Source organism: Haloflavibacter putidus, from assembly GCF_006546625.1.
Classification (GTDB): Bacteria; Bacteroidota; Bacteroidia; order Flavobacteriales; family Flavobacteriaceae; genus Mesonia; species Mesonia putida.
Genome location: NZ_VIAR01000006.1, coordinates 1 through 201,467, shown reverse-complemented (window position 1 = coordinate 201,467; position 201,467 = coordinate 1). Strand labels below are relative to the sequence as shown.

The following is a 201,467-nucleotide window of genomic DNA, read 5'->3' as shown; positions in this document are numbered from 1 at the left end:
GATAAAATGGTCAATGAATATTTGGAACATCACCGTCGAAATTCGAGTGATAATTCCAATTTTATATTGGAATAGTAAAGGGGGACTTTCAGTCCCCAGTATTAATAAACCTCTGCACTTTCAGTGCAGAGTTGTTTAGTTTTTAAGTTTTGGAAATCTAAAGCATTTTTTATTTTTCCGGATACCAATCTAATAAAATTACCTCTATTTTAGGATTATTGGTGTTAACAATATTTTTAAATTTTTCTATATCGCTAAATCCTTCTTTTCCTCTATAGTGATACGGATAGACTTTGTGTGGTTTGAAATCTAAAACTGCATCTGCGGCGTCTTCTACCGTCATTGTATACGGCAAATTCATAGGAATAAACGCTATGTTTATATCTTTTAAATTGCGCATTTCGGGGATATCTTCTGTATCACCGGCAATATAGATGCGTTTTCCTTGTTCTTGCAATAAATAGCCGTTTCCTCGTCCTTTTGGATGCATGCTCTCTGCAGACTCGGGTAAATTATACATTGGTAAGGCTTTTATTACGCTGCCGCTTAAAGTAATTTCTTCAAAATTATTTAAAACCTTTGTTTGCTTTTTTAAAGCAGCCGGTAATTTATTGGCAACTGCACTAGGCGCAATTATTTTTGTATTGGAAGTAATTAGAGTTTGTAAAACTTCTACTTGTAAATGATCAGGATGAATATCTGTGAGTAACAGAATATCCGGCTTCTGAAAATCTGTATAAGAATTTGCATTGCCAACCGGATCTATGTAAATTGTTTTTTCGAAAAAATCTAAAACAAAAGAAGCGTGTTCTACGGGTTGCACCTTTACATAATTTTTTCTGGCATCTAATAATTCCGATTCTTGTCCGGCCGGTGCACTAATTGGGTTTCGGTTATCTTTTGGCGCTTCTTTACAAGCAGATAAAGCCATTAATGCACAGCCCAATCCAACTAAATTTTTCTTTAAACTAAAATTAATCATCATCTCTTATAAAATCAGATACAAAATAACTTAATGCTTTTCCTACATTATTATTCTCTTTAGGTATTGCTTCGCACAAATGCATATATAAAACCTCCTGTTTTCTGCAAATTTTTATAAAGCTGCGCATTTCATTAATACTAAAACCAGTAGGACTTTTGGCGCTACTTTCAAAATTTTCTATAGCATCGCAATCAATTTCTAACCCAAATTGATTTTGAACAAAATCTGCCGAAGCTTTAAATTTTATCAATTTATCTATGGTGGTAAGATGAATATATTCTTCAAAAAGCGAATATTTTATCTTTTTGGAAGCTTCCATATCATCAAAAATATAGTAGGGCGTGTAATTTTTATGCAAACCAATAATATTGTAGCGGTTAAGGTAACCTTCTTTTATGGCATAGCTAAAACCATTTCCGCTATGACGGTAATCGCAAAGGCGCAAATCTGTGTGCGCATCAATATTCATTACATTTATAGGGCGCTCTAAAGCTTTGGAAACTCCTTTAATATTGCCAAAAGCGTTGTTATGACCGCCGCCAATAATAACCGGTATTTTTCCTGTTCTAACAGCCTTGTAAACAACTTCTGCAACTACAGCGTCTATTTTGCTTACAATCTCTCCCAGTTTTTCTTCAGGATTCTCTTCTTTTTCTAAAATATAGCCGGCATCATTTAAAAAACCATCGCAATCTATCTGACCTAGAATTATACAGTTATCCGGTTGGTTATGCGGATTTATTTGAATATTTAAAAATGCTTTAAGGAATTCTTCCCAGGCATTTTTAGTGCCTTTTTTACCAAAATTAGCCTGAACGCCAATATCTTCCGGAATACCTATAATTGCATATTTGGCTTTGTTTTGTTCTAAGGCTTCAAAAGAATTTACCTGCGTAAGCGCTTCCCCAAATTTAGTTTCGCCTTTGCGGGGTTTGCAATAAATACTCAGTTCTTCGTGGGTAAAAAAATTAAATTTTTCCATAATTATAAAATAGTTTTTCCACCGAGTAAAATTTTATCGATGTGGTTAGAACCGAAGGCATAAGGTAAAAATCCGTACGAAGGTACTTTTTTTGTCAAGATAAGATTTGCTTTCTTACCACGGGTTATGCTGCCGTGTGTTTTTTCGAGACCCATTGCGTGGGCGGCATTTACGGTAGCTGCGTTTATAGCTTCTTCCGGTGTCATATTCATTTTTATACAAGCCAAAGAAAGTACTAAATTCATATTTCCGCTTGGCGTGCTTCCGGGATTATAATCTGTTGCTAAAGCCAATGGTAAATCGGCATCTATAATTTTTCTAGCCGGCGTGTACGGAATACTCAAAAATAACGAACAAGATGGCAAGGATACTGGAATGGTAGTTCCTGTTTTTAAAGCTTTTAAATCTTCATCTGTCAGAACCTCTAAATGGTCTACGCTTAAGCAATTGTAATCTACCCCGGTTTTAATGCCGCCAATAGCGTTAAATTGGTTTACGTGTATTTTTCCTTGCAAGCCGTAATTGTTACCAGCATCTAAAATACGCTCGGTATCTTTTATGGTAAAATAGCCGTCTTCACAAAAAATATCTATATAATCTGCCAGTTTTTCTTCGGCTATTTTAGGCAACATATCTTCTATAATATGAGAAATATAACCTTCTCGGTCGTTTTTGAATTTTGGTGGCAAAGCGTGCGCGCCCAAAAAGGTAGCTTTTATAGAAATAGGGTAGGCTTGTTTTAAACGTTTAATAACCCGCAGCATTTTTAATTCGGCCTCGGTGGTAAGTCCGTAACCAGATTTTATTTCTATAGCGCCGGTTCCTAATCGTATTACTTCTTCCAAACGTACTAAAGATTCTTTATATAATTGCTCTTCTGAAGTTTCTTGTAATTTTTTGGCACTATTTACTATGCCGCCACCTTTTTTTGCAATCTCTTCGTAGGTTATGCCTTTAATGCGGTCTACAAATTCTTGTTCTCTGTTGCCCGCATAAACCAAATGTGTATGAGAGTCTACCCAAGAAGGTAACATCATTTTTCCCGAAGCATCAATAGTTAAATCGCGCTCTAGTTTTTGTGGTATAGATTGCATTTCGCCAAAATCTGCAATAATGTCGTCTTCTACCAATAACCAAGCATTATTTATAATCGGCAAATCTTGCATGGCTTTTCCTTTTATTAAGGTTTCCGATTCTTGCCGTACTTGTAGTAGTCCTTTTATATTTTTAAATAGTGTTTTCATAAGTTTAAAGATATAAAAAATATTGCCATAGGCTATAAGAAATCCTTGGGATTCCCCATAAAACCTATAATTATAATCTTATGCTATGATTCATTTTAATATCAATAGTTTTTCTTTATTGCTAGATAAATATTTGTGAGCAATATTCTTGCTTTTTACTCTAAAATAATTATATTTTTGTTGGTGAATAAAACGAATAATTAATAATCTAAAAATAAAAAAACTATGTCAATTGTAGGAAAAAAATTTCCGGATTTAACGGTAAATGCGATGAACGAGATGGGTGATACTTTCACCATTAATCTTTTGGAAGAAGCTAAAAAAAACAATAAGAAAATTGTTTTATTCTGGTACCCAAAAGACTTTACTTACGTATGCCCAACAGAGTTGCACGCATTTCAAGAAAAATTAGCAGAGTTTGAAAAAAGAAATACTATGGTAATTGGTGCTTCTTGTGATACGCCAGAAGTGCATTTTGCGTGGTTAAACACACCAAAAGATGATGGCGGGATAGAAGGTGTAACCTATCCTATCTTGGCAGATTCTAACCGTAACTTAAGTTCTAGATTAGGTATTTTAGATATCGAAAACGAACGTTACGATGATGAAACCGGCGCGATTACAGTAGATGGAGATAATGTAACTTTCCGTGCAACTTATCTTATAGATGAAGAAGGAACCGTTTTTCACGAAGGTGTAAACCACATGCCATTAGGAAGAAACGTAAGTGAATTCTTAAGAATGATTGATGCTTATACGCACGTACAAAAACACGGTGAAGTTTGTCCTGCAAACTGGGAAGAAGGAAAAGATGCTATGAAAGCAGACAGTAAAGGTGTTGCTTCTTATTTGTCTTCTCACTAATAAAATAGAGTATATTACTTTTCCGGATAATTTATCCGGAAAAGAATTTAACTAAAAAAATTGCTATGATGAAAGAATTAGAAAAAGATAATTTGGCAGAAGTAATTAATGAAAACGACACTGTAGTTGTACAATATATGGCTACTTGGTGTGGTAATTGCCGCGTGATGAAGCCAAAATTTAAAAAATTGGCAAAAGAGAACGAGAATGCAGAGTTTTTATTGGTAAATGCCGAAAAATTTCCCGAATCGAGAAAATTGGCTACCGTAGATAATCTGCCAACATTTGCTGCTTTTAAAAACGGCAAATTTGTGAACCAAGTGCAAACCAATAAATTTGAATCTTTAAAAGAGTTAGTAAATGAAGTTACCAGTAATTAGACATTTGCAAAAAAACAACGATAAAGAAAGTCTACAGAAATCTGTTGGGGTTTTAGAGTCGTTTACAGAACATCGTGCTTGCAAAGATAAAGAGATGGATGTTGTTGGCGAGTTGCTTACCAACGTTTGCGGCGCCATAGAAGTGCACGAAATGATAGAAAACGGAATGGAAGAAAAAGACGCAGCAAACGCGTTTGCCCAAAAAGTTATGGGTTCTATAGACCGTTAGTTCGGCTAAATTTTTAATTAGCCAAGTACTTTAAAAAAACCTGCTATTTTTAGCAGGTTTTTTTAGCTTATTATCCGCGCATAATTTTCAACTAGTTTTTAAAGCTTGCTTATTTTTATGAATTTTGTATAAAAAAGCTTCTACGGTTTATAAAGATATTTGTTTACCTTTATTGCGCGCCAATTACAAAAAAAAAGTATTATGAAAAATTCGTTTCTGGGTAAACGCATAAAAAGCGTTAAATATGCCACTTACGGAGCATATTTGTTGCTTAAGAAAGAACCCAGTATACAAGTTCAAGCTAGTATCGGCGTATTGGTTACCCTAGCGGGATTTTATTTTGAAATTACCCGAGAAGAATGGATGGCGCAAACCCTAGCCATAGCAATGGTTCTTGGTTTAGAAGGTGCTAATACGGCTATTGAAGCAATAGCAGATTTTATTCACCCCGATTTTCATTTTAAAATAGGCCGAATAAAAGATTTGGCGGCCGGCGCAGTTTTTTTGGCCGCGATATTGGCAGTAATTATTGGAATTATTATCTACCTTCCTTATATTCAACACAGTTTTTAAAATCTAAAAATGCCTAAACAAAAGTCTATTTGTTTTAAAAAAGAGAATGCTAATATAGGTTTCCAATTAAAGGGAATTTGTACTTTTGCGCTTTATGTATAAACGAAATTAATGGCCAAGAAAAAAGCTAAACCCAAAAAGAAACCTGCCAAGAAGACCAAAAAATTTAAAGGTCTTTCTTTTAAACCCAACCGCAAACAAAAAGTGGTTGCCGGTGGCTTTTTATTGCTTTTAGGACTAGCACTTATATTGGCATTTGTATCTTTTCTGTTCAATTGGCAAGCAGATCAAAGCACTTTAGGGCAGTTGTCTGAAAGAAGTTTAGAAACCAAAAACTGGCTGAGTAAATTTGGCGCAGAAATAAGTCACTTTTTTATTTACGACGGTTTTGGCGTGGCAGCATTTAGCATTGCTATACTTATTGGCGTTACCGGCGCTTATTTGTTTTTCGGGTTAAAAACCAAGCCGCTTTTGCGCTTTTGGTTTTGGGGTTTGTTGGTTATGATATGGCTGGCAGCATTTTTTGGTTTTTTTGCAGATGCAAATCCGTTATTGGGTGGCGTTATTGGTTACGAAACCAACGATTATTTGCAAGATTATCTAGGTTTTGCCGGTACAGTTTTGCTGTTATTATTTGTTTTTATTAGCTATTTGGTAGTTCGGTTTGGGGTTACCCCCGAATTAATTCAAGCTTATTTCAAAAAGACAAAACAAGAAGTAGTAGACGATTTTGAAAAAGCTAAAACCAAGCAAGCTTCCGCGGAAGCTTCTCCCGCAACAAATCCTAAGCCTACAGAACCTACCGAAATTTCGGAACAACCGGTAGCAGAAGAACACACCACGCAAGAAATAGATTTAAATACTTCGCAAACCAAACAAGAAAACAAGCCGGAAGAAAAACCGAAAGAAAAGAAAGCAGAAGAAAAAATCGTTATTAAAAACGAAGAAGACGAATCTGATTTGGCAATGGAGGTAGAAACCGCCAACGAAGAGGAAGAAGTAGAAGAAAACCTAAGTGCCAAATTGGTAAAAGATTTCGGGGAATTTGACCCGACTTTAGAACTTAAAAAATACCAGTTTCCGTCTATAGAATTACTAAAAGATTATACGGCCGGCGCCGGTATTACTATAGACCAGCAGGAATTAGAAGAAAACAAAGACAATATTGTAAACACGCTGCAAAACTATAAAATAGAAATTTCGCAGATAAAAGCTACGGTTGGCCCAACAGTAACTTTATACGAAATCGTGCCGGCGGCAGGAATTAGAATTTCCAAAATTAAAAACTTAGAAGATGATATAGCGCTTTCGCTTTCTGCCTTGGGAATTAGAATTATTGCTCCAATCCCCGGAAGGGGAACTATTGGTATAGAAGTGCCTAATAAAAAAGCAAGTATTGTATCTATGCGCTCTGTAGTGGCTTCTTCCAAATTTCAAAAAGCAGAAATGCAATTGCCGGTAGCTTTAGGGAAAACTATTTCTAACGAAACTTTTGTAGTAGATTTAGCAAAAATGCCACACTTGCTAATGGCCGGAGCAACCGGACAAGGTAAATCTGTAGGATTAAATGCTATTTTGACTTCTTTGCTTTACCAAAAACATCCTGCAGAGGTAAAATTTGTTTTGGTAGACCCTAAAAAGGTAGAACTCACTTTATTCAATAAAATAGAACGACATTACCTGGCAAAATTACCAGACAGCGAAGAAGCAATTATTACCGATAATACCAAAGTTATCAATACGCTAAACTCGCTTTGTATAGAGATGGATGCGCGTTACGACTTGCTAAAAGACGCCATGGTGCGCAATATTAAAGAATATAACACCAAGTTTAAAGCTCGAAAACTAAATCCGGAAGACGGCCATAAATTTTTGCCCTACATAGTTTTGGTGGTAGATGAGTTTGCAGATTTAATTATGACGGCCGGTAAAGAAGTAGAAACGCCAATTGCACGTTTGGCACAGTTGGCAAGAGCTATTGGTATTCATTTAATTATTGCTACGCAACGCCCGTCTGTAAATGTAATTACCGGGATGATAAAAGCCAACTTCCCGGCGAGAATTGCCTTTAGGGTAACCTCTAAAATAGATTCTAGAACTATATTAGATACCGGCGGCGCAGAGCAACTAATTGGGCGCGGAGATATGTTGTATACAGAAGGTAACGAGCCGGTGCGTTTGCAATGTGCTTTTGTAGATACGCCCGAGGTAGAAAAAATAACCGATTTTATCGGGTCGCAAAAAGCCTATCCGGAAGCGCATATTTTACCCGAATATATTGGTGAAGAAAGTGGCACAGGACTTGATATAGATGTGAGCGAAAGAGATAAACTGTTTCGGGAAGCTGCAGAGGTTATTGTTACTGCCCAACAAGGTTCTGCTTCGCTTTTACAGCGGAAATTAAAAGTTGGTTATAATAGGGCAGGACGTATTGTAGACCAATTAGAAGCCGCCGAAATTGTTGGACCTTTTGAAGGAAGCAAAGCCAGACAAGTACTCGTACCAGATTTGGCTGCTTTAGACGAACATTTAAACAACGAATAAAAACAAATAGAATGAAAAAATTAAGTTTTTTACTTATTGCTTTTCTAAGTTTTGCGGTGTTGCACGCCCAACAAGATAAAAAAGCTAAACAACTTTTAAACGAGGTTTCACAAAAGGTACAATCGTATGATAATATGCTAATTGAGTTTAGTTATATATTAGAAAATCCCACCGAAAATATCAAACAGGAAACCCGGGGAGATGTAACCTTACAGGATGAAAAATACCGACTTAATTTAATGGGTACCACCCGTCTTTTTGATGGCGAGAAACTTTACAGCATAATTCCCGAAGATGAAGAAGTTAATATTTCAGATTACGATGCAAAGGAAAATAACGATATAACACCATCTAAAATGCTTACATTTTATAACGAAGGTTATAATTATAAGTGGGGAAAAGTAAATGATGTAAACGGAAGAAAAATACAGTACATACAATTAACGCCTATAGATTCTGACGCAGACATCAAAGAAATTTTATTAGGTATAGATAAGCAAACCAAACATATATACGATTTAATTCAGAAGCAAGATAACGGGACTCAAGTTACCATTCGTGTAAACAGCTTTAAGACCAACCAACCTTTATCTTCAAAAATGTTTACTTTTGATGAAGACAAGTATCAAGGATACTACATTAACCGCTTAGATTAAATTGAAAATTCTCGATAGGTACATATTTACCAGTTTTCTCAAGACTTTTCTTTCTGTATTTGTCATCTTGATGTTCATTTTTGTGCTTCAAGGTATTTGGTTGCACATATCAGAATTGGCAGGAAAAGACTTAGATTACCTCATTATCGGGAAATTTTTATTTTACATTATGCCAAGCTTAATCCCCTTGGTATTGCCTTTAACCATTTTGGTAGCTTCCATTATGGTTTTTGGTAGTTTTGCAGAAAATTATGAGTTTGCCGCCATGAAATCTTCCGGTATTTCTCTACAAAGGGCTATGCGTAGCCTTGTTTTTTTTGTGGGATTTTTGAGTATTGTAGCTTTCTTTTTCTCTAACAATGTTATTCCTTGGGCAGAATTTAAATCTATAAATTTACGTAGAAATATCTCTAAGCTAAAGCCGGCTATGGCTATTGTAGAAGGCGCTTTTAACCAAATTGGCGATGTTAACATAAAAGTTGACAAAAAAACCGGCGATAACGATCAACATTTACACACGGTTACCATTCATAAAAATAAACCGAAAAGAAGCGGTAATTATACGGTTATAAAAGCCAAGAAAGGAGAATTGGTAAGCAGCCAGCAATCTGATATTTTATCTTTGGTTTTGTTTGAAGGAAATTATTATGATGAGGTTTTGCCAAAAGAAGTAGAAAAAAGAAAGCGCAAACCACACGTAAAAAGCTATTTTGATACCTATACTATAAACATTGATCTTTCGGGCTTTAATAACGTAGATTTTGAAGAAGAAGATTTTAACTATTCTTATAAAATGCTCGATATTTCAGAGCTTAAAGTAGCTTTAGATTCCCTTTCGGAAGATTACCAACAGGACAAAAAAAGCTTTGCCAATAATATTTTAAAAAGAAGTGGAGCAGAAAGATTGTCTTCTTCCGTTAAGGAAAACAATCCGCGTGGTTTACAAAATGCAAGCGATGGAATTATTGCAAAAACAGATACCACAACGTATTCTATAGAAACTATAAAAGATTTTTATGCTTCTTACGATTTAGATCAAGAGCAACAAATTTATAATATTGCTTTGGGTACTGTGCGCGGGACGCTTTCTAATATAGAAGGTAAAAAAGGAATTTTTAGAGATAAAACCAAACGTCTCAATAAAACCGAAATACAATTGCACGAAAAATATGCTTTGGCAGTAGCATGCTTTATACTATTTTTTGTGGGCGCGCCGCTTGGTGCCATTATTAGAAAAGGAGGTTTAGGCTTGCCAATGGTAGTGGCAATAATGCTGTTTCTTACATATCACTTTATTGGTATTTTTGCTAAAAACAGTGCAGAAGACGGCACTATTAGTCCGTTTATAGCCACGTGGCTTTCTACTTTTATAATGTTGCCGTTAAGTATTTATTTAACGTATAGAGCAACTACAGACCAAGGTTTTATTAATACCGATGCATTTACCGAGCCGGTAAAAAAATTCTTTAGAAAAGTAGCTCTTACCAAAAAAGAGAAAGAGAATTAGTATCTTTGCAAGCAGAATTGTAAAATAATATGGAGGAGAAAAACCCGATGCAACGCGCCATCAAATTAAACACTATTCCCGAAGCTATTGAAGACATACGCGAAGGAAAAGTGGTAATTGTAGTAGACGATGAAGATCGCGAAAACGAAGGAGATTTTATAGCTGCTGCCGAAAAGGTTACGCCAGAAATGATAAACTTTATGGCACGACACGGCCGTGGTTTAATTTGTGCCCCGTTAACAGAAGACCGTTGCGAAGAATTAGATTTAAATCTCATGGTTAACGATAATACGGTTTTGCACCACACACAATTTACGGTATCTGTAGATTTGATTGGCCACGGTTGTACAACCGGAATTTCTGTACACGACCGCGCCAAAACAATAAAAGCTTTGGTAGAAGACGAGACCAAACCTCAAGATTTAGGAAGACCGGGGCATATTTTTCCGCTTCGAGCGAAGAATGGTGGAGTTTTAAGAAGAACCGGACATACAGAAGCTTCTGTAGATTTGGCTAGACTGGCAGGTCTAGAATCTGCCGGCATCTTAGTAGAAATTTTAAACGAAGATGGTACAATGGCCAGATTGCCGGAGTTGGTAGAAGTAGCCAAAAAATTTGATTTAAAACTGATTTCTATAGAAGATTTGGTAGCCTATAGAATGCGTCACGATTCGTTGATTCAGAAAAAAGAAGATTTTGATATAGATACGCGCTTTGGAAAATTTAGATTGCGCGCTTACCAACAAACTACCAATAACCAAGTACATTTGGCACTAACCAAAGGCTCTTGGACAGAAAATGAACCGGTTTTGGTACGCGTAAATTCTACTCTGGTAAACAACGATATTTTAGGAACCTTAACCAATAATGCAGATAAGAAGCTGGACGATATGTTTAAGGTTTTAAACAAGGAAGAAAAAGGTGCTATTGTTTTTATTAACCAAGAAAATTCTACTTTAAACCTGTTAAACCGTTTAGAAGATATAAAACAATTGCAAAGCGAAGGCAAAATGAAAGCGCCGCGCTTAACGATGGACAATAAAGACTTTGGTATTGGCGCGCAAATCTTACACGATTTGGGTATTCATAAAATAAAATTAATGTCCAATTCAGAACAGCAAAAAAGAGTTGGGATAATTGGTTACGGTTTAGAAATTACCGAGTATATGAAGTATTAAAATTTTTCCTTTACGGAAATTAAAAAAGCGGTCTACATTATTTAAAATGAAGACCGCTTTTTTGTAGAATTATTTACTGTTTTATTCTGCTAAAGCACTTTTTACCGCTTTGGCAATTTTTTTGCTTCTTTCGCGCATTTCTTCTTCGCTCCAACCTACTTTAATCAAGCAGGAAATATTACGGCTCAAAAAAGAATCGCTTTGCGAAAAATCTACTTTTTCAAAATCTTGTAAACCATTTTTCACCTCTTCAGGCAGTTTTCCTAAACTGATTTGATTTTTTAAATGATCCCATTTTTTATAATAATGCCAGTTGTTGGCGTACCAATAAAAACAGCCGTCTACCTTCGCTTCTTTTAAGTTTTTTATGGTTTTTTGAGCGGTTTCTTCCGTAGGTAAAAAGAAATTTAAAAAAGCATAACTTTCTTCGGCGTTTTCGGGAACGCGTCTAAATTCTATTTCTGCAAGCTTAGATAATTCCCTGTAAAGGATATTAAAATTTTCTTTTTGCTTGTTTAAAATAATATCAAATTTCTTTAGCTGTCCTAAACCAACAGCCGCGTGCAATTCAGAAATTCTGTAATTATAACCCAAAAACGGATGCGTTTCTGCGCCGCGGTCGTTCCCAACGTGGTCGTGACCATGGTCTTGGTATTTATCGGCATTTTCGACAAATTTCTTATTGTTGGTTATTAACGCGCCACCTTCTCCGCAGGTTATGGTTTTTACAAAATCAAACGAAAAACAGCCTAAATCGCCAATGCTACCCAATTTTTTGCCGTGATAAGAACCGCCAATAGCCTGGCACGCGTCTTCTAATAAAATTAAATTATGGTTTTTACAAAGTTCTTGTAAAGGAGCCATTTCTGTAACAGAGCCGCACATGTGTACGGGCATAATTGCTTTGGTTTTTGGATTAATGCATTTTTCTACCGCTTTGGCGTCTAAACATAATGTATCGTCTATATCGCATAAAACAGGAACCGCGCCCAAAGCAATAACCGACTCAAAACTGGCTACAAATGTAAAGGTGGGTAAAATTACTTCGTCTCCCGCGCCAATGCCTGCGCTTGCCATTGCTACGGTTAAAGCAGAAGTTCCGCTAGAAGTCATTTGCGCATAATTGCTGCCCATAAGTTTGGCAAATTTTTCTTCAAATTCTTTAGCTTTAAAATGGCCGTTGCGCATACCGTCAAAACCATAGCGCATTAAAACGCCGCTTTCTAGTACGTCTGCTACTTCTTTCTTTTCTTCTTCTCCAAATAATTCAAATCCAGGCATATTTTCTTTAATCTAAAAATTCAACAATTACATCCTCTTGCGGACGTCTAACTTTTTTAAAACCGGCAAATATGTCGTCTTTGGCGCGGTAGCCAATAGGTAAAATCAAAACAGATTTTAAACCTATTTCTTTTAAGTTTAATGTTTCATCATACATTTTACTGTCAAAACCCTCCATTGGGCAGGCGTCAATTTTTTCTTGCGCGCACGTATTTAAAATGTTTCCCATAGCCAAAAAAACCTGTTGGCTTGCCCATTCTTCTTTTTGCTCTTGCGTTTTTTGGGCAAAATGATTTAATAAAAACTCTTTATAAGGTTGTAAAATCTCGTTTGGCGTATTGCGAATTTCTTTTTGAAGAGCAAAATTTTCTTCAATTAACTTGTGGTCTATGGTAGTTTGTATGCAAAACACCAAGAGGTGAGAGGCGGTAACAATAGGTTGTTTGTTGCCGGTATGCTGCATTAACTTTTCTTGTAGGTCTTTATTGCTAACAATTACTAATTTTGATGGTTGTAAACCATACGAGGTAGGAGTTAGGTTAAAAGCTTTTTTAATTACCTCTATTTTTTGAGGAGGCAACTTTTTAGTTGCATCAAATTTTTTGGTTGCATAACGCCATTCTAAAGACTGTATGGTATTCATAAATCAATTTTACTTTTTAAAAATACAAATATACTAAGGATAAATACATTTGCGTCTGTCTTAACTATAATTAAGCTTTGTACAATAAGTCCTTTTTAGCGCTTGTGTGAAATAATTTTTGCTATTTAAACTTGTAAATATTCGTATTTCTTTACGGAAAAAACGTTTCGGTTTAACCGTAAAACTTCGTGCACAATTAATTAAAAAGTAGAAAAAGGGTTAAAACATTCTTTTATCTGTAACTTTGTGAAAAATAATTATTATGAAGAAAATTTTACCCCTTTTATCAATACTCTTTATTTTCTCTTTTGCAAATGCGCAATTGGTAATAAACGAGTTAGATTCTGATACAGAAAGTATAGACGATAAAGAATTTATCGAGATAAAATCTGATGTTGCCAATTTCCCGTTAGACGGTTATGTGGTGGTATTGTTTAATGGCTCTACCTCTGGCGGAGACACTAGTTACTATACTATAGACCTTAGTGGTTATACTACAGATGTTAATGGTTTGTTGCTAATTGGCAGCAATACGGTTACGCCAACTCCGCAATATTTAATAAGTGCAAATGTTATTCAAAATGGCGCAGATGCCGTTGCCATTTATGATGCAGATTACAACGATTTTCCCGAGGGAACTTTGGCAACTACAAACAATTTGGTAGACGCTTTAGTTTACGGTGCCAGCGATCCGGACGCTACAAGCTTGATGAACTTATTGGGCGTAACCGAGCAAATAGACGAAGATGCCAATAACAATAAAAGTTTTGAGTCTATACAACTTGCCAACGACGGCAGTTATTTTGTTGCAACGCCAACCCCGCGACAATTGAATGATGGGAGTGGAGTAGTTCTAAACGGTTTGAGTTTTAACACCACCCAAGACCAATATAATGAAGGAGATACTTTTGTAATTACTTTTACTACAGAAGAACCGGTTGACCAAGATTTGATCATCAATTTTAGTTTAGATAATAATGGTTTTAATCAGGATGATTTTACCGGAAATACCACCCCTATAATTCCCGAAGGAGATAATACTATTTCTACTACAATCACATTGGTAGACGATAATTTAGATGAAGGAGACGAAGAAATGGTTATAAGTGTGGCAGAACTACCGGAAGGTTTTTTTAAATTAAATGATAATCTACTAATTAGAGTAGTAGATAACGATTTTACGGTAGCGCCGTGGGGTACGCCAACCAACCCAACTTATGATGTGGTTGCCAGTACCCAACCAGATGGTTATTACAACACTTTAGACGGTTTGGCAACAACTGCTTTGCGCCAAGCTTTACAAGATATTATAGCAGATCCAGATGTAGTTCGAACACAAACCTATGCAGACGTGTACGATATTTTAAAAGAAGCTGACCAAAATCCGGAAAACAGTAACGAAGTTTGGTTGGTTTATACCGAACAAGGCAGACCAAAGTTAGATATACAAACTACTTCAGACAATACGGGAACTTGGAATCGCGAACATACTTATCCTAGATCGCGTGGTGGTTTTTATAGTATAGAAGATGACGATTTTGCAGACGGTCCTGATGTTTTTTGGACAACCAATGCAGATTCGCTTCGTCACGGAAATTCGGATGCGCACGCTTTACGAGCAGTAGACGGTCCTGAAAACAGCTCTCGTGGCAATCAAAATTATGGTCCGGCCGGTTATGATGGTCCGGTAGGAACTTTAGGAAGTTTTAAAGGAGATGTGGCCAGAAGTGTTTTATATATGGCCGTACGCTATAACGATTTATCTGTGGTAGACGGTTATCCTAGTGCAAGTATTACCGGAGAATTAGGAGATTTAGAAACTTTATTGGACTGGCATAGAAACGATCCGCCAGACGATTATGAAATGAACCGCAATAATATAGTTTATACTTGGCAGTATAACCGAAACCCGTTTATAGATCAGCCGGATTTGGTAGAATATATTTGGGGAAATCAAGTTGGAGAAGAATGGGATCAGGATTTAGCTGTAGCTGAAAATGAAATAGCGAACATAAAACTCTATCCAAACCCTACTCGTGGTGCATTTACAATAAGCGGCGTGAAAGAAAAGAGTAAAATGCAACTATTTACCTTATTAGGAGAGAAAATATACCAGCAGGAAGTTAGCGAAACGCAGCAAATAAACCTTAATTTATCTAGTGGGGTTTATCTGGTAAAATTATTCAGTAAAAATAACAGTACTACCAAAAAATTGATAGTTAAGTAAACAGGTATTTTGTTTATTACCTAACTGCTTTAAGTTGAGATTTTTCTAAAAAAGACCAATTTAAAGCAGTTTTTTTGGCGTTAAAGTAGAGACTTGTTTAATTTTTTGGTGATTTCTTTTACTTCGCCGGCTTGCATGTTTTCTGCGCTAATTTCTCCTATTCGTATTCGTACTAAACGCAAAGTTGGAAAACCAACAGCGGCGGTCATTTTTCTAACTTGTCTGTATTTTCCTTCCGTTAAGGTAATAGAAACCCAACTGGTTGGTCCGTGGCGTTCATCGCGAATTTTTTTTGCTCGTGCTGGTAAATCTGGGGTTTTATGTAAAATTCTTGCTTTACAAGGCAAGGTAGTGTAATTACCGTCCTGCAAACTGATATTTACACCATTTTGTAAAGCTTTTACAGCTTCTTGTGTAAGAATGCCGTCTACTTGGGCATAATATTCTTTTTCGGTTTTTCTGCCGGTTATTGCAGCGCTTGTCTTACCGTCTGTGGTTAGAATTAGCAAACCTTCTGAAGCTTCGTCCAAGCGGCCGGCGGCCATTGTATTTTCTGGGAAAGCATATAAATCTCCCAGCATTTTTTTCTTTTTGGCTTTAGCTTGGTTGGTAATAAACTGGCTTAAATAACCATAAGGTTTAAATAATTTAAAATGCTTGTGGGTTGTTTGCATACTTACCGAAAGATAGTGAGTTTACAAAGCTATTGATTTCCATAAAAAAAGGAGCCAAAAAATGGCTCCTTCTCAACAATTAACTAGTTAATAAATCTCTATTCTCTAAGTTTCTTTACTCCGAAATAAGAGCCAACAGCGATTCCTAACCAAATTAAACCGTTTATGGGGGCTGCGGGTGTTTCATCATCAACTCCCGTGTCAAAACCCGGTAAATCTCCCAAACCTTGCGCATAACTTGTATTGACCATAAAAAGGCAAACAATTAGCGTTACACTCAGTATATATATATGTTTCTTTTTCATAATTGCTAGATTTTATTTTTTAATAATTCGCTTGGTTATTACTTTATCACCAGTGTTAATACTTAAGATATACACTCCGCTTTGTAATTCTCCGTTTAAAGTAACTTCTAAGCCTTGGTTGTCTGTTCTTTTAGAGCTAGTTGTGATTTCCTGCCCTAATAGATTATGAATACTTAAATCTATCTTATTGGTGTTAGATTTAGGCAATTCAATAAAGAAAGTGTTGGTAACAACCGGGTTTGGATAAACGCTAAAATCTGATAGTGTTTCTTCTTCTACGCCCAAACCATCTTCTTGGAAAACAAGACTAAACCTATCTGGACTAAAACTTGCAGATTGGTCTTGGTCTATGCTAAACTCATAAGTAGTAAGACCAGCTTCCAGAGCAGTTAACTCTTCCGTAAAGTTATCTTTTAGATAAGGTGTCAAGTCGCCAAAATTTTCTGCGCTAAATAATAGCGTATAATTTTGGTCGCGATAGTTATTGGTAAACAAAGCAATTTCTTCTTCGTCTTGTGGCAGGTTTCTTTTTTCTACCATAAAATACTCTCCTTGTTTCTCTATACCCATATTCTCGTTGATGTTAAACAGCTTTTTAGCATCTTTTCTATCAACATTAGGGTTGAAGGTATCATCAAACAACAGAGCGAAAGCATCTGAATACAATTTATTATTGTTATAATCTGCTGTGGTATACAAATGTGCTCGTAAAGCTACGTCTGTATTATTTGCTGCAACTGCAGAAGATTCTGCATTTCTAAAAACTTCTGTAAAAACATTCGCTTCTTTATGCGACTCTTCAAAATTTAAAGTGGCTGTGCCCGCTGCGTTGGTTCTAACAATAGCAGCTTGTTGTGTTTGTAAATACTCGTTAGCTTCAGAATTACTAGATCCGTTAATATCATAAGGATTGCCATTTGATAAATCTACGGCAATATAAGCACCTTGCGTTCCCATATTAGGGTCCCAAACATAATAGTAGTTCTCGTCTATATTGGTAGATGCTGCTATTACCTGGGCCATATTTACAGTAGCGTGGTACGGATTACCAAAAAATATAAAATCTTCGTTTGCTAAATTAGGGTAGCTAAAACTTTGCGGACCTTGTGCCAACAAACCGGTTACACGTAACCTTGTTGGGATAGGCGTGGTTTGATTATCTGTTACATTCACGCCGCGGCTTCCACGTACAAATAATCTAAATGGCTCTCCCGCGTCTATAGTATTGGTTAAAGTATTATCAACCGCATACCAACTTTGCGTAGTATTATTCAATTTAAATAAAGACGGGTTACCGCTTGGTGTAGCGTCTAAACCGTTGTTACCAGTTGTAGAACCTGTAATATGCGTACCATAACCCGGATTTGGATTTTGGTTGTCTGCAGGAAAATTAGTACCGGTATTATGTACGCCTTCTTGCCAGTTTTCATTGATGCTGGTAGTAGTCGTAACCGAACTAGAGATAAATCTAAAAGCACGATTGGCCGGAATAAATCTTTCTGCGGTTACTTCGCCAGTAATGGTTCCGGTTCCAATTTCAGCTACTTGAGCAGATTTATAAGTTGTTTGACCTGATAACGTGTATTCATAACTTAACAACGTTAAATTTCCGTTGGTTTGTAAATCGCCATTATCTAATCTTAAGGTTTTGTTTATAGAAACAGCAGTGTTTAATGCGGTGCCCGGTTGACTATTTACAGTTAGGTCTTTCACTTCAAAACCATTACCATTTATAAATTGTTGACCAGTTCCGGCCATATTTAAAGTAGCCTTGTCTGCAATAAAAGTTCCGTTGTTATTTAAATCTCCAGTCATATTTAATTGATACGAATTCAAATCTAAAGTGGCACCACTGTTAATTTGAACATCTTTAATATTTACAAAACCAGATAAAGTTGCAGTACCATTTTTTACTAAAATAGCATCGGTATTGTTAGAATTACCTGACGGATTGGTAGGAGTCCAACTTCCGTTATCGTAAACATAAGTGGGAAACGCAGTTTTACCGGTTAATTGAATGTTGTCAAACCCCGAATAGCCGTCACCTCCATTGTTTCTTACACTTATAGTAAATTTAACCTGTTGTACCTCGGTAGAAATTGGAATGGTAATAGTGCCTTCTGCATCCTGAGGATCGTTACCACCATCTACTATAAATACTTCCGGTTGGTCTACACCATCCAAAGTCAGCACATATTTTGCGTCGTCAGTACTTGCATTATAACCAACAATTTGGTAATCAAAACTTAATTCTACATCAGTATATTCAGAAATATTTAAAGTTGCGAATTCAATATCTACAAATACGTTATCCGGCTCTGTCCCATCTGGACTAAATAAATCACGTTCACCAAAAATGTTTCCGCTAAAGTTAGTAGAAGACATAGCAGGAATGGTATCTGCTTGAACTACACTAAAATAATCGGTACCATCATTAGATATAAATTGAGCAATACTTGTGCTGAAATTCCAATTAGGCGTGGTGCCATCAAAATCTTGTACAGCTATTAAAAGATTTGCGGCTTCATTAGAAAGAACAGTATAGGTGTAGTTGCTACTGGTAACATCGTCTAAATTATTATCTACCGCATAAATAGAATAATTTACTTCTGCCAGTTCAGCTTGAGCTGGAATATCTGCTGTGTAAATGTTAGGATTACCACCAGATTGATTCATGTTTACATCTATAATAGAACCTGTATCAACTGTGTAACTTAATTGTGCTGAAATTGGCGCATTTGGAGAGGTGATTTCGGCAGTAACGGTAACCGTTTCTCCCGGATTTACATCTCCGGCTGCCGGAGTTTGTTGTATGTTGCTTATGGTTGGTCCAGTAGCGGAAGTCAGAGTAGGGGCAATGCCAAAACCGTCTAAACCGTTAGTTCCGGTAGGAGTGGTACTTATAGTTGTAAAACGTGTGCTGGGATCTGTAAATCCGGTTGTATTACCAGTGTTAAATTGGTTTTCTATTAAAGCTATATTTTGATCATGTGTAGAAACGCCGTTTCCTTCCCACGCAGATCCCGGATCATTTCCCGGATTACCAAAAACATCTGTTGTAGTACCATTATATACAATTGCAAGAGCATCATTTCCATTAAAAGTAAATGGTTTTTCTACGTATAATACATTATTTAGTCCTTGATTTGTTAAATAACTTCCTATGTCAGAACTACCAACAACCATAACCTCTCCCGGTGCTAAAGTACCTGACGATACAGTTGCATCATTATTTAAAGAGTTTCCATTACTACCCTTTTGGATAATTAAATTATTGGTAGAAAAATCTAAGGTGTTAGTCGTATTGTTTACAATTTCCACTCCCTTAGGTGTAGTACCAGAATCGGTTTCTACATACTGGCTAAAAATCTGTGCTTGTGTGGTTGTCCCCAAAGCCAAAAGCGCAATAAGGAACATAAATTTCCGTAAAAAATTGAGTAATAAATGTTTCATGATTAAATAGTTAAATGTTGAAAGATAAAAGTAGGAGTAAGTTCTTTCAACCTGTCTTAAATAAAATTATGTTTGCGTTAAAAGTTGCTTATATGTAAAGACGTATATTCGTTTTATCGAATAAAAAACACAGTTAATCGGTAGAAAATTATTTGCTATAACAAAAAATTAAGTTTTAAGATAGTTTTAAGATTTTTTTTAAGAATATTTAAGTGTATTGAGAGCTATTTTGAGGATTGTTTCAATAAACTATTAAAAATTAAATGCGCCACGGTTTTTGGTGTGCCAAGAAGCGTTTTTTATAAATCTATACTGAAAATTAAAACCGCTATTTTTATATACCGGTTGCGAAATAGAGAAGATTATTCCGGAAAGATTTGTAATGCGTGGGTGAGATAAAATAATCTTATGTTGCGCTTATTTTAAAAAGGCAATGAATAGCAAAAAGGTTAGGGAGACCTAACCTTTTTGCATAAAAATTGGTGAATAAACTATGTAAAACAGTCGCTAATTATTATTGTTTTACGATTTTAAAACTGTGTTGTCCTTTTTCCGTAAATACTTTTACAACATAAACGCCATTACTTAAACCAGATAAGTTTATTGCGGTTTGTGACGTAAGTTTACTTTTAGTATAAACTTCTTGCCCCAAAAGATTATATACTTTTACAGTTTGCAAATCTGTCTTGTAGTTTATATTTAAAATATCTTGTGTAGGCACCGGGTATACGCTTAACGCGGAAGTTTCAAAGACGTTTGTACTTAGTTCACCAACATTTAAAGTAAAATCCAGTCCTTGTCCGTAACCCGGAAAAACCCCGTAGCCGGAAATATTCATTGCAATAGCGCAAGGATCAATTTCTGCTATAGATTCATTATCGGTATAGGTTTTTGTTATGCGAATGCGCGTGTTGCCGGGCAAGGCATCTGCCGGAACAGTAATATCCATACTTACGGTATTGCTGTCGTTACCGGTAGAATTGGTGATTGTTCCTACTTCGTAAATTTCGTTGGCATCGTCTAAAATAGCATTTTGGTTCCAATCTATAAAAGCCACAATATTGTTGTTGAAATCTCCTGCGGTATTTCCGCCAACGGTTAGCGTGTAAGTTTCGCCAATGCTAAGGGTTGCGGTAACCGAAGTTTCATCTACTAAAATAGCAGAAGTATTGGTGTTGGCAATGTCGCTTTCCGCAAAGCTCACTGTTGTGATTTCTTCCACAGTAGTGCCATCTGCATCAATGTCGCAATAAGGACTTGGGAAAGGGGTGTTATCTTCTATATTTAAAGTAAAATCCAGTCCTTGTCCGTAACCCGGAAAAACCCCGTAGCCAGAAATATTCATTGCAATAGCGCAGGGATCAATTTCTGCTACAGATTCATTATCGGTATAAGTTTTTGTAATGCGAATTCGCGTGTTGCCGGGCAAAGCATCTGCCGGAACCGTAATATCCATACTTACGGTATTGCCGTCGTTACCGGTAGAATTGGTGATTGTTCCTACTTCGTAAATTTCGTTGGCATCGTCTAAAACAGCATTTTGGTTCCAATCTATAAAAGCCACAATATTGTTGTCAAAATCTCCTGCGGTATTTCCGCCAACGGTTAGCGTGTAAGTTTCGCCAATGCTAAGGGTTGCGGTAACCGCAGTTTCATCTACTAAAATAGCAGAAGTATTGGTGTTGGTAATGTCGTTTTCCGCAAAGCTCACTGTTGTGATTTCTTCCACAGTAGTGCCATCTGCATCAATGTCGCAATAAGGATTTGGGAAAGTTTGCGCGTGCAAACCAAAGCTAAATAAGGCAAGTAATAAAGTAATTTTTTTCATAACTTTTTAAAAATTGATTAACAGACAAGGTACGCAAAAACTACCGAAGCTTCGAAGGAAACCAATTTTTATTGCTTTTGGTAATGGTTTTTAGTTTAGAAATATGGAAGCTATTCTTTTAGAAAGTAAGACCAAGTTATGCTGAGTTTTTTGTATTGATTAAAATGCTGCGATTTGTCACAAGACTAATATCTTAATCATTTAGCCAACTATAATATTTTTTATTATTCCACCCGTAGATTGCAATGGTGACACCGGAGTTTTCTTCAATATTTTGATTGGAATACTCGTGTAGCGTGTTTTCTAAATTTTCGAATTCACTTTCGTTGGAATATAAAAAGAATCTTGACGGATGGTTTACCCAATGACCTTGGGTACTTTCGGGATAAGGTATTCTTCCTTCTCCTTCAAAAGTAAATTCCGTAAAGCTTTCGTCTTCTTCCAAAATTGTTAGAAAATCCTCATAAATATAGGTGTTGTTGGTGTTTGTTCCGCATACATAGGCAAAGGAATTTTCTGGAATTCTAAAGGTTTTATCATGTAAAGAGCTTGTAAAATTACTTTCAAGAAGCGAAACAGAAACTTTTTCTTCGTTAATTTCTAGTGCATATTTATCAATAACATTAGCGTTTATAAAAGTAAGTTTACTGATGTTTTTCGGCAGGTTAATATAAGAAATTGCGGGTCCCAATGCTGTTAGGCAAATTTCGGGTTCAGTAACTTCGTCAAACCGGATAATTAACTCATTTCCTATTATAAATTCAGAGGTAACTAAACCGTAATTAACACACGGATATATTTCTGTGGTGGCTAATCTTAGTTGTAACGAAGGCGGTTGCGGACTATCTAAATCACTATATTTTTCTGCCGGCATAAAATTTATGTCCGTTTCAATACCGTTTTCTGTTACATAATCAGAGTAATCGACGCTATTATCTAAATTACTGTCATCAGAACTACAACTAGAAAAGATAAACCCGATTAAAAAGAAGATCAGTACTTTTTTCATAACAAAAATTTTAAAGACCAGTTGGAGTTTACCGGTTTGCTTACTTACAAATTTAGCTAAAAAAAAATTAAGTATCTGATTTTCAGACGGTTTTAGTGGTTTTATTTTGCAGTCAATTTTTCATTCGCTTTTAAAAAGCTATTGCTTTTCAACACTCTTTAAAAAAAACAAAACCACGTTTAAAAATAAACGTGGTTCTTGCTTGATGTGACCTCGGCAGGATTATCTTTGATTTTCCTTTTGCGCTCGCTTTTGCAAATAAGAACTACGTCTCGCCTTATTGGCGATCCTGGTTTTGTATTTTTACTTCGCTTTTAAAAAGCTATTGCTTTTCAACGCTCTTTAAAAAAACAAAACCACGTTTAAAAATAAACGTGGTTTCTTGCTTGATGTGACCTCGGCAGGATTATCTCCGATTTTCCTTTTGCGCTCGCTTTTGCAAATAAGAAACTACGTCTCGCCTTATGGGCGATCCTGGTTTTATGTTTTTACTTCGCTTTTAAAAAGCTATTGCTTTTCAACGCTTTTTAAAAAAACAAAACCACGTTTAAAAATAAACGTGGTTTCTTGCTTGATGTGACCTCGGCAGGATTATCTCCGATTTTCCTTTTGCGCTCGCTTTTGCAAATAAGAAACTACATCTCGCCTTATGGGCGATCCTGGTTTTATGTTTTTACTTCGCTTTTAAAAAGCTATTGCTTTTCTGCGCTCTTTAAAAAAACAAAACCACGTTTAAATATAAACGTGGTTTCTTGCTTGATGTGACCTCGGCAGGATTCAAACCTGCAACCGCCTGAGCCGTAATCAGGTATTCTATTCAGTTGAACTACGAGGCCTTTTTGCGGGTGCAAAGTTATGCTTATTTTACATTTTCACAAATTTTTTTATAATTATTATTGAGCCTATTATTTTTTAATTTCTTACAGAGCTGGCTACTTGCTTTCTATTTTTCCGTAAAGGAAAATTTTTTAGCTGAAAGAAGAAAAAGCCTTTCAAAAGAATAAATTGGAAATTGCAAATGCATACCTATATACATGTATTGTTGTTTTGTGTTAAATATACCGCGTATGATTTGGGGTAATTAAATATACGCTCAGATTATTTATATTTGTTTTTAAAATAAAAATCCAATGCTAGATTTAGAAAAATATATTCGCGTAGTGCCGGATTTTCCTAAAAAAGGAATTTCCTATAAAGATATTTCGCCACTTTTAATGCATCCGGAAGCGGTAGAATTCTGCGTAGATGAATTTGTGAAAAACTTACCAACAATGCAAATAGACAAAGTAGTTGGTGTAGAGTCCCGCGGTTTCTTTTTTGCTATGCTTTTGGCGCAAAAGCTAAAAGCAGGTTTTGTTCCGGTAAGAAAAAAAGGCAAATTACCTTATAAAGTGTTGCAAGAAGCTTATGATTTGGAATATGGTAACGATTGGTTAGAAATTCACCAAGATGCTATTTTACCAAACGAAAACGTGCTTGTTCACGACGATGTTTTAGCTACCGGCGGCACGGCAAGAGCAGCTTGTAATTTGGTAAAAAGACTGGAAGGAGAGATTGTGCAATGCAATTTTTTGTTGGAGATTAAAGCTTTAAACGGTATCGAGCAGATAAAGCAATATCCAACACAGGTTTTGCTTTCCTATTAGTTTTGTAAAAGTTTTTGATTACCACCCGCGTGTTTGGTTACCCAAGCTTTCCAACCAATAATAATTTTTTGCAGCTTAGTTGCTTCCCACAAATCTAATCCGCGTTTGGTGTAATTAGGTAATACTATTCTATTAACTTTTGCTAAAGTTCTAAAAAAACCTGTTTTAAGTCCCATAGTCTTGTTTTTAACTAAAATACAATAATAGAGGCTAGTGTCTAAATAAAGGACTAGTTTTTAAGAAAATTATAGCAATTTACCGGTAATAAAATTATTTAATGTTCTTACACAATTTATAGCTAACTTAAAATAACAGCAATCTATACTTCCTAAAAGGTATGCCAAATAATTATTTTATCTTAGCCGCAAAAAATAGATGTCTATAATTCTTATAATTGCAGGTTTTGTACTTTTGGTTGTTGGCGGAGAGTTTCTGGTTAGGTCTTCAGTTTCTCTTTCTTTTAAACTAAATATTTCTACTATGGTTATTGGATTAACTGTAGTTTCATTTGCCACTTCTTTACCGGAATTATTAGTGAGTTTGCAAGCTGCTCTTAATGGTGCTTCAGATATTAGTTTGGGAAATGTTATTGGTTCTAATATCGCCAATTTAGGATTGGTGTTGGGGGTAACTGCTATGATTTCCGCGATAAGCATAGACCGTGATTTCTATAAATTCAATTGGCCTGTAATGCTTCTATTTTCGCTTGCCCTCTATTTTTTTCTAAAAAATGATGAGGTTTTAAGTAGGGTAGAAGGGCTTTCTTTACTTGCTATGGTTGTTGTTTATCTAGTAGTTTTATTGCGTAGGGCCAGAAAAAATGACGAAGTAGAAGTAGAAGAAGTCGATACAAATTTGCAGAAAACCTCTTGGTTTAAAATTGTTATTTGGCTTTTAATTGGCGGGGCAGCTTTATATTTTGGCTCAGATTGGTTGGTAGCAGGTTCTATTGATTTGGCTACCAAACTTGGCGTTAGTGAACGGGTAATATCTGTTACTATGGTAGCAGTTGGTACAAGTGTACCAGAATTAGCGGCCTCTGTTATGGCGGCTGTAAAAAAAGAAAAAGCGCTTTCTTTAGGGAATTTAATTGGTTCTAATATCTTTAATATTGCTTCTGTTTTAGGAATTACTTCCTTTATTCTGCCAATTAAAATGCAATCGCAAGAAGTATTAAGCACAGATGTCTGGTGGATGCTTGGTTTTGCTTTGGTACTATTACCACTAGTATTTTTGCCTAAGAAATTTATATTTAGCCGTATCAAAGGATTTTTCTTATTTGCAGCATATTCTATTTTTATAGCGTTAACTGTAATAAATGGGTAAAATTGGAGGGGTGTTAATTTTTTTAAGTGTATTTAAAAACAAATTAACATTAAAATAGAGGGGTGTTCTCAAAAAATTTTACTTTTGTGAACTTAATACAAAAACAATCTGTATGTCAACTTTAAGGTTTTATGCCCTCAAACAATGTTTTAACCGTCAACCGGTAGAAGTCGAAGAATTCGAAAGACGCTCGCAAGTCTTTGCTAAAAATGTTTTTAACGAGCGAGCTATGCGCCAGTACCTTACAAAAGATTCGTATAGTAGCGTTATGGATGCAATTCAATACGGTACAAAAATAAAACGCCGCATTTCAGACCATATTTCAACAGGAATGAAAGAATGGGCAATTTCTAAAGGCGCAACGCATTATACACACTGGTTTCAACCCTTAACCGGAACTTCAGCTGAAAAACATGATGCTTTTTTTGAAACCATTTCAGACGGTCAAGCTATAGAAAAGTTTGGCGGTAGTAGTTTGGTCCAGCAAGAACCAGATGCTTCCAGTTTCCCTAGCGGGGGAATTAGAAACACTTTTGAGGCTCGCGGTTATACAGCTTGGGATCCAACCTCGCCGGCGTTTATATTAGGAACAACCCTTTGTATACCTACAGTTTTTGTTTCCTATACAGGAGAATCTCTAGATTTTAAAGCGCCTTTACTGCGTTCTTTACATGTTTTGGATAAAGCAGCAACAGATGTAGTAAAGTATTTTAATAAAAAAGTAGAAAAAGTGAATGCTACCTTAGGCTGGGAGCAAGAATACTTTTTAATAGATAAAGCATTAGCAGCTTCTAGACCAGACATTACACTTACAGGAAGAGCGCTTTTGGGGCATCCGCCGGCAAAAGGTCAGCAATTAGACGATCATTACTTTGGTGCAATCCCGTCTAGAATTTTAAATTATATGCGCGATCTCGAAAACGAATGTATGCTTTTGGGTATTCCGGTAAAGACAAGACATAACGAGGTAGCACCTAACCAATTTGAGTTGGCTCCAATTTTTGAGGAAGCTAACTTGGCGGTAGATCATAATTTGTTATTGATGGATCTGATGGATAAGGTTGCAGACCGGCACGATTTACGGGTTTTATTTCACGAAAAACCTTTTGCAAGTGTAAACGGAAGCGGCAAACATAATAACTGGTCCTTATCTACAGATGCCGGTACCAATTTACTAAGTCCCGGTTCTACCCCAATGAAGAACTTGCAGTTTTTAACCTTTTTTGTAAATACTATAAAAGCCGTTTGTGATAATGAAGAATTGTTGCGCGCTTCTATAGCAACTGCCTCTAACGATCATCGATTAGGTGCAAACGAAGCTCCACCGGCCATTATATCTGTATTTATAGGCTCGCAGCTTACCAAAGTTTTAGATGAATTGGAAAAAGTAACAGACGGGGAGTTGTCTGCACAAGAAAAAACGGATTTAAAATTAAACGTAGTTGGTAAAATTCCAGAAATCCTACGCGATAACACAGATAGAAACAGAACTTCTCCTTTTGCCTTTACAGGAAATAAATTTGAGTTTCGTGCAGTAGGATCTACAGCCAATTGCGCTAACCCAATGACTGTGTTAAACACAATTATGGCAAAGCAATTACAGGATTTTAAAGCTGCGGTAGATAAGCTTATCAAAAAGAAAAAGATGAAAAAAGATGACGCCATCTTTAACGTCTTGCGCGATTACATTAAAAAATCTAAAAAAATTAGATTTGAAGGCGATGGTTATGGAGAAGCTTGGGAAAAAGAAGCTGAAAAACGCGGCTTAAGTAACAACAGAAATACTCCCGAGGCATTAAAAATTAAAATTGGCGAAAAAGCAGTTAAACTCTACGAAGAAATGGGAGTAATGAACCGCACAGAAATAGAGGCGCGGCACGAGATAGAAGTAGAAGCTTATGCCATGCACATACAAATTGAAGGAAGAGTACTCGGCGATATTGCACGCAACCACGTAATTCCTACAGCAATAAGATATCAAAATATCCTTATTAAAAACGTAAAAGGTCTTAAAGAAATTTACGGCGAAGATTTTAAAACCCACGCTAGTGAACAATTGACTATCATAGCAGATATTTCTAGACATATTGAAAAAATAAACAAAGGCATTACAGATATGATTGAAGAACGTAAAAAGGCTAATAAAATAGAAAATTCAGAAGAAAAAGCCTTTGCTTATTGCAACCAGGTAAAACCTTATTTTGAAGGTATACGCTACCACTGCGATAAGTTAGAGTTACTTATAGATGATGAACTATGGCCGCTAACTAAATTTAGAGAGTTGTTGTTTACTAATTAATTACCTATATAATAAGGTGTATAAAAAAGCCCTGCCAATTTTGGTAGGGCTTTTTATTATGAGATAATCTCAATTAGCGGTAAAATATTTTATACCTAAAAAAATAAACACTACTAGATAAAGAAAAACACTCCTATCTCGACATTATTTTTCTTTACGGAATAGATAAACGGAATTTATTTTAGGATTTGTTGCGTGAAATTTCCTTTTTTCAGATTAAAACCCATTTACTACGTCCTATATCTAATGCGTATATTACGTATCCAATCCGTTGATCGACACGTATTTGCGACTAAGTGAGTAAATATATTAATCTATTGCAGTATAACGAAAATAGATAGGTTTATATCGATAAATTATGAATTTTATTGTTATAGGGTTGATATGTATGTAATTTAGTACCAGTAGAAAAGAATAAAATTTTGAGATAATGACCGCGGAAAATTTCAATTTTATATTCTATGAAATGTGAAAGTTTATAGCCAAGGGTGATTATAGATTATAATCTTCTTTGAAAGTAAAAATAAACAATTAGCAATTAAATGATGTGTGAATAATGCCGTAAGGTTGTCTGTAACCTAGGTAGACTAAAAACAGATTTAGCCAAAGACGGCTTAACCAAAATAATGGATTTTACAATCAATACCAAATACTAATTATTAATAACTAAATTTTTAAATCATGAAAAAAGTAATGTTAAGCGCAGCAGCGCTAATGATTGGAGCGATTGGATTCGCTCAGGTAAGTGGAGCGCCCACAGCTCAGCAAGTTCCCGCACAAGCTGGATCTGCACCAGGAGCTAACACGGGTGAGTCCGTTCAAAACGGAAATGATAACAGAGTTTGGGTTCGTCAGGCAGGTACTAGTCAATCTGTATATACTAACCAAAACGATGGTTCTGGTATGGGAGGTAACTTGGCACGTGTAAAGCAAACTGGTGCTGTAAACCCTAACCCGTCAATTAGTGGTTATTTAAACCTGGCAGATGTTTACCAGTCTGGTTCAGAAAACCAATCTACTACTTGGCAACAGGGAGATGAGAATAATGCAATTACGCGTCAAGGGCAAAATAATGATGCTAGCGCTGGAAACAAAGCGTTAATTCAGCAAGGTAATAACCAGAATGCTGAGAACAACTTTGCTGCTATAGATCAAGATGGCGATGATAACAATGCGTTAACTTTCCAAACTTGGGATAATAATGATGCTTGGACGCGTCAGATGGGTAACGAAAACACTTCTTATATTCGTCAAAAAGCTGGGCCAAACGGTACAGACGGTCATGAGGCCGAAGTAGAGCAAGTTGGTGACGGTAACGAGTCTATTGTTAGACAAGAACTTGGAGCTGGAGCAGGTAATGTAGCAAGAACTTTCCAATCCGGAGACGACAACTACGCACAACAAGACCAAGTTACTGATGCATCTTCAGGAAGTGCTGGTAACTCTGCTATAATTGCACAAGGTAATGTAACTACTGGATATTCTTTTGATCCAATTTGGAGTGACTTACAGTTAGTAGACAACGTAACAAATGGGTCTCAAACTTTAGGTTCTTACGGAGGTATGGCTTTCCAAAACCAAAGCGGTCACGAAAACGAAGCTGATATTCGTCAGTTTGGTGATGATCCTAACAATGCTAACTATGCAGAGCAAAATCAATCTAACTCTGGTAACTCAGGCTTTATAGTACAAAACCTTTACGGTTCTCCAATGGGCGCAGGTAACTATGCTCGTCAAGATCAAAGTGGTACAAATAGTGAAGCTGGTATAGCTCAAAACGGATTTGACCATAAAGCTTACCAAAGACAAATGGGTGATGATAACATCGCGCTTTCTACACAAAGAGGTCATGATAATATCGTGAACACTTACCAAGATGGTGATAGTAACCGTGCCACAACAGCTCAAAGAGGAGAGTGTAACCAAATATTGTTAGTACAACGTGGTGGTCATAGCTACAATGTAGAGCAAAACCTTCCAGGTGGTATGCCAGTAGGAATGCCTAATGGTGGTAACGTAGCTGATATCCTTCAGTTAGGTCCAGGTGGAGACTTTGATTTAGATGCTATAGACTGTGAACTTCCTGATATGAATGTACCAGAAAACCCACAAACACCAGGAGATTTCACTATCGATCAACCTTGTGTAGGATGTTAAGATGCCCTTAACTAAATACATAAGATTAAAGAATTGAAAAATTCTAAATAATTTCACAAAAGAGGAGGGCTCATATTATTGATGCCCTCCTTATTTTAAAAAATATATGCTTGTTTTAATAAAAAATTAATATATTTACTATTATGAAAAATTTAACATACATAGTTTTGTCTATTTTTCTTTTTGTGGGTTCGCACAGTTTTTCGCAAACCTATAAAGAAGAGAAAACAGAAGGGCAAAAAACCGGAGAGGCTCAAGCAGCCACGCCCGAGTTGTTCCAGGCTATAGGTATTGATAATAGTGTTAATCCTAAGAACGCTACTTTAACCAATAATGCTGTATTTGTTAGACAGATAGGTGAAGGTAATCAAGCGGCTATTAGTGCAGAAACCAACGCTAGTGAGATTAACCTTATTCAAAACGGGAATCAAAACGGCGCTAATTTAGATTATACAGCTAATACCATATATACCAATATACTTCAGAATGGAGATTATAATATTGTAAAAGATTTTGTTTACGACCGTAATGTAGACGCCTCACTCGAATTAAGACAAGAAGGAGGTAATTATTTTGAGCGTTTTGGAACAAATGAAATAACGAAATCTTTAAAATTTAAACAAACACAAAATTCGCCGGATATTATTATACGAAGTTATAAATAATAGATTTTTATTTTGAAACTAAACAACTACTTTAAATTAACTTGTCTACTCTTTGCTTTAATGTCAATGCATACACTTCATGCTCAATATTTTAATAAAGAAGTTAAAGCCGAGATACTGGTAGAGAAGAATAGCGAGTTTACAACTTTTAAAGCTTCAGCAGAAAATTTGACTCCTTCTGATTATCCATTGCAATATGATTTTATGGTATTTAAGGAAGATGTAAAAGGCAACGTTTCAAAAAGTAGTCAAGCCAATGATTTTTTTATAAAAGGCAATCAGAAAATACTCTTGGCTCAGGTAAATATAAATTTTAATGAAGATGCAAAAATAATTTTAGCACTGCTTCTTTATGATAAAGATGGGAAACCTATTGGTAAAGATAGATTGGTTTTAGAAGAAGGTGGTAAAACAGAAATTGATCCGCAGCGCGAACAACCGGCTGCCAACTCTCCAGATCAAGCTAAGCCGCAGGACGGTTTTGTAATTAACGGCTTGATAATTGAAAACACATTAACAAAAGCTGGTAGAGATTTCCACCGATATTTTTACTCAGAATACTATAATAGAGGAATTATATCTGCTAAAAATATTACGATAGATGAAGCGCCAGGACGCGGCAGAACAACAAGAATTAGTGTAAAAGTTGGCGATGATTTGGTATGGCAATTTTTCTCCCAACCTAGAAAAGAATTTTTAAAGCAAATGGCACAAACGGCTTTAAGCAGAGCTATAGCTCATTTGCAACGTTTGCAACAACAAAATCAACAAATTACAAGATATTGAATATAAATCCTATGAAATATTTAATCTTTTTAACTTTTATTTTTTTTAGTTGCGCTTTAAGTGCACAACAACTAACGTATAAGCCAATAAACCCGGCATTTGGAGGAGAAACATTTAACTACCAATGGATGCTAAGTTCTGCCAATGCGCAAAATGGGTTTACTGCTCCTGGAGCGAGCCGTCAAGAACAGTCTGAATTAGAGCGATTTGGAGAGTCTTTAAATAGTCAGATTCTAAGTCAAATATCTCGACGTTTGTTGCAGCAGCAAATAGAAGGAATAGGAGATTTAACACAACCAGGCACCTTTAGTTTCGGAAGTTTAGCAATAGAAGTTTTTGAATCTAATGAAGGCTTGATAATTAATATTCTTGATACTTCAAACGGAGAGCAGACGCAGGTAATAGTTCCTAATTAACCATACTTAACTACTTATGATAAAAAGAATTCAATTGGTTTTAATAACCAGCCTTCTAATTTTGCTAAATTCTTGTGGCGCTTATTTTAACCAACCATTACAACAAACCCCTTCTCGGGTTGGAGAATTTTCAAAATCTACACAAAATTTATTAGACTTGCCAGAGGCTGCAGATCGTGTAGAAGTAGCAGTGTATAATTTTAGTGATCAAACAGGGCAATATAAGCCAGTTGAAAACGGAAGCACGTTTAGCACCGCGGTAACGCAAGGTGCCACTACAATTTTAATAAAAGCTTTGGAAGATTCGGGTTATTTCTTACCTATCGAAAGAGAAAATCTTAGTAACCTATCTACCGAGCGCAGTATTATACGTAATACAAAACAAGAATATATAAAGAACTTAAACCCTAATGAGCCTCCTTTGCCTCCTTTGCTTTATGCAGGTCTTTTGTTAGAAGGAGGAATAATTTCTTACGATACCAATATAGTTACCGGTGGTATTGGCGCACGATATTTTGGTATTGGTGGGTCTTCAAAATATAGACAAGATCGTATTACAATTTATTTGCGAGCAGTCTCTACCAGTAACGGAGAGATTTTAAAAACTGTATATGTTTCAAAAACAATACTTTCTCAATCGCTAGATGCAAGTTATTTTAGATTTGTTAAGTTTCAGCGTTTATTAGAAGCAGAAACAGGTATTACCAGAAATGAACCTTTGCAAATAGCGGTTAAAGATGCTATTGAAAAAGCTGTTCACGATCTGATTATAGAAGGAATAAAAGAGAGATTTTGGTCAACAAAAGAAGGAGCAGAAACCAATAACGAGTTGGTTGAAACCTACGATAAAGAAAAAGCGCAGGAAGAATCTATAGAGTTATATAACAGAATTTTAAAGAAGCGAACTGCAAAAGATAACTTTACAATATCTGGCGGTACCACTTTATTTGATGGTGATTATACAGAAAAAGAACCTGGTTTTTTAGCTAGGCTAGAGTACCAAAAAAAGATAACTAAAAACTTAGGGTTTGGTCTTTCCAGTTCTATATTTAAGTTAGATAGCGGTAAACAATTTTCGGATATTTTTAGTGATGCTAATTTAAATGCTTATTTTAATATATTGCCAGAAGATGATCTCTCTCCTTATATTTACGCAGGCGGCGGAATGGCTTTTAATGTAGAGCAATCTACAGAACCGGAGACAGATAGTTTTTTCAAAATGCAATATGGCGCAGGTTTAAAATATTACCTTTCGCGACGGTTAGGCTTAAAGCTTTTTGCCGAACATAATATCTCGTTTAGTGATAAATTAGATGGAACTATAAACGGAACAAGAAACGATTTTTACTATAATTTTGGCTTAGGCTTAGATTATTATTTTAATTTTTAGAAGAATACAAACGCAATTCCAAGTACAAGATGAAAACTAAATACTATTATATTTTTTGCATATTTCTGGTTTTTGTAATCTATGGTTGTAATGAAGATACTTTAGATTTAGAACTTACAGGTTCTGTAACAGGAAAAGTGTTGGATGAAGAAACTGGTGAGCCTATTGAGAATGTTAAAATCTCTACAAATCCTGCTTCTACAACAACCATTACAGATGAGAATGGCGAGTTTTCCTTACTCGGTGTTCTTATAGATAATTATTCGGTGCAAGCAGAGCTTGATGGATATAGGACAGGTTTTGAACCGGTAAATGTAGTAGAAGACGGTGTAGCTCAAGTAGTAATCAATTTAGAAAGAAAGGATACAGAAAACAATGCGCCAACACAGCCCCAACTTGTGTTTCCTGAAGATGGTGCAGAAAATATACCACTCGATGTACAATTTATCTGGGAAGCATCCGATCCTGAAGATGATGATATTAATTATACCTTAAAGTTGCGTAATGGAACAACTAGCGAAATGCAAGAATTTGAAATTGTAAACGATACTTTTTTTACGGTAGAAAATTTAAGCTTATCTACTAAATATTTTTGGCAAGTTTCAGCAAAAGATGATAATAGCGAAGTTGTAGAATCAGCTATAAGCGAGTTTAAAACAATTACCGCTCTTGAAAATCCCTTCTTTTTTGTAAAGAAAGAAGACGGTAACAATATAATTTACTCTGGAGATGCTGTAGATTCTACAGAGGAATCAGTAGATGAAAACCTATTTCAAGTAACTAGTGAAAACGCTAATAGTTTTAGACCCAGAAAAAATAATATTGTAGAAAAACTAGCTTTTTTGCGCACAGTAGGTGGAGATGCACAGCTATTTACAATGAACTTAGATGGTACTAATATCACACAAGTTACTACAACAGTACCGGTAGCGGGGTTTAGATTAGAAGAAATAACCTATACTTGGTCTGATGATGGTGCATATTTATACTATCCCTACTTTGATAAATTATACCGTATAAATAACGATGGTAGTAACCGCACTTTAATGTACCAAACAACAAATGGCTCTCTAATCTCTGAAGTAGAAATTCCTGAATTTGACACAGATTTATTACTGCTTAAAACCAATAACTATCAGGGTTACGATGTGCGTATTTTTACTTACAGACTATCAACTAGCTCAGAAGAAACGGTAATTCTTGAGAATATTCAAGGTGCTGCCGGTTCTATAGATATTACAGCAGATGCGAATAGAGTACTCTACTCACGAGATATTTCCCAATCAGAAAATCAAATTTACAGACAATTTAAATCCAGAATGTTTTTATATAATATGGCAACCAATGCAGCCACACAGATAGCAACAGATGTAGTTGAAGGTCAAAATGAATACCATAGTAGGTTTTCTCCTACAGAAGGAGGTGTTGTATTTACTAGGGTAAATAATAATTACGGTGCTACACCCAAAATATTTTCCTTATTATTTAGTGGCGATGTAGAGGATAATGAGCTCTTTACCAATGCTTTTATGCCGAATTGGGAATAATTAGCACATCAATATATTTAAAAAAAGCGTCCTGTTTTTTCAGGACGTTTTTTATTGTCTATTTTTGCAACTTAATAGGTGTCAATTATGAGTAAAGTAAGCAAACGATACGCGCAAAGAGGAGTTTCTGCCGAAAAGACAGATGTGCATAACGCTATAAAAAATGTTGATAAAGGCTTGTATCCCAGAGCCTTTTGTAAAATCGTACCGGATTATCTTACCCAAGACGAAGATTATTGTTTGATAATGCATGCAGATGGCGCGGGTACAAAATCTTCCTTAGCTTATATGTATTGGAAAGAAACCGGAGATGCAAGCGTTTGGAAAGGTATAGCACAAGATGCTTTAGTTATGAATCTTGACGATTTACTTTGCGTTGGCGCAACAGATAATATTATGCTTTCTTCTACCATAGGAAGAAATAAAAATCGTATTCCGGGAGAGGTTATTTCTGCAATCATTAACGGCACAGAAGAATTAATAGCAGATTTAAAAAGTTACGGAATAAATATTTATTCCACAGGAGGAGAAACCGCCGATGTTGGCGATTTAGTGCAGACAATAATTGTAGATTCTACTGTAACAGCTAGAATGAAACGAGAAGATGTAATTGATAACGCCAACATTCAATCTGGAGACGTTATTGTAGGTCTGGCGTCTTTTGGAGAAGCAGTTTACGAAAAAGAATATAATGGCGGGATGGGAAGTAATGGTCTTACTTCTGCCAGGCATGATGTTTTTGACAAGTATTTAAAAGATAAATATCCCGAGAGTTTTGATGCGCAAATACCGGAAAACTTGGTGTATTCGGGTTCGAAAAAATTAACAGATTCTGTAGACGGAGTGGCTTTAGATGCAGGAAAATTAGTTTTATCACCAACCCGAACTTATGCACCCATCATCAAAAAAATATTACAAGAATACACAGCAGATGATATACACGGTATGGTGCATTGTAGTGGAGGTGCTCAAACCAAAATATTGCATTTTATAGACAATTTACACGTAGTTAAGGACAATCTTTTTGAAGTTTCGCCGCTGTTTAAAATGATTCAAAAAGAGAGTAAAACAGAGTGGAAAGAAATGTATCAGGTCTTTAATATGGGACATCGTATGGAGTTGTACGTGCCAGAAGAAGTGGCTTCTAATCTTATAAAAATCTCAAAATCTTTTGGTGTAGACGCACAAATTATTGGTAGGGTAGAAAAAGCCCCCAAGAAAAAGCTTACAATAAAAAGTAATTTGGGAAGTTTTCAATATGAATAATTCACAAATAAATATATAGAGTAGATGCGCTTTATCTTTTTGTTTGCAGCCGTCTTTTTTTTAAAAATTGCTATGGCTCAAGATAGTGACCGCAGAAGCGTTCCGGTTAATGTTATTTCTCCCAAAGACGTAAAAATTTTAGTTCCTACAGGTTCTTTACTTTACTTAGAGCAGGTGGTTAATGAGCCGCCTAAACGTTCTTTATGGAAAAAAACAAATATATTAGGTTTAGATGTTAGCGAAGTTGCCTTTGTAAACTGGAATGCCGGCGGTAGTAATTCTATATCTGCTTTAATGAGCGCAGATATTAAACGCCTTTATCAACGAAAAAATATTAGGTGGAACAATGAATTATTGGCTCGTTATGGCGTAAATAAACAAGAGGGTCAAAACTTTAGAAAAACAGACGATAATATAGAGATTAACTCAACTTTTGGGTATCGCTCAGATTCTGTTTCTAATTGGTACTATTCTGCCAAACTCAATTTTAGCACCCAATTTTCTAACGGTTACAAATACCCAGATACTTCACAAGAAATATCTACTATAATGGCACCTGGTTATTTATTTTTAGGTATTGGGTCTGAGGTAAATTTAGAAGAAGAAAATTTCAATGCCTATCTTTCTCCTTTAACGCTTCGCTCTACCTTTGTGCTTGATCAATATTTAGCAAATCAAGGCGCGTTTGGAGTAGCTCCAGCTGTTTACGACGAAGATGGTAACTTACTTAAAGAAGGAGAAAATATACGTACAGAGGTTGGTATTTTACTCACTAACGAATATGCCATACGTCTTTTCGAAAATATTCGATTAACCAATAAATTGAGTTTGTATACAGATTATCTCAATCATTTTGGAAATATTGATGTAAACTGGGAGCTGCAATTCAATTTTAAAGTAAACGATTATGTTGTGGCTAAGTTAGGTTCGCACCTAAAATATGACGATGATATTAAAGTGCAAGAAGAAAATGCAGAGGGAGAATTGGTAGACATTGGTCCCAAAGTACAATGGAAACAACAATTAGGAATTGGCGTAATAGTAGAACTTTAAAGCTACACAATTTTTTTCAATATATTAATCATAAATTCAATAAACTTGTCAACTTTTTATTGTTGATAAATTTTAATACATTGATAATCAATAATTTAAAATTTAAATCTGCCAACTTTTAAAAATTAAATGTAAAAGTGTTTGTAAATTTAGTATGTTTATCCTTTCTTAAAAAGAGAATAAACTCACCACAAAAATACAAACACTTATGAAAGTTGAAGCCAAATCTGTAGCAAAAACCTACACACAAGAAGAAGCCTTTCAAGCTTCTTTAGATTACTTTAAAGGAGATGATTTAGCAGCACGCGTTTGGGTAAATAAATATGCCTTAAAAGATTCTGAAGGCACTATCTACGAATTAACGCCTAACGATATGCACAAACGTATCGCTAAAGAAATTGCACGGGTAGAACAAAAATACCCAAACTCAATGTCAGAAGAAAAAGTTTTTGACCTCATCAAAGATTTTAAATACATCGTGCCGCAGGGAAGTCCAATGGCCGGGATTGGAAACCCTTACCAAATTGCCTCACTTTCCAACTGTTTTGTAATTGGTAACGGCAGTAAGTCAGATTCTTATGGCGGTATTATGAAAATAGACCAAGAACAAGTGCAATTAATGAAACGTCGCGGCGGTGTGGGCCACGATTTATCGCATATACGTCCAAAAGGCAGCGATGTAAAAAATTCGGCTTTAACCTCTACCGGTATCGTTCCTTTTATGGAGCGTTATTCCAACTCAACAAGAGAAGTGGCGCAAGATGGGCGTCGTGGTGCATTAATGCTTTCAGTTTCTATAAACCATCCTGATGCAGAAGATTTTATAGATGCCAAAATGGAGCAAGGCAAAGTTACCGGTGCCAATGTTTCTGTACGTATAGACGATGCTTTTATGAAAGCGGTAAAAAACGATTCAACTTATACACAGAAATATCCTGTTTTTAGTGAATCGCCAAAAGTTTCGCAAGAGATTAATGCCAACGGCGTGTGGAAAAAAATTGTACACAATGCCTGGAAATCTGCAGAGCCGGGAATTTTATTTTGGGACACGATTATTAAAGAATCTATCCCGGATTGTTATGCAGATTTAGGCTACGAAACCGTTTCTACCAATCCGTGTGGCGAAATTCCGCTTTGCCCTTACGATTCATGTCGTTTATTGGCAATCAATTTATTTTCTTACGTAGAAAATCCCTTTACGGAAGATGCCACCTTCAATTTCGAGCTTTTTAAAGAGCATGCTGCTTACGCACAACGCATAATGGACGATATTATCGATTTGGAATTAGAAAAAATCGATGCCATTTTAGAAAAAATAGAATCCGATCCGGAATCGGTAGAAATTAAAGGCACCGAAATTAACCTATGGAGAAATATTCAGAAAAAAGCTAAAGAAGGTAGAAGAACCGGCATAGGCATTACCGGAGAAGGAGATATGCTGGCAGCACTTGGCATTCAGTACGGTTCTAAAGACGGTAATGATTTTTCTGTAGAAGTACATAAAACTTTGGCTCTTGCAGCTTACCGCGGTTCTGTTTACACTGCCAAAGAACGTGGAGCTTTTGCTATATACGACGCTAAGCGCGAGGAAAACAACCCGTTTATACAACGATTAAAAGAGGCAGACGAAAAATTATACTATGAGATGATGGAGTATGGCCGCAGAAATATTGCTTTGCTTACCATTGCCCCAACCGGTACCACTAGTTTAATGACGCAAACTACTTCTGGTATAGAACCCGTTTTTTTACCAGTTTACAAGCGTAGAAGAAAAGTAAACCCTAACGATAAAGAAGCTCGTGTAGATTTTGTAGACGAGGTAGGTGATTCTTGGGAAGAATATGTGGTTTTTCACCATCGTTTTAAAGAATGGATGAAAGCCAAAGGCCACGACACAGAGAAAAATTATAATCAAGAAGAGCTTGACCAATTAGTAAAAACATCTCCGTATTACAAAGCCACTTCTAACGATGTAGATTGGTTAAGTAAAGTACATATGCAAGGCGCCGTACAAAAATGGGTAGATCATTCTATTAGTGTTACCATCAATTTACCTAACGATGTATCGGAAGATTTAGTTGGCCGTTTATATTTAGAAGCATGGCAATCTGGCTGTAAGGGTGTTACCGTTTATCGTGATGGTTCGCGTTCCGGTGTTTTAATTTCTAATGAAGAGAAAGAGGAAGAGCAAGAAACCCTTACTTCTTTTCCTACCAAACGACCGGATGTATTAACTGCAGACGTTGTGCGTTTTCAAAACAACAAAGAAAAATGGATTGCCTTCCTAGGTACCATAAACAATCAGCCTTACGAAGTTTTTACCGGTCTTGCAGACGATGAAGATGGTATTTTAATACCACGTTGGGTAAGCAAAGGCTTAATTATTAAAAACAGAAATAGCGATGGCAGCTCGCGTTATGATTTTCAGTACGAAAACAAAAGAGGCTATAAAACCACTATAGAAGGACTTTCACATAAATTTGATCCGGAATATTGGAATTACGCCAAATTAATTTCCAGTACCTTGCGTTATGGTATGCCAATAGATAAAATTGTAGATCTAATAAATAGTTTACAATTAGATAGTCAATCTATAAACACCTGGAAAAATGGGGTGGTAAGAGCCTTAAAACGCTATGTAGAAGATGGCACGCAAGCCAAAGGCAGATGCCAGAACTGCAACTCAGACAATTTGGTATATCAAGAAGGTTGCCTAACTTGTACCGATTGCGGCTCCTCAAAATGCGGATAAACTTTTTATTAAAGCAGCTAAAACCAAACCAACCAAAAGAGTCGTCTAGAATATAGGCGGCTTTTTTTCTTTACGGAAAACATCTGGTTTGCTGAAAAGAGTTTTGCAACCAAGAAAACAAAGCCGGTCTAGGTAACTAAACCAATAAATGAAAACACATTAAAAACAATCCAGAAATAATCGTAAATTTGTGGTATATTTTAGAAGTGTATGATAGATAAATTAAACATAGTAAAGCAGCGTTTTGATGAGGTAAACGATTTGATTATCCAACCGGATATTATTGCAGATCAAAAACGCTATGTAGAACTTACCAAAGAATATAAAGACCTGAAAGATTTAATGGCAGAGCGGGAAACCTATATGGAGCTTACCCAAAACATTAAAGAAGCAGAAGAGATTATTGCAGATGGCAGCGATGAAGAAATGGTAGAAATGGCAAAAATGCAGTTGGAAGACGCCAAAGAAGAATTGCCAAAACTGGAAGAGAAAATTAGAATGATGCTTATTCCAAAAGATCCGGAAGATGCAAAAAATGCCGTTGTAGAAGTACGAGCAGGAACCGGCGGAGACGAAGCCAGTATTTTTGCCGGAGATATTTATAAAATGCTTACCAAATATTGCGAAAGCAAAGGTTGGAAAGTAAGCACGGTCGACTTCTCGGAAGGTACTAATGGTGGTTTTAAAGAAATTCAATTTGAAGTAAGTGGCGAAGAAGTTTACGGAACTTTAAAATACGAAGCCGGCGTACATCGCGTACAACGCGTACCTCAAACAGAAACGCAAGGACGTGTACACACCAGCGCCGCTACGGTAATGGTTTTTCCAGAAGCAGAAGAATTTGATGTAGAAATAAACCCGAAAGATGTTCGTGTAGATTATTTCTGTTCTTCGGGACCAGGCGGACAGTCGGTAAACACTACCTATTCTGCGGTGCGTTTAACACACGAGCCAACTGGTTTGGTGGCGCAATGTCAGGATCAAAAATCGCAACATAAAAACAAAGAAAAAGCTTTTAAGGTTTTACGTTCGCGTTTGTATGACATGGAGTTGGCCAAAAAACAAGAAGAAGATGCCGCAAAACGCGGTTCAATGGTAACCAGTGGAGATAGAAGTGCAAAAATTAGAACCTACAATTATGCTCAAGGCCGTGTAACAGATCATCGCATTAATTTAAGCCTATACGATTTGCCTAATATTATGAATGGCGATATTCAAAAAATAATAGATGAGCTAAAATTGGTGGCCAATACAGAAAAATTAAAAGAAGCATCCGATTCATTTTAATCAATTTCCGTATAAACGAAGTATGTGTATGGACAACCTTAGTTTAGGACATGCCGGTTGCGTATAAGTTTAAAAGATTAAAATGAAAAACTTTTAAATTTACTTAAAAGAATATAGCAAGCTAATCTCTACTAAACCAAAGACTATGACCACGAAAGAATTAGTTGAACAAATTCGTAAAAAACAATCGTTTTTATGCATTGGTTTAGATACCAATTTAGATAAAATACCTAGTCATTTGCTAGACGGGCCAGATCCTATTTTTGCTTTTAACAAAGCCATAATAGAGGCCACGCAACATCTGGCTGTAGCTTATAAACCCAATGTTGCTTTTTATGAAGCATACGGCTTAGAAGGCTGGCAGGCTTTACAAAAAACTATAGAATATCTCAATAAAAATTATCCGGAAATTTATACCATTGCAGATGCCAAGCGCGGCGACATTGGCAATACTTCTGCACGTTATGCCAAAACTTTTTTTAGTGATTTAAGTTTCGATTCCGTAACGGTAGCCCCATATATGGGAGAAGATTCGGTGGTGCCGTTTTTAGAATTCGAAAACAAGCACACAATTTTATTGGCCTTAACCTCCAATCGTGGCGCATTCGATTTTCAAACGCAAATAGTAAATGGCAGCGCTTTGTATAAAAAAGTAATTCAAACCTCCCAGACGTGGAAAAACCATCGCAATTTAATGTATGTTGTGGGCGCAACAAAAGCAGAATATTTTAAGGAAATTAGAGAGATTGCCCCAAACAACTTTTTGTTAGTTCCCGGTATTGGCGCTCAAGGCGGAAATTTACAAGAAGTATGTAAATATGGATTAAACGAAAATGTTGGGTTGCTTATTAATTCTTCTCGCTCTATTATTTACGCTTCCGCGGAAGCGAACTTTGCCGATGCCGCCGCCAAAAAAGCCGGTGAGTTGCAACAGCAAATGGCAAGCATTTTAGAAAAACACGAATTTTAAAAAATCTAAAAAAAATCCACATTCTCCTGCAGGGTTTTTAAAACCCTGTAGGTCTGTTTTTAAAACCAATTTTCAATTTTCCTTCTGCATCAATTCTCTCAAAACCCTACAAACTCGTATCTTTGGGTTAAGCCTGTAGGTTTATAACAATTCAGTAAAAGAAATCGGTATGCAACTGCAAGATCAACTTCAACGAAAAATAGATTTAAACAAAACGCCGCAACGCATTATTTCTTTAGTACCAAGCCAAACCGAATTGTTGGTAGATTTAGGCTTGAAAGAACAATTAGTAGGAATTACAAAATTTTGTGTGCATCCCAAAGGTTTAACCAACGAAAAAGAAATAGTTGGCGGAACGAAAGAGGTGAAAATAGAAACAGTAAAAGCTTTAAATCCAGATATAATCTTATGTAATAAAGAGGAAAATACCCGGCTAATGGTAAAAGAGTTGGAAAAAATTACGCCGGTACACGTTTCAGACATCAATAATCTGGAAGAAGCTTATGCACTAATGCAAGATTACGGCAAAATATTCCGTAAAGAAAAAGAAGCAAAAACTCTAATTAAAGCCATAAGAACCGAGCAAGAGAACTTTCTGCAAAATATTGCGCATAAACCCATAAAGCGTGTAGCTTATTTTATTTGGCGAAAACCCTGGATGGTAGTTGGCGGCAATACCTTTATCAATTATTTGTTAGAACTAAACAAATTAGAAAATGTATACCAAGATATAGATCGTTATCCTGCTATAAAATTAGAGGAATTGCGTGAAGTAGATTATGTTTTGCTTTCTTCGGAGCCATTTCCGTTTAACGAAAAGTACATACCAGAATTTGAGCCGTATTTAAATACAGAAAAAATAAAATTTGTAGATGGCGAATATTTTAGTTGGTATGGCTCGCGCTTAAAAAAAGCATTTTCATACTTTTTAAAACTGCACCAAAACTTATAAGCTAATAGTTTAAGATTTTAATTTATCTGCGGCATCCAACAAATCTCGCGGATCTTTTCGCACTCGTAACGGAATGTCTTCTTCGTTACTATATAATTTAAGTTCTGTAATATCTGCCGGCAAGTTGAAGCCTGCTTTTTCTAAGGCTTCTTTTACTTTCTTAATGACCAAGCCTCGTAAAATTAGAGAAGAGACGCGATAATCTATCGTTTTTACCCAAAAGAAAACCTTTAAATTTACGGTACTTGCAGCCAATTCACTTTCTACTACAAAATTCTCATGTTCGGGATCGTTTTGTACAACATCGTTTTGTTCATTTAAAATCTCTACAATAAGTTTTTTTGCGGCTTCTATATTATCTTCATAACCAATGCCTACCACAAATTCGTTTCTAAAAAAACCATCTGCGGTATAATTTTCTACCGGTTTGGTAAGCACATCACTATTAGGAATAAAAATATCGCGCCCATTAAAGGTCTTTAAATGCGTATACCGAAAGCTCAGCGCTCTCACTTTGCCAAAAATATCGCCAATCATTATCGTGTCGTTAATATTAAAAGGCCTATTAAAAGCCAGAATAATTCCGGCCAAAAAGTTTTTTCCAATATCTTGAAATGCAAAGCCAAGAACAATTGCAGCTCCGCCGGCTGCAGTTAATACGCCTGCGGCTATTGCACTCCATCCCGCTACTTGCAAAGCAATCATTATAGCAATAATCACCAAAATTATTTTAATGGCTTGTGCCAAAAAAGCAGCCATTAAAGGATCTGTTGCTTTCCTCCTTATGCGTTTCTTATAAATATTGCTAATAAATTGAGCAAAAAGGGTACCTAAGGTAATTACCAAAATTGCTAAGACAACTTTGGGTAAAAAATCTAAAAACTTGTAGTAATATGTAGTTATTGCAGTTGCAAAACTTTCAGTTAAATTTTGGTCTTTCATTAAATTTGCAGTATTAAATGCGTTTTAGGAAACCAAAATATAACCACAATTTATCTAAAACGAATCGATTATTGAAAGTTATTTTGTAAATCTAAATTCCGCAATTCTTTTAAAAGTTGTTTGGCTTTATCGTTTAACCTATCGCTTTTTGCTTTATTACGTGGTGCAATTTGATAAGCTCTTCGCATCAAATTACAATATTTTGTTTTGAGTCGCTCTTTTCTGTCTTTATTTTTTATCCAATCCAGCATCATCTTCATTTTTTACTAACATCTCTGCTACAAAAATAAAGTGTTTAGTATTTCAATATCCTTAAACTACGTTAAGTATTTAATAAAAAGAAGATCTGATGTTATAATTTTCGTTAATAAATTAACAGTTGTTTGCTTATATACTTTATGATTTTCAAAAACAAGAAAGAATAGCTAAGCTTATTTATTGTCTTGCAGAGCAAAAACACGTCTAAGTAAATTGGTAGTTCGCGCCCCAATATTTTCTCTAATTTCAATTTCTTCTTTTGCAATCATTTTATAGACACCTTCCAACGCTTCTTGCGTTACATAATCTGTTAAATCCGGATTTACATTTTGCGTAAACGGAATTTGATTATAGCGCGAAATTAAATTATTCCAAATCTCGTCTGCACCTACTTTTCCAAAAGAATTTTTAATTACCGGATTAAATTTATCGTACAAAGCCGTATTGGTTTTATTCTGCAAATAGGCCGTGGCCGCACGATTGTCTCCCAATAAAATGTTTTTAGCATCGGTAAACGTCATCTCGCGCACCGCATTTACAAAAATTGGTGTTGCCTCGCTCACGGCATCTTCGGCAGCGCGATTTAAAGCTTTTATTCCTTCATCGGCCAAGTTATCTAAGCCAAGGTCGCGTAAACCTTTTTCTACTTTTTTTAATTCTGCCGGAAGCAAAATTTTTACCGCCTCATTTTTATAAAATCCGTTTTCTTTGGTCAATTTTGTTACCTCTTTGTCAATTCCTTTTTGCAAAGCCTGTTTAAGGCCATTGGCGATATCTTCGTTAGACAAACCGTAGCCGTCTTGTGGTAAATTATCTGCAATAGTTTGCAATTCTGCACAAGAATTTAACGTAAAAATGCTAAGTAAAACAAGTAATATCTTTTTCATAATAAAAATTTAAAGTCGGTTAACTACAAAGGTAGCAGAATTCCGTAAAGCAATTTTGAATAATTTGGGCAAATTGTTTTTTCGCTATCGCTACAAAAACAACCGGGCTTTCGGCTATATCCTCAACTTTGTTTTTGCTATCGCGCAAACAAAGTTAAGGGATGCCGCCTCTATCCCTTTCGCAGAAGTAAGCTGGGTAATAATAGACAAAGTAAGAAGAATTTCTTAAATTTACAGCTTCAAAAAAAGATTCCTTTCATGAAAGAAGCAGAAATATATAAACCAAAGCATAAAGTTAGAATTGTAACCGCCGCATCTTTGTTTGACGGCCACGACGCCGCAATAAACGTTATGCGCCGTATTATACAATCTACCGGTGTAGAAGTAATACATTTAGGCCACGATCGTAGCGTAGATGAGGTAGTAAATACTGCCATACAAGAAGATGTAAACGCCATTGCAATGACGTCTTACCAAGGCGGACATACAGAGTACTTTAAATATATGTACGATTTGTTGCAAGAGCGCGGTGCCGGCCATATTAAAATCTTTGCTGGCGGCGGCGGCGTAATCTTACCAAAAGAAATTAAAGAATTAGAAGATTACGGCATTACGCGCATCTATTCGCCAGACGATGGCCGCAAGCTTGGTTTACAAGGCATGATAAACGATTTGGTACAACAGGCAGATTATCCCATTGGCGATAAACTAAACGTTGCCCAAAAAGATTTAAAAGAAAAAAATTACGGTGCTATTGCGCGGGTTATTTCTGCCGCAGAAAATTTCCCTGAAAAGGCAGAAAGCTTACTAGATAAAATTCATAAAGAAAACCAATCGAGCACAACTCCGGTTTTAGGAATTACCGGTACCGGCGGCTCCGGAAAATCGTCTTTGGTAGATGAGTTGGTACGTAGGTTTTTGGTAGATTTTAAAGAAAAAACAATCGGGATAATTTCTGTAGATCCTTCCAAACGAAAAACCGGTGGCGCTTTATTGGGAGACCGTATTCGTATGAACGCCATCAACTCGCCACGCGTTTATATGCGTTCTTTGGCAACGCGCCAATCTAATTTGGCTTTGTCTAAACACGTACGCGAAGCAGTGCAAGTTTTAAAAGCCGCCAAATACGATTTGATTATTTTAGAAACTTCAGGAATTGGGCAAAGCGATACAGAAATCCTAGACCATTCAGACGTTTCTTTATATGTAATGACGCCAGAATTTGGGGCAGCTACGCAGCTGGAAAAGATAGATATGCTAGATTTTGCAGATTTGGTAGCCATCAATAAATTTGACAAACGCGGCGCTTTAGATGCTTTGCGCGATGTAAAAAAACAGTACAAACGCAACCACCTTTTATTTGAGGAAGAAGATTCTAAATTGCCGGTTTTTGGTACTATTGCCTCGCAGTTTAACGACCCGGGAATGAACACGCTCTATAAAAAAATTATGGATGCGTTAGAAGATAAAACAGATACAGGATTAAAAAGTGATTACCACATATCGGACGAGATGTCCGAAAAGATTTATGTAATTCCGCCTAAGCGTGTTCGGTATTTATCGGAAATTTCAGAAAATAATCGCGGCTACGACGAGAAAGCAGAAAATCAAGTAGAGGTAGCCCAAAAACTGTATGGCGTTTATAAAAGTATTTTGTCTTTATTGCCAAAACAGGCAGATAAAACCCCTTCTAGAAAAAGAGCGCAAGACGAAAGCGCTTATCTTACCAAAAATGGCTTAGATGAAGAGAAAATTTTAGAACTGGCAGAAGAAGACGCCAAGCAATTAACAGAAATGCTAATTGCGCAGTTCAATAAAATTAAAATGGACTTTGACGCCTATAATTGGGAAGAAATCCTAAAATGGAACGACACGGTAAAAAAATACCAAGACCCAATTTATAGCTTTAAAGTTCGGGATAAAGAAATAAAAATAGAAACCCATACCGAGTCGCTTTCGCATACGCAAATACCTAAAGTTGCGCTTCCAAAATACAAAGCTTGGGGAGATTTACTACAATGGATTTTACAAGAAAACGTACCCGGGGAATTTCCGTACACGGCAGGTTTATATCCGTTTAAACGTCAAGGAGAAGATCCTACCAGAATGTTTGCCGGAGAAGGCGGACCGGAGCGTACCAACAGGCGTTTTCACTATGTAAGTTTGGGCTTGCCGGCAAAACGTTTATCTACCGCATTTGATTCGGTTACGCTTTACGGAAACGATCCTGATCACCGTCCGGATATCTACGGAAAAATTGGTAATGCCGGCGTTTCCATTTGCTGTTTAGACGATGCCAAAAAACTATATTCCGGCTTTGATTTGGCGCATAAACTTACCTCTGTAAGTATGACGATAAACGGTCCGGCGCCAATGTTGTTGGGCTTTTTTATGAATGCAGCCATAGATCAGCAATGTGAAAAATACATCAAAGAAAACGGACTGGAAGATGAAGTAGAACAAAAAATAGCCAAAATCTATAAAGAAAGCGGCTTAGAGCGACCACAATATCGCGGCGAACTTCCAGAAGGAAATAACGGTTTAGGCTTGATGTTACTTGGTGTAACCGGCGACCGCGTTTTACCCAAAGACGTTTACCAAAAGATTAAAGAAGAAACCATTGCCGTTGTGCGTGGTACCGTACAAGCAGACATCTTAAAAGAAGACCAGGCGCAAAATACCTGTATTTTTTCTACCGAGTTTGCCCTCCGTTTAATGGGCGATGTACAAGAATATTTTATAGAAAATAAAGTGCGTAACTTTTATTCGGTTTCAATTTCCGGGTATCATATTGCAGAAGCGGGTGCCAACCCTATTACGCAATTGGCTTTAACGCTGGCAAATGGTTTCACTTACGTGGAATATTATCTGAGTCGCGGAATGGATATCAATAAATTTGGACCTAACCTTTCTTTCTTTTTCTCTAACGGAATAGATCCTGAATACGCAGTAATTGGTCGGGTGGCACGAAGAATTTGGTCAAAGGCTTTAAAACATAAATACGGTGCCAATGCGCGTGCGCAGATGTTAAAATATCACATTCAAACTTCGGGACGTTCGTTACACGCACAAGAAATAGACTTTAACGATATTAGAACTACTTTGCAGGCTTTATATGCTATTTACGATAACTGTAATTCGTTGCATACCAATGCGTATGATGAAGCGATTACCACGCCAACCGAAGATTCTGTACGACGTGCAATGGCTATCCAGCTAATTATAAATAAAGAATTAGGTTTAGCAAAAAATGAAAATCCTATTCAAGGTTCGTTTATTATAGAAGAATTAACCGAGTTGGTAGAAGAAGCTGTTTTGAAAGAATTTGACAGAATTACAGAACGTGGTGGGGTTTTAGGAGCAATGGAAACAATGTACCAACGTTCAAAAATTCAAGAAGAAAGCTTGTATTACGAAACCTTAAAACACAATGGCAATTTTCCAATTATCGGTGTAAATACGTTTTTGAGCAGTAAGGGTTCTCCAACGGTAACGCCGGGAGAGGTTATTAGAGCTACAGAAGAAGAAAAGCAATTCCAGATTAAAACCTTGGAGAAACTGCATAAAACCTATGAAGATAGCGCAGACGAAGCTTTAGAAAAAGTAAAAGATGCTGCTATACATAACCAAAATATGTTTGAAGAGTTGATGGAAGCGACAAAAGTATGCTCGTTAGGTCAAATAACCGAAGCCTTGTTTGAAGTAGGCGGCCAGTATAGAAGAAATATGTAAGCAGAGAGCCGCTTTAAGCAAGCCATTTGGCTTGCTTAAAGCGTGCGAATCGCTTATCCCGAAGAGGAACGCTTTCGGGATCTTTTTGACAGCTGTTTGTTTTTTCTGGAGGATGCCGGGTTTTTGAACGTAGAAAAATTAAAAATCCCGAGGCAATACTTTCGGGGTTTTTTATGATGTTTTGATTTAAGTGTTTTTAAAAAGAAGCAACTAGATATTCAATAACAAAAGAGTATATTAAAATTAAATACACATTTAAAATAAAGCTTATGAGGGTATTCCTGATTTTTTTTATCGCAGTAAACTATCTTGGTTTTTCACAAGATTTAGAAGAAAAATATTTTAATATAAATAAAGAAGAAATCTCTAAAAGAAAATTTCGTAAATCAAAAGATTACGCTGTTAATGTACCGGTTTTCTATCAAAATGATTCTATGAGAGTTGGAATGTTGGTGAAAAGAAAAAATTATGGGATTTTAGAAAGAGAAGAGTTTGAACAATTAAAGCAATACCTTTCCAAACTCACAAAAAGAAAATTTGAAGAACAAAAAACTATTTTGATTAACTATCTATCTTCTACTCCAAAAACGCCCTATTTTGGTAAGAAGTCGCATTGGACTATCTTAAGAAAAGAAAACATAGAAAAAATTACCAGACTTGATAATGTAGAACACATTTGGATTAATAACCCTAAAAATCAAAATTTAGAATATTTCCATAAAGATAGAATAAACTGGGTTGAAGATAGTAGTAGGGTAGTAGAACGCTTGTTTTTTCCATATGAGTTTGAATTTGGAAATTTTGTGGTCATCAATCCGCAAGGTAAATACATTTCTTATTTTGCAGAATATGGGCCTGAAAAAGTCATTGCCTTTATAAAAGAAAGTGAAAACTTATAATGAGCCATCTCAATTTGTAGTTGGTTATAAGTAAACCTAAATAAACCGCAAAATGATTAGATTTGACTAACTTAAATTTGTATGAAACAACTTATACCACTCTTGCTAATCACTATTTGGTTTTCCGCGAAAGCGCAAGTGCAGTCTAAGATTGAAGTGTCTAAACCAATCATTTATTTAGAGCCTTTGTTTAACCATACAAAAAAAACCAAACCTGCCATAGTTTACGAGCGTTTTGAAGAAATTGCGACTATTGCTATAGATTCGGTTTTTAAAAAAGATCCTAAAAAATACGCTATTAAAGGAAAACTAGATGCAAATTTAAGTGTTGAAGAAAAATCTGCAGTAAAGAGTATTCTTAACCAACTAAAACGAAATAATAAAAAACAGCTAAGAAACATACCTTTTCCTATACATTTTTCTAAAAGAGATTCTCTAGAAAACAGGTACGGACTAATAGCAATGATTACTACCGAAAGTGCTGAAACTGTATATGAAATTGCTATCAAGAAAATACAATTACAAATACTTTTAATTAACTTACGTAATAATGAAATAGTGTTTTATAAAAAATCTAGGAATTTAAGTAATGGTTCCTATGCTTACCATGTAGTGAAAAACTTAAATCAGATTTATCGAAAAATTACAATAGTAGAATAATTTATTTTGATTTTTAGAATAAGAAAAAAAGCTACAACAACGTTTAAGTTACTTTTTATCCGAAAATGAGCAATTTTAAAATTTAAACTATAACTGTTTTTTTTAAATAGGCAAACAAATTTTACGTAACTTTCTAGCTTACAGTATTATGAGGCTATCAAAATTTTTAGAAACATACGTGAAAGCCTTTTACGAGAAGGCAAAACGTCAAGATACCTTAAATATGCCATTGGCGAAATAATTCTTGTAGTTATCGGAATTTTAATTGCGGTCTCTGTAAACAACTGGAATAAAAAAAATATAGAAAAAGAGACAGAGCAAAAGATTCTTTTAAGTCTGCAAAAAGATTTTAAATTTAACCACTTACATTTATCTAATAATATTCTAATTAATGAGCAAAACATAGCAGATTGTTTTGTGATACTGCAGCATACCGGCACGAAATATTCTGGTAATTTTCTTTTAGACAGCTTGCTTTCTTCTACCGTAACCGCCCCAACTTATTTTCCGCATACTAGTGCCTTGCTCGAATTACTGAATGCAGGAAATTTAGAGTTAATTCAAAATGATGTATTAAAAAAACATTTGGCAACTTGGGTGTCTACCGTTGAAACTCTAAAAGATAGAGAAGAACTTATAACGGGAATGGATTTAGAGCTTAACCGTTTTATTATGAAACACGGAAGTTGGTTAGATACAGATGAGCTAATTCCTGTAGAGAATAAAAAAGGCTTAGATTTTCCAAAATTTGGTTTTCAAGTAAATAATAATGATTTGCTGGGAATGTTAGAGTTTGAAAATAGGGTAGAAAACCAGATAATGTTCTATAAACGTTTATTAGAAATTCAAGAACCATGCTTAGAGCTTATTTCTGAAATTTTGTGTGAAATAGAAGTATCTAAAAATATAAAAAAAGCTTAAGATTTCCATACTTGGAATATGGCTTGTTTTTTATAAGAGAGTATTAAAAACAGAAATTTTTTAAGAGAAGATTAAATTATTGCTTGATCATACGTTAAAGTAATTGCAATTGATAAAATATTGGCAAGCTTTAAAAAGTATTTCGCTGTTATTTGTAAAAAAAAGTAATGGAAAGAAATATTTTAATTTGTATAGCAACTATTTTATTAACCGGCCTAATAGGCTTTTATCCCGGTATGCAGTTTGACGGTATTGGCATAGTTAGGGTACTATTTGTAATTGCTGTAGACCTTTTGATAGTTTCTTATTTATACAAACTTTTCTTCTCTTCTGAAGAAAAACCTCAAGCAGTAAAAGTTAGAAAAAATAATAGAGATAACTTCAAAAAATAATGCTTAAGCATAGTATCTTTGCAGCTAAATCCTCTTAAAATGAATAGTTTAGCACTAAAATCTGTTATATTTCTAGTATTGTTGTTTCCTGTTTTAGTAACCGGGCAGGGTAATCAGAATTTTTTTGAAAGTACAAAGACCTATCGCGATAGTGTAAACCAATCTTTTCAAGATTCCGAGACATCGCCGCTTACCAAGAAAGACAGAAGAGACTTTACGGAATTAAGCTTCTTTAAACCCGATCCTGCTTATCAAGTAAAAGCAAAATTTGTGCGCACTCCGGCAGAAAATCCGTTTGCAATGCCAACCACTACACAAAGAGAAGCCATGTATGTAAAATATGGCGAAGTGCATTTTTCCTTACAAGGTAAAGATTTGAAATTAAATGTGTACCAAAACGAGCGTTTGGTAAACGAGCCAGAATATGCCAATTATTTATTTATACCGTTTACAGATATCAGCAATGGCGAAATCACTTATGGCGGCGGCAGGTATTTAGATTTTAAAATTCCTAAAAGTGACAATGTTATTTTAGATTTTAATAAAGCCTATAATCCTTATTGCGCTTATAACGGGAGATATTCTTGTCCTATTCCACCAGCAGAAAACCATTTGGAAATCCCGATAAAAGCCGGCGTAAAAAAATTTAAATCAAAACCTTCTAACGAGCAGTAATTTGCATTAACCAAACCGCAAAAAGTACGGCAGCAATACTTAAAACAACGCTGCTAATTGTATAAATTGCAAATTCTAGAATTGCCCCAGCTTTTAAAAGTTCTAAATTCTCAAAAGCAAAACTCGAAAAAGTGGTAAAACCGCCACAAAAACCAATTGCCAATAAAAAGCCGATATTGTCATAATAATTGCCGGTTTTGTTGGCAAGAAAGGTTAAAACCAAACCAATTATAAAACTTCCCAGAACGTTTACGCTTAAAGTACCGTAAGGAATTGAAGCTCCTAAAGATTGTATCGATTTACTTACTAAAAAGCGCGCAACGCTTCCAAAACCTCCTCCTACGAAAATCAAGAAAAGAATTTTCATAAACTAAGAAGTTCTGTGCTAGAGGCTGTTTCTGTCGCTATTTCTTTAACGGGTATATAAATTTCGGTAACCCAATTTGCCGGGTTTACTTCTGTACGGCTATCGCTTACAAATACTACAAAAGATTGGGCGTTGTTAAGTTTCTGTAAGCTGTTGTTTTTTATATAATTCTCGGCGGTTTGCCAAGCTTCTTCCATATTTTTATAATTTCCTTTTAGCGTGGTTTTTAAAACTTTTTTACTTTCCATAAAGCCATTTAAAACATCGCTGTCTACCGGAGTTACAACTTTATTAGAAGTAGGGATACAAGCCGAAATAATTACCGTGCCGCTATTTTTGTTTATTTCATTATACAATAAAAAAGGAGAGCCGTTTTTCTGAATATTATTTTCTTCCATAAAGCTAGAAACTTGCGGATACATTTCTAGCATTTTTTTACGCAAAACTTCTGGTTTGTTTCGCGCTGCCGTGGTTAAATACATATAAAAACCGCCGCTATGCTGGGTAACGCCGTCTACATTTATACTGTAAACTGCCATTTTTTCTTGTACTTGTTTCTCTAATTTATCTAAACTTTGCGTGAAGGCTACTTCTAGTTTTTGGCTAAAAGTACTATCTTGTAGTAATTGCATAGCTTTTTCCGTAAAGCCACGCTCGCCACTAATAGTATACTGTAAATTTGTACCGGTAGCAGATGCTTCTACTTTCCAATTTATAATATTATTGTTAGGAGCCGAAGAATTGTTTACTGCCAGTTTTTGCGTTAACGAATCTGTTGGGTAAACAGCAGTATTTTGTAAGCTACCATCTAAATGGCTAGTGCCAGTCCAACTCATTTTTGCATCTTGGCCTTTGGTAATTTCTTCGTACGTAATACCAACTTCAGATTTGTTTTCTAACCAAACCGCCCAATCTTCCCAATTTTGTAATTGGTTTATTTGATTAAAAACCATCTCTGGTGGGGCAGCAATGGTTTTTTGTTTTTCTATGCGATAATTACCTTCTAGAGTAGCAATATATATAGAGCCACCAATAATAAGAATTAACAATAAAAAGAAAACGTACTTAAAAATTTTCATAGACTGCTGCTTTACTTTATTTAGCTAAGATACGTAAATTACAAAATGTTAATTGTTACATTTGTAAAAATCCTTTAATAATTCTTGAAAAAATGAAATTAAACTATTTATCGCTCGCTTTAATTGGCGTGTTGAGTCTTTATTCGTGTAAAGACCAAGCTAGTATCACAAAAGAGCCAAAAGCAGAGCAAACCGAAGTTACAAAAGAAGCAGATTCCAGTTTCCATTATAACGTAGACCAGTTTGCCGATATTAAAATTTTGCGCTACCAAATCCCGGGTTGGGACCAGCTTTCGCTGAAAAAACAAAAATTAGCTTATTATTTGGTACAAGCCGGTTTAGAAGGTCGTGATATTATTTGGGATCAAAATTATAAACACAATCTAAAGATTAGAAAAGCTTTAGAGAATATTTATACCAATTACGAAGGCGATAAAAACGCCGAAGATTGGAAAAACTTTGAAACTTACTTAAAGCGAATTTGGTTTTCTAATGGCATTCACCATCACTATTCTAATGCCAAGATAAAACCAGATTTTGATAAAGCTTATTTAGAAGAATTGCTAAAAGCTACCAATACTACTTTAGAAGGCGAGGTTTTAGAAGTTATTTTTAACGATAAAGATGCAAAAAAAGTAAACTTAGACGCTTCTAAAGGCTTGGTAAAAGGTTCTGCTACCAATTTTTATGGAGAAAATGTTACTGCAGAAGATGTAGATGCCTTTTACGCGAAAAAAGAATCGCCTAATCCTAACAAACCTTTATCCTTTGGTTTAAATTCTAAATTGGTAAAAGAAAATGGCGAGTTAAAAGAAAAAGTTTGGAAAAGCGGCGGCATGTACGGCAGCGCAATAGATGAGATTATTAAATGGCTGGAAAAAGCAAAAGGCGTTGCAGAAAACGAGCAGCAGGCAAAAGCTTTGGGCTTACTAATAAAATATTATCAAACCGGCGATTTGCAAACCTGGGACGATTATAACGTTGCTTGGGTAGAAGCTACAAAAGGAGATGTAGATTATATAAATGGTTTTATTGAAGTGTATAACGACCCAAAAGGTTATCGCGGTTCGTACGAAAACATCGTACAATTAAAAGATTTTGATATGTCTCAAAAAATGAAGGTTTTTGAAGACAATGTACAATGGTTTGAAGACAACTCGCCAATTATGGATTCGCATAAAAAGAAAAACGTGGTTGGCGTTACCTATAAAACCGTAAATGTTGCCGGAGAAGCCGGAGATGCATCGCCTAGTACGCCAATTGGGGTAAATTTACCCAATGCCGATTGGATTAGACAAGCACACGGTAGTAAATCTGTTTCTTTAGGAAATATTATCAACGCTTATAGCCAGGCCGGAGGTTCTGAAAAGTTACACGAGTTTGCACACGACGAAGAAGAAATAAGACTTTCTGAAAAATATGGCGAAAAAGCAGATAAATTGCATACCGCCTTGCACGAAGTTGTTGGGCACGCCTCCGGAAAAGTAAATAAAGGCGTTGGGCAAACCAAAGAAACCTTAAAAAGCTATGCTTCTACTTTAGAAGAAGGTAGAGCAGATTTGGTTGGTTTATATTATTTGATGGATCCTAAATTAGAAGAACTTGGCTTGACAGATAACGCTGAAAATTTAGGAAAAGCCGCCTATAACGATTATATAAGAAACGGTTTAATTACGCAATTAATACGTATAGAACCCGGTCAAGATATTGAAGAAGCACATATGCGTAACCGGCAATGGGTGAGTGCTTGGGTTTTTGAAAAAGGTAAAGAAGAGAACGTAATTGTAAAAGAAGAAAAAGACGGTAAAATTTATTACGACATTAAAGATTACAAACGCTTACGCGAACTTTTTGGCGAATTACTACGCGAAACCCAACGTATAAAATCGGAAGGCGATTATGAAGCTGCCAAAAACTTGGTAGAAAATTATGGGGTAAAAGTTGACCAAGATTTGCATAAGCAGATTTTAAAACGAAACGAAGCTTTTAAATCGGCTCCTTACAGCGGATTTGTAAATCCTGTTTTGGTTGCCGAAAAAGATGATAGCGGAGAAATTACCGGTATAAAAGTAACCCAACCGGAAAGCTTTAAAACGCAAATGTTGGAGTATGCTAAAGAATACAGCAACCTACCGGAAGAGAATTAAATAAATGCTTAACATTATACCAGAGCTGTTTTAAATTAACTTTTAAAACAGCTCTTTTTTTATGCTAATTTTTAAAAGCTGTAAAATACTCTTTAGGTTTTATACGCGTACACTTTGCGTGGAAAGTAGCGGCCTTTAATAACGTGAATGCGATATAAAAGTTTTTAAGTACTTTTTCTTCAGTATAGCAAAGTCTTTCCGTGAAAATTTTTGTCCCCAAATAGATTTGGGGATTGGTTCGTTTTCTTTGGAGGAGCAAAGAAAATGAACAAAGGTTATTAAAGTGCGAGATTCCTATCGATTTGTAAATTTTTCATTGAAAAAGCTTAGATCGAACTTATGTTAATAACACTATAGCGTTAAAACATTACAAGGAAAATTCACGTATAAACTACCTATTCTACCATCAATTTTTTAAAAGCGCTAGCGTTTTCCGTTTCTATCTTTACCATGTACAAGCCTTTTGCCAGCCCGGCAATGCTATAAGTTTCTTGGTTTTTATACTCTTTCTGTAATTTGCCTTGCAAGTTATAAAGCTTTACCGTTTTTACAGAATTCTGCAAATTGCCTATAGAAAAATAATTGTTGCTTGGGTTAGGATAGAGGCTTATTTTTTCTAGGCTATAATTTTGGGTGCTTAAATTACAATTGGCAGAGAAAGAACAATTTTCCGAGACACTCCAAGTGGCATAAATACCTTGACCGTTTGCGGCTTGAGTAGGATTGCTAACTTGTACGCAAACTTCCGGAAAATCTGGATAACCGCTATCTATGACCATCATAAGATTGTTTAAAGAAATATCACTTCCCTGCAAATCAATAAATTGTATAGCCCAATTATAGTTAATAGTTATTTCTTCTAAATTCGGGTTATTATTTAATATAAGTTTATTGATGTCAACGGTTATATTATCTTCCTTACCGTTCATTCTTAAATTTTTTAAACTTGGTACGATGCTTAAGTCTAAAAAAGAAGGATAATCTTGATCGCCAACCAATGGATTGCCTGAAATATTTAAATTTTCTAAAGCGGTAAAATCCTCAATACCCGTAAGGTCAGAAATGTTGGCATCCGGTATTTCTAAAATGCTTACTTGGGCAATATCGCTGGTAAGTACTTGTCCGTTAATTATACCATCGCTATCTATATTCAAATCGATTAACTTTTGTTCAAAATTGGCATCCGGAATTTGAGTTACTTGGGCTTGGCTTAAAGAAAAAGCCAGCAGACTGGTTAAAAAGAGTAGATTTTTCATTATAAAAAAATTGGTTTTTTATAAATATAAATATAACGAAAAATAATTTTTAAAATATGGTGTATTATGTTTTGAAATTTACGGAATAAAATAAATTTCATATAGATTTTGTTAAAAGCCAATAAAAATTATCGTGGGTATTTTCCGTAAAGGAAAAACTAAATTCCCGTTCTAATTGCTTCTACCGGATCTAAACGCGAAGCAGAAATTGCCGGAATTATGCCGGAAATAAGTCCGATAGCAATAGAAACACTCATTCCTAAAACAATATTGGTAAACGAAAGTACAAACTCAAAGTCCCCGGTAAAACTGGAAGCCAGTAAACTTATAAGCCAAACCATAAACAAGCCGATTACCCCGCCAAAAAAAGCCAAAATTATAGCTTCAAATAAAAATTGAAAAAGGATAAACTTGTTTTTGGCACCCAAAGATTTTTGTATACCTATTAAATTTGTTCGTTCTTTTACTGAAACAAACATAATATTAGCAATCCCAAAACCACCTACCAAAAGTGAAAAACCGCTAATTATGAGCCCCATAATATTGAGTTGCCCGGTGATATTATCGATAAAATCAGTAAAACCTTTTAATTGATTGATAAAAAAATTATTTACCGTATTTGGTTTTAAACCACGATATAGGCGCAAACTCTGTTCTATAGAAGCGATATAGGCGGCATTATCTATATCTTTTTCGGGTTTAATAACTATTTGCGGAAAGGTGTTTTGATTGTTATCGCCAAAAATACGTCTTACCAAATTTACCGGAACATAAACCGAACCATCTTTAGATGGGCCAAAAATGCTGGTGCCTTGTTTTTCTAAAACACCAATCACGCTAAATCTTCTTCCGTATAAACGTATTTTTTTGCCAATTGGATTAAGGTTTTCAAAAAGGTTTTCTGCCACTTCGTGTCCCAAAACAATTACAGGCGAACCACTGTAAGATTCTGCTTCGTTAAAAAACCTACCTTCTTCCAATTGTAACGCTTCAATAGAGTAATAGTCGCTGGTTACGGCGTTTATAGAAACATCTGCAACTTGTTTGCCAGCATAATTTATGGGCTCTGCAGCTACGTTTAAAGCGTAACTTACCGCCTCTGTATTGGGAAGGTTTTTCTTTAAATGCTGAAATTCTTCGTAATTTACATCGGGAAATTGTTTGCGTTTCCATTGCGGAATTTCGGTGGGACCAAAAGAAAAGCGCGTAACAATTATCGTGCTGTTGTCTAAGCTGCTTAAGTTTCCGGTAACTTCTTTTTCAAGCGAATCTACTGCTGCCAAAACACCAATTATCGAGAAAATACCTATGGTAACGCCAAGTAAAGATAAAAAAGTTCTTAATTTGTTATTTCTCAACGCATTGATTGCGAAGAATAAACTTTCTTTTAGGATGCGAAAATAAATCAGCATAAAAAACGAATAGGTTGCAGAATTTAAGTGGTTAAAGATAAGACGTTCGTCAGCAAAACTTGTTACAAAAATAGTTTTTTTCTTAGCTTAGAAAGAAAAGAGACTTTAATTTTAAAGTTTCTTTTCTATGTTTTTATATCCTTCAAATCTTTCAAATAATTTAAAGAACTTAACGTATAAATAATACTTAAAATAGTAATTTTGCAAGCGCAAACAACACAACCTCATGAACACAGCAAAAAATATAAAATCGGCGTTAATATCTGTCTTTCATAAAGATGGTTTAGAGCCAATTGTAAAAAAATTAGATCAACTTGGTGTACAAATTTACTCTACCGGTGGTACAGAAAGTTTTATAAAAAAATTAGGAATACCAGTTACCGCAGTAGAAGACGTAACTTCTTATCCTTCTATTCTTGGCGGAAGGGTAAAAACCTTGCATCCAAAAGTTTTTGGTGGTATTTTAAACAGACAAGAGCACGAAGGCGATGTAAAAGAAATGCAAGACTACGAAATACCACAAATAGATTTGGTGGTGGTAGATTTATATCCGTTTGAGAAAACAGTAGCTTCGGGTGCTAGCGAACAAGATATTGTAGAAAAAATAGACATAGGCGGCATTTCGTTAATTAGGGCAGCTGCCAAAAATTTTAAAGATGTACTTTGTGTATCTTCGGTAAACGATTATGACGAAGTTTTAACGTTACTGAATAAAAACGAAGGCGCAATTTCTTTAGAAGATAGAAAACGTTTCGCCGCAAAGGCTTTTCAAATTTCTTCGAATTACGACACGGCTATTTTTAATTATTTTAACGAAGAAGAAAATAGTTTCAAACAAAGTTTTGAAACCGGCAAAGAATTACGCTATGGCGAAAATCCGCATCAAAAAGGCTTTTTCTATGGCGATTTTGACCAGGTTTTTGACAAATTACACGGCAAAGAATTATCGTACAATAATTTGTTAGATGTAGATGCGGCGGTAAATTTAATGGCAGAGTTTAAAGATGAAGCACCAACTTTTGCTATCTTAAAACATAACAATGCTTGCGGTTTGGCGCAACGCGAAACGGTTTTAGAAGCTTACCAAGATGCGCTTGCCGGCGATCCGGTTTCAGCATTTGGGGGTATTTTAATTTGCAACACCAAAATAGACAAAGCCACCGCAGAAGAAATACATAAACTCTTTTGCGAAGTGGTTATCGCGCCAAGCTTTGAAGACGAAGCTTTAGAAATATTACAGGGCAAGAAAAACCGTATTGTTTTAGTGCAAAAAGAATTTTCTTTTTCCGGCCAACAAGTAAGAACTTGTTTAAACGGCGTGTTGGTGCAAGATAAAGATGCCAAAACAGACGCAAAAGCAGATTTAAAAGAGGTTACGGAAACCAAACCAACTTCCGTGCAAAACGAAGATTTACTATTTGCTTCCAAAATTTGTAAGCATACCAAATCTAACACGATTGTGTTGGCAAAAAACAAACAACTTTGCGCTAGTGGAACCGGACAAACTTCACGCGTAGACGCACTAAGACAAGCTATTAATAAAGCAAAATCGTTTAAATTTGATTTGGAAGGAGCAGTAATGGCAAGCGATGCCTTTTTTCCGTTTCCAGACTGCGTGGAAATAGCAGACAAGGCCGGTATAAAAGCAGTAATACAACCGGGTGGGTCAATAAAAGATAAATTAAGTATAGATTATTGCAATAAAAATAATATTTCTATGGTTATGACAGGAGTGCGTCATTTTAAACATTAATTTTATACATTTACAAAACTCCGTAAACCGGGAAACAACTTATTAGTATTTTATGGGATTTTTTGATTTTCTAACCGAAGATATCGCGATAGATTTAGGTACTGCAAATACCTTGGTTATACATAATGATAAAGTGGTGGTAGACAGTCCGTCTATTGTTGCTAGAGATCGCACTACCGGCAAAATAATTGCTGCAGGAAAACAAGCAGCGATGATGCAAGGTAAAACCCATGAAAATATAAAGACTGTAAGACCTTTAAAAGATGGCGTAATTGCAGATTTTGATGCGAGTGAGCAGATGCTTACGCGTTTTATTAAAGAAATACCGGCGTTAAAAAAGCGTCTTTTTACTCCGGCTTTACGAATGGTAATTTGTATACCTTCCGGTATAACCGAAGTAGAAATGCGTGCGGTAAAAGAAAGCGCAGAAAGGGTTAACGGGAAAGAAGTTTATCTTATTCACGAACCAATGGCCGCAGCAATTGGTATTGGCGTAGATATTATGCAGCCAAAAGGTAATATGATTGTAGATATTGGTGGTGGTACCACAGAAATCGCGGTTATTGCCCTTGGCGGAATTGTTTGCGATAAATCGGTTAAAATTGCGGGAGACGTTTTTACCAACGATATTGTTTATTATATGCGTACCCAACACAACTTGTATGTGGGAGAACGCACAGCAGAAAAAATTAAAATTCAGATTGGTGCCGCTACAGAAGATATAGAAGTGCCGCCAGAAGAAATGAATGTACAAGGTAGAGATTTGCTTACCGGAAAACCAAAACAGGTAAATATTACTTATCGTGAGATTGCAAAGGCATTAGATAAATCTATTTTACGTATTGAAGATGCCGTGATGGAAACATTATCGCAAACCCCGCCAGAATTGGCAGCAGATATTTATAATACCGGTGTGTACTTAGCCGGTGGCGGTTCTATGCTGCGGGGTTTAGATAAACGTTTGTCGCAAAAAACAGATTTACCGGTTTACATTGCCGAAGATCCGTTAAGAGCGGTGGTGCGCGGTACAGGAATAACCCTAAAAACAATAAACAAGTTTAAAGCGGTACTTATTAAATAGAAGATAGATTGATTTATGCAGCAAATTCTTGACTTTCTTATTCGTTATAAGAATACGATTCTGTTTTTTTTGCTATTTAGTTTATCGTTCTTTTTTACCGTACAATCGCATTCTTACCATAAAAGTAAAATTATAGGTTCTACCAATTTTTTAATGGGTGGTATTTACACTTGGACCAATAATGTAGACGAGTACTTTAATTTAAAAGAATATAACTCCCGCTTAGTAGAGGAGAATAAAGTCTTGCGAGAACAGCTTGCGGAGATGTCTGCACACGAAATAGATACTATTTTTAAAGATACTTCCAGTTTTGCAGATCCTTATACCTTTAGAGCGGCTAAGGTTTTGCGCAACCAATATTCTAAATTAGATAATTATTTGCTAATCAATAAAGGTAAAAACGATTCTATTGCCGAAGATTATGGCGTAATCACATCTAAAGGTATCGTAGGCATTGTAGAAGAAACAAGTGCTAATTTTTCCAGAATAATCTCTATTCTTAATACCAACGCTGCCATAAATGTTCAATTAAAGAAAAGTAATCACTTTGGTACTTTAATATGGAACGGAAAAAACCCAAACCTTGTACAGCTTATTGATGTGCCGCGTTTGGCACCCGTAAAAAAAGGGGATACAATAATTACTAACGGGAGGTCGTTAATTTTCCCTAAAGGAATTCCTGTAGGAGTAATTCAAGATTTTGAGCTAGACCAAAACGAGAGCTATTATACAATAGATATTCAATTGTTTAACGATATGACCAATATTGGCTATGTATATATAATAGAAAACAATAATAAAAAAGAACTGCAAGAACTATTAGATAATAATGAATAAACTATTGCTCTCTAACATAGCGCGTTTTATAATTTTGGTATTGGTGCAAGTTATTTTGTTGAGCAATATTAATTTCTTGGGCTACATCAATCCGTATCTTTATATGTTATTTGTGCTTTTATTGCCGTTTAATTTAAACCAAATGGCGGTTTTGTTTCTTAGTTTTCTTATTGGTATAACTATTGATGCTTTTCAAGATACGGGGGGTATTCATGCAGCAGCCTGTTTGGTAATTGCGTACATACGTCCTTTAATTTTAAAATTTTCGTTTGGAGTAAGTTATGAACACGAAACCATCAAATTCTATAGAACCCCAATTTCTCAAAGAATAGGATATATCTTTATTTTGGTTTTTTGTCATCATTTAGTGCTATTTAGTTTAGAGGTCTTTAATTTTTCTTACTTTATGTTGGTACTGCAAAAGACTTTGTATTCGGGTATCTTTACTGTTTTATTAATTTTATTGGTAACTGCTTTCTTTCAGAAAAAAAAATAAATGCGAAAAATCTTACCTTTCTTACTGGTGGTCCTTACCGGTCTTCTGCTTTTAGGTCGGTTGCTTTATTTGCAGGTTATAGACGACTCGTTTATGGTGCTTTCGCAGAATAATGCCATCAAAATTGAATACGATTATCCACAGCGCGGTTATATTTTTGATCGCAACGATAAATTATTGGTTTCCAACCAACCTTCTTATGATGTAATGGCAATACCACGCGAGGTAGAGCCTTTTGATACCTTAGAACTTTCTATACTATTAAGTGTTTCGCAAGAAGATTTGGCAAAGCAATTAGACAAAGCAAAAATTTACTCTCCACGTTTACCATCGGTTATTGTGCCGCAGCTTAGCAAAGAAGAATACGCCTATTTACAAGAGAAAATGCGTAAGTACAAAGGTTTTTATATTCAAAAACGCTCTTTACGGGATTATCAAGTAGATTTTGGCGCCAATGTTTTAGGATATATATCTGAAGCAAACACAGCAGAAATTGCCGAAAAACCCTATTACATTGCCGGAGATTTAATTGGAAGACAAGGCGTAGAAAAAGAATACGAAAAAATATTGCGCGGCAGAAAAGGCGTAAAGTACATTCAAAAAGACATTCATAACTTAGAATTAGGACCATATAAAGAAGGCCAATACGATACTTTACCGGTAAAAGGAAAAGATATAAACCTCACCATAGACGCAGAATTACAAGCCTATGGCGAAAAATTAATGAAAGGAAAATGGGGCGGCATTGTAGCCTTAGAACCTCAAACCGGCGAAATACTCAGTTTAATTACTGCTCCCGGTTACGACCCGGGTCTTTTGGTTGGCCGAAAACGCTCACGTAATTTCAATAAACTTTGGTACGATACCATTGCCAAACCTTTATACGACCGCAGTTTACAAGCTATGTATCCGCCCGGCTCGCCTTTTAAAGCGTTAACGGGCTTAATTGCCCTTCAAGAAAATGTAATAGATACCAAAGAGAGAATAGATTGTCATTTAGGTTTTTCTTACGGTCGCGGCGGCAGAATGGCTTGCCATCCGCATAAAGCACCATTAAGCTTAACGCCCGCCATAGCCCATTCGTGTAATGCCTATTTTGGGAAAACCTATCGTAAAATTATAGAAAAATACGACTCTGCTCAAAAAGGGGTTAACGTGTGGCACGATCATTTAGCCAGTTTTGGTTTAGGAGATTATTTGGGTTATGATTTACCTTCGGGGCAACCGGGACGCATACCCGATGCAGAATATTATAACAGATGGTATCCTGCAAATCGCTGGCGCGCAACCTATATTATTTCTAACGGAATTGGTCAAGGAGAAGTAGCTACAACTCCTATACAATTGGCTAATATGACTGCTGCTATTGCCAATCGTGGTTGGTTTTATACGCCGCATATTTTAAAAGAAATAGACGGCAACCCGATAAAAGAAAAAAAATACACGCAAAAAAACTATACAACTATAGATGCAGAAAATTTCGATCCTATTATAGAAGGAATGTTTGGCGTTTACGAATACGGTACGGCACGTTTTCTTCAAGTGCCCGGGGTTGAGGTTTGCGGAAAAACCGGTACGGCAGAAAACTTTACCAAAATAGATGGGGAGCGGGTGCAACTTACAGACCATTCTATATTTGTAGCTTTTGCACCAAAAGACGACCCAAAAATTGCCATTGCCGTATTTGTAGAAAATGGTTATTGGGGTTCTAGATATGGTGGCAGAATTGCAAGTTTAATGATAGAAAAATACCTTAAAGGGGAAATTACTCGTACAGATTTAGAAAAATGGGTTTTAGAACACGATTTGATAGAAGAATATAAAAAACCATATTCTGGCGAACCTTTTAAAATCAACCAGTAAAAGATGAAGAGCAACGTTAAATTTGATTGGATTACAATTTTGCTTTTTTTAATCTTGGTGGTTTTTGGGTGGTTAAATATCTACTCCACTTCCTATACAGAAGCTGCTACCGGTATTTTTGATTTGTCGCATACATTTGGCAGACAGGCTTTATGGATTGTTTTAAGCCTGGTTTTAGTGATTTTTATACTTTCGGTAGAAGCTAAATTTTACCAACGTTTTTCTAGCGTAATTTATCTGCTTTCCCTTTTGTCGCTTGCCGGCTTGTTTATTTTCGGTAAAACCATATCGGGTGCTACGGCTTGGTATGTTTTTGGACCGTTTAGTATACAACCGGGAGAGTTTGCTAAAGCTGCAACCGCTTTGGCATTAGCAAAATACTTGAGTGATATTCAAACCAACATTACTTCTTTTAAACACCAGTTAGGTGCTTTTGCCGTTATTCTTTTACCTACGCTTTTAATATTGCCACAACCCGATCCTGGTAGTGCTGTGGTTTATGCAGCCTTTTTCTTTCCGTTATACCGCGAAGGTTTGTCGGGCGGCTATCTTTTGGTTGGTTTTAGTCTTGTAGCTTTATTTGTCTTAACCTTGGCTTTTGGAACGCTTTGGGTAAGTGTTGGAGTAGTTATTTTGGCGCTTTTAATTTTATTCTTCAACAGAAAAAAGAAAAAAAAGCACTTTTCGCGCTATTTTATAATGAGTGTCTTGGCGGTTTTATTTTCCTTTTCGGTAAATTATATTTTTCATAGTGTATTTCAACAACACCACCGCGATAGGTTTAATTTGGTCTTGGGAAAAGAAGTAGACACCAAAGGTATAGGTTTTAATACCAACCAAAGCGAAATTGCCATTGGTAGTGGCGGGTGGACTGGAAAAGGCTTTATGCAAGGCACGCAAACCAAAGGTAATTTTGTACCGGAGCAACATACAGATTATATTTTTAGCACAGTAGGAGAAGAATGGGGTTTTCTAGGTGCCGGCGGACTCGTAGTACTATTTGTTTGTTTGCTTTTGCGCTTGGCCTTTTTGGCAGAACGCCAAAAATCGCAGTTTAGCCGGGTTTATGGTTATAGTGTTTTGGGAATTCTATTTATTCACTTTGCCGTCAATATCGGGATGGTAATTGGGGTTTTGCCCACCGTTGGTATTCCGTTGCCGTTTTTGAGTTATGGCGGTTCTAGTTTGTGGGGTTTTACGCTTTTGCTCTTTATTTTTATTCGGTTAGATGCTAGTCGTAAGAGTTATTCGGCTATTTAAACTATTTACGCTTTCGCGGAATTAGCTTTTTCTAAGAATTTTTTATTCCCCAGCAGGAATAACCTATTTTTGCTTTCCGTAAAGTTTTAAAATATGCCGGCGCACATAAAAGTAATTATTCCTGCTTACAACGAAGAAGATGCTATTGCGCACGTCATAAAAGATATTCCCGCTATTGCGGAAGAAATTATTGTGGTGAGTAACAACTCTACAGATGCTACCATACAAAATGCCAAAAAAGCCGGTGCTACGGTTTTGACAGAAGCACAAAAAGGTTACGGTTACGCTTGTCTAAAAGGCTTAGCTTATATTGCCCAACAAGAAAAAAAACCGGATATAGTGGTTTTTTTAGATGGCGATTATAGCGATTATCCCGATAACCTAACACAAATAGTACAACCAATAGTAGATAAAAATATAGATTTTGTGGTTGGTGCAAGGGCTAAAAGCTTACGCGAAAAAGGAGCAATGACCCAACCGCAAATTTTTGGAAATGCATTGGCTACTTTTTTAATGCGTATTATTTTTAATGCTAATTTTACAGATTTAGGTCCGTTTAGAGCAATAAAATACCCTAAACTTTTACAATTGGAGATGCAAGATAAAACCTACGGATGGACGGTAGAAATGCAATTAAAAGTGTTAAAACAAAATATGAGCTATATAGAAGTGCCCGTGCCCTATAGAAATCGGATTGGGGTTTCTAAAGTTTCTGGTACCGTAAAAGGCGCATTTATGGCCGGCGTTAAAATTTTAGGATGGATTTTTAAATACAGCTTTAAATAATGCAGCTTTTTGTTCTAATCCTATACCTGCTAGCCTTGCTTTTTGTTTTTCTTTACAGCTTGTCGCAGTTGCAATTGCTTTTTTATTTTTTAAAAGCCGGTAAAAATTCGTATTACAAAAAAAAGAAAAACTTTACGGAAAGTGATAAAGATAATTTGCCTTTAGTCACCGTGCAATTGCCTATCTACAACGAAAGATTGGTGGTAGAGCGACTTCTAAAAAAAATTGCGCAGTTAGAATATCCACAAGAAAAATTAGAAATTCAAGTTTTAGACGATTCTACAGATTCTTCTCTGCAAACCACAAAACAATTAGTCGAAAACCTGCAAAAAACAGGATTAAACATTAAGCATATTCACCGTAAAGACCGTAAAGATTATAAAGCCGGAGCTTTGCGAGAGGCGTTAAAAACAGCCAAAGGCGAGTTTATAGCTATTTTTGATGCAGATTTTTTACCAAAAAAAGATTGGTTGCTGCAAACCTTACCGTATTTTGAAAAACCCGAAATTGGCGTGGTGCAAACCAGATGGGGACATTTGAATAAGAATTATTCGCTGCTTACAAAAATTCAGGCTTTTGCTTTAGATTATCATTTTATCCTGGAACAAGTAGGACGTAGTTTTGGTAAGCATTTTATCAACTTTAACGGTACGGCGGGTATTTGGCGTAAAACCTGCATTCTAGATGCCGGCAATTGGCAAGGAGATACCCTAACCGAAGATTTAGATCTCAGCTACCGCGCCCAGTTAAAAAACTGGAAATTTATATACCTAAAAGATGTGGTTAGTCCGGCAGAATTACCGGTAACAATAGCCGCCGCAAAGTCGCAACAATTTAGATGGAATAAAGGTGCTGCAGAAAATTTCAAAAAGAATTTTTTAAAAATTATTCGCAATCCCGGTATCTCGTGGCAAACTAAAACGCAAAGTTTTTTTCATCTTTTGAACAGCTCGATGTTTTTGGCAGTTTTGACCATAGCTGTACTTAGTTTGCCGGTTTTATTTATAAAAAACCAACATCCGGAATGGCAATATCTATATCTCTTTATGGCCGGTTTGGGAGTTAGTACATTGATTTTTTTTAGTACGTACTGGGTAGCATTTTCTACTATTTATGCTAAGAGTTTTAAAAGCTTTTTTAAATTTTTGGGTTTGTTTTTTTCTTTTTTTACGGTTGCTGTAGGGCTTTCCCTGCACAATAGTATTGCGGTTTTAGAGGGTTATCGCGGTAAACGTTCTGCCTTTGTTCGTACACCAAAATTTAATATTCAAAAAACTTCAAAAAAATCAAAAACCCTTACGGATACTCGTTTAAAGTTTACGTTTAGTCTTTTTTTGGAAATCTTGCTCACTTTTTATTTTGCTTATGCTATTTATGTTGCCTTTGCATTAACGGATTTTAGTTTGTTGTTTTTTCACCTAATGTTGTTTTTAGGCTTTGGTTTTGTAAGTCTGCAATCTTTAAAAGCTAGAGGATGAATTTTTTTGCAAAAATAAAGACGCAGCAAACTACTATCTTATATAGTCTGGTTTCTGTAGTTATGTATTATATTTTTGCCTATCATTTACAGCGAGCAGATTTTGGTAAGTTATTCGCGCTTTATGCGGCTTTGTTTATAATGGCGTATAAACTTATCGAAACTAATAGACATAACCTCAATTTATTACTGGGATTGGCTATTCTGTTTCGTGTAATCTTTTTGTTTGCAACTCCCAGTTTATCACAAGATTTCTACAGGTTTATTTGGGATGGCACACTAACTTTAAATGCTTATAACCCATACGAAACATCTCCGCAAGATTGGTTAACGCGGCTAGATGTTTTAAAAGAAATAATTCCAAATTATAAGACATTAATTACAGGAATGGGAAGTTTGAGTGCCGGTAATCCTACTAATTATCCGCCGTTTAGCCAAGCTATTTATGCTATTACAGTTTGGTTGGGAGACAATAGTATTGTAAAAACCTTAGTGGCAATGCGCGTATTGACGCTTTTAGCGGAAATAGGTATTTTTTATGTAGGAAGAAAAATTCTTTTGCAACTTAATCTGCCACAAGAACGCATTTTTTGGTTTTTGCTTAACCCTTTTATAATTATTGAACTAACCGGCAATCTGCATTTTGAAAGTTTACTGGTGTCTTTCTTATTGTTTAGCCTGTATTTGTTATTTAAAAATAAATGGAAACTTGCAGCTTTTTTCTTTGCCTTGTCTGTGTTAACAAAGCTTTTTAGTCTTCTGTTACTACCACTATTTTTTTATTATTTTATCAAAAAGAAAGGTTTAAGTTTCTATAAATTACTAGGTTTTTATACCCTTGTTATACTATTTACTGCATTGGGATTCTTGCCTTTTTATAGCAAGGAATTCTTTTTTAACTTTACGGAAAGTATAGGATTATGGTTTAACAGCTTTGAGTTTAACGCAAGTTTCTATTACGTTTTACGCGAAATTGGTTACTATTTTACCGGTTATAATACAATTGAAATTTTAGGAAAAATTTTACCAGTTCTATCTGTTATAAGCATTTTATGTTTAAGTTTTTTACGGAAAAATTATCCCGAAAAAAACTTGCTTACCGCAATGTTATTTGCTTTTTGTGCTTACCTATTTTTCTCTACCACCGTGCATCCGTGGTATTTGAGTTTACCGTTATTGTTAAGTATTTTTACCCGCTACAGGTTTATGTTGGTATGGAGTTTTACCATTATTCTAAGTTATACCGCTTACACCAGTCTAGAAACTTCCGAAAATTTAGGCTTGGTTTCTTTAGAATATTTACTGGTTATTGGTGTTTTACTTTTCGAAATTTATAAAAAACCGCTTGAGAAGAAATTCTTGAAATTTTAAAATCCAACTTTTTAGATTAAGTTTTCCAAAAAAATCACTTTTCCGCTTGACGGCCAATATAAATATTACGTAAATAAATTACAGAGCCTCCAGCATGTGAAGCAAATAAAACCGGATCTTTACGAATAATAGCATAAAAAATTAAAATAGCCGAACCAACCAGACTTATAACCCAAAAATTTATAGGAAGATCAGATTGCTGCTTATTTTCTGCAATAACCCATTGGTAGATAAACCTGCCGGTATAAACAATTTGACCAATAACGCCAACACTCATTAACCAAGTGGCAATTCCCGCATCTTCAGACTGGGTAAATAATAAAACAAAATTTACCGGAGACCAAATTAGGGCATAGGCAGTAAAGAGAATAGGAAAACCAATTACCAAAGCTTTAAGAAAAATAGAACTTGCTCGCCATTTTTTTTGCAGTTGTAAATTCCTAATGTAAATTACATAAATAATGGCTTGCCCAAGCATTATAGAAAAATCGCGACGCAGATAGCCATAAACAAAAAATACAATAGCCCCAATAAGACTTAATTTCCAAAAAATTACCGGGGTTTTGAGTTTTTCTGCCTTTTCAGACTTAAACCATTGGATTATTATTCGGCTGGCAAAAAACAATTGAGCGGTAAACCCAATAGAATAAATCATCCAATCTTTCATAAACTAGTCTTTAAAAGTCTTAAAACAGTTTACAGCATTCCCAAGTTAATTACCTCTTGTTTGCTAAGGTGTCTAAAACGTCCGCGTGGTAAATCTTTTTTTGTTAAGCCGCCAAAAACTACACGGTCTAACTTGACTACTTCATAGCCTAATTTTTTAAACATTTTTTGTACAATATGCGGTTTGGTACTTTTTAATTCTATACCAACCTGCCGTTTTGGTTGCTTTTCTACGTAGCTAATATCGTCTACAATTACTTTTTGACCTTCTAAAATAACTTGGTTATCTCTAATGCTTTCCAGATCTTCTTGGTCTAAGTTACGGTTTAATTCTACGTGATAAATCTGGCGAATAAGCTTTTTAGGACTTCCCAAATTTTTTGACATTGTCCCATCGTTGGTAAACAACAGCAAACCAGTTGTGCTGGTGTCTAATCTACCAATCGGGTCTAATTTAGATTTGCTGGCATTGGCTATCAAATCCATTACGGTACGGTTGTTTTTTTCTAAACTGCCGGTTACGTAAAAGCCGCTTGGTTTGTTTAATAACACATATTCCTTTTTCTCCGGATTAATTCTGCGACCATCAAATTTTACTTCATCGGTGAGTTTTACTTTATAACCCATTTCTGTAACAACCTCGCCATTAACGCGCACGCTACCGGCTTTTATGTAAATATCTGCATCACGTCTGCTGCAAATACCGGAGTTGGCTATATATTTATTGAGACGCATCCCGGCTTCGGGATTCTTAACTTGCTTGTCTACTTGTATTTTTTTGGAAGGCATATTCTGCTTTTGGTTAGGCTTTCGCGACATCTTCTTTTTTCCTGGTTTGTTTGTTTTGCCCATAATTAAAATTTTTGCAAAGGTACAATATATTTAACGATAAGTACCTATTGCTTTTTTAATGCATTTTTTTGGTTTTTCCGTTGTAACGGAAGAAATTAGACAATGCAATTATTTAGTTTATTTCTTTAAAAAATCCGATTCAGCACCACGGCCGGGTCTATTAACAAGATACTAAAAACGCCAATCACGATAATTAACTTCAATAAATTGTGTAACAGTGTGTATTGTAATTTGGAAGTAGATTTCCATAAAAAAATAAGAAAGGTAATAAGCAACGCAAAACTGAGTAAAAAATAATAATGCATATACCCAATAGGAAAATTATCGCTTACCAAAACAAGAGTCGGGATTAAGGCCAAAATAACCAAACTGCTAATTAATTTTTTGGTAAAGCCAATTCCGTAAACTACGGGAATGGTTTCGTAGTTATGGGTAAAATCTCCTTTTAAATTTTCAAGATCTTTTACCACTTCTCTAATAGCAATAATTAAAAATAGAAAGGTTGCGTGAATAAAAATTACAAAGTCAAAATTTTGATAATAAACAAAAACCACAAAAAACGGCGTAATTGCCAGAATAGAGGCAGAAATAGTGCCTATAAAAGCATATTTTTTTAGCTTATGCGAATACAGCCAAAGAAAAAAAATAAAAACCGAAAAGAAAATTACCGCCTTAAACGAAACATAACTCGCCAAAATAACCGATAAAAGATTGAGCGTAAAATATAGAGCCAGTTTGGTTTTTTGGCTCACATAATTGTCTAATAAAGTTTTATGCGGTCTATTTATCAGGTCTTTTTCTACATCGTAAAAATTATTTATTAAATATCCTGAAGCAATCGCCAAGGCAGAAGCTATAACAATTAAAAATAGATTAGGATCAAATAAAACTTCGCCAACCGGTTTTTGAGGAGCTAAAATATAGATAGATGCCAGATATTGCGCGAGGCAAATAACCAAAATATTATAACCGCGTATTACAGAAAACAAGCTGGCAAACTTGAGCAGTATAAGCTTGTTTTTGCGTGAAAGCATAAAAAAAGTTTAGAAATTGTAAACTACTTCCAGCTTATAGTCTTTTAATGCTTTTTTAGCTTGGTCTAAATCTTCCGTAAAGCCTAAAATATAACCGCCGCCACCAGAGCCACAAAGTTTTAAATAGAAGTTGCCGGAGTCTATACCTTCTTTCCAAAGTTGGTGAAACTGTTTTGGAATCATAGGTTTAAAATTGGCCAAAACCACATTGCTCAACTTTTTTATATTTCCGAAAAGCGATTTTACATCACCCTTTAAAAAGTCGTCTACACAAGCATCTGTATGTTTTACAAACTTGTCTTTAAGCATATTTCTAAACCCATCTTGCTTCATGTTTTCCATAAAAAGGTTTACCATTGGCGCGGTTTCGCCAACGCTACCGCTGTCTAGTAAAAATACCGCACCTTTGCCGCTATTGGTTTGCGACGGGATGCCGGCTGCTTCAATATTATCTTTAGAGTTAATAAGAATTGGTAAACTCAAATAAGAATTTAGCGGATCTAAACCACTTGATTTTCCGTGAAAGAAAGACTCCATTTCACTAAAAATCACTTTTAATTGCAAAAGTTTTTCTCTGCTTAAATTCTCTAAAACCGTTATTTTTTGCAGAGCATATTTATCGTAAATAGCCGCTACCAAAGCGCCACTGCTACCAACACCATATCCTTGCGGAATGCTGCTGTCAAAATACATACCTTTCTCTATATCTGCTTGCAAGCTTTCTATATCAAATTGTACCAGACCTGGATTGCTTTTTTGCAAATTCTGCAAATAATCTGCAAAACGTTTTAAGTTGTTGTTGGACTTTTGATTGGCTTCCGATAGATTTTGATCTACTTTTAACGCACCATTATAAAAGTTGTACGGAATAGAAAGACCTTTGGAGTCTTTAATAATGCCGTACTCGCCAAATAATAAAATCTTAGAGTAAAATAATGGTCCTTTCATAGTTTTGGTTTCTAACGGAAAACGTTGATGTTATGCAAAATGCAATTGCTTGGCACCTTTTCCTACTTGGTCACAAATATACTGTTCCTTTTGACAATGTGCAACTAACTGGTTCTTAATGAAATCTAAAACTTTTGCTTCTTCTACAGCCGGATACAGTAAATGCACGTTGGCGCCGGCGTCTAAAGTAAAGCAAATTTTACTATTGTTTTCTTTACGGAATTGCCAAATTTTATGAATAATAGCCAAGGTATTTGGCTGCATTAAAATAAAATACGGACTGCTGGTCATCATCATAGCGTGTAGAGCCAAAGCTTCAGATTCTACCAAATGAATGAATTTGTCTAAATCGCCACTTTTTAAAATTTCCAGTAATTTTTTGGTATTAGAAAACGCTTGTTCAAAACGCTGCTCCGCATACGGATGCTCTATCATTAAATTATGTCCCAACGTACTGCTTACGGTTTTTTGACCTTTATCTACCAATAAAACCGTGTCTTTATAGTTTTTAAAATTTTCGTGTATAGGACTTTCTACTTTAATTCCGTAAAGATTAGAACTATTTTCTATTGTTTTGTGCTCGCCCCAAATTACGACTTCGCCTTGCAAACTTCTGGTTGCACTACCAGAACCTAAACGCGCTAAAAAAGCTGCTTTTTTGGTAAAATAATCTTCGGTAAGTTTAGGATTGGCAGCTTTTTCTATACTCAACAGACACAAAGCCAAAGCACTCATTCCGCTTGCCGAAGAGGCAATTCCGCTACTATGCGGAAAAGAATTATGCGTTTCTATAGTAAATTGATATTCTTTTAAAAATGGCAGATAGGGAAGAACGCGCTCAAAGAACAGAGCAATTTTAGGGTCAAAATCTTTTGCGCGCTTTTGGTCTAAAAATACTTGAAAATCAAACTTTTCCTTGCTTTCCTCCTTTTTCTGAAATTTTAAAGTGGTAGTGGTTTTGCAATTACTTAAGGTAAAACTAACCGATGGGTTTTTGGGTAATTGCTCGCCATACTTCCCCCAATATTTTACCAAGGCAATATTGCTGGGAGCCTCCCAAGTAAACGCTCCTTTCTCTGGGTATGATAAAGTAGTTGTGGGAATAAATTCTGTTTCGGTCATAGCGCTTTAAAATTTTTGCAAATATAAACTATCTGAAGAAGTTCTTCTTTTTTAATAGCTGAAAAGCAAGTCAAAAAAATGTTATAGAAAATAAAATTCTTACCATTCTGTAAAATACTTTATTAACTTACAAAAATTAACCAAACTCCTATTATTATGTTGTCCAATTGGTTTGAAACTTATACCACAACTATTTTTGCTACCATAATCCACGCTGTTTTAGTGTATGTTGGTGTAATTCTTTTTACCAGATTGATGGGGAAACGCAGTTTTTCTAAAATGTCCGGTTTCGATTTTGCCGCCACTATCGCTATTGGTTCTTTAATTGCTACTACCATTACTTCCAAAAGCGTTGGGATTTTGCAGGGGTTAATTGCTTTACTTTCTTTATATACTTTACAATTTATAGTGGCAAGATTAAGAAGATTTCCAGCCTTCTCAAAAGGAGTAGATAACGAGCCTTTATATTTAATGAAGGGAACAGAAATACTGCATGAAAACTTGAAAAAAGCCCGCGTTACTGAAAATGACCTACGCGGAAAATTACGCGAAGCCAACGTGATTAGACTTAGTCAAGTAAAGGCGGTAATCTTTGAAACCACCGGCGATGTATCGGTTCTACACAGCGATGATCTTTCTAAAGAAGTCGAAGATTTTGTTACTAAAGATGTAATGGACAATTAATATAGCATTGTTAAAATTTTCGGAATTTGCTTTTAAAATTACGCTAAAACAAAATTATTTCAGCATTTAATTGGGTATCTTACATTTACAAAATTTTTAACGCGTTTAATCTAATTCGATAAAGTTTTAGAGGTCACGTCGAGCGCAGTCGAGACGTATTTAATTCCTTATTCTGCTCTTTAGAATTATGGAAAAACAAAACTAAAATTTGCAAATGTAAATGCATATACAAAATCTTAATAATTAAAGTTTTATGTAATGGCAAAAGATTTTTTACAAGAATATAGAAAAAAGCGAGACTTTGACCTTTCGGCGGAACCGTTTGGGGAAGAGAAAGACAAAAAGAAAAACGATAAACAAATCTTTGTTATTCAGAAGCACGATGCTTCCAACTTGCATTACGATTTTCGACTTTCTGTAAACGGGGTTTTAAAAAGTTGGGCCGTTCCCAAAGGTCCATCGGTAGATCCGCACGAAAAGCGTTTGGCAATTGCTACAGAAGACCATCCGTTTAATTATGCCGATTTTGAAGGCATAATTCCCAAAGATCAATACGGCGGCGGAACGGTTATGGTTTGGGATGCCGGCACTTACAAATCCGATAAAAAAGATGATGACGGAAAAATTATTCCTATAGAAAAACAACTTAAAAACGGGCAAGCTACTTTTATATTAAACGGAAAAAAGCTGGAAGGCGGGTTTACTTTAATTCAGATAAATAAAGAGAAAAACCAATGGCTGCTTAAAAAGGTAGAAGATGATAAAGCAGATGCACGCCGAAAACCGACTTCTACCGAAAACAAATCGGTTTTAACCCAACGCACAATGAATCAAATTAAAAAGGACAGCGAGAATGCATGAGTTGCTGAAAAATTTACCGGAAGCACAACAAAAAAAGTTGCAAAAAGAAAAGCAACCGGAATTTATCACGCCAATGAAAGCAAAATTAACTCACAAACGCTTCTCAGATAAAGACTGGGTTTTTGAACGTAAATTAGACGGTGAGCGCGTGCTAATTGTAAAAAATAAAAAAGAAGTAAACCTGTTTTCCCGAAACGAGAAAAAACTCAATTTTAAATATCCCCAGTTGGTAGCGGCTTTTAAAAAGCAAAGAAACAGCTTTATTGCAGATGGCGAGATTGTGGCTTTTAAAGGAAATGTTACCAGTTTTGCCAGATTGCAAAAGCGCATGCACGTAAGCAGTGAAGAAGAAGCCAAAAAGAGCAGTGTAAAAGTTTACTGTTATGTGTTTGATTTGCTTTTTTTGGAAGGCTATAACTTATGTAACTTGAGCTTTAACTTCCGTAAAAATCTTTTAAGGAAGGCTTTTAACTTTCAAAATCCAATTCGGTTTACGCCACATAAAAACGAAAACGGTAAAAAATTTATTCAAGAAGCTTGCAAAAAAAACTGGGAAGGCTTAATCGCTAAAAAGCGTGATAGCACCTACGTACACTCGCGGTCGTCTAATTGGCTAAAGTTTAAATGTGTGCACGAGCAAGAATTTGTAATTGGCGGTTACACCAAACCCCAAGGAGAACGCATTGGTTTTGGCGCCTTGCTCATTGGTTTTTATAAAGGCGAAGATTTGTATTATGCCAGCAAAGTAGGTACGGGATACGACGACGAAACCTTAGAGTTTTTGCACGATAAAATGAAAAATTTGGAAGTAGAAAATCCGCCTTTTGTGCAAGAAGACGCCTTACCGCAGAAAGATGTTTTCTGGCTAAAACCAAAATTAGTGGCAGAAGTTGGCTTTACGGAATGGACTAACAACAATAAATTGCGTCATCCCAGATATATAGGTTTACGAGACGATAAAAAAGCGAAAGAAGTAGTAAAAGAAGCTTAAATGTTATGGAAAAAGAAGTAAGCTATAATAAGCACAGTTTTGAAATTGGAAATTTAGACAAAACTTTTTACCCAAGTGCAGGTCTGACAAAAGGAGATATTATCGAATATTACGAAAAAATAGCCGATACTATCTTGCCTTATTTAAAAAACCGACCGCTTACCTTACAACGTTTTCCTAACGGGATTGACGATAAAAATTTTTATCAAAAAGACAAACCGGATTATTTTCCAGACTGGATAAAAAGTATTAAAACCAAAAAACAGGAAGGCGGAAAAATAGAGTATGTAATGTGTAACGATAAAGCCAGTTTGATTTATTTGGTAAATCAAGCCGGCATTATTTTTCATACCGGTTTAAGCACAAAAAACAATTTGAATAAGCCCGACAAAATTATAATTGACTTAGACCCGAGTACTACCAATTTTGAAACGATAAAAACCGCTGCAGAACGTATTCGGAAAATAATTGAAGAAAAATTAAACGCTACCGCTTTTGTAATGACAACGGGTTCGCGCGGATTGCATGTTATGTTGCCCATAAAACCGGAGGAAGGTTTTGATACGGTAAGAGAATTTAGTCAAAATCTTGCCACTTATATCGCCAAACAATATCCGGAAGATTTAACCACGGCTGTGCGAAAAAATAAGCGTGAAAACAAACTTTTTTTAGATGTTGCCCGCAATGCTTTGGGGCAAACCGCTGTTTGTCCTTATTCTTTACGCGCGATTAAAAATGCTCCAATTGCAACCCCATTAGAATGGGATGAACTCGCAAAACTAGAATCTGCGCAAGCTTATACGCTGGGTAATATTTTTAGGCGCTTGGCGCAGAAAGACGATCCGTGGAAAAAGTTTTCAGAAAAAGCCGTAAGCTTTAAAAGTCTAAAAGAAAAACTGGAAAAATTATAAAATTCTATTTAATTTTATAACGCAAAACAAAATCTGTGTTTTATGAAAACTACTGCAAATAGCAATAATTTAAAGGTTAATACCGGCTTATTGAAAGTCGTTGCTGTTTTACAATTTCTTTTACTCGGGTTGTTTTATTATACGCAATGGCAGCAAATTTCGTTACCCGGTATACTTAATTATACCGTATTTTTTGTTTTTTTATTTGCATGGCTTTTGGTGCTGGCAGACCTTTTACAACAACGTATTTACCAAAAATGGTTCTGGTATTTAGGAATGTTTACCTTGCCTTTTTTAGCTATTTTGTTGTACGCTTTTCAGCGGAATTCTTTAATCCATTTAAAAGAAAACAGTTTTTCCAAATAAACTACTTTAGAAAAACATTTTAATCGGAAAATTAAGTGGATTGTTTCCCTAGTTTTTCCGCAAAGTAAGCTACTACCACCAACTGAAAAATGTGGTATAGCATTATTGGTAAAAGATATATTCCTAATGCTGCGCCGTTTCCAAAAATAATTTTTGCCATTACAGAACCGTGTACTAAAGATTTTTTAGAACCGCTAATCTTAGCTGTAATTGTATCTTCCCGATTAAAATTAAGCAAGCGCGCCAAGTATTTAGAAACAAAATAAACCGTAAAAAATAAAGTGGCCACCACCAAAAGTAAGAGTGCAAAATGCCACCATTTTAAACCGGAAAAAATATTAGCCTCAAACGACTTGCTAAAACTTTGATAAACAATTAGAGCGATTACACTTTTATCAAAATAGCCTAAATAACTTCCGTAAAGGTTTATAAACTTCCTGAAAAAACGATGCAACAAAAAACCCAATCCCAGCGGAATTAAAATGGTGTATACCAAACTTAAGACTACATCAAGAAAATTTAAACCCTGAGAGGCGTCTAAAAACATACTTAGCCATAAAGGCGTAACAATTACACCAATTAATCCCGAAATACTGGCATTAAAAATAGCTGCCGGCACATTGCCGCGCGCAATAGAAACCATTACCACAGACGAGGAAACGGTAGAAGGTAAAGCCGCTAAAAAGAAAAATGCCAACCAATAATCAAAACCCGTTGTGTTAATAAAAATGGGATAGACGCTTAAAATTAACAACGGAAAAAATATAAACGTGCAAGATTGCACCAAAATATGCAGTCTATAGTTTTTCATTCCATTGGCCAAATCTGAAGGCGATAGTTTTAGGCCGTAAAAGAAAAATATAAGTGCAATACCAATTGTAATAATGCTATCTAATGGTATTATTTGGGACAAGCCCGGAAAGAAAAAAGCCAGGATAATACTTAGAAATAGAGCTAAAATAAACGGATTACGCATTTTTAGATTTCTTTTTCGGCAAGGGTTTCGGCAACTATATAAGCGCCTGTCCACGCATTTTGAAAATTAAATCCGCCGGTTATGGCATCTACATTTAATACTTCGCCGGCAAAAAATAAATTGGGAAACAACTTACTTTCAAACTTTTTAAAATCTACTTCTTTTAAATCTACGCCGCCGGCGCTTACAAATTCTTCCTTAAAGGTACTTTTCCCGTTTACTTCTAATCTGGTTTGGGTAAGACTTTTATTAAGTGCAAGCATTTCTTTTTTGTTAACATCTGCCCAGTTTTTAGATTTTTCAATTCCGCTGGCAGCTACTATATAATGCCATAGACGTTTGGCCAAGCCAAATTGCGCATTAGAATACAGGGTTTGTTTGGCAAATGTTTGTTTTAGGTTTTGCAATACTTCTAAAACTTCTTCTTCATTTTGGTATTCCAACCAATTGATGCGTACATAGAATTCGTAATTTTTCTCTTGCAAAATTCGCGCTCCCCAAGCCGAAAGTTTTAAAACCGCGGGACCGCTTAATCCCCAATGCGTAAGAAGCAAGGCGCCATCGTTTTGCAAATTGGTGTTTTCTATACTAACTTGCGCGTTGGTGGTAATTCCTGCTAAAGCCTTTAGATTTTCGTCGGTAATATTAAACGTAAATAAAGAAGCCACCGGGTTTATTATTTTATGGCCAAGCTTATTTAGTAAATTCCATATTTTAGAATTGCTGCCGGTTGCCAATACTAATGCATTTGTGGTAAAAGCACTATTTTTGGTAGTAACTTGCCAAAGTTCTCCTTCTTGCATAAAGCCATCAACGGCCTCTTGGCGTAAAATAACTATATTCAATTCTTGGGCGCGTTCTATAAAGCAATCAATAATGGTTTCGGAAGAATCGGTTGTTGGGAACATTCTGCCGTCTTCTTCGGTTTTGAGTTTTACGCCTCTTTCTTCAAACCAAGCAACGGTATCTCCGGTCATAAATTTATGAAACGGCCCTAGTAATTCGCGTTCTCCGCGCGGATAATTACGCACTAATTCCTGCGGAATATATTCGGCGTGGGTAACATTGCATCTTCCGCCACCGGAAACCTTTACTTTATTGAGTAAATTTTTTCCTCGCTCTAAAATAGCTATTTTAAGATCGGGTCTTTTTTCTGCCAGGTTTATGGCGGCAAAAAAACCGGCCGCGCCACCGCCAACTAGTAAAACATCGTATTCTTCCATTCTGCAAAGATACGGCTTAAACAATGATTTTAAAGTCTCTGGCTAAAAAAGCTATTTTAAGATTAATAATGGTAAATTGGTTTTGTAGCGATGTCCTGCGTTTTTACTTCCGTAAATAAAACGTTCTATAAACGATTCTTTTTTGAGGAAAAGAGCGTGCAATTGTACATCAAAAAGCTGGGTAAAAGCTTGAATGGCTTGTGGGGTAGGAATTCCGTTAAGGTAATGCATTTTATAGGATAAAAACTGTAGACTAGTATTTTCTAAAATGTTTTCTGTTTCTGCATTTTTATCTTCGTCGGCTTCATTAATTTGCAAAACGTGTAATGCAGGTTCAAATTTTTTAAGAATAAAACGTAAGCTGTCCAATGGCTTGGAAGGCAAATCGTCTTCTTTATGTTCGCTAAACAAAACGGCTTTTATGGGCTGGTAGGTGTAATTTTTTGGCACTACCAAAGTGCTAATTGGTACATTATTAATTACCCGTAACGTACTGCTGCCAAATAAACTCTCTTCTAAATTGCTGGTGCCGGTAGCCCCCATAAACAGTAGCTCTATTTTTTCTTGTTCGATAATTTCTTTGATTGAATTTTCAAAATCACTAAACTTAACGTGGGTTTCAAAGGAATGTTGGTTTTTAGGAAAAGATTTTTGTAAATTATCTATCAGCTCCAATTGTTTTTCTTTATTTTCCTTGAAAACGGTATCATAAATACTGGATCCGGGGGTGGCAGAAAGCAACCTGCCGGTAAGGTAATTAGAAGGCTCTTCTACCGTTAAAATATGAAATTTACACTTGGTGTCGCTTAGCATTGCAACGGCATATTGCATGGCGTTAAAAGCATTTTCAGAAAAATCGGTAAGAAATAAAATAGGTTTCATAAGGCTGTAGTTTAGCTTAAAAATAAGCTTAATTTTTAGGTTTTCAAAGAAAAAAATTGCTGTATAAAAAAGGAAAAATTAGTATAGAGACATTTGGGGAAAATTGTTAAAAAAGATTTTGAATTGATAGAAGCTTAAAGCGGAACATTAATTTACTGTAATAAAAAAAGCGGAATTTTTACATTCCGCTTTTAACTTTTTGAAAATAACAATAAAATTATTCTACAATTAGTTTTTTGGTTATTTGCTGGTTTTGATTACCGAATTTCACCAAATAAACGCCAGCCCCCAATTGAATTGGAAAACTGTTTTCATTATTATTTAAAAGCTTTTCTTGAACCAATTTTCCTTGTAAGGAATAAATTTCTACGCGTTCAAAATTGGCGGTACTTTCAAAATGAAGGCTTTTGCTGGTTGGATTAGGATAAATACGCAGCGCTACTTGGGTTGCTTGGTCTATTCCTAAATCTTGACAACCTACCGGATCGTAAATAACTTCGCCTAAAGTAGCATCGTCTGCTTGATGAAAAATAACCGACTCGGCATCTGCAGAGGTGTTTTCTATTCCTTCTATCCAGCAATTGTTTTTTGCCATAATAGTGTGAGGCGTGTTGTTGTAAAGCGCAAAAGTTTCGCCACCGTTTTCGTTATTGGCAAATACATTTTCGCCTGGATTATCGGCGTCGTCTCCTAAGTTTATAGAAGCTTCGCCAATTACGGTAATTCCCCATAAATTTCCTCTTATTTCGTTACCGGTGGCAATAATATTCTGCGTATTGCTGCTAGAATTTAATGAAATTCCGCTACCGCCTAAATTGGGATTTCCTTGGGTGTTGTTGTCTTCAATAATATTATTTCGGATGTACGCAAAAGCATTTCCACCGGCAACGGTCATTCCGTAACGGTTATCTACAACGGTATTGTCGTCTATAATAGCTACAATTTGACCGCCAATAAAATTAGAAACGCCAATTCCGCCAACTTTATCCATAGCCGGATCGCCAATAATGGTGTTTTGCACAATACGCAAAGTGTCTGCGCCGGTTGGTCCCATATTTAATTGCGGCCGGTTTTGGTTACTCTGTCCGTTAAATTCTAAATAGTTATTGATAATTTGAGCAGAAACTTGCTGATTTGCACCCGAGCCAACTGCCGGTAAATCGTTAAATAAAAACTCGTTGTTTTCTATAAGCGGTGAACCTGCCGAGAGAGAGATTACCGCCCCGGTAGAAACACCAGATACGTTATTGATTAGCGTACTGTTGGTAATGCTAAAATTGGGGGTAACGGTTTTTAAGCCGCCACCGTAAGAAATATTGGCATTCTGAATAGTAACAGTAGAGGTGTCTTCAAATCGAAAACCATCATACGGAGCGTTTTGATCTATGGCGGTTATAATAATTTCGTCGCTTCCGGCATCGGCCGTAAAAATGCCATCTACTGTAATACGTACGTCTGCAGCAATTTTTAAAGTTTCGGCGGTTGTAATACTAAAACTATCGTTGGCAGAAATGGTTAAATCTGCTACCAAAGTATATTCACTGCCATCAAAAGAAATAGTCGACGGACTTTCTGTTACCAAATCGTTCAGGTCATAATTTACACCGGTATTGGGCGTGGTATATTGCGCCAGCGCCAAAAGAGGTGTTAAAAACAATAAGAATAGAGGAGTAATTTTTTTCATTGGGTTGTGTTTTTTATTTGCTGAAACGAAATTACAAAAAATTATTTGGTAAGTGCGTTGCAATAAATAGATGTTCGCTTCCGCGGAAGCGTAAAAAGTTTGCGTGCTAAACGTGTATTAAGTTTTCTTTACAAATTTGGTCAAAATCACGATTTGTTGTCCGTTTACTTTACCTTCAATTTGTTCTTCGTTATCGTGTACCAACGAAATTCTTCTAACCGCCGTACCGCGTTTGGCCACCATGCTAGAACCTTTTACCGGCAAATCTTTTATTAAAACTACATTGTCTCCGGCTTCTAATTTTACGCCATTACTATCGCGATGCTCTAAGGCATTGGCGTTTTCTTCTGTGGTTTCTAAACCTGCTTTTGCCCACTCTTTGGTGTCTTCTTCCATATAAAGCATATCCAACAAGTCTTGTGGCCAGCCTTCTGCTTTTAATTTATGCAACATTCTGTAAGCAACTACTTGCACCGCAGGAACGCTGCTCCACATGCTGTCGTTAAGACAACGCCAGTGGTTGGGTTGTATTTCGGTTTCTTCGGTTAATTGGTTGTAGCAAGTGGCGCAGGTTAAAACAGTATTTTCTGCGGCTTGACCGTTATTTGGGGTAACCTCGTATTCTTGTAAATTATCTTTACTGCCACAAAGTTCGCACTGCGAATTGGCGCGTTGCATTATTTCTTGAAGTAAGCTCATAAATTGCTGATTTAAAAACCGCAAAAATAAGCTTTTTAATTGGCTTGGCCTTTTTATTCTTTAATTACCGCCTATACGTTGCCATAAATCTTTTAAAAGAGCTTTTCCGTCACGCGGATTTTTCTCTTTTTCGGTAACTTTAATAGTACCGTTTTCTAAGGCTTCAATTTTATAACTGAACACAAAGTTCTCTGCTTTCGGATCTAAACGCATCAAACCAAAACGCAAATCGTTAAAATAAAGTTCGCCGTTTTCTTCGGTAATCGTGTACCAGCCTTTAGAGATTTTTATTAGTTGTTTAATTTTATCGGTGGTTTTTAAAGTGCCCAACTTTTCATGATTTTTAGAATAGGCTGTAAATTGAATTGGTTGTGAATCAAAAAAAGAATAATGCCCAATTAAATATTCTGTGGGCGTATCTACATTGGCCGTCCATAAAATGGTATTAAAAGGAGTTGGCTTAGTCTCGATTGCAAAATAATTGATTTTTTGAGTTTCTAAGTTTTTTTCAAATTGTTGAAAAGCGAGTCCTTTTAAAACCAATCCCAAAACCAAATAAAGCGAACTAATGAGCAAACCCAATTGGTTGTAGCGTTTTCTTTTAAGACTAGTACGCTTTTGTCGCATTGTCAAAATAAGAAAAGTTAGAAACGGAAGCGTGTACAGTGGGTCAATTACAAAAATGCTTTTAAACGCTAACCTAATATCTAATGGCCAAAATAATTGCGTACCCCAAGTGGTAAACCCATCTAAAAGCGGATGCGTAAACAAGCCCCAAAAAAATAACCACGACCAAGATTTCCAAGAAGCCGCACGTTCCCAGCGTGAAACCAACCAGCCAAATAAAGGAGCGAAAATTACCGCGAAAAAAATGGAATGCGTAAATCCGCGATGAATTTCCAAGGCGTTAACCGTGTCCGTAAAGTTAGAAGCCAATATATCTAAATCTGGAATAGTGCCGGCAATAGCGCCGTAAAGCATTGCTTTGTTGCCAATTTTTCTTCCTAAAACCGCTTCGCCAACTGCAGCGCCTAAAACAATTTGGGTTAATGAATCCATTTTTTTAATTTCCTTTACGGAATTTTTAAGGCCGTTTTTAAGTATTCACGGCTAAATTTAATCTACAATTTCCATCTTTTTCAGTAAAAAAGAAGCATTCATATTTTTGCAAATGCCCTTTTTTAAAGTATAATCAAAATGCAATTCGTCTTGAATTATTTCGGCATCAAAATAATAGTTTTTTACCTGTGGCAATTCTTCCGCAACTTCGCATAAACTTAAATCGTGGGTAGCAATTATTCCCGTAGATTGGGAGCCGACGAGTTTTTCTATAAATTTCCTGGAACCAATGGCTTTGTCTGTGCTGTTGGTTCCTTTTAAAATTTCGTCTAAAATAATAAAATAAGTTTCGTTTTTTAAACGCTCTACAATAAATTTTAGCCTGCTCAATTCGGCATAAAAATAAGAAGCTTCATCTGCCAAACTATCTACCGTTCGCATACTGGTAATTAATTGAATAGGCGAGTAGGAGCAGGTTTTTGCGTAAACCGGCAAGCCTACATTTGCCATAACAATTTGCAAAGAAACTGTACGTAAAAAGGTACTTTTCCCGGCCATATTGGCGCCGGTTACGATGAAAAATTCATGTTGATCTATTTTAAAATCGTTGGTAACCGCTTCTTGCGAATTTAATAACGGATGCGCAGCTTCGGTAGCTTTTAAAACTGTGTTAGATTGTTCAATTTCCGGAAAAACATAGTTGGGATGGTTGTAAGCAAAATTTCCCAAACTGTTGTAAGCATCGAAGAAATCTATTGTTTCAAACCAATTTTCTACGCGCTGTTGGTGTTGTATTAACCATTGCTCTAAATGGTAAGCCTGCTTTAAATCCCACAACATTAAGCCCGTCATTAACTGTCCAAAAATTAAAACGTTTCTACGTTCTAAAGCGTCAATTCTTTTAGAAAATTCTTTCAGTAAAACCGAAGCTTTTTTGGTTTCGGTCTGGATGCTTGCTTTTTTTTCTTGTAATATTTCTGCTTCAAAACTTGTATTTTCAAGCAATTCCAACAATAAATAATATTGCTGAAAGGTGTTTTGCACTTCGCTTACATAGCTAGAAAGTTGGCCCACTTTTTTAAGGTAGCGACTCACGATAAGCCAACCCAAAAGAAGCCAACCACCAAGAAACCAACCGGAAATAAAATTAAAGCTAAAAGCGACAATTAAAAGCGCCGAGGCAATGGTAAAAACTGTGGGTAACCATTTAAATATCTTTGGTACAAAAGCCTGATAGTTACGCAGCCAATCTATTATAACGCTGTTGCGAATTTTAGTTTTTACCATTCCAGCGACAGCGGTAAAATTTTGCCTAAAATCTATCAATTTTGCCAGGTTTTTAACCGCGTCTTGCTTGTGCGGAATATTTTTTATGGCATTGCCGGTTAAGTAATCTGCTAATTGTTGTTTTCCAGAAGATAAAGCTGTGCGGTTGAGGTATTGAAAAAAAGAGCGTTTACCAAATAAATCTATGTCTTGACTAAAAGCGTGTTGCGGATTTTTAAATTCTTCGCCATCGGGAAGAGAAGAGAAATTACGGTTTAAAACCTGTAATTCGGTTTGGTTAATGGCGATTAATTGCTGTAATTTTTCTTTTTTGTATTGTAAATTGGCGTGTCTGGAGATCAAACTTAAAAACAAACCTATGCCAAGAACCAGTACGCCCATTACATAAGGCGTATTGCCAAAAGCTATGTAAACTCCAAAAACAGTGAGTAAAAAGATAAGCAGCCGCAGCATACTTGAGGCAAACAACTTTTTTTTAAGTTGTTTTAAATCTTGTTCAAAATCTTGCAAACGCTTGGTGTAAACCGATTGTGTTGTGGGCATTGAAAGCTAATTTTTTCGCTTCCAAAAATAAGGAATGTAAGCTAATTTGTGGCTTTATTTAAGAATTAAAGTTGTTAGGAAAAAACGGCTACGTTATTTTCTGTACGGAATTTATTCTGGCGGATACAATTAAAAGCCTAGATGATTTTGCGTACTAGGGAAAACTTAAACTTATTTTAGAAAAAAAAGCATTTTACACTTCATATTCTATACAAACATTTTTTGCTTCCGTAAAGAAATCTAAGGCATCAAAACCACCTTCACGACCAACCCCGCTATCTTTTACGCCACCAAAAGGTGTACGTAAATCACGGTTTAACCAGGTGTTAACCCAAACAATTCCGGTCTCTAAGTTGTTGCTTAAACGCATTGCGCGATCTATGTTAGAGGTCCAAACGGTGGCAGATAAACCATAGCGTACATCGTTTGCCATTTCTAAAACGTTGGTTTCATTGCTAAACGGCATAATTGTTACCACCGGTCCAAAAATTTCTTCTTGGTTAAGTGTGCATTGATTTGAGTTTACTTCAATAATGGTAGGTTCAAAATAATAACCGTTTTCGTGACCGGCAACTTTTGCTCGGTTTCCGCCGCAAAGTATTTTAGCGTTTTGTTTTGGGGCATCTTTTACAAAACCCTCAATTTTTTCAAGATGTTCTTTAGATACTATGGCACCAAGATCCATATTGGCATCTTTAGGATCGCCTACTTTTAGGTTTTTTACTTTTTCTACAAAATCTTTTTTAAACTTTGCGTAGATACTTTTTTCTACAAAAATTCTACTTCCGCAAAGACAAATTTGTCCTTGGTTAGCAAATGAAGATTTTACGGTAGTTTGCAGCATTTTTCCGTAATCGCAATCTGCAAAAATGAGATTTGGATTTTTACCGCCCATTTCCAACGAAAGTTTTTTAAATAACGGAGCGGCAGTTTGAGCAATTTGCTGTCCGGTTTTGGTGCCGCCGGTAAAGGAGATTGCTTTCACTTGTGTATGTTCGGTAATTGCTTGACCTACGTCTTTTCCCAAACCGTGAATAATATTTAAAACACCATCTGGCAAACCAGCTTCCTTACAAACTTTAGAAAGTAAATAAGCCGTCATTGGTGTGATTTCGCTAGGTTTTGCTACAACGCAATTACCCGCTGCCAAAGCCGGTGCAATTTTCCAGGTAAATAAATACAAGGGTAAATTCCATGGCGAAATACAACCTACCACGCCAAGCGGTTTGCGAAGTGTAAAATTTAACGTTTGCTTGCCAACGCTTTCGTGCGCTTTACTCGAATATTGCGTGATAGCATTGGCATAAAATTTAAAATTGCTTATTGCTCTTGGTATATCTACGCTAAGCGCCAAGGATAAAAGTTTGCCATTGTCTTTAGATTCTGCTTGGGCAAATTCTACCAATTGATTGGTAATGCCATTGGCAATTTTTAAAAGCATCTCGCTACGCTGTTCAAAAGTAGTGGTAGACCATTTTGGAAAAGCGGCTTTCGCGGCCAAAACAGCATCTTCTACATCTGTAACATTGCTGCTAGGTATTTTTCCGTAAACTTCTCCTACAGACGGGTTGTAATTATCTAACCATTTATCTGCTTTAGGGTTTACAAATTTGCCGTTGATGTAATTTTGAATCGTAGTCATAATGGGGTAATTTTGTGTTTAATGTCCGGCGTAAGCTTGTTTTTTATACGCCATAACTTTTATCTCTACCAAAAGATGCGGGTGTGGTAATTGGTGTACGGCAACCGTGGTTCGGGTCGGGCCGGTTTCTGGATTGAAATATTCGCCATAGGTTTCATTATAACCTTTAAAATCGTTCATGTTTACCAAAAAACTGGTAACATCTACCACATCTTTCAAACTCGCACCTTCTTCTTGCAATATGCTATCTATATTTTCTAAAACTGCAGCAGTTTGTTTTTTTATATCTAAACTGGTAGTGCCAAATTCGTCTACCTCAACCCCTGCAAAGCTATTATCTGCTTTACGCGAACTGGTTCCGGAAACGAATATAAAATCTCCTACTCGTTTAATATGTGGATATTTACCACGGGGTTTTGCTTTGCCTTTAATTACTTTTCCTTCCATAGCCGATTTTTATTGTGCTTTTGTTTTAAAACCTACTTTTCCTAGTTTTTCTACGTCTGCTTCAACTCTTTGCTCATAATCTAAATAAACAGCAGCGGTTGCCGCGCCGGCCATTACTATTTGTCCGGCTTCTATTTTTGTGCCGGCTTTAGAGGCCAAGCGTGTAAGTTCTACCACAGATTGTAAAGGGTTAGATAAAATAGCAGCTGTTTTACCTTCTTCTACTACCTCGTCGTTTATTTTTAAAGCTATATCTAAATCAGCTATATTTTCATTTACATCTTGCCAATTACCAACAACATAGCCGGTAGAAGAACAATTATCTGCTACCACGTCTTCTAAAGAGAATTTAAAGTTTTCGTAGCGAGAATCGATTATCTCTACAGCCGGCGCCATTTTATCTACATAATTTGTAATTTCTTTTAACCCGATAGATTCGGTGATATCTTTTGAAATTCTAAACGCAATTTCAGGTTCTGCTCGCGGATGAATCCACCGTTTTAGATCTACTTCTTCATTAGCTTGCAGAACCATGGCGTCGGTTAAAACGCCCCAGATTAAATCGTGAACATTCATTTGTTCCATTTTGGCGCGACTGGTAAAACCTAATTTAAAGCCTGTTATTTTCTCGCCTCTATCTAAACGTCTGTTGATAGAAAGTTGCTGAATTTCGTAGGCAGCATCTAATGAGATTTTATGTTCTGCTGCCATCTGCCTAATGGGCTTGGCATCTTTGGCTGCTTGGTCTAGAAGTTGTGCTATTTCTTGCTTGGTCATTGGTTCTTTTTTTAAGAGAAATTCTACCTAGAGTTGCTTTACAACTCCGGTATCTTGCAATAAGTTTTTGGTTTTGGTTTTTACTAAGTTAAGTTTTTCTTGTAAACTAAGTTTGTTGTCTAAATTTTTTGCAGATAATAACTTTAAAATGGCTTTGTCTTGGGTGCGACCTATTTTTAAAGCTTCGGCATATCCAATGTCTTCCCTAAAGGTTACCAGACGGTATTTTGAAGCGTATTGCTCCGGATAGTTTTGCTCAAAAGCTGTTTCTAATTTGCGTTTTTCTTGAAAAATTGGCGCCGCAGTATGGGCTTTCATTTCATCAAAGTTATCAATAGCTAAATCTGCAATAGCATCGGTATCTTTTTTTCTTGCTTTTTCGTAGGCTTTAAAAATTTGTTCCCAAGTACTGTAGTTTTTATCTAAAATTTGGTCTAAAACCGCTACATCTTCAAAAGAAGCGTTCATCCCTTGTCCGTAAAAAGGCACAATGGCGTGCGCGGCATCGCCCATTAAAAGGGTTTTACCGTTTTTTGTCCAAGGCGAACACTTTACCGTGCCTAATGGTCCAACCGGGTTTTCTGCAAATTCTTCGGCAAGATGTGGCATCAATTTATAAGCATCCGGAAATTGTTCTTTAAAATAAGCTTCTATTTCCTCTTTAGAGGAAAGGTTTTTAAAATTATGTAAACCTTTTTCGTACGATAAAAATAAGGTCACCGTAAAACTGCCGTCCAGATTAGGTAAGGCAATAAGCATATTTTCGCCACGAGGCCAGATATGTAAAGCATTTTTTTCCACCTGATAGCCACCATTTTTTGCCGGCTTAAAACTCAATTCTTTATAACCGTGTTGCAAATAATCTTGCGAAAAACTAAATAAAAAGTCTTTGTCCTGCATCATACTTTGACGCACGACAGAGCCAGCGCCATCTGTTCCAATAATTACATCTGCGGTAAGTTTTTGTTCTTCTTTGGTAGTAAAATCCCTAAAAAATGCTTCTGGTTTATCTAAATCTAAAGCGATGCATTCTTGGTTAAACCGAATGTTTACATTAGACAAGGCCTCGGCTTCATCTAATAAAAGTGCATTTAAATCTCCACGGGAAATCGAGTTGATATATTCTTCTTCCAAACCGCTGTAAGGCGATAAAAACGTATTTTCATTTTTATCGTGAATCATTCGCCCGTGCATAGGAATGCAAAGCTTTTGAATTTTTTCTTCCAAACCAGCTAATCGTAGTCCTCTAATACCGCGGTCTGATAAAGCTAAATTGATGGAGCGCCCCGCAGAAATATCTGTTTTACGTAAATCCGGACGTTTTTCTACCAAACTAATTTTGTAGCCTCGTTGCGCCAAGCGCAAAGCTAAAAGTGAACCGCATAAACCGGCACCAACTATAAGTATATGTTCTTTTTGTGCCATTATGCCAATAATTTTTTTAAGCGTTCTACCATTTCATAAACATCTTCAAACGAGTTATAGAGTGGGGCAGGAGCTACTCTTATTACATTGGGTTCGCGCCAATCTGCTATTACGCCGGCTTCGCTAAGTTGGTTAAATAATTTTTTATCGGCTCCTTTTACTTTTAGCGAAAGTTGGCAACCGCGATCTGCGGGGTTTTTGGGAGTGATAATTTCTATCTTATTATTGCCCAAGTTCTCTATCAGACTTTCTAAATAACCGGTAAGCTTTTCTGATTTTTTACGGATATTTTCAAAACCGGCTTTTTCGAAAATTTCCAGAGAAGCGCGTATAGCTGCCATTGATAATATTGGCGGATTGCTGAGTTGCCAACCTTCTGCTCCGGGAATGGGGTCAAATTCTTTTCGCATATTAAAACGCGTGTCTTTATTATGGCCCCACCAACCTGCAAAACGTTTTAAATTTTTATTGTTGGCGTGTTTTTCATGTACAAAACAACCACCAACGCTTCCGGGACCGCTATTTAAATATTTGTACGAACACCAAACCGCAAAATCTACCTGATTTTCGTGCAGATTGGGCTGGATGTTTCCGGCGCCGTGTGCCAAATCAAAACCAACTATGGCGTTGTGTGCGTGACCAAGCTCTGTAATTTCTTTTATCGGGTATTTTTGACCTGTGTAATAATTTGTGTTGCCCAGCATTAACAAAGCAACTTCTCCCTTGTTGTCTTTTAGAAGTTTTTCTAAATCTTCATAACGACACAATTCTTCGCCCTCGCGCGGTGTCCATTCTAACAATGCTTCTTCGGCATTAAAACCGTGAAATTCTAATTGCGATTTTACCGCATATTTATCAGATGGGAAGGCGTCACTTTCAATAATAATTTTATACCTGGTGGAAGTAGGCTGGTAAAAAGAAACCATCATTAGATGTAAATTTACCGTAAGGGTATTCATCATAACTACTTCAGAAGCTTTTGCGCCAACTATTTTGGCCATGCTTTCTGATAAGAATTCGTGATAGGGTTTCCAAGGGTTTTGGGCATCTGTATGACCGTCTACACCAAGTTTTGCCCAGTCGTCTAACTCTTGTTGTACGTAAGTTTGGGCTAACTTAGGTTGTAAGCCCAGAGAATTTCCGCAAAGGTAAATTTTAGGTTTGCCGTTAGCATCTGTAGGAAGGTTAAATTCTGCCCTGAATCTTTGTAATGGGTCTTTTTTATCTTGGTCTTTAGCATATTCTAAAGTGGCTATCTTGGAAGAGTTTTGCATTGTATTATTCAAAAATATATCAGATTTCCCCAAATTTAGGAATAATAAATGACTTGTTTTAACGCTTACTCAATTTTTACATCGGTAAAATACAATTGAAAGTTTTTATTTTGATTGAAGTGATTTTTGGCAATTAAAATACCGTTTTGTTGCGTATAATCTTGCCACGTAGTTTGTAATCTTGGCTCTTTGCTGCCTTTTGGGAAATATTCCCATTCTTGAATTTTAAAATCTTTATCTATATAAATTTTATAGTGATCTCCCGGTGTGTATCCGGTCTCGTCTCTGTATTTAATCCAGATTTGTGTTAATTTTTTACCGGAGATTGGCGCAACTTGGTTTTCTATTACTTCGTATTCAAAACCGGTGTCCCAAACCAATTGAAACGGAAACAACAACCAATATTTATCGTTAATAAAATTTGCATCTATTTTAGGAAGTTCTGCAACTTTTTTTCGGTTATATTTTATAGTTGTATCGGCGGTAGTGTATACAATTTCTCCTGTTTTAGGAGACCATTCCCAAGAGCGCTCAAAATGCGAGCTGTCTCTATCTACATTAAAAGTATAGCGTAATTTATCTACATTTTGCCATTGGTTTAAACCATAAGCGTTGGCAATTTTTTGTAAAATAGTATTGTTTTCTTTGTTGGAAGAATCTTTTTGTTCTTGCTTGCAAGCGAAAAAAGAAAGGAACGCAAAACAAACAAGTAGAAAGGAGAAAGTTTTTCTCATGGTACTAAAAATAAAAAAGCTGTTTGGAAGCCGAAACTTCCAAACAGCCAAGGTGGAAAAATTTTAATCTACAGCATCTTCCACATCGTCTGCTGCGTCATCTATAGCGTCGCCGGTATCTTCGGCTGCTTCTTCAATATTATCTCCAGCTTCTTCTGCTGCGGTTTGATCACGACAACTTACAAAACTGGTTGCTAATAATCCTACAGTAAATAGGGATAAAAATAGTTTCTTCATGGTTATTTAATTTTAAAATTATACGTTTCTTCCGGTTATCAATTTGTAAATTACTAAGATAACAACAATAACTAATAAAATGTGGATAATACTTCCTAAATCCGGAAATGCGAAGTAACCCACTAGCCATCCAATTATTAAAAGGACAACAATTAGCCAAATAAGATCTCTCATAATAGGTTTTTTTTGGATTAGTGTGTGATAAATGTATGCTTTTAATAAACACACACATAAAAATTTAACGCCTGTTTAACGCCATTTAATAATTATTTGGGTTTTTAAGGATATTTTGTGCGCGGTCTTGATGTTTTTTTAAGGTCTCCGGCTGCATTTTATTGAGCAGGCTTAGCATCATACTCATACGTTGATTGTCTTTGAAAAACGCTTGTTTTTCTGCTAAGAAATTCCAGTATAAGGAATTAAACGGACAAGCATTTTCTCCGGTTTTTGAATTTACATCGTATTTGCAATCCTGGCAATAATTACTCATTTTATTTATATAGTTACCACTGGAAACATAAGGTTTGATAGCTACAATGCCACCATCTGCAAACTGGCTCATTCCTCTTGTATTGGGCATTTCTACCCACTCTATCGCGTCTATATAAATACCCAAATACCAAGCTTCTACCGCATCTGGATGCGTTTGGTTTAATAAAGCAAAATTGCCCGTAATCATTAATCGTTGTATATGATGTGCGTAAGCATTTTCCAGACTTTGCGATATGGTGTGATGCAAACAATTCATTTTCGTTGTACCCGTCCAATAAAAATCAGGTAATTTATTTTGGTTGTCCAATTTATTACATCTGCGGTAACCGGGCATTTCTTTCCAGTAAATACCGCGCATATATTCTCGCCAGCCTAAAATTTGTCTAACAAAGCCTTCTATTTGAGAAATATCTATCGTTTCCGCATTAGCGTAATAAGCATCTACCGCTTTCTCAATTACTTCTTGCGGCGATAGCATTTTGGTGTTTAAAGCAAAAGACAGGCGGGAGTGAAAAAGGTATTTCTCTTGGGTATGTAAAGCGTCTTGATAATCGCCAAAATGCACTAATAGATTCTCGCAAAAATGCCGCAAAACTTTTAAGGCATCGTTACGGGTTGTGGGCCAATTATAGTTTTTAGCCTCTATTTTACCTATGCTTCGTATGTTTTGTTTTTCTATTTGTTTTAAAATGCTGGATACATCTTTACGGAAACCTTTTTCGTGTGGAATTTCTGGTTGGCCCGTCCACTTCTTGCGGTTGCTTTTGTCAAAATTCCATTTGCCGCCTTCTGGGTTTTTAGCATTTTGCATTAAAATACCGTGTTTTTTGCGCATATCCCGATAAAAATATTCCATTACCATTTCTTTTTTGCCTTCGTAAAATTTTTGCAAATCTTTTCGAGACGTATAAAAATGTTTGGTATCTACCGCTTTTGTTTTTATTTTAGTTTGTTTACAAAAGTTTTTTAACTGCTGGTCTAAGCGGTATTCATCTGGTAATTGGTATTCAAAACATTCTATTTCATATTTATTTATAAGCTGCTGAATATTCTCTACTAAATCTTGTTTGTTTTCTTTAGCGTCAATTTCATAATAAACTACTTGATGTCCTTTATCTTTTAGATGCGAATAAAATTCGCGCATAGCGGCAAAAAAACCAACAATCTTCTGAATATGGTGTGTTGTATAGTCTGTTTCTTGGCGCATTTCTGCCATAAAATACAAGGTGTCATTATCGGTTTTTTTAAACCAAGAATGTTTATAATTGAGTTGATCGCCTAATAGTAATCGTAATTTTTTCATGAAAATAAAGAATCTTGTAGCCAAGTTTGTCGGTATTTGCCAGAAGCGTCGTAACGTTCTGCCTGACTTTTGTTGTTAAACTTTCTGTCTCGAGGGTCGTTGCCAACACCGCTGTTGTACATCCAATTTCCCCAATTGCTGTGTACATCATAATCTATAAGCATACTTTCTAAATAGGCAGCGCCAACTCGCCAATCTTGCAGCAATTCTTTAGCCCAAAAGCTGTTTACATTTTGCCTACCACGATTGCTCATAAAACCGGTTGCTGCAATTTCTTTCATATTGGCATTTACAAAATCTTGATTGGTTTGTCCGTTTTTCCAAATTTCAAAGACTTCCTTGTTGTTTTTCCACTTTAAGTTGTGGTTTTTTATGCCTTGTAATTTAAAAATGGCATTGCCATGTTTTAAGGAAATATATTTGAAGTAGTCGCGCCAAATCAACTCGAAAATTAGCCAATAGGTACTTTGATTTTTCTCTATTTTTTCTTCGTACTTTTTTACTTCCCAATAAATTTGCCGCGCAGAAATGCTGCCGTTTGCCAACCAAGCCGAAAGTTTTGAGCTATAATCTGTGCCTAACAAACCGTTGCGGGTCTTTTTGTACTGACTAAGTTTTTTGCTTTCACAGAAATAGTGGTCTATACGTTGCCGAGCTGCATCTTCGCCGCCTTGAAACGGAAAAGCACTACGCGGGTCTTTTTTAAAATCTTCTAAACCTAAATCCTGTAAGCTTGGTATTTTGGAAGTTGTAGATAATAGATTGGCGTTTTCTTTTTTCCGCGGAAGCGTGAAACATTTTCTTACCACACTGGTTTTCTCTAATTTTTTTCTGAATTGCGTGTAAACTGCCGGAATTTCTTTAAAAGTATAAGGTATGTCATTTGGGTGATATAAAAATTGATCAAAATAAGACTGAAAATTTACGGTTGGCAAAGCAGATTTTAGCTTTTTATAAACCGCAAATTCTTCTGCCGTCCATTCTTTTTGTGAGTAAATAGCTTTTACATCATAATCTTGAACCAATTTTGGAATTTGAAGTTCCGGCTTTTCATGAAAAATCAATAAACTAATATTTAAACGCGCTTTTAAGTTTTTTTGTAAAATTTGTACGCTTTCTATAAGAAATTGCGCCCGGAAACGTTCGGTTTTTTTAAACCCATAGCTTGTTTGTGCATAATGTCTTGGATCAAAACAATACAGAGCAATTACCCTATCATGGTTTTCGCTTGCGCGGAATAGACTCTGCTGGTCGTAAAGGCGGAGGTCGTTTCTAAACCAGACTAATCCTGTTTTTTTCGATTGTTTGTGCATTTTTTGCTACAGTATTTTACGTTTTCCCAATCTTTTTCCCATTTTTTACGCCAGGTAAACCGCCGTTTACAAACCGGACAAGTCTTAGTGGGTAAATTATTTTTATTCATCTAAAAGAGAACGAGTTTCTTCGTTTGGTTTAGCATAGGCTAGTCTGTCTAAAAGTGTTGGAAGTGTATAAGCATCCAGCCCATTTATGCTTAATGTATCGTGTTTGCTTAGGTCTAACCAGCCGTCTTTTGCGGGTTTTTCCGATAAATATAATTGCTTAATTTCGGCAACTATAAGTCGGCATTCATTTTCTTCTATGTAATAATTGTTAAGCATTTTGCAGCCAATTTGTATGGGCGATTCTTTTACAAATGGGGCAAAAAAATTGTTTTTGTACTCTGGGGTAAGCTGTGTTTTTTTAAATTCTGAGGTAGTACCATCGTAGCGAGCAGAAGTATGATGCGCTTGCTTATAAATTTTTTGGTTTACGTGATTAACGCTAAAAAATGAGGAAGTATTTATATTATCCCAAGTATTTCTGGTAGCGCTGGTTGGGCGTAAAATAAAACCTAATAATGGCGGCTTACTACCCAAATGTATCACAGAGCTAAAAATAGCCACATTCTCAATTGCATCTTGCGATTTTGTTGCAATTAGATTAGCCGATTTATAGCCACTAAGACTATTAATTAGATTGGCACGGTACCTTTTTTCTAATTGCTGAATTTGGGAAGAAGATAAATACATATTTGTTTAAATTACTTCTTATAAAGTTAAACAAAATAAATTCACACACAAAAAAAGACGGTAAATTTACCGCCTTTTTGTTGTAAATTTACTTTACAACTTACTCTTTATTCTCTTGTTTTTTGATGGTTTCTTCATCAATATCTACCTCATTGGTTTCGCGCTTGGTTTTACCAAACTCACCTAAAGGTTTTTTTTCATCTTTTCTTTTTCGGTGTTTATCTTCAATTCGTCCCATAATTTTTCTTTTTTAATTACACTAAAGGTGCAATTTTATAAGAACAAAGCTTCTCAAAGCTTTGGTAAAAAACTGTTAAGAATTGTGAAATTTGTCATTTGTGGGACCGGAAGAAATACTGCTTCCTACTTGCTGCATCACCCATTGTATAGCTTGATCTAAGGATTTGAATTTTTGCAGCTGGCCTTCAAAAAACATTTTCTCAAACATCGTGTTTATTTTGGCAGAGGCCGTTTTTTCTATAATTAGGTAATGCAAATTAGATAAACGGGGAGCGAGTTTTGCCCAAAGACTAGGGTCTACCGAGTAGCTAAATATTTTATTAGAAATATAATAGTTAGGCACATTTTTATTGTAGTACTCTTCAATTGTATTCAGTAGGTATTCTGCTTTGGTAAAGTCTAATATAGTTTCTTCGCGAATTTCTCCCACCACAAATTTTTCGAAAAAGTAAAACTCTCCAAAATCTAAAGATTGATTTTTTAAACAATCCTTATAGTATTTTGTATCTCTCAAAAACAAGGTTATATAATTAAGAGGCAAAAATACTTATTAAAAAAATATAATTATATAATTATTTAACCAAAGTGTTTAAATAGCTTTTTTGGCGTCTAACGGTCTTAATCTTGAGGTAAATATCTGAATTTCTTAACTTTATGAGTGTAAAATAAGCTTATCTACTTACATGAAAAGGTAAATAATTTGATGTTTTCTTTACGGAAGTTATAAATTTAACTACATAAAAGCGTTAATTTTAAGTAGCTAACCAATTTTGCAGAATGCTTTTTCCTTGTGGAGTTAAAACAGATTCGGGGTGAAATTGTACCCCGTAAAGCGAAAAATCACGATGTTTAATGGCCATAATTTGTTGCTTTTCATCATAAGCTAAAGCTATTAAATGAGCAGGTAAATTGGTAATAACCCAAGAATGATAGCGACCCACTTCTAACTTTGATGGTAAATTTTTAAATAAATCGTCGTTAGGATTTTGAAGGCTAATAGTACTGGCAACGCCATGGTAAACTTCTGCAAGGTTTTGCAATTTGGCACCAAAGACTTCGCCAATTGCTTGTTGACCCAAACAAACGCCCAAAATACTTTTTTTGCCGGCATAGGTCTGTATTAATTGGTTTAATTTACCGGCCTCTGACGGAAGTCCCGGACCGGGAGAGAGTAAGATTTTATCGTAGTTCTTTACTTCTTCTAAAGTAAATTCTCGATTGCGTTTTACGGTTACCAAACAATTTAAATCTTCTAAATAATGCACTAAATTATAAACAAAACTATCGTAGTTATCTATTACTAAAATTTTGTGATTAGCATTGGTATTTTTAGTTTCCAAATGTAAATTATTAATTTTTGCAACTGCGGTTAATACAGAAGCAAGGTAAAAAATATCTACAAATACGGGGCAGCCTTAAGTTTATTAATTAAAAATTACTGGTTTTTAATTACTATTATCTGCAAAACTTTCCCCCGAAAGGGTAAATGCAACCCGGGATGATTTTTAAAATAATGTTAAAATTTTAATGAATATTCTTTAAGGAAATAAAACAAGCTTACACTGAGTGCCCTAAACTAATAAACTCTTGTTAAAGACTTACTATGACTAAAGCTTATTCTTTAATTTTGAGCCGATTACGTAGGTTTTAAAATATGATACGATTTAAAAAACTTTTAGTTTACTTTTTTTGTCCTTTTCTCTTCATAGCTTGTAAAAATGGTGCGGGCGCTAATGCGGCATCTGTAGAATCTTCTTATAAAAATTTGCGTACTGTAGATTTTAAAAATTTACAACCTTTATTGTCAAAAGAAGATGGGCAAATATACGTAGTAAACTTTTGGGCCACTTGGTGTAGACCTTGCGTAGAAGAATTACCATATTTTGAAAAACTGCACGAAGAAGAGCGTGCACAGGTTACGTTGGTAAGTTTAGATTTACCAAAGTTAAAAGAAACACATCTGGTGCCGTTTTTAGATAAGCGACAAATATTGGCTCCGGTACTACTTTTGGATGACCCTAATACCAATGCGTGGATTCCGCAAGTAGATAAATCCTGGTCGGGAGCAATTCCTGCCACTTTAATCTATAAAGATAATGAACGCGTATTTTATGAAAAACCATTTAAAACCTACGAAGATTTGTTGAATGCTGTACAAAAATTGAAAGATTGATGATGCGAACTTTAGTGATTTTAAGCGTTTCTGCGGTAATAATTGTTGTTTCGGTACTTACCTATAAAGGTATGAACCAATTTTCTGATTTGAGTAATTCTTCTCCAGAAGGCTATGCAATTGGCGATGCTGCAGAAGATTTTTCCTTAAAAGCAACTGATGGCAAAATTTATAGCTTAGCCAATTATGAAAAGGCAAAAGGTTTTATTGTTGTTTTTACTACCAATCATTGTCCGTATTCTAATGCATACGAAGATCGTATAAAAGATTTGCACGATAAATTTTTAGCTAAAGGCTATCCGGTTATTGCCATTAATCCTAACAATCCTAAGATTTATCCGGAAGATAGTTTTGAGGAAATGCAAATTAGGGCGAATCGAAGAGGCTACAATTTTCCTTATTTAATAGATGAAAAACAAGAAGTATATAAAAAATACGGTGCAACCAAAACGCCGCACGTCTATGTTTTAGAAAAGGAAAACGGAGAAAATATAGTACGTTATATTGGAGCTATAGACGATAATTATAAAAATTCTGCTGCGGTAAAAGAAAAATATGTAGAAAATGCAGTAAAACAGTTATTAGCAGGAGAGGAAGTAGAACGTAAACTTACCAAAGCAATTGGTTGCAGAATTAAATAACAGTAACTTTGAAAAAAAATAAAAGAATATATGGAGAGTTTAAAACAAGCTGAATGGGCGCAACGCCTTTCTGAAGACGAGCAAGCAAAAATTATAGATGTGCGCACGGACGAGGAGTACGAAGAAAAACATATACCTAATGCCTTGCAAATAGATATTTATCAAGCTCCAAAATTCATGGAAGAGATAAACCAATTGGACAAAGGCAAAAATTATTACGTTTACTGTAAATCTGGAGGTCGTAGCAGCCAAGCTTGTCAAATAATGGAGCAAGTAGGTATTAAAAATTGCTACAACCTTGAAGGCGGAATTGAAGCTTGGGAGGGCGCAACCGTAGAAGAGTAAGCATTTTTTTAAAGATCATAACAAAAAATCATTTGGAGCAATCTGAATGATTTTTTGTTTGCCCCAATCCCTATTCTTTATTATCCAACCTTTCAAAACTGTATAGTGTAGATGTATATTGTAATTTCTTGATGCATTAAACTCTACTCATTAAGCTATTACCGGAATTTTTAATTTCGAAATAAATTTACACCAAGCTGCTAAGCGCTACTCATTAATTTGAAATTTCAAATCCCTACGATGTTCCCTAATTAGAGTTGACCGTTTTTAATTAATTTTCATTATCAAAAATAGTAATTGTTTTTCTTTCTTTTGGCTTTAAAAAAGAATATTGGTTTATAAACTTTTCAGGGCTCATTCTTTCATTGTTATTATGTATTCTTTTATGATTATAATTCTTAACCGCTTTTGCTGTCATTCGTTTTAATTGACCGAAGTTTTTGGGTTTCCAATAATCCAAATACTCTTCTTTTATAGTTTTATTAATTCGTTCTGCATAGGCATTATCTTGTGCAGAGAGCGCCATACTTACCTTGCTACCATTGCGTTTTAAAAGTTCAACATACCCTTTGTAAGTATATTGACTACCTCTATCGCTATGATGTATTTGAGGTGCTTTATTTTCGCGTAAGGCCATTTTTAAAGCATTTACATTTGCCTGGGCACGCATATTATCTGATACCTTATACCCTACGATTTTTTTGGTGTAAACATCTATTATAAAGACGGCATAATAATGTTTATTGCCAATGGGTATATAGGTAATATCAGATTGCCAAACCATCGAAGGACGGTTTATTTTCATTCCTTTTATAAGGTTGGTATAGTAAATCTTTGAGGCGATTGTCGTTCTTTTATAATTCTTTTTACGCTTCAGTCTGTAGCCCAACTCCATCATTAATTCTATAAACCGGTCTCTTCCGATAAAACCCGGTTTAAGTGTATAATACATTTTCTCCACCCCACAACCAGGATGTTCTTCTCGTAACTCGTCTGCCTCAAGAACCAACTGTGTTGTTTTGTTATCAAAGATCTTTTGCCGCATATTGTATTGGGCAACGGCCTGTTTGCTCAAACCGACTTCTTTATACAGACTGTTAAGGGAAAAACTCATTTTTTCTTTGTTTTTCCTGAACCAGTTGATTGTGGGGTGCCGAAGTTTTTTTTAATGTCGATGTCAAGTTCATCTTTAGCAATCTCCATCATTTTCTCTAGATAATCAATCATTATCTGCTTACGGCCCACAGCGCTTTCAAGCTCTTTTACACGAGCTTCCAGCTCTTTCATTTTTTTACTACTGCTGTCTTTCATTTCTATAACTCTGAATCCTTTCTCGTTAAAGGTAGAGAATTTATAAATCCAACTGTAAATTAGTGAATTTGCAACTCCGTGCATTCGTTGTAATTGAGGAACGCTGTATTTACCTTTCTCAAAATCTGATACAAGTTGTAGTTTGAATTCTTTCGAGTATCGACGCTGCTTACGGATACTTCGTACATTTGCTTTCATAGTTTTCCACGTTTTAAATGGTCAACCTATATCAGGGACGTACACTAATCCCTAATCCCTATTCCCTAATCTCTATTCTCCACTCTCTATTTACTAGGAACCTGCGTTTTTACTACAATTGCGCCTAAAGCAGCTAAAACAGCACCAACAATAAAAGGAATAGCAAAACCAAACCGAATCGCGTAGCCGGTTAAAAAAGCACCAAAGGAAATTCCTAAACCAAAAGCTACGCTCAAAATAGATAATTGTGCGCCCACCTGACCTTTTTTTGCTAAGTCGCCTGCCAAGGCCAAGGCCGGCGCAAATACCATTGCGGCGCAAATGCCGTGTAAAGCACGAGCGCTAATCATATGCCAGGGTTGGGTTGCAAAACCTTCCATTAAAATAATAGGTATCAAACCTAAAAAGCCAATAACAATAAAAATTTTCCTACCATATTTATCGCTGGCTTTGCCAATAAGCGGTTGAGTAATAGCCATAAACCCAATAAGCGCGCTAAACTCTAATGAAAATAAAAATGGCCCTTGCGATAAACGCTCGTTTACTTCTAACTCTATGGGAGCTAAAAGTGCAAATCCCATACTCATAAACAACGTAGCAATGCCTAAGCTAAAGATAGGGTCTAAAAGCTTGCCCGGGGTTTTAGCTTTAAAGTTTATAATAATCCCTTCAGAATTAGGTTCGGTTTCTTCCGGATCTTTTACGAAGAAAGCCACTAAAATTATACTTATTAAAGCTGCAAAAGCTGCTAAAGAAAAAGCAGCCATAAAACCGCTTAACTCTCCTATTAGCGGTAAATGGTACGGACCGTTTTCTACCAAAGCGCCGCTTCCTAAAGGTCCTATTCCAAACCCAATTAATCTAAATGCGTTGTACACGCCCATATTTCCGCCACGATTTTTGGGCGTACTCAATTCGCTTACCAATGCTAATGTTGCAGTAATGGTTAAAGCCGCTGCAATGCCTTGTGCCGCGCGTATTATAAGAAGTAAAATGTAAGAATGTGCTAAAGAATACAGAAAATTGGCAAACATAAAAAGCACCAAGCCAATCAAGACAAAGAGTTTTCTTTTTCCCGCTTTATCGCTAAGTCTGCCGGTAAAAGGTTGGCAAATGCTACTTACCAAACCAAATAAACCTAATACCAAACCGGTTATAAGCGATTCGGTTAGACCGAAAAAATCACCATCTACTTGGCCACTGGCAATATATAGTGGCAAGACCACAATAAGAAAAGAGTTGCCCACGGCATCTGCCATTCGGGCAATACCTAAAACAATGATGCGGCTATCTGTGCCAAAAATTTTTGTGGAAGTAGAATTTTTCACGCGCCAAAACTATATAATTTAAAGAACAACAAGTCTTAGCAATTCCTTAAAATTAATCGCTGTAATTTTTAAAATGCTTATGCATAAAACAGAAAATGAGTTTTAAAATTTTCTAAGAGTGCGCGTTTTGTTAGTTTAATTTCAGCATAAAAGTTAATTTATTGACATATTACTAAAAAATTACTATATAATTAACAATAGTTTAGGTTGTTCTTAATGAAAAGGTAAGATTAACTAATGTACTTTTGTTAAATAGTAATTCGCTAAAAATCAATATTATGGCAGAAATTAAAATTGAAAAGAAGAAACCAATTTGGCCTTGGATTCTGCTTGTTGTATTAATAATACTTGCTTTGTTATACTTTTTTGTTTTCGCAAACAACGATTATGACGACGATACCATAGATACAGACGATATGGAACAAGTGCAACCAATAGATTCTATCGAGCAAGATAGCGCTAGAAATACTTGGACAGACGAAGTGAATAATGACTCGCTGAGCGGAGATTTTACCACCTTGTCTGCTAGTTATTTTTCTGCGATGGAGGAAACTTCAAAATTAGGAAGGGATACACTTTATACAAAAAATACTTTACTGAAGTTGGTGGACGCGGTAAAATCTAAAGCTATGGAAAACCAAGTGGAATTGGAAACCGATTTTAGTCAAATGAGGGAAAATGTTATGGGAATCACTGAAGATTCAACCAGTTTTTCTTCCCAAAAATTGAAAAATATTGCCAAGAAAACGGTAGAAGCAACAAAAACTATTCAGCAAAAGGAATATCCGCAATTAGAAAATAAAATCAAAGAAGCGGAAACAAGTGTAGGGGAGATTAATGCCAATGCAAAAATGAACAATCAGCAAGAGAAAATAAAAACTTTTTTTGAAAAGATGGCGGCTGTATTGAAGAATATGAATTAAACCAAAAAAGCTAGAAGAATGAAAAATAAGAAAAAACATTTATATTATTTAGAAGAATTATCTGACTATAAGGTAGCCGGTAATTATTCTGATGTTAGAGGCTGGAGCGTAAAAGATTCAGATAATCGTGTTATTGGGAAAGTAGAAAATCTTTTGGTAAATAAAGATATGGAGCGCGTGGTTTATCTTGATGTAGAAGTAGATGAAACAATTATAGAAGCAGACCACGACCCTTACGGAAAGCCTGCAAATGCAGATGTACACGAATTTGTAAATAAAGAAGGCGAAAACCATATTATTATTCCAATTGGATTAATAGATATAAACGAGTCGCAAAAATTTGTTTATACCAATTCTATAGATCATCAAACCTTTGCGGAAACCAAACGTATAAAAACCGGAGCTACCATAGATCGGGAATACGAAGAAGCGGTGATGCGATCCTATAAACGCGATAGAGATGCTGACACGGGAAGTCATACAGAAAAAGAACGTAGGCACGGTGATGAAATGTTAGATAATAATGATGTTTTTTCTGACAGTCAAGGGCATTTAACAGAAGAAAAAAAAGAACTGAACAAAGAAAGAGAGCGTCTTGCAGAAGAACGTAGAAAGTTAGAAAAACAAAGAAAAGAGCTGGAAGAAGAACGCAGAAAACTGGAAGAAGAAAGAAAATTGCGCAATCCCGATTATCGCAGTACTCCAAATCCCGATAGATCTAGAGAATACGATGCTTCCGATAAAAATGCCTTTTACAAAGGAAAAGAATTTGACGATTCTAATTACAGGAGCGACCAACCTTAAAACTCTCCTGAAAAATTGAATTAATACCGAAGGGCGAATTGTAAAACTCGCCCTTTTTTATGCTTTAAATCATCCAAACCAATTTTCTGTAGCGTATTCTTCGGGTTCTTCTTGCGGAGTTTCTACCGCTATTTTGGTAAGGTTCTTTTTGGTAGTTAGATATCGGTTTATAATGCGTTCTGCATAACTCGAACTTTTTTGCGGAATCAAATAATCTCTAAATTGTTCGGCTTGGGCAAAATCATCTGTTTGACCAATAAAACCATAACCTGCATATTTTCCTTTATGTAAATAAATAAAAGACTTTTCGTCGCGGGTTCTTCCTTTTTCTACCAAAAGTGTAGAGTTTTCGTATTCTCCAATAAAGTCTAAAGCCGCAGCAACACGCTGGTTATAGTCGCTTACGCTTATTTCGTTTTGGCAAAGACCGCTACAAGTTTTTATTTTGTAATGTGAACATTGCGATACGCCGCGTTGTAAACCGGCATATTTTGGACACAAATCAAACTGGACGCAAAGCTCTTCCATAAATTTAATTGCTTCTTCGCGCGTGTAAAATTTCATCCAACTTACAGGAGAAACTTTGTTTTTATGAATAACAAATTGTTCAATTCCTTTTTGATTATGGTAGGAAGTAAGCGTGTAAGGTCGGCTTACTTTTTTTTGGGCTTTGTTAAATTTTGGGAAGTATTTTAAAATCAGTTCTGCTTCCCGAAGCAACGCCAACAACTCGCTGCCGGTAAGTTCATAATCAATGCTATGTGTAGCTTGCATCAATTGAAACTTACGATTGCTTTTTTCTTGAAAATGGCTTTTAATCCTGCTTTTTATATTTTTTGCTTTTCCAATATAAAGCGGTTTGCCTTCTTTGTCTTTAAAAAAATAGACGCCGGTAGTTTTAGGTAATTCATCAAAATCTGTATTCTTAAAATTAGGCGGAAGGTAAGAAGCGGCGGTACGCTGATTTAAAAAATGCGAAAACACTTTAAAATCGGTATCCAAACTATAGCAACGCTGAAAAAGAATTACAGTTGCCTCACAATCGCCACGCGCGCGGTGTTTGTCTAAATGCGGAATGTTTATAGAGCTGCAAATATTGCCAAGACTGTACGAAAACAAACCCGGAATAAGTTTTTTTGCCAAGCGAATAGTGCAAAGACGTTTCCTGTCAAAAGCTAACCCCAAAGCCTTAAATTCTGAACGGATAATACTGTAATCAAAGTTTACATTGTGCGCCACAAAAATGCAATCTTTGGTAATTCTGTCAACTTCTTCGGCAATTTCAGAAAATTCGGGGGCATTGGCTACCATCGCATCGTTAATTCCGGTAAGGGTTTCTATGTATAACGGAATGCTGCTATTTGGGTTTACCAAGCTGTCGAATTCTTCTATTACTTCTCCATTTTGCACGACAAGCACGCAGATTTCGGTAATTTTATTTCCTTTTATTCCGCCGCCGGTGGTTTCAATATCGGTAATGGCAAATTTAACGTCTTTCATCGTTGCAAAAATACACAATCTAAACAAGAAAGAAGGAATAAATACAAATTAAAGGAAAAAATCCAAGTTTGTTTTTGTGCTAATCGTAATTGAACAATGGAAGTAAAGAAACAAGAATTTAGAAATCATTTTCATGCAAGGAGCACAAAGCGAAAGACAAAGAACGTTAAGGTTTAGGAAAGTGAAATAGAATGAATAAATTATACTAATAAGTTGGTCTTTTAAAACCCTACCACGCCAATAAAGCTTTCTCGCTTAGATATTTCCAGTAGCGTTTAGGGATGTGTTGTTCGTGTAATTTTTTATTGGCGCGCGCTGCTATATTGGTGCTTTCAAAATAGTTTTTCCATAATTTTTGGTAGTTTAATTCTTCTTCCGTAAAAATGCTTTCCGGCGAATTTAAAATTTGTGCAGGTAAATCTAAATGTACAATTACTGCTTTTTGCAAATCGTAATAAATACCGTAATTTCTGCTTACATCATAAATACACCAAAGTTGATCTGCATAACGTTTGCTAAAATGCTTTTCTATAAGTGGTAAAACATTAAAGTCTGGCGAAATTGTAGAAAAATAAATCTCATCTTTGGTTTTTCTAAACCGTACAAAAGCTTCCATCCGGTGTTTTTCGCGACCTACTTTTTTATTGATTTGTGATAAGCGCAAAATTTCCGGCTCGGCAAAATTCTTGGCAATGCTTTTTTTAGCTTTAAAAAGTAATTGAATATAAGCTAACAATACTTTTTCCATATCGGGCAACTCGCTTAAAAAACCACGATAAATAAGACTTGCATCTTGGCTTTCGCCGAATTTTAAAATGCCTTTCCAAACACGTTTTGCTTTTGCATTACTAGAAATTACCTCGTTTTTTTTAGTAAAAAAAGAAGCTGCGTAGTTTTGGTCTGCAACTATTTTTGGACTGGTGGCGCGATAGTCATATACATCAAAAACGGCACTTAGAAAACCAATAAAACTTCCGTCGTAAACAAAGATTGTTTGCATTTGCATTAGCCAAACAAGTTTAATTGGTTAGATAGAGTAGTTTGGTACTTGCTGCTGCTTTCTGACAAAATGCGTTGTTTTATTTGTTGGGGCGTATAATCTTTAGACTCGAAAGTGCGCGAGGCGCAAGTCATAAAATATTTGGCGCGATTGAGTGCCATTCCCATTTTTTGTAAATGCTCCCAGCCTAATTTTCTATACTTTCTTGCATGCAGTATTTTATAAACAGATTTCATTCCCAAACCGGGCACGCGCGCCAACAGTTGTTTGTCTGCACGGTTTATATCTACGGGAAACACATGTAAATTCCGTAAAGCCCAACTTAATTTTGGATCGATATCACTGTCTAAATTCGGGTGATTTTTATGCAGTAATTCTTCTACTTTAAAGCCATAAAACCGCAATAACCAATCTGCTTGATACAGTCTGTTTTCGCGCAACATTGGAACTTCGGTACCTATTGGCGGCAAACGATGGTCGTATGAAATTGGAATATATCCTGAATAATAAACGCGCTTCATATTGTATTTTTTGTATAGATAAGTCGCGGTGTACATTACTTCGGCATCGGTTTCGTTGGTGGCACCCACAATCATTTGCGTACTTTGACCTGCCGGGGCAAAAACCGGACTGTTTTTAAGGTGTTTTTTTTCAGATTGGTATTTTACAATATCGTTACGGACTTTTTTCATAGGTTGTAAAAAGTCTTTTCTGTCTTTATCTGGTGCCAAGAGTTTTAAACCTTCTTTGGTAGGAATTTCTATGTTTATGGAAAGCCGGTCTGCATACAAACCAGCTTCATGCATTAATTCGTCGCTTGCGCCGGGAATGGATTTTAAATGAATATAACCGTTAAAATTTTCTTCTAAGCGTAGTTTTTTGGCTACGCGAATAAGCCGCTCCATCGTATAATCTGGACTTTTAAAAATCCCTGAACTCAAAAAAAGACCTTCTATATAATTGCGGCGATAAAAATTTATGGTAAGATCTACCACTTCTTGCACTTTAAAAGCAGCGCGTTTTATATCGTTGCTTTTTCTGGTAACGCAATAAGCGCAATCGAAAATACAATGGTTGGTAAGCAAAATTTTCAGTAAAGAAACACAACGACCGTCGGGTGTGTAGCTGTGGCAAATTCCCATGCCGTCAGAATTTCCCAAACCTTTCTTTTTATTTTTGCGATTACTGCCACTGCTAGAACAGGAAACATCGTATTTGGCGGCGTCTGCCAAGATGTTTAGTTTTTCTTTAATACGGTCAAAATTCATTAAGTAGGATTTATTACAAAAATAAGGAAAAAATCCTAATAAGAAGTTAGGTGATTAGTTAAATGGTAAATTAGTTTATTGGGTTTTATTTCCGCTTAAAGCTTCTATTAAACTGTATATTTTCTAGTGTTTGAAATTTTGGGATTTTACGAAACCAGAAACTCACCACCTAAGACCTATCAAAATTTTAATTAATTTTTTAAATTATTTCATTCTGATTTTATTAGTTTAAGGAAAAAATCATGAAGAATTTTGGCTTTTATATATTTACATTTTTTATAGTTTTTGGGTGCGTTGATACGAAGAAAAAGAAAACGACTACTACAGAAGGCGCACGCGACCTCAAAAACGAAACTGTTGAAACCAAACAATATCAAAGTAAAGAGTTTCAATTGCAAGCCAGCATTCCGCCAGAATATGCTATTTTAGAAAGCAAGCTACCCGGAGATGTTCCGGTGATTAATTTTTATGCGAAGAATTCTGGCGAGAAGCCACCATTTGCGTATCACGAAAAGCCCGGTCTAAGTTATATTGTGGTCATGCCAAAAGGTTTTGGTACCGAAACGCCAAATGGAAAAAGAGAGAAATTAGCAGAATGGAACGGGAGTTTTAAAACAGGATTTGCGCTTGATAAGGAAAAATCTACCATTTTTCTTCTGGAAAATGGTCAGGCTTGGGCCTACCTTTTAACGCCTGCTTCTCTCCCAAAGAATTGGGACGCGTACGGAAAAATTTTTGTTCATTTTGATGTAAACAATTTTGAAAGTAAATGTTTTACCCGAGACAACACCGAAAAACCGATGGCGCAATGTGAGGTAATGGGCGGCACAGACAGGCTAGCGCTTTATGGTGAGGTAGATTCTTTTTCCAAAAACAAAATAAACAGCATTTTAAAAGACTTGCAGTTCATTTCTGAAAGAGAAGTGAAAACACCTATTGCAGATTTGATAAAGGTTGAAAAACCATTGCCCAATATAGAAGTTACTTCCCCACTTAAAGTGGAAGGAAAAGCACGCGGAATTTGGTTTTTTGAAGCCAATGCCGGATTGCGCTTGGAAAATAAAGACGGAAAAACGCTCGCCGAAGGTAACATAACAACAAAGAATGGTTGGATGACAGAGGAGTTCGTTCCATTTACCGGCACCTTAAAATTTGACGCGCCCAACGATGAACGCGGCTATTTGATTTTTAAACGAGCAAACCCTTCCGGGAAACCTGAGAATAAAAGAGAATACCGATTACCGGTAATTTTTCCACCAAGGTAATTATAGTAAATAGAAAATTGGTTAATCTGGCTATAAGGGATATGCTTTAAGCTCTACGTTATAAGCTCAAAAAAAATCAAATCTCAGAATTTTATTTCAAAATTGAAGTTGAAAAGGAGTTGCAAATAGTTTTTTTATGATCAAGTTTTAATACACTCTCAATACACTAACCATACTTGAGCTATACTTAAGCTATACTTGAGCATTACCTAAGCGATGCTTTAAAAATTATTAAACTAAAGCAGCTACAATATAATATAAGCTGTAAGCAATAGGCTTTACGCCTTATGCGCAAAATATTTCAAATTTCAGATTTCAAAATTTTCATTTCAAAATTGACATAGCAATTGAAAATGAGTTACGATTAAAACTTTTTTTTTAGAAGCGTGTTTTAATACACTTCCAATACACTAACCATACTTGAGCTATACTGAAGCATCACCAAAACGAAGCTTTAAAGGTAATAATTAATAAACTTCAAACAGTCACAATATACATTATACAATTTACAGTATACTTCGTAAGCTATAAGCTATAAGCGATATGCTTTACGCTGTAAGCTAAATTAATTATCGAGTCTATTCAAACAAGCACACTATACAGTATACAATCTACATTATACAATTTTTAAAAACTGAACACCAAACACTGAACACTGAACACCGAACACCGAACACCGAGCACCGAACACCGAGCACCGAACACTGAATATCGAACACTCAATACTGAACCCAGAACCCTGTCAACTAACACGACAGCAAATTTGAAATTTGAATTAAAAAATTTGAATTTTGAAATTATCCAGAACCTACAACCCACCACCTAATATCTAAAAAATGATGTATCTTCGCAGCAAGAAATGGGGTGCTTGTTTTAACAGGCTGAGAGAATACCCAGGGCTTTGCCCGAAACCTGATCCGGATAATACCGGCGTAGGGATTTCTAAGAAAATCGGTAGGTAAATACCGGTTGTCTCTCCTTTTTCCCATTTCAGTAAAATAAAAAACAATGATCTGGGAATTTTTAACCAATCTTACCGTTCTTCAAATTGTAGGCACCAGCTTTGGCGTGGTGCAGGTTTTGCTGGCAAGAAAAAACAATATTCACAACTATTTATTTGGTATTGTATCAATTTTACTCAGTATTTGGGTGCATTACCAAACGCAATTGTACGCAGATATTTTACTGAGTATGTACTATCTGGTAATGAGTATTTACGGATGGCTCTATTGGCAATTCGGTAAAAAAAATAAACCCAGTCCTATTACCTATTCTACAAAAACAGATTTTTTAAAAGCAGCCGGTATTGTGCTTGGTTGTTTTGTATTGATGAGTTATTGGCTTAGTTTTTACACCAATTCAGATGTGCCCATTTGGGATGCAATCGTGAGTGCTTTTGCTTGGGCGGGAATGTGGTTAATGGCCAAACGTAAAATGGAAAACTGGATATTTCTTAACATTAGCAATGCCGTTGCCATTCCGTTACTAATCTATAAAGAGCTTTATATCTACGCCGCTTTAACGCTGTTTTTATTTGGCGTGGGCGTTTCCGGTTATCTAAAATGGAAAAAAATCATTAAAAATGAAGACAATTTACAACCAACAAATGCTTAGAGAAGCCTGTTTTAAAAAACAAGTTTTTCCCAAAAATGTATTGCAACATATTGCAGAAGAAAATCTGTGGAATATCTGGGTGCCCAAAAAATATGGCGGACTCGAACTAGGCTTAACCGCCGGTTTAGCCAAATTACAAGAACTCGCAAGAATAGATGGCAGTTTGGGATGGACGGTCACTTTGTGCAGCGGAGCCAACTATTTTGTAGGAAATTTAAAACACGAGGCTGCAGCCGAAGTCTTTAAAAACAAACAAAACACCATCTTAGGCGGAAGCGGAGGCGCTTTTGGTACTGCAAAAAAGATGGGAGATTATTACGAAATTGACGGCACGTGGCATTATGCCACGGGAGCGCCGTATTTAACACATTTTACCCTAAATGCCAAAATCTACGAAAACGGCGAACCCCTAACCAACCAAGACGGTTCGCCACAAATACGTTCTTTTATTTTACCCAAAGAGAAAGTGAGTATTATCAAGAATTGGAATACCATTGGTTTAAAAGCCTCTGCTACAGACTCCTTTCAGGTAGAAAACGTCAAAATACACCAAGACTTTAGTTTTTTGTATAACCAATTTTACCATCCGCAAGCTATTTTTAAGATTCCATTTTCCTTGTTTGCAGATCTAACCCTTTGGGTAAATTACATTGGAATGGCACAACATTTTTTGGAAGAAGCCGAAGACTCTGAAACATTAAAGGCCTTTAAAAATTTAGCCACTACAAATAAAAATTCCGAAGAAAGTGTACAAGCTTATGCCAAAACGATAGAAGAAAAGCTTTCCGAAAATCAATCCATAACCAAAAATTTTATAACCAATGTACACCAAGCAGCCGTAAAATTAGTGCAAGAGCTTTCGCGGAATATTATTGCTTTACATCCGCATTTGGGCATTAAAGCCATAAAACAAGACCAGCAATTACACCAGATTTTCTGCGATTATTTTACCGCTACGCAACATTATATTTTTAGTGAGCGGAGCAACTAGTTCACTAATATTTAAAAATAAAATTTTGTAAAAATGAATGTATATAAATCTCCAAAGGTCTATATTTGTGCATATCCTATAAAACTATGAACTTCGAGAATAAACCTAAAATAGGTATTGGGAGCTATACTGCTGCTGAAATAGCACACATTTTAGGTGTGTCTTATAGCAAGGTTTTTAATTGGATGAATATTTATTGGGATAAGCAATTGGGCGATACGTACGGAGATAAATATTCTTGGGTGACTGAAGGTAAAAGAGCCGTTAGTTTCCACACGTTCGTTGAGTTTTATGTAATGATGCGGTTTTCTGAAGCTGGTGTAAAACCTAAAGAGGTTTTAAAAGCGCATAAAGAGCTTTCAGAAAAATTTAAAACACCTTTTCCCTTTGCATTAAAACCTGTCTTAGAAAGTATAAAAACAGATAAAAAACATATTTATTTTGAGATTGAAGGAGCTACAATGACTTTAGATGGGTCTAAGCAGTTAAATCTTGAACTTATTAAACTTTTCTTTGTTAAACTTGACTTTAATAGTGATGACTTGGCTTCTCGATATTATCCTTTAGGTAAAGATAAATCTATTCTTATAGATCCGGAACGTAAGTTTGGTCAACCTGTTTTTGCAGACAAAAACATACAACCTCAAATACTTCTTGAACATTACAAAGCCGGCGACCCGATTCCTTATTTGGCTAGTATTTATGATATCGAGGAGAGCTATGTGAAAGATGCTATTGAATTTTGTACTAAAAATGCAGCGTGACAGTCTATTTTGATGAAAACATACCACCGCATTTAGCAAAAGGATTTCATCTTATTCAAGAAAAAGAAAACCTAAAGAATGGACGGGTTCCTTTTTCTGTTAAAGTTTTAAAAGATGAATTTGGGCAAGGCACTAAAGATATAGATTGGATTCCACAAGTTGGTTTAGATCGAAATTTTGTTGTTACTCGCGACATAAATATAAACAAGAAGAAAGACGAACGCAACGCTTATCGTGAAGCTGGAATAGGAATGTTTTTTATTTACGGTACTTCCAAAAATGCCGGTTTAAGTGTATGGGAAATTTTATTTATTCTCGCCAAACATTGGGAAGCAATGATCAAAATTATGTTAGAAGATGATAAAGCATTTGCCTATAAACTCACGGCAAAAGGAAGGCCGAAAAAATTACCTTAAATAGGTAAATTAGTTATCAAAAACTTAAACACTTCCGTAATTCCGGTACTGCATCTCAAAAAAATTATACAATACTTCTGTTTTTACGGCAATGTCGCCGTCTTCATAAGTTGGGTAAGGGAGTTTACTGTAAAGAAAATCGTTGATGGCTTTTCTAACAGCGGCTTTGGTCTGACTCTTTTCTGTCCAGTTATCTACTTTAAACTCGTTTTCTTGTAGCTTTTTTAATAGATTTTTAGCTGCTTCTTTAACCTTTGCTTTTTCCTTATCGGTTATTTTTTTGCCTTTATTCAACATATCAAAAACGGCTAGCTCTGACTCGCTTAGGTTTTCTTTGCCCGAGCGTTTTTCTTCTTCAGATAAATCACCAAATAAGTTCAGCAGTTCATCGAATACTTCTTTTATGGATTTGTATTCTTTCCCTAAATTATAATCTTCGATAATTTCTTCATAGCGTTCGTAGAAGTCAATACGCAAAGGATTGTTTTTTGTGAGTGCATCTAGCTTTTTCTTGACGCGCTCTTGTAAAGATTTTACAGCAATGTTTTTATTGGATTTTAATTGGGCAAACTCCTCTTTAATCTTGTCAAAATCTAACTGACTTATATCGACTTGCTTGCCGTAATCTTCTACTTTGTCTAATTCTGTATTATAGGTTTCAATAGATTCGTTAACCACATCTTGCACTTGTTTGACCAGATAAGTAACATCTGCATCTTCTACTTTATCTTGAATTAAATTATATAAAGCATTAATCGCATCGCGTTGATCTTTGTAATCATAAATAGCTTTGTTGGGCATTAAGGCTTTGTACTTCTTAAAAACCTCTCTCGCCAACACGTTAAACTTATTTCGTGTATCTTGATTTTGACAAACCGCATTGTAGCCTCCTTGTAAATATTTAATACGATAAAGGCTATCTTCTGCTTTTGCTATTAAGTTTAAATCAAAATCGCAATCGTGTTTTAAAAATGAAACCGTGGCTGCAATGGTTTCCTCCAACTCTTCCACCAATTCTTCTAATGGTTTTACTGGAGGTTCGTCTATTGGTGGTGTGTCAGGATCGGGTTTATTTGCTGTGCCACCGCCGTAAATAGCTAAAGCATTTAATAAGGCTTTGTAGGTTTCAATATAATCGACGATTAAACCGTTGTTTTTACCAGCGTGTACGCGGTTAGCTCTGGCAATGGCTTGCATTAGGGTATGCGATTTTAAAGGTTTGTCGATATAAAGTGTCGATAGACTTTTGACATCAAAACCTGTAATCCACATCGCGCAAACAATGGCTAAACGGAAGGGGTTGTTTTCGTCTTTAAACTCTTTTTCTAAATCGCGCGTGTTCATTTTTTCACGATGCGGTTCTATATCTAAACCCCAATCTCTAAACTTCTTGATCTCGTTTTGCTCTGAACTGACAATGACTGAAATTTCGGTTTCTTTAACCCACTTTAAATCGCGATAAGCAATAATTTGTTCTTGCTCATCTTTGATATGAGAAATCTCTCTTTCTAATTTCTCAACATATTTTTTCCATTCGAGCGTTATGAAATCATACATTTTTACGGCGGTCACCTTGTCTAAAGCAATAAACAAAGCTTTTCCTTTATAACCTCTGGTATTAAAATGCTCCACCACATCTTTAGCAATGGCTTTTAAACGTTTGTTTGCCGTCAGAATAGGATATTCTCTTGAAAATAGTTTCTTTAATTTCTCTTCTTCATTATCATCTAAATCAAATTCCGAGATTTTACTTTTAATCTGCGTATCAATCTCAGGATTATCCAGCTTTAATTTTTCACCTCTATTTTCGTAGTATAAAGGAACCGTTGCACCATCTTCAATGGAGCGTTTGAAGTCGTATTTAGAAACATAGTCACCAAAAATACGTTTGGTGAGTTCATCATCTTTAAACAAAGGTGTTCCCGTAAAACCGATAAAGGAAGCATTAGGTAAAGCTTTACGCATATTCATCGCCAAGTTACCGCCTTGTGTACGATGGGCTTCATCTGAAATCACGATAATATCATCGCGTAAACTCAATTCTTCTTCAAAATTGAATTTATGAATGAGGGAGAAAATATATTTGTTATCGGTTTTTAAAAGTTCTTTTAAATGTTTTGCCGAAGTGGCTTTTGCTTCTTTGTTTTTGGCTGCACCCACGCCTTCATAAGTTCCATAAATCTGATCGTCGAGCTCAGTTCTATCGGTCAATAAAACAAAGGTGTAATTACTACTGATTTGCCTCGCGATCTTTTGGGTAAGAAATACCATTGAATAAGATTTACCCGAACCTTGCGTATGCCAAAACACACCTAAACGCTGAGCTTCTTCTTTATCAATTTCGCCTTTTGCAAATTTTTCTTTTAGGCTTTTTAAATGATTTAAAGCTTTGTTGACACCCAAAAACTGATGGTTTCGAGCGACTAATTTTGCGGTTTTATCTAAGGAATCATCATAAAGCACAAAGTTTTCAAAAATATCCAGCAAATTGTACTTGTCGCAAGTTCCCTTAATGACGGTCTCTAAACTGATCACGCCTTCTTCTTCCTCTTTAATACGTTTCCACTCGTGGTAATGCTCAAATTTAGATGTAAGCGAGCCTACTTTGCTTTCTATGCCATTGCTTAAAATGATAAAGGCGTTGGTGTGCCAAATTTTGGGTATGGTATCTTTATAATCGCTTAAATTGGTTTCGTAAGCCTGACGAATAGGAATATGATGCGCTTTGAGCTCGATAAAAACCAGCGGAATGCCATTGACAAAACCAACCACATCTGTCCTTCTTGTTCTACCCGAAACACCCTTGACCCATAATTGTTGTACGGCCAAAAAGTGATTGCTTTCAGGTGCTTCAAAATTGAAAACTTGTAGCTTTTTCTCTTTGATGAGTTCGCCTTTTTGATTTTTAAAGGTGACAGGAATGCCGTTTTTGAGCAAGGCATACTTTTCTTTGTTAATATCAGCCAAAGTTTTACTAGCTTCTGCTTTAGTAATTTCTTCGTAAGCTAGTGTATAAGCAATATCAGGTAAATTAGGGTTGAGCTTTTTAACCGCTTTTAAAAAATGATGCTTTAAGACAACCTGCTCTTGGTTGTCTCTCCCAATCGTGCCTAATGCACCAAAACTTTCATTATGAAACACATTGGCAGTTTGCCAGCCTAAACCTTGTAAAAGATTCATCGTGGTTTTCTCGATTAGCTTATCTTCGGAGTAGTTGTTGCTCATACTTCTAGGGTTCTGTTCATTAAACGCGGTAACAATAAGTCTCTGGCTTCTTTAAGGGATTGGTTTTGTTGTGCTAAATTTTTAAGTGATTCAAAGATTCCTTGTGTAAATGAATTAAATTCAAAAACAATTTTTTCAGATGGATTAATTATTGGCATTCTCCTAAAATTAGTTTTTGAAAGCTCTTTAAAGGTTGCTCCAGATGCATTAGCTTCTAACTCACTCTTTCTATTCATCAAATTAAATAAAATATAATATCGATAGTTATCGTTGTTAGGAATAATATTTATGAACCCTTGATTCGTGGAGCATTCGTTATCAATTAAACCAAACAATCCAATTGTAGCTCTACTTGACATTAGAATTGTTTTTGGCGGTAATAGCTTTGCTGAACTTTTTTTTAAACCAAGATCATTAATTTTCTTTGAACTATCCAATAACACAAGAGAACTACTTTTTGATAAATCTGTAGGTGAAAACCAATGAATATTTCCAGACTCCCAATATTCTGTTTTTTTAGTTGAAGGTGTTCCTCCTCCAATTGTTTTTGCAACATCTTGAATTGTTTGCATTTCCCACCCTTCAGGCAAACCTGTTTCAGGATTGATCGGTGTATTTTCGTGATTAGGGAATTTAAAATCGACAAACCATTCTTTATAAATGTGTTGGGCGGCTTCTTCTAAAAGTTTGATGCGTTTGAGGTTATTTTCTATCAAATCATCATAGGCGCTTAAAATAGAAGCGATCTTTTTTTGGGTTGGAAGGGGTGGAAGGTCTAATTTTATTTTTTTCACCCCTTGAATCGTTAATGCTTTTTGAGCCGCACCAATGAAAACATTATTAATTTTAGATTGTCCTAAATCTGAATTAAGAAAATACACAAGATATTTTGAAAGAAGTTTGTCATTAAAATTTCTAAACCAAATAAGATTACCATCTTTAAAATAAAAGTCATAATCTTCTTTTATCCAATAACATACACCTGATCTGTTACCAACAGATGATATTAAAGCATCCCCCTTTTGCGGTGCACCAAATTTTTCTTTTATGGAATCAAATTTTTCTTTCCTTATAAATACTTCATCTTTTGTAAATTGATTAAAAGCTTTATGTATGATTTCTTTTGACCTATAAAATGGAATTCCATTTTCAACATAATCCTTGGCAAAAATTCGTTTAGAAGATAAAACTTCACAATTGTCCCCTATTATTCCTTCTTTCCAACTCATATCCCCAACTCGGTTAAATCCATTTGTATTTTGCTCGCAAGGTCAACAGCCTCCTCATCAAGCAGTTGTAACTCTTGTTTAATTGCTGCCATACGTTCGTCAAAATCAAAACCTTCTTCCTCCTCTACAGGTGCAACACCTACATAACGGCCTGCGGTCAGGCTGTAATCGTTGGCTTTAATCTCATCACGGTTTACTACTTTACATAAACCAGGCACATCGGTGTAAACGCCATCTGGAAAGCGTTTTTGCAGCCATTCTATTTCTTTTTCAAAATACAAATGTTGTTCAACTGCTTCCGTAAAGGTTTTTAATACTTTTTCTAAAAGCTCGCTTTCCTTCTTTAATTGTTTACGCTTGCTGGCTTCTGCTTTTGCTTCTTTCTTATTGGCCTCTAATTGTTTTTTTACCGCTTTGGTTAGTTGTGTTTTCCATTCTTTGGCTTGGGTTTTCTTGTCGCCTGTATTGTATTCTGCTTGAGAATCTGCTGCAATATTTAAAGTCGTCTTTGTCTTTTCTTCTAATAAATTGTTTAAATGTTCAACACCTTCTTTGGCTTTGGCAAAAGCTTTTGCAGCCTTTTCTTGATAAGTATTAATGGTTTTTTCAAACAAGCTGCTATCACCACGGTACAAACTTACTATGGCGTGAATGTTTTGTAATTGTTCATCGGTAAAATCGTGAAGATTAGAAGAGACTTTTCTGTAAACATCTCTCAGGTCAAGCATTAAAGTTTGATTGGCACGCTCTGGATCTTGTTCTTTGGCGCGATCAAAAAACCAAAGTGAACAAGGTAAGGAACGCGTGTAAAAGAACTTGGTACCTATAGAAACCATCACATCAACAGCTCCCGTTTCTACCAATTCTTGACGTATTTTCTTTTCGGAGTGTCCTGCATCACTGGCAGAACTTGCCATCACAAAACCTGCTCTACCATTTTCGTTTAGGTAGTTATAGAAATACTGAATCCACAGGTAATTGGCGTTATCGTTTTTGGGTAAACCAAATGTTAAACGTGGGTCGTTTTTAACGCTTTCTTTTTTCTTATCTACCCCATCTACATTAAAGGGCGGATTTGCCATCAAAAAATCGCATTTCCCTACTAAATCGTGATGATCTTGATAAAAAGTGTTGCCTTGCATAATATTGGCGTCCAAGCCGTGAACTGTCATATTCATTTTGGCGAGTTTAGTGTTGGTATCGGCTTTTTCTTGTCCGTAAAAAGTCACTTTTTGAGACGCATCTGTTTTGAGTTCCTCTTCAATAAAATGAGCGGTTTGTACAAACATACCAGCACTACCACAAGCAGGGTCGAAAACTGTACCGTGATTTGGCTCTATGATATTTACAATGGCATTTACCAAACTAGGCGGTGTAAAGAACTCACCACCTTCTTGTGCGCCGCTCATCGCAAACTTGTTTAAGAAATATTCGTAAATGCGCCCAAACACATCGCCTGTAACATTGTCCAACATCGGGTCGTTAAAAATACGTATCAAGCGGAAGAGCAAATCACTTTCAAACAGCATATAATCTTTTGGCAGTACATCTTCCAACACCTCGTACTCGGCCTCAATACTTTTCATTGCTTCGTTGAGATATTCTCCGATATCGGTACTTTCAGGAAGCTCGTTTATAGTTTTCCATTGCGCATTTTCGGGTAAGAATATCGCTTTAGCAGATAAAAAATCTGTTTTATTGACGGGTCTTTTACCTCTTTGTGGATGTGAGGGTAATGTTTTTTCAATCTCTTCTTTGGCCGTTATGAAACGGTTGTAGGCGTGACGTAAAAAGATTAAACCTAATACAGGAAAACTATATTCTGTAGCGGTTAATTTACTATTTGCTCGTAAGTCGTCGGCAGCCTTCCAGAGTCTATCTTCTAGCTGCTTGAGTTGTTCTTTGGTCATTAAATAATTCTCAGAAATTTATTCTAACTGCAAAATACAAAAGTTTTGGAGTTTAGCAGTGCTATGATTAGTCGCTTTTCATAGAAACTCTAAAACAAGCAAACGGCAATACGAACAAAACACCAGATTTTCTGCGATTATTTTACGGCTACCCAGCATCACATTTTTAGTGAGCGGTGAAAGTTTTTTTTGTATACAACTTTCATAATTATTTGGTTGGCTGTACGTAAAGTGGAAGAATAATTATGAGATAGATGGCTTTATGATTTTACAACGTAACCAGATAGATTGTAATATAAACAGTTTTTAGGTGAGGAAAAAGTTGTTTTGACTTTCTTATGGTATGAAGTTTTTAAAATATGAATCGAACGCATGAAGAGTCTGGCATATCTAAATAAGGTGCGAAGACGAGACGATAAAACTATGCACTTAGCTATTGAAGAACTTGAAAAGCAAATAAAAAAAGATGATTTTACTAAACCAAATCCTATATGCTGCTGCATCATTTATGGATTTGGTTTTTATTCTCGTCTGCTAATTGTAAAAATCACACTACCTGCTTTACAAGAAAATACTAGAAAAGTGTAACTTACCTAACAAACTCCGGCTTCACGGTCATAACCGGGATTTTAATATTTCTAAAAACATTCTCGGTAGTGGAGCCTACAAACATACTGGCCAATTTGCTGTGGCCGTGCGTGGCCATAACTACCATCTGTGCATTATTTTCAGCATATTCTACAATAGCCAAATGTGCCGAATCTCCCTTTTTAACAACAATAGAAACTTCTACACTATTGCCTGCTTCGTCTAGCAAGCGAAAATTTTTATCGGCAGAAACCGACTCTTCTTCAAATTGCAGTGTAGAAGTTTGTTCGCTTAAATACTCTTGCAAGCTTCTTAAAATATAAGTTTTAATAGCATCATCTTTATGCGTGTAAGGTATATAATCTCCCGGCATAATATGCGTAAAATTGGCTTTAGACACACTAAGCAAATCAATTTTGGCATTTCTTTTTGCTGCAAGCTTACACGCCAAAGGCAAGGCTTCCAAAGAAATGGCAGACCCATCTGTTGGTACAACAATAGATTTTATACCGGTGTCGTTCCCTTTTAAAACGCTCCATACCGGTACGTGCGAAATTCGCATCAGTTTTTCTGTAACACTACCTTTGTTAAAAATAGAATTACCCTCGCCGCGCGAAGCAATCATAATAAGATCGTAACGCCCTTCTCTGGCGCAAGCATTCACTTCATCGGCAGGATTTCCGCTTTTTAAAATAGTTTTTCCTCTATTTTCTTTCGGAATAGAAGCTTGCATTTCAGAATCTAGTTGGGCTTTCATCTTATCGCTAAACTCTTTTTCTTTCGATTCGTCTAAAGGTAAAGTTACCGCGTGTATATCCACCGGAAGGTAAAGCGGTTTAGGAATTACATAAATTAAATCTACACTTGCCTCAAAATTTTCCGCAATTTCTTCCGTAAAGCTATAAATAGCAGAAGCATTTTCTGAAAAATCGGTGGCTACTAAAATCTTTTTAATTGGTGTCATAATATGGTTTTAATCGGGTTAAACAAAAATATCTATTCTAAGTTATTAAGATTAACTCCTTTAACCAATGATAAATATCATAGACGCTGCTAAGTTTTCATTAAGGCAATTCGATTTTTCAAAATAAAAATTAAATCCGTGTATTTTGGCTAACTATCTTTACTGAATAAATTTTAATGTAGAACCTAAACCACAGTTTGTAAACCAGAAGCATACAAATATTGACATAATAGGATTTTTTTAGAGGATAAATTTTTATATTTATTAATTCTGAACGGCCAGCAACTAACCATAAAAATTCAATTGCGATGACACTCAACCAACTTATACAAACCAACGCTTGGGCAAGTGTAGCCGAAATTCTAGTAGAACTTTATCCTGCGGAAAAAGAAAATTTAGACGGTTATGCACTAGTCTATGAGAAATTAAAATTTCTTAATCCGGAAGAATGCGATATGTATATTGAATTAAAAAATGTAACCGACGATTTTGACGGAGAGCCTTATGTAGATATTTCCGGGAAATATAAAAATCCTAAAACCGAGGAAGAGAAATTTTCTATGGCTATAGAATTTACGCCTTGGAGCCAATGGTTGGGTATGGATATTTGTCCGGAAAGTATAGAAGAGTTTTCAGAACTCGAGATCATCGCGCATTGCCTTTACGAAATGACTTTCGCCGGTTTTGAAGAAAAGGACATACAAGAAGAACTAAATAATATTAAAGAAACAGCCGAAGAAGCTGAGCACCAAAATTCAATCGAAGAAGAAGATATCTCCGCCTATATAGACAATTTACTAAATGTCGAAGACGAAGAAGATACCAACAAAAACAAACCCGAATAAATAGGATAGAAAAAGCAAGTTCTCGCTTACTTTCCGCTTTTAGAAGATTTTTTATAAGAATATATAAAAAATACGAGCTAGAAAACCATTAAGCTCGCTTTTAATTTTCATAAAATCCTTTCAGCGTTATTTTTACAAAATAATACGTTAGGGATGCTCCATAGATACTCCATAGATACCTCATAGATAGTCCATCAAAATTATACGTATAAAACGTAAGAGCTTTTAGCGTTGTTTTTTACGGAATGCAGTATTAAAAATTAATTACTATATTTTGATATAGGGTTATTTTTCTTCAGTATAGCTACGCTTTTCCGTTAAGAATTTTGTCCCCAAATAGGTTTGGGGATTATTTCTCCCTACCCTTCGGGATTGGGTAATGCAAAAAAGAAAGAGTTTCAAATAAAGCGATTATATTTAATGAATTGAAAGATTATTTGGGAAAGGATTGGTTTAAAATAAAGAACTCGTCGACGCTCAAAAAAAGAGATAAGGCGTTAGAAGAGTGAACGTTGTCCGCCGAAGCTCGCCAATGCCAGAAATAAGCTTAAAATAAAAAAGCTCGCCGTCGCTCTAAAAAAAGAGCTATGGCGAGCGAAGATAATTATCACTAATAAATTATATAAACCGATAATTTAAATTAGTCTTTTATTTAAAAATGCTCTTCCCGATCCTGATTTAAGATATTTTTCAAAAGCAAAGGCTTTATATTTATCTCTAAATATAATTTTCGTAATGCAAAAAACAGGAAGTCTATAGCGAGTAGATTTTACTTTGGAAGAATTATGCTCTTTCAACCTGCGTTCCAAATTAGAAGTGCAGCCCACATAAATCGTCTTATTCTCACATTTGAGTAAATAAACAGTCCATTCTTCCATACATAAATATAAAACAATTTATTTATATTTAATTAAAGTTATGTCGAGTGGAGCTCGCTGTCGCTCAAAAAAAAAGAGCTATGGTGTTCGAAGAGTGGACATTGTCCGCCGAAGCTCGCCAATGTCAGAAATAAGCTTAAAATAAAAAAGCTCGCCGTCGCTCTAAAAAACAGAGCTATGGCGAGCGAAGGTGGAGTCGGGGAGACTCGAACTCCCGTCCAAACAAGCAATTCAATAGCTTTCTACACGTTTAGTTTTTACTTAAATTGTCGGGAAAAATCTGGCAAAAAACCTCCTAATTTTTCCGTAACCTTTAGAATTTCGGTATTCCTTAAAGGTGTCAGAATACCTAAATTTACTTTATCGGTGCCTCTGGTGCGAATGCCGTAAATTAAGGCCTTCGCGAGACATCTTGGTTCCCGAGCTTCTCGGGACTAAGGTAATCCTACTATAATTCGGATTACGCAGCCAAGGCGTAATTATTATCGCCGTTTAAAAAAGTGTGAAATATGAGATTTACGAGCTGTATCCCAGCGCTCGACGTGCTTACTACTCAATTAGACTCGCTGTCAAAACCAAGTCGACCCCATATATTCCTGCGAAAGCAGTAATCTTTTTCATTGCCATTGCAAACGCATTACCGGCAAAGAGCAAGTTATTTATTTAAGTCAAAAGTTTTCGGGTTTACGCTCATAAAATAATAACTATAAACGCAAACCTAACATCCAATCTTAGTAAGTTTTTATCAAAGAACAAGTTTAATCTTTTGGGCGTTCCCTCCCCAATTTTAATTGGGTAGGGCGGGCTATCCGTTGCAATTCCTCCCATCAACTCTAAAAAAGAGTTGAAGCTGCGGGATTTCCACTGCTATCCCTAACGCAAAAACAAAACCCAATACACTAAAAGAACTTTTTACTTCCTTCCGCGGAAGCGTGGCAAAGATACAATAAAATCTTATCTTTACCAGCCGCCAATTATAAAGCAAAGCGTATGCCAAGATTTATATAAAACGCAAAAAAATTTAAGACTTTTTATGAAATTAGGAATTATTAAAGAACGCAAAACACCACCCGACAGAAGAGTGGTTTTTTCTCCAGAAAAATTAACCGAATTACAACAAAAATATCCCAAAACAGAAGTACGTGTAGAAACCTCCAACATCCGAATTTTCCCGGATAAACAATACAGAGAGCGCGAAATCCCGGTAGTAGAAGACCTTTCTGATTGTGATGTTTTATTAGGCGTAAAAGAAGTACCAATAAAAGCGCTTATTCCTGAAAAAAAATACTTTTTCTTCTCGCATACTATCAAAAAACAACCCTATAACCGTGATTTGCTGCGGGCTGTTTTAGAAAAAAACATACAACTTTATGACCACGAAGTAATTACAGATTATACCGGACATCGTTTAATTGGTTTTGGGCGTTATGCAGGAATTGTTGGTGCATATAACGGTTTTCGTGCATTAGGCCTGCGAGAAGGTACATTTAACCTCACCAAAGTAGAAAACCTAAGCGATTATAAAGCGGTAGTAACAGAGTTGCAAAAAGTAAAGTTGCCTAAAAATTATAAAATTATACTTACCGGTGGCGGAAAGGTGGCCAATGGTGCCAAAGAAATTTTAGAACACCTAAATTTAAAAGAGGTGAACCTACAAGATTACTTGATAAATACTTTTGACGAGCCGGTTTTCTGCCAAATTGAAGTCTTAGATTATAACAAGCCAAAAAACAAAAATAAACTACCCGATAAATACGATTTTTACAACAATCCCGAAGATTACGAATCTAATTTTATGCGCTTTGCCAAAGTGTCTGATATGTTTATAGCCGGACATTTTTATGGCGATGGCGCTCCAAAATTCTTCTCTCGGGAAGATGCTAAGACACCGGAATTTAAAATTAATTTGATAGCAGACATTAGTTGCGATATAAACGGTCCGGTGGCCAGCACCATAAAACCATCTACCATAGCCGAGCCTTTTTACGGCTACGACCCGCAGACAGAAAAAGAAGTTGAATTTGATGCTCCCGGCGCTATTACGGTTATGGCAGTAGATAATTTACCATGCGAGTTACCAAAAGATGCCAGCGAGGGCTTTGGCGAAATGTTTTTAGAACACGTAATTCCGGCTTTTTATAACGACGATAAAGATGGTATTTTAAACCGGGCATTAATGACTTTTAACGGCAAACTAACACCGCGTTACGAATATTTGCAAGATTTTGTAGACGGAAAAGAATAAAAGATTGTAAGCAAAAACAGCTATCTCCAAATCAGGTTCACTACCTTATTTTTTTTGGAAATAGCTGTTTTTTAGCTTTTTTAAATTCCGTAAAGTCTTAAGATTTACTTTCTTCTTCAATAAGCTCTACCATCATTTCTATCTCTTTTAGCAATTTATCGTTATTTCCGCTATAGCCTACTTTTTTAAACTTAATTTTGTTGTCCGGTCCTAAAATTATTTTGGTAGGAATACCTTCTATACCATAATCTTGAGCCGTTTTAAAGCTGCGTGATTTTTCTTTTACCGGCTTATCCATCACTACCCAAAACGGATAATCTTTCTCTTTAAGAAAGCTGCTAACGCGTTCTTTACGCTGCTCCATTGTTCCGTTTTCCAAAGTATTTACAAATATAAATTCTACGTTGTCGTTGTCTTTATATTCTTCTACGGCGTTTTTCATACCGGGGAAAGACGCCAGGCAAGGTCCGCACCAAGTTGCCCAGAAATCTAAGATCACGGTTTTACCTTTTAAATCTTGTAGAGAAACTTGTTTTCCCTCTAAATCCTGCAAATTAAAATCTGCTGCAGTTTTAGATAGCATTTCTTTTTTTAATTCGCTTTTTAAAGTTTCGTTGGCTTCTTCTTCTAAAGCAGCCAATTCTTTTTCTGCTTCTTCTTTAGAATTATTCAGGTTTTGCTTGGCTTCTAAATACCAGTCTTTAACTTTTTTGGTAGCTTGATTGGTTTTTACAAAATCTGCAGCCGCATTAGCAGCTTTTTCATATTTTTCAGCTTCTACCAGAAATTGTATAAGGCGCTCATTCATTTCGGCATCCTCCATTTTTTTTGTTGCCTTCTCTTGGTAAGAAATAGCTTTGTCAAGCTTACCTTGCTTGTGTAAAATAAACGCGTAGGTGTCTGCATACATTCCCCAGCTGTTGTCTAAATTTTCTTTATATTCTTTAGCGGTAAGTATTTCTCTTCTGTCATTTTGTTCCTCTTGTTCCTTTTTTATAATCTCAAGTGATTCTTTAGAGAGTTTAGCTGCCATTTCCAAGTTTTCTCCTTTTTCTGCCATCTGCCAAGCAGCAGAATTATACACCTGACTTTTTATGCCTTTATGTTGAATTTGTTGGGCATATTCTTGCATTTTTTCATAATTGCCTTGCTCTTGGTAGGAAGAAGCAATGGCGCGTAAAATAAAGTCACGCTCAATTTCGGGATTGTCTACCTTTTTATCGTAGTCTTCTAGAACCTTTACTTTTGCTTCTACATCTGGTGCCGAAAATGCCTGCTGAATTAAAGTTCGTTGTGCCATTTCCCCTTTAGGGAAATTACTGATTAATGCCGTTTGTAAAGAGTCTGCTTTCTTTTGCTGTCCGGTAATAGCATACATGCGCATTAAGTTCTGCGTTTCTTCTTCGTTTAGATCTTTGTCGTTTTCGTAACTTGCCATTCTAGATTGCGCGTAAGCCTCTGCTTTTTCTGGTTTGTTTTGCTGAAGAAATTGTAAATAACGTGCATCCCAATCTTTTTGTAAGTCGGGGTTCTCTTTTAAATCTTTTTCTATTAAAGCCATAGAAGAATCTTTAGAGATTTCAAGCTTTTGGTTAGCGCCCAGACCTTGGTAGTACATACCTAAATTTGCATTACTACCCGGCAAAATTTCACCTTTTTCGTTATATAATGCTGTTGTATAGCCTTTGGCTGCATTGTTGTCTACACTGTCTGCTACCTTAAACCTAAACGCTATAGCTTTGGCAGAATCTGGTACTTTAAAGTTGGCAACCCACGTATTGGCAGAGTCTTTTAAAGAAAGATCTTCTGCATAGGTTTTACCATCTTTCATGTAATAATAAGCCGCTTCTACAGTAGAAGCATCATTATTATAACGTAACGCCAAGTTTTTCCCCGGTTGTGGTTTGGCTTCTTTTAAGTGTAAATTTCCAATTTGCTTGCTTTCAGATTGGCGTTCTTTTTGGTCGTCTTGGCAAGCGAAGACAAAAAATAAGCTGCCTGCCAAAAGTAAAAATGTGGATTTTTGCATGAGTTGGTTTTTATAAATAAGCACGAAATTTACAATAAATTATCTAAATTTTTGAAATAATTTGTATGGTTTTGTTGCCTGTGTAGAAATATGTGTAAAATTTTTAAAATTGTAAGGTTATTTTACAATTAATAAAGGAACGCTTAACTCTTGATTAAAAAGCTCTTCTACCAGACTGCCTATAAGAAGAGAAGAAATATTATTGGTCCCCCGGTCTGAGAGCACCAGCAAATCCGGTTTTTTTCTATTAGCTTCCAACAAAAATTTTTGACTGATGTTCTTTTCTTTAGCGTGAAAGAGCAGCAAATTTTCTGCGGGAAAAGAACTTAGCTTCTTAAAAAAACGCGTTGCTTTTTGCTGCAAATGGTTTTCGATTTTTGGAACTGCAGTGTCTTGGGTTAAATACGGACTAAATTGATGTGGTACTTGATAAACATGAATAGCACGTAGCTGTACAGGGTATGTTTTTTGAAGTGGTTCTAAAAAACGAAACGAGCGCTGTGAATGTGTAGAAAAGTCTGTTCCTATCCATATATTTTTCAACTCATAACCAGAGGTTTTCGGTATTAAAGCAATATGTGATTTGAGCAGCCGCAATAATTTAGCGGTTAAGGTTCCCGAGCCATCTGCTTCCTCTTTGTTTCCCACGAGGGTTAAGTCTATTCGGTATTTATTTACAATATAATCAAGAAGTGATTCTGTATTGCTGTCTTCTGAAATGAGTACTTCCCATGAAATTTTGGAAGTAAACAACTTTTCGATTTTTTCTTTAAGCTCTTCTCCTATTATTTGGTCGAGGTTGATTTGCTTCAGTTCTTCATCAAACAAATCTAAAATTTCATATTTTTTAATGTTGTGAACAAAAAAAACTTTCTTGGCTTCCAATTTTTCGGCAAGGGAAGAACTATATTTGATTAAATGCTCATCTAAAGACGTAAGATCTAAAGCGACAAGAATGTGGTTTAAGGTTTGCATAAGTCTTATTCTTTTTTCTTTCTACGGTCTACAATCTCTTTCATGATTTTTTGGTAATCGTCCAACTGTTTTTCGGATTTCTTACTTTCTAGCTTTTTAAAATCATCTTTCAAACCTTTATAAAGCGAAAAACACATAACGGTTAAAACAATAGCAAACGGCAATCCGGTTACAATAGTTGCGGCTCGTAAAGCGGCTAAGCCACCACCTAAAAGTAGGGCTGCGGCAACAGCGCCTTCTATGATAGCCCAAAATACCCGCTGTTTTACCGGAGAATCTATTTTTCCTCCTGAAGTTAAATTATCAATCACTAAAGAACCGGAATCTGAAGAGGTAATAAAAAAACCGGCAATTAAAATAATGGCAATTATGTTGATTACTGTGGCTAAGGGGTAGTCTTGAAAAAATACAAAAAGTGCGGTAGAAATATCGTTTTGTACTGCCGTAATAATTTGGGTGTCGCCCGCCAAAGCTTGTTGTAGAGAAACACTTCCAAAAGTAGACATCCAGAAAAAGGTAACTACAGATGGCACCAAAAGCACTCCCAGTATAAACTCCCGAACTGTTCTCCCTTTCGAAATACGGGCAATAAACATGCCTACAAAAGGAGACCAACCAATCCACCAGCTCCAATAAAAAACAGTCCAATCATTTTGCCAGGAGGTTCCTTCAAAGGTTTCGCTCCACATAGAAATTTTTAAAAAACTGTATAGATAATTTCCGGTGTTTTCTACAAAGGCTCGAAAGATAAAGATAGTGGGGCCTAAAATTACCACCAATAATAATAATAGCAGAGCGATACGCATATTCCATTCGCTTAATATTTTTACACCTTTGTCTACTCCCAAAATTACTGAAGCGGTTGCAATGGCAGTAATAATTACAATGAGTAAAATCTGCACATAAACAGAATTGGATATATCGAAGACAAAATTTAACCCGCTAGCCATTTGTTGCACACCAAAGCCTAAGGTAGTTGCCAAACCAAACATGGTAGCCAAAACGGCTAATGTGTCTATCATATTACCAATAGGACCGTGTATGCGACTCCCTAAAAATGGATGAAAAATAGATCGTATGGTTAAAGGTAAACCTTTGGAGTATGTAAAATATGCTAATGCCAGACCTACTAATGCATAAACGGCCCAAGCGTGAAAACCATAGTGTAAAAAGGTAAAGTTCATAGCTTCGTGTGCTGCTGCAATTGTATTTGGAGCGGCCGTGGGCGGATCTATTAAATGCTGAATAGGTTCTGCGACGCCAAAGAACAATAATCCTATACCCATACCGGCGCTAAATAACATAGCAAACCACGAAATTTTTTTAAACTCGGGTTTTGCTTTCTGGCCGCCAATACGCAACCGGCCGTATTTACTAATGGCCAGAAATATCAAAAAGACCAAAAATATATTGATGCAGAGTATAAAAAGCCAGTCGGTTTTATTGGCAACGCTTTCCTGAACCTGTGTAAACACAACTTCTGCTTTTTTGTGGAAAATAATAGTAAAAACTACACTAAGAACTATGATTAAGGTTGAACTAAAAAATACAGGCGGATTAATTTCCAATCCCAAAATAGATTTATGATTATCTCTGCGAGTAACTTTTTTGGCCATAGTTTGAAGAATTTTTAAAAAAAGAGCTAAAAGCTTAGTCTTTTGTCTACAAGATATAAAAAAACAATTAAAGCAGCTATTATTCCAAAACGATCAACATTAATTAAGGAGGGTTATATTAGAGAATAGGTGTTTTTTCAAACTAACAATGTGAGGTTGTAATTAAATTCGTTCATTTTCCATTCTATTTCCTTACTCATAACTTCCATAGTTATGGTTATGCCAACCAACCACAGCATCATAAAACGAAAAAGCAACTTCATTTTTTATAGGTCATTGCAAAATTAAATTGGTATTAGGTAATAAGTGATAGGGAGATTAGCTATAAGCTTTAAGTTCTATGTCCCCGTTGTAAATGTCTAATGTCGTATAAATTTGCATTTTAAAATTTTCGCACTGGAGAACTCAAAATACAATACTAATGACTCAATATTAAGTACTAATTTTTAAACTACTCAAGACTAGCCACCAACTTTCTTATCTTTACCAAGCGGGTGAGTAAATTTTCTAGATATTGTAAATCTAACATATTGGCACCATCGCTTTTGGCATTGGCTGGGTCAAAATGGGTTTCTATAAACAAGCCGTCTACTTTATTTACTACGCCCGCGCGAGCAATGGTCTCAATCATTTCCGGTCTTCCGCCGGTAACGCCGCTAGATTGATTAGGCTGTTGTAAAGAATGGGTTACGTCTAAAACCGTTGGTGCATATTGACGCATAGTAGGAATACCTCTAAAATCTACAATCATATCTTGATAGCCAAACATCGTTCCGCGATCGGTTAACATTACTTGCTGGTTATTCGAGTCGGTTACCTTTTTTACCGCGTGTTGCATGCTTTCCGGACTCATAAACTGACCTTTTTTAAGATTTACAACTTTACCTGTCTGTGCTGCTGCCACCACCAAATCTGTTTGCCGCACCAAAAAAGCTGGTATTTGTAAAACATCTACATATTGTGCTGCCAGATTCGCATCGCTTACTTCATGAATATCTGTAACGGTAGGAACTTGGAAGGTTTCAGAAACTTTTCGTAAAATTTTTAGTGCTTTTTCATCGCCAATTCCTGTAAAACTATCTATCCGGCTGCGGTTAGCTTTTTTAAAACTACCCTTAAAAATATACGGAATCCCTAATTTATCGGTAATAGAACAAACTTTTTCTGCAATGCGCAAGGCCATATCTTCGTCTTCAATAGCGCAAGGTCCGGCCAGTAAGAAAAAGTTGTTTTTATCGGTATGTTTTATCTGCGGAATTAAATCAAGTTTCATAGTTTCTTCCTTTTAACCGCAAATATACAGAAATACCAGCTTTTTTTAATAGATGATGAGAAATAGCTTTGTTGATTGGTGAATTTGCCGATTGGTTAATTAGGAGAAATTAAACGCTGTACGCTTTAAGCCGTAAGCTGTAAGCAAATGTATTTTGTAGATTGTATATAGTATAAGACGAGCTAAATTTAAAATTTGCAATGAGAAATTTGAATTTTGAAATTCCTACAACTTAAATGGTTTAGGCTATAAGCTATAAGCGAATATATTATAAATTTATAGTTTATAATGCGAGCTAAATTTAAAATTTGAAATAAAAAAATTGCATTTTGAAATTGCTAAAACCTAAATCCTATCACCTACAACCTAATTATCTAATCTTAAGTTGCATACAATCAATAAAATATGTAGCTTAAGCTAAATGCAGAAAAGTAAAAAATGTGTATTTATTAAAAAAAAATAATTCTACATTTGCAGCCTTAAAAAAATAGCTTATATGACAGCAATTAGAAATATTGCAATTATTGCCCACGTAGACCACGGTAAAACAACTTTGGTAGATAAAATTATGTACCACTGTCGTTTGTTTAGAGACAACGAAAACACCGGAGATCTTATTTTAGACAATAACGATCAAGAACGGGAACGCGGGATAACCATTACTTCCAAAAACGTAGCAGTTACCTATAAAGACACAAAAATTAATATTATTGATACTCCCGGTCACGCCGATTTTGGCGGAGAAGTAGAACGGGTACTCAATATGGCAGATGGCGTACTTTTACTGGTAGATGCTTTTGAAGGTCCAATGCCACAAACGCGTTTTGTACTTCAAAAAGCAATAGATTTAGGTTTAAAACCTTGTGTGGTGGTAAATAAAGTAGATAAAGAAAACTGTACCCCGGACGAAGTGCACGAAAAAGTGTTCGATTTAATGTTTGAACTGGGCGCAGAAGAATGGCAATTAGATTTTCCTACCGTTTATGGTTCGGCAAAAAATAATTGGATGTCAGAAGATTGGAAAAAAGAAACCGATAGTATAGAACCATTATTAGATATGGTTTTAGAACATATACCAGCACCAAAGGTAGATAAAGAAGGTACGCCACAGATGCTAATTACCTCTTTAGACTTTTCTTCGTTTACTGGACGTATTGCCATTGGCCGTTTGCAACGCGGTACTTTAAAAGAAGGCATGCAAGTTTCTTTGGTAAAACGTGATAAAAGTATTAAAAAAACAAAAATTAAAGAATTACACGTTTTTGAAGGTCTGGGAAGACTAAAAGTAGCAGAAGTACAAGCAGGCGATATTTGCGCCGTGGTTGGCTTAGAAGGTTTTGAAATTGGCGATACTATTGCCGATATAGAAAACCCCGAAGGTCTAAAAACCATTAGCATAGACGAGCCTACAATGAGTATGTTGTTTACCATAAACGATTCGCCATTTTTTGGTAAAGATGGTAAATTTGTTACTTCCCGCCACATTAAAGAACGCTTATATAAAGAACTAGAAAAGAATTTGGCCTTACGTGTGCACGAAACAGACAGCGCAGACAAATTTAATGTTTACGGTCGTGGCGTAATGCACTTGGCAGTTTTGGTAGAAACGATGCGCCGCGAAGGTTACGAACTGCAAATTGGTCAGCCGCAAGTAATTATAAGAGAAATTGATGGTGTGAAATGCGAGCCAGTAGAAGAGTTAACCATAGATTTGCCAGAAGAAGTTTCCGGTAAAGCCGTAGAAATGGTAAGCATGCGTAAAGGCGAAATGCTAAGTATGGAAGCCCGTGGCAACCGTATGGTATGCGAATTTTTAATTCCGTCGCGCGGTATTATTGGTTTACGTAATCAATTACTAACTGCAACTGCCGGCGAAGCAATTATGGCGCACCGTTTTAAAGAATACCAGCCGTTAAAAGGCGACATTCCGCAGCGATTGAACGGCTCGTTAGTTTCTATGGAAAAAGGAACCGCTATCCCATATTCTATCGATAAATTGCAAGATCGCGGTAAGTTTTTCGTAGATCCTGGAGAAGATATTTACGAAGGACAAGTAATTGGCGAAAACTCTCGCCAAGACGATATGACGGTAAACATTACCAAAACCAAAAAACTGTCTAACGTACGTTCTTCCGGCGCAGATGATAAGGCCAAAATCGTGCCTGCCATCAAGTTTAGCCTAGAAGAAGCTTTAGAATACATTCAAAAAGACGAGTATGTAGAAGTAACGCCAAACCACCTGCGTTTGCGTAAAATATATTTAAAAGAAGTAGACCGTAAACGTTATAAAATAGTGTAAGGTTTAGTGTCAATTCAAAATAAAAACCCTTTGCCTTTGTAGATAAAGGGTTTTTTGTTTTTTGGGTGTGCCCCTTCGGGTCGCGCTATCCGTTATATCTTTTTTAAAAAGCAAAAAAAGGATGCCACTACTATCGCTCACACAAGAAAAATAGCTTATTTTCGTCTAAAAAGTATTTTTTGTTGGAAGTAATACCGTATAATTCAGAAAGAAAAACCGATTGGGATAATTTTATTCGCCAGTCCAAAAACGGGACTTTTTTATTCTACCGCGATTTTATGGAATACCACCAAGATCGCTTTACAGATTTTTCCCTAATGGTTTACGAAAAGAAAAAACTGCTTGCCGTTCTACCCGCCAACAGGGTGGGAGACAAACTTTTTTCGCACCGGGGTTTAACCTATGGAGGCTTGGTGCTCTCCCAAAAAATAAAATTCGATAAGGTTTTAAGCGCTTTCCAACAAGTGCTGGCATTTTTACATTCAGAAAATATAAAAAACTTACAAATAAAAGCAATACCAAAAATTTATCAGACTTATCCCTCTGATGAGATGGACTATCTTTTATTTTTACTGGAAGCCAAATTGGTTCGTTGCGATCTTTCTTCCAGTCTTGCTTTAGAAAATAAGTTAAAAATACAAGCCAACAGGACGCAAGGCAGTAAAAAAGCTCAAAAACAAGCATTAACAATCAAAAAAGAAACCAATTTTGAGTTGTTTTGGGAAGAAATTTTGGTTCCCAACCTAAAGAAAAACCATAATGCAAAACCAGTACATTCGGTCGAAGAGATAAATAAATTAGCACAATTATTTCCGAAAAGCATTCATCAATACAATGTTTACCAAGCCGAAAGAATAGTAGCCGGGGCAACGCTTTTTGAAACGGAAAATGTGGCGCACGTACAATACATTTCTGCAAATGCAGATAAGCAAAAATTAGGAAGCTTAGACTTTTTATTTCAGTACCTAATCGAAGAGAAATACGCCCATAAAAAATATTTCGATTTTGGAACTTCCAACGAAAATCAAGGTAAAAACCTAAACAAAGGTTTACAGTATTGGAAAGAATGTTTTGGCGCGCGGGCAGTGGCACAAAATTTTTATGAAGTAAGTACCAATGCTTATCACAAGTTAGATGAGGTGTTTATTTAAAACTCTAAAGTATGATTCCTTTCCTCGACCTTAAAAAACTCAACCAGCCTTACGAAAAAGCTTTTCAAAAAAGCTTTCAGGAGTTTTTAGCCTCCGGACATTATGTTTTGGGCAAGGCGGTAAAAGAATTTGAAACCCAATTTGCGACCTATTGCGGTGTTCAACATTGCATTGGCGTAGGTAATGGCTTAGATGCACTTACGCTTATTTTAAAAGCCTATATAGAATTGGGGAAACTGCAAAAAGACGATAAGGTTATGGTTGCTGCCAATACCTATATTGCCACCATTTTGGCCGTAAAACAAGCCGGTTTGCAACCTGTTTTGGTAGAACCGGACGAGAAAACTTTTAATTTAGATCCCGCGGCGGTAGAAAAAGAGCTGGATAAATCTGTAAAAGCTATTTTGGTAACCCACCTTTACGGACAATTGGCAGCTATGCAAACTTTACGGAAAATAACCAAAGAAAATAACTTAATCTTAATTTCTGATGCCGCTCAAGCCCACGGCGCAGAAGATGCAAACGGCAAAAAAGCCGGAAGTCTGGCAGATGCTGCAGGTTTTAGTTTTTATCCTACCAAAAACCTTGGAGCTTTGGGAGATGGAGGCGCGGTTACCACCAATAATAAAGAATTGGCAAACGTAATTTCTAAGCTTAGAAATTATGGAACTTCGTCAAAGTATGTAAATGATTATGTGGGTGTAAACTCGCGTTTAGACGAAGTGCAAGCCGGGTTTTTATTAAAAAAACTACCTGCTCTCGATAAAGACAATTCCCATCGGAGAAACATTGCAAAACGCTATTTATCGGAAATTAAAAATGAAAAAATAAAACTTCCTTTTTGGGATAGAAATAAAAATCACGTTTTTCATTTATTTGTAATTCGAGTAAAAAACCGGAAGGAGTTTTGTGACTATTTAGAAAAAAATGAAATTGGGTATTTAATTCATTACCCAATTCCGCCGCACAGGCAAAAAGCTTTACAAGAGTTTTCTAATTGTAGTTTCCCCTTTACGGAAAAAATTAGTCAAGAAGTGCTCAGTATTCCTATGAGTCCGGTGATAGAAGAAGAAGTGGTTTTAGAAGTAATACGAGTCTTAAATTTGTATTGATTTGCGCCACAGCAATTTTCTAAAATAGATATTCATCATAACAAAATGAATGAAATAGGTGGTAAAATAAGCAATTGCCACTCCAGTAAACCCGCTTCTAGCTACCCAGAAATTAATAGACGCGTAGAAAAGCAATGCCCAACCAACCTGGAAAAAAATAAAAGCTTTTGCGTGAGCCTTGGCAATTAATAAATTCCCTAAAATCCAACCGTTTATTTTCAAAAAATCGCCCATTAGTTGAAACAGAAATAAACCGCTAATAATTAAAAATTTTTCAGAATAGATTAACTGAATAACAAAGTCACGTAAAAAATAGAGCCCTAGGGCTGCGATAATGGACAGAGGAATTGTTATTTTCCAAATTTTAAAAATTTCTTTACGTAGATATTTGACGTTTAATTTTGAAAAAGTGGGGAGTAAATACAAACCGAAAGCAGAAGTTAAAAAAGTCAGGTAAATTGCTGAAATACGCCACATTGCCTCCCAATATCCGGCATAATCCAATCCGAAATGTACGGTGAGGTATTTTCGAACGGCAATCAAAGTAATCGATAAAGAAACCGTACCGCTAATAAACATAGCTGAGAATTTTAAAAGTTTGCGGAACTCAGATTTTTCAAATTTTTGCTTGATCCAATCTATTTGAAACGATGATTTTCTTAGAAAAAAGAGCGCCACGCTAAAATTGATAAACTGATTGATTCCCAAACTATATAAAACACCGGTTATGCCAAAAAAATAAATGAAAGCAATAGTCAATAAGGATCCACAGATGTTGGCTATAATCGAAATGAGAACATAGCGTGTAACTTCATGCAAACCGTTTAAAATTCCCAACAGAGAAGTAAAAAGCACCATAGGAATGATACTAAAGCTCACCAACATAAAAATCTCGCTGTAGGTTGATGAACCAAGTAGAAGCATTAAAATTTGATTTCTAAAAAAGAAAACCAATAAAGCCAGAACCACAGACATTACCAATTGTGCGATAAATGCGGTACTTAAAACCCGCCTGAGTTGTTCCGGTTTCTCTTGATTTTCTGCAACATATTTGATGATTCCCTTGTCTAAACCGAGTTGTCCGATGGACAAGCCCAATTTGAGAAAATCTTTGAACTGCCCAATAAGGGCAAAGCCTTCTGAACCTATATAAACTGCAATCAGTTTATTGGTTGCCAATCGCAGCACCATATTAACAACAGTATTTATACTTGATAATATAGAGGTTTTGAAAAAATTCATTCTTTGTTAAAATCTTTCCAAAGCTTAAACTCCATTTTTGTTACTTTTTTTAGTAACGCCACATCTTCGCTGAATAAATCATAAAGCCACGTGCGGTCTTTTTGACTGAGTTTAGGGAGTGTTTTGTTTGTTTTATTGAGGTTTAAGAAAATTTCTGTTGCTTTTTTCTTGTATTTTCTACGGAAATCTTTTGGAAGAAAATGCTTAAGTACATCGGATGTTTTATTTTTATTAAAAACCATGATCCGAATTTTTTTATAAGTCTTCGGAAAACGCAATTGGACTGTTTTATTTGACTTGATTTCTGGAATCTTGGCTAAGGGTGTTAATCCGAGAAAATTGAAGCATTCATTTAAAGTATCTAAAGGCTTTGTTTTTAGGTTTTCAAATAAGATTATTTTTACATTCTTAGAATCAAAAACTTCATAAAATCGTTCCATCCATTTACCATATAAACTGTATTGGTAATAGTTCTTTATAATCAATTCAGGTAGTACATCATCGGTAGAAGGTTCGTGTTTGTGATTTTCTAGAATTGCCTTTCGTAACGATTCATCCTCACTACCTAAACTTTTTAAATACGTGTAATGTGAATATGTGCGATCGATGGGGTTTCGTAAAATGAAGATGAACTTGGCATTTGGATTACCATATTTCTTTAGATTGATTTTGAAATTTTTAAAATAGAAATAACCTGTACTCGATTCGCCGTAATATTCAATACCTTTCTCTTTTTGAAAATAATCTCGAGAAACGCTCCAATCAGCGTCCATTTCTTCGCGATTTGCCATCGACCAAATATGCGGTTCTTTGTTGGAAGACATATTGATCTTCGGGTGTAAATTCAATAAATTATGCAAAGTACTTGTTCCAGATTTTGCTGCTCCTGGAACAAATAAATTGACGTCTTTTAACGAGAGTTTTAAGGCTGCCTCCACGTGTCTATATATTTTTTAGCAATTTTTACGTAATCGTGTTTGCTTTTGACAAATTTACGAGCATTTTCACCAATCTCTATAATTTTCCCCGGATTTTCAATAAGCCAAGATAGCTTTCTTACTAAATAAGCCACATCCGGCAAAGCATTGATGCAAACTTCATCTTCCTGCAAAGCGTAATGCTCTAAAAATTCCTGTTCTGCCCCGGTAAAAACCACTTTTTCCTGCGCCATTGCTTCCAAAGCATTATAACCTTGATCGTAAGCATAAACCATATCTAAAAATATATGGCAATTTTGATAGCGTTTTATATATTCTTGGTACGGAATATTTTCTACAACTGTTATTTCTACCTCATTTGGATATTTCTTCTCAATAACCTCTAAGGCTTTTTCAAAAAAACTTATGCCTTTTCTAACTTTTGTGCTTCGGTTAATACCCAAAAAGATTTGTGTTTTTTTTGAAGGTTTAATGGGTAAAACATCAGCGGTTATGACCGGATTGGGTAACATTCCTAAGTTTTTCTTGTGGTTTTGCAATACTAGTAGATAATCTATATCAGAGGCAATCAGACCTTGCATATAAGCTTCGGCTTTTAGATAGTAATTTTCGTATTTTTGTTCGGCATAGGGTAAGAGATAACGATAGTCTTTTTTGGTTGCATTATTTAAGAAGTACGGACTGAGCACGCTATATTTTAAAGTTTTTTGTTGAAGAAATTTCACTGTGCGATAGTCGTTACCACAAACAAGCAAAAATAATTTATTGTTATGTTGCTGAAGAAATTCAATTTGTTTTAATTGAAGTTTCAAAGGCATTTTTAAAGCATCCGCATGAATAAATTGAACAACGTCATAGCCTTTTAACTGTTTTTTAATTTTTAAAAACCGAAAATAAGTCTCGTAAAGTTCTAGATTGATAGAGGTAAACCGGAATAAAGCATTTTTAAATTTTTTAAAAATGAAGTAACGGTTTATAAAATTGGCGGCCAAAGAAATATCTATTGGGTAATTTTTAAAGCTATCACCATCTCCAATCAACAAAACTTCGTGCCCCAACTCTTGTAGGCCTTTCTTTAAAGAATTATGCAATCTGCTGAATTCGCCTATTAATAATATCTTCATAAAGTTATATCTTTGTTCTTTGCGCAATTATTTTACCAAGTAAAAAAATAGTAAGACTGTTAATTCAAAAATAGAATAATAGATAGCCTAATTAAAACTTCTCAGTAATAAAATAATTCTTATTTACCAATGAAAAATACGATTAAGGATAGTTTTTTAATCAATTTACCAAAAATATCCGATCCAGACGGAAAAGGAAATCTATCTGTCATAGAAAAAGATATTTTACCTTATCCTATTAAACGAGTGTATTATTTATATGATGTGCCCAGCGATTCTACTCGCGGAGGACATGCCCATATTGAGCTAAACCAGTGTTTAATTGCATTAAGCGGAAGTTTTGAGGTGATTTTAGACGATGGTAAAAACACAAAAAGAATTCAGTTGAACAAACCTAACAAAGGTTTAATTATTCCAAACGGTATATGGCGGGAAATTGAAAATTTTTCCTCCGGTTCCGTGTGTTTGGCATTAGTCTCAGCGGAGTATGATGAAGAAGATTATATCCGTGATTATAAAGACTTTAGGGTTTTTAAAACATCTAGTTGATAAAACTACTTATGGCGAAAAAAATCTGTATTTTAATTGAACAACTTAACGGTGGTGGCGCAGAACGTTCCGCGGGTATCTTATCTAAAATATTATCGGGCTTGGGGCATCAGCTATTTATCATCACCTTGTTAGATGATATTGGTTATGAGTATGAAGGTGAACTCATCAATTTGGGGAAATACAAAAAGGGGTCCCACAGTTTTTTTAGCAAATACAGGAGATATTTTCAACTCAAAAAACAACTGAAAAATCATCAGTTTGATTTGATTTTAGATTTTAGAATGAAGAATTTTGCTTTGCGAGAGGTTTTGCTGAATTGGTTGGTGTTTAAAACCAAAATCGTTAATATGGTTAGAAGTTATTTCTTAACTTATTACTTTCCAACACCTTTTTATATCTCAAAAAAATTATATAAAAACTATTATGGAATCAATTGTGTGGCAAATGCCATTAAGGAAAATATAGAAGATAAATTTGAATTTACCAATGTAACCACTATTCCAAATCCAATTCGCGTTAATTTTATTACTGAAAAAGCAAAAGAAAATCTTCCTAAAAACTATGGCAGATATATTATAGCCGTAGGGCGTCACCATCCAATTAAACAATTTAAAAAATTGATTGATATTTATTTAGACTCCACTCTTTTAAAAAATAGTGTAAAACTTCTCATTTTAGGCGATGACCTGGGAAATGATGCTTTAAAAAACCACATTGAAAAAACCAATGCCTCAGATTTGGTTAAATTATTACCTTTCGCAGAAAATCCTTTTCCTTATTACAAAAATGCCGAATTCTTGGTGCTTTCCAGTAAAAACGAAGGTTTGCCAATGGTATTAATAGAGGCTTTAGCCTGTGGCACACCGGTGGTTTCTTTTGATTGTCCTTCGGGGCCAAGTGAAATTGTACAACACAAAAAAAACGGTTTGCTAATTAAAGATCAAAATTTTGCGGAGTTAAAACGTGGTATGGAAAAAATGCTCCGCGATGAAAATCTATACGCCACCTGTGTTGCTAATGCGCAGAAAAGCGTGGATAAGTTTAGCATGGAAAAAATTACAAAAGATTGGAAAGCGTTTTTAGAAAATACTAGCGAGGGCTAAAAAAACTCCGTTCTCTCCTGCAAGGTTTATCTCCGGTGCGCGAATTCAAATCTTGTAGGCTAGCATCAAAAGTTTTTTGTTTGTTGCAAAGATCTCAGATTTATCCTGCAAGGTTTCCAAAAACCTTGTAGGTATGTTTCAGCCTGCACTTCGGTAAGTCTTATCTCCGTTTGTCTTTTCGAATAATACCTACAAGGTCGAAAATAGACCTCGCAGGAGGGTTTGGAGAAAGTTTCAAAGCCGAATTCTCCTGCAAGGTTTATCTCCGGTGTGCAAATTCAAACCTTGTAGGATAATATCGGAAAGTTTTTTTGTTTATTGCAAAGATCTCAGATTTATCCTGCAAGGTTTCCAAAACCTTGTAGGTATATTTTCCGACCTACACCATAAAATTATTTTCGTTTGTCTTTTCCGAAAAACACCTACAAGGTCAGAAAAAGACCTTGCAGGAGGGTTTGGAGAAAGTTTCAAAGCCGAGTTCTCCTGCAAGGTTTATCTCCGGTGTGCAAATTCAAACCTTGTAGGTGTGTCTCCGCGTGCACTTTAGCAAGATTTATCTCCGTTTGTTTTATTTGAATAATACCTACAAGGTCGAAAAAGACCTTGCAGATGAGTTTGGAGAAAGTTTCAAAGCCGAATTCTCCTGCAAGGTTTATCTCCGGTGTGCAAATTTAAACCTTGTAGGTATGTCTCCGCGTGCACTTTAGCAAGATTTATCTCCGTTTGTTTTATTTGAATAATACCTACAAGGTCGAAAAAGACCTTGCAGATGAGTTTGGAGAAAGTTTCAAAGCCGAATTCTCCTGCAAGTTTTATCTCCGGTGTGCGAATTCAAACCTTTTAGGTATGTTTCAGCCTGCGCTTCGGTAAATCTCATCTCCGTTTGTCTTTTCGAATAAGACCTACAAGGTCGAAAAAAAACCTCGCAGGAGGGTTTGGAGAAAGCTTTAGAATTATTATTTTAACTCACCAACTCACCAACTCACCAACTCACCAACTCACCAACTCACCAACTCACCAACTCACCAACTCACCAACTCACCACTCACCACTAATTTCACTCAATACGGCGTAACTTTAATTCCTTTTTTCAATAAAATCATTTTCGTGCGTTTAAAAAATCGGTATAGCCAAAACGGACTTTTTAAAAGCATTGTTTGCTGTAACGAAAGCTGCGAAAAATCTATTTCGCGCATAAACTTTTCAAATAAAGCTTTATCGCGCTGATTTTTATATTGGGACGCGTAATAATAGCGCTTAGAATTGATGTATTTTTTTAAAGAAAGATTGTTTTCCGCCAAGGCATCAAATTTTTTAAAATCTATTAAACGCTTGTTTTTTATGCCGCTGTTGGTCATTTGCTGCGGTACGCCAATATTGTATATCGCGCAAGATTTGCAATAGTACGCCAAAGAAAACTGCGTGTTTGCCTTGATATTAAAATCTACGTCCTCGCCAAAATCTATTGCTGTATCAAATAAACCAATTTTTTGAAAAACTTCTTTATTAAAAGCCACGCAGCTATAACAATAAATCGGATTAAAAAGGCTGGCTTTAAAGAAATCGGGAATTTCCAGCATTTTATTTTCTTGATAAATGCCTTCTAAATTTTTCTGCGGAAACGTGGTTTTGTCGCCAAGTTGTTCTTCATAATCTGTTCCTAAAATAGCACAATTTGGAAATTTTCTAGACAGGCTGTCAATGGCTGAAAGGAAATTGGTTTTCCAAAGATCGTCTGCATCTAAAAATGTGACTATTTCGCCAACAGCTTGTTTTATTCCCGTATTTCGCGAAGCAGAAAGACCCTGATTTTTTTGATGATGCAGCAATTTAATTCGGTTATCGTCAAATTGTTCGAGTATTTTAACGCTATTATCAGTAGAACAATCGTTTACCACCAAAAGTTCAAAATTGGTAAAATTTTGCGCCAAGACAGACGCTACGGTAGCTCCGATGTAGTTTTCTTTGTTGTACAAAGGAATAATTACAGAAAACTTAGGCATTGGTAGAGTTCTTTTTTTGACAGATAAAATAGTTTAAACGATACAAATCAAATAAAAAAAGCGAAGGATTTTTTGAGCATAAGTTCTTTTTGATTAAAGGATTAAATTTACCAATAATAAACCTAAATAATGCGGTAGCGTGCTTCTTTTCTAAATGTAAATAAGCCTTTTGTAACGAAGAATAATCTTTTGGTAACCAGCCTTTCTCTTCAAAATAAAGTAGAGAATCTATAGCGCGTTTTGATTTGTTTATAAAACTTTTGTTGTCTTCCAAACCGTGATTAACTATCGGGTTTTCGATATGCAAAACAGCAACTTTCATTTTTTTAAGCCGATACGAAAATAGAATATCTAAGCCGTAACGGTTTTCTAAAAAAGTGTTGGCTACTAAAAAAACGTCTTTTTGAATACAAATACATTGTGAAATTAAAGAAAGGTAAGGCTCTTTTTTCCGTAAAGCTAAAGCTTTGCTTTCTCTTTGGTTGGCAAATTTCCAGCGTAAGCGTTTATCTTTTGTAGGAATTTTTGTGTTTTTTGCTATCCCGCCATAGATTATTTCGTATTTATATTTCTTTACGGAAGCAATTAGCTTTTCAATAAAGTTAGTCTTCGCCGGCATCACATCGGCGTCTAAAAATAAGAGGTAATTATGGCGTGCATTTTTTGCCAGAATATTGCGGGTAGCCGTTCTTCCTAAATTTGTTTCGTTTTGGAGGTAAAGACAATTAGAGAGTTGCGAAATTATTTTTTTGTTTTCGGAAGAAATTTCGGTTTGGGTAGAACAATCGTCTGCTGCTATAATTTCAAAAATTATGCTTGCTTTTTTTACTTGCACATGTATTTCGGTAACCAAATGCCTGACATTATCATTGTAAACGGGAATTAAAATAGAAAGCATCTGGTATAAAAATTAAGCGCTTTTTTGAACTACCTCAAAAACTTTTTGTCCGTCGCACTTTAAAGTTTTAGAAGGATATTTAAGCAAGAGTGCATAATCGTGGGTTGCCATTAAAATGGTGCGACCGTTGTTGTTAATCTCGCGTAGAACTTCCATCACTTCTACAGAAGTTTGCGGATCTAAATTTCCAGTAGGCTCGTCTGCCAAAATCAATTCCGGGTCGTTTAACAAAGCGCGCGCAATGGCAATACGCTGCTGCTCGCCGCCAGAAAGCTGGTACGGATATTTAAAACTTTTGGTTTTCATACCCACTTTATTTAAGACTTCGTCTATTTTATTTTCCATAGATTTTTTGTCTTTCCAACCGGTTGCACGCAAAACAAATTCGAGGTTTGCTTTTACCGTACGGTCGTTTAGCAATTTAAAATCCTGAAAAACCACGCCTAATTTCCTACGTAAAAACGGAATTTGCTTTTCTTTTAACTTTCGTAAATCGAAACCTACAATACTGCCTTCGCCTTCTTTTAAAGGAATATCGCCATAGAGAGTTTTCATAAAACTACTTTTTCCGGTACCGGTTTTCCCGATAAGGTAAACAAATTCGCCTTTTTTTATCTCTACATCAACTTCTGATAAAATAAGGTTTTCTCGCTGATAAATAGCGGCGTTGTGTAGTTCTAAAATGCTTTCTGCCATAGCTTGTTTTTTGAGCTCTAAAGGTATGTTTTTATTTTAAAAGAAAAAATGGGATGTGGGAGATTAGGAATTAGGTGTTAGGGATTAGGTTTTATGGAAATTTCAAAATTCAAATTTTTCATTTCAAATTTAAAACTGTTTTTGCTAACTGCACATTTTTTAAAAATGAAAACCGCTAACGCTTATTTGAGACGAGTGCTATTCTTTCTATTGCCATTACTGCCAATGGTTTGTGACGATTATTGTGTATAAGCCTTACATAAAAACAAGATTAACATAATTATTACAGCTTCCATTCGTTATTAAAATAGATATTAAATTATCTTTGAAACCAAATTTTTAAAATTCACTATGCGCATGCCTTTTAGAATAAGTTTAATCGCGTTTTTGCTGCTTGCTTTCAACTTGCAGGTTTTTGGACAGCAATCTGCCATTTATACCAATAATTTAGTAGAGTATAATCGGGCTTTAGAATTGTATAACAAACAACAATACCAAGCCTCTATAACGCTGTTTAAAACGGTGAAAAATTCTGCAGAATCTCAAGAAATTGAGGCTAATGCTGCTTATTATATTGCCAATGCGGCAGTACGATTGGGGCAACGCAATGCAGAAGAATTAATGCAAGATTTTGTGCAAGATTATCCCAGTAGTCCTAAAAGAAATTCGGCTTACGCTAACGTAGCCAACTATTATTTTGAAAGCGGCGAGTATAGCCGTTCTTTAAACTGGTTTCAGCGTGTAAACCAAAGTCAGTTATCCCGCGGAGAATTAGAAGAGTTTTATTTTAAAAACGGGTATGCACTTTTTAAAGTAGGTCGTACGGCGCAAGCCAAAAAATATTTGAACCGTGTGCGCGACTCGCAAGAATACGGCTCGCAGGCCAAATATTATATTGGTTTTATAGCTTATGAAGGTGACGATTATGAAGAGGCAGACGAGTTGTTTGAAGAAGTAAAAGGGGAGTCTACAGAAGACCGAAACCTGTCTTATTTTCAGGCAGATATGAATTTTAAATTAGGAAAATTCCAAAAAGCCATTCAGCTTGCCAAAGAGCAATTAGAGCGTTCTAATCGCATGGAACGGTCCGAGCTAAACAAAATTATTGGTGAAAGTTACTTCAATTTAGAACAATATGCCCAAGCCATTCCGTACCTAAAAGAATATCGTGGCAAACGCGGCAGGTGGAACAATACAGACTATTACCAATTGGGTTATGCCTACTACAAGCAAGGCAAATACCAAAAAGCAGTTTCAGAATTCAATAAAATTATAGACGGTAAAAACGCCGTTGCACAAAACGCTTATTACCATTTGGCAGAATCTTATGTTAAGTTAGATAAAAAGCAACAGGCCTTAAACGCATTTAAAAATGCTTCGGAAATGAATTTTGATAAAAAAATTCAAGAAAACGCAGCGCTTAACTACGCCAAATTGAGTTACGATATCGGGAATAATTATAAAAGTATTCCGGAAGTGCTCACCAACTTTTTAGAGAAATATCCAAATTCAGAGGAGCGCGAAGAGATTCAAGAGCTTTTGGTAGATTCTTATATTACTTCCAAAAACTATAAAAAGGCAATGGAGTTGTTAGAAGGTTCTAACGCTTACGCGGATAAAAAAGTTTACCAGAAAGTAGCCTTTTTACGTGGTTTAGAATTATACCGAGCAACCAATTATAAAAAAGCGCGCGAGAACTTTGATAAATCCTTAAGCGAGCGTAACAACCAAAAAATAACGGCAAAAGCCACTTTTTGGAAAGCCGAAACAGATTATAATCTTGGCAATTTTCACGAAGCATTAATTGGCTATAAAGAATTTAAAGGAATGCAGGCTGCAAAAAGTACGCAAGAATTAAAAGATATAGATTACAATATTGGTTATGCCTATTTTAAAAAGAAAGAATACGCCAACGCTATTCAGCATTTTAAAAATTACGCCAATACACACCAACAACCTATAGAGCAGGTAAACGATGCACTTTTACGACTTGGAGACAGTCATTTTGTTACTAGTGATTACTGGCCCGCCATGGAAGCTTACAATAAAGCCATTGCCATGAAAGGAGTAGACAGTGATTATGCCTATTTTCAAAAAGCAATTAGTTATGGTTTTGTAGATAGAAACAAGCGTAAAATAGAAGACTTACAAGACTTTTTAAATAGATACCCAAAATCTATTTACCGCGACGATGCTTTATACGAATTAGGAAATACCTACGTGGCAGAGAACAAAACCGAAAAAGCCTTAGAAGCTTACGGTAATTTGGTAAAACACCAACCGCGTAGTTCTTTTGTGGCAAAATCGCTTTTAAAACAAGGTCTAATTTATTATAACAGCGATCGTGGTAACCAAGCTTTAGAGAAGTTTAAGCAAGTAGTTGCAAAATACCCTAACACAGACGAAGCTTCGCAGGCTGTAAAAAACGCGCGCGTAGTCTATGTAGATTTAGAACGTACAGACGAATATGCAACTTGGGTAAAAACCTTAGATTTTGTAGAAGTGTCTGATTCTGATATAGAAAATGCCACTTACGAAGCAGCCGAACAACAGTTTATAGAAAATAATACAAAGGCTGCCAAAAGAGGCTTCGAAAAGTATTTAAAAGATTTCCCTAATGGTTCTTATGCTTTATCATCGCACTTTTATTTGGCGCAAATGCAATTTAAAGATAACGAATTGGCAGCTGCCAAACCGCACTATAAATTTGTTGTTGACAAGGGTAGAAACGAATACACCGAGCAAGCCCTGGCGCGTTTATCACAGATTTATTTAGAAGAAAACGCATACACAGAAGCTATTCCGGTTTTACAGCGTTTAGAAACCGAAGCAGATTTTCCGCAAAACATAACTTTTGCCCAATCTAATTTGATGAAAGCTTTCTACCAAAAAGAGAACTACCAGAAAACGCAAGAATATGCAGATAAGGTTTTAGCCAACCAAAAAGTAGATAACGACGTAAAAAGCGATGCGCAGGTGTTTATTGCTCGTTCGGCTATTAAAACCGGAAACGAAGATCGTGCTAAACAAGCTTACGCGGAAGTTAAAAAGATCGCAAACGGCTCTTTGGCTGCAGAAGCACAATATTATGACGCCTATTTTAAACGAAAAGAGGGCAAATTTGAAGCTTCTAATGCTGCGGTGCAAGTTTTAGCAAAAGAATACTCCGGTTATAAAAAATACTCTATTAAAGGTTTGTTGCTAATGGCCAAAAACTATTACGATTTAAAAGACGCCTACCAAGCAACCGTTATTTTAGAAAACTTGATAAATAGCGCAACAAATTATCCGGATGTTGTAGAAGAGGCTAAAGCCGAATTGCAACGTATAAAAACAGAAGAAGCAAAAACAAACGCCTCTGTAGAAGCAGAGCAAAACTAAATTACCCTGAAAAATTTCTTGCTATATATGAACGCACTATCATTTAGTAAACTCGCAGTTTTTTTATTGGCAGTATTTAGCCTTAACACCCTTTCTGCCCAAGAAGACGATGAAGAAAATACAATAGATACAGAACGTCTTATCATTGTAAAACCTTATTCGCCAACAGTAAGCGATGCTTTTAAGGTAAAGCAAATGCCAAAATTAACAGACTCGTTACAACAGCAACCCAAAGAAGTAAATTATAAAATATTTTCTTTTCCGGTAGCTTCTACTTTTACACCGGCAAAGGGCAAAGCCACTGGCGTTCGTGTGCAACCACGTGCGCGTTTATATGACAATTATGCGGCCCTTGGTTTTGGTAATTACTCTAATGCTATGGCAGAATTTTACAGTACGGTAGAATTAAACCGGGACGAAAAAGTAAATCTTGCCTTACAGCATAATTCTTCACAAGGCGGAATTGAAAATGCAGTTTTAGACGATAAATATTACGATACCCAATTAGATGTAGATTACCAAGCGCAAGCCAGAAGCTTTAGCTGGGGCGCTAATTTTGGTGTGCAACACCAAGTGTATAATTGGTATGGAGCACCAGATTTTTTGCCACTCAGCCCGGCAGAATACGAAGATATAGATCCGCAGCACACTTTTTATGCGGTTACCGCCGGAGCAACAATAAATATGGACCAAGGTATTTTTAACAAAGCAGATTTGCAATACAGAAGGTTTGGAGATAATTATAGCAGCGGCGAAAATCACGTAGTTATAACTCCGGAATTTGAGTTTTATGCCGGCAACGAAATCATTAATACAGATGTTTCTGTAGATTACCTTGGCGGAAAATTTGACCGGAATTACTTTACGGAAGAAGAACTAAAATACGGTTATTTAAACATTGGCATTTTACCAAGCATTCAATTAACGCAAGGCGATTTAAACGTAGATTTAGGAGCGCAACTCGTTTACTCTATAGATTCTGAAAACGATGAAAACGATTTTTTTATCTATCCAAAAGTAAAAGCCAGTTACCCAATAGCAGGAGATTATCTTAGTCTTTACGCTGGGGCAGAAGGAGGCTTAAAACAAAACACCTATTATGCTTTCGCGCAAGAAAATCCGTTTGTTTCGCCAACTTTAGGTATAGCGCCTACAGACAAACAATACGATATTTATGCCGGCGTAAAAGGTAAATTTACCAGCGCTTTAAGCTATAATGCCAAAGCCAGTTATACTTCCGAAAAGAACAAAGCTTTATTTGCACACAACACCTATCTACCTTTTGATCCCAAAGAAAATTATCAACACTTTAATTCTTTTAAGGTGTTGTACGACGACGTTTCTACTTTGGGTATTTATGGCGAGTTGCAATACCAAGCTAACGAAAAATTAAATTTAAGGCTTAGCGCCGAAGCAAACACCTACGATACAGATAAGCAAGCCGAAGCCTGGAACTTGCCGGAATTAAAAGCCAGCTTCACCGCAGATTATCAAATTAGCGATAAATGGTTTGCCAATGCAAGTATTTTTTATGTAGGAGAACGTAAAGACATTTACCATTACAACCTCGCGCCGGTAGACGGAACAAATACTCGTTTTACAAGAGAGTTAGGTGCATATTTAGACGCTAATTTAAAACTGGGTTATAACCTAAACAGTCAATTATCGTTTTTTGTAATGGGAAATAATTTAGCAGAAGGCAATTACCAACGTTGGATGGGATATTCTGTGCAAGACGTACAATTTATGGGTGGCGCAAGTTACCAGTTTGATTGGTAGGTTGAAATTATCAATATGAAACTTTATTTTTGAAAAGCGTTGAGACCTACTTCAACGCTTTTTTTATTTTTACATAAACACTATTTATCATGAAACAAGCTTTATTTTTAATTATAGCTGTCTTTCTTCTTTTTTCATGTCAAAAGAAAGAAGAAATAGATTTGCTGGTTAGCGGGGCCAAAATCTATACGGTAAACGATGATTTTGAAGTAGCTAAAGCAATGGCCATTAACAACGGAAAAATTATCGCTTTGGCCGGCGATATAGAAGAATTAAAAATTCGGTATAAAAGCAAACGAATTTATGAGGCCAAAGGTAAATTTATCTTGCCGGGGTTTATAGACGCTCACGCCCATTTTTATGGTTTGGGCTTGCAACAGAAGAAAGTAAATCTTACCGGCACTAATAGCTTTACGGAAGTTGTAAAACGCATTACCAAATTTCAAAAAGAAAATCAAGTAGATTTTATTACCGGCAGAGGCTGGGATCAAAACGATTGGGAAAAACAAAATTTTCCTACCAAAGACACTTTAGACAAACTTTTTCCCAACACGCCAATAGCAATTACCAGAATAGATGGCCACGCTTTACTTGCCAATCAAAAAGCTTTGGATATGGCAAATATCACTAAAAATTCAACAATAGAAGGCGGCGAATTTTACAAGAAAAACGGCCAATTAACCGGGGTTTTAATAGATAACGCGATGAGCGGAATACAAAATATAATTCCAGAACCGAATAAAAAAGACAAAATAGAAGCTTTAAAAGCTGCGGAAGAAATCACGTTATCGTACGGCTTGACAACAATTGTAGATGCCGGTTTAAATAAAAATACCATTCAATTAATAGACAGTTTACAACAAGCAGGTAAGTTAAAAACCCGTTTGTATACAATGGTAAGTAGCAATCCAGAAGATTTAGATTATTTTCTAAACCAAGGTATTTATAAAACCGAGCGTTTGCACGTTGGTTCGGTAAAAGCTTATGCAGATGGCGCGTTGGGTTCTCGCGGCGCAGCTTTAAAAAAACCGTATTCCGACAAGCATAAACATTTTGGCGCTTTACTTATGAGTCCGCAAGACTTTAAAAAATTGGCTACTCGGGTTTATAAATCAGAATATCAGTTAAATACACACGCCATTGGCGACTCTGCCAATGTTTTGGTTTTAAAAACCTACGATAGTTTGTTGTCAAAAAACGAAGACAGAAGATGGCGGGTAGAACACGCGCAAATTATAGATAAACCCGATTTTGATTATTTCGGTAAAAATATTATTCCATCTGTACAACCCACGCACGCTACCAGCGATATGTATTGGGCAGAAAAAAGAATTGGTAAAAAGCGTTTAAAAAATGCTTATGCTTATAAAAAATTGTTGGAGAAAGCCGGACTTATAGCCTTAGGAACAGATTTTCCTATAGAAAAAGTGAGTCCGTTTTTAACTTTTTACGCGGCCGTTGCCAGAAAAGATGCTAAAGCCTGGCCGGAAAACGGTTTCCAGCCAGAAAATGCTTTGACAAGAGAAGAAGCTTTACGCGGAATGACGATTTGGGCGGCTTACGGCAATTTTGAAGAAAAAGAAAAAGGTAGTCTTGAAGTAGGAAAAATGGCAGATTTTATTGTGTTAGATCACGATATTATGAAAACCCCAATCGAGAATATTTTAACTACCAAAGTAGAAGCTACGTTTATAAATGGCGAAAAAGTTTTTGCTAATTAGCGTTTTTAAAAGCAGCTAAATCCGCTAAACAATACGATTTTAGTTGCAAATCATTGCTCAGTAAAAAATCGCTGTCACCCGCAAAATTGGTAGCTGCTTGCAACAAGCAATTTTGGGTAAGACAATGATGTGAGAATTCAAGATCTTCGTGGTTATTTACAGTGGGAACGCCATGGTTTACCAAACCCAAAAGATGCATAAAATGATGTGCAGCCAACCTGCTTTCTGCCTTTTCTTGGTTGGTTTTAGAATTAGCAACACTTAAAATATCTTTTTCAAAAAGCGCGATAGACGTGTTTCTATACGCCAAACCCAATTGTATGCTATCTGCTGTGTTTTGAGCATAACTTCCCGGCAAGAAAAGTATAAAAGTGCTAATTTTTTCCGGCTCGTTTTCGCTTATGCGGAATTGTTCCTCAATGGCTTCAATAGCATTCTGAGTATAAATTTCCTGCGGCTCTAACATGATTTTATTCGGACTTATAATCACCTCTTTTTCGGTATGTTGTTCTACAAAATCGCGTAAGTTTTGAAGACTTTCCGGCAAGGGCTGAAAATTTTCTGTGTAAGCGACTTCAATTTCTATGGTAGGAAATTCTTCTTGTTGCAGCAGAAATTCTTCCGCGGAAGCGCCAACCGGTAAATCGTTACCAAAAACCGAGACATCTTCGTCTTCATTAGAAGAGTTGCAGGCCATTAACAAAAGACCGACAAAAATTAAATAACAACTATTTTTTAGCATACCGAAGTTTTTCTACATTACGAAAGAAAATCATTTTTAAGCTAATAAATAATTTTTTAAGAAGGTTTTAGCATAGCCAAATAATCATAATGCTCGCCTTCTTCCAGTAAATCGCAGCTAAAACCATTACTTTTTGCAGCCAAAGCCAGGCTGTTAAAATCTATGTAAAGCCAATCAAACGGTGGCGACCAATTATTTTTATAACCAATCTGGTAAGTTAATTCGCCATAATATTGGTTCGGGTTTACCCAAATACCGCCATCTTCTTCGGCATCAAAAAGATAGCGCAAATCTGAAGAATCTAACAAAACTTTGCCTTCGGGTTTTAAAATAGTTCTGAGATGTTGAAAAAATTGAGTAAGATTTTTTAGTTTACCAACAATGCCGCTGCCGTTCATCAACATTAAAACCGTATCGAATTTTTGGTTTTTAAGTTGGTAAAAATCTTGTACTTCTGCCTTTTTTACACCCCTGAGTTTGGTGGTTTTTATAGCACCTTCAGATACATCTATGGCAAGAACGTCTTTGTTTTGGTTTTGCAAATGTAGCGCGTGACTACCAGCGCAACAACCTACATCTAAGATTTTTCCTTCGGACAAATCTAAAGCCCGCTGCTCAATTTTCGGCATTTCTTTATAGGCTCTAAACAAGTAATTTACCGGAATCACATCTTCGTCAAAATCTTGACTTTTTACACGAATATCTGTTGCATTTCCTTTAAGGAAAAAGTCTAAAACGGCCTGGCCAAAAATGTCTGTGGAATTCAAATTCAATTTGGTATTAGTATATTTGCGCTATGGAAGATTTTTTAAAACAACTGCCAAAGTTGGCCAAAGATAAGAAGAAGTCTAATAAAAAATTCTTTGGGAAGCTAAAAAAGAAACCGCCAAAGCAATTAGATTTGTTAATGCAGGAATTGCACGAAGAAGAGTTTGAACGTACAGATTGTCTTACTTGTGCCAATTGTTGCAAAACCACCGGTCCGCTTTTTACCAACAAAGATATTGAGCGTATTGCGAAGTTTTTAAAATTAAAACCTCAGACTTTTATAGATAAATATTTGCGCATAGACGAAGAAAAAGATTATGTTTTGCAGCAAGTACCGTGTGCTTTTTTAGGTCCAGACAATAAATGTTTAATTTATGAAGTACGACCAAAAGCTTGCGCAGAATTTCCGCACACTGACCGAAGAAAGTTTCAGCAAATCTCTAACTTAACAATGAAAAACGTGGAAATTTGTCCTGCGGCCTATAATATTGTGGAAGAGATGAAGAAACGTTTAGCCAACAAGTTATAAGCTAACAACGATGAATTCGCTTTAAGCGGAAAAAAAGGTAGTTAATACGTTTCAATTACTTTTCGGCTGGGTTAAAAAGAATTACTCCTGTAAAGTTTTTTCTGGTCTTGCAGAGATAATTCGAAAAAGAAAAAACAAATAATTTGCTGGAAGGTGGGTTTCATACATATCTACAAGATTTTTGGAACTTTGCGGGATTAAAGCTTTAAATGTAATTAGGTTATTTTAATCCAAGAATTATGAGTTATAAAACTATTCACTTTTTACTTATTTAAATTACTAATCTAATCCCTAAAGTAGGTGTTATATAATAAGGGTTTTTAAATTGTGACTCAATTTCTTTAGGAGCTTCAATAGACAAGAAATCTGTACGGAATTCGGTAGAAAAAAAGAGTCCGAAATTTTTTGAAAAATGATAACTTAACTCCGGATTTATCGCTACAGTGGTTCCATAATCTGAAAATGTGAGTCCGCCTTCTGCCAGGTTTTTATAAGAAACCGAACCAACGCCGACTTTGAGTAAAAATCTAAAATCGTTTCTTGGAAAAAATTGATAACCTACCAAGCCGCCAACGCGAATAATGTTTGTATGCTCATAATTGCCAACCAAGGCTTGATTTTCAATAGAATTATAGATGACGCCATACTGAATTCCTAAAAGCCAAGGAGTATCGAATAAATTAAAGAGGAAATTAAAATCAAAACCTACCGAATCTTTAAAAGAATTTTTTACAAAATTATCTCCAATAGGTATTGCTTTAGAAAAGCCTAAAGTAATAATTCCGTAATGATCGTCTTTTTCAAAAACCTGCGTAGAATTTGCTTGGGTGATTTCCTTTTCTTGGGCTTTTGTCTGATTTAAACATAGGGAAAAAAATAAAAATAAGCCGATTAGTGTTTTAATATTCAAAAACATAATTGTTGGTTGCGTTGGTTAATGGTATTGTAATACTTTGGGTTGCGTTATTGTTAATAGTGTAGGTAAACACTGCGGGTTTGGACGCGAGACTGTAAAAGCGTCCTTGGTAGTTAGGTTTTATGCTATCTTGATTGCGAGCAATATAATAAACCTCATAACAAAAATTTTCAATGGGTTCTATCGTATCTCTATATGCATAATCGCAATTGGTGTTATACAATCGCAACGACCAATTTAAATTTTTATCTTCTGAAGAAATTTTTTCGATAGAGAATTCTAGTGTTGCTGCTTTAGGAATTTCGAAGCTACCCAATTCATATTTATTTACGCGTAAAAAATCATCTTCATCATAATTTATGATTCTTGCGCTAGCATAATTTTCGTTTACGGCGGGACTTTGGTTAAAATTAAAGCCTTTTTTTCGGTTAATAAGTGTAACAAAATCGTTACTATAACTTTGTAAAGAGACATAAGAAAAATCTCCGGAAACATTGCTGCTGCCAGTTCCCATAGTGTATTCTTCTACTACAGATTGTACATTGATGTTTTGAAGCGGGTTGCCGTCTTGATCTACTAATTTTCCGGATACGGTTATGCGTTTATTGTTTTCTATCTCTATATCTTGACAACTGTAAAAACAAAAAGCTGTAAAAATATAGAATAGAAACGCTAATTTCATTCTTTTCATAAAAGTTGGTTTTCAACTTATAGATGTAAAAAACCATTTTGGTTGCGTTTTTTTACTGAATGAAAAATTTATACGTTTTGATTTTTTGCTTCTTATTTAAACTTTAATTAATACAATAAATATGCTTTTCGCATAGCATCGTAATCTTCTAAACCTGCTTGCCAACTTGCTTTAATTTCTTCTTTGCTTATGCCATTTTCAATTTGTTGTTGCAGTTTTTTGGTGCCGGCCAATTTGCTGAAAAAATTATTAAAAAATTCCTCTTTTTTGTTGGTGTGTTCGTAGGCTTCTATTAACCAACTCAAGTTTATGGCAGAGAGTTTTTGCGTGTTGCTAAGGTCTTTGCCAAAACAAAGTTTGTTTTTGTGTTTGGGGTTTTTAGCACCTTCGTTAGCAGTTGGCGTGTAGGAAAAAGAATAGAAATCTTTATTTAAAAATGGCGAACCAAAAACTTGAAATTGTTTATTGGTGCCACGACCCGCATTTACATTGGTGCCTTCAAAAAAACATAAACTCGGGTAAAGGTTTATAGCTTTGGCATTGGGCAAATTGGGCGATGGTTTTATCGGTAAATCATAAACGGTTTCTTTTGTGTAATTTTGCATAGGAATTACCATCAAATCGGCTTTTAAGTTATTTGGGAGCCAGTTTCCGCCATTTATCATTTGAGCATATTCGGCAATTGTCATGCCGTGTACAATTGGTACGGGATGCATTCCTACAAAACTTTTATTTTCTTTTTCTAAAATTGGTCCGTCAATATAGTTGCCGTTTGGGTTAGGCCGATCTAATACTAAAACAGGAATATTCGCTTCCGCGGAAGCTTCTAAAATATAATGTAAAGTAGAAATATAGGTGTAAAACCTTACGCCTACATCTTGAATATCGAATACAATAATATCTAAACCTTCCAATTGTTTTGGGGTTGGTTTTTTATTATTTCCGTAAAGGGAAATAATGGGCAAACCGGTTTTTTGGTCGATACCGTCTATAACTTTTTCGCCGGCATCTGCTTTTCCGCGAAAGCCGTGCTCGGGAGAAAAAACGCGTTTTATAGTAATGTTTCGCGCCAATAAAGAATCTACCAAATGCGTAAAACTGTCATCTTCTTTAAAAATAACCGAGGTTTGGTTGCCCACAATACCAACATTCTTATTTTTTAACAATGGCAAATAAGCCTGCATTTGGTTGGCACCAAGAACCGGTTTTTTACTTAAATTTTTTGCCGCTTCATTTTTGTCACCCACATTAGGCGATTTTGTTTGTGCTTGACAAGAAAATACCACGAGCAGAAGAATAAAAAATGTATTTTTGAACAATCGTTTAAATAGAGACAGCATTTGAATTTTGAATTTTTTATAGCAAAGCGCTTAATCAGCACAAAAGATTATAAAAGTAGTATTTCCGCACCAATAATAAAAATTGCGGTAAGTGCAATTGCCATTGGCGTTATTATGATGTTGGTTTCTGTGGCTACCGGCGTTGGTTTGCAGCAAAAAATTCGAGATAAGATTGCCGCTTTTAACGGGCATATTACCATTGGAAATTTAGACAACAATAACTCCCAAGTCTCGATGGTGCCAATTTCTACTACTCAAGAATTTTATCCGGATTTTGATGCGGTAGACGGTATTGAACATATACAAGCCGTGGCTACAAAATATGGCATTATTCGTACCGAAACAGACTTTGAAGGCATTGTGGTAAAAGGCGTTGGTACAGATTATAAATGGAATTTCTTTCAGGAATATTTGGTAGAAGGCCGTTTGCCGGAATATAAAAATGACGGTTACAGCAAAGAAATTCTTATTTCAGAATATTTAGCAAAGCGTTTGGGTTTTTCTTTAGAAGACCAGGTGGTTATTTATTTTATGAACAACGACAAACAAGAACGGCCGCGTTTAACGGCTTTTGAAGTGGTGGGGCTATTTAATTCCGGTTTCGAAGAGTTTGACCAAACCTACGTTATTGCAGACATTAATCAGTTGCAGCGTTTAAATAAATGGAAGAAAGACGAAGTTGGCAATTTTGAAATTTTCATAGACGATTTTACTAAAATAGACGAAAAGGGTGGTGAAGTTTACCGCGCAATCGACTCTTTTTTAGATGCAAAAACCATTCGGCAAATGTATCCTTCTATCTTTGAGTGGTTGTCGCTTTTCGATTTTAATATCGCTTTAATAATTGGGATAATGATTATAGTTTCGGGTATAAATATGATTACCGCGCTATTGGTTTTAATCTTAGAACGCACCCAAATGATTGGGATGCTAAAAGCACTTGGAAGCACCGATTGGAGGGTACGGAAAATATTTTTATACAACGCCGCTTACCTTATTGTAAAAGGTTTACTTTACGGAAATATAATAGGCTTGGGCTTGCTTTTTGCGCAGAAATACTTAAAGTTAATTCCGCTAAACCCAGAAACTTACTACGTAACCGAAGCCCCGGTTTATATAAATTGGGATTATGTTCTTCTTATCAATCTGGGTACGCTTCTGCTTTGTATGTTAATGTTGCTTATTCCTTCAATTATAATTACCAGAATCACGCCTACAAAGGCGATTAAATTTGAGTAAGGATAATTTGTGATTTAAAATTGCTGTTTAAGCTTCCGCGGAAGCTAAAAAACATCTAAAGGCTTGTGTATGTTGATTTAAGCACTGCATTTCGCTACATCTAAATTGTTTCTTACCTTTGCAGCCTTAAAAAAAAGAGATGGACTACAAAGAAAATATATTAGAAACCATTGGCAATACACCTTTGGTAAAGATTAACAAATTGACTAAAGATATTCCTGCATTAGTTCTGGCTAAATACGAAACCTTTAATCCGGGTAACTCGGTAAAAGACCGTATGGCGGTAAAAATGATAGAAGATGCAGAAAAGGAAGGAAAACTAAAACCCGGCGGGACTATTATAGAAGGTACTTCCGGTAACACCGGAATGGGCCTGGCGCTTGCAGCTATTGTAAAAGGCTATAAAATGGTTTGCGTTATTGCCGATAAACAAAGTAAAGAAAAAATAGATATTTTACGCGCTGTAGGTAGTGAGGTTGTGGTTTGCCCTACAGATGTAGAACCGGACGATCCGCGTTCTTATTATTCTACCTCCAAAAGATTGTCAGAAGAAACGCCAAATTCTTGGTATGTAAATCAGTACGATAACCTTTCTAATACCAAAGCACATTACGAAAGTACCGGTCCAGAAATCTGGAACCAAACAGATGGGAAGGTAACCCATTTCGTGGTTGGCGTTGGTACCGGCGGAACAATCTCCGGTGTAGGAAAATATTTAAAGGAACAAAATCCAAATGTAAAAGTTTGGGGAGTAGATACTTATGGGAGCGTTTTTAAAAAATACCACGAAACCGGTGAGTTTGACGAAAAAGAAATCTACCCATATACCACAGAAGGAATAGGTGAAGATATTTTACCAAAAAATGTAGATTTTGATGTAATAGATGGTTTCACTAAAGTAACCGATAAAGATGCAGCCGTTTATACTAGAAAACTAGCCGAAGAAGAAGGTATGTTTTTAGGTAATTCTGCTGGCGCAGCCATTAAAGGTCTTCTACAGTTAAAAGATCATTTCTCTAAAGATGATGTGGTGGTTATTTTATTTCACGATCATGGTAGTCGTTATGTTGGGAAAATATTTAACGACGAGTGGATGAAAGAACAAGGTTTTATAGAATAAAAAATAAAAGTCCTGCCTATGTTGCAGGATTTTTTTTGTCTTTTTTTTAACGCATAGAAATAATTATAAGTTTATGAGAAATATATGGCTAATTACCACAATTTTGTTAATGCTAACAGCCATTACCACTGCACAAGATCAAATTAAGGAAGATACTGCTCTGCGTGTAAATATAGATCTTAATAACCCGTCGCGTGAGATAAACGATGCAGTGGCTAGAGTAGAGGCAACCGGAGGCAAGCCGCCTTATCAATATAAATGGAGTAACCAGAGTACTGCATTAGATGCGCAAAAATCTACCGGCTTAATAGAAGGTATGGAACATCACATACGAGTTACAGACGCAAATGGAAATTCGGTTTCTAAAACTTTCGAAATTCCGGCAAAATCTATAACAGAAATATTTAACAGTAACGTGCAACCGGCTGTAGATGTTTTGGGAAGTATTTTGTTTTGGGATCCCTTTTCTACCTTAGGAATTTACGATCCGGTGGTTTATACAACCAAACGTCAAATTCCTATTCCAAATTGGGATGCTACCAGTAAAGAAACCTATTCCTTAAAAAAATGGTTACTACCCGAGAATTCAAATGTAGAAGAAGGCGATAAAATTGCTATAATTACCAGTGATACCGGAAAAGAAAGCAATGTATTTTCTTCCGTAAAGGGAAAACTTTTCTATTTGGTTAAAGAAGGCCACGTAATTTACGATCCTCAAGATGCGCAAGACGTTATCAAACAAGATGCACACGTTTTGGCAGAAATAGAATACGGTGACCCACAACCGCTTTTACATCCTAACGGCGATATAAAAAAGAATACTATTCCGTTTATTGTAATCTGGCTTATATTAGGAAGTATTTTCTTTACTTTTCGTTTAGGCTTTGTAAATATTCGCGGTTTTAAGCACTCTATAGAATTAGCCAAAGGAAAGTATGACGATCCTGACGCTCCCGGAACCATTACGCACTTTCAGGCAATGGCAACCGCCGTTTCTGCAACCGTTGGTTTAGGGAATATTGCCGGAGTGGCCGTGGCAATTTCCTTGGGTGGTGCCGGCGCTACTTTCTGGATGTTTATGGCAGGTTTCTTTGCAATGTCTTTAAAATTTGTAGAATGTACGCTTGGTGTAAAATACAGGTTTATCAACAAAGAAGGCAGAATATTTGGTGGCCCGATGAACTATTTACGCTACGGATTAGAAAAACGCAATTTAAAAGGTTTGGGTAAATTCTTGGCTGGACTTTTTGCCGTTTTAGGTGTTGGCGCATCTTTTGGTGGCGGAAATATGTTACAATCCAACCAAGCTTTTAAGATTGTATCTGAGCAATTACCGTTTTTGCAAGGTCACGGCTTTTGGTTCGGGATTATGTTTGCTATTCTTGTAGGCGTAGTGATTATTGGTGGTATTAACAGTATTGCTCGCGTTACTGGTCGAGTAGTGCCATTTATGGCGGCTGTTTATATTCTTGGCTGCCTAATAGTAATTGGCGTACATATAGAAAATATAGGTAGCGCGTTTGCCGCTATTTTTAACGGTGCACTTTCTGCAGATGCTTTAAAAGGTGGTTTTATTGGCGTCTTGATTATTGGCTTGCAACGTGCCGCTTTCTCTAGTGAAGCGGGAGTTGGTTCTGCCGCAATTGCGCATAGTGCTTCTAAAACCAACAATCCTATTGCAGACGGTTTTACCTCTTTGGTAGAGCCGTTTATAGATACGATGGTAGTGTGTACAATGACGGCTTTAGTGCTTATTTTCTCGGGAATGCACGAAGTTAGCGGCCTTGGCGGAGTAGAGCTAACTTCAGATGCTTTCGGAAGCGTAATTTCTTGGTTTCCGGCAGTTTTAGCTTTTGCTGTATTCTTGTTTGCATTTTCTACTATGGTTTCTTGGTCGTATTACGGTATGCGTTCGTGGACATACTTATTTGGACGTAGTAAAAAATCTGAAATGATTTTTAAAGTAATGTTCCTGCTTTTTGTAGTCCTTGGCGCATCGGTAAGTCTTGGCGCTGTGCTTAGCTTTGCAGATATGATGATTCTAGCCATGTCTTTCCCAAATATTATTGGTTTATATATAATGTCTTCAGAAGTAAGAAGCGATATGAAAGAGTACTGGCAAAAACTTAAAAATGGAGAGCTAAAGGTTAATCCCAAATTTATAAAAGCTTAATTTTTTTGAAGAACTATAATTTGGGCTGTTTTAAAAAGTAGTAATAGTAAATCTACTTTTTAAAGCAGCTTTTTTATTTTCACTTTACGGAATTATTAAGTGCTGCAAAAATAGATTATGAACTCGGGTGTTGTAGTATACTCTCGTTGTCACGGAATAAGTTCTGTCGGCGTTTATCACTTAATTGTACTAAATAAGCCACCAAAGCGCCGGCGAAATAACAAAATACATCGCCCCAGTCTGCGGTATAACGAGCTTTTATGGGCGGTAATATAACTTCGAAATAAATGGCGTAAAGTAAACTCAAACTAAGTATCATACTTAGACTAAGCCAAAAAGCAGGTTTAACCAACCGAAGCAAAAAGAGAATTATCCCGAAAACTATGGGCATACAAAGCAAGTCCATAAAATAAGCACGCATCCATTGCGGGTAATTTATACCGTTTTGCAAACCAAGTTGGTACGCGCCAACCAATACTGCACAACCAATAAAAAAAACCGTGTAATTTCTCATATCAGTAAAAAAGAAATTAACCAGGCAATAAAACCGCCAATGGCTAAAGCTGCTACCCATAGGTAATAACCCACATTACCAAAAAAACGTAAAAACGCATTGTCACTTTGGCGCCAATTCTTTTTTGGTTTTGGTTTATTGGGAGCTGTTTTATTTGGATTTTCTTCTTTCTCTTCCTGCATTTTCGGTGCCGCTTTGAGGCGCTAAAAATACTAATTTTAAATGGATTTTTTTCCGTAAAGCTAAAATTAAGACTTTTAAAAAAATCGTTTATCTTTAAAGATAAATTAATGGTATGCAGCAGTTTTCTTTCTTGGTTATTTTAAGTATTTATTTTTGTCTTGGTAATTTGCAAGCGCAAGAAAAGCAAAGTTTGCGTTATTTGGCTTTAGGAGATTCGTATACAATTGGCGAAAAAGTAGCACCGCAAAGTCGTTGGCCGGTGCAACTGGCAAAAGCCTTGAATAAGGAAGAAACAGAAGTGGAAGAAACACATATAATAGCCCAAACCGGATGGCGCACAGACAATTTATTAAACGCTATCGATACCACTTCTGTAAAGGGGAAATTTGACTTGGTTTCGTTATTAATTGGCGTAAACAATCAATATCAGGGCAAAGAAATTTCGCAATTTAAATCTGAATTTGAAGGCTTACTTACAAAAGCTATCGTCAAAAGTAAAGAAGGAGCAAAAGGGGTTTTTGTAGTGAGTATTCCAGATTACAGTGTTACGCCTTTTGTTACCGTCAAGCACAATAAAATTCGTAAAGAAATAAAACAGTATAACCGTATTGCGCGTAAAATGAGTAAAAAGTATAAAATTGCTTTTGTAAACATTACGCCAATTTCACAAAAAGCAAAAAAAGATAAAAGCCTACTTGCAGAAGACGGCTTGCACCCAAGCCCAAAAATGTATGCGCAATGGGTTAAGAAAATACAACCGGTGGTAATAGAAATGTGCAAAAAATTATGAAAGAAGATTTTTTACATTACGTCTGGAAGTTTAAAAAATTCGATTTTTTAAATGCTAAAACTACTGCAGGAGAAGCTATTCGTATTATAAATTTTGGATTGCACAACCAACAAGCCGGTGGTCCGGATTTTTTTAATGCCAAGATTGAAGTTGGTTCGCAACTTTGGGCAGGTAATGTAGAAATACATCTTAAAGCAAGCGACTGGTATGCGCATTACCACGAAACAGATGCAAAATATGATAATGTGATTTTACACGTGGTTTGGGAAGAAGACGTAGAGGTTTTTAGAAAAGACGAAACGCCAATTCCTTGTTTAGAGCTAAATGCTTTGGTAGACAAAAATGCTGTGAAGAATTACCAAAAATTACTTGTAGGACAAGCACAATACCTTAATTGCGAAAACGATTTTTCTAAGGTAGATGATTTTTTACTGAATAATTGGATAGAGCGTTTATACGTTGAACGATTAGAAATAAAACACGAATTTATTGCTAAGTTATTGGAGAAAACGCGCAATAATTGGGAAGCGGTTTTATTTTTAAGCCTTGCCAAAAATTTCGGTTTAAATAAAAACGGAAATAGCTTTTTACGAGTAGCAGAAAGTATCCCTATACAAGTGGTACAAAAAATAAAATTGGCAGAAAGTTTAGAAGCTTTATTAATGGGGCAAGCAGGAATGTTAGACCAAGAAATAGAAGATGCTTATTTTCAAAAATTACAAAAAGACTATTTCTATCTTCGGCATAAATACCAATTAAAAGCGCCACTTGGTTCTGGGGTGCAATATTTTAGGTTACGACCGCATAATTTCCCTACTATTCGTTTATCGCAATTGGCACATTTGTATGTTAGTACGCCTAATTTATTCAGTAAAATAAAAGAAACCTCTAACAAAAATGATTTATACCGGCTTTTAAATTGTACAGCCGGAGAATACTGGCAAACGCATTATTCTTTTGCAACGCCCGGTAAGAAAAGTAAAAAAGCTTTAAGCCAAAAATTTAAAGATTTACTAATAATAAATACTATAGTGCCAATTTTATTTTCTTATTACCAAAGCTTAGGAAAAAGCGCTCCCGAACACCTTTTTGGTTGGATGCGAAATTTGCCGGCGGAACAAAATGCGGTCGTAAAAAAATTTAATGCCATAAGATCAAAAACAGCAACCAATGCAATGGCTTCGCAAGCAATTTTACATCTAAAAAATAATTACTGCAATAAAAATCGCTGTTTGCAATGTGCAGTGGGTTTAAATTTGCTGAAAAGAAAATAGAAATGCTTATTTTTGTATTATGGCAAATTTAATGTACAGAATACGTTATTATTTTGAGCGTAATGGTTTTTATGTAAGTTCTAGATTGGCAGATAGAATTGGGATGCGCGTAAAAAGTGTTCGTTTGTTTTTTATATACCTCTCTTTTGCCACCCTGGGAATTGGTTTTGCATTTTACCTTACCTTGGCTTTTTGGTTGAGGTTAAAGGACTTGGTGTATACCAAAAGAACATCTGTTTTTGATTTGTAAGTAAATTATTTGCGTTAAAATTAAGTAGCTGCTTTAATTTTTAGTGTTTTATCTTTTTAAAAAGTCTTTTTTTTAGGATATTGTGCCGTTAAAAATTTCTTAATTAGCCGTAAACTTTAAATTTCAATAACGATTTATGAAAAATATTATGCTTTCGTTCCTACTTGTTTGTGTGGGTATTTTAACTGGAAATGCACAAGGTTTAGTAGAAGCAAATAGTGGAGAGCTAAAAGTTGATGCAAAAATTGAAAATCCGTCCAATCTAATAAACGACGGTTTTATAAGTTTAGAAGTAAGTGGTGGTAAGCCGCCATATACTTATAAATGGAGCAATCCAGAAACTTCTTTAAGATCCAGCACAGCATCAAATTTAACGGAAGGTATTCCATATCAAGTTATAATTACAGATGCAGATCAAAATACGATTACAAAATCTTACCGTATAAAAGTAGAATCTGTTACCGAACATTTTAACGGTTTTTTTGCTCCTATTGTAGAAAGTATGGGAGCAATTTTATTTTGGGACCCTTTTGCTGCCATAGGCATCTACGATCCGGTTGTATATGCCGAAAGCAAAAAAATTCCTATTCCGCGTTGGTCAGCGGAGACCGATAAAAAATCGGTTTTACAAAAATGGTTAAAACCAGAAGGTTCTAAAGTAAATAGAGGAGAAGAAATTGCTGTTGTTCAAAAAGACGGTAGAGAAGAGTTACGAGTAACGTCGCCTGCCAATGGTACTTTAACTTATTTGGTACAGGAAGGAAATGTTATTTTTAATCCAGATAATACACAACACAAAATAGAGCAAGGTGCGCATCACCTAGCAGAAATAAAATATGACAAGCCAATTGCCTTAACGCATCCTAATGGCGATGTTAAACAAAACGCTATACCTTTTATTGTGGTTTGGCTTATTTTAGGAGCCACTTTCTTTACAATAAGAATGGGCTTTATCAACATTAGAGGTTTTAGACACAGTTTAGATTTAGCAAAAGGAAAGTATGACGATCCTAATGCGCCCGGAAAAATAACTCACTTTCAAGCGCTTGCTACTGCCGTTTCTGCAACAGTTGGTTTGGGTAATATTGCTGGGGTTGCCGTAGCGGTTTCTTTGGGAGGTGCCGGTGCTACTTTTTGGATGGTTGTAGCCGGTCTTTTAGGTATGTCTTCTAAATTTGTAGAATGTACATTAGGTGTAAAATACCGCTTTATAGATTCTGAAAACAGAATTTTTGGCGGACCTATGAATTACTTGCGTTACGGTTTGGAGAAAAGAAATATGCGTGGTTTAGGTAAATTTTTAGCCGGTCTTTTTGCCGTATTGGGTGTAGGAGCATCTTTTGGTGGCGGAAATATGTTTCAAGCCAACCAGTCTTTTAGCATATTATCCGGACAATTTCCTGCCTTAGAAGGTAATGGTTTTTTATTTGGTCTGGTAATCGCAATTTTGGTAGGTGTTGTTATAATTGGTGGTATTAATAGTATTGCTAAAGTAACCGGTAAAGTTGTACCGTTTATGGCTATTATTTATGTGATAGGATGTTTGATTGTTATTGGCTTTAATTTTGAAAATATAGGCGCTGCTTTTTCTGCAATTATTAACGGAGCATTTTCTCCAAGTGCATTAAAAGGTGGTGTTATTGGAGTGCTCGTAGTTGGTTTTCAACGGGCAGCATTTTCTAACGAGGCTGGGGTTGGTTCTGCCGCTATTGCGCATAGTGCAGCCAAAACCCATCATCCACCATCAGAAGGTTTTGTGGCTTTATTAGAGCCGTTTATAGATACAGTAGTAGTTTGTACACTTACTGCTTTGGTACTTATTTTTACCGGAATGCACGAAGTTGAAGGTATTGGCGGAGTAGAATTAACCTCGCAAGCATTTGCCAGTGTTATTTCTTGGTTTCCTTATGTATTAGCCGCGGCAGTATTTTTATTCGCTTTTTCTACTATGATTTCTTGGTCGTATTACGGCATGCGCGCTTGGACGTATCTTTTCGGAAAAAGTAAAAAAACAGAATTTATCTATAAAATAATATTCTGTGTATTTGTTGTCGTAGGTGCCTCTATTAGTCTTGGCGCAGTACTAGATTTTTCAGATATGATGATATTGGCCATGTCTTTTCCTAATATTATTGGTTTATATATAATGTCTGGCGAAGTGCGGGAAGACCTGCGTGAATACTTTAGAAAATTAAAAGCTAACGAATTGTTTACCAAATCCGGAAAACAACAAGCTTAATGGAGTTCTAAACCTTTAAAATATGTCATTTAATAAATCCCATCTCATTTTTACGAAAAGTCAACGAAATGGGATTTTTTTTATGTCTTTAATTATTCTTGTCTTGCTTGGCGGAATGTTTTGGGTAAATAAGCAAGCTCCCGAAAATACATTAACCAAAGACCAAGAAAAAGAGTTTTTGGCGGTTCAAAAAGAATTAGATTCTTTAAAAAAGCTGCAACTAAAGAAGCAAAAAAAGACGTATAAGATATATCCTTTCAATCCTAATTTTATTACAGATTATAAAGGATACACTTTAGGAATGTCTACCGAAGAAATAGACAGGTTGCACGCTTTTCGTGAAAAAGACCAATGGATAAATTCTAAAAAAGATTTTCAAAACGTTACTGAAATTTCTGATTCTTTACTGAATAAAATAGCACCGTATTTTAAATTCCCGGATTGGGTGGTGGCACAAAACAAAACCAAGAAACAGCAGAAACAGCAAGTTAAAGCGTTGCCGTACGCAAAGAAAACAGATTTAAACCAAGCTACGTCGGCCCAATTGCAAGAAATAAATGGGATTGGCGAAAAAATAGCTTTACGGATTTTGCGTTACCGTAATAAATTAGATGGCTTTGTAGCAGACATACAAATAAAAGATATTTACGGTCTAAAGTACGAAACCGAAGAAAAACTTCTAGCCCGCTTTACCGTGAAAACTCCGCCGTCGGTAGAAGTTTTAGACCTTAACAAAGCAACGCTTATACAATTATCAGAAATTCCATATTTTAATTACGAACTGGCGCGCGAAATTATAAACTACAGAGAACTGCACGAAGGCATTAAAACTTTTGAAGAACTTGCCAAAATAGAAGATTTTCCGGCCTATAAAATAGAACGCATAAAACTTTATGTGCAAATAAAATAGAAAATATCAAAAAATTAGCGATATTCTACGAATACTTGTTATTTTTGATGCATTCAGTATATAACAAGAAATTGCTATTAAAATCAAATAATAAATGAACAGTACGTATTTTACAGAAGAGCACGAGCATTTTAGAAAAAGCTTTAGAGATTTTTTACACAAAGAAGTCGTGCCGTATGTTGATAAGTGGGAAAAAACGGGAACCATAGAACGTTTTATTTGGGAAAAGTTTGGTGAGATGGGCTATTTTGGCCTTAACTACCCAGAAGAATACGGGGGTTTAGATTTAGATCTTTTTTACACGGTAATTTTCTTAGAAGAGTTGCAACGCATAAATTCCGGTGGTTTTGCGGCCGCAATGTGGGCGCACGCCTATTTGGCTATGACGCACCTAAACAAAGAAGGCGATGATCGCATTAAAAAGGAATATTTAGCGCCAAGTATTACCGGAGAAAAAATTGGCTGTCTTTGTATTACAGAGCCTTTCGGCGGATCTGATGTTGCCGGTATGAAATCTACTGCCGTAAAAAAAGGAGATAAGTATATTTTAAACGGCTCCAAAACCTTTATTACCAATGGCGTTTATTCAGATTATTTGGTAGTAGCCGCAAAAACTTCCCCTGAAAAGGGCAACAAAGGAATGAGCATTTTTGTGGTAGACAGAGATACACCAGGTATTTCTGCAACCAAATTAGATAAACTGGGCTGGCGTGCTTCAGACACCGGAGAGATTGCTTTTAACGATGTTGAAATTCCGGCAGAAAACTTGATGGGAGAAGAAGGTCAAGGTTTTCCGTACATAATGCAACATTTTGCTTTAGAGCGTTTAATAATGGGTATTAACGCCCACGCCAGAACCGAGTATGCCTTAGAATATACCTTAGAATATATGTCTGAGCGAACGGCTTTTGGTAAAACAATAGATAAGTTTCAAGCTCTACGCCATAAGATTGCAGATATTGCCAGCGAAGTAGAAATGGCCAAGCAGTTTAATTATGCCGTAGCAAAACAATTAGATGAGGGGCATTATGTGGTAAAAGAAGCCAGTATGTCTAAACTTTTATCTACCAAGATCGCGGATGAAGGCATAAATTCTTGCTTACAATTTTTAGGCGGTTATGGTTATATGGAAGAATATCCACTAGCCAGAATGTTACGCGACAGCCGTTTAGGTCCAATAGGAGGTGGCACTAGTGAAATTTTGCGTGAAATTATCGCCAAAATGATCATCGATAAGAAAGAGTACAAGCCGGCAGCGCGCTAGTTTTTTTTGATTGTTTTGGCGAAAATGCCTTTAGAAATTATCGCCAAAATGATCATCGACAAGAAAGAGTACAAACCTGCAGCGAAATAAGACTTTTTTTCTGTTTTGATTTTGTCTCTCATTCAGAAAAAATATTTTGACAGAGGTCTTTGTTAATTTGAAAAATAAATATAATTTTGCCGCCTGAAAATTCTAAGCGAAGGGAGGTGAAACAACTATGTTAAAAATACATGTTAAAGAGGGAGAAAATATTGAAAGAGCGTTAAAACGTTTAAAACGAAAATTTTCCAGTACAAAAACCCTACAAGAATTGCGCGAGCGTAAAACTTTTTCTAAACCTTCGGTTGTAAAAAGAGCGCAGCGACAGAAAGCCACCTATGTGCAAAGTTTAAGAGATCAAGATAACTTTTAATTGGTTGTGCAAATAATTATACGCTTACTTTGTAAAGTTTTCTAACTTTGTAAAGTAAGCGTTTTTTTATGGACTTTTCTCAATTTAAAGATTATCTACAGTACGAAAAAAAATATTCTGTGCACACGGTAACGGCTTATATTAAAGATTTGCAACAATTTGCAACTTTTATAAAAGATAATTTTGAAGAAACCAACCTAACAGAAGTTAGCTACTCTTTAATTAGAAGTTATATTGTTCATCTCTCCGATGCGAAAACTTCCAATAGGAGCATTAACCGAAAAATATCTTCCTTAAAGACCTATTACAAGTTTTTACTTAAAACCAAACAAGTTAGCGTCTCTCCGTTAAATAAACATAAAGCTCTTAAGGTGGCGCAGCGTATTCAGACTCCATTTTCGGTAGAAGAAATTCAAAATGCAATACAAGAAATACCTTTAGAAAGTTTCGAAGATTGGCGAGATAGGTTAGTGGTAGAGTTGCTTTACTCTACGGGAATGCGACGTGCAGAATTGATAAACATTAAATTAACAGATGTAGATATAGCTGCACGCCAAATAAAAATTTATGGTAAACGCAATAAAGAACGCATTGTACCTCTCCTTTCTTCTTCTATAGAGATTTTAAAAGTGTATTTAGATAAGAGAAAGGAAATAGAAAACCTAACAAAGGCTGAGTATTTTCTGCTAACCAAAAAAGGTGAAAAACTTTACGGGACTTTGGTGTATAGAATTGTAAATAATTATTTTTCGAGGGTTTCTAGTAAAGTAAAAAAAAGTCCGCACATAATAAGACATAGTTTTGCTACTCATCTTTTAAATGAAGGCGCAAATTTAAATGCAGTAAAAGATTTATTAGGGCATTCTAGTTTAGCTTCCACGCAAGTGTACACCCATAATAATATAAAAGAGCTTAGTGAAATCTATAAAAATGCACATCCAAGAAACATTTAAGGAAAATACATTTTTTAAAAGAAAGTTGTCAAACGTTTAACATGATTGATTTATAGGTATTTATGGAAAAAATAGTAGGGTTAAAACGAGCTTTTTTAAGGCGAATTAAAAATATTTGAAAAAAAATAAAAAAAAGTTTTGCATAAAACATAAACAGCTCTATATTTGCAGTCCGTTAGAAACAACGGGCTTTTTAAAACTAAAAAGCTGAACAATTTGCCGATGTAGCTCAGCTGGCTAGAGCAGCTGATTTGTAATCAGCAGGTCGTGGGTTCGAGTCCCTCCATCGGCTCTGTTCTATGAAATTTTGAAAGGTGAAATACTTTGGGGAGATACTCAAGCGGCCAACGAGGACAGACTGTAAATCTGTTGTCTTTCGACTTCGCAGGTTCGAATCCTGCTCTCCCCACAAGCTTGTAAGATTATATGGATTTTGGTTTTAAGGAAATCAAAATTTTCATTGCAAGACGCAAATCGTTTAGGTTTGTAAAAATACAAAAGCAACCTTTTGGGTTGTAGAATGCGGGAGTAGCTCAGTTGGTAGAGCGTCAGCCTTCCAAGCTGAATGTCGCCGGTTCGAACCCGGTCTCCCGCTCTAACCTTTACTGGCAGGGCTTGGTTTGGTTCGTAGAGTAGTAAAGAAAGTAGCTTGTAGAAGCTGGTCTCGGAGGTGAGGTGATAGTGAAAAATATATTTCCTTTTAGCTCTAGAAAACAGCCAATTTTGGTTGTTATATGTTTTACGCCGACGTAGCTCAGGGGTAGAGCGCTTCCTTGGTAAGGAAGAGGCCACGAGTTCAAATCTCGTCGTTGGCTCTAGTTTTGGGGTGTTTACTCCGGCGTTAAGTTTAAGTTAGCCTAGCTGATATGACAGTAGGTTTTTTGTATTGTATAAAATAGAACACTAATATAAACTAAGATAAATAAGTATTAATTATGGCAAAGGAAACTTATGATCGTTCCAAACCGCACTTAAATATAGGTACAATTGGACACGTAGATCACGGAAAAACTACTTTAACTGCTGCTATTACTAAGGTAATGGCTGATGCTGGATATTCAGAAGCTAGTGCTTTTGATCAAATTGACAATGCTCCTGAAGAAAAAGAAAGAGGTATTACAATTAACTCTTCGCATGTAGAATATCAAACAGAAAAGCGCCACTATGCGCACGTTGACTGTCCTGGTCACGCCGATTATGTGAAGAACATGGTTACAGGTGCTGCTCAGATGGACGGTGCTATTTTGGTAGTTGCTGCTACAGACGGTCCAATGCCACAAACACGTGAGCATATCTTATTAGGGCGTCAGGTAGGTATTCCAAGAATCGTTACTTTCTTGAATAAAGTTGATTTAGTTGACGATGAAGAATTATTAGAATTAGTAGAGATGGAAGTAAGAGATTTGCTTTCTTTCTATGAGTATGACGGAGATAATGCTCCTATCATTTCTGGTTCTGCTTTAGGTGCCTTGAACGGTGACGAAAAGTGGTCAAAGACTGTTATGGATTTGATGGAAGCTGTTGATGAGTGGATAGAGTTACCACAAAGAGATGTTGATAAAGATTTCTTAATGCCTATAGAAGATGTATTCTCTATTACTGGTCGTGGTACTGTTGCAACTGGTCGTATAGAAACTGGTGTTGCTAATACTGGAGATCCTGTAGAGATTATCGGTATGGGGGCTGGTAAACTTACTTCTACTATTACTGGAGTTGAGATGTTCCGTAAAATATTAGATAGAGGTGAAGCTGGTGATAACGTTGGTATTTTATTAAGAGGTATAGAGAAAACTCAGATTACTCGTGGTATGGTGATTACTAAGCCCGGATCTGTAACTCCTCACGCTAAGTTTAAAGCAGAGGTTTATATCTTGAAAAAAGAAGAAGGTGGTCGTCACACACCATTCCATAATAACTATCGTCCACAGTTCTACGTAAGAACAACAGACGTAACTGGTACTATTAACTTGCCTGATGGTGTAGAAATGGTAATGCCTGGAGATAACGTAACTATTACTGTTGAGTTGATTCAGCCAATTGCTATGAACACAGGTTTACGTTTTGCTATCCGTGAAGGTGGCAGAACCGTAGGTGCTGGTCAGGTAACTGAAATTTTAGAATAAGCGTAAGCTAAGTATAAGGTTAAGGTGTTTCGTGAAAACGGAATACCTTGACTTGTATTTATGGTTTAGTTTCCTTTTTGTAATAAGATTCTATACTATTTACGGGTTTAGCTCAGTTGGTAGAGCACTGGTCTCCAAAACCAGGTGTCGGGAGTTCGAGCCTCTCAACCCGTGCGAATATTGAAATGTTGGATTTGGTGAGGCGAGAAGTTTATCTTGAGCGAAGTGATAACGGAGTCGAAAGGAGCCTCTCAACCCTTGCGAGAATGGAATTTTAGATTGTGATTTCTGGCTCATTTTGTTGAGCGTTAAATCATAAATTTAAAGCTTTCGCGGAAAAGCGCAATAGAAGAGAAAAAATAAATAGTTCTTTTTACATAAATTTTTTTTCAAAGTATAAAGTTAGAAAGTTATGTAAGGTATTTAAAGATAATAGAACTTAAATATAAAAAATACCGGCTTGAGACTTTCAGTAGTAAAAACAGGGAAGTTTCTTTGACCTCAAATAAAATTTAAAAATGGCAGGATTTGTAAATTATATATCGCAGTCTTACGATGAGCTTAAAAACCATGTAACCTGGCCAACCTATGCGGAAGCGCAGCGGTTAACCGTAATCGTTTTAGTATTTTCGGTAATTTTCTCTTTAGCAATATGGGGTGTAGATTCGGTGTTTGGTGAAATTATAGAAGAATACTTTAAGTGGGTTAAATCTTAAAAATCGCTTTATGGCTGAAGATAAGTTGAAAAAATGGTATGTGGTTAGATCGGTAAGCGGTCAAGAAAATAAGATTAAAGATTATATAGAAAAAGAAATAGCCCATGAAGGTTTAGAAGAGTATTTGGAAGAGGTTTTGGTACCTACAGAAAAAGTTGTTCAAATCAGAAAAGGTAAAAAAGTTAATAAAGAACGCGTATATTTTCCCGGTTACGTGATGGTTAAAGCTAACCTAAGTGGGGAAATTCCGCATATTATTAAAGGAATAAACGGCGTTATTGGTTTCTTAGGAGAAACTAAAGGAGGAGATCCTGTGCCGTTAAGAAAGTCTGAAGTTGACCGTATGCTAGGAGATGTAGATGAGTTGGCGGTACAAGAAGACAGCGTTGCGATTCCTTATAATATTGGAGAGACAATTAAGGTTATCGATGGTCCTTTTAATGGTTTTAATGGTACTATAGAGCGCGTTAACGAAGAAAAAAGAAAACTGGAAGTAATGGTAAAAATCTTTGGAAGAAAAACACCATTAGAACTCAGTTATATGCAAGTAGAAAAAGTTTAAGTTGTTACGCTTATATAATTAGAATTATTCTTAATGCTTCCACTTTTAGATTAATTCAAATTAAAAATTAAAAAATGGCAAAAGAAGTAAGTAAAGTTGTAAAACTACAAGTCCGCGGAGGTGCTGCTAACCCTTCACCACCAGTTGGACCTGCTTTAGGTGCTGCCGGGGTAAATATCATGGAATTCTGTAAGCAATTCAATGGTAGAACCCAAGATAAGGCAGGCAAGGTTTTGCCGGTAGACATAACAGTATATAAAGACAAATCATTTGATTTTGTTATTAAAACTCCACCGGCTGCCGTTCAACTCCTAGAAGCATCTAAAAATAAGAAAGGTTCTGGAGAACCAAACCGTAAAAAAGTCGCTAGTGTTACTTGGGATCAAGTAAAAGCTATTGCAGAAGATAAAATGCAAGATTTAAACGCTTTTACTGTCGAGTCTGCTATGAAAATGGTAGCCGGCACCGCACGGTCTATGGGAATAACTGTAAAAGGTGATGCACCGTTTTAATCCAAAAAGAAAGTAAAATGGCAAAATTGACAAAAAAGCAAAAAGAGGTGCAAGCAAAATTAGACAACGCTAAGTTGTATACAGTTGCAGAAGCCTCCTCTGTAATAAAAGATATTTCTAACGTAAACTTTGATCCTTCTGTAGAACTTGCAGTTCGATTAAATGTAGATCCGCGTAAAGCGAATCAAATGGTGAGAGGTGTTGTTACTTTACCACACGGTACGGGTAAGGACATTAAGGTTTTAGCTTTAGTAACACCTGATAAGGAAGATGAAGCAAAAGAAGCCGGTGCAGACTACGTAGGTTTGGACGAATATTTAGAAAAAATCAAAGGCGGTTGGACAGACGTAGACGTTATTGTGACCATGCCTAGTGTTATGGGAAAATTAGGGCCTTTAGGTAGAATTTTAGGACCAAGAGGTTTAATGCCTAACCCAAAAACAGGTACGGTAACTATGGATGTTGCTAAAGCTGTTGCTGATGTGAAAGCTGGTAAAATCGACTTTAAAGTAGATAAAACCGGTATAGTTCATGCGGCAATTGGGAAAACATCTTTTGATGCCGATAAAATTGCAGGAAACGCAAGGGAATTATTAACTACGCTGGTAAAATTAAAACCTCAGGCCGCTAAAGGAGTGTATATTAAAAGTATATACATGTCTAGCACGATGAGCCCGAGTGTGGAGATTGATACAAAAAGGTTTACTGAGCAATAATTAAATTATTATGACAAGAGAAGAAAAATCACAAGTAATAAAAGATTTAACTGCCCAGTTAGCTGATACTTCCACGCTTTATTTAGCAGATATATCAGGATTGGATGCAAACACTACTTCTAATTTAAGAAGAGCTTGCTTTAAAGCTGATGTAAAGCTATCGGTAGTTAAAAATACTCTATTGGCCAAAGCAATGGAAGAATCTGGCGTAGATTACGGCGAACTTCCAACGGTTTTGAAAGGTAATACCTCAATAATGGTATCAGATACCGGAAATGCCCCGGCCAAAGTAATTAAAGAATTTAGAAAGAAAAACGATAAACCCCTTCTTAAAGGTGCTTTTATTGATGAAGCAATTTATGTTGGAGATGAGTATTTAGAAACACTATCTAGCATCAAATCTAAAGAAGAGGTTATTGGAGATATTATCGGGTTGTTACAATCGCCAACCAAAAACGTTATTTCAGCGCTTAAGTCTGGTGGTAGTAAACTTTCTGGTATTCTTAAAACACTTTCTGAAAAAGAATAACACGTACGCACTTTTTAACAATTATAAATTAAATTACACATTTTAAAACGATAGAAAATGGCAGATTTAAAAGAATTCGCAGAACAATTGGTTAACCTTACAGTAAAAGAAGTTAATGAGTTAGCTGATATATTAAAAGAAGAATATGGTATAGAGCCTGCAGCTGCTGCAGTAGCTGTTGCCGGTGGCGGTGCTGCTGGTGAAGGAGCCGAAGAAGAAGAGCAAACTGAGTTTGACGTAATCTTAAAAGCTCCGGGTGGTTCTAAATTGGCAGTTGTAAAACTGGTAAAAGAATTAACAGGTCTTGGTCTTAAAGATGCAAAAGGTTTAGTAGATGGTGCACCAGCTCCAGTAAAAGAGGGTGTTGCTAAAGATGAAGCCGAAGCACTTAAATCACAATTAGAAGAAGCAGGAGCTGAGGTTGAGCTTAAATAATAAGCTTACCGAGCAATTTTATTTAGGTTTAGACCTCAGGATTTACTCCTGGAGGTCTAAACCGTTTTGCGTATAAAAGCGCAGCGTGTTAATACACACATTTTTTTAGTTAATTATGCTTTCAAAAATTATTTTTTGAAAACCTCAAATTCCGTCCAATAGATGTTAGAAACGCAAACTGAAAGATTGAATTTCTCTTCTGTAAAGAATAAGCCTGATTATCCAGACTTTTTGGATATACAGATAAAATCGTTTCAAGATTTCTTCCAATTAGAAACAAAATCAGAAGAAAGGGGAAATGAAGGCTTGTACAATACTTTTCAAGAGAATTTCCCGATTACCGATACGCGTAATCAATTCGTACTCGAGTTTTTAGATTATTTCGTAGATCCTCCTCGCTATTCCATTCAAGAATGTATAGAGAGAGGTTTGACCTATAGTGTTCCATTAAAAGCTAGGTTAAAATTATATTGTACAGATCCGGAACATGAAGATTTTGAAACTATTGTACAGGACGTATACTTGGGTACAATACCTTATATGACGCCAAGCGGTACTTTTTGTATCAATGGAGCAGAACGCGTAGTGGTTTCACAATTGCACCGTTCTCCTGGTGTATTCTTTGGACAATCGTTCCACGCCAACGGAACAAAATTATACTCTGCCAGAGTAATTCCTTTTAAAGGTTCTTGGATAGAGTTTGCCACAGATATAAACAGCGTAATGTACGCTTACATTGACCGTAAAAAGAAATTACCGGTAACTACTTTATTCCGTGCAATTGGTTTTGAAAGAGATAAAGATATTTTAGAAATTTTTGACCTTGCAGAAGAAGTTAAAGTAAGCAAAACCGGTCTTAAAAAAGTTCTGGGACGCAAGTTAGCAGCCCGTGTACTTAATACTTGGTATGAAGATTTTGTAGATGAAGACACCGGGGAAGTAGTTTCTATAGAAAGAAACGAAATTGTATTAGATCGTGATACAGAGCTTGAAAAAGACCATATAGAGGAAATTCTGGAAACAGGAACCAAAACTATACTTTTACATAAAGAAGATAACTCTACCGGCGATTATGCAATTATTCACAATACATTGCAAAAAGATCCTACGAACTCAGAAAAAGAGGCGGTAGAGCATATATATAGACAATTACGTAACGCCGAGCCGCCAGATGAAGAAACGGCTAGAGGAATAATAGATAAATTATTCTTCTCAGATCAACGTTATAACTTAGGCGAAGTTGGTCGTTACCGTATGAATAAAAAATTAGGTCTTAATATAGAAATGGATAAGCAAGTGCTTACCAAAGAAGATATTATTACCATTATTAAGTATTTAATAGAACTTATCAACTCTAAAGCAGAGATTGATGATATTGATCACCTTTCTAATCGTCGTGTACGTACGGTAGGAGAACAATTATCGCAACAATTTGGTGTAGGTCTTGCACGTATGGCCAGAACCATTCGTGAAAGAATGAATGTGCGCGACAACGAAGTGTTTACACCAATAGATTTGATTAACGCGAAGACTTTATCGTCTGTAATCAATTCTTTTTTTGGTACCAACCAGTTGTCACAGTTTATGGACCAAACCAACCCCTTGGCAGAAATTACACACAAGCGTCGTTTGTCTGCATTAGGTCCGGGAGGTTTATCTAGAGAAAGAGCTGGATTTGAGGTGCGAGATGTGCATTATACGCATTACGGAAGACTATGTCCTATTGAAACTCCTGAAGGGCCAAACATTGGTTTGATTTCTTCGCTATCTGTTTTTGCCAAAGTAAACGGTATGGGCTTTATAGAAACGCCTTACCGAAAGGTAGAAGACGGAAAGATGGATGTGGAAAACGAACCTGTATATTTTTCTGCGGAAGAAGAAGAAGGAAAATTAATTGCACAAGCAAATATTCCTATCAAAGATGACGGTACCATCAATACAGACAAAGTTATTGCTAGAATGGAAGGAGACTTCCCGGTAGTAGATCCTAAAGAAGTGCATTTTACAGATGTTGCTCCTAATCAGATTTCTTCTATCTCGGCATCTTTAATACCGTTCTTAGAGCATGATGATGCAAACCGTGCCTTAATGGGATCTAATATGATGCGTCAAGCTGTGCCATTATTACGTGTAGATTCACCCATCGTAGGAACCGGTTTAGAGCGTCAAGTAGCTTCAGATTCCCGTGTTTTAATGAATGCAGAAGGAGACGGAACCGTAGAATATGTAGACGCACAAAAAATTACTATCAAATACGATAGAACAGAAGAAGAGCGTATGGTAAGCTTTGATTCTGATTCTAAAACCTACGATTTAATTAAGTTTAGAAAAACCAATCAAGGTACTTCCGTAAACTTAAAACCAATCGTACGGGTAGGAGATCGGGTTAAAAAAGGCCAGGTTTTATGTCAAGGTTATGCTACAGAAGCAGGAGAACTTGCTTTGGGTAGAAACATGAAAGTTGCCTTTATGCCTTGGAAAGGGTATAACTTTGAGGATGCAATTGTTATTTCCGAAAAGGTAGTAAGAGAAGATATCTTTACTTCTATTCATATTGATGAATATAGTTTGGAAGTACGCGATACCAAATTAGGTAACGAAGAGTTAACCAACGATATTCCTAACGTTTCTGAAGAAGCTACTAAAGATTTAGATGAGCACGGAATGATTCGTATTGGAGCAGAGGTTAAACCCGGCGATATTTTAATTGGTAAGATTACGCCAAAAGGAGAATCAGATCCAACACCTGAGGAGAAGTTACTACGTGCTATTTTTGGAGACAAAGCAGGAGATGTAAAAGATGCTTCTTTAAAAGCTTCTCCATCTTTAGAAGGAGTGGTAATTAATAAAAAACTCTTTGCACGTGCTATCAAAGATAAGCGTAAACGAGCGCAGGATAAAGAAGACATTGCACGCTTAGAAGATAAGTACAGAGTTAAGTTTGAAGCTTTAAAATCTGATTTAATCGATAAACTTTTTGCAATTGTTGGTGGTAAAACCGCACAGGGAGTGCAAAATGATTTAGGAGAAGATGTATTACCAAAAGGTAAAAAATATACCTTAAAAATGCTTAACTCCGTAGACGATTATACGCACCTTACTAGCGGTACGTGGACGACAGACGATCATTTAAATGCATTGGTTGCAGATTTATTGCACAATTATAAAATTAAAGAAAACGACCTGCAAGGTAACCTTAGAAGAGAGAAGTTTACCATAACTGTAGGAGACGAGTTGCCATCTGGTATTATCAAACTAGCCAAGGTTTATGTTGCTAAAAAACGTAAATTAAAAGTTGGAGATAAGATGGCAGGACGTCACGGTAACAAAGGTATTGTAGCTCGTATTGTACGTCAAGAAGACATGCCTTTCTTAGAAGATGGAACGCCTGTAGACATCGTGTTAAACCCACTTGGGGTACCATCACGTATGAATATTGGACAGATTTATGAAACGGTTTTAGGATGGGCAGGACAAAAATTAGGGCAGAAATATGCTACTCCAATTTTTGATGGCGCAACTATAGACCATATTAATGAGTTGACAGATAAAGCTGGTATTCCTAGATTTGGTCACACCCATTTATATGATGGCGGTACCGGAGATAGATTTGACCAGCCCGCAACAGTTGGAGTGATTTATATGCTTAAATTAGGGCATATGATTGAAGATAAGATGCACGCACGTTCTATTGGGCCATATTCCTTAATTACGCAACAACCATTAGGTGGTAAAGCACAGTTTGGTGGTCAGCGTTTTGGAGAAATGGAAGTTTGGGCCTTAGAAGCTTACGGCGCATCAAGCACTTTACGTGAAATTTTGACCGTAAAATCTGATGATGTGATAGGAAGGGCTAAGACATACGAGTCTATCGTAAAAGGAGAACCAATGCCAGAGCCCGGCTTGCCCGAATCTTTTAACGTGTTAATGCACGAATTAAAAGGTTTAGGACTCGATATACAACTTAAAGAGTAAAACCATTACCTCCAAACCAGTTTTGGAGGTAATAGTTTTCGTTAATTTTTTAGAATAATTCTTTTAGTACCATAGATTATGGCAAGAAATAATGACAAGAATACACAAAAGAGATTTAATAAAATCTCCATTGGTTTAGCATCTCCAGAATCGATCTTGGCGGAGTCGAGAGGAGAGGTTTTAAAACCAGAAACAATTAATTACCGTACGCACAAACCAGAAAGAGACGGTTTGTTTTGCGAACGTATTTTTGGTCCTGTAAAAGACTACGAATGTGCTTGCGGTAAATATAAAAGAATTCGTTACAAGGGGATTGTATGTGACAGATGTGGAGTAGAAGTAACAGAGAAAAAAGTTCGAAGAGATCGCGTAGGGCATATCAATTTGGTAGTGCCGGTAGCGCATATTTGGTATTTCCGCTCTTTGCCAAACAAAATAGGTTATTTATTGGGTATCCCATCTAAGAAATTAGATATGATTATTTACTACGAAAGATATGTGGTAATACAACCCGGTAACGCAAAAAATGAAGAAGGAGAACCATTAAAGAAAATGGATTTCCTTACGGAGGAAGAATACTTAAATGTTTTAGATGAGCTTCCGCGAGAAAATTACCAGTTAGAAGATTCAGACCCTAACAAATTTATCGCCAAAATGGGAGCAGAATGTCTTATCGAAATCTTAAAAAGATTAGATTTAGATGAGCTTTCGTACGATTTACGTCATAAAGCAAATAACGAAACTTCTAAACAACGTAAAACAGAAGCCTTAAAAAGGTTGCAGGTTGTTGAAGCTTTCCGCGATGCTAACGAAAACCAAGAAAACCTGCCGGAATGGATGATCATGAAAGTGGTTCCTGTAATACCGCCAGAACTTAGACCGTTGGTGCCGTTAGATGGAGGGCGTTTTGCAACTTCAGACTTAAACGATTTATATAGAAGAGTAATTATACGTAACAACCGTTTAAAGCGATTGATGGAGATTAAAGCTCCTGAAGTTATCCTACGTAACGAAAAACGTATGTTGCAAGAATCTGTAGATTCTTTGTTTGACAATACCAGAAAATCTTCTGCCGTTAAAACAGATTCTAACAGACCATTAAAATCACTATCAGATTCCTTAAAAGGAAAACAAGGACGTTTCCGTCAAAACTTACTAGGTAAACGTGTAGATTATTCAGCACGTTCTGTAATTGTGGTTGGGCCAGAAATGAAATTGTATGAGTGTGGTCTTCCTAAAAATATGGCAGCAGAATTGTACAAGCCTTTTGTAATTAGAAAACTGATTGAAAGAGGTATTGTTAAAACAGTAAAATCTGCCAAAAAGATAATAGATAAGAAAGAACCGGTAGTTTGGGACATTTTAGAAAATGTATTAAAAGGACATCCGGTATTACTTAACCGTGCGCCTACTTTGCACCGTTTAGGTATTCAAGCTTTCCAACCAAAATTAATTGAGGGTAAAGCAATTCAATTGCACCCGTTGGTTTGTACTGCATTTAATGCCGATTTTGATGGTGACCAGATGGCAGTTCACTTACCATTAGGACCAGAAGCTATTTTAGAAGCACAATTATTAATGTTGGCTTCTCATAATATCTTAAACCCTGCAAATGGTTCTCCGGTAACGGTACCATCTCAGGATATGGTTTTAGGTCTTTATTACATGACCAAATTGAGAGAATCTACCAAAGAGGTGCCAATTAAAGGAGAAGGTCTAACTTTCTATTCTCCAGAAGAAGTAATTATTGCCTATAATGAAAAACGCGTTCACTTAAACGCGCAGATTAAAGTTAAGACAAAAGACTTTAATGATGAAGGCGAGTTGGTGTCGCAATTGGTAGAAACAACCGTTGGGCGAGTTATATTTAACGAAGAAGTACCGGAAGCTGCAGGTTATGTTAACGAAGTTTTGACCAAAAAATCTTTAAGAGATATTATTGGTAAAATTTTAAAAGTAACCAGCGTGCCGGAAACCGGAGAATTCTTAGATAAAATTAAAGACCTTGGTTACGGCTTTGCATTTAGAGGCGGACTTTCTTTCTCTTTAGGAGATATTATTATCCCTAAAGAAAAAGAAGACATGATCAAAGAAGCCAATGAGCAAGTAGATGGTATTATGGGTAACTATAATATGGGTCTTATTACCAATAACGAACGTTATAACCAAGTTATTGATATTTGGACAGCTACAAATGCTAACCTTACCGAGTTGGCTATGAAAAGAATTAGAGAAGACCAGCAAGGGTTTAACTCCGTTTATATGATGTTAGATTCTGGAGCTCGTGGTTCTAAAGAGCAGATTAGACAGCTTACCGGTATGCGTGGTTTGATGGCAAAGCCTAAAAAATCGAACACCGGAGGAGGAGAAATTATTGAAAACCCAATTCTTTCTAACTTTAAGGAAGGTCTTTCTATTTTAGAATACTTTATTTCTACACACGGGGCGCGTAAAGGTCTTGCCGATACCGCACTTAAAACGGCCGATGCAGGTTATTTAACCCGTAGATTGGTAGACGTTTCGCAAGATGTAATTGTAGGAGAAGAAGATTGTGGCACTTTACGTGGAATAGAGGTTAAAGCCTTAAAAAAGAACGAAGAAGTAATAGAAACATTAGGAGCGCGTGTTCTTGGTAGAACAGCTCTTAATGATATTATAGATCCTATTACACAAGAGCTTTATGCAGAAGCAGGAGAAGAAATTGACGAAGCAATAGTAACTAAAATTGAAAAGTCTGTTTTAGATGCTGTAGAAGTACGTTCTGCCTTAAGTTGTGAAGCTAAAAAAGGTATTTGTGTAAAATGTTATGGTAGAAACTTAGCAACAGGTAAAACAGTACAACGCGGAGAAGCCGTTGGGGTAGTAGCTGCGCAATCTATTGGAGAACCTGGTACACAGTTAACGCTTCGTACCTTCCACGTAGGTGGTATTGCAGGAAACATTTCAGAAGACAATAAGGTAATCTCTAAATTTGACGGTATTGCCGAAATTGATGATTTAAAAACCGTAAAAGGAGAAAACGCAGAAGGAGATAAAGCAGAAATTGTTATATCTAGAACTTCCGAAGTTAAAATTGTAGATCCGGACACGGGTATTGTTTTAAGTACCAATGTTATACCTTACGGGGCAGAATTATTTATAAAACCTGGAGACAAGGTTACAGAAGGAACCAAAATCTGTCAATGGGATCCGTATAACGGGGTTATTATTTCTGAATTTGCCGGAAAAATCAAATTCGAAAATCTTGAACAAGGCGTTACTTATCAAGTTGAAACAGATGAGCAGACAGGTTTTCAAGAGAAAGTAATCTCAGAATCTAGAAACAAGAAAAAGATTCCTACTTTATTAATTATGGGTAAAGGAGACGAAGTAATTCGTTCGTACAACTTGCCTGTAGGAGCTCACTTGATGGTAGATGATGGCGAGAAAATTAAGATTGGTAAAATCTTGGTTAAAATTCCACGTAAATCTTCAAAAGCTGGAGATATTACAGGTGGTCTTCCTCGTGTTACAGAATTGTTTGAAGCACGTAACCCTTCAAATCCTGCCGTAGTAAGTGAGATTGATGGGGTTGTTTCTTTTGGGAAAATTAAACGTGGTAACCGCGAGATAATTGTAGAGTCTAAACTAGGCGAAGTTAAAAAGTACTTAGTAAAACTTTCTAATCAAATCTTAGTTCAAGAAAACGATTATGTTCGTGCAGGAATGCCATTATCAGACGGTTCTATTACTCCAGAAGACATCTTGAACATCAAAGGTCCAAACGCTGTACAGCAATATTTGGTAAACGAAGTACAAGAAGTTTATAGATTACAAGGGGTTAAGATTAACGATAAGCATTTTGAAGTTGTTGTAAGACAAATGATGCGTAAAGTTAAAATTCAAGATCCGGGAGATACTATTTTCTTAGAAAATCAATTAGTACATAAATCTGATTTTATTGAAGAGAACGACGATATTTTTGGTAAGAAAGTAATTGAAGATGCAGGCGATAGCGAAAATCTTAAAGCGGGACAAATCTTAACTGCACGACAATTAAGAGATGAAAACTCTTTATTGCGTCGCGAAGATAAAGCTTTGGCAACAGCAAGAGATGCACAACCTGCTACGGCAACGCCAATTTTACAAGGTATTACCAGAGCATCGTTGCAAACAAAATCATTTATTTCTGCTGCTTCTTTCCAAGAAACAACTAAAGTATTAAACGAAGCTGCGGTAAGCGGTAAAGTAGATAATTTAGAAGGCCTTAAAGAAAATGTTATTGTTGGACACAAAATACCGGCTGGTACCGGAATGCGTGAATACGATAATATTATTGTGGGCTCTAAAGAAGAGTTTGAAGAAATGATGGAAGAAAAACAAGAGGTTAATTACAACTAATCTTTTATAATAAAACGAAAAAGCGCTGTTATTCACAGCGCTTTTTTTATTTTAGTGCATTAGTAATTAAATACAGTGAAATGAGTGAGGAAAAGAAAAATAATCAAAAGAAATTAAATATTGAATTAGACGAAGCTACGGCTCAAGGTGAGTACAGTAACTTAGCAATTGTAAACCATTCTGCTTCAGAATTTGTGATAGATTTTGTCAGTATTATGCCGGGTACGCCAAAAAGCAAGGTTAAGTCTAGAATAATATTAACTCCGCAACACGCCAAACGTTTGTTGAAAGCTTTAGGCGGAAATATTAAAAAATTTGAAAACGCTCACGGCGAAATACGAGATTACGATAAACCAAATATTCCTTTAAATTTTGGTCCAACAGGCCAAGCATAAATAATTAGGAAAAAACAAAAAAATCCGAAGTTTTAAGCTTCGGATTTTTTTTATAGTTACGCTTTAAAATTCTGATGTATAGTGAAATTTAATATTCTTGTATTTTTGCTGGGTCATCTGTAAAGAAAAAGAAGAATCTGCTAAAAATACTAACTGTCCTTTTTTGTCTTTTGCTAGAAATTTATTTTTAACACGTTTAAATTCTTTAAACTCTTCACTTTTTTCATCTTCGGGTTCTACCCAACAGGCTTTATGTACATTTAGGTTTTCGTAGGTGCATTTTGCACCATATTCGTGTTCCAATCGGTATTGAATAACCTCAAACTGCAAAGCGCCAACCGTTCCAATAATTTTTCTATTATTAATTTCTAGTTTAAACAGTTGCGCAACTCCTTCATCCATTAATTGATCTACTCCTTTTTCAAGTTGTTTAGATTTCATTGGGTCTGCATTATTAATATACCTAAAATGTTCTGGAGAGAAACTGGGTATGCCTTTAAAATGCATCTGTTCACCCTCGGTTAAAGTGTCTCCAATTTTAAAATTTCCGGTATCATGTAAACCAACAATATCTCCCGGATAGGACACATCTACAATTTCCTTTTTTTCCGCAAAGAATGCATTAGGACTAGAGAAGCGCAGCTTTTTATTATTTCTTACGTGAAGATAAGGTACGTTTCTTTCAAATTTACCCGACACAATTTTAACAAAAGCCAATCTATCGCGATGCTTCGGATCCATATTGGCATGAATTTTAAAAACAAAACCGGTAAATTTTTCCTCTTCAGGCCTTACTTCACGCTCTTCGCTCACTTTTGGTAATGGGGGCGGAGCTATTGTGATAAAACAATCTAATAGTTCGCGAACGCCAAAATTGTTTAAAGCAGAACCAAAGAAAACCGGTTGTAAATCGCCATTAATATAAGCGTTTTTATCGAAATCTGGGTAAACTCCTTGTGCAAGCTCTACTTCTTCGCGTAGGTCTTGGGCTGCATCCTTGCCAATTAATTCATCTAACTCCGGCGTGGCTAAATCTTTAATTTCTATGGTATCTTCAATATCTTTTCTAGGGTCGCCGGTAAATAAATTTATATTTTGTTCCCAAATATTATAAATTCCTTTAAAATCATAACCCATTCCAATTGGGTAACTTAAGGGTGTAACTTTTAGGTGTAATTTTTGCTCTATTTCATCTAACAAATCAAAAGCATCTTTCCCTTCTCTGTCCAATTTATTGATAAAAACTAGCATTGGTATTTTGCGCATACGGCAAACTTCTACCAGTTTTTCGGTTTGGGCTTCCACACCTTTTGCTACATCTATCACCACAATTACACTATCTACAGCGGTAAGGGTTCTAAAAGTATCCTCGGCAAAATCTTTGTGTCCGGGTGTATCAAGAATATTTATTTTAATGTCTTTATACTCAAAGGCCAAAACAGATGTGGCTACCGAAATACCACGTTGGCGTTCAATTTCCATAAAGTCACTGGTAGCACCTTTTTTGGCTTTGTTAGATTTTACTGCTCCTGCTTCTTGTATTGCGCCTCCAAAAAGCAATAATTTTTCGGTTAAAGTGGTTTTACCGGCATCGGGATGCGAGATAATTCCAAATGTTCTTCTTCTATTTATTTCTTTCGATAATTTCATGTTGCAAATATATTCTTTTCGCACCTTTTGCCAAGTGCTATTTTTATTGAAGTTATTTAAGAAAGCATTATAATAAAAAAACTTATTTGACTGTCAAAAGAGTTTTTTTATCGATTATTTTACGTAATTTTAATATTTATTATGGAATATTAAATGGTTTATGATAAATTTGGACTTTTGTAAACCACTCTGCTAATCAATAAAATTTATGAAAAGAACATTTACGCGTCTAAATTCTATTTTGTTCTTTTTTATTTTTATCTCTTCCTTGACTACCGCCCAGGTTGTACAAGATATTCCCGCTATAAACTGGCAGCCGGGGCACAAAATTGCTGTGCAAGATACTGCAACCGCTATGGTAAATGGTCGCGTGTATAAAGATGTTAACGGTAACGGTACCCAAGATAGCTTTGAACCTGGCATGGAAAGCATTGATATGATTTTAATAGATGCTGCCGGCTCTCAAGCAGTTACCACAAATGCTAATGGAGACTGGCTTGCCTATGTTATTCCGGGAATGGTAACCATTTACGTAGATATTACAGATTTGCCTTTTGGTGCCATTCACACAGAAGGAGATAACCCAAGTACGCCCAGTAATAACGGTGGAGATCCCAATACCATTGTTGCTGTTGACGGGCAGACAAACTTTGGCGGAAAAGATGGTTTTTACTTTGTAGGGGAAGTTTCTGGTCATTTATATTTTGATTTAAACGGTAATGGCACGCAAGACATTACTGAACCAGATATGCCAAATGTAGATGTTAAAGTTAGCGATCCTTTCAATAACCCACCGGTTATTGTTACAACAGATGCTTCAGGAAATTGGGCAGCAACAGTTACCGCAGCCCAAGCAACAATAGATATAGATGATAACGATCCTGATTTTCCTACCGGTGCTACCCAAACAGAAGGAACAGACCCGAGTACAGCCAACGTCATAGCAAATACAAGTACCTTTACAGAAAATGATGGTTTTTATCCGGAAGGTTATTTAACCGGTCATTTATATTTTGATTGGAATGGTAATGGTACTCAAGATAATTTAGAACCAGATATGCCAGATGTAAATGTTAAGGTTACAGATGTTTTTGGTAATACGCAAATTGTTGCAACCAATGCAAATGGAAATTGGCTAGCTTTGGTGCCCGCGGGCGAAACAATAGCAAATATAGACGAAACTGATCCTGATTTTCCTGTCGGGGCCGTGCAAACCGAAGGTACTAATCCTACTACCACAACCGTTATCAATAATCAAACGGTTTTTAGTGAAAACGATGGCTTTTTTCAAGAAGGAACCTTAACCGGTCATTTATATTTTGACGTAAATGGTAATGGCACGCAAGACAGTGCAGAGCCAGATATGCCAAATATAGAAGTAGTAATAAATAATACACCCACCGGTGTGACTGCAAGTGTATTTACAGATGCCAGCGGTAATTGGTCGTATACCGGTCCGGTTGGCCCCTCTACCGTTACTATTAATCAAAATGATGCAGACTTCCCAACGGGTGCAATTCAAACAGAAGGTACCAATCCAAGTACGCATACCGTTATAATTAATCAGAGTGTTTTTACTGAGAATGACGGATTCTTTGAACAAGGTACGTTAAGCGGGCATTTATATTTTGATTCTAACGGCAACGGTACGCAAGATAGCAGCGAGCCAGACATGCCAGATGTAAATGTAAACATTACAGATGCTTTAAATAATACACAAACGCTTGTTACTGATGCCAACGGAAACTGGAGCGTAAATTTACCTATTGGCGATGCCTTGATAAATATAGATGAAACAGATTCTGATTTTCCTCAAGGAGCTATTCAAACAGAAGGTACTAACCCAACCACTACAACCGTTATTAATAACCAGATGGTTTTTAGTGAAAACGATGGTTTTTTTGAAGAAGGAACCATAACCGGTCACCTTTATTTTGATGTTAACGGTAATAGTACACAAGACAGTTCAGAGCCAGATATGCCCAATGTGGAAGTAGAAATAACTAATCAAACCTTGGCAGTTTCTACCGTTTTAACAACAGATGCCAATGGCGACTGGAATTATACCGGACCAATAGGAGCTACAGTAGTAAGCATCAACGAAAATGATTCAGATTTCCCCACGGGTGCAATTCAAACAGAAGGAACAAATCCGAGCACGCATACCGTTATAATTAATCAAAATACCTTTACGGAAAATGACGGCTTTTTTGAACAAGGAAGCTTGAGTGGTCGTGTCTATTATGACGTAAATGGCAACGGTACTCAAAATAACAACGAGCCGGGTATGCCAAATGTAGATGTAAATATTACAGATGCTTTAAACAATACCCATACAGTGGTTACAAATGCCAATGGCGACTGGAGCGCAGATTTGCCGGTTGGCGATGTGACGATTACTATAGACGAAACCGATCCCGATTTTCCTACTGGAGCCTTACAAACAGAAGGTACGAATCCCAGTTACGCTACTGTGTTAAACAATCAAAGTATCTTTACGGAAAAAGACGGATTCTCTGGAGAAGGAGAATTAACCGGACATGTTTATTACGACACAAACGGTAACGCTAACCAAGAATTAGGAGAGCCAGATTTGGCAAATATTTCTGTATTGGTAGAAATCGTAAACGGCACTACCCAAACTTTAATAACAGATGCAGATGGTAATTGGTCTTTTACAGCGCCAATTGGTCCGGTAAGTGTTTTGGTAGACGAAAACGATATAGATTTTCCTGCCGGCGCAATTCAAACAGAGGGTACAAATCCTACTGTTTTTATGGTAACCAACGAAAGTGACAATCACCAAAACGATGGTTTTTATGTAGATCAATTGCAAACTGGTAATTTAAGCGGTCATCTTTATTACGATACCAACGCTAACGGAGTTCAAGATGTAAGCGAGCCAAACCTTCCAAACATAGATGTTAGCATAACAAGTTCAGTTGGGGTTACTTTTAATGTAGTAACCAACAACCAAGGAAATTGGATGGTAGAAGTTCCGGAAGGAAATACAACCTCTTCTATAGATTTTACAGATCCAGATTTTCCTACTGCAGTAGTGCAAACCCAAGGAACAAACCCAACTACTACCAATGTATTATCCAATGTAGCAAATGTTGAAACTCCAGACGGGTTTACACTTCCCAATACGGGAACAGGAATACTTTCTGGTCATTTATATTTTGATACAAATGCCAATAGTAACCAAGATCAGGGAGAACCTAATCTTATTAACGTAGATGTGACAATTACCAATGTTTTGGGTTTGACAACTATCGTAACCACAAATCAAGATGGCGATTGGAGTATAAGCATACCGGAAGGAAATACTACATCAGACATAGATAATACAGATCCTGAATTTCCTTTAGGCGCTATTCAAACCGAAGGTACAGACCCAACTACAACTTATGTTGGGGCAGGAGAAAACCTTAGCGAGGTAAACGATGGTTTTGAAGTACAAGATATTGAAACAGAAATGCTATCCGGACATTTATATTACGATACCAATGCAAATGGAATGCAGGATGAAAACGAACCAAATTTACCCAATGTAGATGTAGCAATCACCAATTCTCTTGGCTATATACAAATAATTACTACCAATAATAATGGCGATTGGTCTATAACCGTTCCTGTAGGTAATACCGTTTCAGAGATAGATTTCACAGACCCTGATTTTCCGCTTGCAGTAAGCCAAACACAAGGAACCAACCCTACCACTACAATGGTTGCGGCTGGTAATCCAACAGCAGAAGAACCAGATGGCTTTGCTCAAACCGCGGTTGGCACAAATACACTATCGGGACATCTTTATTATGATTGGAATGCAAATGCTGTTCAAGACCAGGGAGAACCAAATTTACCTAATGTAGATATAGAAGTTGTGAATGCGGCGGGAGTTAGCACTTTTCTGCAAACAGATCAAAATGGCGATTGGTTTTTATTAGTGCCGGCAGGAAATACAATTTCAGAAATTAATGAAAACGATCCCGATTTTCCTGCGGGGGCTATTCAAACGGAAGGAACAAATCCTACCACCACTCCAGTAACAGCTACAGGGAATTTTCAGGAAATAGATGGGTTTTACAATCCTAATCTTGCAACAAACATTCTAAAAGGTCATTTGTATTTAGATGAAAATGCTAACGCAGTACAGGAAAATACAGAGCCAAATTTGGCAAATGTTACCGTATGGCTTACCACTTCTTTAGGCACGACAATAACTTTAGAAACAGATCAGGATGGTAATTGGCAAGTAGAAGTTCCGGTAGGTAATACTATTTCAGAAGTTGATGTTAATGATGCAGACTTCCCACCAAATGCTATTCAGACAGAAGGAGACAATCCAACTATTTCTAACGTAACAGAAAACAACACATTAACAGAGGTTGACGGATTTTATGTAGACGGGCAATCGCCAGAGAAGCTAAAAGGTCATATTTATTACGACACCAACAATAACGGCGTTCAAAATACCGGAGAACTTAACTTGGCAGATATTGAAGTGGAGATTATAGATTCTTTTGGTTTTTCGCAATTTATAGAAACAGATGTAGATGGTAATTGGGAGGTAAATGTGCCTGTGGGCGAAACCGTATCGTTTATTAATCAAAACGATGCAGACTTTCCAAATGGCGCAATTCAAACTGAAGGCGATGATCCAACTACTACCATGGTGGTTGCAGATGGAATACACGAAGAAATAGACGGTTTTTACGTTCCGGAAAACGACCCAAATGTTTTTGAAATTTATAATGCGGTTTCCCCAAATGGTGACGGGAAAAACGATTTCTTTTTAATTGAAGGTATCGAAGATTATCCGGAGAACAAAGTTCTAATATTTAACCGTTGGGGCGTAAAGGTTTTTGAAACCAAAGGTTACGGTCAAAACGGAAGGGTTTTTAGAGGCTTGAGCGATGGTAGAGCTACTTTACAAAAAGGAGAAAAACTCCCGGCCGGCACCTATTTTTATATTTTAGAATATCGAAACCATGAAGGTAAGCTGAATAAATTAGATGGTTATTTATACATTAATTAAAGAAACACAGCATAGGTTTATGCAAAACAAGGTACTTTTACTTTTTATCGCTATAATAAGCACCTTTGGTAATTGGCAAATACAAGCACAACAAGACGCACAGTATAGCCAATATATGTATAACCAAATGCAAATAAATCCGGCTTATGCGGGTTCTCGAGAAGTTCTGAGCATTGTTGGTTTACACCGTTCTCAATGGGTTGGAATAGATGGCGCTCCAACTACACAAAACCTTTCGGTACACAGTCCTGTAGGAAGAAATAACATTGGCTTGGGCTTAGATATTATAAACGATAATCTTGGTCCTGCGCGAGAGACGGCTATAAATGCCAATTTTAGTTATAGCTTGCAAACTTCTCGTTATGCAAAGCTTAGTTTTGGCTTAAAAGCCGGAGCAAATTTGCTGGATGTAGATTATAATAAATTGAATATTTATGACCCTTCAGACCCTAACTACCAATCTAATAATATAGATAATAAATTTTCACCGCAAGTAGGTGTGGGCATGATGTATTATACAGATAAATTTTATGCTGGTTTAAGCGCGCCCAATCTTTTACAAACAAAACATTTTGACAGCTCACCCGGTTCAAAATCTTTGGCGAAAGAACGTATTAATTATTACTTTCTTGCAGGTTATGTTATAGATTTTTCTAGAGATCTTAAATTTAAACCTGCTTTAATGACCAAAGCTGTATCTGGTGCGCCGTTGCAAGTAGATGTGTCTGCCAATTTTATGTTTTATGAGAAATTTATCTTGGGTGCGGCATACAGATGGGATGCAGCCGTAAGCGGAATGGCCGGTTTTCAAATTACAGACGGACTTCTGGCAGGATTGGCTTACGATACGGATACTACAGATTTTGGAAAATATAATAACGGTAGTTTTGAATTCTTTTTACGCTACGAATTGTTTAAAAAGTACCAAAAAATGCTTACGCCTAGATTCTTTTAATTATGCAATTACAAAAAAATATACTAGTACTTCTACTCTTTTTAGGAGGTAGCTTCTTAGCTTTTTCACAAAAAGACAAATTAGAGGAAGCCGATAAGATGTTTGACAGGTATGCTTACATAGATGCCCGCGAAGTTTATCTGGAAGTGGCAGAAAATGGCTACGAATCAGAAAATCTCTTTAAAAAACTGGCAGACAGCTATTATTTTAATGGCGAACTGGAAAAGGCTCTAAAATGGTATGAAGCTTTATACAAATTTAAATCAGAGGGTTTAGAAGCAGATTACTTGTTTCGGTACGCGATGGCGTTAAAAAGCAATAAGCAATATGCAAAAGCAGATGAAATTATGCTTGAGTTTGACGTTTTAAACAAGACAGATTCTAGAGTGGCAATGCTTAAAAAAGATCGCGATTATCTAGAGATTATAGAAATGCAGTCGGGTAAATTTGACATTAAAGATTTTCCTATAAATTCAGATTTATCAGATTTTTCTCCTATGTTTTACGGAGAAAACCAGTTGCTGTTCGCATCTAATCGGCCTACGTCTTCTTCCGTAAAGCGTATTCACGAATGGAATAATCAGCCTTACTTAGATATTTATAAAGTCGGGATAAATATAGATTCTTTAGAAGTAAAAGGAGAGCCGGAATTGCTTTCTAAAACGATTAATTCTAAATTTCACGAAGCATCTGCAGTAATTACCAAAGATGGTTTGCGTATTTATTTTACTAGAAATAATTACAACAAAAAGAAATATGGCGAGAGTGAAGAAGGTATTAACTTTTTGAAAATTTACACAAGTACTCGCGAGAATCTGGATGCAGAATGGCAAACACCAAAAGAATTGCCTTTTAATAGCGATGAATTTTCTACCGCACATCCTGCTTTAAGTTCAGATGAAAAAAGTTTGTATTTTTCTTCAGATAGGCCGGGCACGATGGGTATGTCAGATATTTACCGGGTAGAAGTAAAAGAAGATGGCACTTATGGAGAACCAGAAAATTTAGGGAGCAACATTAATACAGAAGGGCGCGAGAATTTTCCTTACATCAGTAAAGAAAATAAAATTTATTTCTCATCAGATGGCCATATAGGTTTAGGCGGTTTAGATATTTTTGTGGCAGAAATAGATAAGAAAGATAGCATAGGCGAAGTTTTTAATATTGGTAGACCCATAAACAGCAGTAAAGACGATTTTAGTTTTATAATTGACAGTAAAAGAAAAAAAGGTTTTTTTGCCTCCAATCGCGAAGCAGAAAACAGAGAAGACAACATCTATGCTTTTAAGCAAAAAGAAAAAGTAATTACCGGTTGTAAACAATATATAACGGGCATAGTTAGCGATACAGATAGTGGCGACCCCATAGAAGATGCAACAGTAGAGTTATTTGATGAAAACTTAGAATTAATTAGCACGCAACGTACTAATAAAGAAGGCGAATATAAATTGAAAGTTAAGTGTAATAAACGCTACATCATTCGGGCTTCTAAAGAAGGTTACAGCACCAAAGAAGATATTTTCCAATCGGATACTGAGTTAGAAAAGAAAATAGACTTAGATATTCAGCTTAAAAAAGGTAGCGGCTTAGGTGTCGCTAAAGCGGAAAAAGGCGACGATTTAAGTAAATTATTGCAATTAGACCCTATTTATTTTGATTTAGACGAAAGCGAAATTAGACCCGATGCTGAGGTAGAATTACAAAAAGTAATGGCCGTATTGCGCCAGTATCCGGCAATGAAAATAGACATTAGATCGCATACAGATAGTAGGGCAGGAGATGCATACAATAAAATTCTGTCTGAAAAGAGAGCAAAAGCTACTTTAAATTACCTCAAAAATAAAGGTATAAGCAAAGATCGCCTTAGCGGAAAAGGTTATGGCGAAACGCAACTCATAAATAATTGTGGTAATAATTCTAATTGCACCGAAGCGCAACACCAGCTTAACCGCAGATCTGAATTTATTATAGTAAATAAAAATGAAACTCCGCAAGAGGTGCGGAAACAGATAGAGAAAAGGCGAAAAATTGTACAGGCAAAAAAGCCCGAGCTTAAAGAAGAAATTCTAGAAGAAAGTTATGATTTTAGTGGTAATCAAGAAGTATACGCCGTGCAGATTGCAGCTTCTAAAAAGCATAATTCTATTATTAAATTCCCTAAAGTAAACAATGTTTATCACCACGTTTATCCAGATGGTTACCGCAGGTATTATTCTAAACAATTTAAGACCAAGGCAGCAGCAAATGCTTATAAATTTAAATTGCGTAAAAAAGGAATAAAAGATGCATTTATAGTGCGTTTACAGGGCGAAAACAGATTGTAATAAAACGCTAAAAAGCCTTATATACTTAGATATTTAAAATACTTTTGTATTTTTGATTTCTATGGAAGAAAAAGTAATTCTCGTTAATGAAAAAGACGAGCAAATAGGGCTGATGGAAAAAATTGAAGCCCACGAAAAAGCCTTGTTGCATCGTGCTTTTTCGGTTTTTGTTTATAATGATAAAAACCAAATGCTCTTGCAGAAAAGAGCTTTAGGTAAATACCATTCGCCGGGATTATGGACCAACACTTGCTGTAGTCATCAACGCGAGAACGAAACCAATATTCAGGCCGGAAAACGACGCCTGATGGAAGAAATGGGCTTTACTACAGATTTAAAAGATACAATTTCCTTTATTTACAAAGCTCCTTTTGAAAACGGTTTAAGTGAGCACGAATTTGACCATATTTTGGTAGGTTATTACAACCAAGACCCCAAACCCAATCCAGATGAAGTAGCAGATTGGAAATGGCTTACAGCAGAAGAAGTAAAAAACGATATAGAAAAAAATCCTGACCAATATACTGCCTGGTTTAAAATAATTTTTGATAAACATTACAGTCAAATAGCCTAGATGAAAGTTACCGTAAACAGAAAAGCACATTTTAATGCGGCCCACCGCTTGTATAGAAAAGATTGGACAGACGAAAAAAATCTGGAAGTTTTTGGTAAGTGTAGCAACCCGCATTACCACGGGCATAATTATGAATTAATTGTTGGCGTAACCGGAGAGATAGATCCAGAAACTGGTTTTGTAATGAATTTGAAAACCCTAAAACAGATTATTCGGGAAGAAATAGAAGAAGCTTTTGACCATAAAAATTTAAACGAAGAAGTAGCGGCTTTTAAAACGCTAAATCCTACTGCAGAAAATATAGCTATGGTGATTTGGAAAAAACTTCGCAATAAAATTCAAGAAAATTTAGATTTGCAAATCACTTTGTATGAAACTCCACGCAATTTTGTAACTTTTAGCGGCTAAGCTTATGAAACTTCAATTAAACGAGAAAGTACCAGAGTTTACTTTGGTAGATAAAGACGGCAATTTATTTTACTCCAATTCTGTAATTGGAAAAAAAGTTTGTGTACTCTTTTTTTATCCTAAAAATTTTACTCCCGGTTGTACAAAAGAAGTTTGTGATTTTAGAGATAATTACCAAGAATTTATGCAAAATGGGGCAGAGGTAATTGGTATAAGCTCAGACTCGGTTGCTTCGCATAAAAGGTTCAGTAAAAAATATAATTTGCCGCATATTCTACTTTCCGATCCTACCGAAGAAATTAGAAAACGATTTGGAGTAAAAGGTCACTTATTAGGTTTAATCCCCGGAAGGGAAACTTTTGTGGTAGATAAACAAGGAAAATTGCGCCTAAAATTTAATAATCTGAGTAGTAAAGATCACGTGCAAAAAGCTTTAAAAACCGTCAAAAAACTACAAGATGAATAAAAAGCTATATCCGTTAAGATTTGAGCCCATTTTAAAGAAAAAAGTGTGGGGCGGCACTAAATTAGGCGATATTTTAAATAAAAACTTATCTTCCAATAAAATTGGCGAGAGCTGGGAAATTAGTACGGTAGAAGACAATATTTCTGTAGTAAAAAACGGTGTATTCAAAGGAAAAACCTTATCGGAAATAATTAGTAGTTATAAGGCAGATCTGCTTGGAGAAAAAGCTTACAAAGATTTTGGCAATGCTTTTCCGTTGTTAATAAAATTTATAGATGCAGAAGAAAATCTTTCTGTACAATTGCATCCTAACGATGTTTTGGCCAAAGAGCGACACGATTCTTTTGGCAAAACAGAAATGTGGTACATCTTACAAGCCGACGAAGGCAGCGGAATTATAGCCGGTTTTAAAGATGGCGTAACAAAAGAAGACTATCTAGCAGAGCTTAATAATAAAAAACTACCGGAATTACTAAACTTCGAAAAAGTAAAAAAAGGCGATACTTTTTTTATAAAACCCGGATTAATTCACGCAATTGGCGCTGGGGTTTTACTGGCAGAAATACAACAAACCTCAGATATTACCTATCGTGTTTATGATTGGGATAGAGCCGGTAAAGATGGCGAGAAAAGAGATTTGCATACGACTTTGGCAGAAGATGCTATAGACTTTACGGAAAATAACCGGTATAAAATTCCGTATACCTTAGCTAAAAACCAAGCAGCTGTTTTAGCTAAAAATAATTATTTTACAACGCGTTTGTTGGCTGTAGCCGAAGAACCACATAGTTTTAGCTATAAACCAGATTCCTTTAGAATTTTTATGGCGGTGGAGGGCGAAACTACCTTAACCGGAAACGGTTTTAAAGAGATTTTAAAAGCAGGCGAAACCATCTTGTTTCCGGCGGTTTTAACTGCGGTGACATTATCTGGAAATAATTCGAAAGTTTTAGAGGTTAGCATCTAATAATTTAGTGTACTTTTGCAGCACTAAAATTAAAAATTATGGCAAGTATTAGAAACTTGAAACGAGATGTAAACAACGTAATGGCCGAAATTATAGAAGCGGCTTATATACATCAATTAGCCAATCCTACGCAGGATAAATCTAAAAGCAATGCTATTGTAGAAGAAGCTATTTCTGTTTATGACGCGCTATTGCAAGAAATAAATGCAAAAAATGTTTCAGAAAGAAGTAAACATTATAAGGAAATAAACCAAGAATTGGAAGAAAAAAGCTTAGGCTTGGTAGAAAAACTTAACGCTTTATAAATAAAGCTAAAGCATTAGGTAATAAAAAAGTTGCTTCAAGAATTTTAATATTCTCGAAGCAACTTTTTTTGGTTTTAACGGTAAAAAATAGAGATTGGCAGAAATAAAATATCCTTTTTAGAAAATATCTGCTAAAGTAAGTCTAACATAAATAGATAAAAATCTATACTTCTTTCTTTAGTTTGTCTTCTTTCTTCTGGGTTTTTTTACGTTCTTTAATAAGCTCTTTTAGTTTTTTTCCGTAAAGCGATTTTCTAATGTCTTTATTGAAAGAATTATATATAGTGTCTAAATATTTTATATTGGCATCAAAAACCTGACTTAAAGCCAAGTAGGGTGCCACTTCTAAATCTTTATTATTAATGGCGTAGTTTACCGTATAGAGATATTTGCGTTTTAATAAATTTTCGTACTGTTTGTTGGTAGATAAGATGCGTTCTTGGTCGTTATCGCGTTGCGCTTCAAAATTTTCTTTTATAATGTTAAGATGTTGGCTGTTAAATTTAGAAATAGTCTGGTTATAAGCTTCCAATTTTTCTTGGTTTGCAGAGCCGGTAATCTTTGCATCTGTTTCAAAGTTCTTTAAACTGGTTTTAATAGTCATTTCTCCTTTTTCCGCAAAAAACTCTACAATATCGTCGTTTTTATCGCCATTAAATTTATCTAAATATAAAAACAGCATTTGTGGTTCTTTAAGATTGGTACTCAATTCAAAATTAGAATCACCGTTTATACTTACAGAATCTAAGCTTACCAAACTTGTATCTTCTAAACGCTGTAAAAGTAATTTACCTTTTTTTAAGCCCTTTACGTTTCCGCTAAGGATAAAATTATCTGGTTTAGAACAAGCGCTAATTATCACGAGTATTACCGCTATAAAAATTATTTTCTTCATTGCTTTACGGAATTAAAAATGCAAAGATGCTATTTTTTTTAGATAATTTAAGCTCCTGCAGAAGCCATTTCCATTAAAATTGTACAAGCATAAGCAGCCCAAGTGCCAACCACATATCCCATTACGGCCAAAAGTACACCAACGGTTGCCAACGAGGGGTGAAAAGCCGCTGCAACTACCGGAGCAGAAGCTGCGCCACCAACATTGGCTTGACTACCTACCGCTAAGAAAAAGTAAGGTGCTTTTATAAGTTTGGCAACCAAGATTAACAAACCGGCGTGAATGCTCATCCACACCAAACCAATGGCTATTAAACCGGGATTATCAAAAATCATGGTCAAATCCATTTTCATACCAATAGTAGCTACAAGAATATAAATAAAAATGCTGCCAATTTTGCTGGCGCCGGCACCTTCAAATTTTTTGGCTTTGGTAAAAGAAAGACCAATACCAATAAAAGTAGCAATGGTTATCATCCAGAAAAACCTAGAAGTAAACGAAGAAAAAGCCGAGCTTTTGTCGCTAAAAACAGCAAAATTATCTAAGAGAAAGGCAGATATACCATCTGCGCCCCAATGGGCAATTCCTACCGCACCAAGAGCTAGACCAAGCATAATCATATAATCAGACAAACTTGGGTTGCGGGTTATGGCAGCAGTATACGAAGAAACTTTGTTTTTAAGTTCGGTTATGGCAGAGGAGTCGGCTTTCAACCAACGGTCTATTTTTTTGTTGCGACCAATACCTAGAAGCACAATGGCCATCCAGATGTTAGCAACAACAATATCTACAAAAACCATCCCACCGTATTTTTCCGGATTGTATTTAAATATCTCCAGCATAGCAGCTTGGTTAGCGCCACCACCAATCCAGCTTCCAGCTAAGGTAGATAAGCCTCTCCAAATAGCATCTGGTCCGGAGCCTCCAACAGTTTCGGGAGAAAAGGCAGAAATTAATAAGATGGCTAGTGGGCCGCCAATTACAATACCTATGGTTCCGGTAAAAAACATAATCAAAGCTTTTGGCCCCAGGTTAAATATGGCTTTTAAATCTATACTTAAGGTCATAAGCACCAAAGATGCTGGTAGCAAATATCTACTGGCAACAAAATAAAGTTGCGAATCTTCTGAACTTATAATACCAAGAGAATTCAAAATTGCCGGCAATAGGTAACACATTAATAATGCGGGTACAATTTTGTAGAATTTTTTCCAAAAACCTGTTTTAATAGAAGAGGTATAAAAAACGCCCGCAAGCAAAAGCATTAATAAACCAAAAACAATAGCGTCGTTTGTAAAAAGAGGAGTGTTTTCCATAAGTAAATTACCAATTTGCCGTAAATATAATTACTTTATAAAAACTGCCTCGTATTTTGGTATAGACTTGTAGAAAATCTTCAGTAAAAAAACCTTTATGGAAATTTTTTTAGCTAAAATATATAAGATTGGTCATTTTTTTCAAAGCTTTGGTCAGAAGTCGTATTTTTGTCAGCAAAAAAATAGCTATGAAAAATTTAATTCTTTTTACCTTTTTATATGTATTTATTGTAGCACCAACAAATGCAGCAGAAGATTGGGGACAAAACGGGCATCGCACCACAGCTCAAATTGCAGAAAAACATCTTAAGAAAAGAGTTTTAAGAAAAATAACCCAATTGTTAGATGGTCAGAGCCTTGCCGTGGTTTCTACTTTTGCAGATGAGGTAAAGAGCGATAAATCTTTTGACCAATACGGCAAGTGGCATTATGTAAATATATCTGCCGGTAAAACATATGAGGCGGTTAAAGAAGACTTAGGCGAAAATATTATCTGGGCAATTAATAAGTGTAAGCAAAAGTTGCAGAACAAAAACACACCTAAAAAGGAAAAGCAATTCTATTTAAAAATGTTGGTACATCTAGTAGGAGATTTGCACCAACCTATGCACGTTGGCAGAGCAGAAGATAGGGGAGGTAACGATATTAAAGTAGATTGGTTTGGAAGACATAGTAATTTGCATCGCGTTTGGGATACCCAAATGATAGAAACTTATAAAATGAGCTTTACGGAATTGAGTGAACACGCACAAATACTTTCTAAAAAACAAATACAAACGTATCAAGCTGGCAATCCACAAACCTGGGCAATAGAATCTAAGGCTATTGCCGAAGATTTATATACAGATGCAGAAAATAATAGAAATTTAGGTTACAAATATATGTATAATTGGTTTCCTGTTTTAAAAGAGCGTTTACAAATAGGAGGCTTACGCTTAGCAAAAATACTAAATACAATATTTGCTTAGTTTTTAGATTTAGAAATTTTATTATTAGAAATTGCTTTTTGCCGGCTGGCTTTAAAGCGTTTTACAGCATTTTTTCGCAATTTTAAATGCTTGGTTTTTCTACCTTGCACGCGTTTGCGCCATCTTCTAAAACTTGATGGTTTTAATTCGCGTTGCATAAGTTGTATAACATCTTTTTCTGTCGTGCCAAATTGATATTTTATAGCTTCAAATGGCGTTCTGTCCTCCCAAGCCATTTCTATAATACGATTTAGTTCTCTTTCGGTGTATGCGGTAGTCATAATTATTTTATTTCTCTAAAAGTTAAATTTATTCGAGGTTTTACTGGTTTTTTGGTTTTAGGAATCTGGTGCTTCCAATAATGTTGTGTTTCGCCGGCCATCAATAATAAACTTCCTGACTCTAGCCAAAAATCTAATTTCTCTTTTTTTAAAGTATTGTGTTTAATTTTAAATTTCCGAATCTCTCCTAAGCTAATAGAAGCTATTACCGGATTTTTACCCAATTCTTTTTCGTTATCCGCATGCCAACCATTACTGTCTGCTCCATCGCGGTATAAATTAACTAAGCACGTATTAAAATTAGTATCAAATTTTTTATTTAATTCTAGAAGTATAGAATAAAGATAATCTGGAAAAGCTTGCGGATGCATAGTAATACCAGAATAAGTATACGTTTTTTCTTTTACAGAAAACAAAGCAGTTAACCTTGGTTGCAAATGTGTTTTTCCAAATAGCGTGATTTTATCCTGTTGCCATTTTATTTCGGCAAGCAACTTTCCGAAAAGTGAGTTTGCACGAGGCGCATCTAAAAACCGCTCATAATATATTAATTTGCTATTAGGTAAATCAAATTTGCGCATCATTTAAAACCGAAGATAGAAAAGTGCCCACCAAATTAAAACAAATTGCAACAAAAGCCGAAAGACCAAAAGCCATACAGGTAGGTTTAAACCAGCTTTTCGTGATCGTAACATATTAATATGCACCAGCAAAAACGCCAACAGCATAAGGGTAATTCCAATAATAGCATAATTCTTTGTAGCAGGAAGCATAACTGTAATACCTAAAACTAATTCTGCAACACCACTTATATAAACCAATAATTTAGGTCTGGGCAGATATCTTGGCATTACACGCATATATGATTTTGTTTTTAAAAAGTGCATAATTCCAGCTACTATATAAAGTAAGCCCATTAAATATAAGTGCCAAGGGTATTGCATAAATCTATTTTTATACGGAAGTTAAACTAACCAAAGGCATAAAAGTATTTAAAAATATACGCAACTTCTCTTAATTCTTTTATAAAAGGTATAAATGTAGCTACACAAGGTTTTCTTTACGGAATAAACTCGGAGATAATACCACCATAGAAAAGCACTTTTTCTTCACACGGGAAGATTTTTTTAGTCATTAGTACCAGATGGGAACATTTATCGATAAAAAAACCATTTATCTTTCACTTTGATTTTCAGGCATTTTAGATAGCAATTAAGAAAAGTTTAAATTTATTTCAAAAAAGGTTTGTTTAGGAAAGAAAAAGGGTTGTATATTTGCACCCGCTTTCGGGCATATTAGTTCATTAAAAGGATGA

Annotated in this window: 177 protein-coding genes, 6 tRNA genes, 1 other RNA gene, 1 pseudogene and 1 riboswitch; of the genes and pseudogenes, 103 read left to right on the top strand and 82 right to left on the bottom strand. The window is 35.9% G+C overall.

Annotated elements, in window-relative coordinates; genetic code table 11:
* Positions 1-169: 169 nt before the first annotated feature.
* From FKR84_RS08075 to hutI, 3 genes are read right to left on the bottom strand one after another with little or no spacing between them, the layout of a single operon-like run.
* Positions 170-985 (bottom strand): MBL fold metallo-hydrolase, encoded by an 816-nt coding sequence (locus FKR84_RS08075; protein WP_233357714.1) that lies wholly within the window; start codon positions 983-985, stop codon positions 170-172.
* Positions 975-1,967, bottom strand: a complete 993-nt coding sequence (locus tag FKR84_RS08070; RefSeq protein ID WP_141421782.1) for a formimidoylglutamase — start codon at positions 1,965-1,967, stop codon at positions 975-977. The genes FKR84_RS08075 and FKR84_RS08070 overlap by 11 nt, the downstream gene beginning before the upstream one ends.
* Positions 1,968-1,969: 2 nt before the next feature.
* Positions 1,970-3,211, bottom strand: coding sequence for an imidazolonepropionase (gene hutI, locus FKR84_RS08065; RefSeq protein WP_141421781.1), 1,242 nt, complete (start codon positions 3,209-3,211; stop codon positions 1,970-1,972).
* Between the two features lie 225 nt (positions 3,212-3,436).
* Between hutI and FKR84_RS08060 the strand changes: the two genes are divergently transcribed.
* The 8 genes from FKR84_RS08060 (at position 3,437) to ribB (ending at position 11,142) form a co-directional block, all read left to right on the top strand.
* The gene (locus FKR84_RS08060) at positions 3,437-4,075 is read left to right on the top strand and encodes a peroxiredoxin (RefSeq protein ID WP_141421780.1); all 639 of its coding nucleotides are present in this window, start codon (positions 3,437-3,439) and stop codon (positions 4,073-4,075) included.
* A gap of 65 nt (positions 4,076-4,140) precedes the next feature.
* Positions 4,141-4,455, top strand: coding sequence for a thioredoxin family protein (locus FKR84_RS08055; RefSeq protein WP_141421779.1), 315 nt, complete (start codon positions 4,141-4,143; stop codon positions 4,453-4,455).
* On the top strand, positions 4,436-4,684 hold the full coding sequence (locus FKR84_RS08050) for a DUF6952 family protein (RefSeq protein WP_141421778.1): 249 nt from the start codon (positions 4,436-4,438) through the stop codon (positions 4,682-4,684). Before FKR84_RS08055 ends, FKR84_RS08050 begins: the two co-directional genes overlap by 20 nt.
* A gap of 201 nt (positions 4,685-4,885) precedes the next feature.
* Positions 4,886-5,257 (top strand): diacylglycerol kinase family protein, encoded by a 372-nt coding sequence (locus tag FKR84_RS08045; protein WP_141421777.1) that lies wholly within the window; start codon positions 4,886-4,888, stop codon positions 5,255-5,257.
* 111 nt (positions 5,258-5,368) lie between these two features.
* The gene (locus FKR84_RS08040; protein ID WP_141421776.1) at positions 5,369-7,801 is read left to right on the top strand and encodes an FtsK/SpoIIIE family DNA translocase; all 2,433 of its coding nucleotides are present in this window, start codon (positions 5,369-5,371) and stop codon (positions 7,799-7,801) included.
* Between the two features lie 11 nt (positions 7,802-7,812).
* A complete protein-coding gene (locus FKR84_RS08035; RefSeq protein ID WP_141421775.1) occupies positions 7,813-8,457 on the top strand; it encodes a LolA family protein in 645 nt (214 codons plus the stop codon).
* A 1-nt stretch (position 8,458) separates the two neighbouring features.
* Positions 8,459-9,964, top strand: a complete 1,506-nt coding sequence (locus tag FKR84_RS08030; RefSeq protein ID WP_141421774.1) for an LptF/LptG family permease — start codon at positions 8,459-8,461, stop codon at positions 9,962-9,964.
* 29 nt (positions 9,965-9,993) lie between these two features.
* Positions 9,994-11,142 carry a 3,4-dihydroxy-2-butanone-4-phosphate synthase gene (gene ribB, locus FKR84_RS08025; RefSeq protein WP_141421773.1) on the top strand — a complete coding sequence of 383 codons (1,149 nt, stop codon included), beginning with the start codon at positions 9,994-9,996 and terminating at the stop codon, positions 11,140-11,142.
* Between the two features lie 81 nt (positions 11,143-11,223).
* Here the strand turns inward: ribB and FKR84_RS08020 are convergent, their stop codons facing one another.
* Both FKR84_RS08020 and FKR84_RS08015 read right to left on the bottom strand, forming a co-directional pair.
* Positions 11,224-12,423: a DegT/DnrJ/EryC1/StrS family aminotransferase gene (locus FKR84_RS08020; RefSeq protein WP_141421772.1), complete on the bottom strand. Its 1,200-nt coding sequence runs from the start codon at positions 12,421-12,423 to the stop codon at positions 11,224-11,226.
* Positions 12,424-12,430: 7 nt separating this feature from the next.
* A complete protein-coding gene (locus tag FKR84_RS08015) occupies positions 12,431-13,066 on the bottom strand; it encodes an NAD(P)H-dependent oxidoreductase (protein WP_141421771.1) in 636 nt (211 codons plus the stop codon).
* A 262-nt stretch (positions 13,067-13,328) separates the two neighbouring features.
* Here FKR84_RS08015 and FKR84_RS08010 point away from each other — a divergent pair, with 262 nt between their 5' ends.
* The gene (locus tag FKR84_RS08010; RefSeq protein WP_141421770.1) at positions 13,329-15,293 is read left to right on the top strand and encodes an endonuclease; all 1,965 of its coding nucleotides are present in this window, start codon (positions 13,329-13,331) and stop codon (positions 15,291-15,293) included.
* Between the two features lie 80 nt (positions 15,294-15,373).
* Here the strand turns inward: FKR84_RS08010 and FKR84_RS08005 are convergent, their stop codons facing one another.
* From FKR84_RS08005 to FKR84_RS07980, 6 genes are all read right to left on the bottom strand, one after another.
* Complete coding sequence (locus FKR84_RS08005; RefSeq protein WP_141421769.1) at positions 15,374-15,967, bottom strand: pseudouridine synthase; 594 nt, start codon at positions 15,965-15,967, stop codon at positions 15,374-15,376.
* Positions 15,968-16,065: 98 nt separating this feature from the next.
* Positions 16,066-16,272 (bottom strand): hypothetical protein, encoded by a 207-nt coding sequence (locus tag FKR84_RS08000; protein ID WP_141421768.1) that lies wholly within the window; start codon positions 16,270-16,272, stop codon positions 16,066-16,068.
* A 12-nt stretch (positions 16,273-16,284) separates the two neighbouring features.
* Entirely contained in the window at positions 16,285-19,725 is a 3,441-nt protein-coding gene (locus FKR84_RS07995; protein ID WP_141421767.1) for a T9SS type A sorting domain-containing protein, read from the bottom strand.
* A gap of 514 nt (positions 19,726-20,239) precedes the next feature.
* Positions 20,240-21,553, bottom strand: a complete 1,314-nt coding sequence (locus FKR84_RS13370) for a T9SS type A sorting domain-containing protein (protein ID WP_233357712.1) — start codon at positions 21,551-21,553, stop codon at positions 20,240-20,242.
* 193 nt (positions 21,554-21,746) lie between these two features.
* Positions 21,747-22,562: a hypothetical protein gene (locus tag FKR84_RS07985; RefSeq protein ID WP_141421766.1), complete on the bottom strand. Its 816-nt coding sequence runs from the start codon at positions 22,560-22,562 to the stop codon at positions 21,747-21,749.
* Positions 22,563-23,324: 762 nt separating this feature from the next.
* Positions 23,325-23,398 (bottom strand) — tRNA-Arg (locus FKR84_RS07980).
* A 294-nt stretch (positions 23,399-23,692) separates the two neighbouring features.
* On the opposite strand from FKR84_RS07980, the gene FKR84_RS07975 reads away from it, so the two are divergent.
* The gene (locus tag FKR84_RS07975; protein WP_141421765.1) at positions 23,693-24,208 is read left to right on the top strand and encodes an adenine phosphoribosyltransferase; all 516 of its coding nucleotides are present in this window, start codon (positions 23,693-23,695) and stop codon (positions 24,206-24,208) included.
* Here the strand turns inward: FKR84_RS07975 and FKR84_RS07970 are convergent.
* Positions 24,205-24,384: an SsrA-binding protein gene (locus FKR84_RS07970; RefSeq protein WP_141421764.1), complete on the bottom strand. Its 180-nt coding sequence runs from the start codon at positions 24,382-24,384 to the stop codon at positions 24,205-24,207. The genes FKR84_RS07975 and FKR84_RS07970 overlap by 4 nt on opposite strands.
* A gap of 199 nt (positions 24,385-24,583) precedes the next feature.
* Between FKR84_RS07970 and FKR84_RS07965 the strand changes: the two genes are divergently transcribed.
* The 14 genes from FKR84_RS07965 (at position 24,584) to FKR84_RS07900 (ending at position 43,074) form a co-directional block, all read left to right on the top strand.
* Complete coding sequence (locus tag FKR84_RS07965; protein ID WP_141421763.1) at positions 24,584-25,534, top strand: calcium/sodium antiporter; 951 nt, start codon at positions 24,584-24,586, stop codon at positions 25,532-25,534.
* A 112-nt stretch (positions 25,535-25,646) separates the two neighbouring features.
* Positions 25,647-27,833, top strand: a complete 2,187-nt coding sequence (locus tag FKR84_RS07960; protein ID WP_141421762.1) for a glutamine synthetase III family protein — start codon at positions 25,647-25,649, stop codon at positions 27,831-27,833.
* A gap of 903 nt (positions 27,834-28,736) precedes the next feature.
* Positions 28,737-29,990, top strand: coding sequence for a curlin (locus FKR84_RS07955; RefSeq protein WP_233357711.1), 1,254 nt, complete (start codon positions 28,737-28,739; stop codon positions 29,988-29,990).
* A gap of 143 nt (positions 29,991-30,133) precedes the next feature.
* The gene (locus FKR84_RS07950; protein WP_141421760.1) at positions 30,134-30,655 is read left to right on the top strand and encodes a hypothetical protein; all 522 of its coding nucleotides are present in this window, start codon (positions 30,134-30,136) and stop codon (positions 30,653-30,655) included.
* A gap of 12 nt (positions 30,656-30,667) precedes the next feature.
* Complete coding sequence (locus FKR84_RS07945) at positions 30,668-31,441, top strand: CsgE family curli-type amyloid fiber assembly protein (RefSeq protein ID WP_141421759.1); 774 nt, start codon at positions 30,668-30,670, stop codon at positions 31,439-31,441.
* 11 nt (positions 31,442-31,452) lie between these two features.
* Positions 31,453-31,857 (top strand): curli production assembly/transport component CsgF, encoded by a 405-nt coding sequence (locus FKR84_RS07940; RefSeq protein ID WP_141421758.1) that lies wholly within the window; start codon positions 31,453-31,455, stop codon positions 31,855-31,857.
* Between the two features lie 16 nt (positions 31,858-31,873).
* Positions 31,874-33,247, top strand: coding sequence for a CsgG/HfaB family protein (locus FKR84_RS07935; protein WP_141421757.1), 1,374 nt, complete (start codon positions 31,874-31,876; stop codon positions 33,245-33,247).
* A gap of 29 nt (positions 33,248-33,276) precedes the next feature.
* Entirely contained in the window at positions 33,277-34,794 is a 1,518-nt protein-coding gene (locus tag FKR84_RS07930; protein ID WP_141421756.1) for a carboxypeptidase regulatory-like domain-containing protein, read from the top strand.
* A gap of 84 nt (positions 34,795-34,878) precedes the next feature.
* Positions 34,879-36,060, top strand: a complete 1,182-nt coding sequence (locus FKR84_RS07925; RefSeq protein WP_141421792.1) for an AIR synthase related protein — start codon at positions 34,879-34,881, stop codon at positions 36,058-36,060.
* 72 nt (positions 36,061-36,132) lie between these two features.
* On the top strand, positions 36,133-37,113 hold the full coding sequence (locus FKR84_RS07920) for a DUF3078 domain-containing protein (protein ID WP_141421755.1): 981 nt from the start codon (positions 36,133-36,135) through the stop codon (positions 37,111-37,113).
* A 208-nt stretch (positions 37,114-37,321) separates the two neighbouring features.
* Positions 37,322-39,865 (top strand): adenosylcobalamin-dependent ribonucleoside-diphosphate reductase, encoded by a 2,544-nt coding sequence (locus FKR84_RS07915; RefSeq protein WP_141421754.1) that lies wholly within the window; start codon positions 37,322-37,324, stop codon positions 39,863-39,865.
* 210 nt (positions 39,866-40,075) lie between these two features.
* A complete protein-coding gene (prfA, locus tag FKR84_RS07910) occupies positions 40,076-41,152 on the top strand; it encodes a peptide chain release factor 1 (RefSeq protein WP_141421753.1) in 1,077 nt (358 codons plus the stop codon).
* A gap of 145 nt (positions 41,153-41,297) precedes the next feature.
* A complete protein-coding gene (gene pyrF, locus FKR84_RS07905) occupies positions 41,298-42,122 on the top strand; it encodes an orotidine-5'-phosphate decarboxylase (protein WP_141421752.1) in 825 nt (274 codons plus the stop codon).
* A 169-nt stretch (positions 42,123-42,291) separates the two neighbouring features.
* Positions 42,292-43,074: an ABC transporter substrate-binding protein gene (locus FKR84_RS07900; protein WP_233357710.1), complete on the top strand. Its 783-nt coding sequence runs from the start codon at positions 42,292-42,294 to the stop codon at positions 43,072-43,074.
* Between the two features lie 9 nt (positions 43,075-43,083).
* On the opposite strand, the gene FKR84_RS07895 is transcribed toward FKR84_RS07900, so the two are convergent.
* The 3 genes from FKR84_RS07895 to FKR84_RS07885 form a co-directional block, all read right to left on the bottom strand.
* The gene (locus tag FKR84_RS07895) at positions 43,084-44,016 is read right to left on the bottom strand and encodes a mechanosensitive ion channel family protein (protein ID WP_141421751.1); all 933 of its coding nucleotides are present in this window, start codon (positions 44,014-44,016) and stop codon (positions 43,084-43,086) included.
* Positions 44,017-44,084: 68 nt separating this feature from the next.
* Complete coding sequence (locus FKR84_RS07890) at positions 44,085-44,276, bottom strand: Lacal_2735 family protein (RefSeq protein ID WP_233357709.1); 192 nt, start codon at positions 44,274-44,276, stop codon at positions 44,085-44,087.
* A gap of 171 nt (positions 44,277-44,447) precedes the next feature.
* The gene (locus tag FKR84_RS07885) at positions 44,448-45,161 is read right to left on the bottom strand and encodes a DUF4197 domain-containing protein (RefSeq protein WP_141421750.1); all 714 of its coding nucleotides are present in this window, start codon (positions 45,159-45,161) and stop codon (positions 44,448-44,450) included.
* Positions 45,162-45,419: 258 nt separating this feature from the next.
* Here FKR84_RS07885 and FKR84_RS07880 point away from each other — a divergent pair, with 258 nt between their 5' ends.
* The 7 genes and pseudogenes from FKR84_RS07880 to FKR84_RS07855 all read left to right on the top strand — a co-directional run bounded on the left by FKR84_RS07880 (position 45,420) and on the right by FKR84_RS07855 (position 52,440).
* On the top strand, positions 45,420-48,893 hold the full coding sequence (locus tag FKR84_RS07880) for a methylmalonyl-CoA mutase family protein (RefSeq protein ID WP_141421749.1): 3,474 nt from the start codon (positions 45,420-45,422) through the stop codon (positions 48,891-48,893).
* A 269-nt stretch (positions 48,894-49,162) separates the two neighbouring features.
* Positions 49,163-49,792 (top strand): hypothetical protein, encoded by a 630-nt coding sequence (locus tag FKR84_RS07875; RefSeq protein ID WP_141421748.1) that lies wholly within the window; start codon positions 49,163-49,165, stop codon positions 49,790-49,792.
* A gap of 81 nt (positions 49,793-49,873) precedes the next feature.
* On the top strand, positions 49,874-50,452 hold the full coding sequence (locus FKR84_RS07870) for a hypothetical protein (RefSeq protein ID WP_141421747.1): 579 nt from the start codon (positions 49,874-49,876) through the stop codon (positions 50,450-50,452).
* Between the two features lie 156 nt (positions 50,453-50,608).
* Positions 50,609-50,782 (top strand): annotated as a pseudogene (locus tag FKR84_RS13555) (DUF6090 family protein); the annotation flags it as partial.
* 87 nt (positions 50,783-50,869) lie between these two features.
* Positions 50,870-51,373: a type II toxin-antitoxin system CcdA family antitoxin gene (locus FKR84_RS07865; protein ID WP_141421746.1), complete on the top strand. Its 504-nt coding sequence runs from the start codon at positions 50,870-50,872 to the stop codon at positions 51,371-51,373.
* Between the two features lie 167 nt (positions 51,374-51,540).
* Positions 51,541-51,765 (top strand): DUF1328 domain-containing protein, encoded by a 225-nt coding sequence (locus FKR84_RS07860; protein ID WP_141421745.1) that lies wholly within the window; start codon positions 51,541-51,543, stop codon positions 51,763-51,765.
* A 39-nt stretch (positions 51,766-51,804) separates the two neighbouring features.
* Positions 51,805-52,440 (top strand): DUF1684 domain-containing protein, encoded by a 636-nt coding sequence (locus FKR84_RS07855; protein WP_141421744.1) that lies wholly within the window; start codon positions 51,805-51,807, stop codon positions 52,438-52,440.
* On the opposite strand, the gene crcB is transcribed toward FKR84_RS07855, so the two are convergent.
* The gene (crcB, locus tag FKR84_RS07850; protein ID WP_141421743.1) at positions 52,427-52,807 is read right to left on the bottom strand and encodes a fluoride efflux transporter CrcB; all 381 of its coding nucleotides are present in this window, start codon (positions 52,805-52,807) and stop codon (positions 52,427-52,429) included. The two genes, FKR84_RS07855 and crcB, sit on opposite strands and share 14 nt — an antisense overlap.
* Positions 52,804-53,886, bottom strand: a complete 1,083-nt coding sequence (locus tag FKR84_RS07845; protein ID WP_141421742.1) for a GyrI-like domain-containing protein — start codon at positions 53,884-53,886, stop codon at positions 52,804-52,806. Before FKR84_RS07845 ends, crcB begins: the two co-directional genes overlap by 4 nt.
* A 92-nt stretch (positions 53,887-53,978) precedes the next feature.
* Between FKR84_RS07845 and FKR84_RS07840 the strand changes: the two genes are divergently transcribed.
* Positions 53,979-56,033: a dipeptidyl-peptidase 3 family protein gene (locus FKR84_RS07840; RefSeq protein WP_141421741.1), complete on the top strand. Its 2,055-nt coding sequence runs from the start codon at positions 53,979-53,981 to the stop codon at positions 56,031-56,033.
* A 395-nt stretch (positions 56,034-56,428) separates the two neighbouring features.
* Here FKR84_RS07840 and FKR84_RS07835 read toward each other — a convergent pair whose 3' ends face one another.
* Both FKR84_RS07835 and FKR84_RS07830 read right to left on the bottom strand, forming a co-directional pair.
* Complete coding sequence (locus tag FKR84_RS07835; RefSeq protein WP_141421740.1) at positions 56,429-57,289, bottom strand: T9SS type A sorting domain-containing protein; 861 nt, start codon at positions 57,287-57,289, stop codon at positions 56,429-56,431.
* 158 nt (positions 57,290-57,447) lie between these two features.
* The gene (locus FKR84_RS07830) at positions 57,448-58,701 is read right to left on the bottom strand and encodes an ABC transporter permease (RefSeq protein WP_141421739.1); all 1,254 of its coding nucleotides are present in this window, start codon (positions 58,699-58,701) and stop codon (positions 57,448-57,450) included.
* Between the two features lie 226 nt (positions 58,702-58,927).
* Here FKR84_RS07830 and purH point away from each other — a divergent pair, with 226 nt between their 5' ends.
* From purH to mptB, 9 genes are all read left to right on the top strand, one after another.
* Positions 58,928-60,454 carry a bifunctional phosphoribosylaminoimidazolecarboxamide formyltransferase/IMP cyclohydrolase gene (purH, locus tag FKR84_RS07825; protein ID WP_141421738.1) on the top strand — a complete coding sequence of 509 codons (1,527 nt, stop codon included), beginning with the start codon at positions 58,928-58,930 and terminating at the stop codon, positions 60,452-60,454.
* Between the two features lie 52 nt (positions 60,455-60,506).
* Entirely contained in the window at positions 60,507-61,535 is a 1,029-nt protein-coding gene (locus FKR84_RS07820) for a rod shape-determining protein (RefSeq protein WP_141421737.1), read from the top strand.
* A 15-nt stretch (positions 61,536-61,550) separates the two neighbouring features.
* Positions 61,551-62,372, top strand: coding sequence for a rod shape-determining protein MreC (mreC, locus tag FKR84_RS07815; RefSeq protein WP_141421736.1), 822 nt, complete (start codon positions 61,551-61,553; stop codon positions 62,370-62,372).
* Entirely contained in the window at positions 62,365-62,868 is a 504-nt protein-coding gene (locus FKR84_RS07810; protein WP_141421735.1) for a rod shape-determining protein MreD, read from the top strand. Before mreC ends, FKR84_RS07810 begins: the two co-directional genes overlap by 8 nt.
* Positions 62,869-64,731 (top strand): penicillin-binding protein 2, encoded by a 1,863-nt coding sequence (mrdA, locus tag FKR84_RS07805; RefSeq protein ID WP_141421734.1) that lies wholly within the window; start codon positions 62,869-62,871, stop codon positions 64,729-64,731.
* Between the two features lie 3 nt (positions 64,732-64,734).
* Positions 64,735-65,991, top strand: coding sequence for a rod shape-determining protein RodA (gene rodA, locus FKR84_RS07800; RefSeq protein ID WP_141421733.1), 1,257 nt, complete (start codon positions 64,735-64,737; stop codon positions 65,989-65,991).
* A gap of 93 nt (positions 65,992-66,084) precedes the next feature.
* The gene (locus FKR84_RS07795; protein ID WP_141421732.1) at positions 66,085-66,777 is read left to right on the top strand and encodes a glycosyltransferase family 2 protein; all 693 of its coding nucleotides are present in this window, start codon (positions 66,085-66,087) and stop codon (positions 66,775-66,777) included.
* A complete protein-coding gene (locus tag FKR84_RS07790; RefSeq protein ID WP_141421731.1) occupies positions 66,777-68,255 on the top strand; it encodes a cellulose synthase family protein in 1,479 nt (492 codons plus the stop codon). Before FKR84_RS07795 ends, FKR84_RS07790 begins: the two co-directional genes overlap by 1 nt.
* The gene (mptB, locus tag FKR84_RS07785) at positions 68,252-69,625 is read left to right on the top strand and encodes a polyprenol phosphomannose-dependent alpha 1,6 mannosyltransferase MptB (protein ID WP_141421730.1); all 1,374 of its coding nucleotides are present in this window, start codon (positions 68,252-68,254) and stop codon (positions 69,623-69,625) included. The genes FKR84_RS07790 and mptB overlap by 4 nt, the downstream gene beginning before the upstream one ends.
* Positions 69,626-69,659: 34 nt before the next feature.
* On the opposite strand, the gene FKR84_RS07780 is transcribed toward mptB, so the two are convergent.
* From FKR84_RS07780 to FKR84_RS07760, 5 genes are all read right to left on the bottom strand, one after another.
* On the bottom strand, positions 69,660-70,292 hold the full coding sequence (locus tag FKR84_RS07780) for a lipid-A-disaccharide synthase N-terminal domain-containing protein (RefSeq protein WP_141421729.1): 633 nt from the start codon (positions 70,290-70,292) through the stop codon (positions 69,660-69,662).
* A 29-nt stretch (positions 70,293-70,321) separates the two neighbouring features.
* Entirely contained in the window at positions 70,322-71,143 is an 822-nt protein-coding gene (locus tag FKR84_RS07775) for a pseudouridine synthase (protein WP_394348480.1), read from the bottom strand.
* Positions 71,144-71,268: 125 nt separating this feature from the next.
* A complete protein-coding gene (locus tag FKR84_RS07770) occupies positions 71,269-72,177 on the bottom strand; it encodes a geranylgeranylglycerol-phosphate geranylgeranyltransferase (RefSeq protein ID WP_141421728.1) in 909 nt (302 codons plus the stop codon).
* A gap of 9 nt (positions 72,178-72,186) precedes the next feature.
* The gene (locus FKR84_RS07765) at positions 72,187-73,125 is read right to left on the bottom strand and encodes a mevalonate kinase family protein (RefSeq protein ID WP_141421727.1); all 939 of its coding nucleotides are present in this window, start codon (positions 73,123-73,125) and stop codon (positions 72,187-72,189) included.
* Positions 73,126-73,155: 30 nt separating this feature from the next.
* Complete coding sequence (locus FKR84_RS07760; RefSeq protein ID WP_141421726.1) at positions 73,156-74,247, bottom strand: diphosphomevalonate/mevalonate 3,5-bisphosphate decarboxylase family protein; 1,092 nt, start codon at positions 74,245-74,247, stop codon at positions 73,156-73,158.
* A 156-nt stretch (positions 74,248-74,403) separates the two neighbouring features.
* Between FKR84_RS07760 and FKR84_RS07755 the strand changes: the two genes are divergently transcribed.
* From FKR84_RS07755 to FKR84_RS07735, 5 genes are all read left to right on the top strand, one after another.
* Positions 74,404-74,931: a DUF421 domain-containing protein gene (locus FKR84_RS07755; protein ID WP_141421725.1), complete on the top strand. Its 528-nt coding sequence runs from the start codon at positions 74,404-74,406 to the stop codon at positions 74,929-74,931.
* 258 nt (positions 74,932-75,189) lie between these two features.
* Entirely contained in the window at positions 75,190-75,792 is a 603-nt protein-coding gene (locus tag FKR84_RS07750; protein WP_141421724.1) for a DNA polymerase ligase N-terminal domain-containing protein, read from the top strand.
* Positions 75,785-76,783 carry a non-homologous end-joining DNA ligase gene (gene ligD / locus FKR84_RS07745; protein WP_141421723.1) on the top strand — a complete coding sequence of 333 codons (999 nt, stop codon included), beginning with the start codon at positions 75,785-75,787 and terminating at the stop codon, positions 76,781-76,783. The genes FKR84_RS07750 and ligD (FKR84_RS07745) overlap by 8 nt, the downstream gene beginning before the upstream one ends.
* A 5-nt stretch (positions 76,784-76,788) precedes the next feature.
* Positions 76,789-77,694, top strand: a complete 906-nt coding sequence (gene ligD, locus FKR84_RS07740) for a non-homologous end-joining DNA ligase (RefSeq protein WP_141421722.1) — start codon at positions 76,789-76,791, stop codon at positions 77,692-77,694.
* A gap of 42 nt (positions 77,695-77,736) precedes the next feature.
* Positions 77,737-78,060 carry a hypothetical protein gene (locus FKR84_RS07735; protein ID WP_141421721.1) on the top strand — a complete coding sequence of 108 codons (324 nt, stop codon included), beginning with the start codon at positions 77,737-77,739 and terminating at the stop codon, positions 78,058-78,060.
* Between the two features lie 31 nt (positions 78,061-78,091).
* Here FKR84_RS07735 and FKR84_RS07730 read toward each other — a convergent pair whose 3' ends face one another.
* The 22 genes from FKR84_RS07730 to FKR84_RS07635 form a co-directional block, all read right to left on the bottom strand.
* Complete coding sequence (locus FKR84_RS07730) at positions 78,092-79,036, bottom strand: bile acid:sodium symporter family protein (RefSeq protein WP_141421720.1); 945 nt, start codon at positions 79,034-79,036, stop codon at positions 78,092-78,094.
* Positions 79,037-79,038: 2 nt separating this feature from the next.
* Complete coding sequence (locus FKR84_RS07725) at positions 79,039-80,259, bottom strand: BaiN/RdsA family NAD(P)/FAD-dependent oxidoreductase (RefSeq protein WP_141421719.1); 1,221 nt, start codon at positions 80,257-80,259, stop codon at positions 79,039-79,041.
* Between the two features lie 51 nt (positions 80,260-80,310).
* Positions 80,311-81,141 (bottom strand): universal stress protein, encoded by an 831-nt coding sequence (locus tag FKR84_RS07720; RefSeq protein ID WP_141421718.1) that lies wholly within the window; start codon positions 81,139-81,141, stop codon positions 80,311-80,313.
* 217 nt (positions 81,142-81,358) lie between these two features.
* Entirely contained in the window at positions 81,359-82,825 is a 1,467-nt protein-coding gene (locus tag FKR84_RS07715; RefSeq protein ID WP_141421717.1) for a T9SS type A sorting domain-containing protein, read from the bottom strand.
* A 117-nt stretch (positions 82,826-82,942) separates the two neighbouring features.
* Positions 82,943-83,524: a PhnA domain-containing protein gene (locus tag FKR84_RS07710; RefSeq protein ID WP_141421716.1), complete on the bottom strand. Its 582-nt coding sequence runs from the start codon at positions 83,522-83,524 to the stop codon at positions 82,943-82,945.
* 60 nt (positions 83,525-83,584) lie between these two features.
* The gene (locus FKR84_RS07705; RefSeq protein WP_141421715.1) at positions 83,585-84,583 is read right to left on the bottom strand and encodes a metal-dependent hydrolase; all 999 of its coding nucleotides are present in this window, start codon (positions 84,581-84,583) and stop codon (positions 83,585-83,587) included.
* A 57-nt stretch (positions 84,584-84,640) separates the two neighbouring features.
* Complete coding sequence (locus FKR84_RS07700; protein ID WP_141421714.1) at positions 84,641-86,413, bottom strand: MutS-related protein; 1,773 nt, start codon at positions 86,411-86,413, stop codon at positions 84,641-84,643.
* Positions 86,414-86,606: 193 nt separating this feature from the next.
* Entirely contained in the window at positions 86,607-88,055 is a 1,449-nt protein-coding gene (locus tag FKR84_RS07695) for an aldehyde dehydrogenase (RefSeq protein ID WP_141421713.1), read from the bottom strand.
* Positions 88,056-88,073: 18 nt separating this feature from the next.
* Entirely contained in the window at positions 88,074-88,502 is a 429-nt protein-coding gene (locus FKR84_RS07690; protein WP_141421712.1) for a RidA family protein, read from the bottom strand.
* Positions 88,503-88,511: 9 nt separating this feature from the next.
* Positions 88,512-89,279, bottom strand: a complete 768-nt coding sequence (locus FKR84_RS07685) for a 2-keto-4-pentenoate hydratase (protein ID WP_141421711.1) — start codon at positions 89,277-89,279, stop codon at positions 88,512-88,514.
* A gap of 27 nt (positions 89,280-89,306) precedes the next feature.
* Complete coding sequence (locus tag FKR84_RS07680) at positions 89,307-90,704, bottom strand: FAD-dependent oxidoreductase (RefSeq protein WP_141421710.1); 1,398 nt, start codon at positions 90,702-90,704, stop codon at positions 89,307-89,309.
* The gene (gene kynU, locus FKR84_RS07675) at positions 90,704-91,978 is read right to left on the bottom strand and encodes a kynureninase (RefSeq protein ID WP_141421709.1); all 1,275 of its coding nucleotides are present in this window, start codon (positions 91,976-91,978) and stop codon (positions 90,704-90,706) included. Before kynU ends, FKR84_RS07680 begins: the two co-directional genes overlap by 1 nt.
* A gap of 65 nt (positions 91,979-92,043) precedes the next feature.
* Positions 92,044-92,712 carry a hypothetical protein gene (locus FKR84_RS07670; protein WP_141421708.1) on the bottom strand — a complete coding sequence of 223 codons (669 nt, stop codon included), beginning with the start codon at positions 92,710-92,712 and terminating at the stop codon, positions 92,044-92,046.
* 63 nt (positions 92,713-92,775) lie between these two features.
* Entirely contained in the window at positions 92,776-92,949 is a 174-nt protein-coding gene (locus FKR84_RS13365; RefSeq protein ID WP_233357708.1) for a hypothetical protein, read from the bottom strand.
* 18 nt (positions 92,950-92,967) lie between these two features.
* Positions 92,968-93,123: a lmo0937 family membrane protein gene (locus FKR84_RS07665; protein WP_141421707.1), complete on the bottom strand. Its 156-nt coding sequence runs from the start codon at positions 93,121-93,123 to the stop codon at positions 92,968-92,970.
* An 85-nt stretch (positions 93,124-93,208) separates the two neighbouring features.
* Positions 93,209-94,744, bottom strand: coding sequence for a cryptochrome/photolyase family protein (locus FKR84_RS07660; RefSeq protein ID WP_141421706.1), 1,536 nt, complete (start codon positions 94,742-94,744; stop codon positions 93,209-93,211).
* Positions 94,741-96,057 carry a DASH family cryptochrome gene (locus FKR84_RS07655; RefSeq protein WP_141421705.1) on the bottom strand — a complete coding sequence of 439 codons (1,317 nt, stop codon included), beginning with the start codon at positions 96,055-96,057 and terminating at the stop codon, positions 94,741-94,743. Before FKR84_RS07655 ends, FKR84_RS07660 begins: the two co-directional genes overlap by 4 nt.
* Positions 96,027-96,167, bottom strand: a complete 141-nt coding sequence (locus FKR84_RS07650) for a DUF2256 domain-containing protein (protein ID WP_141421704.1) — start codon at positions 96,165-96,167, stop codon at positions 96,027-96,029. The genes FKR84_RS07655 and FKR84_RS07650 overlap by 31 nt, the downstream gene beginning before the upstream one ends.
* Entirely contained in the window at positions 96,160-96,795 is a 636-nt protein-coding gene (locus FKR84_RS07645) for a flavin reductase family protein (protein WP_141421703.1), read from the bottom strand. Before FKR84_RS07645 ends, FKR84_RS07650 begins: the two co-directional genes overlap by 8 nt.
* Positions 96,796-96,895: 100 nt before the next feature.
* A complete protein-coding gene (locus tag FKR84_RS13360) occupies positions 96,896-97,033 on the bottom strand; it encodes a hypothetical protein (protein WP_233357707.1) in 138 nt (45 codons plus the stop codon).
* 75 nt (positions 97,034-97,108) lie between these two features.
* Complete coding sequence (locus FKR84_RS07640; protein WP_141421702.1) at positions 97,109-97,549, bottom strand: NUDIX hydrolase; 441 nt, start codon at positions 97,547-97,549, stop codon at positions 97,109-97,111.
* Positions 97,550-97,787: 238 nt separating this feature from the next.
* Complete coding sequence (locus FKR84_RS07635; protein ID WP_141421701.1) at positions 97,788-98,375, bottom strand: anthranilate synthase component II; 588 nt, start codon at positions 98,373-98,375, stop codon at positions 97,788-97,790.
* A gap of 314 nt (positions 98,376-98,689) precedes the next feature.
* Between FKR84_RS07635 and FKR84_RS07630 the strand changes: the two genes are divergently transcribed.
* Genes FKR84_RS07630 through FKR84_RS07620 form a run of 3 tightly spaced genes read left to right on the top strand, consistent with a single transcriptional unit; the run spans position 98,690 to position 100,194 of the window.
* Positions 98,690-99,208 carry a TlpA disulfide reductase family protein gene (locus FKR84_RS07630; RefSeq protein ID WP_141421700.1) on the top strand — a complete coding sequence of 173 codons (519 nt, stop codon included), beginning with the start codon at positions 98,690-98,692 and terminating at the stop codon, positions 99,206-99,208.
* Positions 99,208-99,849, top strand: a complete 642-nt coding sequence (locus FKR84_RS07625) for a thioredoxin family protein (protein WP_317129109.1) — start codon at positions 99,208-99,210, stop codon at positions 99,847-99,849. Before FKR84_RS07630 ends, FKR84_RS07625 begins: the two co-directional genes overlap by 1 nt.
* 30 nt (positions 99,850-99,879) lie before the next feature.
* Entirely contained in the window at positions 99,880-100,194 is a 315-nt protein-coding gene (locus FKR84_RS07620) for a rhodanese-like domain-containing protein (RefSeq protein WP_141421699.1), read from the top strand.
* Between the two features lie 271 nt (positions 100,195-100,465).
* Here the strand turns inward: FKR84_RS07620 and FKR84_RS07615 are convergent, their stop codons facing one another.
* The 3 genes from FKR84_RS07615 to FKR84_RS07605 all read right to left on the bottom strand — a co-directional run bounded on the left by FKR84_RS07615 (position 100,466) and on the right by FKR84_RS07605 (position 103,031).
* Positions 100,466-101,308: an IS3 family transposase gene (locus FKR84_RS07615; RefSeq protein ID WP_141421698.1), complete on the bottom strand. Its 843-nt coding sequence runs from the start codon at positions 101,306-101,308 to the stop codon at positions 100,466-100,468.
* A complete protein-coding gene (locus FKR84_RS07610; RefSeq protein WP_141421697.1) occupies positions 101,305-101,703 on the bottom strand; it encodes a transposase in 399 nt (132 codons plus the stop codon). Before FKR84_RS07610 ends, FKR84_RS07615 begins: the two co-directional genes overlap by 4 nt.
* Before the next feature lie 86 nt (positions 101,704-101,789).
* Complete coding sequence (locus FKR84_RS07605; RefSeq protein ID WP_233357706.1) at positions 101,790-103,031, bottom strand: MFS transporter; 1,242 nt, start codon at positions 103,029-103,031, stop codon at positions 101,790-101,792.
* Between the two features lie 278 nt (positions 103,032-103,309).
* On the opposite strand from FKR84_RS07605, the gene FKR84_RS07600 reads away from it, so the two are divergent.
* Positions 103,310-103,954 carry a hypothetical protein gene (locus FKR84_RS07600; RefSeq protein WP_141421696.1) on the top strand — a complete coding sequence of 215 codons (645 nt, stop codon included), beginning with the start codon at positions 103,310-103,312 and terminating at the stop codon, positions 103,952-103,954.
* Between the two features lie 18 nt (positions 103,955-103,972).
* Complete coding sequence (locus FKR84_RS13355; protein ID WP_233357705.1) at positions 103,973-104,758, top strand: PRC-barrel domain-containing protein; 786 nt, start codon at positions 103,973-103,975, stop codon at positions 104,756-104,758.
* Positions 104,759-104,827: 69 nt separating this feature from the next.
* On the opposite strand, the gene FKR84_RS07590 is transcribed toward FKR84_RS13355, so the two are convergent.
* The 3 genes from FKR84_RS07590 to FKR84_RS07580 all read right to left on the bottom strand — a co-directional run bounded on the left by FKR84_RS07590 (position 104,828) and on the right by FKR84_RS07580 (position 108,526).
* On the bottom strand, positions 104,828-106,258 hold the full coding sequence (locus FKR84_RS07590; protein ID WP_141421695.1) for an exonuclease domain-containing protein: 1,431 nt from the start codon (positions 106,256-106,258) through the stop codon (positions 104,828-104,830).
* A gap of 229 nt (positions 106,259-106,487) precedes the next feature.
* A complete protein-coding gene (locus FKR84_RS07585; protein ID WP_233357704.1) occupies positions 106,488-107,264 on the bottom strand; it encodes a TIGR03915 family putative DNA repair protein in 777 nt (258 codons plus the stop codon).
* The gene (locus FKR84_RS07580; protein ID WP_141421694.1) at positions 107,264-108,526 is read right to left on the bottom strand and encodes a putative DNA modification/repair radical SAM protein; all 1,263 of its coding nucleotides are present in this window, start codon (positions 108,524-108,526) and stop codon (positions 107,264-107,266) included. Before FKR84_RS07580 ends, FKR84_RS07585 begins: the two co-directional genes overlap by 1 nt.
* Positions 108,527-108,768: 242 nt before the next feature.
* Between FKR84_RS07580 and FKR84_RS07575 the strand changes: the two genes are divergently transcribed.
* The 5 genes from FKR84_RS07575 to FKR84_RS07555 all read left to right on the top strand — a co-directional run bounded on the left by FKR84_RS07575 (position 108,769) and on the right by FKR84_RS07555 (position 113,576).
* Positions 108,769-109,791: a Gmad2 immunoglobulin-like domain-containing protein gene (locus FKR84_RS07575; RefSeq protein ID WP_141421693.1), complete on the top strand. Its 1,023-nt coding sequence runs from the start codon at positions 108,769-108,771 to the stop codon at positions 109,789-109,791.
* An 850-nt stretch (positions 109,792-110,641) separates the two neighbouring features.
* A riboswitch (TPP riboswitch) is annotated at positions 110,642-110,747 on the top strand.
* A gap of 52 nt (positions 110,748-110,799) precedes the next feature.
* A complete protein-coding gene (pnuC, locus tag FKR84_RS07570; protein ID WP_141421692.1) occupies positions 110,800-111,405 on the top strand; it encodes a nicotinamide riboside transporter PnuC in 606 nt (201 codons plus the stop codon).
* Complete coding sequence (locus FKR84_RS07565) at positions 111,374-112,396, top strand: acyl-CoA dehydrogenase family protein (protein WP_233357703.1); 1,023 nt, start codon at positions 111,374-111,376, stop codon at positions 112,394-112,396. The genes pnuC and FKR84_RS07565 overlap by 32 nt, the downstream gene beginning before the upstream one ends.
* Positions 112,397-112,482: 86 nt before the next feature.
* Entirely contained in the window at positions 112,483-113,160 is a 678-nt protein-coding gene (locus tag FKR84_RS07560) for a DUF433 domain-containing protein (RefSeq protein ID WP_141421691.1), read from the top strand.
* On the top strand, positions 113,157-113,576 hold the full coding sequence (locus FKR84_RS07555; RefSeq protein WP_141421690.1) for a PIN-like domain-containing protein: 420 nt from the start codon (positions 113,157-113,159) through the stop codon (positions 113,574-113,576). Before FKR84_RS07560 ends, FKR84_RS07555 begins: the two co-directional genes overlap by 4 nt.
* A gap of 24 nt (positions 113,577-113,600) precedes the next feature.
* Here FKR84_RS07555 and FKR84_RS07550 read toward each other — a convergent pair whose 3' ends face one another.
* From FKR84_RS07550 to FKR84_RS07540, 3 genes are read right to left on the bottom strand one after another with little or no spacing between them, the layout of a single operon-like run.
* Positions 113,601-116,801: a type I restriction endonuclease subunit R gene (locus tag FKR84_RS07550; RefSeq protein ID WP_141421689.1), complete on the bottom strand. Its 3,201-nt coding sequence runs from the start codon at positions 116,799-116,801 to the stop codon at positions 113,601-113,603.
* Complete coding sequence (locus tag FKR84_RS07545; RefSeq protein WP_141421688.1) at positions 116,798-118,030, bottom strand: restriction endonuclease subunit S; 1,233 nt, start codon at positions 118,028-118,030, stop codon at positions 116,798-116,800. The genes FKR84_RS07550 and FKR84_RS07545 overlap by 4 nt, the downstream gene beginning before the upstream one ends.
* The gene (locus FKR84_RS07540) at positions 118,027-119,940 is read right to left on the bottom strand and encodes a type I restriction-modification system subunit M (protein ID WP_141421687.1); all 1,914 of its coding nucleotides are present in this window, start codon (positions 119,938-119,940) and stop codon (positions 118,027-118,029) included. The genes FKR84_RS07545 and FKR84_RS07540 overlap by 4 nt, the downstream gene beginning before the upstream one ends.
* A gap of 372 nt (positions 119,941-120,312) precedes the next feature.
* On the opposite strand from FKR84_RS07540, the gene FKR84_RS07535 reads away from it, so the two are divergent.
* Complete coding sequence (locus FKR84_RS07535) at positions 120,313-120,528, top strand: hypothetical protein (RefSeq protein ID WP_141421686.1); 216 nt, start codon at positions 120,313-120,315, stop codon at positions 120,526-120,528.
* Between the two features lies 1 nt (position 120,529).
* On the opposite strand, the gene FKR84_RS07530 is transcribed toward FKR84_RS07535, so the two are convergent.
* Complete coding sequence (locus tag FKR84_RS07530; protein ID WP_141421685.1) at positions 120,530-121,492, bottom strand: universal stress protein; 963 nt, start codon at positions 121,490-121,492, stop codon at positions 120,530-120,532.
* Between the two features lie 308 nt (positions 121,493-121,800).
* Between FKR84_RS07530 and FKR84_RS07525 the strand changes: the two genes are divergently transcribed.
* The gene (locus tag FKR84_RS07525; RefSeq protein ID WP_141421684.1) at positions 121,801-122,337 is read left to right on the top strand and encodes a DUF6557 family protein; all 537 of its coding nucleotides are present in this window, start codon (positions 121,801-121,803) and stop codon (positions 122,335-122,337) included.
* Positions 122,338-122,972: 635 nt separating this feature from the next.
* Here the strand turns inward: FKR84_RS07525 and FKR84_RS07520 are convergent.
* Together FKR84_RS07520 and ssrA are read right to left on the bottom strand one after the other, a co-directional pair.
* Positions 122,973-123,215 carry a GIY-YIG nuclease family protein gene (locus FKR84_RS07520; protein WP_141421683.1) on the bottom strand — a complete coding sequence of 81 codons (243 nt, stop codon included), beginning with the start codon at positions 123,213-123,215 and terminating at the stop codon, positions 122,973-122,975.
* A gap of 188 nt (positions 123,216-123,403) precedes the next feature.
* Positions 123,404-123,803, bottom strand: a transfer-messenger RNA (tmRNA) gene (gene ssrA / locus FKR84_RS07515).
* Positions 123,804-124,248: 445 nt separating this feature from the next.
* Here ssrA and FKR84_RS07510 point away from each other — a divergent pair.
* Positions 124,249-125,460 carry an NAD(P)-dependent oxidoreductase gene (locus FKR84_RS07510; protein WP_141421682.1) on the top strand — a complete coding sequence of 404 codons (1,212 nt, stop codon included), beginning with the start codon at positions 124,249-124,251 and terminating at the stop codon, positions 125,458-125,460.
* 97 nt (positions 125,461-125,557) lie between these two features.
* Here the strand turns inward: FKR84_RS07510 and FKR84_RS07505 are convergent, their stop codons facing one another.
* The 5 genes from FKR84_RS07505 to kdsA form a co-directional block, all read right to left on the bottom strand.
* Complete coding sequence (locus tag FKR84_RS07505) at positions 125,558-127,489, bottom strand: TlpA disulfide reductase family protein (protein WP_141421681.1); 1,932 nt, start codon at positions 127,487-127,489, stop codon at positions 125,558-125,560.
* A gap of 117 nt (positions 127,490-127,606) precedes the next feature.
* Positions 127,607-128,464, bottom strand: a complete 858-nt coding sequence (locus FKR84_RS07500) for a universal stress protein (protein WP_141421680.1) — start codon at positions 128,462-128,464, stop codon at positions 127,607-127,609.
* 5 nt (positions 128,465-128,469) lie between these two features.
* A complete protein-coding gene (locus tag FKR84_RS07495; protein WP_141421679.1) occupies positions 128,470-130,080 on the bottom strand; it encodes a BCCT family transporter in 1,611 nt (536 codons plus the stop codon).
* 137 nt (positions 130,081-130,217) lie between these two features.
* Positions 130,218-130,343 carry a hypothetical protein gene (locus FKR84_RS13505; RefSeq protein ID WP_262710717.1) on the bottom strand — a complete coding sequence of 42 codons (126 nt, stop codon included), beginning with the start codon at positions 130,341-130,343 and terminating at the stop codon, positions 130,218-130,220.
* A 188-nt stretch (positions 130,344-130,531) separates the two neighbouring features.
* On the bottom strand, positions 130,532-131,353 hold the full coding sequence (kdsA, locus tag FKR84_RS07490) for a 3-deoxy-8-phosphooctulonate synthase (protein ID WP_141421678.1): 822 nt from the start codon (positions 131,351-131,353) through the stop codon (positions 130,532-130,534).
* A 496-nt stretch (positions 131,354-131,849) separates the two neighbouring features.
* Here kdsA and typA point away from each other — a divergent pair, with 496 nt between their 5' ends.
* The 3 genes from typA to FKR84_RS07475 all read left to right on the top strand — a co-directional run bounded on the left by typA (position 131,850) and on the right by FKR84_RS07475 (position 135,915).
* A complete protein-coding gene (gene typA / locus FKR84_RS07485) occupies positions 131,850-133,652 on the top strand; it encodes a translational GTPase TypA (protein WP_141421677.1) in 1,803 nt (600 codons plus the stop codon).
* A gap of 179 nt (positions 133,653-133,831) precedes the next feature.
* Complete coding sequence (locus FKR84_RS07480) at positions 133,832-134,803, top strand: GNAT family N-acetyltransferase (RefSeq protein ID WP_233357702.1); 972 nt, start codon at positions 133,832-133,834, stop codon at positions 134,801-134,803.
* A gap of 11 nt (positions 134,804-134,814) precedes the next feature.
* Positions 134,815-135,915 carry a DegT/DnrJ/EryC1/StrS family aminotransferase gene (locus tag FKR84_RS07475; RefSeq protein WP_141421676.1) on the top strand — a complete coding sequence of 367 codons (1,101 nt, stop codon included), beginning with the start codon at positions 134,815-134,817 and terminating at the stop codon, positions 135,913-135,915.
* Here the strand turns inward: FKR84_RS07475 and FKR84_RS07470 are convergent.
* From FKR84_RS07470 to FKR84_RS07460, 3 genes are read right to left on the bottom strand one after another with little or no spacing between them, the layout of a single operon-like run.
* The gene (locus FKR84_RS07470) at positions 135,901-137,157 is read right to left on the bottom strand and encodes an O-antigen translocase (protein WP_141421675.1); all 1,257 of its coding nucleotides are present in this window, start codon (positions 137,155-137,157) and stop codon (positions 135,901-135,903) included. The genes FKR84_RS07475 and FKR84_RS07470 overlap by 15 nt on opposite strands.
* Positions 137,154-138,095 carry a sulfotransferase family protein gene (locus FKR84_RS07465; RefSeq protein ID WP_233357701.1) on the bottom strand — a complete coding sequence of 314 codons (942 nt, stop codon included), beginning with the start codon at positions 138,093-138,095 and terminating at the stop codon, positions 137,154-137,156. Before FKR84_RS07465 ends, FKR84_RS07470 begins: the two co-directional genes overlap by 4 nt.
* Positions 138,080-139,219, bottom strand: a complete 1,140-nt coding sequence (locus FKR84_RS07460; RefSeq protein ID WP_141421673.1) for a glycosyltransferase — start codon at positions 139,217-139,219, stop codon at positions 138,080-138,082. Before FKR84_RS07460 ends, FKR84_RS07465 begins: the two co-directional genes overlap by 16 nt.
* A 129-nt stretch (positions 139,220-139,348) precedes the next feature.
* On the opposite strand from FKR84_RS07460, the gene FKR84_RS07455 reads away from it, so the two are divergent.
* Entirely contained in the window at positions 139,349-139,768 is a 420-nt protein-coding gene (locus tag FKR84_RS07455; protein ID WP_141421672.1) for a sugar 3,4-ketoisomerase, read from the top strand.
* Between the two features lie 11 nt (positions 139,769-139,779).
* A complete protein-coding gene (locus FKR84_RS07450; RefSeq protein ID WP_141421671.1) occupies positions 139,780-140,874 on the top strand; it encodes a glycosyltransferase in 1,095 nt (364 codons plus the stop codon).
* A gap of 1,061 nt (positions 140,875-141,935) precedes the next feature.
* Here the strand turns inward: FKR84_RS07450 and FKR84_RS07445 are convergent.
* Genes FKR84_RS07445 through FKR84_RS07435 form a run of 3 tightly spaced genes read right to left on the bottom strand, consistent with a single transcriptional unit; the run spans position 141,936 to position 144,471 of the window.
* Positions 141,936-142,877, bottom strand: coding sequence for a glycosyltransferase family 2 protein (locus FKR84_RS07445; protein WP_141421670.1), 942 nt, complete (start codon positions 142,875-142,877; stop codon positions 141,936-141,938).
* The gene (locus tag FKR84_RS07440) at positions 142,870-143,775 is read right to left on the bottom strand and encodes a glycosyltransferase family 2 protein (protein WP_141421669.1); all 906 of its coding nucleotides are present in this window, start codon (positions 143,773-143,775) and stop codon (positions 142,870-142,872) included. Before FKR84_RS07440 ends, FKR84_RS07445 begins: the two co-directional genes overlap by 8 nt.
* A 12-nt stretch (positions 143,776-143,787) precedes the next feature.
* Positions 143,788-144,471 carry a cell division ATP-binding protein FtsE gene (locus FKR84_RS07435; protein ID WP_141421668.1) on the bottom strand — a complete coding sequence of 228 codons (684 nt, stop codon included), beginning with the start codon at positions 144,469-144,471 and terminating at the stop codon, positions 143,788-143,790.
* A 357-nt stretch (positions 144,472-144,828) separates the two neighbouring features.
* Between FKR84_RS07435 and FKR84_RS07430 the strand changes: the two genes are divergently transcribed.
* The 3 genes from FKR84_RS07430 to FKR84_RS07420 all read left to right on the top strand — a co-directional run bounded on the left by FKR84_RS07430 (position 144,829) and on the right by FKR84_RS07420 (position 151,352).
* Entirely contained in the window at positions 144,829-147,852 is a 3,024-nt protein-coding gene (locus FKR84_RS07430) for a tetratricopeptide repeat protein (protein ID WP_233357700.1), read from the top strand.
* 27 nt (positions 147,853-147,879) lie between these two features.
* Entirely contained in the window at positions 147,880-149,631 is a 1,752-nt protein-coding gene (locus FKR84_RS07425; protein ID WP_141421666.1) for a TonB-dependent receptor, read from the top strand.
* An 89-nt stretch (positions 149,632-149,720) separates the two neighbouring features.
* Entirely contained in the window at positions 149,721-151,352 is a 1,632-nt protein-coding gene (locus FKR84_RS07420; protein WP_141421665.1) for an amidohydrolase, read from the top strand.
* Here the strand turns inward: FKR84_RS07420 and FKR84_RS07415 are convergent.
* Together FKR84_RS07415 and FKR84_RS07410 are read right to left on the bottom strand one after the other, a co-directional pair.
* On the bottom strand, positions 151,345-152,094 hold the full coding sequence (locus FKR84_RS07415; RefSeq protein WP_141421664.1) for a hypothetical protein: 750 nt from the start codon (positions 152,092-152,094) through the stop codon (positions 151,345-151,347). The two genes, FKR84_RS07420 and FKR84_RS07415, sit on opposite strands and share 8 nt — an antisense overlap.
* Before the next feature lie 56 nt (positions 152,095-152,150).
* Positions 152,151-152,867 carry a class I SAM-dependent methyltransferase gene (locus FKR84_RS07410; protein WP_141421663.1) on the bottom strand — a complete coding sequence of 239 codons (717 nt, stop codon included), beginning with the start codon at positions 152,865-152,867 and terminating at the stop codon, positions 152,151-152,153.
* A gap of 23 nt (positions 152,868-152,890) precedes the next feature.
* Between FKR84_RS07410 and FKR84_RS07405 the strand changes: the two genes are divergently transcribed.
* Entirely contained in the window at positions 152,891-153,391 is a 501-nt protein-coding gene (locus tag FKR84_RS07405; RefSeq protein WP_141421662.1) for a YkgJ family cysteine cluster protein, read from the top strand.
* Positions 153,392-153,662: 271 nt separating this feature from the next.
* Here the strand turns inward: FKR84_RS07405 and FKR84_RS07400 are convergent, their stop codons facing one another.
* From FKR84_RS07400 to FKR84_RS07390, 3 genes are all read right to left on the bottom strand, one after another.
* Positions 153,663-154,307: a porin family protein gene (locus tag FKR84_RS07400; RefSeq protein WP_141421661.1), complete on the bottom strand. Its 645-nt coding sequence runs from the start codon at positions 154,305-154,307 to the stop codon at positions 153,663-153,665.
* Positions 154,291-154,998 (bottom strand): hypothetical protein, encoded by a 708-nt coding sequence (locus FKR84_RS07395; protein WP_141421660.1) that lies wholly within the window; start codon positions 154,996-154,998, stop codon positions 154,291-154,293. The genes FKR84_RS07400 and FKR84_RS07395 overlap by 17 nt, the downstream gene beginning before the upstream one ends.
* 107 nt (positions 154,999-155,105) lie before the next feature.
* Positions 155,106-156,338, bottom strand: a complete 1,233-nt coding sequence (locus FKR84_RS07390) for an exo-beta-N-acetylmuramidase NamZ family protein (RefSeq protein WP_141421659.1) — start codon at positions 156,336-156,338, stop codon at positions 155,106-155,108.
* On the opposite strand from FKR84_RS07390, the gene FKR84_RS07385 reads away from it, so the two are divergent.
* From FKR84_RS07385 to FKR84_RS07375, 3 genes are all read left to right on the top strand, one after another.
* Positions 156,339-157,577, top strand: a complete 1,239-nt coding sequence (locus FKR84_RS07385) for an ABC transporter permease (RefSeq protein WP_141421658.1) — start codon at positions 156,339-156,341, stop codon at positions 157,575-157,577.
* A gap of 139 nt (positions 157,578-157,716) precedes the next feature.
* The gene (locus FKR84_RS07380; RefSeq protein WP_141421657.1) at positions 157,717-158,697 is read left to right on the top strand and encodes a PLP-dependent cysteine synthase family protein; all 981 of its coding nucleotides are present in this window, start codon (positions 157,717-157,719) and stop codon (positions 158,695-158,697) included.
* 73 nt (positions 158,698-158,770) lie between these two features.
* Positions 158,771-160,870, top strand: a complete 2,100-nt coding sequence (locus FKR84_RS07375) for an alanine/glycine:cation symporter family protein (RefSeq protein WP_141421656.1) — start codon at positions 158,771-158,773, stop codon at positions 160,868-160,870.
* Positions 160,871-160,985: 115 nt separating this feature from the next.
* On the opposite strand, the gene FKR84_RS07370 is transcribed toward FKR84_RS07375, so the two are convergent.
* Together FKR84_RS07370 and FKR84_RS07365 are read right to left on the bottom strand one after the other, a co-directional pair.
* A complete protein-coding gene (locus FKR84_RS07370) occupies positions 160,986-161,384 on the bottom strand; it encodes a hypothetical protein (RefSeq protein WP_141421655.1) in 399 nt (132 codons plus the stop codon).
* The gene (locus tag FKR84_RS07365) at positions 161,381-161,566 is read right to left on the bottom strand and encodes a hypothetical protein (RefSeq protein WP_141421654.1); all 186 of its coding nucleotides are present in this window, start codon (positions 161,564-161,566) and stop codon (positions 161,381-161,383) included. The genes FKR84_RS07370 and FKR84_RS07365 overlap by 4 nt, the downstream gene beginning before the upstream one ends.
* Before the next feature lie 113 nt (positions 161,567-161,679).
* Here FKR84_RS07365 and FKR84_RS07360 point away from each other — a divergent pair, with 113 nt between their 5' ends.
* The 23 genes from FKR84_RS07360 (at position 161,680) to FKR84_RS07250 (ending at position 184,002) form a co-directional block, all read left to right on the top strand.
* A complete protein-coding gene (locus FKR84_RS07360) occupies positions 161,680-162,357 on the top strand; it encodes an SGNH/GDSL hydrolase family protein (RefSeq protein ID WP_141421653.1) in 678 nt (225 codons plus the stop codon).
* Complete coding sequence (locus FKR84_RS07355; protein ID WP_141421652.1) at positions 162,354-163,631, top strand: DUF2851 family protein; 1,278 nt, start codon at positions 162,354-162,356, stop codon at positions 163,629-163,631. Before FKR84_RS07360 ends, FKR84_RS07355 begins: the two co-directional genes overlap by 4 nt.
* Before the next feature lie 19 nt (positions 163,632-163,650).
* The gene (locus FKR84_RS07350) at positions 163,651-163,881 is read left to right on the top strand and encodes a PspC domain-containing protein (RefSeq protein ID WP_141421651.1); all 231 of its coding nucleotides are present in this window, start codon (positions 163,651-163,653) and stop codon (positions 163,879-163,881) included.
* Positions 163,882-164,017: 136 nt separating this feature from the next.
* Positions 164,018-166,120: an amino acid carrier protein gene (locus FKR84_RS07345; protein WP_141421650.1), complete on the top strand. Its 2,103-nt coding sequence runs from the start codon at positions 164,018-164,020 to the stop codon at positions 166,118-166,120.
* Positions 166,121-166,202: 82 nt separating this feature from the next.
* On the top strand, positions 166,203-167,030 hold the full coding sequence (locus tag FKR84_RS07340; protein ID WP_233357699.1) for a ComEA family DNA-binding protein: 828 nt from the start codon (positions 166,203-166,205) through the stop codon (positions 167,028-167,030).
* Between the two features lie 94 nt (positions 167,031-167,124).
* On the top strand, positions 167,125-168,294 hold the full coding sequence (locus tag FKR84_RS07335; protein ID WP_141421648.1) for an acyl-CoA dehydrogenase family protein: 1,170 nt from the start codon (positions 167,125-167,127) through the stop codon (positions 168,292-168,294).
* A gap of 217 nt (positions 168,295-168,511) precedes the next feature.
* Complete coding sequence (gene rpsU, locus FKR84_RS07330; RefSeq protein WP_141421647.1) at positions 168,512-168,706, top strand: 30S ribosomal protein S21; 195 nt, start codon at positions 168,512-168,514, stop codon at positions 168,704-168,706.
* A 68-nt stretch (positions 168,707-168,774) separates the two neighbouring features.
* Complete coding sequence (locus tag FKR84_RS07325; RefSeq protein ID WP_141421646.1) at positions 168,775-169,659, top strand: tyrosine-type recombinase/integrase; 885 nt, start codon at positions 168,775-168,777, stop codon at positions 169,657-169,659.
* Between the two features lie 218 nt (positions 169,660-169,877).
* Positions 169,878-169,951, top strand: a tRNA-Thr gene (locus FKR84_RS07320).
* A gap of 34 nt (positions 169,952-169,985) precedes the next feature.
* Positions 169,986-170,068 (top strand) — tRNA-Tyr (locus FKR84_RS07315).
* A gap of 113 nt (positions 170,069-170,181) precedes the next feature.
* Positions 170,182-170,254 (top strand) — tRNA-Gly (locus FKR84_RS07310).
* Positions 170,255-170,402: 148 nt separating this feature from the next.
* Positions 170,403-170,474 (top strand) — tRNA-Thr (locus tag FKR84_RS07305).
* 120 nt (positions 170,475-170,594) lie between these two features.
* Positions 170,595-171,782: an elongation factor Tu gene (tuf, locus tag FKR84_RS07300; RefSeq protein WP_141421645.1), complete on the top strand. Its 1,188-nt coding sequence runs from the start codon at positions 170,595-170,597 to the stop codon at positions 171,780-171,782.
* A gap of 101 nt (positions 171,783-171,883) precedes the next feature.
* Positions 171,884-171,956: transfer RNA gene (locus FKR84_RS07295), tRNA-Trp, on the top strand.
* Between the two features lie 344 nt (positions 171,957-172,300).
* Entirely contained in the window at positions 172,301-172,498 is a 198-nt protein-coding gene (secE, locus tag FKR84_RS07290) for a preprotein translocase subunit SecE (RefSeq protein WP_141421644.1), read from the top strand.
* 10 nt (positions 172,499-172,508) lie between these two features.
* Positions 172,509-173,060 carry a transcription termination/antitermination protein NusG gene (nusG, locus tag FKR84_RS07285; protein WP_141421643.1) on the top strand — a complete coding sequence of 184 codons (552 nt, stop codon included), beginning with the start codon at positions 172,509-172,511 and terminating at the stop codon, positions 173,058-173,060.
* Positions 173,061-173,134: 74 nt separating this feature from the next.
* Positions 173,135-173,572, top strand: a complete 438-nt coding sequence (gene rplK, locus FKR84_RS07280; protein WP_141421642.1) for a 50S ribosomal protein L11 — start codon at positions 173,135-173,137, stop codon at positions 173,570-173,572.
* A 17-nt stretch (positions 173,573-173,589) separates the two neighbouring features.
* Positions 173,590-174,288: a 50S ribosomal protein L1 gene (gene rplA, locus FKR84_RS07275; protein ID WP_141421641.1), complete on the top strand. Its 699-nt coding sequence runs from the start codon at positions 173,590-173,592 to the stop codon at positions 174,286-174,288.
* A gap of 10 nt (positions 174,289-174,298) precedes the next feature.
* Positions 174,299-174,817 (top strand): 50S ribosomal protein L10, encoded by a 519-nt coding sequence (gene rplJ / locus FKR84_RS07270; protein WP_141421640.1) that lies wholly within the window; start codon positions 174,299-174,301, stop codon positions 174,815-174,817.
* Positions 174,818-174,874: 57 nt separating this feature from the next.
* A complete protein-coding gene (gene rplL / locus FKR84_RS07265; RefSeq protein ID WP_141421639.1) occupies positions 174,875-175,252 on the top strand; it encodes a 50S ribosomal protein L7/L12 in 378 nt (125 codons plus the stop codon).
* A 162-nt stretch (positions 175,253-175,414) separates the two neighbouring features.
* Positions 175,415-179,227 (top strand): DNA-directed RNA polymerase subunit beta, encoded by a 3,813-nt coding sequence (rpoB, locus tag FKR84_RS07260; RefSeq protein WP_141421638.1) that lies wholly within the window; start codon positions 175,415-175,417, stop codon positions 179,225-179,227.
* A gap of 78 nt (positions 179,228-179,305) precedes the next feature.
* The gene (gene rpoC / locus FKR84_RS07255) at positions 179,306-183,607 is read left to right on the top strand and encodes a DNA-directed RNA polymerase subunit beta' (RefSeq protein ID WP_141421637.1); all 4,302 of its coding nucleotides are present in this window, start codon (positions 179,306-179,308) and stop codon (positions 183,605-183,607) included.
* An 80-nt stretch (positions 183,608-183,687) separates the two neighbouring features.
* Complete coding sequence (locus FKR84_RS07250) at positions 183,688-184,002, top strand: DUF3467 domain-containing protein (RefSeq protein WP_141421636.1); 315 nt, start codon at positions 183,688-183,690, stop codon at positions 184,000-184,002.
* Positions 184,003-184,065: 63 nt separating this feature from the next.
* Here the strand turns inward: FKR84_RS07250 and FKR84_RS07245 are convergent, their stop codons facing one another.
* Positions 184,066-185,652, bottom strand: a complete 1,587-nt coding sequence (locus FKR84_RS07245) for a peptide chain release factor 3 (protein ID WP_141421635.1) — start codon at positions 185,650-185,652, stop codon at positions 184,066-184,068.
* Between the two features lie 208 nt (positions 185,653-185,860).
* Between FKR84_RS07245 and FKR84_RS07240 the strand changes: the two genes are divergently transcribed.
* The 8 genes from FKR84_RS07240 (at position 185,861) to FKR84_RS07205 (ending at position 196,692) form a co-directional block, all read left to right on the top strand.
* On the top strand, positions 185,861-190,693 hold the full coding sequence (locus FKR84_RS07240) for a T9SS type B sorting domain-containing protein (RefSeq protein WP_141421634.1): 4,833 nt from the start codon (positions 185,861-185,863) through the stop codon (positions 190,691-190,693).
* Between the two features lie 19 nt (positions 190,694-190,712).
* The gene (locus FKR84_RS07235; protein ID WP_141421633.1) at positions 190,713-191,648 is read left to right on the top strand and encodes a PorP/SprF family type IX secretion system membrane protein; all 936 of its coding nucleotides are present in this window, start codon (positions 190,713-190,715) and stop codon (positions 191,646-191,648) included.
* Positions 191,649-191,650: 2 nt separating this feature from the next.
* Positions 191,651-193,972, top strand: a complete 2,322-nt coding sequence (locus FKR84_RS07230; RefSeq protein WP_141421632.1) for an OmpA family protein — start codon at positions 191,651-191,653, stop codon at positions 193,970-193,972.
* A gap of 61 nt (positions 193,973-194,033) precedes the next feature.
* Positions 194,034-194,546 (top strand): isopentenyl-diphosphate Delta-isomerase, encoded by a 513-nt coding sequence (gene idi, locus FKR84_RS07225; protein WP_141421783.1) that lies wholly within the window; start codon positions 194,034-194,036, stop codon positions 194,544-194,546.
* Entirely contained in the window at positions 194,547-194,954 is a 408-nt protein-coding gene (locus FKR84_RS07220) for a 6-pyruvoyl trahydropterin synthase family protein (RefSeq protein WP_141421631.1), read from the top strand.
* A gap of 4 nt (positions 194,955-194,958) precedes the next feature.
* Complete coding sequence (locus tag FKR84_RS07215; protein WP_141421630.1) at positions 194,959-195,420, top strand: peroxiredoxin; 462 nt, start codon at positions 194,959-194,961, stop codon at positions 195,418-195,420.
* Positions 195,413-196,387: a type I phosphomannose isomerase catalytic subunit gene (locus FKR84_RS07210; RefSeq protein ID WP_141421629.1), complete on the top strand. Its 975-nt coding sequence runs from the start codon at positions 195,413-195,415 to the stop codon at positions 196,385-196,387. The genes FKR84_RS07215 and FKR84_RS07210 overlap by 8 nt, the downstream gene beginning before the upstream one ends.
* 38 nt (positions 196,388-196,425) lie before the next feature.
* Entirely contained in the window at positions 196,426-196,692 is a 267-nt protein-coding gene (locus tag FKR84_RS07205) for a hypothetical protein (protein ID WP_141421628.1), read from the top strand.
* Between the two features lie 163 nt (positions 196,693-196,855).
* Here the strand turns inward: FKR84_RS07205 and FKR84_RS07200 are convergent, their stop codons facing one another.
* Positions 196,856-197,587 carry a DUF4369 domain-containing protein gene (locus tag FKR84_RS07200; RefSeq protein WP_141421627.1) on the bottom strand — a complete coding sequence of 244 codons (732 nt, stop codon included), beginning with the start codon at positions 197,585-197,587 and terminating at the stop codon, positions 196,856-196,858.
* 47 nt (positions 197,588-197,634) lie between these two features.
* Positions 197,635-198,903 (bottom strand): DUF819 family protein, encoded by a 1,269-nt coding sequence (locus tag FKR84_RS07195; protein WP_141421626.1) that lies wholly within the window; start codon positions 198,901-198,903, stop codon positions 197,635-197,637.
* 188 nt (positions 198,904-199,091) lie between these two features.
* On the opposite strand from FKR84_RS07195, the gene FKR84_RS07190 reads away from it, so the two are divergent.
* Positions 199,092-199,871, top strand: a complete 780-nt coding sequence (locus FKR84_RS07190; RefSeq protein WP_141421625.1) for a S1/P1 nuclease — start codon at positions 199,092-199,094, stop codon at positions 199,869-199,871.
* On the opposite strand, the gene FKR84_RS07185 is transcribed toward FKR84_RS07190, so the two are convergent.
* Genes FKR84_RS07185 through FKR84_RS07175 form a run of 3 tightly spaced genes read right to left on the bottom strand, consistent with a single transcriptional unit; the run spans position 199,868 to position 201,096 of the window.
* On the bottom strand, positions 199,868-200,152 hold the full coding sequence (locus FKR84_RS07185; RefSeq protein ID WP_141421624.1) for a TIGR03643 family protein: 285 nt from the start codon (positions 200,150-200,152) through the stop codon (positions 199,868-199,870). The two genes, FKR84_RS07190 and FKR84_RS07185, sit on opposite strands and share 4 nt — an antisense overlap.
* Before the next feature lie 2 nt (positions 200,153-200,154).
* On the bottom strand, positions 200,155-200,733 hold the full coding sequence (locus FKR84_RS07180) for an alpha-ketoglutarate-dependent dioxygenase AlkB family protein (protein WP_233357698.1): 579 nt from the start codon (positions 200,731-200,733) through the stop codon (positions 200,155-200,157).
* 3 nt (positions 200,734-200,736) lie between these two features.
* On the bottom strand, positions 200,737-201,096 hold the full coding sequence (locus FKR84_RS07175) for a DoxX family protein (protein WP_141421622.1): 360 nt from the start codon (positions 201,094-201,096) through the stop codon (positions 200,737-200,739).
* Positions 201,097-201,467: the final 371 nt, after the last annotated feature.

Bases quoted from the DNA above. Each gene is read 5' to 3' on its own strand.
- FKR84_RS13370 (WP_233357712.1), bottom strand. From the start codon at position 21,553: ATGAAAAAAATTACTTTATTACTTGCCTTATTTAGCTTTGGTTTGCAC.
- FKR84_RS07535 (WP_141421686.1), top strand. From the start codon at position 120,313: ATGAAGAGTCTGGCATATCTAAATAAGGTGCGAAGACGAGACGATAAA.
- FKR84_RS13365 (WP_233357708.1), bottom strand. From the start codon at position 92,949: ATGAAGAAACTATTTTTATCCCTATTTACTGTAGGATTATTAGCAACC.
- FKR84_RS07895 (WP_141421751.1), bottom strand. From the start codon at position 44,016: ATGAAAGACCAAAATTTAACTGAAAGTTTTGCAACTGCAATAACTACA.
- FKR84_RS07210 (WP_141421629.1), top strand. From the start codon at position 195,413: ATGAATAAAAAGCTATATCCGTTAAGATTTGAGCCCATTTTAAAGAAA.
- FKR84_RS07735 (WP_141421721.1), top strand. From the start codon at position 77,737: ATGAAAACTACTGCAAATAGCAATAATTTAAAGGTTAATACCGGCTTA.
- FKR84_RS07775 (WP_394348480.1), bottom strand. From the start codon at position 71,143: ATGGGCAAAACAAACAAACCAGGAAAAAAGAAGATGTCGCGAAAGCCT.
- rpsU (WP_141421647.1), top strand. From the start codon at position 168,512: ATGTTAAAAATACATGTTAAAGAGGGAGAAAATATTGAAAGAGCGTTA.
- FKR84_RS07585 (WP_233357704.1), bottom strand. From the start codon at position 107,264: ATGCAAATGCAAACAATCTTTGTTTACGACGGAAGTTTTATTGGTTTT.
- FKR84_RS07600 (WP_141421696.1), top strand. From the start codon at position 103,310: ATGGCAGAAATTAAAATTGAAAAGAAGAAACCAATTTGGCCTTGGATT.
- FKR84_RS08005 (WP_141421769.1), bottom strand. From the start codon at position 15,967: ATGCAAACAACCCACAAGCATTTTAAATTATTTAAACCTTATGGTTAT.
- FKR84_RS07890 (WP_233357709.1), bottom strand. From the start codon at position 44,276: ATGAAGATGATGCTGGATTGGATAAAAAATAAAGACAGAAAAGAGCGA.
- FKR84_RS07495 (WP_141421679.1), bottom strand. From the start codon at position 130,080: ATGGCCAAAAAAGTTACTCGCAGAGATAATCATAAATCTATTTTGGGA.
- FKR84_RS07855 (WP_141421744.1), top strand. From the start codon at position 51,805: ATGAATAGTTTAGCACTAAAATCTGTTATATTTCTAGTATTGTTGTTT.
- FKR84_RS07715 (WP_141421717.1), bottom strand. From the start codon at position 82,825: ATGAAAAAAATTACTCCTCTATTCTTATTGTTTTTAACACCTCTTTTG.
- FKR84_RS07395 (WP_141421660.1), bottom strand. From the start codon at position 154,998: ATGAAAAGAATGAAATTAGCGTTTCTATTCTATATTTTTACAGCTTTT.
- FKR84_RS07445 (WP_141421670.1), bottom strand. From the start codon at position 142,877: ATGCCTAAGTTTTCTGTAATTATTCCTTTGTACAACAAAGAAAACTAC.
- FKR84_RS07965 (WP_141421763.1), top strand. From the start codon at position 24,584: ATGTCTATAATTCTTATAATTGCAGGTTTTGTACTTTTGGTTGTTGGC.
- FKR84_RS08040 (WP_141421776.1), top strand. From the start codon at position 5,369: ATGGCCAAGAAAAAAGCTAAACCCAAAAAGAAACCTGCCAAGAAGACC.
- FKR84_RS07580 (WP_141421694.1), bottom strand. From the start codon at position 108,526: ATGAATTTTGACCGTATTAAAGAAAAACTAAACATCTTGGCAGACGCC.
- FKR84_RS07380 (WP_141421657.1), top strand. From the start codon at position 157,717: ATGGACTACAAAGAAAATATATTAGAAACCATTGGCAATACACCTTTG.
- FKR84_RS07375 (WP_141421656.1), top strand. From the start codon at position 158,771: ATGAGAAATATATGGCTAATTACCACAATTTTGTTAATGCTAACAGCC.
- nusG (WP_141421643.1), top strand. From the start codon at position 172,509: ATGGCTGAAGATAAGTTGAAAAAATGGTATGTGGTTAGATCGGTAAGC.
- FKR84_RS07935 (WP_141421757.1), top strand. From the start codon at position 31,874: ATGATAAAAAGAATTCAATTGGTTTTAATAACCAGCCTTCTAATTTTG.
- FKR84_RS07430 (WP_233357700.1), top strand. From the start codon at position 144,829: ATGCCTTTTAGAATAAGTTTAATCGCGTTTTTGCTGCTTGCTTTCAAC.
- FKR84_RS07645 (WP_141421703.1), bottom strand. From the start codon at position 96,795: ATGTATTTATCTTCTTCCCAAATTCAGCAATTAGAAAAAAGGTACCGT.
- FKR84_RS07335 (WP_141421648.1), top strand. From the start codon at position 167,125: ATGAACAGTACGTATTTTACAGAAGAGCACGAGCATTTTAGAAAAAGC.
- FKR84_RS07685 (WP_141421711.1), bottom strand. From the start codon at position 89,279: ATGACCAAGCAAGAAATAGCACAACTTCTAGACCAAGCAGCCAAAGAT.
- mptB (WP_141421730.1), top strand. From the start codon at position 68,252: ATGAATTTTTTTGCAAAAATAAAGACGCAGCAAACTACTATCTTATAT.
- FKR84_RS07840 (WP_141421741.1), top strand. From the start codon at position 53,979: ATGAAATTAAACTATTTATCGCTCGCTTTAATTGGCGTGTTGAGTCTT.
- hutI (WP_141421781.1), bottom strand. From the start codon at position 3,211: ATGAAAACACTATTTAAAAATATAAAAGGACTACTACAAGTACGGCAA.
- FKR84_RS07950 (WP_141421760.1), top strand. From the start codon at position 30,134: ATGAAAAATTTAACATACATAGTTTTGTCTATTTTTCTTTTTGTGGGT.
- FKR84_RS07970 (WP_141421764.1), bottom strand. From the start codon at position 24,384: ATGGGACTTAAAACAGGTTTTTTTAGAACTTTAGCAAAAGTTAATAGA.
- pnuC (WP_141421692.1), top strand. From the start codon at position 110,800: ATGATCTGGGAATTTTTAACCAATCTTACCGTTCTTCAAATTGTAGGC.
- FKR84_RS07390 (WP_141421659.1), bottom strand. From the start codon at position 156,338: ATGCTGTCTCTATTTAAACGATTGTTCAAAAATACATTTTTTATTCTT.
- FKR84_RS07610 (WP_141421697.1), bottom strand. From the start codon at position 101,703: ATGAAAGCAAATGTACGAAGTATCCGTAAGCAGCGTCGATACTCGAAA.
- rplK (WP_141421642.1), top strand. From the start codon at position 173,135: ATGGCAAAAGAAGTAAGTAAAGTTGTAAAACTACAAGTCCGCGGAGGT.
- mrdA (WP_141421734.1), top strand. From the start codon at position 62,869: ATGCGAAAAATCTTACCTTTCTTACTGGTGGTCCTTACCGGTCTTCTG.
- ligD (WP_141421723.1), top strand. From the start codon at position 75,785: ATGCATGAGTTGCTGAAAAATTTACCGGAAGCACAACAAAAAAAGTTG.
- FKR84_RS07450 (WP_141421671.1), top strand. From the start codon at position 139,780: ATGGCGAAAAAAATCTGTATTTTAATTGAACAACTTAACGGTGGTGGC.
- FKR84_RS08050 (WP_141421778.1), top strand. From the start codon at position 4,436: ATGAAGTTACCAGTAATTAGACATTTGCAAAAAAACAACGATAAAGAA.
- tuf (WP_141421645.1), top strand. From the start codon at position 170,595: ATGGCAAAGGAAACTTATGATCGTTCCAAACCGCACTTAAATATAGGT.
- FKR84_RS07660 (WP_141421706.1), bottom strand. From the start codon at position 94,744: ATGAAAAAATTACGATTACTATTAGGCGATCAACTCAATTATAAACAT.
- FKR84_RS07915 (WP_141421754.1), top strand. From the start codon at position 37,322: ATGAAAGTTGAAGCCAAATCTGTAGCAAAAACCTACACACAAGAAGAA.
- FKR84_RS07505 (WP_141421681.1), bottom strand. From the start codon at position 127,489: ATGCAAAAATCCACATTTTTACTTTTGGCAGGCAGCTTATTTTTTGTC.
- FKR84_RS07670 (WP_141421708.1), bottom strand. From the start codon at position 92,712: ATGAGAAAAACTTTCTCCTTTCTACTTGTTTGTTTTGCGTTCCTTTCT.
- FKR84_RS07355 (WP_141421652.1), top strand. From the start codon at position 162,354: ATGAAAGAAGATTTTTTACATTACGTCTGGAAGTTTAAAAAATTCGAT.
- idi (WP_141421783.1), top strand. From the start codon at position 194,034: ATGGAAGAAAAAGTAATTCTCGTTAATGAAAAAGACGAGCAAATAGGG.
- FKR84_RS07565 (WP_233357703.1), top strand. From the start codon at position 111,374: ATGAAGACAATTTACAACCAACAAATGCTTAGAGAAGCCTGTTTTAAA.
- FKR84_RS07365 (WP_141421654.1), bottom strand. From the start codon at position 161,566: ATGCAGGAAGAGAAAGAAGAAAATCCAAATAAAACAGCTCCCAATAAA.
- FKR84_RS07930 (WP_141421756.1), top strand. From the start codon at position 33,277: ATGAAAACTAAATACTATTATATTTTTTGCATATTTCTGGTTTTTGTA.
- FKR84_RS07425 (WP_141421666.1), top strand. From the start codon at position 147,880: ATGAACGCACTATCATTTAGTAAACTCGCAGTTTTTTTATTGGCAGTA.
- FKR84_RS07695 (WP_141421713.1), bottom strand. From the start codon at position 88,055: ATGACTACGATTCAAAATTACATCAACGGCAAATTTGTAAACCCTAAA.
- FKR84_RS08075 (WP_233357714.1), bottom strand. From the start codon at position 985: ATGATGATTAATTTTAGTTTAAAGAAAAATTTAGTTGGATTGGGCTGT.
- FKR84_RS07720 (WP_141421718.1), bottom strand. From the start codon at position 81,141: ATGAAACCTATTTTATTTCTTACCGATTTTTCTGAAAATGCTTTTAAC.
- FKR84_RS07460 (WP_141421673.1), bottom strand. From the start codon at position 139,219: ATGAAGATATTATTAATAGGCGAATTCAGCAGATTGCATAATTCTTTA.
- pyrF (WP_141421752.1), top strand. From the start codon at position 41,298: ATGACCACGAAAGAATTAGTTGAACAAATTCGTAAAAAACAATCGTTT.
- FKR84_RS13505 (WP_262710717.1), bottom strand. From the start codon at position 130,343: ATGAAGTTGCTTTTTCGTTTTATGATGCTGTGGTTGGTTGGCATAACC.
- FKR84_RS08070 (WP_141421782.1), bottom strand. From the start codon at position 1,967: ATGGAAAAATTTAATTTTTTTACCCACGAAGAACTGAGTATTTATTGC.
- FKR84_RS13360 (WP_233357707.1), bottom strand. From the start codon at position 97,033: ATGGGACGAATTGAAGATAAACACCGAAAAAGAAAAGATGAAAAAAAA.
- rplJ (WP_141421640.1), top strand. From the start codon at position 174,299: ATGACAAGAGAAGAAAAATCACAAGTAATAAAAGATTTAACTGCCCAG.
- FKR84_RS07475 (WP_141421676.1), top strand. From the start codon at position 134,815: ATGATTCCTTTCCTCGACCTTAAAAAACTCAACCAGCCTTACGAAAAA.
- FKR84_RS07350 (WP_141421651.1), top strand. From the start codon at position 163,651: ATGGCAAATTTAATGTACAGAATACGTTATTATTTTGAGCGTAATGGT.
- FKR84_RS07235 (WP_141421633.1), top strand. From the start codon at position 190,713: ATGCAAAACAAGGTACTTTTACTTTTTATCGCTATAATAAGCACCTTT.
- FKR84_RS08035 (WP_141421775.1), top strand. From the start codon at position 7,813: ATGAAAAAATTAAGTTTTTTACTTATTGCTTTTCTAAGTTTTGCGGTG.
- FKR84_RS07760 (WP_141421726.1), bottom strand. From the start codon at position 74,247: ATGACCGAAACAGAATTTATTCCCACAACTACTTTATCATACCCAGAG.
- FKR84_RS07870 (WP_141421747.1), top strand. From the start codon at position 49,874: ATGAAACAACTTATACCACTCTTGCTAATCACTATTTGGTTTTCCGCG.
- FKR84_RS08045 (WP_141421777.1), top strand. From the start codon at position 4,886: ATGAAAAATTCGTTTCTGGGTAAACGCATAAAAAGCGTTAAATATGCC.
- FKR84_RS07185 (WP_141421624.1), bottom strand. From the start codon at position 200,152: ATGACTACCGCATACACCGAAAGAGAACTAAATCGTATTATAGAAATG.
- FKR84_RS07880 (WP_141421749.1), top strand. From the start codon at position 45,420: ATGAAAGAAGCAGAAATATATAAACCAAAGCATAAAGTTAGAATTGTA.
- FKR84_RS07955 (WP_233357711.1), top strand. From the start codon at position 28,737: ATGGGAGGTAACTTGGCACGTGTAAAGCAAACTGGTGCTGTAAACCCT.
- ribB (WP_141421773.1), top strand. From the start codon at position 9,994: ATGGAGGAGAAAAACCCGATGCAACGCGCCATCAAATTAAACACTATT.
- FKR84_RS07200 (WP_141421627.1), bottom strand. From the start codon at position 197,587: ATGAAGAAAATAATTTTTATAGCGGTAATACTCGTGATAATTAGCGCT.
- FKR84_RS07705 (WP_141421715.1), bottom strand. From the start codon at position 84,583: ATGGATTCATTAACCCAAATTGTTTTAGGCGCTGCAGTTGGCGAAGCG.
- FKR84_RS07985 (WP_141421766.1), bottom strand. From the start codon at position 22,562: ATGAAAAAAGTACTGATCTTCTTTTTAATCGGGTTTATCTTTTCTAGT.
- FKR84_RS07765 (WP_141421727.1), bottom strand. From the start codon at position 73,125: ATGAAAGGACCATTATTTTACTCTAAGATTTTATTATTTGGCGAGTAC.
- FKR84_RS07240 (WP_141421634.1), top strand. From the start codon at position 185,861: ATGAAAAGAACATTTACGCGTCTAAATTCTATTTTGTTCTTTTTTATT.
- crcB (WP_141421743.1), bottom strand. From the start codon at position 52,807: ATGAAAATTCTTTTCTTGATTTTCGTAGGAGGAGGTTTTGGAAGCGTT.
- FKR84_RS07680 (WP_141421710.1), bottom strand. From the start codon at position 90,704: ATGGCACAAAAAGAACATATACTTATAGTTGGTGCCGGTTTATGCGGT.
- FKR84_RS07405 (WP_141421662.1), top strand. From the start codon at position 152,891: ATGGAAGATTTTTTAAAACAACTGCCAAAGTTGGCCAAAGATAAGAAG.
- FKR84_RS07525 (WP_141421684.1), top strand. From the start codon at position 121,801: ATGACACTCAACCAACTTATACAAACCAACGCTTGGGCAAGTGTAGCC.
- FKR84_RS08020 (WP_141421772.1), bottom strand. From the start codon at position 12,423: ATGCCTGGATTTGAATTATTTGGAGAAGAAGAAAAGAAAGAAGTAGCA.
- FKR84_RS07510 (WP_141421682.1), top strand. From the start codon at position 124,249: ATGAAATTAGGAATTATTAAAGAACGCAAAACACCACCCGACAGAAGA.
- FKR84_RS07575 (WP_141421693.1), top strand. From the start codon at position 108,769: ATGAAGAATTTTGGCTTTTATATATTTACATTTTTTATAGTTTTTGGG.
- FKR84_RS07770 (WP_141421728.1), bottom strand. From the start codon at position 72,177: ATGCTTTCACGCAAAAACAAGCTTATACTGCTCAAGTTTGCCAGCTTG.
- FKR84_RS07780 (WP_141421729.1), bottom strand. From the start codon at position 70,292: ATGAAAGATTGGATGATTTATTCTATTGGGTTTACCGCTCAATTGTTT.
- FKR84_RS07230 (WP_141421632.1), top strand. From the start codon at position 191,651: ATGCAATTACAAAAAAATATACTAGTACTTCTACTCTTTTTAGGAGGT.
- FKR84_RS07755 (WP_141421725.1), top strand. From the start codon at position 74,404: ATGTTGTCCAATTGGTTTGAAACTTATACCACAACTATTTTTGCTACC.
- rplA (WP_141421641.1), top strand. From the start codon at position 173,590: ATGGCAAAATTGACAAAAAAGCAAAAAGAGGTGCAAGCAAAATTAGAC.
- FKR84_RS07400 (WP_141421661.1), bottom strand. From the start codon at position 154,307: ATGTTTTTGAATATTAAAACACTAATCGGCTTATTTTTATTTTTTTCC.
- FKR84_RS07420 (WP_141421665.1), top strand. From the start codon at position 149,721: ATGAAACAAGCTTTATTTTTAATTATAGCTGTCTTTCTTCTTTTTTCA.
- FKR84_RS07520 (WP_141421683.1), bottom strand. From the start codon at position 123,215: ATGGAAGAATGGACTGTTTATTTACTCAAATGTGAGAATAAGACGATT.
- FKR84_RS07345 (WP_141421650.1), top strand. From the start codon at position 164,018: ATGAAAAATATTATGCTTTCGTTCCTACTTGTTTGTGTGGGTATTTTA.
- secE (WP_141421644.1), top strand. From the start codon at position 172,301: ATGGCAGGATTTGTAAATTATATATCGCAGTCTTACGATGAGCTTAAA.
- FKR84_RS07940 (WP_141421758.1), top strand. From the start codon at position 31,453: ATGAAATATTTAATCTTTTTAACTTTTATTTTTTTTAGTTGCGCTTTA.
- FKR84_RS07195 (WP_141421626.1), bottom strand. From the start codon at position 198,903: ATGGAAAACACTCCTCTTTTTACAAACGACGCTATTGTTTTTGGTTTA.
- FKR84_RS07325 (WP_141421646.1), top strand. From the start codon at position 168,775: ATGGACTTTTCTCAATTTAAAGATTATCTACAGTACGAAAAAAAATAT.
- FKR84_RS07435 (WP_141421668.1), bottom strand. From the start codon at position 144,471: ATGGCAGAAAGCATTTTAGAACTACACAACGCCGCTATTTATCAGCGA.
- FKR84_RS07360 (WP_141421653.1), top strand. From the start codon at position 161,680: ATGCAGCAGTTTTCTTTCTTGGTTATTTTAAGTATTTATTTTTGTCTT.
- FKR84_RS07630 (WP_141421700.1), top strand. From the start codon at position 98,690: ATGATACGATTTAAAAAACTTTTAGTTTACTTTTTTTGTCCTTTTCTC.
- rodA (WP_141421733.1), top strand. From the start codon at position 64,735: ATGAAGAGCAACGTTAAATTTGATTGGATTACAATTTTGCTTTTTTTA.
- FKR84_RS07650 (WP_141421704.1), bottom strand. From the start codon at position 96,167: ATGAATAAAAATAATTTACCCACTAAGACTTGTCCGGTTTGTAAACGG.
- FKR84_RS07995 (WP_141421767.1), bottom strand. From the start codon at position 19,725: ATGAAACATTTATTACTCAATTTTTTACGGAAATTTATGTTCCTTATT.
- FKR84_RS07370 (WP_141421655.1), bottom strand. From the start codon at position 161,384: ATGAGAAATTACACGGTTTTTTTTATTGGTTGTGCAGTATTGGTTGGC.
- kdsA (WP_141421678.1), bottom strand. From the start codon at position 131,353: ATGAAACTTGATTTAATTCCGCAGATAAAACATACCGATAAAAACAAC.
- FKR84_RS07845 (WP_141421742.1), bottom strand. From the start codon at position 53,886: ATGAAAATTTTTAAGTACGTTTTCTTTTTATTGTTAATTCTTATTATT.
- FKR84_RS07220 (WP_141421631.1), top strand. From the start codon at position 194,547: ATGAAAGTTACCGTAAACAGAAAAGCACATTTTAATGCGGCCCACCGC.
- FKR84_RS07795 (WP_141421732.1), top strand. From the start codon at position 66,085: ATGCCGGCGCACATAAAAGTAATTATTCCTGCTTACAACGAAGAAGAT.
- FKR84_RS07440 (WP_141421669.1), bottom strand. From the start codon at position 143,775: ATGCTTTCTATTTTAATTCCCGTTTACAATGATAATGTCAGGCATTTG.
- FKR84_RS07540 (WP_141421687.1), bottom strand. From the start codon at position 119,940: ATGACCAAAGAACAACTCAAGCAGCTAGAAGATAGACTCTGGAAGGCT.
- FKR84_RS07665 (WP_141421707.1), bottom strand. From the start codon at position 93,123: ATGAGAGATCTTATTTGGCTAATTGTTGTCCTTTTAATAATTGGATGG.
- FKR84_RS07975 (WP_141421765.1), top strand. From the start codon at position 23,693: ATGCTAGATTTAGAAAAATATATTCGCGTAGTGCCGGATTTTCCTAAA.
- FKR84_RS07830 (WP_141421739.1), bottom strand. From the start codon at position 58,701: ATGCTGATTTATTTTCGCATCCTAAAAGAAAGTTTATTCTTCGCAATC.
- FKR84_RS07860 (WP_141421745.1), top strand. From the start codon at position 51,541: ATGGAAAGAAATATTTTAATTTGTATAGCAACTATTTTATTAACCGGC.
- typA (WP_141421677.1), top strand. From the start codon at position 131,850: ATGACAGCAATTAGAAATATTGCAATTATTGCCCACGTAGACCACGGT.
- FKR84_RS07960 (WP_141421762.1), top strand. From the start codon at position 25,647: ATGTCAACTTTAAGGTTTTATGCCCTCAAACAATGTTTTAACCGTCAA.
- FKR84_RS07615 (WP_141421698.1), bottom strand. From the start codon at position 101,308: ATGAGTTTTTCCCTTAACAGTCTGTATAAAGAAGTCGGTTTGAGCAAA.
- FKR84_RS07900 (WP_233357710.1), top strand. From the start codon at position 42,292: ATGCAACTGCAAGATCAACTTCAACGAAAAATAGATTTAAACAAAACG.
- ligD (WP_141421722.1), top strand. From the start codon at position 76,789: ATGGAAAAAGAAGTAAGCTATAATAAGCACAGTTTTGAAATTGGAAAT.
- rpoB (WP_141421638.1), top strand. From the start codon at position 175,415: ATGTTAGAAACGCAAACTGAAAGATTGAATTTCTCTTCTGTAAAGAAT.
- rpoC (WP_141421637.1), top strand. From the start codon at position 179,306: ATGGCAAGAAATAATGACAAGAATACACAAAAGAGATTTAATAAAATC.
- FKR84_RS07700 (WP_141421714.1), bottom strand. From the start codon at position 86,413: ATGCCCACAACACAATCGGTTTACACCAAGCGTTTGCAAGATTTTGAA.
- FKR84_RS08000 (WP_141421768.1), bottom strand. From the start codon at position 16,272: ATGAAAAAGAAACATATATATATACTGAGTGTAACGCTAATTGTTTGC.
- FKR84_RS07530 (WP_141421685.1), bottom strand. From the start codon at position 121,492: ATGACACCAATTAAAAAGATTTTAGTAGCCACCGATTTTTCAGAAAAT.
- FKR84_RS13355 (WP_233357705.1), top strand. From the start codon at position 103,973: ATGAAAAATAAGAAAAAACATTTATATTATTTAGAAGAATTATCTGAC.
- FKR84_RS07245 (WP_141421635.1), bottom strand. From the start codon at position 185,652: ATGAAATTATCGAAAGAAATAAATAGAAGAAGAACATTTGGAATTATC.
- FKR84_RS07560 (WP_141421691.1), top strand. From the start codon at position 112,483: ATGAACTTCGAGAATAAACCTAAAATAGGTATTGGGAGCTATACTGCT.
- FKR84_RS08010 (WP_141421770.1), top strand. From the start codon at position 13,329: ATGAAGAAAATTTTACCCCTTTTATCAATACTCTTTATTTTCTCTTTT.
- FKR84_RS07620 (WP_141421699.1), top strand. From the start codon at position 99,880: ATGGAGAGTTTAAAACAAGCTGAATGGGCGCAACGCCTTTCTGAAGAC.
- FKR84_RS08060 (WP_141421780.1), top strand. From the start codon at position 3,437: ATGTCAATTGTAGGAAAAAAATTTCCGGATTTAACGGTAAATGCGATG.
- FKR84_RS07835 (WP_141421740.1), bottom strand. From the start codon at position 57,289: ATGAAAAATCTACTCTTTTTAACCAGTCTGCTGGCTTTTTCTTTAAGC.
- FKR84_RS07655 (WP_141421705.1), bottom strand. From the start codon at position 96,057: ATGCACAAACAATCGAAAAAAACAGGATTAGTCTGGTTTAGAAACGAC.
- FKR84_RS07500 (WP_141421680.1), bottom strand. From the start codon at position 128,464: ATGCAAACCTTAAACCACATTCTTGTCGCTTTAGATCTTACGTCTTTA.
- mreC (WP_141421736.1), top strand. From the start codon at position 61,551: ATGCAGCAAATTCTTGACTTTCTTATTCGTTATAAGAATACGATTCTG.
- FKR84_RS07690 (WP_141421712.1), bottom strand. From the start codon at position 88,502: ATGGAAGGAAAAGTAATTAAAGGCAAAGCAAAACCCCGTGGTAAATAT.
- FKR84_RS07875 (WP_141421748.1), top strand. From the start codon at position 49,163: ATGAGGGTATTCCTGATTTTTTTTATCGCAGTAAACTATCTTGGTTTT.
- FKR84_RS07470 (WP_141421675.1), bottom strand. From the start codon at position 137,157: ATGAATTTTTTCAAAACCTCTATATTATCAAGTATAAATACTGTTGTT.
- FKR84_RS07205 (WP_141421628.1), top strand. From the start codon at position 196,426: ATGGCAAGTATTAGAAACTTGAAACGAGATGTAAACAACGTAATGGCC.
- FKR84_RS07180 (WP_233357698.1), bottom strand. From the start codon at position 200,733: ATGCGCAAATTTGATTTACCTAATAGCAAATTAATATATTATGAGCGG.
- rplL (WP_141421639.1), top strand. From the start codon at position 174,875: ATGGCAGATTTAAAAGAATTCGCAGAACAATTGGTTAACCTTACAGTA.
- FKR84_RS07545 (WP_141421688.1), bottom strand. From the start codon at position 118,030: ATGAGTTGGAAAGAAGGAATAATAGGGGACAATTGTGAAGTTTTATCT.
- FKR84_RS07625 (WP_317129109.1), top strand. From the start codon at position 99,208: ATGATGCGAACTTTAGTGATTTTAAGCGTTTCTGCGGTAATAATTGTT.
- FKR84_RS07885 (WP_141421750.1), bottom strand. From the start codon at position 45,161: ATGAAAAAGATATTACTTGTTTTACTTAGCATTTTTACGTTAAATTCT.
- prfA (WP_141421753.1), top strand. From the start codon at position 40,076: ATGATAGATAAATTAAACATAGTAAAGCAGCGTTTTGATGAGGTAAAC.
- FKR84_RS07710 (WP_141421716.1), bottom strand. From the start codon at position 83,524: ATGAGCTTACTTCAAGAAATAATGCAACGCGCCAATTCGCAGTGCGAA.
- FKR84_RS07920 (WP_141421755.1), top strand. From the start codon at position 36,133: ATGGCTCAAGATAGTGACCGCAGAAGCGTTCCGGTTAATGTTATTTCT.
- kynU (WP_141421709.1), bottom strand. From the start codon at position 91,978: ATGCAAAACTCTTCCAAGATAGCCACTTTAGAATATGCTAAAGACCAA.
- FKR84_RS07190 (WP_141421625.1), top strand. From the start codon at position 199,092: ATGAAAAATTTAATTCTTTTTACCTTTTTATATGTATTTATTGTAGCA.
- FKR84_RS08055 (WP_141421779.1), top strand. From the start codon at position 4,141: ATGATGAAAGAATTAGAAAAAGATAATTTGGCAGAAGTAATTAATGAA.
- FKR84_RS07340 (WP_233357699.1), top strand. From the start codon at position 166,203: ATGTCTTTAATTATTCTTGTCTTGCTTGGCGGAATGTTTTGGGTAAAT.
- FKR84_RS07750 (WP_141421724.1), top strand. From the start codon at position 75,190: ATGGCAAAAGATTTTTTACAAGAATATAGAAAAAAGCGAGACTTTGAC.
- FKR84_RS07550 (WP_141421689.1), bottom strand. From the start codon at position 116,801: ATGAGCAACAACTACTCCGAAGATAAGCTAATCGAGAAAACCACGATG.
- FKR84_RS07590 (WP_141421695.1), bottom strand. From the start codon at position 106,258: ATGAAAGACGTTAAATTTGCCATTACCGATATTGAAACCACCGGCGGC.
- FKR84_RS07730 (WP_141421720.1), bottom strand. From the start codon at position 79,036: ATGCGTAATCCGTTTATTTTAGCTCTATTTCTAAGTATTATCCTGGCT.
- FKR84_RS07725 (WP_141421719.1), bottom strand. From the start codon at position 80,259: ATGGAAGAATACGATGTTTTACTAGTTGGCGGTGGCGCGGCCGGTTTT.
- FKR84_RS08015 (WP_141421771.1), bottom strand. From the start codon at position 13,066: ATGAATACCATACAGTCTTTAGAATGGCGTTATGCAACCAAAAAATTT.
- FKR84_RS07415 (WP_141421664.1), bottom strand. From the start codon at position 152,094: ATGCTAAAAAATAGTTGTTATTTAATTTTTGTCGGTCTTTTGTTAATG.
- FKR84_RS07215 (WP_141421630.1), top strand. From the start codon at position 194,959: ATGAAACTTCAATTAAACGAGAAAGTACCAGAGTTTACTTTGGTAGAT.
- FKR84_RS07250 (WP_141421636.1), top strand. From the start codon at position 183,688: ATGAGTGAGGAAAAGAAAAATAATCAAAAGAAATTAAATATTGAATTA.
- FKR84_RS07790 (WP_141421731.1), top strand. From the start codon at position 66,777: ATGCAGCTTTTTGTTCTAATCCTATACCTGCTAGCCTTGCTTTTTGTT.
- FKR84_RS07455 (WP_141421672.1), top strand. From the start codon at position 139,349: ATGAAAAATACGATTAAGGATAGTTTTTTAATCAATTTACCAAAAATA.
- FKR84_RS07810 (WP_141421735.1), top strand. From the start codon at position 62,365: ATGAATAAACTATTGCTCTCTAACATAGCGCGTTTTATAATTTTGGTA.
- FKR84_RS07175 (WP_141421622.1), bottom strand. From the start codon at position 201,096: ATGCAATACCCTTGGCACTTATATTTAATGGGCTTACTTTATATAGTA.
- FKR84_RS07820 (WP_141421737.1), top strand. From the start codon at position 60,507: ATGGGATTTTTTGATTTTCTAACCGAAGATATCGCGATAGATTTAGGT.
- purH (WP_141421738.1), top strand. From the start codon at position 58,928: ATGAACACAGCAAAAAATATAAAATCGGCGTTAATATCTGTCTTTCAT.